The 223,241-nt window shown below is 68.2% G+C and carries 202 protein-coding genes and 8 tRNA genes; 89 read left to right on the plus strand and 121 right to left on the minus strand.

From position 1 onward, the window contains the following. Positions 1–102 precede the first annotated feature (102 nt). From DFR41_RS12110 to DFR41_RS12165, 15 genes are all read right to left on the minus strand, one after another. On the minus strand, positions 103–1,458 hold the full coding sequence (locus DFR41_RS12110; protein WP_114802872.1) for an IS5 family transposase: 1,356 nt from the start codon (positions 1,456–1,458) through the stop codon (positions 103–105). Positions 1,459–1,814: 356 nt separating this feature from the next. Continuing rightward, entirely contained in the window at positions 1,815–2,891 is a 1,077-nt protein-coding gene (locus tag DFR41_RS12115) for an acyltransferase family protein (RefSeq protein WP_170159358.1), read from the minus strand. A gap of 285 nt (positions 2,892–3,176) precedes the next feature. Then, a complete protein-coding gene (locus DFR41_RS27345; protein WP_147284338.1) occupies positions 3,177–3,452 on the minus strand; it encodes a hypothetical protein in 276 nt (91 codons plus the stop codon). Between the two features lie 549 nt (positions 3,453–4,001). Further along, complete coding sequence (gene gmd / locus DFR41_RS12120; RefSeq protein WP_114802874.1) at positions 4,002–5,120, minus strand: GDP-mannose 4,6-dehydratase; 1,119 nt, start codon at positions 5,118–5,120, stop codon at positions 4,002–4,004. Between the two features lie 247 nt (positions 5,121–5,367). Further along, on the minus strand, positions 5,368–6,435 hold the full coding sequence (locus DFR41_RS12125) for an acyltransferase family protein (RefSeq protein ID WP_114802875.1): 1,068 nt from the start codon (positions 6,433–6,435) through the stop codon (positions 5,368–5,370). A gap of 1 nt (position 6,436) precedes the next feature. Beyond that, positions 6,437–7,204, minus strand: a complete 768-nt coding sequence (locus tag DFR41_RS12130; protein WP_211322580.1) for a WecB/TagA/CpsF family glycosyltransferase — start codon at positions 7,202–7,204, stop codon at positions 6,437–6,439. Next, positions 7,201–8,355 carry a glycosyltransferase family 4 protein gene (locus tag DFR41_RS12135; protein WP_114802876.1) on the minus strand — a complete coding sequence of 385 codons (1,155 nt, stop codon included), beginning with the start codon at positions 8,353–8,355 and terminating at the stop codon, positions 7,201–7,203. Before DFR41_RS12135 ends, DFR41_RS12130 begins: the two co-directional genes overlap by 4 nt. Beyond that, positions 8,352–9,575 (minus strand): glycosyltransferase family 4 protein, encoded by a 1,224-nt coding sequence (locus DFR41_RS12140; protein WP_114802877.1) that lies wholly within the window; start codon positions 9,573–9,575, stop codon positions 8,352–8,354. The genes DFR41_RS12135 and DFR41_RS12140 overlap by 4 nt, the downstream gene beginning before the upstream one ends. 18 nt (positions 9,576–9,593) lie before the next feature. Then, a complete protein-coding gene (locus tag DFR41_RS12145) occupies positions 9,594–10,736 on the minus strand; it encodes an O-antigen ligase family protein (RefSeq protein ID WP_170159359.1) in 1,143 nt (380 codons plus the stop codon). A 181-nt stretch (positions 10,737–10,917) separates the two neighbouring features. Further along, positions 10,918–12,012, minus strand: coding sequence for a glycosyltransferase (locus DFR41_RS12150; protein WP_114802879.1), 1,095 nt, complete (start codon positions 12,010–12,012; stop codon positions 10,918–10,920). After that, on the minus strand, positions 12,002–13,006 hold the full coding sequence (locus DFR41_RS27350) for a hypothetical protein (RefSeq protein ID WP_147284340.1): 1,005 nt from the start codon (positions 13,004–13,006) through the stop codon (positions 12,002–12,004). Before DFR41_RS27350 ends, DFR41_RS12150 begins: the two co-directional genes overlap by 11 nt. After that, positions 12,999–13,409, minus strand: coding sequence for a serine O-acetyltransferase (locus tag DFR41_RS28260; RefSeq protein WP_114802880.1), 411 nt, complete (start codon positions 13,407–13,409; stop codon positions 12,999–13,001). The genes DFR41_RS27350 and DFR41_RS28260 overlap by 8 nt, the downstream gene beginning before the upstream one ends. After that, positions 13,402–14,655, minus strand: a complete 1,254-nt coding sequence (locus tag DFR41_RS27355; RefSeq protein ID WP_147284341.1) for a lipopolysaccharide biosynthesis protein — start codon at positions 14,653–14,655, stop codon at positions 13,402–13,404. The genes DFR41_RS28260 and DFR41_RS27355 overlap by 8 nt, the downstream gene beginning before the upstream one ends. Further along, positions 14,652–15,965 (minus strand): nucleoside/nucleotide kinase family protein, encoded by a 1,314-nt coding sequence (locus DFR41_RS12160; RefSeq protein ID WP_114802881.1) that lies wholly within the window; start codon positions 15,963–15,965, stop codon positions 14,652–14,654. Before DFR41_RS12160 ends, DFR41_RS27355 begins: the two co-directional genes overlap by 4 nt. Before the next feature lie 26 nt (positions 15,966–15,991). Continuing rightward, positions 15,992–16,642, minus strand: a complete 651-nt coding sequence (locus DFR41_RS12165) for an exopolysaccharide biosynthesis polyprenyl glycosylphosphotransferase (protein ID WP_114802882.1) — start codon at positions 16,640–16,642, stop codon at positions 15,992–15,994. 87 nt (positions 16,643–16,729) lie between these two features. On the opposite strand from DFR41_RS12165, the gene DFR41_RS12170 reads away from it, so the two are divergent. The 3 genes from DFR41_RS12170 (at position 16,730) to DFR41_RS12180 (ending at position 19,919) form a co-directional block, all read left to right on the plus strand. Further along, the gene (locus tag DFR41_RS12170) at positions 16,730–18,280 is read left to right on the plus strand and encodes a fumarate hydratase (protein WP_114802883.1); all 1,551 of its coding nucleotides are present in this window, start codon (positions 16,730–16,732) and stop codon (positions 18,278–18,280) included. Between the two features lie 3 nt (positions 18,281–18,283). Then, positions 18,284–19,084 (plus strand): glutamate racemase, encoded by an 801-nt coding sequence (gene murI / locus DFR41_RS12175; protein ID WP_114802884.1) that lies wholly within the window; start codon positions 18,284–18,286, stop codon positions 19,082–19,084. A 145-nt stretch (positions 19,085–19,229) separates the two neighbouring features. Continuing rightward, positions 19,230–19,919 carry a PA3715 family protein gene (locus tag DFR41_RS12180; protein WP_170159360.1) on the plus strand — a complete coding sequence of 230 codons (690 nt, stop codon included), beginning with the start codon at positions 19,230–19,232 and terminating at the stop codon, positions 19,917–19,919. Here DFR41_RS12180 and DFR41_RS12185 read toward each other — a convergent pair. From DFR41_RS12185 to DFR41_RS12205, 5 genes are all read right to left on the minus strand, one after another. Further along, positions 19,902–21,212, minus strand: a complete 1,311-nt coding sequence (locus tag DFR41_RS12185) for an MFS transporter (RefSeq protein WP_114802886.1) — start codon at positions 21,210–21,212, stop codon at positions 19,902–19,904. The two genes, DFR41_RS12180 and DFR41_RS12185, sit on opposite strands and share 18 nt — an antisense overlap. Before the next feature lie 104 nt (positions 21,213–21,316). Continuing rightward, positions 21,317–21,958: a DUF6806 family protein gene (locus tag DFR41_RS12190; protein WP_043113406.1), complete on the minus strand. Its 642-nt coding sequence runs from the start codon at positions 21,956–21,958 to the stop codon at positions 21,317–21,319. A 26-nt stretch (positions 21,959–21,984) separates the two neighbouring features. Further along, positions 21,985–22,075, minus strand: a tRNA-Leu gene (locus tag DFR41_RS12195). Positions 22,076–22,118: 43 nt separating this feature from the next. Continuing rightward, a tRNA-Cys gene (locus DFR41_RS12200) sits at positions 22,119–22,192 on the minus strand. 104 nt (positions 22,193–22,296) lie between these two features. Continuing rightward, positions 22,297–23,190, minus strand: coding sequence for an NAD(P)-dependent oxidoreductase (locus DFR41_RS12205; RefSeq protein WP_114802887.1), 894 nt, complete (start codon positions 23,188–23,190; stop codon positions 22,297–22,299). A gap of 204 nt (positions 23,191–23,394) precedes the next feature. On the opposite strand from DFR41_RS12205, the gene DFR41_RS12210 reads away from it, so the two are divergent. From DFR41_RS12210 to DFR41_RS12225, 4 genes are read left to right on the plus strand one after another with little or no spacing between them, the layout of a single operon-like run. Continuing rightward, entirely contained in the window at positions 23,395–24,450 is a 1,056-nt protein-coding gene (locus DFR41_RS12210) for an acyl-CoA dehydrogenase family protein (RefSeq protein ID WP_244917727.1), read from the plus strand. Then, positions 24,447–25,232: a PIG-L deacetylase family protein gene (locus DFR41_RS12215; RefSeq protein ID WP_244917728.1), complete on the plus strand. Its 786-nt coding sequence runs from the start codon at positions 24,447–24,449 to the stop codon at positions 25,230–25,232. The genes DFR41_RS12210 and DFR41_RS12215 overlap by 4 nt, the downstream gene beginning before the upstream one ends. A 21-nt stretch (positions 25,233–25,253) precedes the next feature. After that, positions 25,254–25,889: a methyltransferase gene (locus DFR41_RS12220; protein ID WP_114802888.1), complete on the plus strand. Its 636-nt coding sequence runs from the start codon at positions 25,254–25,256 to the stop codon at positions 25,887–25,889. Next, entirely contained in the window at positions 25,886–26,656 is a 771-nt protein-coding gene (locus DFR41_RS12225) for a glycosyltransferase family 2 protein (protein WP_114802889.1), read from the plus strand. The genes DFR41_RS12220 and DFR41_RS12225 overlap by 4 nt, the downstream gene beginning before the upstream one ends. A gap of 81 nt (positions 26,657–26,737) precedes the next feature. On the opposite strand, the gene parC is transcribed toward DFR41_RS12225, so the two are convergent. From parC to DFR41_RS12250, 4 genes are all read right to left on the minus strand, one after another. Then, positions 26,738–29,107, minus strand: a complete 2,370-nt coding sequence (gene parC / locus DFR41_RS12230; protein WP_114802890.1) for a DNA topoisomerase IV subunit A — start codon at positions 29,105–29,107, stop codon at positions 26,738–26,740. Between the two features lie 200 nt (positions 29,108–29,307). Continuing rightward, positions 29,308–30,273 (minus strand): transglycosylase SLT domain-containing protein, encoded by a 966-nt coding sequence (locus DFR41_RS12235; protein WP_170159361.1) that lies wholly within the window; start codon positions 30,271–30,273, stop codon positions 29,308–29,310. Positions 30,274–30,329: 56 nt separating this feature from the next. Continuing rightward, positions 30,330–32,306, minus strand: a complete 1,977-nt coding sequence (locus DFR41_RS12245) for a DNA topoisomerase IV subunit B (protein WP_114802891.1) — start codon at positions 32,304–32,306, stop codon at positions 30,330–30,332. A gap of 68 nt (positions 32,307–32,374) precedes the next feature. Continuing rightward, positions 32,375–32,959, minus strand: a complete 585-nt coding sequence (locus tag DFR41_RS12250; protein ID WP_114802892.1) for a Uma2 family endonuclease — start codon at positions 32,957–32,959, stop codon at positions 32,375–32,377. Positions 32,960–33,089: 130 nt separating this feature from the next. On the opposite strand from DFR41_RS12250, the gene DFR41_RS12255 reads away from it, so the two are divergent. The 6 genes from DFR41_RS12255 (at position 33,090) to DFR41_RS12275 (ending at position 37,958) form a co-directional block, all read left to right on the plus strand. Continuing rightward, positions 33,090–34,304, plus strand: a complete 1,215-nt coding sequence (locus DFR41_RS12255) for an MFS transporter (RefSeq protein WP_114802893.1) — start codon at positions 33,090–33,092, stop codon at positions 34,302–34,304. Continuing rightward, positions 34,301–34,450 carry a hypothetical protein gene (locus tag DFR41_RS27685; RefSeq protein WP_017761867.1) on the plus strand — a complete coding sequence of 50 codons (150 nt, stop codon included), beginning with the start codon at positions 34,301–34,303 and terminating at the stop codon, positions 34,448–34,450. Before DFR41_RS12255 ends, DFR41_RS27685 begins: the two co-directional genes overlap by 4 nt. Beyond that, on the plus strand, positions 34,447–35,040 hold the full coding sequence (locus DFR41_RS12260) for a class I SAM-dependent methyltransferase (RefSeq protein ID WP_114802894.1): 594 nt from the start codon (positions 34,447–34,449) through the stop codon (positions 35,038–35,040). Before DFR41_RS27685 ends, DFR41_RS12260 begins: the two co-directional genes overlap by 4 nt. A gap of 1 nt (position 35,041) precedes the next feature. Beyond that, a complete protein-coding gene (gene dapA, locus DFR41_RS12265) occupies positions 35,042–35,968 on the plus strand; it encodes a 4-hydroxy-tetrahydrodipicolinate synthase (RefSeq protein ID WP_425326700.1) in 927 nt (308 codons plus the stop codon). A 118-nt stretch (positions 35,969–36,086) separates the two neighbouring features. After that, positions 36,087–37,175 (plus strand): outer membrane protein assembly factor BamC, encoded by a 1,089-nt coding sequence (bamC, locus tag DFR41_RS12270; protein WP_043117943.1) that lies wholly within the window; start codon positions 36,087–36,089, stop codon positions 37,173–37,175. A gap of 3 nt (positions 37,176–37,178) precedes the next feature. Next, a complete protein-coding gene (locus tag DFR41_RS12275) occupies positions 37,179–37,958 on the plus strand; it encodes an MBL fold metallo-hydrolase (protein ID WP_244917729.1) in 780 nt (259 codons plus the stop codon). Positions 37,959–38,000: 42 nt separating this feature from the next. On the opposite strand, the gene DFR41_RS12280 is transcribed toward DFR41_RS12275, so the two are convergent. From DFR41_RS12280 to DFR41_RS12290, 3 genes are all read right to left on the minus strand, one after another. Next, a complete protein-coding gene (locus DFR41_RS12280; protein ID WP_114802895.1) occupies positions 38,001–39,485 on the minus strand; it encodes a putative bifunctional diguanylate cyclase/phosphodiesterase in 1,485 nt (494 codons plus the stop codon). Between the two features lie 214 nt (positions 39,486–39,699). Beyond that, a complete protein-coding gene (locus DFR41_RS12285; RefSeq protein WP_114802896.1) occupies positions 39,700–39,981 on the minus strand; it encodes a hypothetical protein in 282 nt (93 codons plus the stop codon). 201 nt (positions 39,982–40,182) lie between these two features. Next, entirely contained in the window at positions 40,183–41,310 is a 1,128-nt protein-coding gene (locus DFR41_RS12290) for a JmjC domain-containing protein (RefSeq protein WP_114802897.1), read from the minus strand. A gap of 17 nt (positions 41,311–41,327) precedes the next feature. Between DFR41_RS12290 and DFR41_RS12295 the strand changes: the two genes are divergently transcribed. Next, the gene (locus DFR41_RS12295) at positions 41,328–41,852 is read left to right on the plus strand and encodes an FKBP-type peptidyl-prolyl cis-trans isomerase (RefSeq protein ID WP_043117948.1); all 525 of its coding nucleotides are present in this window, start codon (positions 41,328–41,330) and stop codon (positions 41,850–41,852) included. Positions 41,853–41,941: 89 nt separating this feature from the next. Here DFR41_RS12295 and DFR41_RS12300 read toward each other — a convergent pair whose 3' ends face one another. The 4 genes from DFR41_RS12300 to coaBC form a co-directional block, all read right to left on the minus strand. After that, a complete protein-coding gene (locus tag DFR41_RS12300; protein WP_425326698.1) occupies positions 41,942–42,460 on the minus strand; it encodes a glycine zipper 2TM domain-containing protein in 519 nt (172 codons plus the stop codon). A gap of 163 nt (positions 42,461–42,623) precedes the next feature. Next, complete coding sequence (gene dut / locus DFR41_RS12305; RefSeq protein WP_114802898.1) at positions 42,624–43,073, minus strand: dUTP diphosphatase; 450 nt, start codon at positions 43,071–43,073, stop codon at positions 42,624–42,626. Next, complete coding sequence (locus DFR41_RS27360; RefSeq protein ID WP_147284343.1) at positions 43,070–43,534, minus strand: hypothetical protein; 465 nt, start codon at positions 43,532–43,534, stop codon at positions 43,070–43,072. The genes dut and DFR41_RS27360 overlap by 4 nt, the downstream gene beginning before the upstream one ends. Before the next feature lie 20 nt (positions 43,535–43,554). Continuing rightward, positions 43,555–44,781, minus strand: coding sequence for a bifunctional phosphopantothenoylcysteine decarboxylase/phosphopantothenate--cysteine ligase CoaBC (gene coaBC / locus DFR41_RS12310; protein WP_114802899.1), 1,227 nt, complete (start codon positions 44,779–44,781; stop codon positions 43,555–43,557). A 133-nt stretch (positions 44,782–44,914) separates the two neighbouring features. On the opposite strand from coaBC, the gene DFR41_RS12315 reads away from it, so the two are divergent. The 7 genes from DFR41_RS12315 to DFR41_RS12345 all read left to right on the plus strand — a co-directional run bounded on the left by DFR41_RS12315 (position 44,915) and on the right by DFR41_RS12345 (position 51,140). Beyond that, the gene (locus DFR41_RS12315; protein ID WP_114802900.1) at positions 44,915–46,585 is read left to right on the plus strand and encodes a CTP synthase; all 1,671 of its coding nucleotides are present in this window, start codon (positions 44,915–44,917) and stop codon (positions 46,583–46,585) included. Positions 46,586–46,608: 23 nt separating this feature from the next. Beyond that, the gene (gene kdsA / locus DFR41_RS12320; protein WP_114802901.1) at positions 46,609–47,466 is read left to right on the plus strand and encodes a 3-deoxy-8-phosphooctulonate synthase; all 858 of its coding nucleotides are present in this window, start codon (positions 46,609–46,611) and stop codon (positions 47,464–47,466) included. A gap of 24 nt (positions 47,467–47,490) precedes the next feature. Then, on the plus strand, positions 47,491–47,781 hold the full coding sequence (locus DFR41_RS12325; protein ID WP_017761639.1) for a DUF1330 domain-containing protein: 291 nt from the start codon (positions 47,491–47,493) through the stop codon (positions 47,779–47,781). A 48-nt stretch (positions 47,782–47,829) separates the two neighbouring features. Beyond that, complete coding sequence (eno, locus tag DFR41_RS12330) at positions 47,830–49,116, plus strand: phosphopyruvate hydratase (RefSeq protein ID WP_017761638.1); 1,287 nt, start codon at positions 47,830–47,832, stop codon at positions 49,114–49,116. Between the two features lie 65 nt (positions 49,117–49,181). Continuing rightward, positions 49,182–49,460 (plus strand): septum formation initiator family protein, encoded by a 279-nt coding sequence (locus DFR41_RS12335; protein ID WP_017761637.1) that lies wholly within the window; start codon positions 49,182–49,184, stop codon positions 49,458–49,460. A gap of 35 nt (positions 49,461–49,495) precedes the next feature. After that, positions 49,496–50,140: a hypothetical protein gene (locus DFR41_RS12340; RefSeq protein WP_114802902.1), complete on the plus strand. Its 645-nt coding sequence runs from the start codon at positions 49,496–49,498 to the stop codon at positions 50,138–50,140. 7 nt (positions 50,141–50,147) lie between these two features. Then, complete coding sequence (locus tag DFR41_RS12345) at positions 50,148–51,140, plus strand: hypothetical protein (RefSeq protein WP_244917730.1); 993 nt, start codon at positions 50,148–50,150, stop codon at positions 51,138–51,140. A gap of 21 nt (positions 51,141–51,161) precedes the next feature. Here the strand turns inward: DFR41_RS12345 and DFR41_RS12350 are convergent, their stop codons facing one another. From DFR41_RS12350 to DFR41_RS12365, 4 genes are all read right to left on the minus strand, one after another. Further along, positions 51,162–52,613: a phospholipase D-like domain-containing protein gene (locus DFR41_RS12350; protein ID WP_147284344.1), complete on the minus strand. Its 1,452-nt coding sequence runs from the start codon at positions 52,611–52,613 to the stop codon at positions 51,162–51,164. Between the two features lie 200 nt (positions 52,614–52,813). After that, positions 52,814–53,173 (minus strand): hypothetical protein, encoded by a 360-nt coding sequence (locus DFR41_RS12355; RefSeq protein ID WP_017761633.1) that lies wholly within the window; start codon positions 53,171–53,173, stop codon positions 52,814–52,816. A 188-nt stretch (positions 53,174–53,361) separates the two neighbouring features. Continuing rightward, positions 53,362–54,348 carry an Hsp33 family molecular chaperone HslO gene (gene hslO, locus DFR41_RS12360; protein WP_114802905.1) on the minus strand — a complete coding sequence of 329 codons (987 nt, stop codon included), beginning with the start codon at positions 54,346–54,348 and terminating at the stop codon, positions 53,362–53,364. A 45-nt stretch (positions 54,349–54,393) separates the two neighbouring features. Next, on the minus strand, positions 54,394–54,918 hold the full coding sequence (locus DFR41_RS12365) for a gamma carbonic anhydrase family protein (protein ID WP_114802906.1): 525 nt from the start codon (positions 54,916–54,918) through the stop codon (positions 54,394–54,396). A 69-nt stretch (positions 54,919–54,987) separates the two neighbouring features. Between DFR41_RS12365 and DFR41_RS12370 the strand changes: the two genes are divergently transcribed. Then, on the plus strand, positions 54,988–55,809 hold the full coding sequence (locus tag DFR41_RS12370; protein WP_114802907.1) for a ferritin-like domain-containing protein: 822 nt from the start codon (positions 54,988–54,990) through the stop codon (positions 55,807–55,809). Positions 55,810–55,875: 66 nt separating this feature from the next. Here the strand turns inward: DFR41_RS12370 and DFR41_RS12375 are convergent, their stop codons facing one another. The 3 genes from DFR41_RS12375 to DFR41_RS12385 all read right to left on the minus strand — a co-directional run bounded on the left by DFR41_RS12375 (position 55,876) and on the right by DFR41_RS12385 (position 58,920). Continuing rightward, positions 55,876–56,880: a Bug family tripartite tricarboxylate transporter substrate binding protein gene (locus DFR41_RS12375; protein WP_114802908.1), complete on the minus strand. Its 1,005-nt coding sequence runs from the start codon at positions 56,878–56,880 to the stop codon at positions 55,876–55,878. A 59-nt stretch (positions 56,881–56,939) separates the two neighbouring features. Then, positions 56,940–57,863: a site-specific tyrosine recombinase XerD gene (gene xerD / locus DFR41_RS12380; protein WP_017758526.1), complete on the minus strand. Its 924-nt coding sequence runs from the start codon at positions 57,861–57,863 to the stop codon at positions 56,940–56,942. A gap of 79 nt (positions 57,864–57,942) precedes the next feature. After that, a complete protein-coding gene (locus DFR41_RS12385) occupies positions 57,943–58,920 on the minus strand; it encodes a tripartite tricarboxylate transporter substrate binding protein BugE (protein WP_114802909.1) in 978 nt (325 codons plus the stop codon). A 123-nt stretch (positions 58,921–59,043) separates the two neighbouring features. On the opposite strand from DFR41_RS12385, the gene DFR41_RS12390 reads away from it, so the two are divergent. Further along, positions 59,044–59,949 carry an AEC family transporter gene (locus DFR41_RS12390; RefSeq protein ID WP_017759388.1) on the plus strand — a complete coding sequence of 302 codons (906 nt, stop codon included), beginning with the start codon at positions 59,044–59,046 and terminating at the stop codon, positions 59,947–59,949. A gap of 9 nt (positions 59,950–59,958) precedes the next feature. On the opposite strand, the gene queG is transcribed toward DFR41_RS12390, so the two are convergent. Further along, positions 59,959–61,011: a tRNA epoxyqueuosine(34) reductase QueG gene (gene queG, locus DFR41_RS12395; RefSeq protein ID WP_043114320.1), complete on the minus strand. Its 1,053-nt coding sequence runs from the start codon at positions 61,009–61,011 to the stop codon at positions 59,959–59,961. Between the two features lie 12 nt (positions 61,012–61,023). On the opposite strand from queG, the gene tsaE reads away from it, so the two are divergent. The 3 genes from tsaE (at position 61,024) to DFR41_RS12410 (ending at position 63,513) form a co-directional block, all read left to right on the plus strand. Then, on the plus strand, positions 61,024–61,551 hold the full coding sequence (tsaE, locus tag DFR41_RS12400) for a tRNA (adenosine(37)-N6)-threonylcarbamoyltransferase complex ATPase subunit type 1 TsaE (RefSeq protein ID WP_017759386.1): 528 nt from the start codon (positions 61,024–61,026) through the stop codon (positions 61,549–61,551). Positions 61,552–61,682: 131 nt separating this feature from the next. Next, entirely contained in the window at positions 61,683–63,101 is a 1,419-nt protein-coding gene (locus DFR41_RS12405; RefSeq protein WP_244917745.1) for an N-acetylmuramoyl-L-alanine amidase, read from the plus strand. 142 nt (positions 63,102–63,243) lie between these two features. Then, complete coding sequence (locus DFR41_RS12410) at positions 63,244–63,513, plus strand: glycine zipper domain-containing protein (RefSeq protein WP_017761537.1); 270 nt, start codon at positions 63,244–63,246, stop codon at positions 63,511–63,513. A 67-nt stretch (positions 63,514–63,580) separates the two neighbouring features. Here the strand turns inward: DFR41_RS12410 and DFR41_RS12415 are convergent, their stop codons facing one another. Next, positions 63,581–64,243: a DedA family protein gene (locus DFR41_RS12415; protein ID WP_017761536.1), complete on the minus strand. Its 663-nt coding sequence runs from the start codon at positions 64,241–64,243 to the stop codon at positions 63,581–63,583. Positions 64,244–64,292: 49 nt separating this feature from the next. Here DFR41_RS12415 and mutL point away from each other — a divergent pair, with 49 nt between their 5' ends. The 4 genes from mutL (at position 64,293) to DFR41_RS12435 (ending at position 69,286) form a co-directional block, all read left to right on the plus strand. Next, positions 64,293–66,227, plus strand: coding sequence for a DNA mismatch repair endonuclease MutL (gene mutL / locus DFR41_RS12420; protein WP_114802911.1), 1,935 nt, complete (start codon positions 64,293–64,295; stop codon positions 66,225–66,227). Positions 66,228–66,448: 221 nt separating this feature from the next. Beyond that, positions 66,449–67,408, plus strand: a complete 960-nt coding sequence (locus DFR41_RS12425; RefSeq protein WP_114802912.1) for an alpha/beta hydrolase — start codon at positions 66,449–66,451, stop codon at positions 67,406–67,408. A gap of 163 nt (positions 67,409–67,571) precedes the next feature. Further along, on the plus strand, positions 67,572–68,561 hold the full coding sequence (gene miaA / locus DFR41_RS12430; protein ID WP_114803110.1) for a tRNA (adenosine(37)-N6)-dimethylallyltransferase MiaA: 990 nt from the start codon (positions 67,572–67,574) through the stop codon (positions 68,559–68,561). Positions 68,562–68,623: 62 nt separating this feature from the next. Further along, positions 68,624–69,286, plus strand: a complete 663-nt coding sequence (locus tag DFR41_RS12435) for an ABC transporter ATP-binding protein (protein ID WP_043117412.1) — start codon at positions 68,624–68,626, stop codon at positions 69,284–69,286. A gap of 28 nt (positions 69,287–69,314) precedes the next feature. Here DFR41_RS12435 and DFR41_RS12440 read toward each other — a convergent pair whose 3' ends face one another. Continuing rightward, complete coding sequence (locus DFR41_RS12440; protein ID WP_244917731.1) at positions 69,315–70,094, minus strand: GNAT family N-acetyltransferase; 780 nt, start codon at positions 70,092–70,094, stop codon at positions 69,315–69,317. A gap of 71 nt (positions 70,095–70,165) precedes the next feature. On the opposite strand from DFR41_RS12440, the gene DFR41_RS12445 reads away from it, so the two are divergent. Beyond that, positions 70,166–72,718 (plus strand): FtsX-like permease family protein, encoded by a 2,553-nt coding sequence (locus DFR41_RS12445; RefSeq protein ID WP_114802914.1) that lies wholly within the window; start codon positions 70,166–70,168, stop codon positions 72,716–72,718. A 189-nt stretch (positions 72,719–72,907) separates the two neighbouring features. Here DFR41_RS12445 and DFR41_RS12450 read toward each other — a convergent pair. From DFR41_RS12450 to DFR41_RS12500, 11 genes are all read right to left on the minus strand, one after another. Next, positions 72,908–72,983, minus strand: a tRNA-Gly gene (locus DFR41_RS12450). 43 nt (positions 72,984–73,026) lie between these two features. After that, a tRNA-Gly gene (locus DFR41_RS12455) sits at positions 73,027–73,102 on the minus strand. A 47-nt stretch (positions 73,103–73,149) separates the two neighbouring features. Continuing rightward, a tRNA-Gly gene (locus DFR41_RS12460) sits at positions 73,150–73,225 on the minus strand. 63 nt (positions 73,226–73,288) lie between these two features. Continuing rightward, complete coding sequence (lon, locus tag DFR41_RS12465) at positions 73,289–75,724, minus strand: endopeptidase La (protein WP_114802915.1); 2,436 nt, start codon at positions 75,722–75,724, stop codon at positions 73,289–73,291. 11 nt (positions 75,725–75,735) lie between these two features. Further along, a complete protein-coding gene (gene clpX / locus DFR41_RS12470) occupies positions 75,736–77,004 on the minus strand; it encodes an ATP-dependent Clp protease ATP-binding subunit ClpX (RefSeq protein WP_114802916.1) in 1,269 nt (422 codons plus the stop codon). A gap of 119 nt (positions 77,005–77,123) precedes the next feature. Continuing rightward, the gene (gene clpP / locus DFR41_RS12475) at positions 77,124–77,732 is read right to left on the minus strand and encodes an ATP-dependent Clp endopeptidase proteolytic subunit ClpP (protein WP_043112356.1); all 609 of its coding nucleotides are present in this window, start codon (positions 77,730–77,732) and stop codon (positions 77,124–77,126) included. Between the two features lie 150 nt (positions 77,733–77,882). Next, the gene (gene tig, locus DFR41_RS12480; protein ID WP_043112358.1) at positions 77,883–79,196 is read right to left on the minus strand and encodes a trigger factor; all 1,314 of its coding nucleotides are present in this window, start codon (positions 79,194–79,196) and stop codon (positions 77,883–77,885) included. Between the two features lie 29 nt (positions 79,197–79,225). After that, a tRNA-Leu gene (locus tag DFR41_RS12485) sits at positions 79,226–79,312 on the minus strand. Between the two features lie 209 nt (positions 79,313–79,521). Continuing rightward, entirely contained in the window at positions 79,522–82,701 is a 3,180-nt protein-coding gene (locus DFR41_RS12490) for an efflux RND transporter permease subunit (RefSeq protein WP_114802917.1), read from the minus strand. After that, entirely contained in the window at positions 82,701–83,876 is a 1,176-nt protein-coding gene (locus tag DFR41_RS12495; RefSeq protein ID WP_114802918.1) for an efflux RND transporter periplasmic adaptor subunit, read from the minus strand. Before DFR41_RS12495 ends, DFR41_RS12490 begins: the two co-directional genes overlap by 1 nt. Before the next feature lie 172 nt (positions 83,877–84,048). Beyond that, positions 84,049–85,977, minus strand: coding sequence for a potassium transporter Kup (locus DFR41_RS12500; RefSeq protein WP_425326699.1), 1,929 nt, complete (start codon positions 85,975–85,977; stop codon positions 84,049–84,051). Between the two features lie 136 nt (positions 85,978–86,113). Between DFR41_RS12500 and hpnC the strand changes: the two genes are divergently transcribed. The 3 genes from hpnC to hpnE all read left to right on the plus strand — a co-directional run bounded on the left by hpnC (position 86,114) and on the right by hpnE (position 89,278). Next, a complete protein-coding gene (hpnC, locus tag DFR41_RS12505) occupies positions 86,114–86,983 on the plus strand; it encodes a squalene synthase HpnC (RefSeq protein ID WP_244917732.1) in 870 nt (289 codons plus the stop codon). Positions 86,984–87,117: 134 nt separating this feature from the next. Then, positions 87,118–87,960, plus strand: coding sequence for a presqualene diphosphate synthase HpnD (hpnD, locus tag DFR41_RS12510; protein ID WP_017758431.1), 843 nt, complete (start codon positions 87,118–87,120; stop codon positions 87,958–87,960). 70 nt (positions 87,961–88,030) lie between these two features. Continuing rightward, positions 88,031–89,278 carry a hydroxysqualene dehydroxylase HpnE gene (gene hpnE, locus DFR41_RS12515; RefSeq protein WP_114802921.1) on the plus strand — a complete coding sequence of 416 codons (1,248 nt, stop codon included), beginning with the start codon at positions 88,031–88,033 and terminating at the stop codon, positions 89,276–89,278. On the opposite strand, the gene DFR41_RS12520 is transcribed toward hpnE, so the two are convergent. Beyond that, positions 89,272–89,739, minus strand: coding sequence for an SH3 domain-containing protein (locus tag DFR41_RS12520; protein WP_114802922.1), 468 nt, complete (start codon positions 89,737–89,739; stop codon positions 89,272–89,274). The genes hpnE and DFR41_RS12520 overlap by 7 nt on opposite strands. 138 nt (positions 89,740–89,877) lie before the next feature. Then, positions 89,878–90,609 (minus strand): HAD-IA family hydrolase, encoded by a 732-nt coding sequence (locus tag DFR41_RS12525; protein WP_114802923.1) that lies wholly within the window; start codon positions 90,607–90,609, stop codon positions 89,878–89,880. A gap of 15 nt (positions 90,610–90,624) precedes the next feature. Here DFR41_RS12525 and hemH point away from each other — a divergent pair, with 15 nt between their 5' ends. Further along, positions 90,625–91,638 (plus strand): ferrochelatase, encoded by a 1,014-nt coding sequence (gene hemH, locus DFR41_RS12530; RefSeq protein WP_114802924.1) that lies wholly within the window; start codon positions 90,625–90,627, stop codon positions 91,636–91,638. A gap of 119 nt (positions 91,639–91,757) precedes the next feature. Here hemH and DFR41_RS12535 read toward each other — a convergent pair whose 3' ends face one another. The 4 genes from DFR41_RS12535 to DFR41_RS12550 all read right to left on the minus strand — a co-directional run bounded on the left by DFR41_RS12535 (position 91,758) and on the right by DFR41_RS12550 (position 96,790). Continuing rightward, positions 91,758–93,875 (minus strand): esterase-like activity of phytase family protein, encoded by a 2,118-nt coding sequence (locus DFR41_RS12535; protein ID WP_114802925.1) that lies wholly within the window; start codon positions 93,873–93,875, stop codon positions 91,758–91,760. Positions 93,876–94,008: 133 nt separating this feature from the next. Then, positions 94,009–95,574 (minus strand): glutamate--cysteine ligase, encoded by a 1,566-nt coding sequence (gshA, locus tag DFR41_RS12540; protein WP_114803111.1) that lies wholly within the window; start codon positions 95,572–95,574, stop codon positions 94,009–94,011. Positions 95,575–95,693: 119 nt separating this feature from the next. Next, a complete protein-coding gene (locus DFR41_RS12545) occupies positions 95,694–96,368 on the minus strand; it encodes an alpha/beta hydrolase (RefSeq protein WP_114802926.1) in 675 nt (224 codons plus the stop codon). Next, positions 96,365–96,790: a hypothetical protein gene (locus DFR41_RS12550; RefSeq protein ID WP_147284345.1), complete on the minus strand. Its 426-nt coding sequence runs from the start codon at positions 96,788–96,790 to the stop codon at positions 96,365–96,367. The genes DFR41_RS12545 and DFR41_RS12550 overlap by 4 nt, the downstream gene beginning before the upstream one ends. A 150-nt stretch (positions 96,791–96,940) precedes the next feature. Between DFR41_RS12550 and DFR41_RS27690 the strand changes: the two genes are divergently transcribed. Continuing rightward, a complete protein-coding gene (locus DFR41_RS27690) occupies positions 96,941–97,099 on the plus strand; it encodes a hypothetical protein (RefSeq protein WP_017759941.1) in 159 nt (52 codons plus the stop codon). 86 nt (positions 97,100–97,185) lie between these two features. After that, the gene (locus DFR41_RS12555) at positions 97,186–97,386 is read left to right on the plus strand and encodes a hypothetical protein (RefSeq protein WP_017759940.1); all 201 of its coding nucleotides are present in this window, start codon (positions 97,186–97,188) and stop codon (positions 97,384–97,386) included. A 34-nt stretch (positions 97,387–97,420) separates the two neighbouring features. Here the strand turns inward: DFR41_RS12555 and DFR41_RS12560 are convergent, their stop codons facing one another. Then, positions 97,421–98,326 (minus strand): DUF808 domain-containing protein, encoded by a 906-nt coding sequence (locus DFR41_RS12560; RefSeq protein ID WP_017759939.1) that lies wholly within the window; start codon positions 98,324–98,326, stop codon positions 97,421–97,423. 88 nt (positions 98,327–98,414) lie between these two features. Continuing rightward, on the minus strand, positions 98,415–98,942 hold the full coding sequence (locus DFR41_RS12565) for a GNAT family N-acetyltransferase (protein ID WP_017759938.1): 528 nt from the start codon (positions 98,940–98,942) through the stop codon (positions 98,415–98,417). Between the two features lie 77 nt (positions 98,943–99,019). On the opposite strand from DFR41_RS12565, the gene DFR41_RS12570 reads away from it, so the two are divergent. The 3 genes from DFR41_RS12570 (at position 99,020) to DFR41_RS12580 (ending at position 102,896) form a co-directional block, all read left to right on the plus strand. Next, entirely contained in the window at positions 99,020–99,322 is a 303-nt protein-coding gene (locus DFR41_RS12570) for a 2Fe-2S iron-sulfur cluster-binding protein (protein WP_425326701.1), read from the plus strand. An 87-nt stretch (positions 99,323–99,409) separates the two neighbouring features. Beyond that, positions 99,410–100,219 (plus strand): helix-turn-helix domain-containing protein, encoded by an 810-nt coding sequence (locus tag DFR41_RS12575; protein WP_017759936.1) that lies wholly within the window; start codon positions 99,410–99,412, stop codon positions 100,217–100,219. Between the two features lie 160 nt (positions 100,220–100,379). Continuing rightward, complete coding sequence (locus tag DFR41_RS12580; RefSeq protein ID WP_244917733.1) at positions 100,380–102,896, plus strand: penicillin acylase family protein; 2,517 nt, start codon at positions 100,380–100,382, stop codon at positions 102,894–102,896. A 36-nt stretch (positions 102,897–102,932) separates the two neighbouring features. On the opposite strand, the gene DFR41_RS12585 is transcribed toward DFR41_RS12580, so the two are convergent. Genes DFR41_RS12585 through DFR41_RS12595 form a run of 3 tightly spaced genes read right to left on the minus strand, consistent with a single transcriptional unit; the run spans position 102,933 to position 105,156 of the window. Beyond that, the gene (locus DFR41_RS12585; RefSeq protein ID WP_114802928.1) at positions 102,933–103,211 is read right to left on the minus strand and encodes a DUF3325 domain-containing protein; all 279 of its coding nucleotides are present in this window, start codon (positions 103,209–103,211) and stop codon (positions 102,933–102,935) included. After that, a complete protein-coding gene (locus DFR41_RS12590; RefSeq protein ID WP_114802929.1) occupies positions 103,211–104,839 on the minus strand; it encodes a PepSY-associated TM helix domain-containing protein in 1,629 nt (542 codons plus the stop codon). The genes DFR41_RS12585 and DFR41_RS12590 overlap by 1 nt, the downstream gene beginning before the upstream one ends. Then, positions 104,836–105,156 carry a DUF3649 domain-containing protein gene (locus tag DFR41_RS12595; protein ID WP_114802930.1) on the minus strand — a complete coding sequence of 107 codons (321 nt, stop codon included), beginning with the start codon at positions 105,154–105,156 and terminating at the stop codon, positions 104,836–104,838. The genes DFR41_RS12590 and DFR41_RS12595 overlap by 4 nt, the downstream gene beginning before the upstream one ends. Before the next feature lie 407 nt (positions 105,157–105,563). Here DFR41_RS12595 and DFR41_RS12600 point away from each other — a divergent pair, with 407 nt between their 5' ends. Genes DFR41_RS12600 through DFR41_RS12610 form a run of 3 tightly spaced genes read left to right on the plus strand, consistent with a single transcriptional unit; the run spans position 105,564 to position 110,038 of the window. Next, on the plus strand, positions 105,564–106,607 hold the full coding sequence (locus tag DFR41_RS12600) for an inositol monophosphatase family protein (protein WP_114802931.1): 1,044 nt from the start codon (positions 105,564–105,566) through the stop codon (positions 106,605–106,607). Next, the gene (locus DFR41_RS12605; protein ID WP_114802932.1) at positions 106,604–108,868 is read left to right on the plus strand and encodes an FUSC family protein; all 2,265 of its coding nucleotides are present in this window, start codon (positions 106,604–106,606) and stop codon (positions 108,866–108,868) included. The genes DFR41_RS12600 and DFR41_RS12605 overlap by 4 nt, the downstream gene beginning before the upstream one ends. A 57-nt stretch (positions 108,869–108,925) precedes the next feature. Beyond that, positions 108,926–110,038: a mechanosensitive ion channel family protein gene (locus tag DFR41_RS12610; protein WP_114802933.1), complete on the plus strand. Its 1,113-nt coding sequence runs from the start codon at positions 108,926–108,928 to the stop codon at positions 110,036–110,038. Positions 110,039–110,102: 64 nt separating this feature from the next. Here DFR41_RS12610 and DFR41_RS12615 read toward each other — a convergent pair whose 3' ends face one another. Further along, positions 110,103–110,612 (minus strand): MarR family winged helix-turn-helix transcriptional regulator, encoded by a 510-nt coding sequence (locus DFR41_RS12615; protein ID WP_017762313.1) that lies wholly within the window; start codon positions 110,610–110,612, stop codon positions 110,103–110,105. Positions 110,613–110,704: 92 nt separating this feature from the next. Here DFR41_RS12615 and DFR41_RS12620 point away from each other — a divergent pair, with 92 nt between their 5' ends. From DFR41_RS12620 to DFR41_RS12645, 6 genes are all read left to right on the plus strand, one after another. Then, the gene (locus DFR41_RS12620; RefSeq protein WP_114802934.1) at positions 110,705–111,676 is read left to right on the plus strand and encodes a Bug family tripartite tricarboxylate transporter substrate binding protein; all 972 of its coding nucleotides are present in this window, start codon (positions 110,705–110,707) and stop codon (positions 111,674–111,676) included. Continuing rightward, positions 111,673–113,013 carry a sulfatase family protein gene (locus DFR41_RS12625; RefSeq protein WP_114802935.1) on the plus strand — a complete coding sequence of 447 codons (1,341 nt, stop codon included), beginning with the start codon at positions 111,673–111,675 and terminating at the stop codon, positions 113,011–113,013. The genes DFR41_RS12620 and DFR41_RS12625 overlap by 4 nt, the downstream gene beginning before the upstream one ends. A gap of 132 nt (positions 113,014–113,145) precedes the next feature. After that, positions 113,146–113,658 (plus strand): hypothetical protein, encoded by a 513-nt coding sequence (locus DFR41_RS12630; RefSeq protein WP_114802936.1) that lies wholly within the window; start codon positions 113,146–113,148, stop codon positions 113,656–113,658. A gap of 184 nt (positions 113,659–113,842) precedes the next feature. After that, positions 113,843–116,536, plus strand: a complete 2,694-nt coding sequence (locus DFR41_RS12635) for a hybrid sensor histidine kinase/response regulator (RefSeq protein WP_211322581.1) — start codon at positions 113,843–113,845, stop codon at positions 116,534–116,536. Between the two features lie 243 nt (positions 116,537–116,779). Continuing rightward, entirely contained in the window at positions 116,780–117,409 is a 630-nt protein-coding gene (locus DFR41_RS12640) for a TRAP transporter small permease subunit (RefSeq protein ID WP_114802938.1), read from the plus strand. 20 nt (positions 117,410–117,429) lie between these two features. Further along, complete coding sequence (locus DFR41_RS12645; RefSeq protein ID WP_114802939.1) at positions 117,430–119,292, plus strand: TRAP transporter large permease; 1,863 nt, start codon at positions 117,430–117,432, stop codon at positions 119,290–119,292. Positions 119,293–119,488: 196 nt separating this feature from the next. Here DFR41_RS12645 and DFR41_RS12650 read toward each other — a convergent pair whose 3' ends face one another. From DFR41_RS12650 to xseB, 4 genes are all read right to left on the minus strand, one after another. Then, positions 119,489–120,571 (minus strand): TRAP transporter substrate-binding protein, encoded by a 1,083-nt coding sequence (locus DFR41_RS12650; protein WP_017762306.1) that lies wholly within the window; start codon positions 120,569–120,571, stop codon positions 119,489–119,491. A 149-nt stretch (positions 120,572–120,720) separates the two neighbouring features. Continuing rightward, positions 120,721–122,574 carry a 1-deoxy-D-xylulose-5-phosphate synthase gene (gene dxs / locus DFR41_RS12655; RefSeq protein WP_114802940.1) on the minus strand — a complete coding sequence of 618 codons (1,854 nt, stop codon included), beginning with the start codon at positions 122,572–122,574 and terminating at the stop codon, positions 120,721–120,723. Between the two features lie 20 nt (positions 122,575–122,594). Further along, positions 122,595–123,530, minus strand: a complete 936-nt coding sequence (locus DFR41_RS12660; RefSeq protein ID WP_114803112.1) for a polyprenyl synthetase family protein — start codon at positions 123,528–123,530, stop codon at positions 122,595–122,597. Further along, positions 123,530–123,784: an exodeoxyribonuclease VII small subunit gene (gene xseB, locus DFR41_RS12665; protein ID WP_017759083.1), complete on the minus strand. Its 255-nt coding sequence runs from the start codon at positions 123,782–123,784 to the stop codon at positions 123,530–123,532. The genes DFR41_RS12660 and xseB overlap by 1 nt, the downstream gene beginning before the upstream one ends. 268 nt (positions 123,785–124,052) lie before the next feature. On the opposite strand from xseB, the gene DFR41_RS12670 reads away from it, so the two are divergent. The 8 genes from DFR41_RS12670 (at position 124,053) to DFR41_RS12700 (ending at position 132,624) form a co-directional block, all read left to right on the plus strand. After that, positions 124,053–125,216, plus strand: a complete 1,164-nt coding sequence (locus DFR41_RS12670) for an aromatic ring-hydroxylating oxygenase subunit alpha (RefSeq protein WP_043117725.1) — start codon at positions 124,053–124,055, stop codon at positions 125,214–125,216. A 51-nt stretch (positions 125,217–125,267) separates the two neighbouring features. Further along, the gene (locus tag DFR41_RS12675) at positions 125,268–126,191 is read left to right on the plus strand and encodes a DMT family transporter (protein ID WP_114802941.1); all 924 of its coding nucleotides are present in this window, start codon (positions 125,268–125,270) and stop codon (positions 126,189–126,191) included. A 64-nt stretch (positions 126,192–126,255) separates the two neighbouring features. Further along, on the plus strand, positions 126,256–127,164 hold the full coding sequence (locus tag DFR41_RS12680; RefSeq protein WP_114802942.1) for a sulfurtransferase: 909 nt from the start codon (positions 126,256–126,258) through the stop codon (positions 127,162–127,164). Positions 127,165–127,169: 5 nt separating this feature from the next. Then, the gene (locus DFR41_RS27980; RefSeq protein WP_244917734.1) at positions 127,170–127,802 is read left to right on the plus strand and encodes a DUF2796 domain-containing protein; all 633 of its coding nucleotides are present in this window, start codon (positions 127,170–127,172) and stop codon (positions 127,800–127,802) included. Continuing rightward, positions 127,799–128,503 (plus strand): ABC transporter ATP-binding protein, encoded by a 705-nt coding sequence (locus tag DFR41_RS27985; protein ID WP_244917735.1) that lies wholly within the window; start codon positions 127,799–127,801, stop codon positions 128,501–128,503. Before DFR41_RS27980 ends, DFR41_RS27985 begins: the two co-directional genes overlap by 4 nt. Beyond that, positions 128,500–129,759, plus strand: a complete 1,260-nt coding sequence (locus DFR41_RS12690; RefSeq protein WP_017759004.1) for an ABC transporter permease — start codon at positions 128,500–128,502, stop codon at positions 129,757–129,759. The genes DFR41_RS27985 and DFR41_RS12690 overlap by 4 nt, the downstream gene beginning before the upstream one ends. Before the next feature lie 5 nt (positions 129,760–129,764). Next, positions 129,765–130,370, plus strand: coding sequence for a DUF3299 domain-containing protein (locus DFR41_RS12695; RefSeq protein ID WP_017759003.1), 606 nt, complete (start codon positions 129,765–129,767; stop codon positions 130,368–130,370). A 214-nt stretch (positions 130,371–130,584) separates the two neighbouring features. Next, positions 130,585–132,624 carry a DUF3300 domain-containing protein gene (locus DFR41_RS12700; RefSeq protein ID WP_114802943.1) on the plus strand — a complete coding sequence of 680 codons (2,040 nt, stop codon included), beginning with the start codon at positions 130,585–130,587 and terminating at the stop codon, positions 132,622–132,624. 72 nt (positions 132,625–132,696) lie between these two features. On the opposite strand, the gene DFR41_RS12705 is transcribed toward DFR41_RS12700, so the two are convergent. From DFR41_RS12705 to polA, 4 genes are all read right to left on the minus strand, one after another. Beyond that, a complete protein-coding gene (locus tag DFR41_RS12705) occupies positions 132,697–133,641 on the minus strand; it encodes a ZIP family metal transporter (RefSeq protein ID WP_017759383.1) in 945 nt (314 codons plus the stop codon). A 115-nt stretch (positions 133,642–133,756) separates the two neighbouring features. Then, a complete protein-coding gene (locus DFR41_RS12710) occupies positions 133,757–134,653 on the minus strand; it encodes a dienelactone hydrolase family protein (RefSeq protein ID WP_017759382.1) in 897 nt (298 codons plus the stop codon). A 167-nt stretch (positions 134,654–134,820) separates the two neighbouring features. Beyond that, positions 134,821–136,116, minus strand: a complete 1,296-nt coding sequence (locus DFR41_RS12715; RefSeq protein ID WP_017759381.1) for a M20/M25/M40 family metallo-hydrolase — start codon at positions 136,114–136,116, stop codon at positions 134,821–134,823. A gap of 186 nt (positions 136,117–136,302) precedes the next feature. After that, positions 136,303–139,092, minus strand: a complete 2,790-nt coding sequence (gene polA, locus DFR41_RS12720) for a DNA polymerase I (protein ID WP_114802944.1) — start codon at positions 139,090–139,092, stop codon at positions 136,303–136,305. Positions 139,093–139,214: 122 nt separating this feature from the next. On the opposite strand from polA, the gene DFR41_RS12725 reads away from it, so the two are divergent. Genes DFR41_RS12725 through DFR41_RS12735 form a run of 3 tightly spaced genes read left to right on the plus strand, consistent with a single transcriptional unit; the run spans position 139,215 to position 141,482 of the window. Then, complete coding sequence (locus DFR41_RS12725; RefSeq protein ID WP_244917736.1) at positions 139,215–139,583, plus strand: hypothetical protein; 369 nt, start codon at positions 139,215–139,217, stop codon at positions 139,581–139,583. A gap of 7 nt (positions 139,584–139,590) precedes the next feature. After that, positions 139,591–140,643, plus strand: coding sequence for a homoserine kinase (locus DFR41_RS12730; RefSeq protein ID WP_114802945.1), 1,053 nt, complete (start codon positions 139,591–139,593; stop codon positions 140,641–140,643). Positions 140,644–140,684: 41 nt separating this feature from the next. Continuing rightward, positions 140,685–141,482 (plus strand): BPSS1780 family membrane protein, encoded by a 798-nt coding sequence (locus tag DFR41_RS12735; RefSeq protein WP_147284346.1) that lies wholly within the window; start codon positions 140,685–140,687, stop codon positions 141,480–141,482. 24 nt (positions 141,483–141,506) lie between these two features. Here DFR41_RS12735 and DFR41_RS12740 read toward each other — a convergent pair whose 3' ends face one another. Together DFR41_RS12740 and azu are read right to left on the minus strand one after the other, a co-directional pair. After that, positions 141,507–143,921 (minus strand): UvrD-helicase domain-containing protein, encoded by a 2,415-nt coding sequence (locus tag DFR41_RS12740; protein ID WP_114802947.1) that lies wholly within the window; start codon positions 143,919–143,921, stop codon positions 141,507–141,509. Between the two features lie 48 nt (positions 143,922–143,969). Next, a complete protein-coding gene (gene azu / locus DFR41_RS12745) occupies positions 143,970–144,422 on the minus strand; it encodes an azurin (RefSeq protein WP_017758313.1) in 453 nt (150 codons plus the stop codon). Between the two features lie 211 nt (positions 144,423–144,633). Here azu and DFR41_RS12750 point away from each other — a divergent pair, with 211 nt between their 5' ends. From DFR41_RS12750 to DFR41_RS12770, 5 genes are all read left to right on the plus strand, one after another. Further along, positions 144,634–145,296: an OmpW/AlkL family protein gene (locus tag DFR41_RS12750; protein ID WP_017758314.1), complete on the plus strand. Its 663-nt coding sequence runs from the start codon at positions 144,634–144,636 to the stop codon at positions 145,294–145,296. 224 nt (positions 145,297–145,520) lie between these two features. Then, complete coding sequence (locus tag DFR41_RS12755; protein ID WP_017758315.1) at positions 145,521–146,498, plus strand: GMP reductase; 978 nt, start codon at positions 145,521–145,523, stop codon at positions 146,496–146,498. A 36-nt stretch (positions 146,499–146,534) separates the two neighbouring features. Next, positions 146,535–146,610, plus strand: a tRNA-Ala gene (locus DFR41_RS12760). A gap of 105 nt (positions 146,611–146,715) precedes the next feature. Next, the gene (locus DFR41_RS12765) at positions 146,716–147,090 is read left to right on the plus strand and encodes a helix-turn-helix domain-containing protein (protein ID WP_043118309.1); all 375 of its coding nucleotides are present in this window, start codon (positions 146,716–146,718) and stop codon (positions 147,088–147,090) included. Beyond that, on the plus strand, positions 147,087–148,349 hold the full coding sequence (locus DFR41_RS12770; RefSeq protein ID WP_114802948.1) for a type II toxin-antitoxin system HipA family toxin: 1,263 nt from the start codon (positions 147,087–147,089) through the stop codon (positions 148,347–148,349). Before DFR41_RS12765 ends, DFR41_RS12770 begins: the two co-directional genes overlap by 4 nt. A 471-nt stretch (positions 148,350–148,820) precedes the next feature. Here DFR41_RS12770 and DFR41_RS12775 read toward each other — a convergent pair whose 3' ends face one another. The 4 genes from DFR41_RS12775 to DFR41_RS12790 form a co-directional block, all read right to left on the minus strand. After that, positions 148,821–149,228, minus strand: coding sequence for a GFA family protein (locus DFR41_RS12775; RefSeq protein ID WP_017758318.1), 408 nt, complete (start codon positions 149,226–149,228; stop codon positions 148,821–148,823). A 146-nt stretch (positions 149,229–149,374) separates the two neighbouring features. Beyond that, positions 149,375–150,178, minus strand: a complete 804-nt coding sequence (locus tag DFR41_RS12780) for an SDR family oxidoreductase (RefSeq protein ID WP_017758319.1) — start codon at positions 150,176–150,178, stop codon at positions 149,375–149,377. Positions 150,179–150,208: 30 nt separating this feature from the next. Next, on the minus strand, positions 150,209–151,060 hold the full coding sequence (locus tag DFR41_RS12785; protein ID WP_244917737.1) for a helix-turn-helix transcriptional regulator: 852 nt from the start codon (positions 151,058–151,060) through the stop codon (positions 150,209–150,211). A 44-nt stretch (positions 151,061–151,104) separates the two neighbouring features. Continuing rightward, positions 151,105–152,307 carry an acyl-CoA dehydrogenase family protein gene (locus DFR41_RS12790; protein ID WP_017758321.1) on the minus strand — a complete coding sequence of 401 codons (1,203 nt, stop codon included), beginning with the start codon at positions 152,305–152,307 and terminating at the stop codon, positions 151,105–151,107. Positions 152,308–152,598: 291 nt separating this feature from the next. Here DFR41_RS12790 and DFR41_RS12795 point away from each other — a divergent pair, with 291 nt between their 5' ends. Then, complete coding sequence (locus DFR41_RS12795) at positions 152,599–153,324, plus strand: GntR family transcriptional regulator (RefSeq protein ID WP_170159362.1); 726 nt, start codon at positions 152,599–152,601, stop codon at positions 153,322–153,324. 18 nt (positions 153,325–153,342) lie between these two features. On the opposite strand, the gene DFR41_RS12800 is transcribed toward DFR41_RS12795, so the two are convergent. The 13 genes from DFR41_RS12800 to DFR41_RS12860 form a co-directional block, all read right to left on the minus strand. Further along, complete coding sequence (locus DFR41_RS12800; protein ID WP_114802950.1) at positions 153,343–154,410, minus strand: branched-chain amino acid ABC transporter permease; 1,068 nt, start codon at positions 154,408–154,410, stop codon at positions 153,343–153,345. A gap of 13 nt (positions 154,411–154,423) precedes the next feature. After that, on the minus strand, positions 154,424–155,488 hold the full coding sequence (locus DFR41_RS12805) for a branched-chain amino acid ABC transporter permease (protein WP_244917738.1): 1,065 nt from the start codon (positions 155,486–155,488) through the stop codon (positions 154,424–154,426). A gap of 13 nt (positions 155,489–155,501) precedes the next feature. Continuing rightward, a complete protein-coding gene (locus DFR41_RS12810; protein ID WP_114802951.1) occupies positions 155,502–156,245 on the minus strand; it encodes an ABC transporter ATP-binding protein in 744 nt (247 codons plus the stop codon). 1 nt (position 156,246) lies between these two features. Beyond that, entirely contained in the window at positions 156,247–157,071 is an 825-nt protein-coding gene (locus tag DFR41_RS12815; RefSeq protein ID WP_017761941.1) for an ABC transporter ATP-binding protein, read from the minus strand. A 4-nt stretch (positions 157,072–157,075) separates the two neighbouring features. Next, positions 157,076–158,269: a substrate-binding domain-containing protein gene (locus tag DFR41_RS12820; protein ID WP_017761940.1), complete on the minus strand. Its 1,194-nt coding sequence runs from the start codon at positions 158,267–158,269 to the stop codon at positions 157,076–157,078. Between the two features lie 56 nt (positions 158,270–158,325). Next, entirely contained in the window at positions 158,326–159,888 is a 1,563-nt protein-coding gene (locus DFR41_RS12825) for a long-chain-fatty-acid--CoA ligase (RefSeq protein WP_017761939.1), read from the minus strand. A 45-nt stretch (positions 159,889–159,933) separates the two neighbouring features. Then, positions 159,934–162,051, minus strand: coding sequence for a 3-hydroxyacyl-CoA dehydrogenase NAD-binding domain-containing protein (locus tag DFR41_RS12830; RefSeq protein WP_114802952.1), 2,118 nt, complete (start codon positions 162,049–162,051; stop codon positions 159,934–159,936). A 129-nt stretch (positions 162,052–162,180) separates the two neighbouring features. Next, on the minus strand, positions 162,181–162,978 hold the full coding sequence (locus tag DFR41_RS12835; protein ID WP_017757428.1) for an enoyl-CoA hydratase/isomerase family protein: 798 nt from the start codon (positions 162,976–162,978) through the stop codon (positions 162,181–162,183). Positions 162,979–163,028: 50 nt separating this feature from the next. After that, the gene (locus tag DFR41_RS12840) at positions 163,029–165,023 is read right to left on the minus strand and encodes an acetyl-CoA carboxylase biotin carboxylase subunit (protein WP_211322582.1); all 1,995 of its coding nucleotides are present in this window, start codon (positions 165,021–165,023) and stop codon (positions 163,029–163,031) included. Between the two features lie 29 nt (positions 165,024–165,052). Continuing rightward, a complete protein-coding gene (locus tag DFR41_RS12845) occupies positions 165,053–166,675 on the minus strand; it encodes an acyl-CoA carboxylase subunit beta (protein ID WP_017759104.1) in 1,623 nt (540 codons plus the stop codon). Between the two features lie 758 nt (positions 166,676–167,433). After that, complete coding sequence (locus DFR41_RS12850; RefSeq protein ID WP_170159363.1) at positions 167,434–168,303, minus strand: DUF2156 domain-containing protein; 870 nt, start codon at positions 168,301–168,303, stop codon at positions 167,434–167,436. Next, positions 168,300–169,130, minus strand: a complete 831-nt coding sequence (locus DFR41_RS12855; RefSeq protein ID WP_114802955.1) for a TIGR03084 family metal-binding protein — start codon at positions 169,128–169,130, stop codon at positions 168,300–168,302. Before DFR41_RS12855 ends, DFR41_RS12850 begins: the two co-directional genes overlap by 4 nt. Before the next feature lie 29 nt (positions 169,131–169,159). Next, positions 169,160–170,335: an acyl-CoA dehydrogenase family protein gene (locus DFR41_RS12860; RefSeq protein WP_114802956.1), complete on the minus strand. Its 1,176-nt coding sequence runs from the start codon at positions 170,333–170,335 to the stop codon at positions 169,160–169,162. 150 nt (positions 170,336–170,485) lie between these two features. On the opposite strand from DFR41_RS12860, the gene DFR41_RS12865 reads away from it, so the two are divergent. Together DFR41_RS12865 and DFR41_RS12870 are read left to right on the plus strand one after the other, a co-directional pair. Then, complete coding sequence (locus tag DFR41_RS12865) at positions 170,486–172,057, plus strand: AMP-binding protein (protein WP_114802957.1); 1,572 nt, start codon at positions 170,486–170,488, stop codon at positions 172,055–172,057. Between the two features lie 90 nt (positions 172,058–172,147). Continuing rightward, positions 172,148–173,971: an acyclic terpene utilization AtuA family protein gene (locus tag DFR41_RS12870; protein ID WP_114802958.1), complete on the plus strand. Its 1,824-nt coding sequence runs from the start codon at positions 172,148–172,150 to the stop codon at positions 173,969–173,971. On the opposite strand, the gene DFR41_RS12875 is transcribed toward DFR41_RS12870, so the two are convergent. Genes DFR41_RS12875 through DFR41_RS12885 form a run of 3 tightly spaced genes read right to left on the minus strand, consistent with a single transcriptional unit; the run spans position 173,949 to position 176,485 of the window. Then, the gene (locus tag DFR41_RS12875) at positions 173,949–174,287 is read right to left on the minus strand and encodes a YnfA family protein (RefSeq protein WP_114802959.1); all 339 of its coding nucleotides are present in this window, start codon (positions 174,285–174,287) and stop codon (positions 173,949–173,951) included. The two genes, DFR41_RS12870 and DFR41_RS12875, sit on opposite strands and share 23 nt — an antisense overlap. A 38-nt stretch (positions 174,288–174,325) precedes the next feature. Next, complete coding sequence (locus DFR41_RS12880; protein WP_114802960.1) at positions 174,326–175,516, minus strand: FAD-dependent monooxygenase; 1,191 nt, start codon at positions 175,514–175,516, stop codon at positions 174,326–174,328. A gap of 3 nt (positions 175,517–175,519) precedes the next feature. Next, on the minus strand, positions 175,520–176,485 hold the full coding sequence (locus DFR41_RS12885; protein WP_017761659.1) for a Bug family tripartite tricarboxylate transporter substrate binding protein: 966 nt from the start codon (positions 176,483–176,485) through the stop codon (positions 175,520–175,522). 133 nt (positions 176,486–176,618) lie between these two features. Between DFR41_RS12885 and DFR41_RS12890 the strand changes: the two genes are divergently transcribed. Then, positions 176,619–177,566 (plus strand): LysR family transcriptional regulator, encoded by a 948-nt coding sequence (locus DFR41_RS12890; protein ID WP_114802962.1) that lies wholly within the window; start codon positions 176,619–176,621, stop codon positions 177,564–177,566. 50 nt (positions 177,567–177,616) lie between these two features. Here the strand turns inward: DFR41_RS12890 and DFR41_RS12895 are convergent, their stop codons facing one another. Both DFR41_RS12895 and DFR41_RS12900 read right to left on the minus strand, forming a co-directional pair. Beyond that, positions 177,617–178,624 carry a metal-dependent hydrolase gene (locus DFR41_RS12895; protein WP_114802963.1) on the minus strand — a complete coding sequence of 336 codons (1,008 nt, stop codon included), beginning with the start codon at positions 178,622–178,624 and terminating at the stop codon, positions 177,617–177,619. A gap of 48 nt (positions 178,625–178,672) precedes the next feature. Next, positions 178,673–179,650: a LysR substrate-binding domain-containing protein gene (locus DFR41_RS12900; RefSeq protein WP_114802964.1), complete on the minus strand. Its 978-nt coding sequence runs from the start codon at positions 179,648–179,650 to the stop codon at positions 178,673–178,675. A gap of 92 nt (positions 179,651–179,742) precedes the next feature. Here DFR41_RS12900 and DFR41_RS12905 point away from each other — a divergent pair, with 92 nt between their 5' ends. Together DFR41_RS12905 and DFR41_RS12910 are read left to right on the plus strand one after the other, a co-directional pair. After that, the gene (locus DFR41_RS12905; protein ID WP_114802965.1) at positions 179,743–180,741 is read left to right on the plus strand and encodes a tripartite tricarboxylate transporter substrate-binding protein; all 999 of its coding nucleotides are present in this window, start codon (positions 179,743–179,745) and stop codon (positions 180,739–180,741) included. After that, positions 180,738–181,877: a CoA transferase gene (locus tag DFR41_RS12910; RefSeq protein WP_017759487.1), complete on the plus strand. Its 1,140-nt coding sequence runs from the start codon at positions 180,738–180,740 to the stop codon at positions 181,875–181,877. Before DFR41_RS12905 ends, DFR41_RS12910 begins: the two co-directional genes overlap by 4 nt. A 39-nt stretch (positions 181,878–181,916) precedes the next feature. Here DFR41_RS12910 and DFR41_RS12915 read toward each other — a convergent pair whose 3' ends face one another. The 4 genes from DFR41_RS12915 to DFR41_RS12930 are packed head-to-tail and all read right to left on the minus strand — an operon-like array spanning position 181,917 to position 187,225. Next, the gene (locus tag DFR41_RS12915) at positions 181,917–183,689 is read right to left on the minus strand and encodes a carboxylesterase/lipase family protein (protein ID WP_017759488.1); all 1,773 of its coding nucleotides are present in this window, start codon (positions 183,687–183,689) and stop codon (positions 181,917–181,919) included. Beyond that, positions 183,686–184,675 (minus strand): Bug family tripartite tricarboxylate transporter substrate binding protein, encoded by a 990-nt coding sequence (locus tag DFR41_RS12920; RefSeq protein ID WP_017759489.1) that lies wholly within the window; start codon positions 184,673–184,675, stop codon positions 183,686–183,688. Before DFR41_RS12920 ends, DFR41_RS12915 begins: the two co-directional genes overlap by 4 nt. A gap of 40 nt (positions 184,676–184,715) precedes the next feature. Beyond that, positions 184,716–185,984: a DUF1254 domain-containing protein gene (locus tag DFR41_RS12925; RefSeq protein ID WP_114802966.1), complete on the minus strand. Its 1,269-nt coding sequence runs from the start codon at positions 185,982–185,984 to the stop codon at positions 184,716–184,718. Then, complete coding sequence (locus DFR41_RS12930; protein WP_114802967.1) at positions 185,981–187,225, minus strand: CaiB/BaiF CoA transferase family protein; 1,245 nt, start codon at positions 187,223–187,225, stop codon at positions 185,981–185,983. Before DFR41_RS12930 ends, DFR41_RS12925 begins: the two co-directional genes overlap by 4 nt. A gap of 87 nt (positions 187,226–187,312) precedes the next feature. On the opposite strand from DFR41_RS12930, the gene DFR41_RS12935 reads away from it, so the two are divergent. The 3 genes from DFR41_RS12935 (at position 187,313) to DFR41_RS12945 (ending at position 189,556) form a co-directional block, all read left to right on the plus strand. Next, positions 187,313–188,305, plus strand: a complete 993-nt coding sequence (locus tag DFR41_RS12935) for a LysR family transcriptional regulator (protein WP_114802968.1) — start codon at positions 187,313–187,315, stop codon at positions 188,303–188,305. Positions 188,306–188,769: 464 nt separating this feature from the next. Continuing rightward, positions 188,770–188,846, plus strand: a tRNA-Arg gene (locus DFR41_RS12940). Between the two features lie 488 nt (positions 188,847–189,334). Beyond that, on the plus strand, positions 189,335–189,556 hold the full coding sequence (locus DFR41_RS12945; protein ID WP_114802969.1) for a hypothetical protein: 222 nt from the start codon (positions 189,335–189,337) through the stop codon (positions 189,554–189,556). Here the strand turns inward: DFR41_RS12945 and DFR41_RS12950 are convergent. From DFR41_RS12950 to DFR41_RS12985, 8 genes are all read right to left on the minus strand, one after another. After that, positions 189,540–190,517, minus strand: coding sequence for a Bug family tripartite tricarboxylate transporter substrate binding protein (locus DFR41_RS12950; protein WP_081682190.1), 978 nt, complete (start codon positions 190,515–190,517; stop codon positions 189,540–189,542). The genes DFR41_RS12945 and DFR41_RS12950 overlap by 17 nt on opposite strands. Positions 190,518–190,668: 151 nt before the next feature. After that, the gene (locus DFR41_RS27695; RefSeq protein ID WP_170159364.1) at positions 190,669–191,100 is read right to left on the minus strand and encodes a MarR family transcriptional regulator; all 432 of its coding nucleotides are present in this window, start codon (positions 191,098–191,100) and stop codon (positions 190,669–190,671) included. A 226-nt stretch (positions 191,101–191,326) separates the two neighbouring features. Then, positions 191,327–192,319, minus strand: a complete 993-nt coding sequence (locus tag DFR41_RS12960) for a zinc-dependent alcohol dehydrogenase family protein (protein WP_017762357.1) — start codon at positions 192,317–192,319, stop codon at positions 191,327–191,329. 44 nt (positions 192,320–192,363) lie between these two features. Continuing rightward, positions 192,364–192,942: an amino acid synthesis family protein gene (locus DFR41_RS12965; RefSeq protein WP_017762358.1), complete on the minus strand. Its 579-nt coding sequence runs from the start codon at positions 192,940–192,942 to the stop codon at positions 192,364–192,366. A 17-nt stretch (positions 192,943–192,959) separates the two neighbouring features. Further along, positions 192,960–193,928: a tripartite tricarboxylate transporter substrate binding protein gene (locus DFR41_RS12970; RefSeq protein WP_017762359.1), complete on the minus strand. Its 969-nt coding sequence runs from the start codon at positions 193,926–193,928 to the stop codon at positions 192,960–192,962. A gap of 135 nt (positions 193,929–194,063) precedes the next feature. Next, positions 194,064–194,927 carry a fumarylacetoacetate hydrolase family protein gene (locus DFR41_RS12975; RefSeq protein WP_017762360.1) on the minus strand — a complete coding sequence of 288 codons (864 nt, stop codon included), beginning with the start codon at positions 194,925–194,927 and terminating at the stop codon, positions 194,064–194,066. A gap of 68 nt (positions 194,928–194,995) precedes the next feature. Next, a complete protein-coding gene (locus tag DFR41_RS12980) occupies positions 194,996–195,565 on the minus strand; it encodes a VOC family protein (RefSeq protein ID WP_017762361.1) in 570 nt (189 codons plus the stop codon). A 51-nt stretch (positions 195,566–195,616) separates the two neighbouring features. Next, entirely contained in the window at positions 195,617–196,327 is a 711-nt protein-coding gene (locus DFR41_RS12985) for a GntR family transcriptional regulator (RefSeq protein WP_043114155.1), read from the minus strand. Positions 196,328–196,364: 37 nt separating this feature from the next. Between DFR41_RS12985 and DFR41_RS12990 the strand changes: the two genes are divergently transcribed. Next, positions 196,365–196,955, plus strand: coding sequence for an NADPH-dependent FMN reductase (locus DFR41_RS12990; protein ID WP_017762363.1), 591 nt, complete (start codon positions 196,365–196,367; stop codon positions 196,953–196,955). 7 nt (positions 196,956–196,962) lie between these two features. Here DFR41_RS12990 and DFR41_RS12995 read toward each other — a convergent pair whose 3' ends face one another. Further along, positions 196,963–197,880: a LysR family transcriptional regulator gene (locus tag DFR41_RS12995; protein ID WP_017762364.1), complete on the minus strand. Its 918-nt coding sequence runs from the start codon at positions 197,878–197,880 to the stop codon at positions 196,963–196,965. 134 nt (positions 197,881–198,014) lie between these two features. Here DFR41_RS12995 and hpaH point away from each other — a divergent pair, with 134 nt between their 5' ends. The 8 genes from hpaH to DFR41_RS13035 all read left to right on the plus strand — a co-directional run bounded on the left by hpaH (position 198,015) and on the right by DFR41_RS13035 (position 205,767). Beyond that, complete coding sequence (hpaH, locus tag DFR41_RS13000; protein ID WP_114802971.1) at positions 198,015–198,821, plus strand: 2-oxo-hept-4-ene-1,7-dioate hydratase; 807 nt, start codon at positions 198,015–198,017, stop codon at positions 198,819–198,821. After that, positions 198,821–199,624, plus strand: a complete 804-nt coding sequence (hpaI, locus tag DFR41_RS13005; protein ID WP_017762366.1) for a 4-hydroxy-2-oxoheptanedioate aldolase — start codon at positions 198,821–198,823, stop codon at positions 199,622–199,624. Before hpaH ends, hpaI begins: the two co-directional genes overlap by 1 nt. Before the next feature lie 2 nt (positions 199,625–199,626). Further along, a complete protein-coding gene (locus DFR41_RS13010; protein WP_114802972.1) occupies positions 199,627–201,066 on the plus strand; it encodes an FAD-binding oxidoreductase in 1,440 nt (479 codons plus the stop codon). Further along, positions 201,063–202,538, plus strand: a complete 1,476-nt coding sequence (locus tag DFR41_RS13015) for an aldehyde dehydrogenase family protein (RefSeq protein ID WP_114802973.1) — start codon at positions 201,063–201,065, stop codon at positions 202,536–202,538. Before DFR41_RS13010 ends, DFR41_RS13015 begins: the two co-directional genes overlap by 4 nt. A 21-nt stretch (positions 202,539–202,559) precedes the next feature. After that, positions 202,560–203,426, plus strand: coding sequence for a DODA-type extradiol aromatic ring-opening family dioxygenase (locus tag DFR41_RS13020; protein WP_114802974.1), 867 nt, complete (start codon positions 202,560–202,562; stop codon positions 203,424–203,426). 19 nt (positions 203,427–203,445) lie between these two features. After that, positions 203,446–204,390 carry a fumarylacetoacetate hydrolase family protein gene (locus DFR41_RS13025; protein WP_114802975.1) on the plus strand — a complete coding sequence of 315 codons (945 nt, stop codon included), beginning with the start codon at positions 203,446–203,448 and terminating at the stop codon, positions 204,388–204,390. Positions 204,391–204,587: 197 nt separating this feature from the next. Next, positions 204,588–205,166: a DoxX family protein gene (locus tag DFR41_RS13030; RefSeq protein WP_114802976.1), complete on the plus strand. Its 579-nt coding sequence runs from the start codon at positions 204,588–204,590 to the stop codon at positions 205,164–205,166. Between the two features lie 310 nt (positions 205,167–205,476). Then, positions 205,477–205,767, plus strand: coding sequence for a hypothetical protein (locus DFR41_RS13035; RefSeq protein WP_017762107.1), 291 nt, complete (start codon positions 205,477–205,479; stop codon positions 205,765–205,767). A 71-nt stretch (positions 205,768–205,838) separates the two neighbouring features. Here the strand turns inward: DFR41_RS13035 and DFR41_RS13040 are convergent, their stop codons facing one another. Beyond that, the gene (locus DFR41_RS13040) at positions 205,839–206,303 is read right to left on the minus strand and encodes a Cd(II)/Pb(II)-responsive transcriptional regulator (RefSeq protein ID WP_017762108.1); all 465 of its coding nucleotides are present in this window, start codon (positions 206,301–206,303) and stop codon (positions 205,839–205,841) included. A gap of 56 nt (positions 206,304–206,359) precedes the next feature. Between DFR41_RS13040 and DFR41_RS13045 the strand changes: the two genes are divergently transcribed. After that, on the plus strand, positions 206,360–208,525 hold the full coding sequence (locus DFR41_RS13045; protein WP_114802977.1) for a heavy metal translocating P-type ATPase: 2,166 nt from the start codon (positions 206,360–206,362) through the stop codon (positions 208,523–208,525). A 15-nt stretch (positions 208,526–208,540) separates the two neighbouring features. Here DFR41_RS13045 and DFR41_RS13050 read toward each other — a convergent pair whose 3' ends face one another. Then, the gene (locus tag DFR41_RS13050) at positions 208,541–208,870 is read right to left on the minus strand and encodes a four-helix bundle copper-binding protein (RefSeq protein ID WP_114802978.1); all 330 of its coding nucleotides are present in this window, start codon (positions 208,868–208,870) and stop codon (positions 208,541–208,543) included. Between the two features lie 405 nt (positions 208,871–209,275). Between DFR41_RS13050 and DFR41_RS27365 the strand changes: the two genes are divergently transcribed. The 5 genes from DFR41_RS27365 to DFR41_RS13075 all read left to right on the plus strand — a co-directional run bounded on the left by DFR41_RS27365 (position 209,276) and on the right by DFR41_RS13075 (position 213,420). Continuing rightward, positions 209,276–209,515, plus strand: coding sequence for a DUF2946 family protein (locus tag DFR41_RS27365; protein WP_147284347.1), 240 nt, complete (start codon positions 209,276–209,278; stop codon positions 209,513–209,515). A 78-nt stretch (positions 209,516–209,593) separates the two neighbouring features. Beyond that, entirely contained in the window at positions 209,594–211,138 is a 1,545-nt protein-coding gene (locus DFR41_RS13060; protein ID WP_244917739.1) for a TolC family protein, read from the plus strand. Then, positions 211,138–212,535: a multicopper oxidase family protein gene (locus tag DFR41_RS13065; protein ID WP_114802980.1), complete on the plus strand. Its 1,398-nt coding sequence runs from the start codon at positions 211,138–211,140 to the stop codon at positions 212,533–212,535. Before DFR41_RS13060 ends, DFR41_RS13065 begins: the two co-directional genes overlap by 1 nt. Before the next feature lie 51 nt (positions 212,536–212,586). Then, positions 212,587–213,075, plus strand: a complete 489-nt coding sequence (locus tag DFR41_RS13070) for a DUF411 domain-containing protein (protein WP_114802981.1) — start codon at positions 212,587–212,589, stop codon at positions 213,073–213,075. A 33-nt stretch (positions 213,076–213,108) separates the two neighbouring features. After that, positions 213,109–213,420 (plus strand): copper-binding protein, encoded by a 312-nt coding sequence (locus DFR41_RS13075; RefSeq protein ID WP_017762400.1) that lies wholly within the window; start codon positions 213,109–213,111, stop codon positions 213,418–213,420. A gap of 32 nt (positions 213,421–213,452) precedes the next feature. Here the strand turns inward: DFR41_RS13075 and fabG are convergent, their stop codons facing one another. The 10 genes from fabG to DFR41_RS13125 form a co-directional block, all read right to left on the minus strand. Continuing rightward, positions 213,453–214,184 (minus strand): 3-oxoacyl-ACP reductase FabG, encoded by a 732-nt coding sequence (fabG, locus tag DFR41_RS13080; protein WP_114802982.1) that lies wholly within the window; start codon positions 214,182–214,184, stop codon positions 213,453–213,455. A gap of 61 nt (positions 214,185–214,245) precedes the next feature. Continuing rightward, on the minus strand, positions 214,246–214,710 hold the full coding sequence (locus DFR41_RS13085; protein WP_114802983.1) for an ApeP family dehydratase: 465 nt from the start codon (positions 214,708–214,710) through the stop codon (positions 214,246–214,248). Next, on the minus strand, positions 214,707–215,471 hold the full coding sequence (locus DFR41_RS13090; protein WP_114802984.1) for a class I SAM-dependent methyltransferase: 765 nt from the start codon (positions 215,469–215,471) through the stop codon (positions 214,707–214,709). Before DFR41_RS13090 ends, DFR41_RS13085 begins: the two co-directional genes overlap by 4 nt. A gap of 159 nt (positions 215,472–215,630) precedes the next feature. Continuing rightward, on the minus strand, positions 215,631–216,446 hold the full coding sequence (locus DFR41_RS13095) for a polysaccharide deacetylase family protein (RefSeq protein WP_114802985.1): 816 nt from the start codon (positions 216,444–216,446) through the stop codon (positions 215,631–215,633). After that, positions 216,443–218,845: an MMPL family transporter gene (locus DFR41_RS13100; RefSeq protein WP_114802986.1), complete on the minus strand. Its 2,403-nt coding sequence runs from the start codon at positions 218,843–218,845 to the stop codon at positions 216,443–216,445. Before DFR41_RS13100 ends, DFR41_RS13095 begins: the two co-directional genes overlap by 4 nt. Further along, positions 218,842–219,462 (minus strand): LolA-related protein, encoded by a 621-nt coding sequence (locus DFR41_RS13105; RefSeq protein WP_244917740.1) that lies wholly within the window; start codon positions 219,460–219,462, stop codon positions 218,842–218,844. The genes DFR41_RS13100 and DFR41_RS13105 overlap by 4 nt, the downstream gene beginning before the upstream one ends. Continuing rightward, positions 219,428–220,462, minus strand: a complete 1,035-nt coding sequence (locus DFR41_RS13110) for a lysophospholipid acyltransferase family protein (RefSeq protein WP_114802987.1) — start codon at positions 220,460–220,462, stop codon at positions 219,428–219,430. Before DFR41_RS13110 ends, DFR41_RS13105 begins: the two co-directional genes overlap by 35 nt. Before the next feature lie 120 nt (positions 220,463–220,582). Beyond that, positions 220,583–222,307, minus strand: a complete 1,725-nt coding sequence (locus DFR41_RS13115; RefSeq protein WP_114802988.1) for an ApeI family dehydratase — start codon at positions 222,305–222,307, stop codon at positions 220,583–220,585. Then, positions 222,304–222,927 carry a COG4648 family protein gene (locus tag DFR41_RS13120; protein ID WP_114802989.1) on the minus strand — a complete coding sequence of 208 codons (624 nt, stop codon included), beginning with the start codon at positions 222,925–222,927 and terminating at the stop codon, positions 222,304–222,306. The genes DFR41_RS13115 and DFR41_RS13120 overlap by 4 nt, the downstream gene beginning before the upstream one ends. A gap of 5 nt (positions 222,928–222,932) precedes the next feature. Next, positions 222,933–223,214, minus strand: coding sequence for a phosphopantetheine-binding protein (locus tag DFR41_RS13125; protein WP_017762228.1), 282 nt, complete (start codon positions 223,212–223,214; stop codon positions 222,933–222,935). Positions 223,215–223,241 lie beyond the last annotated feature (27 nt).

A 223,241-nucleotide genomic window follows, 5' to 3' on the forward strand; every position in this document is an offset into this window, starting at 1 on the left:
CCGCTTCGGAGTTGACGACGGCGGCGTCAATCTGGCACCACCCGGGTAGCAGCGCAAGTAGCGGTAGGAGGGAGGCGCCCATACCATCTGAACAATCCGTTCTCAGCCGCAGGCAGCGCGGTTGTTGAGCGAAGGAGCGATCAGCGCGGCGATGACCTTCTGCACGGCGAACCCGATGCGGGCGCAATAAAGCCGCAGCGCGGCCAGGATCAGGCGCAGGTTGTGCCCGGCACCGCACATCACCGCGTGCAGCGCATCTCCCAGCGCGCCCTTGAGCGGGTTGCGAGCGAGGCGCCCGTCCATCTTCATGTGCCCGATGGCCGGCTCGATGGCACTTCTTCGCTTGATCATGGCCTTGAGGGTTTTGGTCATGCCCGGCCTCTGGCCCGAGCGCAGGATGCGCGCGCCCTCGATCTGCACACCCTGATGGCCCTTGTCCACGATCGCGGTCGCCGGCGGCCTGTCCGTGCCGGTGAGGATGCCCACCTGCTCCAGCGTCTCGGCCAGCGTGTGACCGTCATACGGATTGCCCGGCATGGAGCGCATGCCCACCACCAAGCCTTCTTTCAATGTGGTGGCGATGCTGACCTTCACGCCAAACTCGTAAGGGGTTCGGGCTTTGCCCTTGCTGATGCATTCGACCTCGGGCGCGTGCAGGGCGTACAGCTTGTTCTTGTCCTTCGTGCGCTGGGCCAGGATGCGGCTGGTGCGCTGCAGCAGGTCCTCAACCCGGGCTCTGGCCGCCTCGGGCAACTCGTGCAGTTGGCGCTGCACCTCGCGATGCACGCGGCCCACACGGGTGCGCAGCGCGCGCACGGCCTTCTTCATGCGCTTGAACTGCTTGGCGTGCGCGTAGCGACCGATCTGCGCGGCCAGGCGCGGCGCCACGCGGTTGTAGTTCTGGCGCAGCCGCAGCCCGTTGTCCGCGGCGGCCTTGACCAGGTGCTGGCGGCTCCTGTCGAGCAGCCGGCTGCCGGTGGGATGGGCAATGGCCTTGGGCATCACTGTGGTGTCCACGATGACCTGCTGCACGCTGGCTTTCTGGATCACGCCACCACGTCGGGCAGCGTCGATGCTGGCGGCCAGCAGCGCTTGAACGCCTTCTTCCCCCACGCGCTGACGCCAGCGCGTGAGGCTGGACGCATCGATGGGCGCTTCGGTCTGCAGGTAGGTCTCGCCGCAGAAGAACTGCCAGTACGGGTTCTCGACCCAGGTGTTGACCACCGCCTCGTCGGAAGCATCGAAGGTGTGCTGCAGGTACAGCAGCCCGGCAATCAGGCGTGGCGACAACGCAGGGCGGCCACGCCCGGAGGTGAACGAGACCGCGAAGGTGCGCTCGATCTCGGCCCAGTCGATCAGTGCCGCCAGCTTGACCAGCGGGTGCTTCATGTTGATCTGCTCATCCAGCCTTGGACGGAACAGCTCGGCCGTTTGCGGCTGCGAAGGCTTGGGACCCATCGGAATCCTTGGAGGAATTTGCAAGAAAACAGGCTCTGCTGAGCCTATACCTTGCAAATCTTGCGCCCGCCCAGTCTAAGAACTTCGCGCAAGATCAACGGCTTACGCATTGTTCAGGGCGGACTAAAGAGCTCGATCAGTGACACCAGATCGCGCCAGGACACCACCCGGTCCATCGAATCGAGAAACTCTCGCTTGCGCGTCGCTTGGCCGACAACGGCAGGCGAGTTCGTTTGCTTCATTGCCCTCATACTCGACCTTCAGCTCGCCGCAGGCAAGCACATGAGTGAGCATTTGTGAATAGCATCCCTACCGCGCGTCACATTTCATATGACGCACACTTTTATCATCTCAGTTTAGTCAACCCGACCATTGCGGAAGGACCCAAAAGGTTTAAACGTAGACAGACGCATCCTGACGCTAGGCTCCAAATAGCTTGCGATAATATAAGCCACAATCGTCACAATAAGCATACCCGGAACAGGTGTAAGCATATCTGGCAGCCACTTAGCCCATAAGCGACTCTTAACGGTCATAGCAATGATCAAGTTTTCGTGTATTAAATACAACGGATAACTCAAAAATCCGAAAAAAACAAAGGGAAAACGACTAAGAAGTTTGGCAAGCGCTTTACTCGAATTTGCTCCCACGAAAATCAAAAAAACACCCATACCGAATATCAAAGCCCCTGGGTCTCGTCCAGTATTAAGCTCCAACGCTAAGGGTAAAAGAACACATGCGCCGATTAAATACTTAGCCGCACCATTTTTTTTAAATAGATATATCAAGGCACCGATACAGAACCAACCAAAATAATTAAGAGAAAGTAAATTAAATAATATCTTAATCAAGAAATTAGAATCGGTAAGAAATCCTAAATATTTCCCCAGATAGAAAATGCAAACCACAAGAAAAATCAAAATCAGAACATGTAGAGACTTTTTCTTGTTTATAAAATATATTGTTCCAAATATTAGGTAAAATTTCACTTCAACATACAGCGACCAAAAAGCCCCTTCCAAACTAGAAAAATCTACTCCAAAAATTTTACTTAAAATTCCGGGCTCCAAAAACAATAGCCCAGGGATAGCATCATACCATTGCGGCGTCCCTGCTGGCCTCTCACGAAACAAATCCGACGAAAAGAAGACTAAAACGGTAGCTATCAACATCGCGGGGAATAATCTAAGCCATCGTTTATATAAAAACTCCCAAAGGCCATTGCAGCGCTCAAGCGTCATATAAATGACAAAACCAGATATCATGAAAAAAAGCTCTACACCCATCCATCCGTACTTAAACAACGGAAACTCACTGTGTGCCGTCGCCCAAGGTACATGCTGTGGCCAGCGTGCATAGGCATGAAAAAAAATAACAAGCAATATCGCTAGCCCTCTTAAGCCGTCTAGCTGAGTAATTCTCTCTTTGTTCACTGCTGTAAATCTCCCCAATTATCTGAACGACTTCTCTGTCGGCATTCTACGGTTATAGGTGCAATCGGATTTCTGCTCATATGATTGGCCAACCAAGGTCGGCATTCATTGCCGCCCACTGCTTCCGAAATAGTCGCTTCAGCGAGCGTCCCACATCTAAACTGCTGACGACCCCAGCACAGATGACCGGACCGGCATGCACTATTCGGTGATGCCCGACTGCCCGTTCAGCGCCTATCCCCGATCCATGTTCAAGCTGGATCTGGGTCCCATTTAAACGCTTCATCAAACGATCACCTCCATAGAAAAGAAAGGGACCGCGGAACCGAGCGGTTTGGTGATGCCGCAAAACTGCTGAGCACCGTGCCGGGATTCATCGAAAGGCGCGCCAGCGTTGTGGTCGCGGAGATTGGCATCGATATGCGCATTTTTTTTCGCCCCTGTACTGAGCACGCCTGCGCCCTTTCTATAACGCGACGGCCCAAGCCGCCCTGCACGCGTCTGCACCGTGGCGGAGCGGGGCTGAGGGCCACGCTGGTACAAGCCGCTGTGCAGCATCACGGTCAAAGACTGCTATATGGGGGCCCAGTTCAAACGGTTGCGTGCGCCGCGCGGCACCAAAAAGGCGCTTGTCGTCGCTGCTGACCCCGTACTTACCGCCGGCTAGTACGTGCGGCGACTCGGCACCGCATGGCAAGAACTCAGCGCGGCTATCTTCGACCGCCCCCGCGTTAGAAATATAGCCAAGCGACCCATTAGCACACTTCAGCAGATCCGGCAGAGGGTCGGCGCTGTCCCGCCTTGTCGTTGAAAGCCAAGCCTGGCCTTTCCCGCGGCTACGGTCGCACGCTGCCCACAAGCAAAGTCCGCGGGACGTCCCCTGGGGGTACTTCTCGGTCCTCACTTCAGAGCGCCGGGAACTGCGCCTCAAAATTACACAATCAATGCCGACGGCTACGCCCGCAGTCGTAGCCGTCGGCAAAGGTCCATGCCCCCAGATCGCAGGGACACCAGCAAATTTTGATACTTTACGTAGCTCCGAAACTACGGTTGGACGACGTGGGCATTGCAGCATGTGGATAGCGGCTGCATAGGCTCGCAAGATTGAATTTAGTTTTCGAAAGAAGTCGAAATCTTGTAGCCCTCGCGCTTGAGCATGGCGTCGCGCTTGGCGCTGGCCAGATCGGAGGCGACCATCTCGGCACACATCTCCTGGACGGTGATCTCTGGCGTCCAGCCGAGCTTGGTCTTGGCCTTGGCCGGATCGCCCAGCAGCGTCTCGACCTCCGCAGGGCGGAAATAGCGTGGGTCGACTGCCACGATGGACTGACCCACCTTGAGCGCCGGAGCGTGGTCGCCTTCGATCTTGTCGACGATGCCCTTTTCTTCCACGCCGGTGCCTTCGAAGCGCAGCGTGATGCCCAGTTCGGCCGCCGACCACTGGATGAACTGGCGCACCGAAAACTGGACGCCAGTGGCGATGACGAAGTCTTCCGGCTGCTCCTGCTGCAGCATCATCCACTGCATACGGACGTAGTCTTTGGCATGGCCCCAGTCGCGCAGCGCGTCCATGTTGCCCATATATAAGCACTGCTCCAGCCCCTGCGCGATGTTGGCGAGGCCCCGCGTGATCTTGCGGGTGACGAACGTCTCGCCCCGGCGCGGCGACTCGTGATTGAACAGGACGCCGTTGCACGCGTACATGCCGTAGGCCTCACGGTAGTTCACCGTGATCCAGTAGGCGTAGAGCTTGGCGACGGCATAGGGGCTGCGCGGATAGAAAGGCGTCGTTTCCTTCTGCGGGATCTCTTGCACCAGCCCATACAGCTCCGAGGTGCTCGCTTGGTAGAAGCGCGTCTTCTTCTCCAGCCCCAGGAAACGGATCGCCTCCAGCAAGCGCAGCGTGCCCATCGCGTCGACGTCGGCGGTGTATTCCGGCGACTCAAAGCTCACAGCCACGTGCGACTGAGCGCCGAGGTTGTAGACCTCGTCGGGCTGAATCTGCTGAATGATGCGCGTGAGGTTGGAGCTGTCGCTTAAATCGCCGTAATGAAGAACCAATCTCTGGCGTTCAACATGAGGATCTTCATAAATGTGATCAATACGCTGAGTATTAAATTGAGAAGCCCTGCGTTTTACGCCGTGGACTTCATATCCCCTGGCCAATAAAAATTCTGCCAAATAAGAACCATCTTGCCCGGTAATTCCGGTTATTAAGGCTTTTTTCATAGTGCTTTCCATATCAAAAATTATTAACGATAGAACAATACTAACAGAATTTTAAATCCGATAAACTACAACAAAAAGACTGTCTTAATTATGAAACAAAAAGCAGGATAATATCTGAGTGAACATTCATAGAGGATTTTATGAACTCCATTCTTGCCTACATGATGCTTATCTCACTCGGAGCGTGTATCGGTGCCCTGACGATAGCCATTCTTAAGCAAGGAAGTTCATGCACCAGTGACGAGAACTAATTGATGACAGTAGTGCGGCGAAACCTCCAACACGTTTTTCCAGTCTTAATTTTATCCCTAATGGGCTCAAACCAATGATCCTCAATGTAGCTCAGCGCGATACTAGCGACCAGACAAGATACAAACTGAAGCGCTATTTCCCCACCCTTTCCGGCAACGCTGAAAGCAATAATAATTGGAGAATGAATCATATAGAACGGATAAGAGAGCCGCCCAATCCAATTATCAACTTTGCTCTTTCTTGTTAAGATATGCAAAAACGGCAAGATTATCGCAACAAGCACTGGAGCTAAGAAGCTATCAACTGAATTATGAGTGTGTGGATTCTCTTGGCCCATAAATTGGCGAGGATATGGAAACAGCACAACCATTAAAACTGCAAGGGAAACGAACGACCATGACGTAAGCGGACCGAAGCGGATCTCTCGCCCAAACTTACGATATCCCAAATAGGCTAAATGCCCCAAAAAGAATAGGTGAAAGCCGAAAAACAAAGGCGAGTGCTGACCATAAGGGACAAACATCAAAGCAATGCCCAAAGTAAAGGCAAAGACTATCCAAATAGGCCTCCATCTGAGCGCAAAGGGAGCAAGACAATAGTAAGAAATTTCGATGCCGATAGACCAAGCCGGGCCGACGATAAGCTGTTTAGTCACCGACGGAACATTAACAAAAATCATGCTCAAATTAGAAAACCAAATACCCACTAACTTAGCGAGACTAAAGAAAACATCGAACAAACTACGCTCACTACCGGTCCATAAAAACTGCTCGGAAATAGGTATAAGCCCCCAGAACGCCAGGGAAAGTGCAAAAATAATACATAAGATATATATTGGATATAGCCGAAAAAATCGCGCACTCCAAAATGTTTTTAAATATGATTTGCCATAGCGCTCAACTGTATATCTCTCTGTCAGTATCATGGACATGTAAAATCCAGAGATTACAAAAAAACAGAAAACGGCCTGCCTCCCACCAATTAAACTTATGCCAGCAATATCTGTTATTTGAAGGTGAAACAGAAGCACTGCGACTGCCAGCCCAATTCTTAAAATTCCCATATCACCCCCGAAGCTTATTAATAAAAAGCCACAGCAAATAGCGCGAGTTGGTGTACAAATATCGGCGCCATAACCGCCTTGGTTCTGACCAGAGTCTGTGTAACCATTCCAAGTTATTGCGCTGCATCCATTCCGGCGCCCTGTGGATAAGCCCTGCGTGATAATCAAATGCAGCACCTACCCCAATAAGTACCGCATTTATCGAAGCGGAGTTTTCATGCATCCAGATTTCCTGCTTTGGGCAGCCGAGACCGACCCAGACGATTTCTGGTTCTGTGGAATTAATGCGATCTATAATTTCCTTCTTCTCAGACTCACTTAGCACTCGATATGGCGGGGAATAAGACCCGACTATATCAAGCAATGAATTTTCGGCCCTGAGCCTCGCCGAAAGAAGTTCTAAGCACTTTTCAGTTGCACCATAGAGATAAACACGGCGAGCGGGGTTAGAACTCTGTCGAGTGTATCTAAGCATCAAATCCGGGCCATTCAATCTCTCTTGCTTGATGTCCATCACCTTGGAAATATAGGACGCGAGAGGCCCTCCATCAGGCGTATTCAAATCTGAATTGACTAAGGCGGCCTTCAAGGCTGCATGATCTGAAGCAGTAACAACGGAATGAACATTGCAAATACAAATATATCGCGGCGCTTTATCTTCAACCCAATCGTCAATTTTTCTTATTAGTTCTTCCCAAGTAGAATAATTTATAGGAATTCCCATAATGGAAACGCTCGGACTACCGGGGAACGTGCGCGGCTTATTCACTTATAGGCTTCCATCAAATAACGAATATTACTTTCAGCCGAATATCTCTCGGCGTACTTTCCATATGCATTTGCGCGCATCCGGCTCAGTTTTGTACTGTCCGTCAACGCCACCTCCATACACTGTTCAAGCTGTGTTTGATTACCCGGTTCGAAAAGCAGCCCGGTCTCCCCATGGTCTACGAGCTCCGCTAACGCGCCAAGATTGCTCGCAATTACTGGCGTGCCAACACTAAAAGATTCGATTAAAACCATAGGCATCCCCTCAAACCACAAACTCGGCATGACTACAGCTAGGGCACTTCTCATGAGACTAACTACCTCATCCGAAGATTTTTTCCCGAGATATTTTAACGTCTCACCCTCGCTCTGGACTGAATCTTTTAGAGGCCCATCGCCAACAACAACTAGCTCGAATTTCATTCCCCGGTCTTTCAAGGCACGAGTGGCCCTAAGCAGTACGTCAAGACCTTTTTCTTCCGAAAGCCGGCCGACGTATAGCAAATACGCCACCCCTGCCGTCGAGGCTAGTGGCCTGGCAGTTTCGAACACGAAATTTGGCTTGATGAAGAGCTTATCCTTAGGGAACCCTGCCTGAACAAATAACGTCTTTGAAAACTCGGTGAAAACAATGAATCGATCAACAGAACTTCTCCAAGTCCCAATTCTACGGTGAAAATCAATCATCGCAGCCAAAAAGAAGGTCCCAAAGTATGAATTCCGATAAACTCGCTTTTTTACTGCCCACCAAGGCCCTTTATTTATACTACGGGTCTCTATTTTTCCGTTATACATTAGGAATGCCGTGGGACAAATGGTCCTATAATTATGCAGCGTGAGAACGCTCCTAACACCCATAAGACGACACGCAAAAAATATCGACGGAGATATTTGGGGAAAAAAATTATGAACATGGACCACGTTGGGCCTTGTCCGCATGATTAGAAATACAAGTTGAAAAAAAGAAATTGGTGAGAATATTGAGAAAGCCGCCGCAACCACCTTACTAAAGAAGCTGTTAACGACATCGTTGCTCTTTTCGAAATAAATGACTTCGTTACCCGCTTCCGCAAGCAGTCTACGCTCGTTCTCCACGACCGCATCTTCGCCGCCCCGAGTTCTATAGGTATTATGTGCAATAAGAACTTTCATTGAACTGCTCCGGTAGCCGGCCAAACTCTCCCGGCGACATTACGCCACGAAAATGCACTGGCCCTATTAATAGCATTTTTCGATAGTGTATTTAAGCGCTCCTCACTTTCAGCTAAAAGCTGCAGGCCTTCTGCAAGCTTTTGTGCGGTCTGGCGCAATGTCCCGGAACTATTGATGATTAGACCTGCGTCGCCTGCAATTTCCGCAGGGCCACCGCAATCAAGGCAAACAGGAACAACACCTCTCGCCATCGCTTCAAGCACGACATTACCACTTGAGTCGTGGAAACTCGGACAAAGAAGCACATCCGCGCCTCGATAATGAATAGCCAACTCCTCCTGTGAAGCCCAGTCAATCCAAGAAATCTGCTCTCCTGTAAAGCCAAGTTTCTCTGCTAGCCTACGCCACGCCAACTCGTCAGGGCCTTTTCCAACAAGAGTAATTGAGAAATCAATGTTCTGATCTTTTAGTATTTTCAAAGCTTCAAATCCTAGCTCCATGCCTTTCCAATAGATAAACCTTCCTACGTATAGGATGCTTAACTTAGAACCACTTATTTTTTTAACTGGCAGGACAGAGATTTTTTCTGGGGCGATGCCAATTTCTAGAAGAACTTTTGTTTTCCCCGAATAGCAAGCCGGAATAAAAGAAGCAGTCTCTTTTGTTTTGCAGAGCAGTAACTGTGATCTCCAGCACATCAGCCAAAAGAAAGGATTTAAATAAGCAGTCCGATTAAGCAATGCTCTTAAAACCTCCTTTGCCCTATTTTTTTTGGAAAGATCACGTAAGAATCTCTTTGGCGTCTCTTCACCGCCGCCTAGAGGACCAACAAGGGTTGGCCGACCAAGCAGCCACAAATAAGACGGCTGCCTGAACACACCGAAAGTAAGATGTTGTATGGCCTCAATTTTGTAACTTCTGCATATTCTGCTAGCAGTAGGAACAATAGAGAGTTGCCAAACTGCATAGTAAATATTGGTGCCCAACAAGGGAATTCTCTTCAAAAATAGAAAAAATCGCCCCAGATCATGGTAGTGAAAGAAAAGCCCCCCATACGACACCGAATTGAGGCCGACCTCTATATTTTCCCTATTATTTCTTCTAGTTAACACATGCACTTCATGCCCTAACCTGGAAAGCTCCAAAACCCAATTCCACCCCACCCCGGGCTCTGAGCCTTTATTGGGTTCACAGGCATAAGCCGAAATCAATATCTTCATGATATAGATCAATAATGATTAAACTACCAAAAGCCTTAATCGTCGATTAATTGCGCGTTCTTTCCTTAAATGTCGGACACGTGCATAGAATGCACCACCGAAAAAGTAAAATATAAATGCCAGCGATGGCGTTTCGAAAAGAGGCTGAACAAAACCAATAATTGCCATTGTGAGTAAAAGCAAAAAATACGAAAGGGCAAGATTTTTAAATAAGGAAATTTCTTCCATTCGTGCTAATTTCAGCGCGGCACTTATGCTTAAGGCAACCATATAAATCCATGCACATAGATAAAGCACCCCTCCCCGCGTTAGAGCAGACAAGTAGCTATTGTGGGGCTCCCGAACAGGCGTCCCCAAAGGCGTAACGAAATCCGTCAGTGCTGGGCCATAGCCCACGCCGAAAATCATGGAAAAAGAATCTTGTGACCATAGCTTTAAGGCGCTGGCCCACCATTCCGCTCGCTGATTTACGCCGTCAATACCCGCCTCATCTGTGCCCGAGCCAAAAATTGAGGCGAATCTATTCACGAATGTATCCACGCTAACTGTGCCCGTCCGGCCTTCAACCGTGATACCAAGCGAGGAGATGAAGAGCACAACCACCACCGCAGTAAGCAGAAAAAGAGTGAATCTTCCTGCGACTCTGTAATGACCCAAAAGGGCCAAGACAAAGAATCCAATGAATATCGATCCAAGAATGCCCCGCCCCTGGCCAAGAAGGAGAACATAAGCCCACGCGCACACGGCAAGCGTTAGCATGACCTTCTTGTCGACTATTTTTGCTTTGAAGATGCCAGTGCCAACCGTGGATAGGGCATAGATTCCAAATGCACTCACAAGCGGTGCAGTCAAATAGAATCCGAAGATCGGGATAGACTGAGCTAAACCAACACCTACTGGCGAAATAGCTTGAAGCTTCTCAGAAAAGGGCATTGTGAGGCTATAAATGGATCCATATATCAGCCAAGCCGCACTAAATTTAAAGATGAAATTTTCCCACCTAGATCTACGACAGAAATAACTAGCCACAATTATTCCTGCTGGAAAATACAGTAAGTCAACTACAGATAAAAAATCACGAGCAGCCTCCGCACCATAAAGTGGTAGCTGTCGCGTCATATGCAACAGCAGGAGCAAGAACATAACGGTCGCGATTTTCACCGTCCATTGCATAGACAGTCTATATTTGTTCCTAAATAATATAAGGAAAAATAAACCTACCTCAGCAAATGGTATCGGAACTCCGACGGGAAGGGCCAACGCCGTATAACCATAATTCAGAATGGAATTTACAAAAAGGCTAATTAAGAATAGTTTAATCAGCCAATCAATTTTCTCTCTTTTATTTTGCAAAAGACTTCTCCCAATCTAAAACCGCATTCTCGATCGAGTAATTACTAGCGGTATCCCTCGCCGCATCTGAGAAGCGTGCATAAATCGCGGGTGAGGCGCAAATTTCCAGAATTCGCTCTGAAAACTCGTCTATCGGGTTTCGAGGGTTAATAAGATATCCGTTGTGACCATTAACAATTAACTCTCTAGGCCCGTAGTCGCAGTCAAACGCCACGCAAGGAACGCCTTGGGACATAGCCTCAATTAAGGCAAGAGGGAATCCCTCATAATTGGACGTCATCACAAATATGTTAGCCTGTCGGTAGAATTCTTTTACCTTCGTGCTAAACGGAAAGAACGAAACGAATTCGTTCAAATCCAGCTCGTTGGCGCGTTCTTTGAGTATGCGCTCGGCAGGCCCATTTCCTACAAATGTCATCGAAAAGCCCTTACGCCACAAACCGCTCTGAAAAAACATATCAAGCATAGTAAGCAGATTCTTTTGCTCAATATCTAAGCGACCTATGTAGAATAGATTTTTGCCAAAGCTCTGCTGCTTGTGCGGTAAGAACTGCCTTCCAGCGAAATTCCTTACCAAATGCGTTTTAATACCATAAGATTTAAAATTCTCTCCGTCGCGCGTTGATAAAACAATTACACCCTCAACAAATTTGTAGGTATAAAGTCTCGCTGATCTATAGAATTTATTTCTGATAGAGCCAAACGCTTGGTGTTCACAGACAAAAACACGACGCCTCAGAAAGACATTAATTAGAGATGCAATAAACCCAAGTCTCGGCGATTGAATGAGCAAAATATCTTCGGCACTGGTGCGTAAGAAGTACCGGCCAATCGCGCAGAGACATTGAAAGCACCACAGAATCTTCTGCCTGCTACTTAATCCACTCGTATCACAGTGAATCAATCCAAAACTTGATAAACTGACCTCTGGAGCAATCGGAAATGCGGGTACGTCGTCACGAACGACGGATACGACTTCAACAGTATGTCTTTTGGCAAGCTCGTTGGCTAACTCCGCGACTACCCTTTCGACCCCTCCCACTCGTACTGAGCCAAGGTTATGAACGATGAATTTAATTCTCATAACCGATACTCAATTTCTTCTCTAAGTAGAATTGGCAGAAGCGGAGAATGGTGCATTCCTCAGCATCTCTGCCGACGAAAAAGTAATCTATATATTGCAGCGCCGTTTCATAAAAATACATTACGGCATAGATATCAGAAATTCCATAGAGAGTAAGCTTCTGCTCAAGCAGTGCATAAACAGCCGGAGCATCAAAAACATAGACTAACTCGGAGACAATGTAACCGACGATGTCGTGGGTCAGCGGGCGCTGCGTGGCTCCGTATTCCCAGTCGATAATGACCCCTTCACTTTTGTGCTTAATAAAGTTCCAAGGCGCTAAATCCCGGTGGGCAATAGAAACCTTTATAGGGCCGAAACTAGAAAGGTCGAGCAGATAATTTCTTGTCAGATCAATTATATTCTTCCATACCGGAGAAATTTTGTTCTTGTATATCTCATGTATTCTTTCACAATCTCGAAAGCTCTCTGACTTCGAGTAATAAAGCTGCTCAATACCAAAAGACTGTTGTACGCTTGCTAACTCGGCTAACACCTCGCTAATCCCAGGACGTACCCTTTTATGGCTTGAATCATAATATTTGAGGCGTAGTGCCTCAATTGTTGAGCCCTCAAGCAGCATAGTCCCGTAACGAGGGATACGACGTTGGCCAAACATGCTTAGCACGTTGAATTCATTGCTAACCCGAGTGCGAGCACCATGACCTAACGCACGCTTAATCACAACGTACGATGAGGGTTCCGCAACAATGGTAATTAGCTTACGCCAGCATTCAGACGGTGACAAATAACCTGCTGCACTCGCAGTGTGTACATACTCATCATATCCTCGTAATTGCTCTGGCAATCCTCGCTTCGCCAATATGGAGAATAATAATCTATAAAGCCTACCAATATTTGATTGCGGATCATATAGATTTTTCGCTAAGTCGGAATATCCTTTACTCCAAAATATATATCCGCCATTCGGTATGCGTAGATAACGATCAATCATTTTTTGAACGGATAATGCGGTTTGCGCCTACGACCGTGCAGTGCGCGGGGACATTTCTGGTAACCACGGCGTTCGCGCCAATTATGGCCCCATGCCCAATTCGAACCGCCCCGAGAACTTTAGCGCCAGCACCGATAAACACGTCATCACCGATATTAGGAACAAATGAACCCGCAGCGGTATGATTTCCTCCAATGGTTACCTGCTGCATAATTGTGACGTGCGCTCCTATTTCACACTTCGAATGGATGACGATCCCATAAGGGTGAGGTAAATGCAAACCACGCGGGATAGCACAATATATATCGGAGTTGAAAACAATCCGGATCAAGCGTGAAACAACGGGTATGTTATGTTTGCAGAAAAATAAGAGAATTTTTGCCGAGATGCCGTTCCTAGTCATTCTTATTTGCCCGCCAAAAGATGTAAGCTAGAGCGGTCGCCTCGCCGATCACCATACTTATAACGAGACCGCTGTCACTCAGTACCGGAATGAGGAAGATCGCCGGAGCCACGGAAAAAACCGACCAACAAAAGCTCCCTATTGTAAGGATTTTTTCTCGCTGCAGTATTCTTAGTTGATAACTTTTTATCCGGTATATATATCCAAGCCAATAGTATATACAAAAAATTTGTATTAAATGCGCATAGCGTTCGAAATCTTGGCCAAAGAAAATTACGACGATATTTTTGCTATATATAGCTAAAGGTATTATGAGTATTATTATAAAGAGACTACCCCACAATAATGACTTCCGAAGGTAGCGGTCGAGAGAGATCGGTCCTTCCGCGACATATTTTTTTGCACCCGCTACAGGTAGGAAATTATCAAGCCACTGAAAAGCTACGTTAACAGGCCCAAGTAAATTGTTAATTGCTCTAAATGCGCCAGCGGCGGTCGGGCCGAGATAAGATGCTGCAAAAAGCACGAGACCAGAAGAGGCAATCCACTGGAACTGAGAAGCAACAAAAAAGTGCCGTCCTTTTTTTATGCTCATCTTTGCCACCTCTTGCAGACCTGATACCCGAACCTTAGCCCCATATATCCTCATGCCCGTCATGCACGACAACACGGCACAACTCATAGAAGCGTAGAGGAAATTGTTAATAGAAAGCGCGTTTGAAATCTCAAGAAAATAGATGGCAGCAACTGTTGGTGCCAGATATATGAAATTTATTACAAACGACTCCGCTCTGCGCTGCTCAGCATAAAATGCTTTTCTCACACAATCTTGCATTTGCAAGCATCCCGCATAGGCCGCTGCGGGAAGCGCAGCAAACCCAAGGGCTAGGTTCTCAAATACTTGTTCAAAAATAACTGCGATAACTAGAAGGCCAGTTGCACTGATAATTGCCAATACGTGCCCATAGCTGAGATATCCCAGCGTAAGGTTGCGCTTTTGAGTGTTATCAATGGCGCTGGGAATATCGGTTAGCATCGGTGTTGAGACAAAGCAATTTTGTATTAGCGCGAAATACAGAACGTAACTTTGGATTATGGCAAAAGTACTGAATTCTTTTAATCCTAGATATTTCGCTAGTAATATATTTATTATGAAGCTTGAAGCACTAACCAGTCCCTGATCAAGCAACGACCAGAATGCATTAGATTTACGACGATATAAGTCTGATATCATTCTGGTCTTCACCTCCAGCGATGCTCCATGTCTTCGAATATAAATTCGAGGATTTTGTAAGAACATTCTTCTATGCTGGATTCAGTATTAATTAGTATTGTGCGCCCTTTCGTGGAAAATTGACGTTGAAATTTAATATAGCGTTCACTTAATAAGCGTGCCATTTCTTCTGTTGTTTCTGATTTTCGACGGACCATACTCGCCGGCTCCGCGGTACACACGATTACCAGATCAGGCTTGAGCACAAATTCTTGCGACCATGTGACGAGCTTTACGTCACGGCTGGCTATCCTGTAGCGCAAGGGGTCAATTTCTAAATCGTAAAAATACCGATCGAATACAATGAAATTCGAACGTATTTTCTTATTAAGTATCTCGGAAAGATATCCTAAATTATAGTCAAGTAGGAAGAGCGCTATTTTGGCTAAGGTCTGAACTGTACTGCGCTCGCGCACTTCATGAGGAGAAGAGACGTTTGCTTCACTCCCGCCTTTACCCAAAAATCTTGGACGTAAGTGATAGTATGCGGTTTTTCTAAAAGCGGGCAAGATTGCGCGTTGCACGGATTGGATCATTGTGCTTTTTCCACTGCCGTCCGCTCCAAGAAATGCCACAGTCAGGCCTGTGGGGCGAAGCGTTCGCTCGACATTCAGACGAAGCGCCGCAATATTTGACTTCAGAAAGGACAACGCACTTTCTCTTTGAGATCTCTTATGCAGTTTATGCCTAAGATTTTTTATTTGACTTATTATACCGTCAGCATTGAGTTCACCGTTGGCGGTAAAAATCGATTTGACGTCCCAAAAGTATTGTTGGACAACTTGTGTGCAACGGCCCATGTCTGCGGCCATTAGGCGGTTTAGTTTTTCTATGTGTTCCGCAGTTATCGAGGCTTTGTCTATTCTCTTTATCAGATAATATTCGAACTCATGTGCGATACTAGGGCGCCAAAACGCCCTCTCGTCTTTTATTCGAGCGTCTAATATTGTGGAACTCTTTATCCAAAGTTTTGTATTTCTTCGATAGTCGCCACATAGATCGGGGTGGAAGAACTCATGTGTGTTCTGCCCTTTCTTGACCAGTACGAAGTACTTGGCAGAAATTTCGTGCTGCATGCATTGCACGATTTTTGATGCCGTTTTCACAGCAAGATGCCTTACAGCGTCAACCGCTTTCGATAGCTCATATTCATCTACCATAACATCCACGTCGCTACCGATCCTTAGCGGGTAATCGTCGGCGCCGGAAAGTACGGCATACCGAATTTTTTTTTCTTCGAAGATTTCAATTAGCTTCTCAAAAGCGAGAACTTTAAAGGACATGCAGATATTCTCTTCCGGATTTATTATTAATAGACGTTTTTACCAGTCCAACCTTTGACGGCTGTGGCAAGCACAATCTTAACGTCTAGGGCCAGCGACCAATTCTCAATATAATATAGGTCGCATTGTACTCTTCCCGCCATTTTATCCAGTGTGTCGGTTTCTCCTCTCCAACCGTTTATCTGCGCCCATCCTGTTATTCCTGGTTTTACCAAATGTCTGAGCATATATCCGTCTATGCGCTCTGAGTAAAGCTTGTTGTGCTCTATCGCGTGAGGGCGCGGCCCTACAATCGACATGTCGCCCAAAAATACATTAAGAAATTGCGGTAATTCGTCCAAACTGGTGCGGCGCAGAAATTTTCCAACTGGCGTCACACGACTATCTCCCGCCTTGGCTTGCGTCACTCCATTAGTTTCCGCATGCGGTTTCATTGTGCGGAATTTATAGATCAGGAACTCCTCGCCATTTTTACCTTGTCTCGGCTGTCGAAAAATTACTGGTCCTTTAGAGCTAACCTTTATGCTTATCGCTATCGCTATAAATATCGGACTTAGTGTTATAAGCGCAGCAGCGGCGAACAGGCGATCAAAAGCCTCTTTCAAATAGAATTCCAATTTTGATCTTTTTCTTTTAATTTTTGACTCGTTATAAAGATCCATGGTTTGATTTGTCATTTGGCCGTCTTTTCTATTAATGCATTTACTTTAATTGCCACTTGTGACAGAATAAAATTGCATTTCGCGTTACCTACTTCGCTGTCTATGCCACACATCACCCAACAGCACCTCATCGATTCGATCTCTGCCGCGCTTCAGTACATCAGCTACTACCACCCGGCCGACTACATCGCCCATCTGGCCAAGGCCTATGAGCGCGAACAGAGCCCGGCGGCCAAGGACGCGATGGCCCAGATACTCACCAATAGCAAGATGAGCGCCACCGGCCACCGTCCCATTTGCCAGGACACGGGCATCGTGAACGTTTTTCTTAAGGTGGGCATGGACGTGCGCTGGGAAGGCTTCACGGGCAGCCTCGACGACGCCATCAACGAAGGCGTGCGCCGCGGCTACAACCACCCCGACAACATGCTGCGCGCTTCGGTGGTGGCCGATCCGCAATTCGCCAGAAAGAACACCAAAGACAACACGCCGGCCGTGATCTTCACGGAGATCGTTCCGGGCAATACCGTCGACGTGACGGTGGCGGCCAAGGGCGGCGGCAGCGAGAACAAGAGCAAGATGGTCATGCTCAACCCGGGCGACAGCGTGGTCGACTGGGTGCTGAAGACGGTGCCCACCATGGGCGCCGGCTGGTGCCCGCCCGGCATGCTGGGCATTGGCATCGGCGGCACGGCCGAAAAGGCGGTGCTCATGGCCAAAGAGAGCCTGATGGACAGCCTCGACATGCACGAGCTGCAGGCCAAGTCGGCCCGCGGCGAGGCGCTGACGCAGGTCGAAGAGCTGCGCCTGGAGCTGTACGAGAAGGTCAACGCCCTGGGCATCGGCGCGCAGGGCCTGGGCGGCCTGGCGACGGTGCTGGACGTCAAGATCAAGATGTACCCCACGCACGCGGCCAGCAAGCCGGTGGCGATGATTCCCAACTGTGCAGCCACGCGGCATGCGCACTTCGTGCTCGACGGCTCGGGCCCGGCGTACATCGATCCGCCCTCGCTCGACCTGTGGCCCAAGATCGACTGGGCGCCCGACTACAACAAGAGCAAGCGGGTCGACCTGAACACCCTCACGCCTGAGGTCGTCGCCAGCTGGAAGCCGGGCGACACGCTGCTGCTCAACGGCAAGATGCTGACGGGCCGCGACGCCGCGCACAAGCGCATCCAGGGCATGCTGGCCAAGGGCGAGAAGCTGCCGGTGGACTTCACCAACCGCGTCATCTACTACGTGGGCCCGGTCGATCCGGTGGGCGACGAGGCCGTTGGCCCCGCCGGCCCCACCACGGCAACCCGCATGGACGGCTTCACCGAGATGATGCTGGCGCAGACGGGCCTGATCGCCATGATCGGCAAGGCCGAGCGCGGCCCGGTCGCCATCGAGGCCATCCAGAAGCACAAGAGCGCGTACCTGATGGCCGTGGGCGGCGCCGCCTACCTGGTGAGCAAGGCCATCAAGCAGGCCAAGGTGGTGGGCTTCGAAGACCTGGGCATGGAAGCCATCTACGAGTTCGACGTGGCCGACATGCCGGTGACGGTGGCCGTGGACGCCGGCGGCACCAGCGCGCACATCACCGGCCCGGCCGAGTGGAGCAAGCGCATCGCCACGGGCGAGTTCAAGGGCATCGAGGTGGCCTCGGCCTGAGCCATGAGCCTCTGCGCGCCGGTGGGCGTTTTCGACAGCGGCGTGGGCGGCCTGAGCGTGCTGGCGGCCCTGCAGGCGCGGCTGCCGCACGAGCGCTTTGTCTACTGCGCCGACACGGCGTACGCGCCCTACGGCGAGCGGGGCGACGCCTTCGTGGCCGAGCGCACGCTGCAGGTGGCCGCGCAGCTGGTGCGCGAGCATGGCGTCAAGGCGCTGGTGGTGGCCTGCAACACGGCCACCGCGGCGGCCATCCATCTGCTGCGCGCGGCCTGGCCCGGTATGCCGATCGTGGGGGTGGAGCCGGCCCTCAAGCCGGCGCTGGCTGTCTCGCGCACCGGCCGGGTGGCGGTGCTGGCCACGCGCGGCACGCTGGCCAGCGCCAAGTTCGGCGCGCTGGTGGAGCGCGTGGCCGGCCCGGGGCACGAGGTGCGCCCGGTGCCCTGCGACGGGCTGGCCGATGCCATCGAGCAGGACGACCAGGCCGCCATCCGCGCCCTCTGCACCCGTTACATGGCCGAGGCCGGACCGCTCGGAATTGATGCAGGTCAAGCCGACGTCGTCGTCCTCGGTTGCACGCACTACCCCTTCGCCAAGGGCCTGATGGCCGGGCTGGCGGGAAGTGATGTTCGTTTTGTGGAAACCGGGGAACCTGTCGCTCGTCACACTGTTCGTCTGCTGGATGCGGCCGGACTGGCCCGCACGGACGGACCCGGCGGCTTGGCGCTGCTCAGCAGTGGAGACTGTGAAAATTTGCATCGGGCGGTTCGACGTTGGCTGAAGGGCTCGACCGCAATCAGCAGCTGAAGCCGGCTTGGTGCGCCGATGCGCCACTCTGGCGCGGCGATGATACGAGATGGTGCAAAGGTTTTTGACGTTGTTTCTGGTGGTGACATTCCTGTGCGCGCCTGCTATAGCTGCAGCAGCGTGCGACACGGGTTTGGCAGAGCGGATGCAAGCGAAACTGCATCCCCTACGTGTAATCGATCATTCGTTAACGGCCTGCAAGAGTTTCTCAACATTTGTCAGCAAGACGATAGTTGCGTTGCCAGTTCAAAACGGTGTCAGCGACAAGGGGGCCCGCACGCTTGACGTCGAGCTGCTGTTGGTGCAGAGGCCGGACAACGGCAATACCGAGCGCGACACGGTGGCGGCGCGGCTCTTTCTGCCGGAGCTGCTCGTCGAAGACGCACACCTTCGCATTCAGGAGCTGCGGCTGGACATGGGCCGCTATGTGCTGGCGAGCGGCGAGCGCGCCTTTGGCCTGCGCGTGCTGTACCGGGGCGACGACCCGGCCCGGCCGTATAGCGTCGAGACGCTGCGGCTTTTCGTGGTGCAGGGCAAGACGATCCGCCCGGTGCTGGACGAGCTGGTGATGCAGCGCGACAGCGGCGAGTGGGACTTGAGCTGCCACGGCCGCTTCGAGGAGGTCCGCACGCAGCTCACCACCCAGCCGCCGCCCGCGCGACCCGCCGGCGCCTGGGCCGAGTTGCTGGTACGGCGCAGCCTGGTGGTGCGGCAGATGGCGGTCGACGAGAACGGCCAGTGCGCCGAGCGTGCCGCGGCGCCGCGCTACACCTCGGTGATGCTCAAGGCGCGGGACGGGCGCTACCCGATCCCGCCCTCACTGCGCGCGCCCTGAGGCGCCAAGCGCAGCCGCCCTGCCCCGCCGCATGTCGATGGGCAGCAGCAGCACCAGCCCACCCACGAACAGCACCGTCGTCGCCATGATGGCCACCCGCTGGTTGCCGCCCGCGGCCCAGGTGATGGCCCCGTACGACAGCGGCCCGACGATGCTGGCCAGGCGCGTGGCGAAGGTCCACAGCCCGAAGAACTCCGCCAGTTGTGCCTGCGGCGCCAGCACCCCCGTCATGGCCCGCCCGGCCGACTGGCTGGCGCCCATGGCCAGCCCCGCGATGGTGGCCGCCACCCAGAACAGCCCCTTGCCCTGCGCCAGCGCCGCCAGCACGCAGACGGCGATCCACGCGACCAGCGTGATCGCCAGCGTGGGCCGGTGGCCCAGCCTGTCCTGCAGATAGCCCAGGCCGAAGGCGCCTGCCGCGGCGGCGATGTTGAGCACGAAGATGAGGGCCATCGTCTCCTGCGTCTTGAAGCCGATCACCTGCTCGGCATAGATGGCCGCCAGCGCAATGGCCACGGCCACGCCGCCCTGGTAGCAGACGGTGCAGGCCAGCAGCCACATGAAGTCGCGGTACTGCTGCGCCTGCGCGAAGGTGTGGCGCAATTGCCGCCACGCGCCGATGCCCCGGTCGGGCTGGGGCTGCGCCCGCTCGGACAGCCCCGCAAAGGTGGCGCTGGCGGCCAGCGCATACACGCCCGCGGTCACCAGCAGCGTGACGGGCACGAAGTGCGCGGCAGGCAGCCCGCGCGCCTGCGCCCACAGCACATAGCCCAGGCACAGGCCGAGCGTGAGCATGCCGCCCACGTAGCCGAAGGCCCAGCCCCAGCCGCTGACCTTGCCCATGCCCTCGGACGTGGCCAGCTCGGGCAGGAAGGCGCCGGTGAGCGATTCGCCGTACGAGTAGAAGGTGTTGGACACGGCCACCAGGAGCATCGCCACCGCCACGCCGGCCGCGCCATGCACCGTGGGCGTCAGGGCCAGGGCCGCAGTGCTGAGCACGCAGGCGGCGGTGCTGAGCATGAGCACCCGCTTCTTGGCGGCGCGCCGGTCGGCCCAGGCGCCGATGGCCGGCATGGTGAGCATGACCACCGCATACGACAGGCTCAGCGCCGAGGTCCAGGCCAGCGTGGCCCAGGGCGCGCCGCCCGCGATGCCGCCGACGAAGTACGCGGCATACACGGCCGTGATGACGACGGTGGTGTAGCCCGAGTTGGCGAAGTCGTACATGGCCCAGGCCAGCACTTCGCGCTTGCGTACGCCAGGGCGGAGGGCGGAGGAGGGAAAGAGGGGCATGGCGGCGCGCGCAGGAGTGTGGGCGGAGGCCCAGGATAGCGGCACGCTGCGACAGAAACGACGATGCCCGCCAGGGCGGGCATCGGATGCGCTGATGCGAAGACTCAGTGCAGGTGGCGCGGCCGGCGTCCGCCGCCGTGGCCACCGGCACCGGGGCCACCGCTGCTGCCACCGCCGCGGGGCGGGCGGCCGATTTCGAGCGAGTTGACCAGGGCGTCGAAGCGGTCGCTGAAGAGCTTGTCGATCTCGGCGACCACACCGCCGAGTTCGGCGCCGTCAAAGTGGCGCTCCATGAGGTGCACCACGTCTTCCACCAGCAGGTCGCGCTGCACCTGCATGATGGCGGCGGGGTTGGGGCCCACGAAAAGCATGACGAAGTCGTCGCGGGAGTCGGCCTCGGGGTCGCCGTCTTCCTCTTCGTCGAATTCGGTGTCGTAGAAGCTCACCTCGAGGGCGGCGCCCTGCTCGGTCAGTTCGTTCAGGGCCATGCACATTTCGTCGAGGGCCTGGCGGAAGTCTTCGTCGCCGGTGATGGTCCAGCAGACCTGGAGCATGCGGTCCTTGGCGTCGAAGCGGATGCCGGGCTCTTCTTCGTAGGCACTGGTGGCGCCGTCGGCCAGAGACTTGGCGCCGGCGTACGTCCACAGGGGCTTCAGCGCTTCCTGGATCTGGGCGTAGGTGACATCCGCTCGCAGCGGCACATCGCCGTGCACATGGATTTCGAATGGAGCGTTGTAGCGAGGCATGAGCAGCTCCCTGTTCTGTGTGAAGGTGGTGCCCGGAACCGGGGTCGAACCGGTATGCCGTCTTTCAACGGCGACGGATTTTAAGTCCGCTGTGTCTACCAATTTCACCATCCGGGCGGCGTGGGCGGACGATAGCAGGAGCGTCGACGAGGGTGTGGGGTGGAGGCGCGATCCGGAGTCGAACCGGACTGACCGGATTTGCAATCCGGGGCATAACCGCTTTGCTATCGCGCCGCTGGGAGACCTTCGGCACAGGTGAGGCGGCAAGCGCCTGCTGCAGTTCCGAAGAGCCTCGCAGTATATAGCGTTTTCTGGCCGTTTCCGATGCTGCCGGCAGCTCAGCGTGCCTTGCCGCCAGACTCCGCCAGCAAGGCGACCAGTTCGGGTACCAGGCACTGCACGCCGCCCTGCTCCACGGCGCCGGCATAGGTGCCATAGACGGCCTCGGCAATGCGCTGCGCGGCGTCGAAGCCGTCGGCCATCTGCGTGTAGTAGCCCAGGTCCTTCTGCGCGTTCGACATGGCAAAGCGCAGGCCGCTGGTGTCGCCGTTCAGGATGAAGGGCTTGAGCCGCTCCAGCGCCACGCCGCCGCCGCCACCTTTGGCGAGCACGTCGACGAAGACGTCCGCCGACACGCCCGCGCGCCGCGCGCAGGCGGCGGCCTCGGCGATCAGCGCCACCGAGCCCAGCGAGACATAGTTGTGCAGCAGCTTCATGCCGTGGCCGGCACCCACGCCGCCAGCGTGCGTGATGTTCTCGGCAAAGCAGGCCAGCAGCGGGCGGCATTCGTCGAACAGCGCCGCATCGCCGCCGACCAGCAGGTTGAGCCGGCCTTCGGCGGCTTCCTTGGGCGTGCGGGTCATGGGCGCGTCCAGGAAGCGCCCGCCGGTCTGCTGCACGGCCTTGGCCATGCGCAGCGTCGAATCGGGGATGGAGGTGGAGCAGTCGATGATGACCGTGCCGGGCTTGATGGCCTTGAGCAGGCCGCCATCGCCGACGAGCACGGCCTCGACCTGCGGCGAGCCGGTGACGCAGAGGATGACGTAGTCGGCGTCGGCCACCAGCGCGGCGGGCGTGGCCGCCGTGCGGGCGCCAGCGGCCAGCAGGGCATCGAGGGGCTGGTTGCCGGGGTGCTCCAGCACGGTGAGCTGGTGGCCGTGCTTCACCAGGTTGGTGGCAATGCCGTGGCCCATCAGGCCGATGCCGATCATGCCGAGGCGAAGGGGGTTCATGCGGAGGATCTCCAGTGGGATGCAGGGCGACGAGAAAAAGTCGCAGCCCGCCATTGTGCGGGGCCGCCCGCCCGCACCCCGTCTCGCACTGAAGCGGGCAGCGCGACCGCACCCGCGCCTACACCGCCAGCGCACCCGCACCGACCAACGCCGCCCGCGCGGACCGACCCGGACAGCGCGTGCCAGAACTTAGTGTCCAGCGCGATGACCGATGCCTTCTTTTCCTCGTCGCCCCTGGCCGAACCGCCCGAGCGCGTACTCGGCCGGCTGCTGGAAGACTCGGGCACCGCTGCATTGACACTGGACCATCTGGTCGGCGAAGGGCTGGACGCGCTGCCCCTCCCCGGCCATGGCAGCACGCTGCTGCGCTGGCAATGGCTCGCCGCCGTGGCAGGCCACGACCTCAATCTCGCCAAGCTGTACGAGGGCCACACCGACGCCCTCGCCATCCTGGACGAGCTGCGCGGTCCGCCCCGCCCCGAAGGCAGCCTGTGGGGCACCTGGTGCGCCGAGCCACCCAGCGCCCGGCTGCGCTTTGAACACGCGCCGGGCGGCCAGTTGCGGCTGCACGGGCCCAAGGCCTGGTGCTCGGGCGCCCGGCAGCTCACGCATGCACTGGTGAGTGGCTGGTACGACGACGGTCAGCCCGGGCTGGCAGCCGTGGAGATGCACGCGCTCGGCGTGACCATCGGCAGCCAGCACTGGCACGCCGTGGGCATGGGCCCGACGGACACGGCCCAGGTGGATTTCGACGGCGTGCTCGCCACACCCGTGGGCGCGCCGGGCGACTACGTGAACCGGCCCGGTTTCTGGCAGGGCGGCGCGGGCATCGCCGCCTGCTGGTGGGGCGCCGCGGCTGCCGTGGCGGCGCGCATGCGCAAGCACCTGCGCCAGGGCCGGCCCAACGCCCACCAGCAGGCGCATCTGGGCGCGGCCGAAGCGCTGCTGTGCGCCTGCGCGGCGCTGCTGCGCGAAAGCGCTTCGTGGATCGACACCCACCCCACCGACGACGCCCAGGCCACGGCCCTGCGCGCACGGCTGGCCGTCGAGCATGCGGCGAGCGCGGTGATGCAGCACGCAGGCCGCGCGCTGGGCGCAGGCCCGCTGTGTACCGACGCCCGTCTGGCGCGCCTGATGGCGGACCTGCCCGTGTTCATGCGCCAGAGCCATGCCGAGCGCGACGAAGCCGGGCTGGGCACGCTGGCCCTTCTGGCCGACGACGGAACGCCTGCCGCCTTCGGCGGCTGGTGCGCGCTGTGAACAGTCCCGCCCTGGCCGATCCGACGGCCACGCGCCACATCGGCCCTGGCGATGGCACGCCCGAATGGCAATGGGCGCGCTGCAGCCGCCTGGCGGCCGTGCCCTTCGCGCAGTTCAGCGACCTGGTGCCGGCCGATGCCCGGGCCGTGGTGGTGGCACCGCATCCCGACGACGAGGTGCTGGCCGCGGGCGGCCTGCTGGCGCTGGCGACGCAGATCGGCCGCTCCATCGCGCTGGTGGCCGTCACCGATGGCGCGGCCAGTCACCCGGCCTCGCGCCTGTGGCCGGCCGAGCGCCTGGCCGCGGAGCGCCCGCGCGAGACGCTGGCGGCGCTGGCGGCGCTGGGCGCGCATCCGCAGGCGATGGTGCGCCTGGGCCTGCCCGACGGCGGGCTCGCCGCGCAGGAGGCGGAACTCGCCCGCCAGCTGCAGGCAGTGCTGCGTCCGCGCGACGTGGTCATCACCACCTGGCAGTTCGACGGCCATCCGGACCACGAAGCCACCGGCCGTGCCGCCGCGCAGGCGGCCCGCGCCGTGGGCGCCCGCTGCCTGCAGGCACCCGTGTGGGCCTGGCACTGGGCCCGCCCCGGCGACGCGCGCATGCCCTGGGCACGCGCGCAGCGCCTGCCCCTGCCGGCTGCCATCGCGCGCCGCAAGCAGGCAGCCATGCGCGCCTTCGCGAGCCAGCTGGCGCCCGACCCGAGCACCGGCGCCGGCCCCGTGCTGCGGGCCACGACCGTGGCGCGTGCCGATCGCCCCTTCGAGGTGTTCTTCCTGCCCTGAGAGTCCGGAAAGCCGCTTGTGATGCCCTCCTTCCATGCCCATACCGCCGCCGATCACCCCGAGAGCGGGCAGCGCTATTTCGACGACATCTATGCGCAGCAGGACGACCCCTACGGCCTGCGCACCCGCTGGTACGAGCGCCGCAAGCGCGATGTGCTGCTGGCCGCCCTGCCCCGCCCGCGCTTTCGGCGCGGCTACGAACCCGGCTGCGGCGCCGCGGAGTTGAGCGCCGCGCTCGCCACGCGTTGCGACGCCCTGTTGTGCAGCGACTTCCATCCCCGCGCGGTGGCCACGGCCGCCAAACGCCTCTCCGGCCATACGCATGTGCGGGTCGAACAGCGCACGCTGCCGCAGGACTGGCCCGCGGCCGAGCGCTTCGACCTCATCGTGCTCAGCGAAGTGAGCTACTTTCTGCCTCGCATCGACGTGGCCCGCGTGGCGCACTGCTGCACCGCCACGCTGGCGCCCGACGGTGTGCTGGTGGCCTGCGACTGGCGGCCGGACTTCGAGGGCCGCCGCACCGCCACCGCCGAAGTGCACCGCGTGCTGGAAGGGCTGGGCCTGTACCGCGTCGTCCGCCACGAGGAGGACGACTTCCTGCTGCACGTGTGGCAGCGCGAGCGCCGCTCCGTGGCGCAGCAGGAGGGCGTGCGTTGATCGGTGTGGCCATTCCAGCCCACGACGAGGAGGCCCACATTGCCGCCACGTTGGCCGCCGTGCGCGTTGCGGCGGCCCATCCGGACCTGCAGGGCGAGGCGGTGCGCGTGGTGGTGGTGCTGGACGCCTGTGCAGACGGCACCGCGCGTCTGGCCCGCCATGCCGGCGCCTGGACGCTGCCCATCGAGGCGCGCAACGTCGGCACGGCGCGAGCCACCGGCGCCGACTGGCTTCTGGCCGCGGGCGCGCGCTGGCTGGCCTTCACCGATGCGGACACGCGCGTCGATGCGCGCTGGCTGGCCGCGCAACTGGCGCTGCAGGCCGACGCCGTGTGCGGCAGCGTGGCCGTGGACGACTGGTCGGCGCACGGCCCCCTGGCCGACCGGCTGCAGGCCCACTTCGACCACCACTACTGCGACGCCGACGGTCACCGCCACATCCACGGTGCCAACCTGGGCGTGAGTGCCGAGGCCTACCGGCGCGCTGGAGGCTTTGCGCCGCTGCACTGCAGCGAGGACGTGGCGCTGGTGGAGGCACTGGCGCGCACCGGCGCCCGCATTGCCTGGAGCGCCCTGCCCCGCGTGTGGACCAGCGCCCGCCCGCAGGCGCGTGCGCGCGGCGGCTTCGGCGACACGCTGCTGGCGATGGCGCGCAGCCTCAGCGAGGTCCTGCCCGCCGTTCCCGTGCCCGACGTTGCTGACGTGTCTCCGTCGCTCGGCGCGCGGCTTCTTCCTTCTCCCGCTTGCGCTCGCGCCGCCGCGCGCTGAGCTTGCGGCCGAGCCAGAAGCTCACGAGGCCGGCCACGGCGCCGAGCACCAGGCCGACGGTGCTGAAGTCGATGCCACCCATCACAGCACCCTTTGGACCCAGTCGGGCGTGAAAGTGAACGAACCCGGCTTGCCCTTGCGCCCGCGTGTGCCGCCCGCGTTGTTGAGCGTGCGGATGTCCAGCTGCTCGTCGCGCCGCTTGCCTCGGAAGTCGCCTTCGATGCGGATGCTGCGGGCGTAGGCCGCCGCGCCCGCCAGCCGCGCCTTGGGCGCCAGGTCCATCAACGTCAGGCCGCGGCCGCCCTTGGGCAGCAGCTTCAATTCGGCGATGTCGAAGGTCAGGATCTGCCGGTCGCTCGCGACGCAGCACACGTGCGTGGCGGCAGGCAGCGGCTCGGTGCCGGCCGCGCCGCCCACCAGGCTGGGGCGACAGAGCTGGTCGCCTTCCGCCACGTCCATGAAGGCCTTGCCGCTGCGGTGGCGCGACATCATGTGCTCGATGGCGGCGATGAAGCCGAAGCCGCCGGTGCTCGACAGCAGCAGTTGGGCCGTCGGCGGCCCGGCGAAGAAGTGCGCCACCTGCGTGCCGGCCTCCAGCTCGATCATGGTGGTGACGGGCTGCCCGTCGCCGCGCCCGCCGGGCAGGCTGGCCACCGGCACGGTGTAGACGCGCACCGAGCCGCCCTTGGCGGTGCCGAAGACCAGCAGCGTGTCGACCGTGCGGCATTCGAAGGCGCCGTAGAGGCTGTCGCCGGCCTTGAAGGCATAGTCGGCCTTCTCGGGGTTCCAGCCCTTCTGCGTGCGTACCCAGCCCTTCTGCGACACGATCACCGTCACCGGCTCGTCCAGCACCTTGACCTCGGCCACGGCGCGCTTGTCGGCCTGGATGAGCGTGCGGCGCGGGTCCTCGAAGGTCTTGGCGTCGTGCTCGATCTCCTTGACCAGCAGGCGGCGCAGCGCGGCCGGGCTGCCCAGGATCTCTTCGAGCTTCTTCTGCTCGTCGCGCAGCTTGGCCAGCTCCTGCTCGATCTTGATGGCTTCGAGCCGGGCCAGCTGCCGCAGCCGGATTTCGAGGATGTCCTCGGCCTGCCGGTCGCTGAGGTTGAAACGGGCGATCAGCGCGGCCTTCGGGTCTTCCGCCGCACGGATGATGGCGATCACCTCGTCGATGTTGAGCAGCACCAGCTGCCGGCCTTCGAGGATGTGGATGCGGTCCAGCACCTTGTCGAGCCGGTAGCGCGAGCGCCGCTCGACCGTGCGGGCACGGAAGGCGATCCACTCTTCCAGCATCTGGCGCAGCGACTTCTGCGTCGGCTTGCCGTCCAGGCCCACCTGCGTGAGGTTGATGGACGACGAGGTCTCCAGCGAGGTCTGCGCCAGCAGCGTGGCGATGAACTCTTCCTGCGGAATGCGCGAGGTCTTGGGCTCGAAGACCAGGCGCACCGGCGCGTCCTTGCTGGACTCGTCGCGCACGGCGTCGAGCACCGCCAGCAACGCGGCCTTGACCTGTTGCTGCTCGGTGGTGAGCGCCTTCTTGCCGGCCTTGACCTTGGGGTTGGTCAGCTCCTCGATCTCTTCGAGCACCTTCTGGTTGCTCACGCCCGGCGGCAGCTCGGTGACCACCACCTGCCACTGGCCGCGGGCCAGTTCCTCGATCTTCCAGCGGGCGCGCACCTTGAGCGAGCCACGGCCGGTGCGGTAGGCGTCGGCGATGTCGGCCGGGCTGCTGATGATCTGCGCGCCGCCCGGGTAGTCGGGGCCGGGGACGAGGGCGAACAGCTCCTCGTCGCTGAGCTGGCCATTGGCCTTGATCATGGCCACGCAGGCGTCGGCCACCTCGCGCAGGTTGTGGCTGGGGATCTCGGTGGCCAGGCCCACGGCGATGCCGCTCGCGCCGTTGAGCAGCACGAAGGGCAGGCGCGCCGGCAACTGGCGCGGCTCGTCGGTGGAGCCGTCGTAGTTGGGCACGAAGTCCACCGTGCCCTCCTCGATCTCGTCGAGCAGCAGCGAGGTGATGCGCGCCAGCCGCGCCTCGGTGTAGCGCATGGCCGCCGCGCCGTCGCCGTCGCGGCTGCCGAAGTTGCCCTGACCGTCGATCAGCGGATAGCGCTGGGCGAAGTCCTGCGCCATGCGCACGAGCGCGTCGTAAGCCGCCTGGTCGCCGTGCGGGTGGAAGCGGCCGAGCACGTCGCCGACCACGCGCGCGCTCTTCACCGGCTTGGCGCCGACGGTGCCGTTGGCACCGCCGAAGCCCAGGCCCATGCGCGACATCGAGTACAGGATGCGGCGCTGCACCGGCTTCTGGCCGTCGCACACGTCGGGCAGCGCGCGGCCCTTGACCACGCTCAGGGCGTATTCGAGGTAAGCGGTCTGGGCGTAGTCGGCCAGGGTCAGGCTGTTCGGGTCCTCGGGCTCGGCCAGGGCCTGGGGGGCTTGGGTGTCGTCGTCCATCGTCTTGCGGAAAGTCGGGTTCTGGCGGGCGGCTGCATCAGGCAGCCGTCGGTCGTTGGGGTGGTTTGCGTTCTGCTACGGGTGGGCAGCGCAGAAGGGCGGGCTCAGCGTGAAGGGCCATCGCCTCCGCGGCCACCGGGCTGCGGCCTCGGTGCACGAAGCATCCCGCCGAGCGGCGGGCCGGCATCGGTCATGGCGCACTACTCGGCGCCAGCGTCGCGCTCGGCAGAGGGCGGCGCAATTTCCATGCGCACGCGCGTGGCGGGCTTGCCGGCGCGGTTCACGCTGGCCGTGAGCACACGCGAGGAGCCCGAGGGCTTGAGGTGCGCGTAGAGCTGCATCACCGTCTTCACGTAGTTCTGCGTCTCGCGGTAGTCGGGAATGCGGCGGCCGGCGCGCTGCACGGCACCCTCGCCCGCGTTGTAGGCAGCCAGGGCGAGTTCCATGCTGCCGTCGAACATCTTGAGAAGGTCGCTGAAGTAGCGGCTGCCGGCGGCGATGTTGATGCGTGGGTCGGTCAGCTTGTGGGCCACCGTCTGCTTGGCGTCGGCACGCACCCCGTAGCGCTCGGCGGTGGCGGGCATCAGCTGCATCAGGCCGACGGCGCCCTTGGGCGAGACGGCGTCGATGTCGAAGCCGGATTCGGCCGCCATCAGCGCGTGCAGCAGCGATTCGTCCAGGCCATGCTTGCGCGCGGCCTCGCGCAGCGCCGTCTGCGCGGCGGGCGAGAGCGGCGGCTTTTCGACCAGCGCCAGCAGGCCCTTGCGCGGCGGCTCGCCGGCGGGCGCGGCCGCGGGGGGCAGCGGACGACGGCGGTCGATGGGATTCCAGCGGCTGTTGAGAACCTCGCCGTCGCGCACGATCAGCTCGTAGCGCTCATCGGCCCGGGTGTCGGCGAAATGCGGCTGGCCCTGGGGATCGAGGTAGCCGTAGACGGTGCCGCTCGCGGCGGCGCCGGTGCGGCGGGTCAGCAGTTGCTGCAGCGCCTGCGCCGCCTCGGCGGGCACCGCGTCGTCGGCGCCGAACCTGCCGGCCGTGTCGTCGCGCAGCACCAGCTGGTAGCGGGCATCGAGCTTCTCGGCCGAGAAATGGGCGACGCCGCGCTCGTCGGTGTAGCCGTAGAGGGCGGCGTGTGCCGACGCCACGCCCAGACAGAGCGCAACCATGGCCAGCGGCCTGGCCCATGCGCGTAGACGCGAAGACGGCGTGACAGCCCGTGCACTCATACGTCGATCTCGACGTCGTCCGCGCGCAGTTCCATCAGCTCGCGGCGGGCGGCGGCCTCGCCCTTGCCCATGAGCTTGGTGATCTCGCCCTGCGTATGGCTGAAGTCCAGCCGGCCCAGGCGCACCTGCAGCAGGCGGCGGGTGTCGGGGTTGAGCGTGGTCTCCCACAGCTGCTCGGCGCTCATCTCGCCCAGGCCCTTGAAGCGGCTGATGCTCCACTTGCCTTCGGCCACGCCATCCTTGCGCAGCTTGTCGAGGATGGCCGTCAGCTCGGCCTCGTCCAGCGCATAGAACTTGGCGGCCGGCTTCTTGCCGCGGGCCGGCGCGTCGACGCGGAACAGCGGCGGCCGCGCGACGTACACGTGGCCCGCGTCGATCAGCTTGGGGAAGTGACGGAAGAAGAGCGTGAGCAGCAGCACCTGGATGTGCGAGCCGTCCACGTCCGCATCGGACAGGATGCAGACCTTGCCGTAGCGCAGGCCCGACAGGTCGGGGGTGTCGTTGGGGCCGTGCGGATCGACGCCGATGGCCACGGACATGTCGTGGATCTCGGTGTTGGCGAACAGGCGGTCGCGCTCCACTTCCCAGGTGTTGAGCACCTTGCCGCGCAGGGGCAGGATGGCCTGGCATTCCTTGTCGCGGCCCATCTTGGCGCTGCCGCCGGCGGAGTCGCCCTCGACCAGGAAGAGCTCGTTGTGGCCGATGTCGCGGCTTTCGCAGTCGGTGAGCTTGCCGGGCAGCACGGCCACGCCGGAGCCCTTGCGCTTCTCGACCTTCTGGCCGGCGCGCTGGCGCGTCTGCGCGGCCTTGATGGCGAGTTCGGCCAGCTTCTTGCCGTAGTCGACATGCTGGTTGAGCCACAGCTCCAGTGCCGGCCGCACGAAGCTGGACACCAGCCGCACGGCGTCGCGCGAGTTGAGCCGCTCCTTGATCTGGCCCTGGAACTGCGGGTCTAGCACCTTGGCCGACAGCACGTAGCTGGCGCGGGCGAAGACATCCTCCGGGAGCAGCTTGACGCCCTTGGGCAGCAGCGAATGCAGCTCGATGAAGCTCTTGACGGCGTTGAACAGGCCGTCGCGCAGGCCGCTTTCGTGCGTGCCGCCGGCGCTGGTGGGAATCAGGTTGACGTAGCTCTCGCGCACCGGCTGGCCTTCTTCGGTGAAGGCGACGCACCATTCGGCGCCCTCGCCCTCGGCGAAGGTTTCGGTGTTCTTGTCGGCATGGCCGGCACCCTCGAAGAGCGGGATCACCGGGTCGGCGGTGAGCGTCTGCATGAGGTAGTCGCGCAGGCCGCCCTTGTAGAGCCACTGCTGCGTCTCGCCGCTCTTCTCGACCGTCAGGCTGACGGCCACGCCGGGCATCAGCACGGCCTTGCTGCGCAGCAGGTGCGTGAGCTCGCCCATGGGGAAGGCGGACGATTCGAAGTACTTGGCGTCGGGCCAGGCGCGGACGGTGGTGCCCTGCCTGCGGTCGCCGCTGCCCTGCGCGCGCAGCTGCAGCGGCTCGATCACGTCGCCGGCGCCGAAGACGAGGCGGGCCACCTGGCCCTCGCGGTGCGACACGACCTCCAGCCGCGTCGACAGCGCATTGGTCACCGACACACCCACGCCATGCAGGCCGCCCGAGAAGCTGTAGGCGCCGCCCTGGCCCTTGTCGAACTTGCCGCCGGCGTGCAGCCGGGTGTAGACCAGTTCGATGACGGGGGCCTTTTCTTCGGGATGCAGGCCGAAGGGAATGCCGCGGCCATCGTCCTCCACACTGACCGAGCCGTCGGTGTGCAGCGTGAGCTTGATCTTCTTGCCGAAGCCGGCCAACGCCTCGTCGGCGGCGTTGTCGATCACTTCCTGGATGATGTGCAGCGGGTTGTCGGTGCGGGTGTACATGCCCGGCCGCTGCTTGACGGGCTCCAGGCCCTTGAGGACGCGAATGGAACCTTCCGAGTAGCCGGAAGGCGTCTTGCTGGGGGTTGCCATGGCGGCGGATTGTAGTCACGGCCCACGGCCTGGACTGGATGCCCATCCAGCCTCTGCGGAAAGCCGCCTCAGGGCAGGCCGGCGAACAGCGCGGCGGCGGGCAGGCGCAGGTCGAGGCTGGCGAGCGATACGTCATCGCCCTGCTCCCACGGCCGCAGCCCCCACAGGCCATCTGTGCCTCGGCGGTAGAGGTCGACGCAGTGCCGACGCGCATCGATCAGCATGTATTCGCGCAAGGACGGCAGGCGGCGGTAATGGGCAAAGCGCACGCCCGGGTACACGCTGCCGGCGCCCGGGGACGGAACATCGGCGATCACGAAGGGCTCGGCGGTGGGCGTGCGTCCAGGACGGGTGCGGCCGGCGCAGCTGACCACGACGTCCGGATAGAGGTACGCCGCGGCGGCAGGCACATACACCCGCATGTCGCCCATGTGCGCCTTGCACTCGGTTCCGCGCAGATGCGCATTCAATGCATCCGCCAGATTGCGCGTCACCATCGCACGCGGGTCCACGCGCTCGAAAGGCTCCGTCTCGACGTCCTCCTGCATCGCGTAGAGCCGACCCTCCACGTATTCATGCGCGCGCGCCTGGGTCGGCGCCCAGGCCAAATAGTCCGCCTCGGTCATCCGCGGCGTGTCGAATGGCTGTGCCATTTCCTTCTCCCTGATCGTCTAGCCGCCGCGATGCTAGCGACAGCAAAGTCCAGACAGACCGCCGACAATGCGCCGCGCCCCTCGCGGGCCGCAATAGATCACAACACTCAGCAAGAGACGCCCCCCTTCCATGTCCTCCCCCACCGCCAACCTTTCGATGCGCCAGGTGCTGATCTGCGGCGCGATGGTCGTGACCCTGTCCATGGGTATCCGCCACGGTTTCGGCCTGTGGCTGCAGCCGATCACGCAGGACCAGGGCTGGACCCGCCAGACCTTCTCGCTAGCCATCGCCATCCAGAACCTGGCCTGGGGCGTGGCCGGGGTGTTCGCCGGCATGCTGGCCGACAAGCTCGGCGCCTTCCGCGTACTGCTGATGGGAGCGGTGCTCTATGCGGCCGGGCTGGCGGGCATGGCCCTGTCGCCCACGCCGCTGGTGTTTGCGCTCACGGCCGGCGTGCTGATCGGCATGGCGCAGGCGGGCACCACCTACGCCGTCGTCTACGGCGTCATCGGCCGCCAGTTGCCGGCGGAACGGCGCTCCTGGGCCATGGGCGTGACGGCGGCGGCCGGCTCCTTCGGCCAGTTCTTCATGGTGCCGGTCGAGGGCCAATTGATCCTGCAACTGGGCTGGAAGAGCGCCCTGCTGGCGCTGGCCGCCCTGGCACTGGTGATCGTGCCGCTGGCCTTCCTGCTGCGTGAGCCGGCCCACACGACCGGCGCGGGCCGGCGCGAGCAGACCATTGCCCAGGCCGTGGCCGAGGCCTTCCGCTACCCCAGCTTCGTTCTGCTGATGGCCGGCTACTTCGTCTGCGGCTTCCAGGTGGTGTTCATCGGCGTGCACATGCCCAGCTACCTCAAAGACCATGGTCTGGCGCCCCAGGTGGCGAGCTACGCGCTGGCGCTGATCGGGCTGTTCAACGTGATCGGCACCTACACCGCCGGCGTGCTGGGGCAGCGCTTCGCCAAGCGCAAGATCCTGGCCGCCATCTACCTGGGACGGGCGGTGGCCATCAGCCTCTTCCTGCTGGCGCCGCTGACGCCGACCTCGGTCTATGTGTTCTCGGCCGTGATCGGTGCGCTGTGGCTGTCCACGGTGCCGGCCACCAACGCCATCATTGCCCAGATCTTCGGCGTGGCCCACCTGTCGATGCTGGGCGGTTTCGTCTTCCTCAGCCACCAGGTGGGCTCCTTCCTGGGGGTGTGGCTGGGCGGCTACCTCTACGACCGCACGGGCAGCTACGACATCGTCTGGTACATCGCCATCGCGCTGGGCATCTTCGCGGCGCTGGTGAACCTGCCCGTCAACGAGCGCGCCATCGAGCGGCGCGGGCTGCAGCCGGCATGAAGCAGCGCCGCGACCCTGCCGCGCTCGGCCGCCGCATGGCGGCCTGGGGCATCGCCGCCGTGGCGCTCACGGGCGTCTTCCTGCTGTATGCGCAGCCGGACTTCCTGGTGCTGCTGGGCAACCAGATCTGGACCTGCTTCGGATGAGCACGACAGGCCCGCAGTCGCCGCAGCCCCTGGCGCCGCCCTCGCCCTGGGTGCAGCGCTGGGCCCATCTCATTCCCGCGGGCGGACGGGTGCTCGACGTGGCCTGCGGGGCGGGCCGGCACCTCTTCTGGCTGCAGGGCCAGGGCCATGCACTGACCGGCGTCGACCGCGATCCCGCCGCCATCGCCGCCCTGGCGCCCCTGGCACAGGCCGGCGCCGAGATCGTGCAGGCCGACATCGAGGACGGCCCCTGGCCCTTCGAGGGGCGCCAGTTCGACGCCGTGGTCGTCACGAACTACCTCTGGCGCCCCCTGCTGCCCCGCATCGTGGCGGCTGTGGCGCCCGGCGGCGTGCTGCTGTACGAGACCTTCGCGGCCGGCAACGAAACCGTCGGGCGCCCCTCGCGGCCCGAATTTTTGCTCGCGCCGGGCGAGCTGATCGCCGCCAGCGCCGGGCTACGGGTGGTGGCCTACGAAGACGGTTTCCTGCCCTCGCCCGAGCGCTTCGTGCAGCGCATTGCCGCCGTCCGGCCCCGGCCCGAAGAAACCCTTGCGCGACATCGCCTCGGTCCCTCCCAGGTCGCTGGCTAGAATCCGCGGTTCCGCGTTCACCGACAAAGAGAGTCCCTTGGAGCAACTGACTGGCAGCATCGTCGCGCTCGTCACGCCGATGCATGAAGACGGTAGCGTCGACTACGACGCGCTTCGCAAGCTCATCGACTGGCACATCGCCGAGGGCACCGACTGCCTGGGCGTGGTCGGCACCACGGGCGAATCGCCCACGGTGGACGTCGAAGAGCACTGCGAAATCATCCGCGTCACCGTCGAGCAGGCCGCCGGCCGCGTGCCGGTGATGGCGGGCTGTGGCGCCAATTCCACCCGCGAAGCCATCGAACTGGCCCGCTACGCCAAGGGCGTGGGCGCCGATTCGCAGCTGCAGGTGGTGCCCTACTACAACAAGCCCACGCAAGAGGGCCAGTACCAGCACTTCCGCGCCATCGCCGAGTCGGTGGGCGACCTGCCCATGGTGCTGTACAACGTCCCCGGCCGCACGGTGGCCGATATGGCCCACGACACGGTGTTGCGCCTGGCCCAGATTCCCGGCATCGTCGGCATCAAGGAAGCCACTGGCAATATCGAGCGTGCGCAGTGGCTGATCCGCGAGGCGCCCAAGGGCTTCTCCATCTATTCCGGCGACGATCCGACCGCCGTGGCACTGATGCTCTGCGGCGGCCACGGCAACGTGAGCGTCACCGCCAACGTCGCGCCGCGCCAGATGCACGAGTTGTGCGTGGCGGCCATCGCCGGCGATGCGCGCCGGGCCATGGAGATCCAGCTGTCGCTGCTGCCGCTGCACCGGGCGCTCTTCGTCGAGCCCAATCCGATCCCCGTCAAGTGGGCGCTGCAGCGCATGGGCCGCATCGGTGCCGGGCTGCGCCTGCCGCTCACGCCCCTGGCCGGTTCCCAGCACGCCGCGGTCGAAGGCGCCCTGCGCCAATGCGGCGTGGTGTCCGGCTGACACAAAGCTCAAGATTCGGCAACCTTTTGCCGCCCGGGCACTCCATCTGTCCCATGCGGCTGCCGTCGCCTCGACGGGCCGCCTGATTACCTCCCTCTCTTCGCCGAAGGAAGACGACTTGAACACCCCTTTGCGATTCGCCGTGCTGGCCCTGGCCACCAGTCTGGCCGCGTGCTCCGTCCTGGAGTCCGACAAGATCGACTACAAGAGCGCCGGCAAGGCCCCCACGCTGGAGGTGCCACCTGACCTGACCCAGCTCTCGCGCGACAACCGTTACGCCATTCCTGGCGGCGTCGTCTCGGCCAACGCCTATGAGGCCGGCCGTGCCAACGCCCCGGGCATTCCCACGGCCGTCGACAAGATCGGCGACGTGCGCATGGAGCGCGCGGGCAACGAGCGCTGGATCGTGGTCGACCGCCCGCCCGAGCAGTTGTGGGACACGGTGCGCGACTTCTGGATGGAGAACGGCTTCCTGCTGACCAGCGAACAGCGCAACCTGGGCATCATGGAAACCGACTGGGCCGAAAACCGGGCCAAGCTGCCGCAGGATCCGATCCGTTCCATGCTGGGCAAGGTGATCGACTCCGTCTACTCCACGGGCGAGCTCGACCGCTTCCGCACCCGCATGGAGCGCACCTCGAAGGGCACGGAGATCTACATCAGCCACCGCGGCATGCAGGAGGTCTACACCAACCAGCGGCAGGACCAGACCGTCTGGCAACCGCGCGCCGTGGACCCCGAACTCGAGACCGAATTCCTGCGCCGCCTGATGGTCAAGCTCGGCGTGACCCAGGAGCAGTCGCGCGCCGCGGCCGCTTCCGTGGCCGCTGCGCCCCAGGCCCGCGCCGCCACCATCGGCAACATCAACGGGCAGCCGGTGCTGCAGGTGGCCGACGGCTTCGACCGCGCCTGGCGCCGGGTCGGCCTCTCGCTGGACCGCACGGGCTTCACCGTGGAAGACCGCGACCGCTCGGCCGGCGTCTACTACGTGCGCTACGTGACGCCCAATCCCGACCGCAAGGAACCGGGCATCTTCGGCAAGCTCTTCAGCCGCGACAGCAAGACCGAGGCGCCGATGAAGTACCGCATCCGCGTGCAGTCGGAAGGCGACAAGAGCACGGTGACGGTGCTGAACGAGGCCGGTGCGCCGGAGAAGTCGGACAACGCCCAGCGCATCGTGCGCGTGCTGGCCGACGACCTGAAGTAAGGCGTGGCGCTGCGCTTTCGCAGCCTCGGCAGCGGCAGCAGCGGCAACGGCACGCTGGTGGAGGTGCGCAGCGAGTCGCGCACCTCGCGCCTGCTGATCGACTGCGGCTTCAACCTGCGCCAGCTCGACCAGCGGCTGGCGCGCGAAGGCCTGCAGGCGCGCGACATCGATGCCGTCTTCGTCACGCACGAGCACGGCGACCACATCGGCTGCGCCCATGCGCTGTCGCAGCGCGAAGGCATCGATGTCTGGATGAGCGAAGGCACCTGGCTCGCCACTGGGGCCCCCGACTATGCGGGGCGCCTGCACCTGGCCCGGGATGGCGAGGCCATCGAGGTGGGCGAATTGCAGGTCCAGCCCTTCACCGTGCCCCACGATGCCCGAGAGCCCCTGCAGCTGCGCTGCACCGACGGTGCCCGCACTCTCGCCGTCTTGACCGACCTGGGCCATGCCAGCGCCCACGTCATGGCGCGGCTGGCCGGCGTGGACGCCCTGCTGCTGGAGTTCAACCACGACGTGGCGCTGCTGTCGCAGTCGCGCTATCCGCCCTTCCTCAAGCGCCGCGTCGGGGGCAACTATGGGCACCTGTCCAACACCGCGGCGTCCGAGATCGCCCGGACCGTGAACCACGGCGGCCTGCGCCATGTGGTGGCGGCCCATCTGTCGGAGCAGAACAACCGGCCGGACCTGGTGCGCCAGGCCATGGCCGAGGCGCTCGGTGCCGCCGCCCACGAGATGCTGGCGGCCGACGCCGCCGAGGGCTCGCCCTGGCTCGACGCTTGAGCGATGAGCCCTGGGGCGCCGGTGGCAGCCCCGCGCCGCACTTCACAGGCCAGAGAGCCGGGTGCTCATGAACAGCGACTCGCTGAAGGGCAGGGATTCGGGCCCGTCGGCGCTGCCGCTGTTGATCATGCCGGTCATTTCCTCGGCCGAGATCGGCTTCGAGAACAGGAAGCCCTGAAGCTCGTCGCAGCCCATCAGCATCAGCAGCTCGCACTGGCCCTGCGTCTCCACGCCCTCGGCCACCACCTTCAGGTTAAGCGCCTTGCCCAGGCTGACGATGGACGCGGCGATGGAGCGCGCGTCCTCGCTGTGCTCGAGATCGGCCACGAAGGCGCGATCCACCTTCAACTCCGAGGCGGGCAGGCGCCGCAGGGCGGCGAGGCTGGAATAGCCCGTGCCGAAGTCGTCGATGGAGACATGCAGGCCCAGCGAGCGCATGCGCTCGAAGGTGGCCGTGGCGGTGTCGGTGTGCTGCATGGCCACCGATTCGGTGATCTCGCAGGTGAAGCGGTTGGGCTGCAGGCCGTGGCGCTCCAGGCACTGGGCGATGTGGTCGACCAGGTCTTCCTCCTGCATCTGCAGTGCGGAGATGTTGACCGCCACGCGCATGCGCAGCCCCATCGCCCGCCAGGACGCGGCCACACGGCAGGATTCCTCGATCACCCACCGGCCCAGCATGCCCATCAGGCCGGCGGACTCCGCCATGGGCACGAACACGGCCGGCGCCACGTTGCCGCGCACCGGATGCTGCCAGCGCAGGAGCGCCTCGGCCGCGGTGATCTGCAGGGACTGGGCATCGACCTTGGGCTGGAAGAGCAGGCGCAGCTCCTTGTTCTCCACCGCCGCGCGCAGGTCGTTCACGAAGAAGGCCTGCGCCCGCGCCTCCTCGGCGAAGGCGGGGTCGTAGACGCAGACCTTGCCCTCGCCATTGAGCCCGGCGCCCGCACGTTCGGCGGCCAGAGAGGCGAATTCGATGAGCCGGCCGCGATCCTCTGGAGCGCCCGCCATGGCCACACCGAGCGAGGCGACGAGGATCACTTGACCCTTGGCGGACTGCACCGGCAACGCCAGTTGCTCGAACGCCAGCTCGGCCACTTCGAGCAGGTCGGCACGGTTGCCAGGGATCGCCAGCGCGAACTCGCCCCCTTCCAGGTGCGCGGCCGTCGCGCCCGGCGGCAGACAGCCCGACAGGCGCTGGGCGGCGAGCTTGACGATGAAGTCGCCGAATTCCTGGCCAAAGGCCTGCCGCATGCGCCGGAAGTGGTCCAGCAGCACCACGACGACCCCGTGAGAGCCGACACCCGCCAGATCGTCGAGCGAAGCATCGAGCCCCTTGCGGTTGCGCAGGCCCGTCAGGGCGTCGCCCCACTCCAGCTCATGCTTCTGTAGCGAGACCGCCTGCAACTCGCGCCGGATGCCCGCCGACTTCCAGCGCTCCCGCATCATCAGCAGCAGCGCGACGAGCGCGGCCAGCAGGCTCAATCCGATCAGGCCGAGCGAAACCTCGTCGAAGGCAGCGACTTTCATCGGAAGGACAGGCGAAACGGAAGGACGTCAGGGAGTCATCCAGATGATCGTCACTTTCGATCAGCTGAATCGAAGCGTGTCTACATTTATCAACAATTTACAACTTATGTCGCATTTAATGTGAGCAGACTGTGTCGCTGACGCGCACGCCGCCCGACCGACGCGCGCCTGAACCGACGGCCTCTAGAGGCCGTCACCCGTCGCCGCAAGCGGTTCAGAGGCCCAGGATGGAGGCCGGGAAACCAGGGCGGCCCCGCGCGAAGGCATCGTCCATGCGATGCCGCAGCGACTCGACGGCCGCCTGTGCACCGCTGCTGCTGCCGCGGCTGAGCACGGGGTCGTGCCGCTCGACCGTCCAGCCCGGCGTCCACAGCCCGCTGGGCAGGTCGGCGGCATCGCTGTCGGCGCAGATCCGGCACTCGACGATGTGGTCCCAGCGCTGGCGCCAGACGACGAAGCGCGGATGGCGCTCCCGCAGCAGGCGGTCGTCGCGCATCACCAGGCGCAGGCGGCGGGCGCTGCCGGCCCAGGCCTGGAGCGCCTGGATGACCGCGGCCTCGCCGAGCGGCCAGTCGGCGAATTGGGCATCGGCGCACCACAGCGTCGGCCAGGCCTCTTCTGCCGCGCGGCGAAGGCCTCGCGCAGCCGGTCGGCGAAGGCCGTGGGCCCGTCGAAGGGGCCCGCGCTGAGCCTCAACTCATCGGGCATGCACCCACCCAGCTTCGCACCAGTCGCCCAGCAGGGCCAGGGCCTCGGCGCTGGCCTTGGCCAGCTCGCGCGAACCCAGTTCGCGACGATCGGCCAACCGGCGCATCAGCACCGCATCGCGGCCGCCGGCCAGCAGGCTCTCGCCGTTGATGAAGACATGGCGCGCGTCGTAGAGCATGCGGGTGCGCCGGTCGAGCCGCACGACCTCGACGCGCTCCGGCCATTCGCCGGGATCGAACCAGACGTTGGGCTTGGGCTCGGTCAGGGACTCGCCCAGCGCGCAGTCGATGCGCGTGGACTGGGCCAGCGCCTTCTGGACGGCGTCGCGGGCAAAGGCCTGCAGCGCCTCGGGGATGGCGGCCGGCGACTCGGAGGCCGGTTGGCCGGGGTCGGCATAGCGCCGGCCGGGTGCTTCATCGTCCGAGACGATGTCGCCCAGCCGCATGAGCAGGTCGGACGCCAGTTCGGTCTGCGCGGGCGCGCGCAGGCCCACGGAGCAGGTCATGCAATCGCCACCCACGGCGACGCCGTCATGGGCATAGCGCGGCGGCAGGTAGAGCATGTCGCCGGGTTCGAGCACCTGGGTGTCCTCGGGCTCGAAATGGTCCAGGATCTTCAGAGGGGGGCCGGGGCGCAGCGTCAGGTCCTTCTGACGGCCCCAGGACCAGCGGCGGCGTCCGCTCACCTGCAGCAGGAAGACGTCGTAGCTGTCGAAGTGCGGGCCCACGCCCCCGCCATCGCTGGCATAGCTGATCATCACATCGTCCAGCCGGGCCTCGGGCAGGAAGCGGAAGGGTTGCAGCAGCGCGTGGATGTCGTCGTCGTGCAGGTCGACGCCTTGCACCAGCAGCGTCCATTCGGGGCGGCCCAGCGGCGGCAGGCTGCGCCGGGCAAAGGGGCCGTGGCGCAGGCGCCAGCCCTGGCGGGTGTCGTGGGTGACCAGGCGGGATTCCACGCCCTCCTCGCCAGCGAGTTCGAACAGGCGGGCGCGCGACATCGGCGGGGCCGTCATCGGCAGTGCCTGGCGCACCAGCAGGGGTTTCTTCTGCCAGTGGCGGCGCATGAAGGTGTCGGCGCTCAGTCCTCCGAGCAGGGGCAATCGTTGTGTCAGGGGCATGGTGGGAGAATTCTCATATGGAAATCACCCCCCAATGCGTGGTCGCCCTGACCTGGACCCTCAAGGACACCCTTGGCGAAACCCTGGACGTGCTCACCGAGCCCGTCGAATTCCTGGTGGGCGGCGACGACCTCTTCGATGCGATCGAGACAGCGCTGCAGGGCCACGGCCCCGGCGCCCGCGTGCAACTCCACCTGGAACCCGAACAGGCCTTCGGCGACTTCGACGAGCACCTGCTCTTCCTGGAGCCGCGTGCGCTGTTCCCGAAGGAAGTGGAGGAGGGCATGAGCTTCGACGGCGCCGCCCTGCCCTCCGGCGTCAACCCGGACATGCCGAAGAACGTGCTCTACACCGTGGCCGAGATCTACCCCGAGCACCTGGTGCTGGACGGCAACCATCCGCTGGCCGGCATCGCCCTGCGGCTGGACCTGACCGTCAATGCGGTGCGCGAAGCGACCGAGGAGGAGATCGGCCGCGGTACCGCCGGCACCGGCTTCTTCCGCTTCGCGCCGATGGCGCCGGGCAGCGACTCGCTGCACTGAGCGCCCTATTGGCCGCATCGCGACGACGCGTGCCATGAAGCACAAAGGCCGGCGCCCGAAGGGGCCGGCCTTTGTGCATTCAGGTGCGATCAGTAGCGCGAGATCTGGCCGCCGTCGATGCGCACCCGGTCGCCGATGCGCAGGTCGCCAGGGCTGGGCACATCGAAGCTGCGGTAGCTGCCATTGCTCATCTGCACCGAGACGCGATAGCTTTCGTAGACGCGGCCGGCGCCATTGCGTGCCTCGACCGCGTTGCCGGCCAGCGCGCCACCCACCACGCCCAGCATGGTGGCCGCCGCACGGCCGGAGCCATGGCCGATCTGGTTGCCCAGCACGCCGCCCACCAGGCCGCCCACCACGGCGCCGCCACCCGAAGGCGCCACGGGCGGCGTCTCGCTGCGCAACACCTCGATGTTGGCGACGATGCCGGTTTCGACATACACGGCCTGGTTGTAGGCAGGGGCCGCCGGGTACACCGGTGCCGCGGCGGGCTGATAGGGATAGCGGGTCTGGTACACCGGCACCGGCGTCACGCAACCGGCGAGCAGCGCGGCGGCGGTCAGGGCAACGGCCGGAACGGCCAGGGAGCGAATCTTGTTGTGAATCATGGTATGGATCCTCGACAGGCGGGCCTGCCCTCGGCTGATCGACTGCGCCGCCGCACCATGCGGCGTCGCGCGCGACCGCCCACCTCGGGGATTGGAGGCGGACGCGCGGCAAAGGTTCTGGAAGGCACCCTTGCTCACAGCCGAAACAACTTCTGGGAGATGCTTACAGCTTTCCGGTGGAGCCGTAACCCCCGGCACCCCGCTGGGTATCGGCATCGAAGGTCTCGACAACGCGGAACTGGGCCTGCACCACCGGCACGATCACCAGTTGGGCCAGGCGCTCCATGGGTTCGACGACGAACGGCGTCTGGCTGCGGTTCCAGGCACTGACCTTGAGCTCGCCCTGGTAGTCGCTGTCGATCAGGCCGACGAGGTTGCCCAGCACGATGCCGTGCTTGTGGCCGAGGCCCGAGCGGGGAAGGATCAGGGCCGCACAGCCAGGGTCGGCCAGGTGGATGGCCAGCCCCGTGCCGATGAGCTCGCAGGCGCCGGGCGCCAGCGTCAGGGGGTCCGCGAGGCAGGCACGCAGGTCCATGCCGGCGCTTCCGGGCGTGGCATAGGTGGGCAGTTGCTGGGCCATTCGCGCGTCGAGCACGCGCACGTCGATCTTCATGGGGAGGACTGTCTTCGAGGGTTGGGCCGTGCGGCAGTGCCGCCGGCGGGAGGTGGGGGTTTGCCGTTCTGGGGGCCTTGACGAAGGCCGGCCAGCAACTGGCGGGCGGCCGGCACTGCAGCGCCGCGCCGGACAAAGCGTTTGAACACCGCGGCACCGAGGGCTGCCAGCAGCACGAGGACGCCGACAGGGGCGCCAATGGCCCACAGCACGAGAAGGCCAGCGATTCCCGCCGCGGCCCAGCCCGCCACGCCCGGCGCCGCCGACAGGTCGCCCGGCGCGCTGCGCGCGCCAGGCGAAGAAGTCGCACCCGGCGACGCAGCGCCGGGCGGCATCGATGCTGCGGCTGCCGAAGGTCGATCCTGTCGCGCGTGGACACGCTGCAGCGACTCGGCCGTCAACTGCTCGACATAGCGCACGAAATCGCCATTGCGGGGCGTGTTCCAGTCGGTCTCGTTCATCGGCAGAAGGATGGGAAGCCTCAGCCGCGCCAGGGCCGCAGCCGGACGGCGATTTCGGAGGCGAGTTCGCGGGCGAGCGCGAGCTTGGAGGCTCGCGGCAGTTCTCGTGCGCCGTGCTCGTCAACAAGCAGCAGGCTGTTGTCGTCCTGGCCGAAGGTCAGCGGCCCGATGTTGCCCACCAGCAGCGGAATGCCCTTGCGCAGGCGCTTGGCCTTGGCATGTTCGAGCAGGTTTTCGCTCTCGGCCGCGAAGCCGACGCAGAACAGTTGCCGCCCGCGCGCCCGCTCGCCCTGCGCGACGGTGTGCAGGATGTCGGGGTTCTCGACGAAGCGCAGCACCGGCGTCTGGCCGCTGCCGTCCTTCTTGATCTTGTGCATCTGCGGATCGGCCGGCCGCCAGTCGGCCACCGCCGCGGTCGCCACGAACACCGAGGCATCGGCCACGGCCGCCTGCACGGCCTGCAGCATCTGCTGGGCCGAAGCCACGTCCACGCGCTGCACGCCGCGCGGCGTGGGAAGGTGCACCGGGCCGGCCACCAGCGTGACGCGGGCGCCGGCCTCGCGCGCGGCGCGGGCGATGGCGAAGCCCATCTTGCCGGAGGAATGGTTGGTGATGCCGCGGATCGGGTCCATGGCCTCGAAGGTGGGGCCGGCGGTGACCACCACATGCTCGCCCAGCAGGACCTTGGGCTGGAAGTGGGCCACGACCTCTTCGAGCAGTTCGGCCGGCTCCAGCATGCGGCCGTCGCCGGCCTCGCCGCAGGCCTGCCAGCCCTGGCCCACACCCAGCACCAGGGCACCGTCGTCGGCCAGCTGGCGCAGGTTGCGCTGGGTGGCCGGATGGGCCCACATCTCGCGGTTCATGGCCGGCGCCACCAGCAGCGGCACGCGCTGCAGGGGCCGGGCGAGGCACAACAAGCTGAGCAACTCGTCCGACCGGCCCTGCACCAGTCGCGCGATGAAGTCGGCACTGGCCGGCGCCAGCACGATCGCGTCGGCTTCACGGCCAAGGTTGATGTGCGGCATGTTGTTGGCCTGCCGTGCATCCCATTGCGACAGATACACGGGTTGGCCGGACAGGGCCTGCATCGTCACCGGTGTGATGAACTGCGTGGCCGCCTCGGTCATGACCACTTGCACCGTCGCACCAGCCTTGATGAACAGCCGGCACAGCTCGGCGGACTTGTAGCAGGCCACACCACCGGTGAGGCCCAGGAGGATGTGCTTGCCTGCCAGGTCTTGTTGCATCCGGGCAGTGTAGAGGGAGCGCCGCCCCGACCCGCCCTTGCGTCACGCGATGTGGCCGGACTGAAAAGAAGGCCTTGCCCGGCCGGTACAATCGCAATTTCCCATCCGCGGGCCATGGCGCCCGCGTCCGGCAATGACCAAATTCGTCTTCGTCACCGGCGGTGTGGTGTCGTCCCTCGGCAAGGGCATCGCTTCCGCCTCCCTCGCCGCCCTCCTCGAATCCCGCGGCCTCACGGTCACCCTCATCAAGCTCGATCCCTACATCAACGTGGATCCGGGCACGATGTCTCCCTTCCAGCATGGCGAAGTCTTCGTGACCGACGACGGCGCCGAGACCGATCTGGACCTGGGCCATTACGAGCGCTTCATCACGACGCGCATGCGCAAGTCCAACAACTTCACCACCGGACAGATCTACAAGTCGGTGCTGGAGAAGGAGCGCCGCGGCGACTACCTGGGCAAGACGGTGCAGGTGATTCCGCACGTCACCAACGAGATCCAGGAATACATCAAGCGCGGCGCCGGCATCGGCACGCCGCACGAGGTGCAGATCGCCATCGTCGAGATCGGCGGCACGGTGGGCGACATCGAATCCCTGCCCTTCCTCGAGGCCGTGCGCCAGATGAGCCTGAAGGCCGGCCCCAACAACAGCGCCTTCGTGCACCTGAGCTACCTCCCGTACATCGCGGCGGCCGGCGAGCTCAAGACCAAGCCCACGCAGCACACGGCGCAGAAACTGCGCGAGATCGGCATCCAGGCCGACGCTCTGCTCTGCCGCGCCGACCGGCCGATTCCCGACGAGGAGCGCGCCAAGATCTCGCTGTTCTCCAACGTGCCCGAATGGGGCGTGATCAGCATGTGGGACGTGGACACCATCTACAAGGTGCCGCGCATGCTGCACGAGCAGGGCCTGGATGGCCTCATCTGCGACAAGCTGCGCCTGAACACGCCGCCGGCCAAGCTGCAGCGCTGGGACGACCTGGTCTACGAGGTCGAGCATCCGCAGAAGGAAGTGACCATCGCCATGGTCGGCAAGTACGTCGACCTGTCGGACAGCTACAAGTCGCTCAACGAGGCGCTGCGCCACGCGGGCATGAAGAGCCATGCCCGCGTGAAGATCGAGTACCTCGACTCCGAGACGATCCAGCCCGACAACGTGGCACGCCTGGACAAGTACGACGCCATCCTGGTGCCGGGCGGCTTCGGCCAGCGTGGCGTGGAAGGCAAGATCTGCGCGGCCCGCTTCGCCCGCGAGAACAAGATCCCCTACCTGGGCATCTGTCTGGGCATGCAGGTCGCCACCATCGAATACGCGCGCAATGTGGCCGGCCTCAAGGGCGCCAACAGCACCGAGTTCGACCCCAACGCCAGCGTCCCGGTGATCGCGCTGATCACCGAATGGAAGGACGCCGACGGCACCATCAAGACGCGCACGGCCAAGTCCGACCTGGGCGGCACCATGCGCCTGGGCGCGCAGAGCTCCGACGTGATGCCCGGCACGCTGGCCCACAGCATCTACGGCGACGTGGTGACCGAGCGCCACCGCCATCGCTACGAGGCCAACGTCAACTACCTCGACCAGCTACGCCAGTCCGGCCTGGTCATCTCGGCCCTGACGCAGCGCGAGCAGCTGACCGAGATCGTCGAGCTGCCGCAGGACGTGCACCCCTGGTACATGGGCGTGCAGTTCCACCCCGAGTTCAAGTCCACACCGTGGGACGGCCATCCGCTGTTCAACGCCTTCGTGCGTGCAGCGCTGGCGCACCAGGGCTCGGACAAGAGCGCGCTGAAGGTCGTGGCCTGAGCGGCCGGCGCCAAGGAGCAAGCATGAAACTGTGTGGCTTCGACGTCGGGCTCCAGCAGCCCTTCTTCCTGATCGCCGGGCCCTGCGTAGTCGAGTCCGAGCAACTGCAGATGGACACGGCCGGCCAGCTGAAGGAAATCACCAGCGCGCTGGGTATTCCCTTCATCTTCAAGAGCAGCTTCGACAAGGCCAACCGCTCCTCGGGCACCAGCTTTCGCGGCCCCGGTCGCGAGAAGGGCCTGGCCATCCTGGCCAAGCTGAAGCAGGAACTGGGCGTGCCGGTGCTGACCGACGTGCATTCCGAAGAGGACATCGCCGAGGCCGCCCAGGTGGTCGATGTGCTGCAGACGCCCGCCTTCCTGTGCCGCCAGACCGATTTCATCCGCGCCGCCGCCCAGTCGGGCAAGCCGGTGAACATCAAGAAGGGCCAGTTCCTCGCGCCGCACGACATGAAGAACGTGATCGACAAGGCGCGCGCGGCCGCCCGCGAGAAGGGCCTGCCGGACGACAACTTCCTGGCCTGCGAGCGCGGCGCGAGCTTCGGCTACAACAACCTGGTCAGCGACATGCGCAGCCTGGCGATCATGCGCGAGACCGGCGCGCCTGTGGTGTTCGACGCCACGCACTCGGTGCAGTTGCCGGGCGGCCAGGGCACCAGCTCCGGCGGACAGCGCGAGTTCGTGCCGGTGCTTTCGCGCGCGGCGGTGGCCGTGGGCGTGGCAGGCCTGTTCATGGAGACGCACCCCGACCCCAAGAACGCGCTGTCCGACGGGCCCAACGCCGTGCCGCTCAAGCACATGAAGGCGCTGCTCGAGACGCTGGTCGAACTCGACCGCATCACCAAGAAGAACGGCTTTCTGGAAGACCACTTCCAGGCCTGAACGCATTCCAGGAGACCTGCATCCATGCCCAGCGGCTACGTCATCGCCCACGTCGAAGTCACCAACCCGACGCAGTACGAGGAATACAAGAAGTGGTCCTCCGCTGCGATGCAGGCGCACGGCGCCGAGGTCTGCGTGCGCGGCGGCCAGGTCGAGCCGCTCGAAGGCACCTGGCAGCCCACGCGCGTGGTGCTGCTGAAGTTCGCCAGCTTCGAGCAGGCCAAGACCTTCTACGAGACGCCCGAATACATGAAGGCCCGCGAGGCCCGTGCCGGCGCCGCGATCATGAACATGATCGCCGTCGAAGGCGTCTGAGCGCGGCGCGCCCGCCTGAACCGATTTCAAAAAACCGGAGAACCCTGAATGAGTGCCATCGTTGACATCGTCGGCCGCGAGATCCTCGACAGCCGCGGCAATCCCACCGTGGAATGCGACGTGCTGCTGGAAAGCGGCACCATGGGCCGTGCGGCCGTGCCCTCGGGCGCCAGCACCGGCAGCCGCGAAGCCATCGAGCTGCGCGACGGCGACAAGGGTCGCTACCTGGGCAAGGGCGTGCTCAAGGCCGTGGAGCACGTCAACACCGAGATCAGCGAAGCCGTGCTGGGCCTGGACGCCTCCGAGCAGGCCTTCCTGGACAAGACCCTGATCGACCTGGACGGCACCGAGAACAAGAGCCGCCTGGGCGCCAACGCCATGCTGGCCGTGTCGATGGCCGTCGCGCGCGCTGCGGCCGAAGAGTCCGGCCTGCCCCTGTACCGTTACTTCGGCGGCATGGGCGGCATGAGCCTGCCGGTGCCGATGATGAACGTCATCAACGGCGGCGCGCATGCCAACAACAGCCTGGACCTGCAGGAGTTCATGATCATCCCGGTGGGCGCACCCAGCTTCCGCGAAGCGCTGCGCTACGGTGCCGAGGTGTTCCACGCCCTCAAGAAGATCATCGACAGCCGCGGCATGCCCACGGCCGTGGGCGACGAAGGCGGCTTTGCTCCCAGCGTCGAGAACCACGAAGCCGCGATCCAGCTGATTCTGGAAGCCATCGACAAGGCCGGCTACACCGCCGGCGAGCAGATCGCCCTGGGCCTGGACTGCGCCGCCAGCGAGTTCTACAAGGACGGCAAGTACGTGCTCGAAGGCGAAGGCGGCCTGCAGCTGGAAGCCGCAAGCTGGACCGACATGCTGGCCACCTGGTGCGACAAGTACCCGATCATCTCGATCGAGGACGGCATGCACGAAGGCGACTGGGCCGGCTGGAAGCTGCTGACCGAGCGACTGGGCAAGAAGGTGCAGCTGGTGGGCGACGACCTGTTCGTCACCAACACCAAGATCCTGAAGCAGGGCATCGACCAGGGCATCGCCAACTCGATCCTGATCAAGATCAACCAGATCGGCACGCTGACCGAGACCTTCGCGGCCATCGAGATGGCCAAGCGCGCCGGCTACACCGCCGTGATCTCGCACCGCTCCGGCGAGACCGAAGACAGCACCATCGCCGACATCGCCGTGGGCCTGAACGCCGGCCAGATCAAGACCGGCTCGCTGTCGCGCTCGGACCGCATGGCCAAGTACAACCAGCTGCTGCGCATCGAGGAAGACCTGGGCGACGTCGCGAGCTACCCCGGCCGCGCCGCGTTCTACAACCTGCGTTGATGCGCCGGTCTTCCAGTTCGGGCGTGGTGTGGGCCACGGTGCCGGTGCGGATCGGCTGAGCGGCGATGCGCACGCGCCTCGTCATCCCGGCCATCCTGCTGTGCCTGCTCGGCCTGCTGCAGCTCCAGCTGTGGACAGGCCGCGGCAGCCTGCCCGACGTGGCCAAGCTGCGCAAGAACCTGGAAGACCAGAAAACCGCCAACCTCCGCGCCCAGCACACCAACGAGCGGCTCGAGTCCGAGGTCAACGACCTCAAGGAGGGCATCGAGATGGCCGAGGAGCGCGCGCGGCAGGAGCTGGGCATGGTCAAGCCCAACGAGATCCTGGTGCAGATCGCGCGCTAGGACGGCGCGTCAAGAATGCGCGCGCTGCCGCTCCCATGACACCGCGCCTCGGCACCGCCAGCGTGATCGCCGTCTGGGGTGCGCCGACGGCAGACCGGGAGCAACTGGTCGACGCACTGGCCCGCCGCTTCGTGCAGCGGGGCATCAGGGCCATCGCGTTGGTCGGCATGGCACCGACCGACGCACTCGAATGCCCGCCGGCTCCCACCGATGCGCTTGCGCAGGCCCAGGCCTGGCGCACGCGGATCGATCAAGCGCGCCATGACGCACTCGTCGTGGCGGCCGGCAGTCCCATCGCCCTGCTCGCCCAAAGGGGCGTCCCGGTCGAAAGCTGGCCCCCCTCGCTGGTCGCGGCCGAGCGCGGCCATGCCTTCACGCTGCTGCTGCCCCCACAGGACGCGGCAGGCAACGGCGAGCAGGATCTCGACGCCCGCTTGCGGGCAGGGTTCGCGGCAGTGGGCCTGCCCTGCGCCATCATCCACGGCCGCGACGCCGCCCAACACCTGTCCCGCGCCTGGTCGGCACTGCAGGCAGGCCTGGAGGCGCGGGAAGAGGCGCCGGCCACCCCGCGCCACCTGCGCGCGCCGGCGTGGAACTGCGAGCGCTGTTCCGACCCTGACTGCGAGCATCGCCTCTTCACCGACCTGATCGCTGCCCGGCAGACACTGACCGCGGGCTGACCCACTCATGCACCTCCGGACATCCGCCCCCTTCCCCATCCGCCGCGCGCTCGCCGCCTGTGCCGCACTGATCGCACTCGCGGCGGGAATGCCGCCCGCCGCCCAGGCCGCGGCCGCCACCGTGACGGTCGAGAACCAGACGAAGCCGACGCGATGCGCCGAGGAAGACAACGTCTCGCTGCTGCTGCGTGGCGGCGTCAAGCGTTTCACCGTCGAGGCGCTGCAGCCCGGCTACATCGACCGCATCGCGCAGGACACCACCGCCCCCGACTTCTCCGGCTGCAACTTCGACGGCGGCGATCATCCGACCGACCCCAAGCACCGTTTCGAGCCGCGCACCGTCACCTTGCACGAGGACGCCGAGTGGCGCATCGTGGGCATGACGCTGCCGGTGTTCTGGCGGCCGCAGCAGGTGCCCGTGGAAGTGGACGGCACGCGCGACCGCGGCTTCCACATGATCCAGGTCTACCGCCGGATCGACGGCCAGATGAAGGAAGCGCTGGTCATGTACCCCTCGGACGGCTACTGGCGCATCAAGCCGCTGCCGCTGGCCCGCTTCGGGGACGGCGTCTACGGCTCCTCGATGCTGCTGGGCCCGGTGCGCCAGGAGGGCCGGCCGGTGGTCAACATCCGGGACATCCGCATCCGCACACAGCCCGACATCCGCTTCGACCTGCGATTCGCCGGTGGGGGCGCTGCACGCATCCGCCTTGCCGAGGTCAGCCGCGAGCGCACGGCGCTGGACGTGCGCTTCTCGCGGCCGGTCCGCGGCATGCAGCCCTTCTCGGTGCTGCGGTCGATGTATGTGGCGGCAGACAACGCCGACATGAGCGAGGTCCGCTGGCACGGCAGCGGCGACGCCGGTGCGGTGGCGCACATGCAGCCGCTGCCGGATTTCGAGCGCGCCCCGGGGGTGGGGGAGGTGCGCTTCGGCCGCAGCGAGCCCTCGCGGCACAACACCAGCGCCCCGGACATCCGCTACAGCGCATTCGAACGCTGAGCACGGCCTCGGCCCGCGCCCTCACAGTACGTCTTCGGGCAGCAATTTCAGCAGGAGCCAGTCGCGCACGCGGTCGATGACGTTGGCACCGGGCTCTTCGTCGAGCACGGCCTCGCTGCCGTCCGTGTGGTGCTCGATCCACTGGACGTCGTCGACGTCCTTGCGAAGGCGCAGTTCGTAGGCGCCCAGTTCGCGCACCGGCATCAGCGCGCCGAACTGCTCGATCAAGGCGGGGCTCTCGATGATGACGCCCACCTCGGTATTGAGGCGGGCGGAGCGCCCATCGAGGTTCATCGAGCCGATGAAGACGCGCTCGCGGTCCACCAGCATGATCTTGGCGTGCAGCCGCGCGCTGGAATGCCGGAATTCGCCGAACCGGCGTTCCTTGGGCACCAGCCGAGAGCCGAGTTCGTAGATCTTCACGCCGGCCTTGAGCATGGCGAGCCGGTAGCGGGCATAGCCGGAATACACCAGGGTCTCGTCCGTGGCGTCCAGGGAATTGGTGAAGACCAGCACCTGGACGCCCCTGGCGGCCTGCTCCCGCAACAGCGCCAGGCCGGCCTGGCCCGGGACGAAGTACGGCGACACCATCAGCACCTCCCGCCGCGCGCCATAGAGCATGGCGATGGTTCGCTGGCTCACGCTGTCGGCAAAGCTGGCTTCGGGGTCGTCGTAGGTGATCTTCTCGGGCACGTCCGACACCACGCGTCCGTCGCCTTCGGTCAGGAGCAGCCGGCCCGCGGCCAGCTGCACGCTCACGGGTGGATGCCCGAGCACATCGGTGGCCGCCTCGGGCAGCAGGTCGCGCCGGTCCTCGCAACGTTCGGCCAGCACGCGGCGGGTGCGGTCGTCGTCGGGCGGCAATGCCATCAGGCTGCCGATGGGCCTCACCTGGCGGCTGTTCCAGAAGTCGTCGAAGCTGTTCGACAGCGCCGGTACCACCGGCCCCGCGGCGAGCAGGTCCATGTCGACGAAGTTGGCCTGGTCGCTGCGCATGAAGTATTCGTCGGCGATGTTGCGACCGCCCGTGATGGCCACGCTGTTGTCGGCCACGAGCAGCTTGTTGTGCATGCGGCGATTGACGCGCCGCAGATCGCCCAGGGACAGGGCCACGCGCCAGGCCAAAGGACCGCTGCGCACGGCCAGCGGATTGAACAGGCGCAGTTCGAAATTCGGTTGGGAGGCCAGGGCAGCGAAGAGCTGGTCCTTGCCGGGGGTGTACAGGTCGTCGACCAGCAGGCGCACACGCACGCCGCGACGCGATGCATCGAGCAGTTCACTCAGGAAAAGCAGGCCTGTCGCGTCGTCCTGGAGGATGTAGTACTGCGCATCGAGGGTCTTGCGCGCAGCCCGGATCAGTGCGATCCGCGCGTTGAGGGCCGTGGGCCCCTCGGGCATCAGTAGGAAGCCGGAATGGCCGCGCGGCACTGCGTTCGCCGTGAGGCTGGCCACTGCGATGCGAGCCAGGGGCATGGGTTCGACGTCCGTCGCCGCGAAGGACGGTGCCGCGGCGACGGGCGCTTCCGGCAGACTGGCACAGGCCGTCAGCAACGCGACCAGTCCGAGCCCCAGGCATCGAACCAGCCACACCACCCACGGACCGTGCGACACGCCGGCATGTGCGCCACGCGCCGCACGGCCGGCATGCGCCTGTGCCACTCAGCAGCGGCCGATCACTTCTTCGGTTCGCCGGCTTCGTTGGGAGCCGGAATGGCGCCAGCCTTGTTCGCGGCAGCCACTTCCTTGCGCTTCTTGGCGCGCTCAGCCTTGCGGGACTCGTGCGTGCCCGAGATGGCCTTGGTCTGCTTCTCGGGAGCCGTGGCCTCACCACCAGTGGGAGCGGTGCCGCTCTTTTCAGCAGCGGTCATCTCGGCCTTGCGCTTCTCGCGTGCAGCGGCACGCTCGGCCTTGGTCGTCTTCTTGGCGGCGGGCGTCGGCGGTTCCTTGGTCGGGTCGTCAGCCATGGCGGGGCTGGCGGCCAGAAGCGCGACGGCCAGAGCTGCAGTTGCCGCAAAGAGGTTCTTGGTGTTCATATCGTCCTCGAGATAGTTGAATGAAGCCGACCGTAAACGGCCGACACCCCATCGTGAAACCGGCTTACAAAAGCGTCAAGGGTTGTGACACAAGGAATCTGCGCCTCTCCCCCCATTGGATATGCCTCTGTGGCGCGGACGACACTCCGCGGGAGCCGCAGCTAAGCAAAAAGGACAAAGCTGAACGATTACTGAACGATTGAGCTGCCCGGCACCTGTCCCGGCGGCCCTGCAAAGATCTGGGCCGTGTCGACGGCATCGAAGCGGTATTGCTGACCGCAGAAGTCGCATCCCACCTCGATGCGGCCCTGCTCGGCCAGGATGTCGTCGGCCTCCTCGCGTCCCAGGCTGCGGATCATGCTGGCGACGCGGTCGCGGCTGCAGGTGCATGCAAAGCGCGGGCCAAGCATGCCGTCGCGCGGCGCGAAGCGCAGCAACCGCTCCTCCCAGAACAGGCGCCGCAGGATGGTCTCGATGTCCAGCGACAGCAGTTCGGCCCGCGTGAGGCTGCTGGCCAGCGTCGAGATGCGGTTGTAGTCCTCGTTGCGGCCGATCTCGTCCTCGTCCCGCGCGGTGGCACTGCCGGCCAGATTGGCCTCGCCGGCCAACGGCAGGCGCTGGATCAGCAGGCCCGCGGCCACCTGCTCGTCGGCGGCCAGCACCAGCGTGGTGTCGAGCTGCTCGCTCTGCAGCATGTAGTGCTGCAGCACGTCCGACAGCTTGCCCAGGCGCTCGCCACGGTCGCCAAACAGGGGCACCACGCCCTGGTAGGGCTGCTGGCCCGGCAGGCGCTCCTTGGGATCGAGAGTGATGGCACAGCGGCCCTTGTTGCCCACATTCACCAGGTCGGCCAGGCCGGCGGTGGCCGACACCCCGCCCACCACGCTGGCCGTGGCACGCAGGCTCAGGTCGGGCTGGGCCTCGGCCACGGCCACCTTGACCGGCCCGTCGCCGAAGATCTGGAGGATCAAGGAGCCCTTGAACTTGATGTTGGCCTGCATCAGCGTGGCTGCGGCGGTCATCTCGCCCAGTAGTTCGGCCACGGGCGGTGCATAGGCGCCCGTCTGGGTGTTGGCGGCGCGGCGGGCAAGGATCTCCTGCCAGGCGCCGTCCAGGCGCACGATCATGCCGCGCACCGGCAGGCCGTCGAAGAGGAAGGTGTGTAGTTCGCTCAAGGTTGCTTTCCTCGGCCGACGGGCCGGCGCACTGCGCCGAAGGGGTCAGCCGATCTTTTTGAGGCCCTTCGCGAAGCGATGGGCGTTTTCCACATAGTGCTGCGCGCTCTGGCGCAGCTTGGCGGCGGCGGCATCGTCCAGGGTACGCACCACCTTGGCCGGCGAGCCGATGATCAGCGAGTTGTCCGGGAACTCCTTGCCTTCGGTCACCACGCTGCCGGCGCCGACGATGGAGTTGCGGCCGATGCGGGCGTTGTTCAAGACCACCGCCTGGATGCCGATCAGCGAGCCGTCGCCGATGGTGCAGCCATGCAGCATGACCTGGTGGCCGACGGTGACGTTCTCGCCGATGGTCAGGGGGCAGCCGACGTCGGCATGGAGCATCGACAGATCCTGCACATTACTGTTGCGGCCGATGGCGATGTGCTCGGTGTCGCCCCGCACGACGGCGCCGAACCAGACGCTGGCGTTCTCGGCCAGGCTCACATTGCCCATCACCTCGGCGCTGTCGGCCACCCATGCGCCTTCGGCGAGTTGGGGGGCGGTGCCATCGAGTTCGTAGAGGGCCATGCTTGTCGTCTCCTGGTGTCGTGGGGTGCGTGCGCGGGCAGGCCGCGGGCGAAAAATAGAATTGTAGGGATGCACCCCCGGCTGCGCGCGCTGCAGGCGCTTGTCCTTCCCGATCCCGCCCAGAAGGTGGCGGCCACCCGCGCGCTGGCGATCGACTGCGCGCCGAGGCCGCCTGAGGACGCCTGCTGGACGGAGCCGATCCGGCTGCCGGGCGACGATGCCGACGTGCCCGGCCGTCCCGAACGACCCGTGCGCGTGGGGGCCAAGGACGTGCCCACCCGCTCGCCCTTCACCGAAGAGGGCCGCGCCGCGCTGGTGCATGCCATCTGCCATATCGAGTTCAACGCCATCAACCTGGCGCTCGACGCGCTGTGGCGCTTCGACGGCATGCCGGCCGACTACTACCGCGACTGGCTGCGGGTGGCGGACGAGGAGGCCTTTCATTTCACGCTGATCCACGACCACCTGCAGTCCATGGGCTGGCGCTACGGCGACTTTCCCGGCCACGACGGCCTCTGGACGATGTGCGAGAAGACGGCCGACGACGTGGTCGCCCGCATGGCCCTGGTGCCCCGCACGCTGGAAGCCCGGGGGCTGGACGCGACGCCCCTCATCCAGGCCAAGCTGGCGCGTGTGGGCACGCCCGATGCGCACGCTGCCATGGCCATCCTCGACATCATCCTGCGCGACGAGATCGGCCATGTGGCGGTGGGCAACCGCTGGTACCGGTGGTTGTGCGAGCGGGAGGGCCTGGAGCCGCTGATCCACTACCGCCACCTGTACCGCGCGCATCAGGCGCCGCGGCTGAAGCCCCCCTTCAACATGGACGCACGCTCGCGGGCAGGCTTCACTGAAGACGAACTGCAGGGGCTGGCGGCGGACGCGACATAGGCGCCAGCGACGCCGGCCGCCCGTGGGGCAGGCCTCGCCGGCCCCGAAGACGCAGTCCCACGGAGATCAATCGGCTTTGATGCCCGCCGCGCGGATGATCCGGCCGTTGTTCTCGTATTCGGCCGCGATCTCCTTGGCGAAGGCCGCGGGGCTTCCGCCGGTCGGCACGTTGTCGGTGGTGGTCAGGCGCGAACGCATCTGCGGCGATTGCAGCGCCGTGTTGATCTCCGCGTTGAAGCGAGCCTGCAAGGGTTGCGGCAGCCCGGCCGGGGCGAACACGCCGAACTGCGAGGACAGATTGGCGTCCTTGAAACCCAGCTCGGCCAGGGTCGGCACGTTGGGCAGGCTCTCCAGCCGCGCGGGCGCACCGACGGCCAGGGGCCGCAGCTTGCCGGCCTTTACCTGGATGGCGACCGCCGGCCCGGCGTTCGTGGACAGCACTTCGAACTGGCCGGACAGCGCATCGGTCATCTGCTGGCCGCCGCCCTTGTAGGGCACATGGGTGATGTCGACCTTGGCGCTGGCCCGCAGTTGCTCCAGCATCACGTGACCGAGTGAAGCAGGCCCGGACGTTGCCCAACGCACCGCGCCGGGCTGCGCCTTCGCCTTGGCGAGCAGGGCGCGCATGTCGGCGCTGCCCTCGGCCGAGGTGGCCAGCAGCACCACCGGCGAGTACATGACGCTGGCGACCGGCAACAGGTCGCGCAGCGGGTCGTAAGGCAGCTTGCCCAGGTGGGGACTCAGCACGAGCGGGCTGATGGCCGAGAAGCCCAGGGTCGCGCCGTCCGGTGCCGCCTTGGCGATGGCCTCCATGGCGATGGTGCCGCTGGCGCCGGCCTTGTTGTCGACGACGAAGGTGCTGCCGGTCTGCGCCGCCAGCCGCTCGGCCAGGGTCCGCGCCACCACGTCGGCCACGCCGCCGGGCGGATAGGCCACGACCAGGCGCACGGTCTTGGGCAGATCCTGGGCAAAAGCCGGCAAGCCCGCGGCAGCGAGGGCCGCGCCACAGGCGACGAGAACAGCGCCGCGACACAGGCGCCGGCGCAGGAATGAATCGGTCGTAGAGATCATGGCCGGATCATGCCAGCGCCCCCTGTCGTCGGCTGCCGCAGGCGGCCAGCCGCCCGGCTTCAGCCACGCGGATGGTGCCGCGCATGCAGCTGGCGCAGGCGTTCCCGCGCCACATGGGTGTAGATCGTGGTGGTGGAGATGTCGGCATGCCCAAGCAGCAGTTGCACCGCACGCAGGTCGGCGCCGTGGTTGAGCAGGTGCGTGGCAAAGGCATGGCGCAGCGTGTGTGGCGACAGCGGCACACGCACGCCCGCCGCCTCGGCGTGCTTCTTGACGATCACCCAGAACATGGCCCGCGTCATGCCGGCACCACGTGCAGTGACGAACAGGTCGCCGCTCTGCTGGCCGCCCAGGATGGCCGAACGGGCCTCGGCCAGGTAGCGGCCAATCCAGCGCTCCGCCTCCTGCCCGAAAGGCACGAGGCGCTCCTTGCTGCCTTTGCCCATCACCCGCAGCACGCCCTCCTGCAGGCCGAGGTCGACCAGGCGCAGGCCCACCAGCTCGCTCACGCGAAGGCCGCTGGCGTACATCAGTTCCAGCATCGCGCGGTCCCGCAGACCGAGCGGCGTGGCGACGTCGGGCGCCCCCAGCAGCGCCTCCACCTGCGCCTCGCTGAGCGTCTTGGGCACGCGCGCGGGCTGGCGCGCGGGCAGCAGGCGCAGGGTGGGATCGGCCACGATGCGGTGCTCGCGCAGCGCCCAGCGGAAGTAGCGCTTGAACACCGTCAACCGGCGGTTGGCCGAGGTGGCCTTGCCGCGCTGCGCGAGACGCTCGCCCATGTAGGCCTGCAGATCGGTCTCTCGCGCCGCTGGCAGGGCCACGCCGCGGGGCGCGAGCCACTGCGCCAGCAACGAGAGGTCGCGTCGGTAGGCGGCCAGCGTATTGCGCGACAGGCCCTCCTCCAGCCACAGCGCGTCGATGAAGTCGTCGATGTCGGCGGGCGATGGCGTGGCGGCGGTGGAGGCCGGAGGGGTCATGGACATGCAAAAAAACAGGGAGCCGCCCGAGGGCGGCTCCAAGAACGCCGTGCCCGCAGCGGCAGGCAGGGCAAGAACAGAACGCTCAGTCGAGCTTGAGATTCTGCTTCTTCACCACGTCCTTGTAGACCGCGAACTCGGCCTTGATCTGCGCGGCGAACTGCTCGGGCGTGTTGGCCACGATGATCGAGCCGGTGTCTTCGATGCGCTTGCGCACGGCCGGGTCTTCCAGGGCCTTACGGGTGCCGGCGCTGATCTTGTCGACGACATCCTTCGGCAGGCCCTTGGGGCCGAGGATGCCGTAGTACGCCATGCGGTTCACCGGCTCCAGGCCCACTTCCTTGAAGGTGGGCACGTTGGGCAGGTCCTTCAGGCGCTGCGGCGCAGCCACCACGATGGGCACCAGCTTGCCGGCTTTGATGAAGGGCAACGCCGAGGGCAGGTTGTCGAAGATCATCGGCACCTGGCCGCCCACGGTGTCGTTCAGGGCCGGGCCAGCACCGCGGTAGGGGATGTGCGTGACGAAAGTGCCGGTCATGCTCTTGTACAGCTCCATCAGCAGGTGGCCGATGCCGCCGGTGCCGGACGAGCTGTACGAATACTTGCCGGGGTTCTTCTTGAGCTCGGCCACGAAGCTCGCGTAGTCCTTGGCCGGGAAGCTGGGATGCACCGCGATCACATTGGGCGTGGCGGCGATGTTGATGATGGGCGTGAAATCGTTGATCGGGTCGTACGGCGTCTTGGGGTTGATCGCCGGATTGGCGGCCGTGCTGGACACGGTGGCCACGCCCAGCTTGTAGCCGTCCGGGGTGGCGCGTGCGGTCTCGGACGCGCCCACCACGCCACCGCCGCCGGCCTTGTTGGTGACCACGACCGGCTGGCCCAGGACCTTGCCCAAGGGGTCGGCGATGACCCGGCCCACGATGTCGGTGGTGCCGCCGGGTGCGAAGGGCACCTGCAGCTCGATCGGCTTGTCGGGGTAGCCCTGCGCCCAGGCAGCGGGGGCAGCCAGCGCACCCAGCAGGGCGGCAGCGGCGATGACGTTCCAGTGGCGACGTTGCATCGGATTGACTCCAGGTTCGTTTCTTGAAAGGGCGGATTCGCTTCCCGCGTGCGGCGCATCCTAGCGGCAGCCCTGCGCCGGACCTTGAGGGATACCTATAAGTGCGCGGTTTATGCTCGGCCGGTGAATTACGCGCAGCTGCTGTTTCCGGACTTCTCCCTCATCGCCTGCGGCTGGCTGCTGTGCCGCTACACCGCCCTGGACCGCCGGGTGTGGGACCAGGTCGAGAGCCTGGTGTATTACTTTCTCTTTCCTGTCCTGCTCTTCCACTCGATCGTGAAGAGCCCCATCGACTTCGGCTCCGCCACGCACCTGCTGGCCGCCGGGCTGGGTGTGGGGCTGGCCGGCATCGCGCTCGCCTATGCGCTGCCCCACCTGCCCTGGCTGGGACGGCACATCGACCGGCGCGAGCACGCGGCCAGCGCCCAGGTGGCCTTCCGCTTCAACTCCTTCATCTGCCTGGCCGTGGCCGAGCGCCTGGCCGGCGCCGAGGGGCTGCTTGTGATCGCGGTGCTGATCGGCGTGTGCGTGCCGCTGATGAACGTGGCGGCGGTGTGGCCGATGGCGCGGCATGCCAACAGCGGCTTCCTGCGGCAGCTGGCACGCAATCCGCTCATCATCGCGACGGCCAGCGGACTGGTGATCAACCTGCTGGGTATGCAGGTGCCCCACTGGATGCAGCCGACGCTCGGCCGGCTGGGCGCCGCCTCGCTGGCGCTGGGCCTGCTGGCGGCGGGCGCGGGCATGCAGTTCGGTGCCCTCAACCGCGGCAAGGCGCTGGGCGTCGCGGTGCTGTCGATCCGGCATCTGGTGCTGCCGCTGGTGGCCTGGTGCCTGTGCCGGCTTCTGGGGCTGCACGGGGCGCAGGCGGCAGTGCTGATGGCCTTCTCGGCCGTGCCCACCGCATCGAGCGCCTACGTGCTCGCAGCGCGCATGGGCTACAACGGCGCGTACGTCGCGGCGCTGGTGACGCTCTCGACCCTGCTGGGGATCGTCAGCCTGCCCTTCGCGCTCAGCCTGCCGCGCTGAGCGCCCGCCTCAGGCGGACTCGGCGGTGCGCGCCTGCGCCAGCGCCCAGTCGATGTGCTCGCGCAGCAGGGGCGTGGCGGTGTCGCGCCGCGACGTCAGCGCCACTGCGGCCGACGCATCGCCCCGGCGCAATGCATTGCCCAGCGCGACGGCGATGTTGCGCAACCAGCGCTCATGGCCGATGCGGCGGATGGGGCTGCCTTCGGTGCGACGCAGGAACTCGTCCTCAGTCCAGGTGAAGAGCTGCGCCAGCGTGACGCCCGTCAGGCCCTCGCGCGGATCGAAGTCGGGCAGCGCGCTGCGCTGCGCGAACTTGTTCCATGGGCAGGCGAGCTGGCAGTCGTCGCACCCGTAGATGCGGTTGGCCATCGCAGGACGCAGCGCCTCCGGGATGACTCCCGCGTGCTCGATGGTCAGATAGGAAATGCAGCGCCGCGCATCCAGCCGGTGCGGCCCGAGGATGGCGCCGGTCGGGCAGGCATCGATGCACGCCGTGCAGCGGCCGCAGTGCGCCGCCACCGGCTCGGTCGGCGGCAGGGCGAGGTCGACGTAGATCTCGCCCAGGAAGAACATGGAGCCCGCCTCGCGGCTGAGCACCAGCGTGTGCTTGCCCCGCCAACCCTGGCCGCTGCGACTGGCCAGCTCGGCCTCCAGCACGGGCGCGGAATCGGTGAACACACGGTGGCCGAAAGGCCCGATCTCGGCGGCCAGCCGGTCGGCCAGCTTCTGCAGGCGGGCCCGCAGCACCTTGTGGTAGTCCCGCCCCCGGGCATAGAGCGACACGATGGCCTCGCCGGGCCGCTCCAGCCGCGACCATTCGACGGCCTGCCAGTCCTCGGGCGTCTGGCGCGGCAGGTAGTCCATGCGGGCGGTGATCACGCTCAGGGTGCCCGGCACCAGCTCGGCCGGCCGGGCGCGACGCATGCCATGCGCCGCCATATACCCCATCTCGCCATGGAAGCCCTGGGCCAGCCATTCCGCCAGGCCGGGCTCTGCGTCGGACAGGTCGATGCCCGCGATGCCGATTTGGGAGAATCCGAGCTCCCCGGCCCACGCACGAATCCGAGCCACGAGTTGAGCATCGACCGCAGTCACCGTCCGATTGTAGAAATCGCCTCCCGCACGCTGCATTGGCAGGGCGAGGAGGACACCGCACGCTTCGCCCAATCGCTGGCGCAGGCCATGCAGGCCCGGCCCGCGCTGGGCCAGGCGTTCATCGCGCTGCACGGCGACCTGGGTGCCGGCAAGACCACCTTCGTGCGCCACCTGCTGCGCGCGCTCGGCGTCCAGGGCCGCATCAAGAGCCCCACGTATGCCGTGGTGGAGCCGCACACGACGCCAAACGGCCGGCCGGTCTACCACTTCGACTTCTACCGCTTCAGCGACCCACGCGAATGGGAAGACGCCGGATTCCGGGACCTTTTTGCCGGCCCCGGACTCAAGCTGGCCGAGTGGCCCGGCCAGGCCGCCGGCTACCTGCCCACCGAGGACCTCGCCATCCACATCGAAGCCATGACCCCAGACGCCGACGACATGCGCCGCGTGCAGTTGCGCGCCTTCACCCCCAACGGCCAGGCCCTGCTGGCGGCTGTTGCGCCATGAGCCGTCGCCGCACGCCATCCCACCCTCCCGCCGGCGCTGCCGCCGAGGCTGCGCCCCTGACCCACGCCCTGCTCCCCGTGCAGCCCGAGCGCCGGCGCTGGCTGCAGCAGGCCGGCAGCCTGGTGCTGCTGATGGGCGCGGCCGAGATCGCGCACGGCGCCTCCATCGTGGCCGTGCGCGTGTGGCCGGCCGCCGACTACACGCGCATCACCATCGAGTCCGACGCGCGGCTGCAGTCGCAGCAGCTCGTGGTGGGCGACCCGCCGCGCCTGGCGGTGGACATCGAGGGCATCACGCTCAACCCAGCCCTGCGCGACCTGGTCGGCAAGGTCAAAGCCGACGATCCCTACATCGCCGGGCTGCGGGTGGGCCAGAACACGCCCACCATGGTGCGCATCGTGTTCGACCTCAAGCAGACGGTGCGGCCGCAGGTGTTCTCGCTGGCGCCCGTGGCGGCCTACAAGCACCGTCTGGTGCTCGACCTGTACCCACAGGAAGCGCTCGACCCGCTCGAATCGCTGATCGCCGAGCGCCTGCGCGACACCCATACCGGCGCATCACCTGCCGCCCCGCTGCCGCCTGCGCCCCCTGCCGTGGCGGTGGCGCCGCCGGTGGTCCAGGCCCCGCCCCCCGTGCCGGCACGGCCCGTCCCGGCCACCGATCCGTTAGGGGACCTGATCGCGCAGAAGGCCGTCCGTCCGCCCCCCCCTGCGCCGCCCACGCCCGTGGCGCCGGCGGCGCCCCCGGTGCTGGCCGAGGCGCCGCGCCCGGCGCCTGCGCGGCCACAACGGCCCGAGCCCAACGTGGCCACCTCCACCCGCACCGATCGCATCATCATCGTGGCGCTCGATCCCGGACACGGCGGCGAAGACCCTGGCGCCATCGGCCCCAACGGCACGCGCGAGAAGGACATCGTGCTGCAGGTGGCCCGGCGCCTGCGTGACCGCATCAATGGCAGCACCCTGGGCGGCAACCCGATGCGCGCCTTCATGACCCGCGACGACGACTTCTTCGTGCCGCTGAACGTGCGGGTGCAAAAAGCGCGGCGGGTGCAGGCCGACCTGTTCATCAGCATCCATGCGGACGCCTTCACCACGCCAGCGGCGCGCGGCGCCAGCGTGTTCGCGCTCAGCCAGAACGGTGCCTCCAGCAGTGCCGCCCGCTGGATGGCCAACAAGGAGAACCAGTCCGACCAGGTGGGCGGCATCAGCATCGGCGAGCACGAGATACAGGTGCAGCGCGCGCTGTTCGACATGAGCACCACCGCGCAGATCAAGGACAGCCTGAAGCTCGGCGGCGCCATGCTGGGCGAATTCCGCCGCATCGGCGCCCGGCTGCACAAGGGCGACGTCGAGCAGGCCGGCTTCGCCGTGCTCAAGGCGCCCGATATTCCGAGTGTGCTGGTGGAGACGGCCTTCATCAGCAATCCGGAAGAAGAAGCCAAGCTGCGCAGCGTGGCCTATCAGGAGGAGATGGCGGACGCGCTGTTGAAGGGCATCCACCGCTATTTCGGCCAGAACCCGCCTCTGGCGCGCAGCCGCGCGCTGTAATGCGGCGGCCTTCGCGCAGCGCGCACGGCGTCTCTCAGAGCGGGACCGCCGCGACGCACAGCGGCCGGCGGACCGCTCCTACAGGCGCGAAAAGACCGACGAGCACACCATCTGGCCATCACATTCCAGAAAGGTGGACACCATGTTGAAGACTCGCACTTGGATTTCTGCCGCCGCGATCGGTGCGGCGGCCTTGATGGCCGGCTGCGCCGCGGGCCCCAATCAGCAGTTGGGTGCCGGCGTTGGCGCACTGGGCGGCGCCGTCGTGGGCAATGCGATCGGCGGCAACACGGCAGCGACCGTGGGCGGCGCGGCCATTGGCGGTCTGGTCGGCAACGAGATCGGCCGCCAGCGCGACCAGCAGAACTACAACAACCAGTACTACTACCCGGACGGCAGCCGCCGCTATTGAGCGGAACGCCCGCCATCAACAACGGAGGCCGCGAACGCGGCCTCCGTTGTTTTGGCGCTGAGCAGCCTCAGCGCGCCGTTGCGGCCGGCGCGTTCGAGGCCCTCGAACCGCGCCAGGCGCCAAAGATGGCGATGAGGCCGGGCACCAGGATCAGCGCCCAGATGATCTTGTCCAGATGCTCGCGGACGAAGGCCAGGTTGCCGAAGAAGTAGCCTGCCGCGCAGATGCCCACCACCCACAGCACGGCCCCGCCGACGTTGAAGGCCGTGAACTTGGAGCGGCTCATGGCGGCCACGCCCGCCACGAAGGGCGCAAAGGTCCGGATGAAGGGCATGAAGCGCGCCAGCACGATCGTGATGCCGCCGTAGCGCTCGTAGAAGGCATGCGCCTGGTCGAAGGCCTTGCGGTTGAAGAAGCGCGTGTTCTCCCACTGGAAGACACGGGGTCCGATGTGGCGGCCGATGGCGAAATTGCACTGGTCGCCCAGGACGGCCGCGGCCAGGAGCACCGGGATGGCGATCCCGAGGTTCATCAGCCCCGCGCCGCAGAGCGCACCGACGATGAACAGCAGCGAATCGCCCGGCAGGAAGGGCATGACCACCACGCCGGTCTCCACGAAGACGATGAGGAAGAGCAGCACATAGACCCAGGTGCCATAGGCGGCGACGAAGGCCTCCAGGTGCTTGTCCACGTGGAGGATGAAGTCAATCAGGAAGGCGACGATGTCCATGGCGCGGCATTATCCGGGCCGCCTGTTGACGGATTCTTAAAATCCCGCCGTGAGCGCCCTCCTTTCCTCCTCCTCCACGAGCCGACGGCCCATCCGGGACCTGCCGGACGAACTCATCAGCCAGATTGCCGCCGGCGAGGTGGTGGAGCGGCCCGCCTCGGTCGTGCGCGAACTGGTGGACAACGCCCTGGACGCCGGCGCAAACCAGATCACCGTGCGGCTGGCCGCCGGCGGTGTCCGACTGATCGCCGTCGAGGACGATGGCGGCGGCATCCCGCGCGACGAGCTGCCGCTGGCGCTGCGCCGCCATGCGACCAGCAAGATCGCCAGCCTGGCCGAACTCGAGTCGGTCGGCACCATGGGCTTTCGCGGCGAAGCGCTGGCCTCGATCGCCTCCATCGCCGAGCTGAGCCTGCTGTCGCGCCACGGTGGGGCGGACAGCGCCTGGCAACTGGACGCCCGCACGGGCGAGCTGCGTCCAGCGGCCCGCAGCCAGGGCACGACGGTGGAAGTGCGCGAGCTGTTCTTCGCCACGCCGGCGCGCCGCAAGTTCCTCAAGACCGATGCCACCGAACTGGCGCACTGCATCGAGGCGGTGCGCCGCCATGCGCTAGCGCGTCCGGACGTGGGCTTCGCGATCTGGCACGAAGGCCGGCTGGTCGAGCAGTGGCGCATCGCCGACACGCCCGCCCAGCGCCTGTCGGATGTCTTCGGCGAGGACTTCATCGGCCAGAGCGTGCAGGTCGACCATGACGAGGGCGCCCTGCACGTTCGTGGCCATGCCGGCGTGCCGGATGCGGCCCGCAGCCGCGGCGACCAGCAGTTCTTCTACGTCAACGGCCGCTTCGTGCGCGACAAGGTGCTGCTGCACGCGGTGCGTGCCGCCTACGAGGACGTGCTGCATGGCCAGCGCCAGCCGGTGTTCGTGCTGCACCTGCAGATCGATCCGACGCGCGTGGACGTCAACGTGCATCCCACCAAGATCGAGGTGCGATTTCGCGATGGCCGCGAAGTGCACAGCGCCGTGCGCCATGCCATCGAGAACGCCCTGGCGGCGCCGCGCGCCGCCGGCGCGGCAAGCACGGACGACAGCGGCACCGGCCGGCCCGCCCCCCTGCTGCGAGGCTACGACGCGCCGGCTGCGGCGCCGGCATGGCGGCAGTCCGGCATTCCGTTCGCGGCCGAGCGGGGCGCCGGGGATTGGGCGGCCATGTGGCCCACCGCGCCTGCGGCACCGTCTGCAGCGGCGGCACCGGGGTCGGGGCGCGAAACGTCCCCTGCTCTCACGGCCGGCTTGGGCGACGCCCCACTCCAGCCCCCCTGGACGGCCGGCGGCGCGGCGGCTGGCGCCCTGCGCCCCTCCTCCACCCCACCGGAGGTCGTAGCCACGGCTGCCAGCGACTGGCCGCTGGGCCGTGCGCTGGCGCAACTGCAGGGCATCTACATCCTGGCCGAGAACACCCAGGGCCTGGTCATCGTCGACATGCACGCTGCGCACGAGCGGATCGTCTACGAGCGCCTGAAGACCCAGCTCGACGGCCATGCGATCGCCAGCCAGCCGCTGCTGATTCCCGCCACCTTCGCGGCCACGCCGGAAGAGGTGGCCACGGTCGAGACCTGCTCGGAGGTGCTCGGCGCCCTGGGCCTGGAGGTCTCGCCCTTCTCGCCCCGCACCCTCGCGGTGCGTGCCGTGCCGGCGTCCCTGGCCGACGGCGATCCGGTGGCCCTGGCCCGCAGCGTGCTGGCCGAGCTGGCCCAGCACGAAGCCACCACCGTCATCCAGCGCGCCCAGCATGAACTGCTCGCCACCATGGCCTGCCACGGCGCCGTGCGGGCCAACCGGCGCCTCACGCTGGACGAAATGAACGGACTTCTGCGCCAGATGGAAGCCACCGAGCGCTCCGACCAGTGCAACCACGGGCGCCCCACATGGCGGCAGCTGAGCGTGCGCGATCTGGACGGACTGTTCCTGCGCGGGCGCTGAGACGGCAGGGCGGGAACGCGCCGCAACAGGAGCTCGCGCAGGCAACGTCCTACGTGGCGGTGGCACTGGGGTTTACACCGTCGTCAGAAAGGCGGGCACGGCCGTTGCATGCGGGCAAGGGTGTGCAAGGCCTGTAACGGGCCGTCACCCACACGGTGCTCAGGGGCCGTAGTTGCAAATCCCTGTGAACTTCGACCCGCCATCCGGTCTCTGTTTGCCCAATGAAACGTTGGTCCCTCATCGCGTCGGCCCTGTCCCTCACCGTCCTGGTCGGTGCCGGATGCTCCACGCTCGACGCCCAACAACGCGAATGGATCTTCCAGCCCAGCGACCTGAGCTGGGGCAACACCGCGGAGATGACGGTGGGCATGGACGACGTGTGGATCGACTACCGCACCCCCGACGGCGAAGACGTGCGCCTGCACGGCTTGTGGCTGGGCGATGCGCCGATGTCGCGCGACACGCCCGTGATGCTGTACCTGCACGGCGCGCGCTACAACGTTTCCGGCTCGGCGCCGCGCATTCGCCGCATGCACGAGCTCGGCTTCTCGGTGCTGGCCATCGACTACCGGGGCTTCGGCAAGAGCACCAAGACGCTGCCTTCCGAGGAATCCGCCCGCGAAGACGCGCGCGCCGCCTGGAAATGGCTGGCCGCCAAGTACCCCAAGCAACGCCGCTACATCTTCGGTCACTCGCTGGGCGGCGCCATCGGCATCGACCTGGCCGCCGATGTGCGCGACGAATCCGGCACCATCGTCGAAGGCACGTTCACCTCGATCTCGGACGTGGTGAGCAGCTTCAAATGGGGCTGGCTGCCCTTCAAGCCCTTCATCACCCAGCGCTTCGAGTCGCTGGCGAAGGTCAAGTCCATCGGCTCGCCGTTGCTGGTAGTGCATGGCTCGAACGACACCCTGATCAATCCCACCCTGGGCCGCAAGCTCTACGAGGCGGCCACGGGCCAGAAGATGTTCGTGCTGGTGGAAGGTGGCTCCCACCACAGCACCAACTCCGTCGGCGAGGCGCAGTACCGCGCCGCCCTGGCCCAGTTGTTCCAGATGAAGGAACGCGCACTTGGCGCCCCCGCTCTCGCCACTGGCGAGCCGGCGGCGGGCCTCAGCCGCCCGGCGGGTGGCGCCGCCGTGCCGCAGGCGGTGAAGCCGCCCCAGCCGCTGGGCACCTGAGCGCGGCCTTGGCCCCCGTCGCTGCGGCGGGCGCCGGGCGATTTGCTACCCTCGGCAGGATGCCTGCGTGCTTCCCGGCTTCCTGCTCTCCCCCCTCGCCCGACCTTGCCCCGCGCGGCAGACGTTCATCGCGCCCGGCGCCCGTGCCGAGCGGCCCCTGCACATGACCGCGCACCTGCGCTACATCGCCCTGGCAGGCCCGACCGCCAGCGGCAAGACTGCCGCCGCGCTGGCCGTGGCGGCTGCGCTGCCGACGCCGGTGGAAGTGGTCAGCGTCGACTCGGCCCTGGTCTACCGTGGCATGGACATCGGCACCGCCAAGCCCACGCCGGACGAGCGCGCGGCCGTGCCGCACCACCTGATCGATATCCTCGACCCGGCCGAGCGCTACAGCGCCGCCGCCTTCGTGGCCGACGCCCAGCGGCTGATCGGCCAGATCCGCCAGCGCGGCGCCCTCCCCCTGCTGGTCGGTGGAACGATGCTGTACTTCAAGGCGCTGTTCGACGGGCTGGACGCGATGCCGGCCGCCGACCCGGAACTGCGCCGGCGCATTGACGCCGAGGCCGCCGAGCACGGCTGGCCGGCCATGCATGCCCGTCTGGCGAACGTCGACCCGGACACCGCCGCCCGCCTGGCGCCTGCCGACAGCCAGCGCATCCAGCGGGCGCTGGAGGTCTGGATGAGCAGCGGCCGCCCCCTCTCCGCCTTCCATCGCCGCGAGGGCGAGCATCCGGCCCCTGATACGCTGGCGAGCGGCGAGGCCCTGCTCCTCTCGCTGGAGACCGAAGACAGGGCCTGGCTTCACGCGCGCATCGCGCAACGCTTCGACGCCATGCTGGCCGGTGGCTTCCTCGACGAAGTCGGGCGCCTGCGCCAGCGCGGCGACCTGGACCCGGCCCTGCCCTCGATCCGCTGCGTCGGCTATCGGCAGGCGTGGGAGATGCTCGACGCCACCCAAGGCCGTCTCCCCACGCGCGCCGAACTGGCCGAGTTGCGCGAGCGGGGCGTGGCCGCAACCCGCCAGTTGGCAAAACGCCAGATCACCTGGTTGCGCAGCATGCGCCGTCGCGAAGTGATCGCCTGTGACGCGACGGCCGCGGCCGACCAGATCGTGGCGCGGGTCCGGCAAGCGCTCGCGAAGGACGGGGCATGAACCGCCGCCCCCAGCCAGAAGCGGCGCCCGACGGGCGCGCGACGGAAACGGCCTCGCGCGCCGTGCCCCTCCGTATCGAGGGACTCGGCAAGTTCTATGGCCAGGGCGCGGACGCACGACCGGTGTTCCGCCACCTGGACCTGACGGTCGCGCCGGGCGAGTTCGTGGCCATCGTGGGCGAGTCGGGTGTCGGCAAGTCGACGCTGTTGAACTGCATGGCCGGCCTCGACCACTGGGACGAGGGGCGCGTGCTGCATGGCCCGCGGGACCTCGGCACCATGGGCGCCGAGCAGCGCGCGCTGTGGCGTCGCGCGCATGTCGGCTTCGTCTTCCAGGCCTTCCATGTGCTGCCCCACCTCGATGTCGCCCAGAACGTGGGGCTGCCCCTGATGCTGCTGGGCCGCAAGCAGGAGATGGCGCAGCGCGTCGCGCGGATGCTCGAGGCGGTCGGCCTGCAGGGCCTGGGCCAGCGGCTGCCGCAGGCGCTGTCGGGCGGTCAGTTGCAACGCGTGGCCATTGCCCGGGCGCTGGTCCATCGCCCGGGCCTGCTGCTGGCGGACGAACCCACCGGCAACCTGGACCCGGCAACGGCCGGGAAAGTGATGGACCTGCTGCTGTCCGAATCGCGGGCCCACGGCGCCAGCCTGGTCCTGGTCACCCATTCCGACGCTGCCGCCGCGCGGGCCGACCGCCGGCTGCACCTGCGCACCGACGGCTTCCGCTGAACGCCGCGGAAGCGGGGCGCGCCGGCACCTACTTGAGCAACGCGTCCGCGCCAGGCCGCTGCCAGTAGACGTAGAGCCAGGCCGGCGAGAAGCCCACCCGGGCATAGAGCGATCGCGCGAGGTAGTTCTCTGCCTCGACCTGGAGGAAGGTGCGGGTCACGCCGCGCTGCACCGCCTCCGCACCCATCGCCGCCATCAGCTGACGCGCGAAGCCGTGGCCGCGAAAGCGCGGCCGGGTGCGCATGCCGTGCACGCCCATCCAGCCTTCGGCAAAGCAGCCGCTGCCCACGGCCGCCACATCGCCTGCCTCTCCGCCGGGGAGATCCTGCGCCAGGCGCAGGCTGACGTAGACCGCATCCCGAGCCCGGCGCAGCAGACGGACCCGGCTCTGGCCATCGACCGGATCGAAGCCCTCGCCCAGGTAGACGCGGGCCCAGTCGTCGCCCGGCGTCGGGGATATCTGGACGGCCTCCGGCCGGCCGTTGGCCGCCACGGTGGCCGGGTCGGCACACATCACCTGGGTAGGCCGGGACGGCACGTAGCCGCGCTGGCGCAAGGCTTCGGTGAGCGTCTCGAAGCCCGGGGTCTCGATGGGCAGGCGCAGCACGGCCGGCAGGCCATAGGCCTGGTAGGCCGCTTCGATGCGGGGAAGGACCGACGGGTCCTGCACGCCGTGGTGCAGGGGCACCGCGCTGCGCGCCCGGCCCACCGTGCCGCGGTCCAGGGCCAGCAGCCAGCCCGGCAATTCCTCCAGGGCATCGGGGGGCACCGCGGCCAGTGTGGCCCTTTCGATCGATTCAACGTTCACGCCAGCAACCATGACCCCATTGTGAAACGCTTCACCGTCTTTGACACCCGCCCGGCCCCCACAATCGCCGGATGTGTTCGCTGCTCGACACCTTCTCCTGGCAGGAGGTCCGCCACCATCCGTGGCGCCATCTGGCGGCCGTGCTGGCCGTCATGCTGGGCGTGGCGCTGGCGTTCTCGGTGCATTTGATCAACAACTCGGCGCTGGACGAATTCCAGCGGGCGACGCGCACCGTCAACGGCCAGCCGGATCTGGAGGTGCGTGCGGTGCAGGGCGACCTGGACGAAGCCCTGTTCGGGCAGTTGGCCGGCCTGAGGCAGGTGGCGCTGCTCAGTCCGGTGCTGGAGGCGCAGGTGCTGTTGCGCACCCGCGAAGGCAGGCTGACCAGCCTGCGCCTGCTTGGCTTGGACGCGCTGGTGCTGCCCGCCATTTCGCCTTCGCTGATGCCCATGCCCTTTCCGGGCCGGGGTGACGATCGGCTGGCCATGCTGCTGCCGGAACGCGCCTTCCTCAACGCGGCAGCGCGGCAATCGCTCGGCAGCGGTGCCGAGCAGCTCGAACTCCGCATGCCGGATGGCGCAGCCCGACAGCTCGACATTGCCGGCACCGTTGCGGCCGCCGGCTCGCCGCTGGCCGTGATGGACATCGGTGCCGCACAGGCCCTCCTGGGCCGGCAGGGGCGCCTGAGCCGCATCGACCTGCGCCTGGCGCCCGGCACCGACCGCGAGGCGCTCGCCCAGGCCATCCGCGCCCTGCCCGCCTGGACGCCTGCCCTGCGGCTTGCCGAGCCGGCCGACGAGGCCCAGCGCATCGGCAACCTCTCCAGGGCTTACCGCGTGAACCTCACGGTGTTGGCGCTGGTGGCGCTGTTCACGGGCGCCTTCCTGGTCTTCTCGGTGCTGGCCCTGTCGGTGGCCAAGCGTGCGCAGCAGTTCGCTCTGCTCGGCGTGCTGGGGCTGACCGCGCGGCAGCGGCTGCGCCTGGTGCTGGCCGAGTCGCTGGCGCTGGGGGCCGTCGGCAGCGCCGCGGGTCTGGCACTCGGCCTGGCGCTGGCCTGGGCCGCCCTCCGGCTGCTCGGCGGCGACCTGGGCGGTGGCTACTTCCGCGACGTGACACCGCCCCTGCGCGTCGACCCGGCGGCCACGCTCGCCTATGGCGTGCTGGGCACGCTGGCCGCATTGGCCGGCGGCTGGTGGCCGGCGCGCGCCGCGCAACGGCTGCCCGAGGCGCAGACGCTCAAGGGCCTGGGCGACGCCTCGGGCCGGGGCGGGCGCCTGTGGCCGGCCCTCGCCCTGATGGGCACCGGCGGCGCCCTCGCCTTGGTCCCACCGATCCTGGGCATGCCGCTGGCCGCCTATGCCTCGGTGGCCTTGCTGCTGGTCGGCGGCATCGCCACCCTGCCATGGCTAATCCAGGTCCTCTACGGCTGGCTGGCTCCGCGGCTTGCAGGCCGGCTGCTGCCCCTGATGGCGATCGAGCGCGCCCGGCGCATGCGCGGCACCGCCGCCATCGCCCTGAGCGGGGTCGTGGCTAGCCTGGCGCTGTCGGTAGCGCTCACTGTCATGGTCGCGAGCTTCCGCGAATCGGTCACGCGCTGGCTGGACGTCGTGCTGCCGGCCGACCTCTATGTCCGCGCGGCCGGCGCCGCAACGGGCGAACTGGCGCCGTTCGACGCCGACTTCGTGGCGGCCGCGCAGGCGATCCCCGGGGTGGTGCGGGTCGCGCCGCAACGCATCCGACTGCTGCAACTGGATCCGGCGGCACCCGCCGTGAGCCTGCTCGCCCGCCCCATCGATCCGGGCGCGCCCGGCGACAGCCTGCCGCTGACCGGGCCGACGCTGTCCGCACCGCCCGGCCGCATCCCTGTCTACGTCAGCGAGCCCATGCTGTCGCTGCATGGCGCGCGCGTGGGCGGCACGCTGGTGTCGCTCGATGCGGCATTCGGACTTCCGGCGGGCCGCTTCTTCGTGGCCGGCGTGTGGCGGGACTACGCACGACAGTTCGGCGCCATTGCGATCAGCCGGGATGACTACCAGGCCCTGACCGGCGATGGCGCGGCCAGCGAGCTGTCGCTCTGGCAGGCCGCCGATGCGGACGAAGCACGCATCCGCCAGGCGCTGGACGGGCTCGCGCGCGTCCGGCTCGGTGCGGCTGACGCGCTGGACACCGCATCGACCGCACAGCTGCGCGCGGTGTCGCTGCGCATCTTCGACCGCAGCTTTGCGGTGACCTACTGGCTGCAGGCCGTGGCCATTGCCATCGGCCTGTTCGGCATCGCGGCCAGCTTCAGCGCGCAGGTGCTCGCGCGGCGCAAGGAATTCGGCCTTCTGGCGCACCTCGGCTTCATGCCAAGCCAGGTTCGCCGCCTCGTTGCGGGCGAAGGCGCCGCCTGGACCGGCATTGGCGCGCTGGCAGGACTGGGGCTGGGCATCGCCGTGGCTGCCGTGCTGGTGAAGGTGGTCAATCCACAGAGCTTCCGCTGGACGATGGACATGCTGCTGCCACCTGGACGGCTGGCCGCACTCTGCATGGCGGTGATCGGGGCAGGAACACTCACCGCCTGGTTCTCCGCACGTGCCGCCGCCTCGCAGGACATGGTGCTGGCGGTCAAGGAGGACTGGTAGCGGCCCCAGCGTCGGGCGCGGCTCAGGTCCACCGCCTCTGGAGGGGGGCGCGACGCCACCACGATCTGGCGCCGGCAGCACGCCGAAACGCCGTCACTGGCACCAAGGATGGAAAAGGGGCAGGCACAAAACAAAACCGCCTTGCTGGACTCCCGTGAGGGGCAGACAAGGCGGTCTTGGACCTGAGACTGGAGCGGGAAAACGGTCTCGAACCGTCGACCTCAACCTTGGCAAGGTTGCGCTCTACCAACTGAGCTATTCCCGCGTCTTGATCGGGCTGCAAGAAGCCTTGCGGCTTCCTCCAAAAATGGAGCGGGAAAACGGTCTCGAACCGTCGACCTCAACCTTGGCAAGGTTGCGCTCTACCAACTGAGCTATTCCCGCGTCTTGATCGGACGCTGGAAGAAGCCTTGCGGCTTCCTCCTTAAAACTGGAGCGGGAAAACGGTCTCGAACCGTCGACCTCAACCTTGGCAAGGTTGCGCTCTACCAACTGAGCTATTCCCGCAGAACCGAGCCTTAGATTATAGGGCTCTTTTTCGGGCCAATGCAAGCACCAGCCCCAAATTCTTCAATGCTTGACCGAACCTTCGGTGCGCGGCTCCCCCGCACGCTGCTTGGACAGCTCGGCCATGGCGGCAGCGGACGCAGCGACCTCCTCGTCCGACAGCGGCGTGGGCTGCTTTTCCAACGCCACTTCGAGCACCTTGTCGATCCACTTGACCGGCACGATCTCGAGGCCGTTCTTCACGTTCTCGGGAATGTCCTGCAGGTCCTTGGCGTTCTCCTCGGGGATCAGCACCGTCTTGATGCCGCCACGAAGGGCCGCCAGCAGCTTTTCCTTCAGGCCGCCGATGGCCGTCACTTCACCGCGCAGGGTGATCTCGCCGGTCATTGCCACGTCGCTGCGCACCGGGATGCCGGTGAGCGCCGAGACCAGCGCCGTCGTCATCGCAATGCCCGCGCTCGGGCCGTCCTTGGGCGTCGCGCCGTCGGGCACGTGGATGTGGATGTCCTTCTTCTCGAACAACTCATCCTTGATGCCCAGGCGGCGGGCGCGGCTGCGGACCACCGTGCGCGCAGCCTCGACCGACTCCTTCATCACGTCGCCTAGCGAGCCCGTGCGCGTGATGATGCCCTTGCCCGGGACCGTGGCCACCTCGATGGTCAGCAAGTCGCCGCCCACCTCGGTCCACGCCAGGCCGACCACTTGGCCCACCTGGTTCTGCTGCTCGGCGCGGCCGAAGTTGTACTTGCGCACACCCAGGAAGTCATGGAGGTTCCCGCTGTCGACCGTGACCTTGGGCGTGAGCTTCTTCAGCAGCAGGCCCTTGACCACCTTGCGGCAGATCTTGGAGAGCTCGCGCTCCAGCGAACGCACACCGGCCTCGCGGGTGTAGTAGCGCACGATGTCGCGCACCGCGTCTTCCGTCACCAGCAGCTCGTCGTCCTTCACGCCGTTGTTGCCCATCTGCTTGGGCAGCAGGTACTTCAGTGCGATGCTGGTCTTCTCGTCCTCGGTGTAGCCCGACAGGCGGATCACTTCCATCCGGTCCAGCAGCGCCGGCGGAATATTCATCGAGTTCGACGTCGCGACGAACATCACGTCCGACAGGTCGAAATCGACCTCGACGTAGTGGTCGCCGAAGGTGTGGTTCTGCTCCGGATCGAGCACCTCGAGCAGGGCCGACGACGGGTCGCCGCGGAAGTCGGTGCCCAGCTTGTCGATCTCGTCCAGCAGGAACAGCGGATTGCGCGTGCCCACCTTGTTCAGGCTCTGCAGCACCTTGCCTGGCAGAGCGCCGATGTAGGTGCGGCGGTGCCCGCGGATCTCGGCCTCGTCGCGCATGCCGCCCAGCGCCATGCGGACGTACTTGCGGCCCGTCGCCTTGGCGATGGACTGCCCCAGGGAGGTCTTGCCCACACCGGGCGGGCCCACGAGGCAGAGGATGGGCGCCTTGACCTTGTCGACGCGCTGCTGGACCGCGAGGTACTCGAGGATGCGGTCCTTGACCTTCTCCAGGCCATAGTGGTCCTCGTTGAGCACCGTCTCGGCGTTCGCAAGGTCGTGCTTGATCTTGGTCTTCTTGCTCCAGGGTAGCCCGACCAGCACATCGATGTAGTTGCGCACCACCGTCGCCTCGGCCGACATGGGCGACATCAGCTTGAGCTTCTTGAGCTCGGCGTCCGCCTTCTTGCGGGCGTCCTTGGGCATCTTGGCGGCGATGATCTTCTTCTCGATCTCCTCGATGTCCGCGCCGTCCTCGCCCTCGCCCAGTTCCTTCTGGATGGCCTTGACCTGCTCGTTCAAGTAGAAGTCGCGCTGGTTCTTTTCCATCTGCCGCTTCACGCGGCTGCGGATCTTCTTGTCGACGTTCAGGATGTCGACCTCGCGCTCCAGTTGCGAGAACAGGCTTTCAAGACGCTGCTGCACGTTGGACAGGTCGAGCACGGCCTGCTTGTTGTCCAGCTTGAGCGGCAGGTGGGCCGCAATGGTGTCGGCCAGGCGGCCGGCATCGTCGATGCTGGCGATGGACGTGAGGATCTCGGGCGGGATCTTCTTGTTCAGCTTGACGTACTGGTCGAACTGCTGCATCACCGCGCGGCGCAGCGCCTCGACCTCGGTGCCCGCGGCACCGGCCGCCTCAAGCGGCACCACATTGGCCGAGAAATGCGTCTGGCCGTCTTCGATGTGGGCCACACGGGCGCGCTGCTGGCCTTCGACCAGCACCTTCACGGTGCCATCGGGCAGCTTCAGCATCTGCAGGATGGTCGAGACGCAACCCACTTCGAACATGTCGTCGACGGAGGGCTCGTCCTTGGCGGCAGCCTTCTGCGCGACCAGCATGATGCGGCGCTCGGCCTCCATGGCAAGCTCGAGCGCCTTGATGCTCTTGGGCCGGCCCACGAACAGCGGGATGACCATGTGAGGGAACACCACCACATCGCGCAGCGGGAGCAGCGGCAGATCGATGGGATCGGACGGCAGGGGAATGTGACCGGACATGGTGTTCCTCTTCAGGCCTTCTTGGCCGCCTCGCGATAGACGAGAAGCGGCGCCTTGTTTTCTTCGATGGTCGACTCGTCGACCACCACCTTTTCCACGTTGGACGCCGTGGGAAGATCGAACATGGTGTCGATCAGGGCACCTTCAAGGATGGAGCGCAGACCGCGCGCACCGGTCTTGCGTGCCAGCGCCTTGCGGGCCACGGCGCGCAGGGCGGCCGGACGCACCTCCAGCTCCACGCCTTCCATCTGCAGCAGCTTGGCGAACTGCTTGACGACGGCGTTGCGCGGCTCGGTCAGGATCTGCACCAGCGCGTCCTCGCTCAGCTCGGCCAGCGAGGCCACCACCGGCAGACGGCCGACCAGCTCCGGAATGATGCCGAACTTGATCAGGTCCTCGGGCTCGACCTCGCCGAACACCTCGGTCAGGCTGCGCTGCTGCTTGCTGCGCACCAGGGCACCGAAGCCGATGCCCGACGCCTCGGTACGCGCTTCGATCACCTTCTCCAGGCCGGCGAAGGCGCCGCCGCAGATGAACAGGATGTTGGTCGTATCGATCTGCAGGAAATCCTGGTTGGGATGCTTGCGCCCGCCCTGCGGCGGAACGCTGGCCATGGTGCCTTCGATCAGCTTGAGCAGCGCCTGCTGGACGCCCTCGCCGGACACGTCGCGGGTGATGCTCGGGTTGTCGGACTTGCGCGAGATCTTGTCGATCTCGTCGATGTAGACGATGCCGCGCTGGGCGCGTTCGACGTCGTAATTGCAGCTCTGCAGCAGCTTCTGGATGATGTTCTCGACGTCCTCGCCCACGTAGCCCGCCTCCGTCAGCGTGGTGGCGTCCGCCATGACGAAAGGCACGTCGAGTTGGCGGGCCAGCGTCTGGGCCAGCAGCGTCTTGCCGGAGCCGGTCGGACCGATGAGCAGGATGTTGCTCTTGGACAGCTCGACGTCCTCGCCCTTGGCCCGTTCCTTGTGCTTGAGGCGCTTGTAGTGGTTGTAGACCGCCACCGCGAGCATGCGCTTGGCAGCCTCCTGGCCGATCACGTAGTTGTCGAGGTTGCCCTTGATCTCGGTCGGCGTCGGCAGATCGCCGCGGCCCTGCTCGCGCGCATCGCCGCCCGCGGGCAGTTCGTCGCGGATGATCTCATTGCACAGGTCGATGCACTCGTCGCAGATGAAAACGGAAGGGCCGGCGATCAGCTTCTTGACCTCGTGCTGGCTCTTGCCGCAGAAGGAGCAATAAAGCGTTTTCTCGCTGGAAGAGCCTTTTTTCTCGGCCATGAACGGATGCCCAAAACAGTAATGAACCAATGATAGCGAAAGGAAAAACGGCGTTTTCCGCAGGGAAAAACGCCGTTTTTCCTAGGACGGACACCGGCATTACCGCCGGTGCGCCCGCATCAGCCGCGCCGCGAGATGACCTGGTCGACGATGCCGTAGTCCTTGGCTTCGTCGGCGGTCATGTAGTAGTCGCGCTCGGTGTCGTTCTTGATCTTCTCCAGCGGCTGGCCCGTGCGCTCGGCCAGGATGCGGTTCATCTGGTCCTTGGTACGCAGGATGTCGCGCGCCTGGATCTCGATGTCCGTGGCCTGGCCGCGGGCACCGCCCAGCACCTGGTGGATCATGACCTTGGAGTTGGGCAGCGAGTAGCGCTTGCCGGGCGCGCCAGCCGCCAGCAGGAAGGCGCCCATGCTGGCCGCGAAGCCCAGGCACATGGTCGACACGTCGGGCTTGATGAACTGCATGGTGTCGTAGATCGACATGCCCGCCGTCACGCTGCCGCCCGGCGAGTTGATGTACAGCGAGATGTCCTTGTCCGGGTTCTCGCTTTCCAGGAACAGCAGCTGCGCGACCACCAGATTGGCGGTCTGATCGTTGACCTCGCCCACCAGGAACACGACGCGCTCCTTGAGCAGGCGCGAGTAGATGTCGAAGGACCGCTCGCCACGGCCCGACTGCTCGATGACCATCGGGATCAGGCCGAGGGCTTGGGTTTCCTGTGCACTCATTGGGTTTCTCCGCAAAAGATGGCGCAACTGTACTGCGCCGCATGCCGGGTTTCAGGCGACGGACATTGCCGCCCGCGAAGCCGGTGCTGGAAAGCAAATGGGGCCTGTGCCGCACGGCACAAGCCCCACGAAGGAACGATCAGAAGGCAATCAACCTTGCTGCTGCATCAGCTCGTCGAAGCCGACGGCCTTGTCGCTGACCTTGGCCTTGCCCAGGACGAATTCGGTCACGTTGTTCTCGATGACCACGGCCTCGACCTCGGCCAGGCGGCGGTTGTCGCCGTAGTACCAGCGCACCACGTCGGCCGGCTTCTCGTAGCTGGACGCCAGCTCTTCGATGTGGGCCTTGATCTGCTCAGGCTTGGCTTCGAGGCTGTTGGCACGCACCAGCTCGGCCACCACCAGGCCCAGGCGCACGCGGCGCTCGGCCTGCGGACGGAACACGTCGGCGGGGATCGGGGCCTTGTCGGCGTCCTTGATGCCGCGCTGCTTGAGCTCGGCACGCGCGCCTTCGACCATGCGGTCGATTTCGGACTGGACCACCGACTTGGGCAGGTCCAGCTCGGACTTGGCCAGCAGCGCGTCCATCACGGCCGTCTTGTTGCGCGCCAGCAGGCGGAACTTGACTTCGCGCTCGAGGTTCTTGCGGATGTCGTCACGCAGCGCCTCGACCGTGCCTTCGCCGATGCCCAGGGACTTGGTGAAGGCCTCGTCGATCTCGGGCAGGTTGGCGGCCTCGATCTTCTTGACGGTGACCATGAAGTCGGCCTGCTTGCCCGCCACGTCCTTGCCGTGGTAGTCGGCAGGGAAGGCCAGCGGGAAGGTGCGGCTGTCGCCGACCTTCATGCCGCGCACGGCGTCCTCGAACTCCTTGAGCATCTGGCCTTCACCGACGATGAACTGGAAGTCCTCGGCCTTGCCGCCCTGGAAGGGCTCGCCGTCGATCTTGCCTTCGAAGTCGACCGTCACGCGGTCGCCGTCGGCCGCGGCGCTGTCTTGCGAGCGCAGGCCGAAGGTGCGGCGCTGCTTGCGCAGGATGTCGACGGTGCGGTCGATGGCCTCGTCGGTCACTTCGGTCGAGACGCGCTCGACCTCGGCTTCGGCCAGGTCGCCGATCTTGACCTCGGGGTAGACCTCGAAGACGGCGTCGAAGGCCACCTGGCCTTCAGGGGCGCCTTCCTTCTCGGTGATGGTGGGCTGGCCGGCGACGCGCAGCTTGGCCTCGTTGGCGGCCTGCGAGAAGGCCTGGCCGACCTTGTCGTTCATCACCTCGTACTGCACCGAGTAGCCGTAGCGCTGGGCCACGACGCTCATGGGCACCTTGCCCGGACGGAAGCCGTCCATCTTGACGGTGCGGGCCAGCCGCTTGAGCCGCGAATCGACTTCCGCCTGGATCGTCTCCACGGGGAGCGTCAGGGTGATCTTGCGCTCGAGCTTCTCGAGGGTTTCAACGTTCACGGTCATGGTGTGAATCTCTTCCAAATGAAGGATGCTGGTGCGCGGGGGGGGACTCGAACCCCCACACCATTGCTGGCGTCAGGACCTAAACCTGGTGCGTCTACCAATTTCGCCACCCGCGCAGCTCCGGACTTTTCAGCCGATGGTGGATGATGAACAGGGCGGCCTCGCCGCAAAGGCAGGGCCGCCCTGACAACAAACTAGAGGCTTGGAGCACCGCCTCGGGTGCACCGACGGCCGCGGGGATCACCCGCCACGCACCGCCTGCCTGAAATTGGTCAATCGCGCATTCTAATCGGGTTCGAATGCGCTTTCGGCCTTGCGCAAGTCCCTAATGCGCAGCCGCAGGAGCGGCCGGTGTGTCCGGTTCCGACGGCGCCAAGGCATCGTCGTGGCCGATGCGGAACCAGGCCGCATACATGGCCGGCAGCGCGAGCAGCGTCAGCGCCGTGGCCACCATCAGCCCACCCATGATGGCGACCGCCATCGGCCCCCAGAACACACTGCGCGACAGCGGGATCATCGCCAGCACGGCTGCCGCCGCCGTCAGCACGATCGGTCGCAGCCGCCGTACCGCCGACTCGACGATGGCGCGCCGCGCGGGCACGCCGGCCGCGCGATCCAGCTCGATCTGGTCGATCAGGATCACCGAATTGCGCTGGATCATCCCCATCAGTGCGATGACGCCCAGCATGGCGACGAAGCCGAAAGGCCGGTCCAGCAGCAGCAGCGCCGCAGCCACGCCCGCGATGCCCATCGGACCCGTCAGGAAGACCAGCAGCGCCCGGCTGAAGCTGTGCAGCTGCAGCATCAGCAGCGTGAAGACGGCGAACAGCATGATCGGAATGCCGGCCATGATCGAGGCCGACCCCTTGCTGCTCTCCTCCACCGCGCCGGCCACTTCGATGCGCACCGGCGGCTCGCCGCGGGCCTGCCACTTCGCCTCCAGCGCGCGCAGCGCAGGCATCAGCTGCTGGGTGACAGTCGCGCCCTGCATGCCGTCCACCACGTCGCCCTGCACGGTGACGGCATAGGCGCGGTTCCAGCGCCAGATCACGCCCGGCTCCCACGCGAAATGCGGCTGGGCGATCTGCAAGAGTGGAATGGAGCGACCGGACGCGGTCGTCACATAGGCATCCGTCAGATCGGAGATCGCATCGCGCTCCTCGCGGGCCTGGCGCAGCACGATGTCGATCAGCTTGTCCTGCTCGCGGTACTGGCCGATGGGATTGCCGGTGTAGATGCCGCGCGAGGCCTGGGCGATGGACTGGCTGGTCACGCCCAGCGCGCGCGCCTTGGCTTGGTCGACGTCCATGCGGATCGACTTGATCGACTCGTTCCAGTTGTCGTTGACGCCCACCATCGACGGATTGCTGCGGACCTCGGCCTTGACCTCGTCGGCCAGGCGCCGCAACGTGGCCGGGTCGTCGCCCACCACGCGGAACTGCACCGGGTACGGCACCGGCGGTCCGCTCGCCAGCAGCTTGACGCGGCCGCGCACCTCCGGAAACTCCTGCGCCAGCAGGGTCGGCAGCTGGCGGCGCACGGCGTCGCGGGCCTTCAGGTCCTTGGTCAGCACGATGAACTGGGAGACGTTGCTCTGCGGAAAGGTCTGGTCCAGCGGCAGGTAGAAGCGCGGGGCGCCCGAGCCGATCCAGGTGGCCACGCTCTGCACGCCTTCCTGCTCCATCAGGCGCCGCTCCAGCCGCTTGACCACGGCCTCGTTGGCCTCGAAGGCGGTGCCTTCGGGAAACCAGGCGTCGACCATGATCTCCGGCCGGTTCGAGTCGGGAAAGAACTGCTGCTGCACCCGCGTCATGCCCAGAATGCCAAGCGCCAGCACGGCCAGCGTGGCGCCGATGGTGATCCAGCGGTGGTTGACGCACCAGCCCACCGCACTGCGGAAGCGGTTGTAGAAAGGCGTGTCGAAGAGCTCGTGCGGAGGCGCGTCGGGGTCGTGCGGTTTGACCTTGAGCAGCAGCGTGCCGAGGTAGGGGACGAAGTACACCGACACGATCCACGACAGCAGCAGCGCGATGACCGTCACCGCGAAGATCGCGAAGGTGTATTCGCCCGTCGTCGACTTGGCGATGCCGATGGGCAGGAAGCCCGCCGCCGTGATCAGCGTGCCGGTGAGCATCGGCATGGCCGTCACGTCGTAGGCGAAGGTGGCGGCACGGCGCTTGTCGTAGCCCTCCTCCATCTTCCGCACCATCATCTCCACCGCGATGATGGCGTCGTCCACCAGAAGGCCCAGGGCGATGATCAGCGAGCCCAGCGAGATCTTGTGCAGCCCGATGCCGAAGTAGTTCATCGCCAGGAAGGTGACCGACAGCACCAGCGGAATGGTGATGCCCACCACCAGGCCGGGCCGCCAGTCGATGTGCCAGCCGAAGCGTCCGCCCTTGTGCAGTCCCAGCGCGATGAAGCTCACGCCCAGCACGATGACCACCGCCTCGATCAGCACCTTGACGAACTCGTTGACCGAGGTGGCCACCGTCGCCGGCTGGTCCTGCACCTGGTCGAGCCGCATGCCGGCGGGCAGCTGGGTGTTGACCTGGGCGACCGTCTCCTGCAGCGCCTTGCCCAGCGCGATGATGTCGCCGCCCTTCATCATCGAGATGCCCAGCCCGATCACCGGATCGCCCTGGTAGTGCACCTTGACGCTGGGTGGATCGACATAGCCGCGCTCCACGCGCGCGATGTCGCCCAGCCGCAGCTGGTTGCCCGAGCTGCCGCGGATGGGCATGGCGCGCAGCTGGTCGAGGTCGGTGAACTGGCCGCCGACGCGCACCTGCAGCACGTCCTGCGGCGATCGGATGGTGCCGGCGCTCTCCACCGCGTTCTGGGCGCCGAGCTGTTGCAGCACGGCATTGAGGTCCAGACCCATCTGGGCCAGCCGCTTCTGCGAGACCTCGACGAAGACCTTCTCGTCCTGCACGCCGAACTGCTCGACCTTGGCCACGTCCTTCACGCGCAGCAGGCGCAGGCGCAGGTCGTCGGCCACGGTCTTGAGCTCGGCCGGGCTGAAGCCCTGACCCCGCAGCGCGTAGATCACGCCGTACACGTCGCCGAAGTCGTCGTTGAAGAACGGCCCCTGAATGTTGCCGGGCAGCGTGTAGCGCATGTCGCCGATCTTCTTGCGCACCGTGTACCAGACCTGCGGCACCTCCGAAGGCCGCGCCGCGTCCTTCAGCTCGAAGACGACCTGCGACTCGCCGGGCTTGGAGTAGCTGCGGATCTTGTCGGCATAGGGCACTTCCTGCAGCGTGCGCTCGATCTTGTCGGTGACCTGCTCGGCCACCTGCTGCGCGGTGGCGCCGGGCCAATAGGTGCGCACGACCATGGCGCGGAAGGTGAAGGGCGGATCCTCGTCCTGCCCCAGCTGGAAGTAGGCCGCGAAGCCCAGCACCATCAGCACCACCATCAGGTAGCGCGTGAGCGGCGCATGGTCGAGCGCCCAGGCGGAAAGGTTGAAGCCCGAGGGCTTCTCGGACGGGGCGGCGGACATCAGCGGGCTCCGCTGCCGGCCTTGACCGCCGCCGGGGCGACAGATGCGCCGCCCTCCTGCGTGGCATAGCGGTCCCGGTAGACCGTCACCTTCTGCCCCGGCGCGAGCACATGCACCCCGGCCGTGACCACCTGCATGCCGGGCGCCAGGCCCTTGGCGATCACCGCTTCGTTGCCGTCGGCCGTGGCGACTTCCACTGGCTGCGACTTCACCGTCATGCTGGCCGGATCCAGCACCCAGACGGCCGAGCCCGGTCCTTCCTGGCGCAGCGCGCTGGTCGGCAGCTTGATGACGGGTGTGCCAGCCAGCGACAGCGCGCGCGGCTTGGCATAGACGGTGGCGCCCAGCGCCGGCGCCTGCGCGGCGTCGACCGCCACCTTCACGGTGTAGGTACGGGTGACGGGGTCGGCGCTGGCGGCCACCTCGCGTACGCGGCCTTCGAGCGTCTCGGTGCCGGGCGACCAGCCGCGCACCGCCACGGCGGAACCGATGCGCACCTGCGGCGCACGGTCCTCCGGCACGGCGAAGACGACATCGCGCGGGCCGTCCAGCGCCACCCGCACGACCGGCGTGCCGGCCGCCACCACCTGGCCGGGCTCGGCGTCGACCGCGGTCACGATGCCCGGCGCATCGGCGGTCAGCACGGCATAGCCGGCCTGGTTGCCCTGGGCGCTGAGCTGCGCCCGCGACTGGTCGAACTGTGCCTGGGCGGACTTGAAGCTGGCCTCGCGGCGTTCCATCTCCGCAGCGCTGATGAAGTTCTTGGCGCGCAGTTCGCGGTAACGCGCGAGGTCAGCCTCGGCCAGGTCGCGCTGGGTACGCGCGGCACTGGCCTGGGCCTGGGCGGCCTCCACGGAAAGGCGCAGGTCGCGCGGGTCCAGCTCAGCCAGCACTTGGCCCGCCTTCACCCGCTGGCCCAGCTCGGCCTGCCGCCGCAGCACCTTGCCGCCGACGCGGAAGCCCAGGCGCGATTCGACCTGCGCGCGCACCTCGCCGGCGAATTCGGGCTCGCTCGCAAAGGGGGTGACCGCCACCGTCATCAGCTTGACGGCGCGCACGGGTTCCTCCTGGGCCGGCTGGCGCGAGCAGCCTGCGAGGAGGGCCGCAAAGGCGCCGAGCGCGAGGAATCCCGGCACGAGGCCCCGCGGAGCCCGGTTGGTAGTCGTATGAGGCATGGCCTGGCGCCGGCCGTGAGCGGGCGGCGGAACAAGGGGTTGAGGCACCGGCCACAATTAATGACCGACGAGTCAGCAATCTTCGGGGAAGGGCCTTCGGGCTGTCAATCGCTCCGACGCAACGCGCAGCGGCCGGCCGGCCGCCAGTCGAGCGGAGGGGGAAGGAAAGGCGCTAGAGGCGCTGACCCATTTCCACCAGCCGGTTCTCCGGCAGATGGAAGTAGTCCGAGGCGCGGCCGGCGTTGCGCTGCAGCCAGCTGAACAGCGCCTGCCGCATGCCGCTGAACGCCGGCAGCCGCCGCCGGCCCAGGGAGGCGCGGGAGATGAAATACGAGGTGGCCATCGACTCCACCGCCAGCCCCTTCTGGTAGGCCAGCATGCGCACGAACTCCGGGACGTTCGGCGGCTCCATGAAGCCGTAGCGCACCTTCACCGCCCAGATGCCGTGGCCCAGGTTCTGCGCCTCGATGCGCTCGCGCGCCGGCACGCGCGGCGTCTCGCAAGCCAGCATCTGCATCACGAAGACCTGCTCGTGCAACACTTGGTTGTGGTGCAGGTTGTGCAACAGGGCATGCGGCACCGACAGCGCATCGGCCGTGAGGAAGACAGCCGTGCCGCGCGCGCGGAAGGGCATCTCCAGCACCAGCGAATCGACGAAATCTGGCAGCGGAATCAGCTCGGCCACCAGCTCGGCGCGCGTCAGCCGCACGCCCTTGGCCCAGGTGCTGAACAGCACCATCGCCACCACCGCCACGGCCAGCGTCAGCCAGCCGCCGTCGGCCACCTTGAGCGTGTTGGCCACGACGAAGGCCAGATCCACCCCCACGAAGACGATGACGCCCAGGAGCACCGCCACGCGGTTCCAGTGCCACAGCCGCCAGGCCACCAGCCCGGCCAGCAGCGTGGTGGTGACCATGGTGATCGACACGGCGATGCCGTAGGCGGCCGAAAGCGCGCTCGAGCTGCGGAAGCCCAGCACCAGCAACAGCACGCCCACCATCAGCAGCCAGTTGATCACCGGCACGTAGACCTGCCCGATGGATTCGCCGGAGGTCTGCACGACGCGCATGCGCGGCAGGTAACCCAGCCGCATCGCCTGCGCCGTCAGCGAGAAAGCGCCAGAAATCACCGCCTGCGAGGCGATCACGGTGGCCATGGCGGCCAGGCCCACGACCGGCAGCAGCGCCCAGGACGGGAAGAGCCGGAAGAAGGGGTTGTCCACCGCCTGTGGATCGGCCAGCACCAGCGCGCCCTGGCCGAAGTAGTTGAGCACCAGGGCCGGCAGCGCGATCAGCAGCCAGGCGAGCCGGATCGGCCGCGCGCCGAAGTGGCCCATGTCGGCGTACAGCGCCTCGCCGCCGGTGAAGGCCAGGAACACCGCCCCCAGCACGGCCAGCGACTGGGCCCGGTGCTCGACCAGGAATCGCACCGCATGGCGCGGGTCCAGCGCCTCCAGCACGGCGGGCTGCTCGATCACCTGCATCGCCCCGCTGACGCCGAGTGTGCCGAACCACAGCAGCATCACCGGCCCGAACACCTTGCCCACCGCCCCGGTGCCGCGGCGCTGCACCATGAACAGCAGCACCAGGATCACCAGCGTGAGCGGAATCACCCAGCGCTGCAGCGCGGGCGCCTGCACTTCCAGGCCCTCCACCGCGGACAGCACCGAGATGGCCGGCGTGATCAGGCTGTCGCCATAGAACATGGCGGCGCCCAGCAAGCCCAGGCCGATGGTGGCCGTCACCATGGCGGGATGCGTGCGCCCCCGCCGGTCGGGCGAGCCAGCCGCATGGCGGGCCAGGGCCTGCAGCGCCAGGATGCCGCCTTCGCCGTCGTGGTCCGCCCGCAGCACGAAGACCACGTACTTGAGCGTCACCACCACCATCAGGCCCCAGAAGATCAGCGACAGAAGGCCCAGCACGGCCCCCGTGGTGAAGGCCACGCCATGCTCCGAGTTCAGCGTCTCCTTGAAGGCATAGAGGGGCGAGGTGCCGATGTCGCCGAACACCACGCCGAGTGCCGCCACCATGAGCGCCGGGCCGGCGGGATGGGCGGAAGCGGAGGCGCCCTGGGGCACGGGAACGGCAGGAGCGGAAGCCATGGGGCGTGAGGGAAGTCGGGCTGGGGGGCAGCATAGCGCTGCGCCGGGTCGGACCAAGGTGGGAAGTCGGCGCGCGGTCAGGAAAGCCACAGGTGCCGCGCACAATGCCCGGATGCCTCCCGCCCCCGCATCGCCGATGCCTACCCAGGCCGCGGCGCCCGACCATTACGAGAACTTCCCCGTCGCGTCGTGGCTGTGTCCGCCGCGGCTGCGGCCGCCCATTGCCGCCATCTACCACTTTGCCCGCACCGCCGACGACATCGCGGACGAAGGCGATGCCACGCCGGCGCAGCGGCTCGCCGAGCTGAGCGCCTATCACGCGGACCTGGACGCCGTCTTCGCGGCTGCGACCCCCTCGGCACGCTGGCCCCAGGTCTTCGGGCCGCTGGCCCATGAAGTGCGCCGCTTCGCCCTGCCCCATCGGCTACTGGCCGACCTGCTCGACGCCTTCGCCCAGGACATCGCCTTCACCCGCGACGCCCGCGCCTATGCCGACCGCGCCGAGTTGCTGGACTACTGCCGCCGCTCCGCCGACCCGGTGGGGCGGCTGCTGCTGCACCTGTACGGCGTGCACGACACCCAGGCCCTGCGGCAGAGCGATGCCATCTGCAGCGCCCTGCAACTCGTCAACTTCTGGCAGGACCTGGGCGTGGACCTGCGGCGCGGCCGCCTGTACCTGCCGCTCGCGGACTGCGCCGCGCATGGGCTGCAGCGGGCCGACTTCGCCCGCTTCGCGCCGCTGGCCAGTGCCGCACCGCCGCCCGTGGCCCTGGCGCTGGTCGCCGACGAGGTGCACTGGGCGCGCGCGCTGATGCGCGAAGGCGCGCCGCTGGTCCACCGCCTGCCCGGGCGCATCGGCTGGGAGCTGCGGATGGTGGTGCAGGGCGGACTCGCCATCCTCGACAAGATCGAGGCCCAGGGCTTCGACAGCTTCCGCCGGCGGCCCACGGTCGGCAAGGCGGACGCGCCGCGACTGCTCTGGCGCGCGTTGCGCATGCGGGCCTGAGCCCCGGCAGGCGCGCCCCGCACGCCGCCGCCGAGGCGCCCGATCCGCCGCGCCGCACGGCCGGCGGCATCGTCATGGCGATCCCCGACAATCGCCGGCCCAATGACCCGCCCCCTCCGAGCCGCCTGCGCCCAATGAGCACCCCCGAGCAATACGTCCAGGACAAGGCCGCCGCCTCGGGCAGCAGCTTCTATTACGCTTTCCTCTTCCTGCCACCGGAGCGCCGCGCGGCCATCACCGCCTTCTATGCCTTCTGCCGCGAGGTGGATGATGTGGTCGACGAGGTGACCGACCCTGGCGTGGCCGCCACCAAGCTGGCCTGGTGGCGCACCGAGGTGGCCCAGGCCTTCGCCAACGAGCCGCGCCATCCCGCCATGAAGGCGCTGATGCCGCATGCCGCCACCTTCGGCATCGAGGCCGTGCAGCTGCAGCAGGTGATCGAAGGCTGCGAGATGGACCTGCAGCAGACGCGCTATCTCGACTTCCCCGGCCTGGCGCGCTACTGCCACCTGGTAGCCGGCGTGGTGGGCGAGGTGGCGGCGCGCATCTTCGGCCAGTCCGACCCCGCCACCACCGCCTACGCCCACAAGCTGGGGCTGGCGCTGCAGCTCACCAACATCATCCGCGACGTGGGCGAGGACGCGCGGCGCGGCCGCATCTACCTGCCGGTCAATGAGCTGCAGCAGTTCGACGTCAAGGCGCACGAGGTGCTGGGCCGCGTGCATTCCGAGCGCTTCGTGGCGCTGATGCGCTTCCAGGCGCAGCGCGCGCATGCCGCCTACGACGAGGCGCTGGCACTGCTGCCGGCCGCCGACCGCCGCAGCCAGAAGCCCGGTCTGATGATGGCCAGCATCTACCGCACGCTGCTGCGCGAGATCGAGTCGGAGGATTTCAAGGTGCTGGACCAGCGCATCGGCCTGACGCCGCTGCGCAAGCTGTGGCTGGCGTGGAAGGTGCAGGCGCTGGGCCGGCTGTGAAGGCCGCCCCGCGCTCACCGCACGGCATGGCGCCAGGCGCCGGGGTGGCTCTGTCGCTGCGCGGGCCCGCATGAAGCTCGCCGTCATCGGCGCTGGCTGGGCGGGTCTGGCCTGTGCCGTGGCCGCCACGCGGGCCGGCGCCCGCGTCACCGTCTTCGAAAGTGCCCGCCAGCTCGGCGGCCGGGCGCGCCGCGTCGAGGCCAACGGCCTACCACTGGACAACGGCCAGCACATCCTGATCGGTGCCTACACCGCGACGCTGGGCCTGATGCGCGAGCTGGGCATCTCGCCCGAGGCCGTGCTGGAGCGCCAGCCGCTCGACCTGCGCCATGCCGACGGCCGCGGGTTGAAGGTGCCCGCCCGACTGCCACCGCCGCTGGACCTGGCCGTCGCCATCGCCACCGCCCGCGGATGGACCTGGCGCGACAAGCTCTCGCTGCTGCGCACGGCGGCGCGCTGGCGCCGCGCCGGCTTCGCCTGCGATCCCTCCGCCAGCGTCGCCGATCTTTGCAGCGACCTGGCGCCGGCCGTGCAGCAACTGCTGGTCGAGCCGCTGTGCGTGTCCGCGCTCAACACGCCCATGCATGAAGCCAGCGGCACCGTCTTCCTGCGCGTGCTGCGCGATGCCCTGTTCGGCGAACGCGGCGGTGCCGACCTGCTGTTGCCACGCGTGGATCTGGGCGCGCTGCTGCCCGATGCGGCAGCCGGCTGGCTGGACGCACAAGGGACGACGCTCCGCCTTGGCACCCGGGTCGATGGACTCGCGCGGGCGGCCGGGGGATGGCGCATCGACGGCGAAGCGTTCGATCGGATCGTGCTGGCGACTTCCGCCTGGGAAGGCGCACGCTTGGCCGAGAGCATCGCGCCCGCCTGGGCCGCTGCGGCGCGCGCGCTGGACCATGTGCCCATCGGCACTGTCTACCTGCGACACGCGCCGGGCCTCGCGGAGGGGACGCCGCTGCGCGCCCTGTCTGCGGGCACCGATCAGCCGGCGCAGTTCGTCTTCGACCTGCAGCGGCTGCGCGGCCACGCGGCGATGGCCGCTTTCGTCTGCAGTGCGTGCAGCGTCGGCCGGGAAACACTCACCGCCCAGGTCCTGGCCCAGGCGGCCGCGCAACTCGGCTGGCGGGGGCTGGAACCCGTGCTCACGGTGGTCGAGAAGCGTGCCACCTTTGCCTGCCGGCCAGGGCTCGTCCGGCCCGCGATGGCGGTGGCGCCCGGACTGCTCGCCTGTGGCGACCATGTCGAAGGCCCCTACCCTGCCACGCTCGAAGGCGCAGCCCGCAGCGGGTTGGCCGCGGCTGCGGCGCTTCAATAGCCCCAGGTCAGCTTCTTCGACACCCAGCCCACGCGGCCGTGGCTGCTGCGCACCTTCAGCCAGTCGCCCTGGCTGCCCGTCACGCGCAGCACCTCGCCGTATTCCGCGACCGCCACGATGCGCGCCTTCAGGCTGGCGGTGGCACGGATGTTGAGCCGGCCGGCCGTCGACACCACATGCCGCTGGCGGGTGGTGACCGAGCGTGCCACCCAGCTGCGGTCGCCCTCGAAGTCGCGCACCTGCAGCCAGCCACCCTGGCGGCGCAGCACTTCCAGCGGGTAGCCGCGGTCCACACTCCAGCGTGCCTCATGCTTCGTTCCGGGGCCGGCGCGAAGCATGGTGCCGTCGCGCGCGGCACTCACCATTTCCCTGGCCCACGCACTCGACACGGTGGCCAGCATCAGCAGCAGCATGAGCACGAGGCGTGGGGTCGAAAGGCGCAGGGCGGGGGCAAACATCATCGGAATCGGTCCTTTGTCCAAAGAGGTGTGAATGGAAAAAAAGTGGCCGCGTCTCGCCGCGGCCGCCAGTGGGTGCGCCTGCGTGGCGCAAAGGTTCCCCAAGGAATCCTCGGGATTGCCCGGAGTGCAGCTCGCGGCTCAGCGCAGGTCGGCCGAGGCGCCGAGCGCCACGCACAGCGCACGCAGGTCGGGCACGATCAGCTGGGGCCGGGCGCCTTCGGCCCATGGCCGCTCGTCGCGCACCAGCCAGGCGGCCTGCATGCCGGCGTTCAGGGCGCCGGTCACATCGAGCGCCGCATCGTCGCCCACATGCAGCACCTGCTCCGGCAAAACGTCCACCGACGCGGCCGCGGCATGGAAGATGGCCGCATGCGGCTTGGCGACGCCGAAGCGGTAGGCGCTCAACCCGCCGCGGAACCAGCGGTCCACGCCGGTGAGGGCCAGGTCGGCATTGCCGTTGGAGACCGCGACCAGCGGATAGCGTGCGGCCAACCAGTCCAGCGCCGGGGCCGCGTCCTCGTACAGCACCACGCGCTGGCGCTCGGCATAGAAGACCTCGAAGGCGGGCTCAGCCAGGGCCGGGTCCTCGCCGGCGCGGCGCAGGGCCAAGCGGATCGATTCTCGCCGCAGGGCGGCCAGGTCGTGCGCGAGGTCGGAGCGCTCCTTCTCGGTGGCGATGCGCAGCGCGCGCAGTTCGGCTGGCGAGGCCACCAGTTCGGCCGTGCGTGGCGCATGCTGCTGCAGCCATTGATGCAGCACGCCTTCGGCGCGCTCGATGGTCGGCCACACGGGCCACAGGGTGTCGTCCAGGTCCAGGGTGATGGCGGCGATGCGCGGCAAGTCCAGGCCGGCCGTGAATGTCTCGGGCATGCACCAGAATACCGCATGCCTCCTTCGTCCCCTTCCGCCGGCGCGGCCGTCCTCTGGTGCAACCTGGGCTCGCCGGCCGCCCCCACCGCCGCCGCCGTGCGGCCCTATCTGGCCCAGTTCCTGGGCGATCCGCGCGTGGTCGAGATCCCACGCGCCGCCTGGCTGCCGATCCTGCACGGCATCATCCTGCGGGTGCGCCCCGCCAAGTCCGCGGCCAAGTACGCCACCGTCTGGACGCCGCAAGGCTCGCCGCTGGCAGTGCACACCGAAGCGCAGTCCCGGCTGCTCGGTGATGGCCTCGCGCAGGCGGGACACGGGCAGGTGCAGGTGATGCACGCGATGCGCTATGGCGAACCTTCGGTCGAGACGCGGCTGCAGCAGCTGGCGGACGCCGGCATCCATCGCGTGCTGGTGCTGCAGGCCTATCCCCAGTACTCGGGCACCACCACGGCCAGCATGGTCGACGCCGTCAACGCCTGGTGCGGCCGGGCCCGGCGCGTGCCCGAGCTGCGCTTCGTGGCCGACTACCACGACGACCCGGCCTACATCGACGCCCTGGCCCGCAGCGTGGAGCGCCACTGGCAGGCCCACGGACGCGGTGCCATGCTGGTGATGAGCTTCCATGGCATCCCGGCGCGCAACATCAAGCTGGGCGACCCCTACGAGCAGCAATGCCTGCGCACGGCCGAGTTGCTGGCCGCACGGCTGGGCCTGCCCGCCGACGCCTGGCGCGCCACCTTCCAGTCGCGCTTCGGCGCCGCCGAATGGCTGCAGCCCTACACCGAGCCCACCTTGCGCGAGCTGGCCAAGCAGGGTCTGAAGAGCGTGGACGTGATGTGCCCGGGCTTTCCGGCCGACTGCCTGGAGACGCTGGAAGAGATCGCCATGGAGGCCCGCGAGGCCTTCCTCGAATCGGGCGGGGAGGCCTTCCACTACATCCCCTGCCTGAACGAGGACGCGGACTGGATGGCCGCGCTGACGCAGCTGGCCGAGCGGCATCTGCAGGGATGGCCGACCCGGGCAGGCTGAAGGCCGGGAGGACCGCAAGGGTCCTGCGACAAGTCCTGGCCGCAAGGCGGTCGTCATGGGCCGCCGTGGGGCCCCTCCCGCAAGGGGAGAGGGAGTGAACCCCGGCTCTGCCCACAGGATCAACTCGGCAGTCGCAGCCCCGACAGCGCGCGGTCCAGCTTGATGAGCCAGACGCGCGTGGGCCGCTCCAGGTCGCTGCCGCGCGTGATGCGGGCCTTGACCACGCCACTCGGGCAGCCGCTGACGATGTGGCCGCTGGCGTCGAAGGTGCAGTCCTCGACGCTGCCGTCGACCTTGTTGCCGTTGGCGTCCAGCAGCACCGTCGACAGGCCGAAGTCGTCGTCGTTGACCAGGGCCAGCGTGTTGTCGTCCACCAGCGCGAGGCCTTCGGCCTTCTCGGCCAGCCAGCCCAGCGCATTCAGGTCCAGCAGCTCGGTCTTCTGCATCGGCACCACGCCCGCGTAGCTCACGCCGTTGGAGGCGGCCTGGATGATGCTGCTGATCTCCAGGTTCTCGTCCATGGCGGCGATGTCGGTCGCGCCGGCCGGCAGCACCACCAGCATCAGCTTGTTCATCACCTTGCCGTCGCTCTTGCGCGCGCCCTGCTCGATGACGATGAAGCGCCCGTTGCCCAGGCTGACCACGTCGCCCAGCTTGGCGTTGCCGGTGCGGTCCTTGTCGTAGGCCGAGCCATCGATGGGATAGGCATAGGACTTGGAGGTCTCCGTCGCCGGATCGAATTCCACCCAGCGCGCGAACTTCGCGATGTGGCGCACGTCGGTGTTGCTGCCGCCCGGCGGCTTGGCCTTGAGCGACTTGCCGTTGGCGTCCTTGGGATCGATGGGACTCTGCAGGAAGCCATGCAGCCGGCCAGTGGCCACATCGAGCGTCAGGCCTTCCATGCCGCGGTTCAGCCGCCGCTTGGCGAAGATGGCCGGCAGGCCGTTGCCCGGCGCGTACTTCTTTTCGATCACGCCGGTGGCGATGTTGACGCGGGCAACGAAGGGGCCGTATTCGTCGCTGGTCCACAGCACGTTGCGGGCCTTGTCGTACACCATCGATTCCGGGTCGAGCCCGTTGGCATCGAAGCCGGACTTGGTCGCATCGAAGACATAGGTGTCGGTCAGCGGGATCTCGCCGGTGGAGCCCACGCTGCCCGCCTTGGGCGGCAGGCCCGTGGCCTTGGTCTGCGCATCCACGCGCAGCGGCGTGCTCGAGGCCAGCACGGCGCCGCCCTTGCCGACGCGGATCAGGCCGAAGCTGGGCGCGAACGACGGCGCCGGGAAGACCTTGCTGACGCTGGTCGCGCCGCTGCTGTCGCCGGGCACCGGCACCGTGGGACCGTCACCATTGGGGCCACGGTCGGTCACGGCATAGAACTCCAGCGCGCCGTCGTCGGCCTTGCCCTTGAAAGCCAGGCCGGAGCCATAGGCGGGCAGGAAGCCCATGGGAAAGTCGGCCCGCACGGCCGCCTGCGTGCCTTCATAGGGCACGTAGTACTTGCCGTCGGCCATCAGTTGATAGCGCGTCACGCTCACGCCCAGCGTGCCCAGGGCATTGGTCTGCGTGTACGGGAAGGCCACCGGCGTACCGATGGCCGCGGCGAGCGTGTTCTCGAAATGCTCGCGCGCCAGCAGGCGGCGGCTGTCGTCCACGGTGCGTGCCGCCCAGGGTGCCGACAGGCCGGCCAGCAGCGTCTGCAGCGACGTGTTGAAGTCGGCGGCCGTGGCCGAGAAGTCGAGCGCGCCGGCCTTGAGGCGTGCCTTGAGCTCGGAGGTCAGACGGATGCCGTTGGACGGGTCGCCATCGTCATCGAGCGACTGCAGCGCCAGCAGGCGATTGACCACGGCATCGGCCTGCACGCCGACGGCGCCGTTGGCCAGGCCAGCCAGGGTGAGCGGGGTGACCACGCTGCCGCATGCGGCGCTGCCGAGTTCGAGCGCACCGGCGCGAAAGCGCACGGTCTCGCCCGGCTTGCACTGGAAGCGACCCTGCGCATCGGTCTGCGCAATGGCGGCGCTGCCGGCCTGGTAGTCCAGGCCTTCGACGGCGGCATCGAGGAAGAAGCCGGTCGTGGCGGTGGGCGTCGAGGTGCCCGTGCCGGTGTTGCCGCTGCCCGCGGTGCTGCCGCCGCTCGACGAAGTGCCGGTGACCGGCACCCAGGCACTGCTACCGCCACCGCCGCCGCAGGCCGCCAGCAGCAGGCCTGCACCCGCCATCGCCGCCCAACCCCTCATTGCATGTCGTGTTCTCTTGCTCATCTTCATCCGTCGTTGTGGCCTGCGCACCGTGCGGCAGGCGGCCCCGATTGGCGCTCAGGGTTGTGACGGATTCGTGACTGGGAGAACAGGGGCGCTCGCGCCCAGCCGCTCAGATGGCGAGCAGCACGTCGCCCTTGACCGGCCGCAGCCCGAGCCGGCCCGGCGAGGTGTACTGCTGGCGGTATTCCTCGAAGGGCATCGTGTCGGCGGCCTCGATCTGCCGCTGGGCCTGGACCGAGTCGGCGCTCATGGCCTCATAGCGGGACTGCTGCTCGGGCGTCCAGGGCATGTCCAGCAAGGCGAGCTGCGCCTGGCGCGAACGCTCGATCGCGAAGCCGGTGAAGGAGTCCGCATGCGAGGCCGCCATGGCTTGCAGCACCCGGGCTGACGGCAGCGTGTCGGGCTGCGCCAGCGACTGAATGGCGGCCTCCACCGCGCGTGCATGTGCATCGCCGCCGCCCAGCGCCGCATCCATGGCTTCCGCGATGGGCCGGCATTCGGTCAGGATCTCGCGGCCCCAGTCGGCCAGCAGCACCTCCTGCCCGCCGCGGCGCAGCGTCAGGCCGGGCTGGCGGCCGGACTCGGCCACCAGGTGCTGGTTGTGCTTCATCTCGACGATCTCGTCGCGGCTGTCGGGCGGGCTCTCGCGCAGCAGGCACTGGAGCAGAAACACGTCCAGGAAGCGCATGGTCTGGGCGCTGATGCCGACGGGCTCGAAGGGGTCGAGGTCCATCAGCCGCACTTCCACATACTCCACGCCACGCTCGCGCAGGGCATGCAACGGCCGCTCGCCCGGGAAGATGACGCGTTTGGGCCGGATGGTGCCGTAGAACTCGTTTTCGATCTGCAGCAGCGTGGTGGCGAGTTGGTTGTACTCGCCACCCAGATTGCGCACGCCGATGGCCTCGTAGGGTGCATAGGGCCGCGTCAGCGCATCGGCCAGCGAGGCGCCGTAGCCATCGAGTCCGTTGTAGCTCACGAAGAGCGAAGCCTGCGCCTCGCTCTGGTAGCCCAGGCGTCCCATGCGCAGCGACGTCGCATGGGGCTTGTGCATGGTGTATTCGCCGATGGGCTCGAGCGCATGCGGCCGGCCTTCGACGAAGCTCGCACACACCGCCGGCGAAGCGCCGAACAGCACCAGCAGCAGGAAGGCCTGCCGGCGGAAGTTGCGGATCAGCGCGAAGTAGTCCTCGCTCGACACCTCGGGCATGGACCAGTTGTAGTGGATGCCCGAGATGGTCTGCATGCGCCGGCCGTAGCGATGGCCCAGGCCCATGCGGTAGACGCTTTTGGCGCGCCCAACGTTGGAGGTGCCGTAGCGACCCAGCGGAATGGTCTCGTCCGACGGCAGGCCGCAGGGCATGCTGGAGACCCACATCATTTCCTCGCCGCAGGCTTCGCGCAGCACGCGGTAGGTGAACTGGTGCACCTCGGTCAATTCGGCCAGGCAGGCGTCGACGTCGGCATGCACGCCGGTGATCAGCTCGAGTTGCGATTCGCTGAAGTCGGTGGTGATGTGCGGATGCGTGAGCGCGCTGCCCAGCGCGGCCGGATGCGGCGTGAGCGCGAGCTTGCCATCCGGCTGCGCGCGCAGGCTTTCCTTCTCGATGCCGCGACGGATGCCCTGGAGCCGGGTCGGCGCCAGGCCGCCCAGACGTTGTTGAAGTCTGTTCATGTGCATCGTCTCAAATCTGGGGTTCGGGGCGGACGGTAACACCGGCCGCCGAGTCCTGCCGCCGAGGGTCCTCTCGCCCTTTTCAGGGCCCCTCGTCCTCGTGCGGCAGTTGCGTTGACTCAGGCAAGAACGCGCTGCAGGAAGGCGGCGATGTCGCCGATTTCTTCCATGCACACGCTGTGCTCCATGGGGTAGGCGTGCCATTCGACCGCGTGGCCCAGACCCAGCAGCGTGTCACGCGCATGCTCGGCCCGGGGCAGCACCACGACGTTGTCGCGCGTTCCGTGGGCCAGGAAGATCGGCGTGGCCTGGTTGGCCGGATGACGCTCGGCCGCCGTGCGGTCCGCCAGCGGCAGGTAGCCCGACAGGCCCACGATGCCGGCCAGCGGCGAGGCATGCCGCAGACCGGTGAGCAGCGCCATCGCGCAACCTTGCGAGAAGCCGGCGATCACCGTGCGCTCGCTGGGAATCCCGCGCTCGCGCTCACGGGCCAGGAGGCCCTCGAGCGTGGCCATGGACTGGCGCAGGCCGGCCTCGTCTTCAGGCCGGCCGGGGCCCAGGATGTCGTACCACGCCGGCATGGCATAGCCACCGTTGATGGTCACGGGCTGGACCGGCGCGTTGGGGAAGACGAAGCGCACCGGGCCGATGGGCGCCAATGCCTCCTTCATCTCGCGCACGATGGGCACGAAGTCGTTGCCATCGGCGCCCAGGCCATGCATCAGCAGCACGGTGGCGCGGGGATCGGGCCCGGTCTCGATCTCGATCGGCGGGCGGGAAGCAGTGGTGTTCATGGCGTGGCCAGTTGTCGGCAGCGGTTGATGTTGTCGGCCAGCTGTGGCGCGGGCGAAGGCTTGCAGCCTTCTGCGGCGGGCAGCATGCGGCACAGGCCCACGACGTGCAGGTCGGCAATGGCCTCGGTGCAGGCGGCGTAGGGCGCCAGGGCCGGATTGGCATGGCTCTTGAAGTCCCAGGCCTCGGTGAAGGCCAGGGTGCGGCCCATGGAGACCTCGAACTGGTCGCGGTCGCGCTCGGCCACGGCGCGGTCGATGGCGGCCTGCTCGGCTTGCAGCAGCCGCAGCGCCGCGGCCGGAAAGTCGCGCACATCGGCCTGCGCCCGGGCGGCCGGCGCCATGCCGGCCATCGCGACGGCCAACAGCGCAGCGACCAGGCAGGAAGCAGCCGAGGCGGGGTGGGAGAGACGAGGAAAAGTCATGCGGAAAGTGCGTGGCGACGCAGGCGCCGCCGCGCGATTGGAGCGCAATCCGGCAGCCCCTGCAGGGTCGCGCGCCCAGAAGCCTGGCGCGAGGCGCCACAATACGGGGTTTCGCATTTTCGTCACCTCGTCCAGCAAGGAGTACTCACCATGGGCAACAAGATCGTCACCGAAGCCGACCGCAAGGCCACCAAGCCCCTGCCGGGCGCCATCGTCATGCGCAGCGGCGGCGGGCAGAAGCGCAGCCTGGAACGCGGCACCGCCACCCGCAGCAAGAAGAACCCGGGCAAGCGCGCCCACCAGGGTTGATCGGCCTGCCAGACGGCGAAAGCGCGGCACGTCCGCGCTTTTTTTCGTCCGCACGGCAGCTTCTTCCCCTTCCGAGACCCCATTCCATGGCCAAGAAGAACGACGACCAGATGCTGATGCGCGGTGCCATGTGCGCCTTCATCGGCGTGGTGGTGCTGCTGGCGCCCATGTGGCTCAAGTCGCCGGGCTGGCGCGAGATGATCGGCGGCGCCCAGACCGTCGGCTGGTTCGCGGTGATCCTCGGCGTGGCGCTGATGGGCGTGGCGCTGTGGCGCCGGCGCCGCTGAGCGCCAGCCCAGCATCCGATGCCCACCGGGACGCTCATGCACCTCGCTTGAGCCGCTTGACGAGTTCGACCGCCGCGAGCACGACAACCCCGGCCACGATGCCGATAGCCGCATTGGCCAACAGCCCCAGCAGCATGCCCGGGAACCCGCCGAACTGGTGGGCCCAGCCCTCGACCGCATGGCCCACCGCCGGCACGCCATGCACCAGGATGCCGCCGCCGACCAGGAACATCGCGGCCGTGCCCAGCACCGACAGGGCCTTCATCAGCCAGGGCGCCATGCCCACCAGGCCGCGGCCCACGGTACGCGCCAGCGCCCCGGAACGGCGGGTCAGCCACAGGCCCAGGTCATCCAGCTTCACGATGCCGGCCACCAGGCCGTAGACGCCCACGGTCATCAGCACCGCGATGGCGGCCAGCACCGTCAACTGGGTGAGGAAAGGCTGACCTTCCACTGCGCCCAGCGTGATCACGATGATCTCGGCCGAGAGAATGAAGTCGGTGCGGATGGCGCCCTTGATCTTGTCCTTCTCCAGCTGTGCCGGATCGGCGCCGCCCTCCACCATGGCCTGCACATGCTCGCGGCGTGCCTGCGCATCTTCGCCCTTGTGCAGGAACTTGTGGGCCAGCTTCTCGACGCCCTCGAAGCAGAGGAAGGCGCCGCCCACCATCAGCAGTGGCGTGATCAGCCAGGGCAGCCACGACGCGATGGCCAGCGCTGCCGGCACCAGGATGGCCTTGTTGAGCAGCGAGCCCTTGGCCACGCCCCAGACCACCGGCAACTCGCGGTTCGCCTTCACGCCCGTCACCTGCTGGGCATTGAGTGCCAGGTCGTCGCCGAGCACACCGGCGGTCTTCTTGGCCGCCACCTTGGTGAGCACCGACACGTCGTCGAGCACGGTGGCGATGTCGTCGAGCAGCAGGAGGAGACTGGAGGCCATGCGGGAGTTCTCGGTCAGGGGCACAGCGCAAGCTCGCTGCGCGCTGGAGCCTAAGGGGCGGCGTGCCGGTCCTGCGTCAGCGCAGACGTCAACCCAGCGTGCGCTTCAGCCGCACTTCCTCGATGCGCACCGTGCTGTTCAGCGCCGTGGTCTTGGCGGTCTTCATGTCTCGCTTGAAGCCGACCTGATGCTCGAAGAAGTTGAGGGCGCGCTCGTTGCGCAGCGGCACCCAGGCCGTGACGGTGGTGCAGCCCTCGTCCTCCAGGCCTTCGGTGGCGGCATCCCACAGCTGCAGGGCCACGCCCTTGCCCCAATGGTCGGGGTGCACGTACAGCGCCCAGATCTCGCCGGTGGTGGGCGGCGTCTTGGGATCGCGCGAGCGGTCGAAGCCAACGAAGCCGACCACCTGGTCGCCCTGCACGGCGACCAGCACCTGCGGCTCGGCGAATTCGATGGCCTGGCGCCACTTGGCTTCGCGGGTGCCGGGCGCGACCAGCGCGTCGAGCTGGTCGTCGGGCACCAGGCCTTGATAGACGGCCCGGGCGGCGGCGGCGTGAATCTCGGCGATGGCACGGGCGTCACGGGTTTCAGCGGGGCAGACTTCGTACGGAGACATTCAGAACTTCTAAAAAATCGGGCCGCCATTGTCGCTGCCCGGCCGCGGCCGCCCCAGCCCTACACTGCGCCCCTCGCCTGCTTGCTGCCATGTCCTACAGCGTCCTCATCCAGCCCTCGGGCCTGCGCTTCAACGCCGAAGCCGGCCGAAGCCTGCTGCGCGCGGCCGAGGACGTCGGCGTGGTGCTGCCCAGTTCCTGCCGCAACGGCACCTGCCGCACCTGCCTGTGCCAGGTGCGCGAGGGTTCGGTGGTGCACACCATCGAATGGCCCGGCGTGACACGCGAGGAACGGGCGGAGGGATGGATCCTGCCCTGCGTGGCCGAGGCGCGCAGCGACATCGTCATCGACGTGCCGCTCGCCGCATCCTTCGGCGACTGACGCGCGGGAGCCCCGGCCCCGGGGTTTCTGCCGACGCACCAGGAAGGGGCACGACCGCACACTCCGGGCGGGCTTCGCTCCTTCACCGTGTCCGACGCGCACCTGCATCTCTGGGAAGACCGCTTCCTCTACGCCACTCACGCCATCGCCTCCGGCCTCACCGCCCGCGCGAGCGGCACGGTGCTGATCGCACCTCCCGGCCGGAGCTTCACGCTGGTGTCCGGCCATGGCGAGCGGGTACAGGCCAGCGCCGCCTGGGTGCCGCCCTTGGTGGCCCGCCGCCTGGACGCAAGCCGCTGGGGCCTGTTGTCGCTCAACATCGACCCCGCCGCACTCCCCCACCGTCTGTTGGCCAAACGGCTCGGCGGCAATCGCATTCACGTGCTGGCGCCCGACCTTCTCGCGCCTCTGGCGCAGCCATGCGAAGGGGCCGTGCACGGCCAGCTCGATGCAAGCCAACTGCAGACGCTGTGCGATGAGGCGTTGCGGCGGATCATCGGCAGCGCCGCGCCGCCAGCCCCGGGAGGCACGCGCAACCTCGACCCGCGCGTCTGCCGGGTGGCTGCGGCCATCCGCCGCGATCCACAGGCATGTCCCCTGCCCGCATTGGCCGAGATCGCGGGCCTGTCGGCCGACCGGCTCACGCACCTCTTCCGTGAGCAGGCCGGCCTGTCGGTGACGCGCTATGCCCTGTGGGCCAAGATCCGCCGCGCGATCCAGCAGATGCGCGAGGGCGCGCCGCTGACCCAGGTGGCACTGGCCGGCGGCTTCTCGGACTCGGCACACATGAGCCGGACCTTCCAGTCCTGCTTCGGCCTCGCGCCCTCCTTCCTCGCCGACCCGCGCCGCGTGCAACTCTCGGTGGACGACGCAGCCACACGCGCCTGGCCCGCCTGACCCCCGCGCGCGCAGGACCGGGCGACCGGAGGGCGTCCGGACCGCACGGGCTCGCGACCGCCCCGCCGGATAGCGGCTATGTACAAGCCACGGGATGCGCAACACCCTACGCTGCCGGCTGGCGTGCCAAGACGCCGCCAACAAGAAACAGGAGACCACCGTGACCCCTTCGCTCGGCCGCCATCTGCGGCCCTTGACCCTGCTTGCCATCGCCTCGCTGGCCGCCTGTGGCGGCAGCGGCGGCACCAGCCATTTCGTTCCCGCGCCCGCGCCTGCCCCCTCGCCGGCCCCGGCGCCTGCGGCTGCCTACCAGGCCGAAATCCGCCGCACCGCGCTGGGCGTTCCCCACATCAAGGCCGCCGACTGGGGTGGCGTGGGCTACGGCTACGGCTATGCCCAGGCGCAGGATGCGCTGTGCACGATGGCGGATGCCTTCCTCACCTACCGCGGCGAGCGCTCGCGCTGGCTGGGCGCGGATGCGCAGGTGACCACCAGCGGCACCATCGGCCGTCCGAAGAACATCGACTCCGACTTCTTCCACCGCCAGGTGATGGACGACGCCCGCATCCAGGCCGTGATGGCGGCCCAGCCCGCCAAACTGCTGCAGATGGTGGAAGGCTTCACCGCCGGCTACAACCGCTATGTGCGCGAGCTGAAGTCGGGCGGCAGTCCCGGTCGCCACGCAGCCTGCCGCGACCAGGCCTGGGTCACGACGGTCACGACCGCCGATCTGTGGCGCCGGATGTACCAGGCCAACTTTGCCGCCGGCTACAGCAACTTCCTTTCGGCCATCGCCAACGCCCAGCCGCCGGCGCCCATCACGACCACCCGCCGGACGCTACGCAGCCCTGCCCGGCAGTACGCCGTGCTGCGCCCGCAGAACATTGCGGCGCCCGCGCTCGAAGTGGGCGGCGAGTCCGGGGTGGGCAGCAACATGTACGGCTTCGGAGGCGCGGCCACCGGCGGCGGGCCGGTGCTGTTCGGCAACCCCCACTGGTACTGGCGCGGGCCCGACCGCTTCTACCAGGCGCAGCTGACCATCCCGGGCGAGCTGGACGTGAGCGGCAGCTCCTTCCTGGGCATCCCGGTCATCCTCATCGGCTTCAACAACGGGGTGGCCTGGAGCCACACAGTCTCGACGGCGCGCCGCTTCGGCTTCTTCCAGCTGACGCTGGCCTCTGACGACCCCACGGCCTATATGCGCGATGGCCAGAAGGTGAAGATGACGGCCCAGCGCATCACCGTCGCCGTGAAGGACGGCGCCCCCGTCACCCGCACGCTCTACCGCAGCGAGTACGGGCCCATGGTCAACCTGGGCACGCTCAACCCGGCGCTGGCGTGGTCGGCCACCAGCGCCTTCGCCATCCGCGACATCAATGCCGACAACTACCGGCTGTTCCGCACCTGGATGCGCTGGAACACGGCGAAGTCGCTGGACGAGCTGATCGCCATCCAGAAGGAGGAATCGTCCATCCCCTGGGTGAACACCGTGGCGGTGGGCCGCGGCAGCAGCCAGGCCTGGTACGGCGACATCGGCGCCATGCCCAATGTGCCGCCGGCGCAGCTCTCGGCCTGCGCCACGCCGTTCAGCGCCGCGCTGGCGGCGGCCCTGCCCCGCGTGCCCGTGCTGGACGGCTCGCGCTCGGCGTGCAACTGGACGGTCGACCCCGCTGCCGCACAGCCCGGGGCCCTGCCGGCCACCCAGATGCCCGGGCTGCTGCGCGACGACTACGTCGCCAACATGAACGACAGCTACTGGCTGGCCAACCCGGACGCGCCACTCACGGGTTATCCGTCCATCATCGGCCCGACCGGCACGGAGGCGCAGTCGCTGCGCACCCGCATGGGCCACCTGATGGCCCGCGCACGACTGGCCGGCACCGACGGCTATGCCGGCAACCGCGCCACGCCCGACATCGTGCAGCGCATGGTGCTGGGCAGCCGCGTGCTCAGCGCGGAGCTGGTCAAGAGCCAGGCCCTGACGCTGGCCTGCACCGCGCCCACCACGGTCAGCGTGAGCGCCGATGCCGCCACCGGCCAGACCTATTCCCCGGCGCGCACGGTGGACATCGCTGCCGCCTGCGACCAACTGCGCAACTGGGATTCCACCGGCAACGCCGACGCCCGCGGCGCGCATGTATGGGACGAGTTCTGGCGCCGGGCCGAGAAGCTCGGCGCGGCCGCGCTGTGGGCCGTGCCCTTCGACGCCGCCGACCCGCTGAACACGCCGCGCGACCTGCAGCCCGCGGCCGCCGCCAGCCTGCGTCAGGCGATGGGCGCCGCCACACTGGCGATCCAGGCCAGTGGCTTCGCGCTCAATGCGCCGCGGGGAGAGACGCTGTTCGCCACCCGCGGCGGCGTGCGCATCCCGCTCTATGGCGGCTGCGGCAATGTCGGCTACTTCACCATCGCCTGTTCCGAGCAGCGCATCGAGCAAGGCGGCTACAGCATGGACGGGGACCCCAACGGCAACAGCTACATGCAGGTGGTTCAGTTCGACGCGGCGGGGGTCCAGGCCCACACCTTCCTGACCTTCTCGCAATCGGACGATCCGGCCTCGCCGCACAACGGCGACTACACCCGGCGCTACAGCGCCAAGCAGTGGCTCAAGGTGCCGTTCACCGAGGCGGAAATCCAGGCCGATCCGCAGTACAGCAGCAGCCGGATCGCGGAGTGAGGATGGCGGCGGCGGCCGTGATGCCGCCGCGCGCCTTCAGCGGCCGTGGCGCCGGTTCCAGGCCACCAGCGCCAGCACCACCGCACCGGCCGCGACGCTCAGGTGGCCGCAACCGACGACCAGCCCCACGGCCCAGCCCCAGGCCTGCACGGCGGCGGCCAGACCGAGCAGCAGCGCGGCGCTGCCTCCGAGCCGCAGCAGCGCGGTGAGACGGGCCGGCAGCGGCCGGCCGAAGAGGTCGTCCTGGTGCCGCTCCATCGCTGCCGCCAGCAGCGCGAAACCGGCGAGCAGCAGTGCAGTGACCAGCGCGTGCATCAGCGACCCCCTTCGGCAGCCAGCCCATCGGCCGGCGTCCGCGGGACGGCCGCCTTCGCCGATGCCCGCGGCCTGGGCAGACGGGCCTGGTGCCGCATCGTGCGCAGAGCCAGCACCGCATGCAGCGCGGCGAGGGCCCACAGCGTCAGCTCCATGCCGGCGAACACGCCGTCGCCCGCCTGAAGGCTGGCCAGCAGGTGGCGACCGGTGGTCAGCCAGCTCAGCACCGGCAGCAGCGCCAGCACGGCGGCGGCGGTCCACAGCAGTTCGATCCAGGCCCGGCGGGCCGGCCGCAGCAGCGCCCAGGCCAGGGTTGCCCCCCAGACCATGAAGAACAGGTCGACCTCCCATTCGGCGCGCTGCGCCATGCCGACGGGCAGCAGCCGGTTGGCCCACAGCATGCCGGCCATGGCGATCGACAGGCCGGCGATGGCGGCGATGTTCAGCCGCTCCACCAGCCAGAAGCCGAAATAGGGTCGCGCCGGGTCGGGCAGCTTGGCGCGACGCTTGACGGTCCACATCACCAGGCCCGTGCCCACCATGGCGGTGCCCGCCAAGCTGACGAGGAAGTAGAGCCAGCGCGTCACGCCATCGCTGAAGCGGCCGAGGTGCAGGGCGTACATCACGCCGCGGGTTTCGGCGGCCGGGCCCACACGGTCCCTGACCTCCAGCAGGCGGCCGGTGCTGCCTTCGAAGAGCATGTACTGCGGACTGACCGACACCCGGCCTTCGTCGCCGCGCGTGACCACCACCCGCGCCACCGCGTCGCCCGGATTGGCGATGGTCACGCGCCCCAGGGCGTCGGCACCCCAGCGCGCTTGCGCCTGTCGCACCATGGGGCCGATGGGCGCGAGCGCTACGGCCTGGCCGCTGGGCGTCTGCGGCTGGACGAAGGCGCTCATTTGGGCGTTGAGCGTGCGGCGCTCGGCCGGCGTCTTGAACGCCGCCTGCTCGCCGAAGGGCATGTACAGCAGCATCAGCGTCACCAAGCCGGTGTACGTGATCATCAGGTGGAAGGGCAACCCGAGCACCGACAGCACGTTGTGCGCGTCGAGCCAGGAGCGCTGCCCCTTGCCCCAGCGGAAGGTAAAGAAGTCCGTGAAGATCTTCTTGTGCGTGATCACCCCGCTCACGATGGCCACCAGCATGAACATGGCGCAGATGCCGGCCAGCCAGCGCCCCCACAGCACCGGCATGTAGTGGAACTGGAAATGGAAGCGGTAGAAGAATTCGCCGCCGCGCGTCTCGCGCGCCGCCACCACCTGGCCGGTGTGCGGGTCGAAGCTGGCGCTTTCGAAGGCGCGGCGCCCCTGCGCGGCCGGCTTGCGCCAGAAGGCGTCGGCCAGGGGATTGCGGTCGTCGGGCAGCGCGAAGCTCCACTGCGTGCTGTCCGGGGCGCGCGCCTGCAGGCCGGCCGTCACGCGCTCGGCCACGGTGGCGAGGTCGGGGCGGTCGGCACGGTGCGGCACCTCGGGCCGCATCCACTGCGAGATCTCTTCCTTGAAGTAGCTCACCGTGCCCGTGAGGAACATGGCGTAGAGCAGCCAGCCGACCAGGAGGCCGGCCCAGATGTGCAGGTCGGACATGCGTTGGCGCAGGCCGCGCGCGGGCGGGGCGTGCTTCTTCATCCGGCCGCTCCCGAACGCCAGACCGAGACGCTGGCCAGCAGCAACGGCATCGCAGCGATCAACAGTCCGACCCAGGCCCGCGTGGCGCTGCGCGCCGCGAACACCCAGATCACCGCCGCCGCGAAGACGGCAAAGCTGGCCAGCGCACCGCCTAGCACCGTCTGCGGGCGGCTGGCCGGCAGCGCGAGCGCGGCCACGCTGGTGAGTGCGCCGAGCGCGTAGCCGCCGCCCACGGCCGCAGCGATGCGCGAAACGACAGGGCCGGCCTGCCAGGTCCGGGCCAGCCACTGCTGAGCGAGGGGCAGCGCGCCGCTCATCGGGCCGCCTCCGGCTTCGCCGGGACTGCGAGTCCCCCGTGGACCGGCGGACGCGGCAGCCGCGCACCGGGGTCGGCCGCGCGTCGGCGAAGGGTGGAAGGCACGGCATCGCGCCACGGGACGAGGGCCGCCGCAGCGGCCCGGCAGGTCGGGAACATGGACAAGGCTCCAGGCAAGGCACGCGAGCGTTGCCACCTGGAGGCGGCAACTTCGCATCGCTGGCTGGACCTGGGGGCACCGCGTCAGGCGGCGCGCACGGTCTGGCTGACGATCGCAGACTTTTTGAGAATTGTTCTCATTGTAGAGCGGCGAACGCACTCCCCGCTAAAATGCGTGCCTTCTTTTCCGTCCGCATCGCCGGACGCGTCTCTGGCGGGCCGGGCCCGCACCCGTTCCTCGCACAACCCATGTCGTCCAACCTGCATCCCATGCTCAACGTGGCCATCAAGGCCGCCCGCGCCGCCGGCGCCATCATCAACCGCGCCGCGCTCGATGTCGAAGCGGTGCGCGTCTCGCAGAAGCAGGTGAACGACTTCGTGACCGAGGTGGACCATGCCGCCGAGGCGATCATCATCGAGACGCTGCTGACGGCCTATCCCGGCCACGGCATCCTGGCAGAAGAATCGGGCAGCGAGCACGGCGCCCGCGATTCGGAGTACGTCTGGATCATCGATCCGCTGGACGGCACCACCAACTTCATCCACGGCTTTCCTGTGTACTGCGTGTCCATCGCGCTGTCGGTGCGCGGCAAGATCGAGCAGGCCGTGGTCTACGACCCGACGCGCAACGACCTGTTCACCGCGTCGCGCGGCCGCGGCGCCTACCTCAACGAGCGGCGCATCCGCGTGTCCAAGCGCATCCGCCTGCCCGAGAGCCTGATCTCCACCGGCTTCCCCTTCCGCACGGGCGACAACTTCAAGCAGTACCTGGCCATCATGGCCGACCTGATGCCCCGCGCTGCCGGCCTGCGCCGCCCCGGCGCCGCCGCGCTGGACCTCGCCTATGTGGCCGCCGGCTACACCGAGGCCTTCTTCGAGACGGGCCTCAACATCTGGGACGCCGCCGCCGGCTCGCTGCTGGTGACCGAGGCGGGTGGCCTGATCAGCAACTTCACCGGCGAAGGCGAGTTCCTGGACCAGCGCGAGCTGCTGGCCGGCACGCCGCGCATCTACGGCCAGCTGGTGCCGATCCTGAGCAAGTACTCCAAGTTCGCCGGCGTGGACGACAAGCTGGCCGCCACCGAGCGCATCCGCTCGGTCGACCCCAGCCGCCGCGCCGCCGGTGTCGACGACTCGGCCGACATCTATGCCCGCTCCACCGTGGGCCTGGGCACTGACGACGCCGAGGCCGAAGGCGCCGCCGAGGCGCCGGCACCCGCGCCGGCAGCGCCCCGCAAGCTGACCCGCGTCAAGCGCGCCCCCGAGACCAACGAAGGCAATCCGGGCGCGTGAGCCTGAGCACGGCCGGCCGTCCCCAGGTGCGCAAAAGCCTGCGCACCGCCCTCAGCCACGACGTCACGAACGGGCTGTCGGTCGCGCTTGGCCTCCTGCTGATTTCGGGCGGCGTCCATCTCTGGCTGGATGCGGCCGCCGCCGCCTCAGCCGCCACCGGCGTCATCGTCGCCAGCCCGCCCGACCGCGCGGCGCCGCGCCGCGGCAAGCTGCGCCAGCTGCTGCCGGCGGCGCTGCTCAGCCTGCCGCTGTTCTTCGCGGTGCAGATGCTGCACACCATGCCGGGGCGGCTCGGCCTGCTGCTGGTGCCGGCCTCGTTCCTGGCCTTCCTTGCCATGGCCTGGGGCAAGCGGGGCATCCCGATCGCCATCGCGCTGATGCTGGCGATGGTGTTCTCGATGGCGACACGTCCCCCTTCCGGCCTGGGTGAGGCGCTGGCCCGCACGGGGCACATGGCGCTGGGCTCGGCGCTGTACGTGGTCTACGCCACGCTGATGAACCTGGTGCTCAACGCCCGCTACCGCACGCAGTACATGGCCGACCTGCTGCTGTCGATGGCGGGGCTGATGCGGGCGCAGGCGCGGCAGTTCCGCGCGCGGGACGAATCCAGCGACGTGCGCGAGGTCGACGCGCCGGCGCTCGGCGCCATGCTCCGCGCGCAGGCGGCGCTGGCCGACCAGCTGCAGTCCACCCGCGACCTGGTGTTCGAATCGCCTCGTACGCCCTACCGCCAGCGCCTGGCCGGCATGCTGATGACGGTGCTGGAGATGCGAGACCACCTGCTGGCCAGTGAGCTCGACTTGGAGACGCTGCGCAGCCATCCGCGGCACGGCGCGCAGCTGGCCGCCATGCGCAGCGTGCTGGAGGCCATGGCCGGCGATGTTGAAGCCCTGGCCGACGCGCTGCTGCAGATGCGCCGGCCCGCCACCATTGCCGACCGACGTCAGCAACTGGCCGCCATCCCGGCGGATGCGGACGAGACGGCGGCCTTCGGCGGCCCCTCCCCCGGCCAACTGGCCCGCGGCCTGGCCAACCGGCTGGCCCATCTCAATGACGAGACGGTGCGCCTGGCCCGCCTGGCGCGCGGCGAGGAAGCGCCGGACCTGGCCGTGGTCCGCGCCCACTGGCAGGTCTTCGTCAGTCCCACCGAGTGGTCGATCCGGCCCTTCCTCGCGCTCTGGCGCTGGGACGCGCCGCCGCTGCGCCATGCCATCCGCGCGGCGCTTGCGCTGGCCACTGGCTACGTCATCGCCGTGCTGATGCCCTGGGGCTCGCACGACTACTGGATCCTGCTGACCATCGTGGTGGTGTTGCGCGGCAGCCTGGCGCAGACGCTGGAGCGGCGCAACCAGCGCGTGGCCGGCACGCTGGTAGGCAGCCTGTTCGCCGTGGCGCTGCTGGCCACCCATCCCGGCCCCGTGGAGCTGCTGCTGGCCATGACGGCAGCCCAGGCCTTCGCCCACGGCTTTGCGGTGCGCAAGTACACCCTGACGGCGGTGGCGGCTACCGTGCTGGGGCTTGTTCAGGCGCACCAGCTCTATGCCGGCGCGGCGCCCACCTTTGCGCTGGGGGAGCGTATTGCCGACACGCTGATCGGCGCGGCGCTGGCGTGGGCCTTCTGCTATGTGCTGCCATCCTGGGAGCGCACGCAGATTCCGGCCCTGGTGCGGCGGACGGTGGCAGCGCAGGCCCGGCATGCGCGGCTGTCGCTGTCGCTCGGCCAACTGCATGCCCTGGAGACGGCCCCTGAACTGGAATGGCGGCTGGCGCGCCGGGAGGCCTTCGATGCCCTTTCGGCGCTGGTGCAGGCGACGCAGCGCTCGCTGTCGGAGCCGCGTGCCGTGCAGCCGCCGCTGGAACCGCTGGAGCGCCTGCAGGCTCACAGCTACCAGCTGCTGGCGCAGCTGTCGTCGGTGAAGTCGATGCTCGTGCTGCGGCACGACCGGCTGACACCGTCGCAGGTGCAAGGCCCGCTGGAGCGCGCCGCGCGGCGCATCGACGAGGCGATCGGGCCTCGTCCCGCCGGAGCGCCCGAGCGGGCGGAACCGGCGGATGCGCCGGATGCCGCCCCCGCGGCCTCGCTGTCCTCCGGGCCGGTGCCCCTGCCGGACCCCTTCGACCAGGACATCAGCCCCTGGCTGTTGCGCCGGCTCGACCTCGCCGCGGGCATTGCCATGCAGATCAAGGCGGATGTGGCGCAGATCCTGCGCGACCCCGCCATGCTGCCGGCAGGCCCTTCTCAGCAACCCCGCAGCGCCTGACTGCGGTTGCCGGCTCGCCGCCGGCCCACCGCCTGCGCTGCCGCATGGAGATGCCGAATGAACCTTCAAGCCATCCTCGCCCTGCCCTGGACCCAGACCCTGATCGCCGCCGTGGTGGCGGTGGTCATCGCCCTTGTCATCTTCCGCGTGGGCCGCGCCGTGCTCATGCGCGTGACGCGGCCGCTTCCGGTGGTCCACACGGTGGTGCAGGCGGCGCGCGCACCCGCCAGTGCCGTGCTGCCCTTGCTGGCCCTGCAAACGGTCTGGCAAGCCGCGCCGGATGACCTGGAATTCATCGGCAACATCCGCCACCTCAACGGGCTGCTGCTGATCGTGTGCCTGACCTGGCTGGTCGTGCGGCTGATCGGCGGCCTGGCCGACGGCATCATCGCCCGCCATCCGGTGGATGTGGCCGACAACATGGCCGCACGGCGCATCCTCACGCAGGCGCGCGTGCTCTCCCGCACGGCGATGGTGGTGGCGGTGATCATCGGCGCGGCCATGGCCCTGATGACCTTTCCAGGCGCGCGGCAAGTCGGTGCCAGCCTGCTTGCGTCGGCCGGTGTGATCGGTATCGTCGGCGGTCTGGCGGCCAAGCCGGTGTTCAGCAACCTGATCGCGGGCATCCAGATCGCGCTGACCCAGCCGATCCGCATCGACGACGTGCTGATCGTCGAGGGCGAATGGGGCCGCGTCGAAGAGATCACCGGCACCTACGTCGTGCTGCGCATCTGGGACGACCGCCGCCTGATCATTCCCCTCAACTACTTCATGGAGAAGCCCTTCCAGAACTGGACGCGCAACAGCTCGCAGCTGCTGGGCTCGGTCTTCCTGTTCGTGGACTACGGGATGCCGCTGGCGCCGCTGCGCGCCGAGGTGGAGCGGGTGGTCAAGGCCGCGCCCGAGTGGGACGGCCGCTTCTTCAACCTGGTGGTGACCGACGCCACCGAGCGCACCATGCAATTGCGCATCCTGTGCACCGCCGCCAGCTCGGGCCTGGCCTGGGACCTGCGGTGCCGCGTGCGCGAGGGCGTGATCGACTTCATGCAGCGCGAGTACCCGCAGTTCCTGCCACGCATGCGGATCGAAGGTGAGCCGGGGGCTGCCCGACGCGAACGCACCGGCGAGGACATCGGCGCAAGCGCGCTGGCGCAACCGGGCGCTCTCTGAAGCGCTGCGCCGCCGCCGAGACACGCGGCAGACCCGTCCGCGATCCGGCGGTGTGCGGCGGCACTCAGCCGCTTCGGCGCCCGCGAGGGGCCTTGGGCAGCTCGGCCTGCGCGGCAAGTTCGAGTGCCCGCGCCTCCAGCCGGTCCAGGCCATCGAGGAAGGGCTGCTGCGACTCGCCCAGTGCCTGCAGCAACTGTTCGTTGAGCTCGGTCACCAGCGGATAGAGCGCGTCGTAGATCCCCTGACCCCGCTCGCTGAGCGCGACCGCCACGTGCCGCCGGTCGCCGCTCGCCCGCTGCCGCAGCACCAGCCCCTTGTCGACCAGCGAACCGAGCGCGCGCGAGGTGCGCACCCGGTCCAGCTGCGTCTGCTGCGCCAGCTCGGACGAGCCCATGGGCCCCTTGCCTGCCAGCGTGGCGATCAACCGCCATTCGCGCCGGGTGATGCCGAAGCGCCCCTCGCACAGCCGCAGCACCATGCTGCCCGCCACCGCGATCACGCGCGACATGCGATACAGCAGCAGCGGATCGAGGGAGGCCGGACGGGCGGAGGCCGCGTGGGGACGGCGGGTCATGGGGTAAATCCGAGGGATGATGGATCTGATCCATCGATTGTGGCGGCCCTACAGTCGCGCGAGCTTCATTTCGAGCGATCCGGTAGTCACCCATGAGTCCACGCAGAACATTCCACCGCTTCGCCGCGGCCCTGGCCCTTGCCGCCCTGGCAGGCACAGCCTCCGCGCAGCCGGCACTCGACGGCCCCCTGCGCATCGTCGTCGGCTACGCCCCCGGCGGCGCCACCGATCGCGTCGCCCGCATCGTGGCCGACCGCCTCACCGCCAAGCTGGGCGTGCCCGTCGTGGTGGACAACAAGGCAGGCGCGGGTGGCCGCCTGGCCGCCCAGCAGGTCAAAAACACGCCCGCCGGCCAGAACGTGATCATGGTGGCCAACCCGGCCGTCATGGTGGTGGCGCCGCTGGTCTTCAAGGACAACGGCTACGACCCGGAGCGCGATTTCCAGCCGCTGTCCAACGTCAACAACTACGAGTTCGGCCTGGTGGTGGGCAGCGCGGTGCCGGTCAAGCAGTTGTCGCACCTGCTGGCCTGGATGAAGGCCAACCCCGAGAAGGCCAACGTGGGCGTGCCGGCCACCGGCAGCCTGCCGCACTTCTTCGCGCTCATGCTGGGCCAGAAGGCGCAGGTCAAGACCGAGGTGGTGGGCTACCGCGGCTCTTCCACGGTGATGACCGACCTGATCGGCGGCCAGATCCCCATCGCCGTCGACACCTTCGACGTGCTGCTGCCGCAGCATGAATCGGGCAAGGTGCGCATCCTGGCGGTCTCGAGCGCCAAGCGCTCGGCCTTCGCACCCGACGTGCCCACCTTCAAGGAAGCCGGCCTGGACATCACGGCCGTGGGCTGGAACGCCTTCTTCGCCCCAGCCTCGATGCCGCGCGACAAGGCCGACCGCCTGGCACGCGAGATCCACGACGTGATGCAGGAACCCGACACCCAGCGCAAGTTCACCGACGCCAGGATGCAGCCGGTGGTCAGCACCCGCGCCGAAACCGAGGCGATGCTCAAGGCCTTCCGCGCCCAGTGGGCACCTGTCGTCAAGACCTCGGGCTACCAGCCATGAACGCCACCACCACCGCCGGGGCTGGCCGCCCCAACATCATCTTCATCGTCGCCGACGATCTGGGCTACGCCGACCTGGGCTGCTACGGCGGGCGCGACGCGCCCTTCGGCAAGGTCTCGCCAGTGCTGGACCAGCTGGCTGCGGACGGCCTGCTGCTGACCCAGGGCTACGCCAATTCGCCCGTGTGCTCGCCCACGCGCTTCGGCATGATCACCGGCCGCTACCAGTACCGGCTGCGCGGCGCCGCCGAGGAGCCGATCAACAGCAAGAGCCGCGGCAGCACCACGCTGGGTCTGCCACCCTCGCACCCCACCCTGCCCTCGCTGCTCAAGGACGCCGGCTACCGCACCGCCCTGATCGGCAAGTGGCACCTGGGCTATCCGCCCGCCTTCGGGCCGCTGCGCTCGGGCTACGAGGAGTTCTTCGGGCCGCTGTCGGGCGGGGTGGACTACTTCACCCACTGCGACAGCCGCGGCACGCACGACCTGTTCTTCGGCGAGGACGAGAGGCACGACGAGGGCTACCTCACCGACCTGTTCTCCCACCGCGCCGTGGACTACGTCGAGCGCATGGCCCCCGGCGATGCGCCCTTCTTCCTGAGCCTGCACTACACCGCGCCGCACTGGCCCTGGGAAACGCGCGAGGACGCTGGCCGCGCCCCTGCCGTCAAGGACAACCTGTTCGACTTGGCCGGCGGCAACATCCACGTCTACCGCCGCATGATCCACCACATGGACGAAGGCATCGGCTGGATCGTGGACGCCTTGCGCCGCACCGGCCAACTGGACAACACCCTCATCGTCTTCACCAGCGACAACGGCGGCGAGCGCTTCTCGGACAACTGGCCCCTGGTGGGCGGAAAGATGGACCTGACCGAAGGCGGCATCCGCGTGCCGTGGATCGCCCATTGGCCGGCCACCGTCGCCCCCGGCAGCCGCAGCGAGCAGCTGTGCATGACCATGGACTGGTCGGCCACCATGCTCGACGCCGCTGGCGTCGCCGCAGATCCCGAGTACCCGCTGGATGGCGTCTCGCTCATGCCCGTGCTGCGCGACCCCGCCGCCACCTTCGCGCGGCCGCTGCACTGGCGCATGAACCACCGCGGCCAGCGCGCCCTGCGCGACGGCCGCTGGAAGTACCTGCGCGTGGATGGACACGACTACCTGTTCGACATCCCGGCCGACGAACGCGAGCGGGCCAATCTGGCGCCGCGCGAGCCCGCCCGACTGGCCGCCATGCGCCAGCAATGGGAAGACTGGAACGCCACCATGCCGCCCATCCCCGAGGACGCCACCGTCAGCTTGGGCTACTCGTACAAGGACATGCCGCAGCGCTGAGCGCACCCGCTGGCCGGAAAGGCCTGCGCCTTCCTAGAATCCTCCGAGGCACCCGGCCCGCCCCATTCCGGTGGCGCTGCGCCTGCAGCCCCTGGCGCGGGGTGGCGGTGCCATCCGCATTGGGAGGACGCGATGCAACCGCTGAGCTTCGGCCGCTGGGAACACTGGATGCTGGCATCGGCCGTGGTCATGGGGCTGGCGGCCCTGGCCTGGCGCCTCTGGGATGGATCGCGCGCCTGGCGGCAGCGCCACCACCGCATCGACACGGCCCGCTCGCGCTCGGGCACCCTGGCCATGCCGCTGCAAGGCGGCAACGCCAGCGCCATGGCCAGCCCGCCCGCACCACCGCCCGCGGCGGCCCGGCCCGCGCCCCACAGCGCGCTGTACGACAACCCGCATCCGACGCTGCGCATCCAGTACACGGACATCTACGGCCAGGCCTCGGACCGGGTGATCACGGTGGAACGGCTGGATCTGTACCGCCAGGTCATCGTCGCGCGCGGCACCGGGCGCGAGGACCTGCGCACGCTCTCCATCGGCCGCATCCGCATCGCGCGGGACGCCGGCACCGGCGCCCACTTCAGCCTGGGCCAGTGGATCGACCGCATGCGCAGCCGCCAGGCCGGAACGGCCCACGACGCGTGATCCGCTGACATCGGCACACCGGCGGCGCCACCATAATCCGGCCGCACTTCCGCGACCTATGCGTGCCGCATCCGTCCCCACCCACTGGCCCTTCGTCCGAGGCGAATGCGCCGCCCTCGCGCGCGCGCTAACCCATGACTGCTGCCCCTTGGGGCCGCCCGAGCAATGGCCGCCGACGCTGCGCATGCTGATCGACATGATGATGCCGTCGCAGGCGGAGATCGTGCTCTTCTGGGGCCAGGACTACGTCGCCTTCTACAACGACACTTACGCGCCCACCATCGGCAACAAGCATCCCGCCGCCTTCGGCCGGCCCGCGCGGGAGCACTGGAGCGAACTCTGGGACGACCTGCAGCCGCTGCTGGACCGCGTGCTGCACTTCGGCGAGACGGTGGCCGCCCAGGACCGGCCCTTCCGCATCAACCGCCACGGGCAGATGGAGGACGTGTTCTTCGACATCTCCTACTCGCCCGTGCGCGAGCATGACGGCCGCATCTGCGGGGTGCTGTGCATCGTCAAGGAGACCACCGCCCGCGTGAACGCCACGCGCCGCCTGGCCGCCAGCGAAGCCCACCTGCGCGAGATGGAAGAGCAATGGCGGCTGGCCCAGGCGGCCGGCGGCGTGGGCGTGTTCGTGCTCGACATCCCGGGCGACACCGTCACTGCCTCGCCCGGCTTCTACCGCGCCTTCGGGCTGCCGGCCCATGCCGCGCCCGTGCCCTCCTCGGTGCTGGAGAGCCTGAAGGTGCCCGGCGAGGCGGAGGGCATGTCCGACACCCGCAGCCGCAGCGATGGCAGCGCCCCGCTCGATGTCGAGTACCGCATCCGCCGCGCCGACGACGGCCGGCTGCGCTGGATCTGGCGCCGCGCCGAGATCGTGCGCGACAGCACCGGCACGCCCTTGCTCATGCGCGGCGTGGTGCAGGACGTGACCGTGCGCCACCTGGCCCAGGCCACTCTGCGCGAAAGCGAGGCGCGCTTTCGCGCCCTCGCCCAGGCCGTGCCCAACCAGGTGTGGACGGCGGGGCCCGACGGCGCGCTGGACTGGGTCAACCAGCAGGTGCTCGACTACACCGGCGCCCGCCCGGACGAGCTTCTTGGCCACCGATGGCTGGCGACCCTGCACCCCGAGGACCACTCCTCGATGCGTGCCGCCTGGGCCCGTGCCTGCACCGGGCTGACGTCCTACAGTACCGAGCTTCGCCTGCGCCGCTACGACGGCCGCTGGCGCTGGCAGCTGGTGCGCGCGCAGCCCGTGCAGGGCGGCGACGGCAGCGTGCGCTGGATCGGCACCACCACCGACATCGAGGACCAGAAGGCCGCACAGGCGCAACTGGAGGCCATGAACTCCACCCTGGCGCAGCGGGTGGAGGAACGCACGCGCGACCGCGACCGGCTGTGGCAGCTGTCCACCGACGTGATGGTGATCGCCGACCTGGGCGGCCGCATCCTGCACGTCAACCCGGCCTGGTACGCCATCCTCGGCTGGCGCGAGGAGGAACTGCTGGGTGGCCAGTTGCTGGACTATTCGCATCCCGAGGACCTGGCCGCTGCCGAACGCGAGTTCGAGCGACTGGCGCAGGGCATCCCCACGCTGCGCTACGAAGGCCGGATGCGCCACCGCGACGGCAGCTACCGCACGCTGTCGTGGACGGCCGTGCCCGACGCGCCCTATCTGCATGCGGTCGGCCGCGACGTGACGGCGCTGCGCGAGTCCGAGGCAAGGCTGCGCCACAGCCAGAAGATGGAAGCCATCGGCCAGCTCACCGGCGGCATCGCGCACGACTTCAACAACATGCTCCAGGGCATCACCGGCGCCATCGAGGTGATGCGGCGGCGCGTGGCCAAGGGCCAGACCGAGGGGCTGGAGCGCTTCATGGACAGCGCCACGCAATCGGCTCACCGCGCCGCCTCGCTGGTGCAGCGGCTGCTGGCCTTCTCGCGCCGCCAGTCGCTCGATCCGAAGCCGCTGGACGTCAACCATCTGGTGCGCTCCATGGAGGAGATGCTGCGCCGCACGCTGGGCGAGCATGTGCGCCTGGACGTGGCGCTGGATACGCAAGCCTGCCTGGCCGTCGGCGACGAAAGCCAGCTGGAGAGCGCCATCCTCAACCTGGCCATCAACGCACGCGACGCCATGCCCTCGGGCGGCCTGCTGCGCATCGCCACCGCGCACCTGGCGGTGAAGGACGGCGAAATGGAGCCGCTGCGCCCTGGCCACTATGTCCGCATCACTGTGGCCGACACCGGCAGCGGCATGCCGCGCGACGTGCTGGCCAAGGCCTTCGACCCCTTCTTCACCACCAAGCCCATCGGCCAGGGCACCGGGCTCGGGCTGTCGATGGTCTATGGCTTCGCCCAGCAGTCGGGCGGCCATGTGCGCATCGACAGCGTGCCCGACCAGGGCACCCGCGTGGACCTGTACCTGCCCTGCTCCAACGAGCCGCCCGCCGAGCAGCCGGAGGCGAGCCGCGATGCAGGCAGGCCGCTGGCGACCGAGGGCGAGGTCGTGCTGCTGGTGGAGGACGACCCGGGCGTGCGCCTGCTGGTTCGCGAGGTGCTGGTCGATCTGGGCTACCAGACGCTGGAGGCCGCCGACGGCCCATCGGCACTGCCCATCCTGCAGTCGAACCGCCGCATCGACCTGCTGGTGAGCGATGTCGGCCTGCCAGGCCTCAACGGCCGGCAGGTGGCGGAGATCGCCCGCCAGCAGCGGCCGGGCCTGCGGGTGCTGTTCATGACCGGCTATGCCGCACGCGCCGCGATCCGGTCGGAGTTCCTCGCGCCCGGCATGGACATGATCGCCAAGCCCTTCGACATCGAGGAACTCATCGAGCGCATCCGCGCGATGGTGGGACGCGGCCCGACCGAGCGCTGAGTCCTTGCGCACCCGCACCCCGCGGCACTGCCGAAACCGACCCTGCGAAGACCGCGCAGCCCGCGGTCCAGAACGCGCTGCCGGGCGCTGCTGAAGGCCCGCGCTGATTGGGGGGTCGCCTCATGGTCGACGCGGCGCGGCCCCTTAGAATCCGCCCGCCTTTCGCACCCGGCTCGCGGCCCACAACGCCAGCGTGCCGGGTGTGTTCGTATCTGAGAGGCCCAATTCAAAAATGGAGTAGACATGCAAGGCTTGCTGAGGCTCTCGCGCACCATCGACTGGCTCAATGCGCAGGTGGGCAAAGTCGTGATCTGGCTGATCATGGCGTCGACCGCCATCAGTGCGCTCAACGCGCTGGTGCGCTACATCTTCAACACCAGTTCCAATGCCTTCCTTGAAGTGCAGTGGTACCTGTTCGCCTGGTCCTTCCTGGTGGCTGCGGGCTTCACGCTGCTCAACCGGGAGCATGTGCGCATCGATGTGCTCAACAGCCGCCTGCCCAAGAAGGCGCAGATCTGGATCGACATCGTGGGCTTCACGCTCTTCCTCACGCCGGTGTGCCTGCTGGTGCTGTACTACACGGTGCCCATGACGATGCAGAAGTTCGCCTCGGGCGAAATGTCGGGCAACCCCGGCGGACTGATCCGCTGGCCGGTGTGGCTGGCGCTGCCGATCGGTTTCACCCTGCTGCTGCTGCAGGGCTGGTCCGAGCTGATCAAGCGCATCGCCTTCCTCACCGGCGATGGCCCTGACCCGACCGTCAAGCCCGGCGAGAAGACCGCCGAGGAAGAACTGGCCGAGGTGCTGCGCCAGCGCGCCGAAGCCGACGCCCGCAATGCCAACGCGGCCGCCACGGCGCCGCAGGCCCGCTGAACCGCACGGGAGTACACGACGTGGAGTTCATCACCGCCAATTTCGCCCCGATCATGTTCGCGGGGCTCATCTGCTTCCTGCTGCTGGGATTCCCGGTGGCCTTCAGCCTTGGCGCCTGCGGGCTGACCTTCGGCATCATCGGCATCGAACTGGGGGTGTTCCAGTCCTCGGTGATGGCCTGGCTGCCGCAGCGCCTGATCGGCATCATGGCCAACGACACGCTGCTCGCGGTGCCCTTCTTCACGCTGATGGGGCTCATCCTGGAGCGCAGCGGCATGGCTGAGGACCTGCTCGACACCGTCGGGCAGGTGTTCGGCCCCATGCGCGGGGGCCTGGCGCTGGCCGTGGTCTTCGTCGGCGCGCTGCTGGCCGCCACCACCGGCGTGGTGGCCGCCTCGGTCATCTCGATGGGCCTGATCTCGCTGCCCATCATGCTGCGCTACGGCTATGACCGCCGCTTCAGCAGCGGGGTGATCGCGGCATCGGGCACGCTGGCCCAGATCATCCCGCCCTCGCTGGTGCTGATCATCATGGCCGACCAGCTCGGCAAGAGCGTGGGCGACATGTACAAGGGCGCCTTCGTGCCGGCCTTCATGCTGGTGGGCTGCTATGTGCTTTACGTGGCCTTCCTCGCCATCTTCCGGCCCGCCAGCGTGCCGGCGCTGCCCGCCGAGGCCCGCATCTACCGCGAGCCCGACGGCAGCGGTGGCTATCGCTCGCTGCTGGTGCTCATGGTCATCTCCTTTGTCGTGTCGGTGCTGGTTGCGCGCCACCTGACCGACGTGCACAGCTGGTGGAGCGGCCAGACGGTGACCTCGGTCGCCACGGACGAAAAGGTGGTCGTGGCGATGTGCGGCGGCACCTTCGTCGCGCTGGTGATCGCCCTGCTCAACAAGTACCTGCGGCTAGGGCTGCTGTCCAGGCTGGCCGAGCGCGTGACCTTCGTGCTCATCCCGCCGCTGCTGCTGATCTTCCTGGTGCTCGGCACGATCTTCCTGGGCATCGCCACGCCGACCGAAGGCGGGGCGATGGGCGCCATCGGCGCGCTCATCATGGGCTGGGCGCGCGGGCGGCTGGACATGACGCTGCTCAAGCAGGCGTTGGCCGCCACCACCAAGCTCGGCAGCTTCGTCATGTTCATCCTGATCGGCGCTACCATCTTCAGCCTGGTCTTCCAGGCGGCGGACGGGCCGATCTGGGTCGAGCACCTGCTGGCCAGCCTGCCGGGCGGCCAGGTGGGCTTCCTGGTCGCTGTGAACCTGCTGATCTTCTTCCTGGCCTTCTTCCTGGACTACTTCGAGCTGTCGTTCATCGTGGTGCCGCTGCTGGCCCCCGTGGCCGACAAGCTGGGCATCGACCTGATCTGGTTCGGCGTGCTGCTGGCGATGAACATGCAGACCTCCTTCATGCACCCGCCCTTCGGCTTCGCGCTGTTCTTCTTGCGCTCGGTGGCGCCGGACAAGCCGTACGTGGACCGCGTGACCCGCACCGTGATGCAGCCCGTCACGACCATGCAGATCTACAAGGGCGCCATTCCCTTCGTGCTGATCCAACTGGTCATGGTCGCCGTGATGATCTCGTTCCCGAACCTGGTGACAGGCAGCCTCGACAAGGTGCAGAGCTACGACCTGAAGAGCATCGGCGACCAGATGCGCGAGAGCCTGCAGCCCCAAGGCGGCGAGGCCTCGCCGGACGCCGGTTACGGCAGCGGGGAAGAGCCCTACGGCGGCACGCCCGCGCCGGGCGGTGACTCGGCCCCCGCGGCACCGGCTTCCCCGGAGGCGGCACCCGCCGCACCCGACGCGGACGCGCCGGCGTCCACCCCGGACGATCCGGTCAAGGCGATGGAAGAGGCGCTCAAGCGGGCGCAGCCTTCCAACTAGCCGCCACCTGCCCGCCCGCGTCCAGTGCGGGCGCCTGCGCCGGATGTCGTGCCTCGAGCGACGTCGGCGCGGGCCTCACGGTCATCACCGAGGGCCATGACGACAGACGCAAAAAAGCCGCGCACTGCGCGGCTTTCTTGTGTGTGCATCGAGTCGTCGAGCCCGCCCTGCGGCAGGCTCGGTGCCCGCACCTTCGTCAGATCTTGACGCCGTTCATGTACTGGTTGAACGGGTACTCCGAGAAGCGGTTCCACAGGATCTGGTCGCGCTGGAAGGCGCGCATGCTCTGGTGGATGGCCTTGAACTCGGGCGACTTGGCTTCGTGGTCGGCGAAGACTTCCATCGACGACTTGAAGCCCGCGTCCATCACGGCCTTGGGGAAGGCCTTCAGCTGGGTCTTCTCGGCCACCAGCTTCTTCAGCGCGATGGGGTTGTAGGCGTCGTACTTGGCGGTCATGTCGGTGGCGGCTACGGCCATCGCAGCGTTCAGGATCGCCTTGTTCTCGTCCGACAGTGCATTGAACTTCTTCACGTTGATGAAGAACTCCAGGTCGGCGCCGCCTTCCCACCAGCCGGGGTAGTAGTAGTAGGGCGCGACCTTGTTGAAGCCCAGCTTGGCATCGTCGTAGGGGCCGACGAATTCGGCCGCATCCAGCGTGCCCTTCTCGAGGGCCTGGTAGACGTCGCCGGCCGGCATGTTCTGCGGCACCACGCCGAGCTTCTGCATCGCCTCGCCGAACACGCCGCCGCCCATGCGCATCTTCAGACCCTTGAGGTCCTCGACGGTCTTGATTTCCTTGCGGTACCAGCCTCCCATCTGCGTGCCGGTGTTGCCGGCACTGGCGGTGCGGAAGTTGTACTTGGCGAAGAAGTCGTCGAGCAGCTTGCGGCCACCGCCGTAGTCCTTCCAGGCGGTGTTCTGGCGCGCGGTCAGGCCGAAGGGCACGGCGCAGCTGAAGGCGAAAACCGGGTCCTTGCCGGTGAAGTAATAGGCGGCGGACTGGGCCATCTCGATGGTGTCGCCTTGCAGCGCATCGACGACGCCGAAGGCCGGCATCAGTTCACCGGCGGGGTGCACGGTGATCTCGAACTTGCCACCCGACATGGCCTTGATCGTCTTGGACAGCATTTCGGCGCTGCCGAAGATGGTGTCGAGCGAGCGAGGGAAGCTCGATGCGAGGCGCCAGCGCACTGCGGCCTGCGCGTGCACCGCTGGCGCCACACCGGCGGCCAGGACACCAGCGAGGCCGGCATTTTTGATGATGGAACGACGATCCATGAGCTTGACTCCGTTGAACAGCTGAAATACGAACGCGGCCCGTGGCCGCGTTGTCGACTCTGAAGAGGGCCGATTCTAAAAAGATGCACCCGGCAGCCCCGTGGGGTTTCCCCTTGCGGTGCCCGGAACGCGCCCGCGCAGCGCGCGGATCAGGCACTGCCGAAGCGCGCCTCGATGGCGCTGCGGATGCCCGCGGCATCCAGCCCCAGCCCGGCCAGCAGGCGGGCCGGGTCACCATGCTCGATGAAGCGGTCGGGCAGGCCCAGTTGCAGTACGGAACGCTGGATGCCCGCGGCCTGCAAGGCCTCGAGCACGGCGCTGCCCGCACCGCCCATGATGGCCCCCTCTTCGATCGTCACCAGCGCCTCGTGGCCCTCGGCCACCTCGCGCAGCAACGCCTCGTCCAGGGGCTTGGCCCAGCGCATGTTGACCACCGTGGCGTCCAGTGCCTGGCCGGCCTCCAGCGCCGGGTACAGCAGCGTGCCGAAAGCCAGGATGGCGATGCGGTGGCCCTGGCGACGCACTTCACCTTTGCCATACGGGAGGGCATCGAGCGACAACGCAGGCACGGTACCCACGCCCGCGCCGCGCGGATAGCGCACCGCCACCGGATGGTTCTGCGCAAAGGCTGTGGACAGCAACTGCCGGCATTCGGCCTCGTCCGCCGGGCAGGCCACGGCCATGTTGGGCACGCAGCGCAGGAAAGGGATGTCGTAGGCCCCCGCGTGCGTGGCGCCATCCGCCCCCACCAGGCCCGCGCGGTCCAGCGCAAAGACCACGGGCAGGTTCTGGATCGCCACGTCGTGGATGAGCTGGTCGTAGGCGCGCTGCAGGAAGGTCGAGTAGATGGCGACCACCGGCTTCAGGCCCTCGCAGGCCAGGCCGGCTGCGAAGGTCACGGCGTGCTGCTCGGCGATGCCCACGTCGTAGTAACGATCGGGAAACTTCTGCTCGAACTCCACCAGGCCCGAGCCCTCGCGCATGGCAGGCGTGATGCCCACCAGCCGGCCGTCCTTGGCCGCCATGTCGCACAGCCACTGGCCGAAGACCTGGGTGAAGGTCTTCTTCGGCGCAGCAGCGGGCTTGACCAGGCCGATGGACGGGTCGAACTTGCCGGGCCCGTGATAGGCCACCGGGTCGGCCTCGGCCAGCTTGTAGCCCTGGCCCTTGCGCGTGACCACATGCAGGAACTGCGGACCCTTGAGCTGCTTGAGGTTCTCCAGCGTGGGGATCAGCGAGTCGAGGTCGTGGCCATCGATGGGGCCGATGTAGTTGAAGCCGAACTTCTCGAACAGCGTAGCCGGCACCACCATGCCCTTGGCCTGCTCCTCCAGCCGCTTCGCGAGCTGGAACAGCGGCGGCGCCGCCTTGAGCACGCTCTTGCCGACCTCCTTGGCCGCCGCGTAGAACTGCCCGCTCATCAGCTGCGCCAGGTAGCGGTTGAGCGCACCCACCGGCGGACTGATCGACATGTCGTTGTCGTTCAGGATCACCAGCAGCCGGGCGTCGTCGTACACGCCCGCGTTGTTCAGCGCCTCGAAGGCCATGCCGGCGGTCATCGCGCCATCGCCGATCACGGCGATGGCATGGCGCGTCTCGCCCTTCTGGTGCGCGGCCAGGGCCATGCCCAGGGCGGCGGAGATGCTGGTCGAGGAATGGGCTGTGCCGAAGGTGTCGTAAGCGCTTTCGGTGCGCTGCGGAAAGCCGGAGATGCCGCCCTGCTGGCGCAGCGTGGGCATGCGCTCGCGCCGGCCGGTGAGGATCTTGTGCGGATAGGTCTGGTGGCCCACGTCCCACACGATGCGGTCCTCGGGCGTGTCGAAGACGTAGTGCAGCGCCACCGTGAGCTCCACCGTGCCGAGGTTGGAGCTGAGGTGGCCACCCGTGCGCGACACGTTGTCGAGCACGCAGGCCCGCACCTCGTCGGCCAGCTGGCGCAGCTGCTCGCGCGGCAGCCGGCGCAGGTCGGCGGGATCGTGGATCGTGGGGAGAAGAGGTGCCATGGGGCGATGTTCGAAAAAAGCTACCGGTCGCGCGCAACGACCATGTGGGCCAGGGCGGCCAGGGCGGCGGTGTCGGCCAGGCCGCTGGCATCGAGCGCGGCCAGCGCCTGGGCCAGCAGGCGGTCGGCTTCGGCGCGGGCGCCGTCCAGGCCCAGCAAGGCGACGTAGGTGGGCTTGTCGGCGGCGGCATCCTTGCCGGCCGTCTTGCCCAGGGTGGCGGAATCGGCGGTGACGTCGAGCACGTCGTCCACCACCTGGAAGGCCAGGCCAATGGCCGCGCCGAAGGCGCGCAGGCCGTCGGTGGCCACGGCGGACAGTTCGCCAGCGCAGGCCGCGCCCATCTCGACGCTGGCCTGCAGCAGGGCACCGGTCTTGAGGCGATGCATCTCGCGCAGCTGCGCCTCGCCCAGCCGCCGGCCGACGCTGGCCAGATCGATGGCCTGGCCGCCGGCCATGCCGCGGGCACCGGCGCCACGCGCCAGCAGCGCGACGAGTCGGGCCTGTACCTGCGCAGGCACCGCCACGGCGGTGCCGTCCAGCGGCGCGATCAGCTCGAAGGCCTGGGCCTGCAGCGCGTCTCCCGCCAGCAGCGCGCCCGCTTCGCCGAAGCGCACATGCACCGTCGGCTTGCCCCGGCGCAGCACGTCGTTGTCCATGCAGGGCATGTCGTCGTGCACGAGGGAATAGGCATGGATCAGCTCGACGCCGCAGGCGGCGCGCAGGGCCGCGTCGTCCAGCCATGCGGGCGCTCCGACGGAGCCCGCCGCCCGCGCGGCGGCCAGCACCAGCAGTGGCCGCAGGCGCTTGCCGCCATCGAGCACCGCGTAGCGCATGGGCTCGGCCAGCGAAGCCGGCGCACCGGCGCCCACCCATTGCTCGAGCGCAGCTTCCACACGCGCCAACTGCGGGCGCATCCAATCCGCGAGCTCGGTCGACGTCCAGGCAGTCGCAGCCATCAGGCGCCTGCCCATGGCTTGAGGTTGCCGGCGTCCAGCACCTTGATCTGCTCCTCGACGGCCTGCAGGCGCTCGCGGCAGAAGGCCAGCAGGCGGGCGCCGCGCTGATAGCCGGCGAGCAGCTGGTCGAGGGGAAGCTGGCCCGATTCGAGCGCGGCCACCAGTTGCTCCAGTTCCTGCAGACCCGCCTCGTAGCTGGCAGGCAGGTCGGCGGTGTCGGGCGCAGGCGCGGCTGCGGGGGCGGCCTTGGGCATTCGGAAGGTTGTCGGAAGGTGAAACGCGCGATTCTAGGAGGCCCCGTCCGGGGCGCCTGTCGGCCATCGGCGGGACCGCCGCCTTCGCCGGTCGCGGTCATCGGCGCTGGATAAAACCGGGGTACAATTCGCGCTCATTCCCTGTGCCGGCGCCAGCCGGCTTCGTTTTTTCTGCCCAATCCTCAAGGAGGCCACCCCTTCCGGGCGGAGCAAAGCAGGGGTTTCCACTTCGCGTTACCTCCCTGTGGGGAGCTTGGTCAGGTCACCCATGTCTGATTTAAGTCTTCGACTGCAGCAGGCTTCGAGCCAACTTCCGGTCTCCAGCTACTTCGACGAGGCGCTCTATGCGAGCGAAATGGAAACACTCTTCAAGCAGGGCCCACGCTATGTGGGCCACAAGCTGTGGGTGCCCGAGGCCGGCAGCTACCACACGCTGCCCCAGGAAGGGGAAGGCCGTGCGCTGGTGCACACGCCGCGCGGCGTCGAGCTCATCTCCAACGTCTGCCGCCACCGCCAGGCCGTGATCCTTCGCGGCAAGGGCGAGTTGCCGCGCCAGAGCGGTGGTCACATCGTCTGCCCGCTGCACCGCTGGACCTACAACGCCGCCGGCCCCTCCCCCACCGGCACGCTGCTGGGCGCGCCGCATTTCGCCCAGGACCCGTGCCTCAACCTGCACACCTATGGCCTGCGCGAATGGAATGGCCTGCTGTTCGAGGACAACGGCCGCGACATCGAGGCCGACCTGGCTGGCATGGGCCCGCGCGCCCACCTGAACTTCGACGGCTACGTGCTCGACCGCGTCGAGATGCACGAGTGCAACTACAACTGGAAGACCTTCATCGAGGTCTATCTGGAGGACTACCACGTCGGTCCTTTCCATCCAGGCCTGGGCAACTTCGTGACCTGCGACGACCTGCGCTGGGAGTTCAAGCCGCAGTATTCGGTGCAGACCGTGGGCGTGGCCAACCGGCTCGGCCGTGCCGGCAGCCCGGTGTACGAGCGCTGGCATGACGAGCTGCTGCGCTACCGCAGCGGCCGCCCGCCCGAGTTCGGCGCCATCTGGCTGACCTACTACCCCCACATCATGGTGGAGTGGTACCCGCATGTGCTGACCGTGTCGACGCTGCATCCCATGGGCCCGCACAAGACCATGAACGTGGTCGAGTTCTACTACCCCGAGGAGATCGCCCACTTCGAGCGCGAGTTCGTCGAGGCGCAGCAGGCTGCCTACATGGAGACCTGCATCGAGGACGACGAGATCGGCGAGCGCATGGACGCCGGGCGCCTCGCCCTCTTCCAGCGTGGCGACAACGAGGTCGGCCCCTACCAGAGCCCGATGGAAGACGGCATGCAGCACTTCCACGAGTGGTACCGCACGCAGATGACGGCCAGCGCCGCGGCGCGTGCCTGCCTGGGCAACGCCCGCGGCTGAGCCGCCCCGGACCCCCACCGATCGACGCCAGACAGGAGACCCGCCCCGCGCATGCAAAGCCTCTGGATGGTCGCTTCGGCCCTGTTCTTCGCGACCATGGGCGTGTGCGTGAAGATCGCCTCGGCCTGGTTCACCAGCGGCGAGCTGGTGTTCTGGCGCGGGGTGATCGGCATGGTCTTCATCGCCGTGCTGGCGCGGCGCCAGAAGGTGTCGCTGGCCACGCGTTACCCGGGCATGCATGCCTGGCGCAGCGTGATCGGCACGGCCTCGCTGGGTGCGTGGTGGTATGCCATCGCCAAGCTGCCGCTGGCCACGGCCATGACGCTCAACTACATGAGCAGCATCTGGGTTGCGGCCTTCCTGGTCGGCGGCGCATTGCTGGCGTGGGCACCGGTGCCGGGGCGTGGCGGGCGCGTGCCGCTGCCGCCCATGCAGGGGCCGCTGGCACTCACGGTGCTGGCCGGCTTTGCAGGGGTGGTGCTGCTGCTCAAGCCCTCGGTGCACGGCACCGACGCCTTCGCGGGCCTGATCGGGCTGCTGTCGGGCATGTCTGCGGCCTTTGCGTACATGCAGGTGATCGCGCTGTCGCGCATCGGCGAGCCGGAGACGCGCACGGTCTTCTACTTCGCCGTCGGCTCCACGGTGGCCGGGCTGCTGTGGACGCTGTTCACCGGCTGGTCGGCCTGGTCGTGGTCGCATGCCATCTGGCTGCTGCCGGTGGGCGTGCTCGCCGCCCTGGGGCAGCTGTGCCTCACCCGCGCCTATGCCAGCGCGAAGACGCAGGCGGCCACGCTGGTGGTGGCCAACCTGCAGTACTCCGGCATCGTGTTCGCGGCCGTCTACAGCGTGCTGCTCTTCGGCGACCGCATCGACGCGGCGGGCTGGGGCGGCATCGCGCTGATCATCGGCAGCGGCATCGCCGCCACCGTGCTGCGCCAGCGGGCCGTGCCCAAGGCCCCGGCCGAGGAACACTGAGCGCGCTCAGGCACCGGGCAGGCGCCGGGCCCACAATGGCGGCTTCGCCCTCGGAGCCTTGCCGATGCACGACACCCTGATTTCCGTCGACCAGCTGCGCGCGCTGCAGGACAGCCACGCGCGGCTCATGATCTTCGACTGCAGCTTCGACCTGATGAAGCCGCATGCCGGCCGCGAGGCCTGGCTGCAGGCCCACATCCCCGGCGCGCTGCATGCCGACCTGGACCAGCACCTCAGCGCGCGCCATGGTGCGCCCGGCCATGACGGCCGCGTGATGGTCGCGCACGAGGCTGATCGGCCGGCCTCCGGTGGCCGCCATCCGCTGCCCAGCCGCGAACGCTTCGCGGCCTGGCTCGGCAGCATCGGCTTCGCCAACGACATGCAGGCCGTGGTCTACGACCGCAACGGCGCCAACTACTGCGGCCGCCTGTGGTGGATGCTGCAATGGGCCGGCCATGCCGCGACCGCGGTGCTCGACGGCGGCCTCCAGGCCTGGCAGGCCGCGGGCCTGCCGGTCGCCAGCGGCGAGGAGCCGGCGCACTTCCAGAGCAACTTCGTGCTGGGCGAGCCGCGCGTGAAGCTGGTCGACACCGCGGCCGTCCGCGCCGTCATGGACAGCGGCGCCGCCCCCATCGTCGATGCCCGTGCCGCCCCGCGCTACCGCGGCGAGGTGGAACCGCTGGACCCGATCGCCGGTCACATCCCCGGCGCGCTGAACCGGCCCTTCGTGGACAACATCGGACCGGACGGCCGCTTCAAGCCCGCCGACCAGCTGCGCGCCGAGTTCGAGGCGCTGCTGGGCGACCGCGCAGCCACGGGCGCGATCCACCACTGCGGCAGCGGCGTGAGCGCCGTCCCCAATGTACTGGCCGCCCGCATCGCCGGCCTGCCCGAGCCGGCGCTGTACGCCGGCAGTTGGAGCGAATGGAGCAACACCCCCGGCCTGCCCACCCGGCAAGGCCCCAACCCGTGACCTGCATGACCTTCCGCCGACTCACTGCCCTTGCGGCGCTCTCGTCCCTCCTGTTCACCGGTTTTGCCGCGCCCGCCTTGGCCCAGCAGAAGCCCGCCCCCCGCGCCCAGCATGCCCATGTGCATGGCAAGCTGGAGCTGGACATCGCCATCGAAGGCACCGCCGTCACCATCGAAATGGAGGCGCCGCTGGACAGCCTTCTGGGCTTCGAGCGCGCGCCGCGCACCGACGCCGAGCGCGAGGCCGTGGCCAACATGGCCAGGCGCCTGCGCGCCGCCGACCAGCTCTTCGTGATCGACCCTGCGGCCGGCTGCAAGCTCGGTCCGGTGCAGCTCGATTCGCCCGTGCTCAGCGGCGACAAGCCGGCCGATCCCAAGGCCGCGGCCAATGGCAAGCCGGGCGATGCCAAGCCCGCCGCCAAGCCGACAGCCAAACCGGCCGAGGACGGCGACCATGCCGACCTGGACGCCAGCTTCGCCTTCAACTGCGTCGATGCCTCGCGCGCCCGCTACGTCGAAGTGCAACTCTTCGACGCCTTCAAGAACCTGCGGCAGATCGAGTCCGAGATCGTCGCGCCGCAGGGCCAGTTCAAGCGTGTGCTGCGCCGTCCCGCCACGCGGCTGACCTGGGACAAGTGAGCGCCGCCCCCGTCCTGGAGGCCCGGAGCCTGCGCTTCGGCTGGCCCGGCGCGGCCGCGCCCTGCATCGACATCGACCATTTGGCTGTCGCGGCCGACGAGCCGGTGTTCCTGTACGGCCCCAGCGGCTGCGGCAAGAGCACGCTGCTGTCGCTGCTGGCCGGCGTGCTGCTCGCCGACGCGGGCGAGGTGAGGCTGCTGGGCCAGGCGTGGTCAGAACTCGGCGGCAGCGCCCGCGACCGCCGGCGCGTGGACCATGTGGGCTACATCTTCCAGCAGTTCAACCTGCTGCCCTACCTGAGCGTGATGGACAACGTGCTGCTGCCGCTGCGCTTCTCGCCGCGCCGCCGGGCCGAGGGATCGCGCGCGCAGGCCGAGGCGCTGCTGGGGCGCATGGGCCTGGACGCCACGCTCTGGAACCGCAGCGCCCTGCAGCTGTCGGTGGGCCAGCAGCAGCGCGTGGCGGCGGCGCGGGCGCTGGTCGGCCGGCCCGAGCTGGTGATCGCCGACGAGCCCACCTCCGCACTGGACGAGGAGCGCCGCGAGGCCTTCCTCGACACGCTGATGGCCGCCTGCCAGGAGGCCGGCAGCGCGCTGGTGCTGGTGAGCCACGACCCGCGCATCGCGCAGCGCTTCGCGCGCCAGCTGCACCTGCCCTCGCTCAACAAGGCCGCGATGGCCGTTGCCGCTTCCGCCGCATGAAGACGCTGCTCGCCATCGCCGCCCGCAGCGCCTGGAACCGGCGCTTCACGCTGGCGCTCACGGTGTTCTCCATCGCGCTGTCGACGCTGCTGCTGCTGGGCGTGGAGCGCATCCGCACCGAGCTGCGCGACAACTTCTCGTCGGCCGTCTCGGGCACCGACCTGATCGTCGGCGCCCGCACCGGCAGCACGCAATTGCTGCTGTACTCGGTGTTCCGCATCGGCGCCGCCACCAACAACATGGGCTGGAAGAGCGTGCAGGACCTGCAGGCCCACCGCGGCGTGGCCTGGGTGGTGCCGATCTCGCTGGGCGACTCGCACCACGGCTTTCCGGTGCTGGCCACCACGCCCGAGTACTTCAGCCGCTTCCATTACGGCGACCGCCAGCCGCTCGCCATGCGCGAGGGCAAGCCCTTCGAGCAACTGTTCGACGCCGTGCTGGGCGCCGACGTGGCCGAGCAGCTGGGCTACCGCGTGGGCCAGAAGATCACGCTGTCGCACGGCAGCGGCGAGCTCTCGCCCGAGCATGCCGACAAGCCCTTCACCGTGGTCGGCATCCTGGCGCGCACGGGCACCCCGGTGGACCGCACGGTGCACATCGGGCTGGAGGCGATGCAGGCCATCCACCTCGACTGGGTGGCCGGCGTGCCCATGCCGGGCATCAAGATCCCGGCCGAGCAGGTGCGCAAGTTCGACCTCAGCCCCAAGAACGTGACCGCCGCGCTGGTGGGCCTCAAGAGCCGCGCCGCCGTGTTCGCCGTGCAGCGCTGGGTGGCCGGCTATACCGAGGAGCCGCTGATGGCCATCCTTCCCGGCGTGGCGCTGGACGAGCTGTGGCAGGTGGTGGGCGTGGGCGAGAAGGCATTGCTGGTGCTGTCGGGCCTGGTGGGCATCGTCAGCCTGGCGGGGCTGGTGTCGGTGGTGCTGGCCGGCCTGAACGAGCGCCGCCGCGAGCTGGCCGTGCTGCGCGCCGTGGGCGCGGGCGCACGCCATGTGCTGGCGCTGCTGGCGCTCGAAGGTGCACTCGTCACGGCGCTGGGGGTGCTGCTCGGCGCCATCGCCGCGGCCGTCGCACTGGCCCTGCTGGGACCGTGGCTGCAATCGACCTACGGGCTCGCACTGACGATCTCGGCTCCTACACTGAACGAATGGACCTTGCTCGGCGCCCTGCTGGCCGCCGGCTGGCTGGCCAGCCTGCTGCCGGGCTGGCGGGCCTATCGCCTGTCGCTCGCCGACGGGCTTTCCCCAAGAATCTGATCACCATGCCTTCTTCTTCGCGCTCCCTGCTCGCCGGCCTTGCGGCCGCCTTCGTGATGGCCTCGTCCCAGGCCGCCGGCCCGGCGCCCGAGGCCACCACGGCCACCAATCCGCTGGGCGGCAAGAGCAGCAGCCCTGCCAAGCCCGCCGCGGGCGCCAAGCAGATCACCTGGGTCGAGCTGGTGCCGCCGGGCTGGGACCCCTCCAAGGACTTCAAGGACATCGACCTGGGCAAGCTGGAGGACAACGACCCCCGCGCCGCCGAACTGCTGCAGAAGATGCAGGACGTGCTCAACAACGCCCCCACCAATGCCGCCCTCAACGGCGTGCAGGTGCGGCTGCCGGGCTTCGTGGTGCCGCTGGAGGAAAGCAAGGGCCTGGTGAGCGAGTTCCTGCTGGTGCCCTACTTCGGCGCCTGCATCCACACGCCGCCGCCGCCGGCCAACCAGATCCTGCACGTGCGGCCGCGCACGCCGGTCAAGTTCCGCGCCATGGATGCCGTGTGGGTCAGCGGCCCGTTGCGCACCGAGCGCAACGACTCGATGATGGGCGCCAGCGGCTACAGCATGACGGCGGAAGCCGTCACCAAGTACACCGAGGGCGGCAAGTAGGGCCCGCAGGTCAGCTTCCCGCAGGTCGTCTGGCCGCCGCGACCTACAGGTTTGCGCGGGCGACGCTGGCAGCGGCTGCCTGCCAGCACGGGAAACTCATCGACACCACTGGTCACACAGCCGAGGCGCCGCGGGTGCACCGCGACAGATGCGGCGCCGTTGACCAGGAACCGGAAGGACTTCTCGTCCTTCCGACCGATGGGGACTTCCAACCATGCCCGCTTTGCCATTCCTTGCCGCCGCGCCGCAGCCATCGCGCCCGGCCGCCACCCCCCGCCCGCTCTGGGCGGCCCTGACGCTGGCCCTGGCGCTCGGCGCCTGCAACCAGACGTCACCGTCGCCCGAAGCCCAGGCACCCGCTCCGGCCCCCGCCCCCGCAGTCCAGGCCGCCCCAGCCGCCGCGCCGGTTCCTGCGGCCTACACGCCACCTTCGGCCAATGAGCTGTATCGGCTGGTGGCGCCCATCGCGCTGTACCCGGACAAGCTGGTGGCCCAGGTACTGGCCGCCTCCACCTATCCCGACCAGGTGACCGCCGCCCACCAGTGGCTGATGCAGAACCAGCAACTCAAGGCAGGCCCGCTGGCCGATGCCGCCAACCAGCAGCCCTGGGATCCGAGCGTGAAGGGGCTGACCGCATTCCGGCGCGTGCTGGACCAGATGGCCGGCAACGTCGCGTGGACCACGGCGCTGGGTCAGGCCTACTACAACGACCCGACGGACGTGATGAACGCCATCCAGGTCATGCGCCAGCGCGCCCGCAGCGCCGGGGAACTCAAGAGCAGTTCGCAACTGAAGGTGGTGCAGAGCAGCGCGCCACCGGCGCAACCCGTCACGGTGCAGCCGGGGGTGGTGGTGCAGTCCACCCCGGTGGTGGTGGAGCCGCCGCCGACCTACATCACCATCGAGCCCGCCCAGCCCGACGTGGTCTACGTGCCGCGCTACGACCCGCAGGTCGTGTACGGCGCGCCTGTGCCCTACTACAGCGGCTACAGCTACACGCCGCCCCTGCAGGTGGCCGAACCCGTGCCGGTGCAGCCCGTGGTCGTGGGCGCCCTGGCCTTCGGCGCCGGTGTCATCGTCAGCTCGGCGCTGCAGCGACACGACTGGGGCTGGCGCAACTGGGACCTGCGCTGGGGCAGCCCGCCACCGCCCCCGCCGCCTGGTGGCTGGGGACGCGACCGGCCGCCGCCCAACTGGCAGCGGCCGGCCGTGGTCTACAACAACAACATCTACATGCCCCAGCCCGCGCCGGGCTACGGCCCCCCGCCCCGGCCGTGGGGCGGCCCGCCCCCCGGCGGTCCGGATCCACGCATGCTGGCTGTCCAGCAACAGCAACAGCGCGAACTGGCCGAGCAGGCCGCACGCCAGAGCCAGGAGCAGCAGCGGCAGACGCAACTGATGCAGCAGCAGATGCAGCGCGACCAGCAGATGCGCGACATGGCGCAACGGCAGGCCGACGAGCAACGCCGCGTGGCCGACATGCAGCGGCAGCAGGCCCAGCAGCAGCAGCGTCGACTCGCCGACCAGCAGCGGGACATGCAGATGCGGCAGCAGGCGGCCCAGGCACAAAGCCGCGAACAGCAGGATCGCATGCGCCAGGCCCAGCTGGAACGGCAGCGCCAACAGCAGGAGGCGCAACGGCAGCAGGCGGACATGGCACGCCGCCAGCAGGAGATGCAGCAGCGTCAGCAGCAGGACCAGGCCCATCGCCAGCAACAGGCCGTCGAAGAACAGCAGCGGCAGGCCCGTGCCCAGCAGGACCAACGCCAGGCGCAGGCGGAGCGTGACCGCCAGCAAGGGCAGATGCGCGACCAGCAGCGACAGATGCAGGAGCAGGCACGTCGGCAGCAGGAACAGGTGCAGCAGCAGGCCCAGGACCAGATGCGCCGGCAACAGGAGCAGCGCCAGGAGCAAGCGCGGCAACAGCAGCAGCAAGCCCAGGAGCAGGCACGCCGCCAGCAACAGCAGGCCCAGGAGCAGGTCCGCCAGCAGCAGCAACAAGCGCAGGAGCAGGCCCGACGCCAACAGCAGCAGGCGCAGGAGCAGATGCGCCAGCAGCAGCAACAGATGCAGGAGCGCGCCGGGCAACAGCAGCGGGAAGCACAGCAGCGGATGCAGGAGCAGATGCGTCAGCAACAGCAGCAGGCGCAGCAGCGCGCCCGCGAGGCCCAGCCGGGGCACGGCGGCGAACGGCGGGAAGGGCCGCCTGGGCCGGGCCGGCCGCCGCGTCCGGGCGAGCAGCCGCCGTCCTGACCACGGCGCCCGCCGCACATCAGGGCCAGCACGGCGCAGGCGCGGGCGGCCTGGGCTCGCAGGAAAACTGCCTCAGTGCGTGTGCGGGGGCGTGGCGCTCAAGGGCGGCGCCACTCCCTCATCGTGCCCATGCCCATGCTCAGCGCCATGGGACAGGCGGCTGACCCCGGTCACCAGCACGATGCCCGCCAGCAGCCACAACACCTGCAGCACCGTCTGGCGTGCGGCCAGCCTGCGCTGCAGTTGCGGGATGAGATCGGCCAGCGCCACATAGGCGAAGCTGCTGGACGCCAGCACCAGGAAGTACGGCAGCCAGCCATGCAGGCGCTCGACCAGCCACCAGCCCAGGACGCCGCCCAGCGCGGTCACCGTGCCCGCCAGGGACACCTTGATCAGCGCGGCGCGCGCATCCGGCGAGGTCTGTCGCATCACCACCAGGTCACCCACATGGTGCGGCACTTCATGGGCCAGCACCGACAGCGCGGCGAGCAGGCCGAGCCGCGTGTCGGCCATGAAGGCCGAGGCGATGAGCACGCCGTCGCCGAAGCAGTGCACGCTGTCGCCGGCCAGCACCGCCCAGCCGCCGACCCGCGGTGCATGCGCATGTGCGTGGTCGTGGCCCGCGCTGTCGACGGCATGGGCATGACGATGCCCATGCCCCGGATGGTCGTGCCCATGTGCCGCGGCGTGCGCATGGGCGTCGGGCGCGGGCCCGTGGTGGTGTTCATGCCCGTGGTGCCACAGCTCGGCCTTGTCGAGCAGGAAGAACAGCACCAGCCCACCCAGCAGCACGGCAAACAGCACCGAGGGCTCCAACCCGCTCTCGAAGGCCTCCGGCAGCAGGTGCATGAAGGCCGTCGCCAGCAAGGCACCCGCGGCCAGGCTCAGCAGATGCTGCGGCCCATGTCCTGCGTCCTGCGGCCGTCCGCGCACGCCCAGGCGCAGCAGCATGCCGGCGATCCAGACGCTGCCGATGCCGGTGACGAGGGTGGCGAGCAGGATCTGGAGCAGCTTCATCGGGGGTCGGACGAACGGGAGGGATGACGAAAAAAGGCCGCCCGAAGGCGGCCCGTGCGGGAGGGTCAGGACAGCGGGCGGGCGCCATTGTCGGCGGCCCGGCCCTGCATGGCACTCAGGCCACGCCGTTGGCCTTGAACCAGGCCGTGGCGTGCTTCCAGCCGTCCTCGGCGGCACTCTGCACATAGCTGGGCCGGTAGTCCGCATGGAAGGCATGGCCCGCCTCCGGATAGACGACGAACTGCGAGGCCTTGGCCGCAGGCGAGCCAGCGGCCAGCGCGGTCTTCATCTGCTCGACCGTGTCCAGCGGGATGCCCTGGTCCTTGCCGCCATAGAGGCCCAGCACGGGCGCCTTGAGCTCCGCCGCGATCTCCACCGGATGACGCGGCGTGAGCGGCGAGGCCTGCCCCACCAGACGTCCATACCAGGCGACGCCGGCCTTGACCCGGCCGGTGGCCGCATAAAGCCAGGTGATCCGGCCGCCCCAGCAGAAGCCGGTGATGCCGGCACGGCTGGTGTCGCCACCATTGGCAGCCGCCCAGGCGAGCGCACCGTCCAGGTCGGCCATGACCTGCGCGTCGGGCACCTTGGACACCACCTCGGCCATCAGCTTGGGGATGTCGGTGTAGCCGCGCGGATCGCCCTGCCGCGCGAAAAGCTCCGGCGCGATGGCCAGGTAGCCCAGCTTGGCGAAGCGGCGGCAGGTGTCGGCGATGTACTCGTGCACGCCGAAGATCTCCTGGACCACCAGGATCACCGGCAGGCCGGTCCGGCCTTCCGGCGCCGCGGCATAGGCCGGAACGTCGAAGCCGGCGACGGTGAACTTGACCGGCCCGGCCCGCAGCCCGTCGGCCGGTGTGCGGATGGCCGTCTGCGCGGCGATGGGTAGCGTGGCGGCGGCATAGCCCACGCCGAGCGCCGCTTTCAGGGCGGTGCGGCGGCTGGCGCCATCGCCCTCGGCACGGCCGGGCCGCAGGGAATCGAAGTCGCGCTGGATGTCGTCTTTCAGCATGCGGGGTCTTCCTTGGCAGTAGGGGTGTCGGAGTCTAGGGAGCGCGCGGCGCTGTGCCTGCAAAGCCCTGCGCGGTGCAGGGCCGGCGACGCAGGACCTTGCGGGCCTAACTCAACACTACGACGGGAAGCGCCGGGCGGATCAGTCGACGGCCGATCCCAAGCTCGTCAGCGCAAAGGAACCTTGCCGGCCGACACGTCCATGATCAGCCGCGTGGTCAGGTACAGCCGCGGCGCGATGGAGTCGATCAGCACGTACTCGGCATCGGCGGAGTGCGCGCCGTAGCCCTGCAGGCCGAAGCGCTCGACCACGGCCGCCTTGCCCGACAGGCCCGCGAAGGCCGCGTCGGTGCCACCGCCGGCCACCTTGTCGTCGGCGCCCAGCGTGCGGCCGAGTTCGCCGTAGATGCCTTGTGCATGCTTGGCCAGCGCCAGCGCGGTGGCATTGACCTCCAGCGGCGGGCGGCGGCGCTCGAACACGGCCTCGACCTTGGCCTCGGGGATCAGCTGCGCCTTCACCCGCTCCTGGATGGCGCGCTCCAGACGGTCGTAGTCGGCCACCTTGATCACGCGCACATCGGCCATGGCCTGGGCCGACGCCGGGATCACGTTGCGGTTGTTGCCGGCCTGCCCCACGGTCCAGTTCATCTTGAGGCCAGTGGCCGGATCAGACAGGTCGCGCATCTGCAGCACCTGGTGGGCCATCTCGTAGAAGGCATTGACGCCGCGCTCCGGCGCCGAGCCGGCATGCGAGGCCTTGCCCTGCACCTTGAGGGTGACCGCGCCAATGCCGGCGGTGGCCAGCGACAGCTTGTCGTCGTTGGCATAGGCGCCTTCGTGCGACATCACCACGTCGTGCTCGGCACCCAGCTTGGCGATCAGGGCGCGCGAGCCGGGCGAGCTGATCTCCTCGTCACCATTGATGAGCACGGTGATGCGGCCGTAGTCCTTGAAGTCCAGCGCCTTGAGCATGGCGAGGGTGTGCAGGATCACGGCGATGCCCTGCTTGTCGTCGGCGATGCCCAGACCGTAGGCCTTGTCGCCATCGACGCGGAAGGGCTGCCGCGCGCCCATGCCGATGGTGTAGACCGTGTCCATGTGCGCGATGAGCAGGATGCGCGCCTTGCCCGTGCCCTCGAAGGTGGCGCGCACCATCTTGCCGATGCGCTCGGGCGTGTCGCCCATGCGGTAGACCTCGGGCGACTCGGCGCTGCCGGGCTCGATCACCGACACCTGCCCACCCAGCGCCCGCAGGCGCCCGGCCACCAGCGCCGCGATGCGGTCCAGGCCGTCGAGATCACGGCTGCCGGATTCGATGGCGACCAACTGCGAGAGCGTGTCCAGCAGCGGCTGCTTCTGCTGCTGGGCCAGCGTCTCGATGCGCGCGTCGCGCTGGGCGAATGCGGGCGCGACGGCAGCCGTCAGTGCCAGGGCGAGGATGAGGGAGCGGAGCGTAGGTTGCATGGAGTCTGGGGGCTGTTTAATGGAGTCGTTCGACGTTGAAGCCAAGGCGACCTTCAGACGGCCGCGGAGCAGGCCATGCCAGGGCACCCGAGGAACTGGCTTTGCCAGGCCTCGGGGTGCGCCCCCCTCCAAGCCGAAGGCGACAGAGAGGGGGGAGCCGCGAAGCGGCATGGGGGGTGAAGCCCATCAATGCGCCTTTTCCCAGTTCGGGCCGAAGCCGATCTCGGCGAGCAGTGGCACCTTGAGCTCGGCCACGCCCGCCATAATGCGCGGCACCTCTGCCCGGACCCAGTCGACTTCGGCCTCGGGCACCTCGAACACCAGTTCATCGTGCACCTGCATGATCATCTTCGTGTCCAGGCCCTGCGCGTCCAGTGCCTTCTGCACGGCGTTCATGCTCAGCTTGATGAGGTCGGCCGCCGTGCCCTGCATGGGCGCGTTGATGGCTGCGCGCTCGGCCGCGCCACGGCGCGGGCCGTTGGGCGAGCGGATCTCGGGCAGGTACAGGCGCCGGCCGAACACGGTCTCGACGTAACCCTTCTCCTTGGCGCTGGCACGGGTCTCGTCCATGTAGTTCTTCACCCCAGGGTAGCGCGCGAAGTAGCGGTCGATGTAGCTCTTGGCGGCGGTGTTGTCGATGCCCAGGTTGCGCGCCAGGCCGAAGCTGCTCATGCCGTAGATGAGGCCGAAGTTGATCACCTTGGCATAGCGGCGCTGCTCGCTGCTGACCTGCTCGGGCGTGCTGCCGAAGACCTCGGCCGCAGTCGCACGGTGCACGTCGATGCCTTCGTTGAAGGCGCGCAACAGCGCCTCGTCGCCGCTGATGTGGGCCATGATGCGCAGCTCGATCTGCGAATAGTCGGCGCTGGCGATCGCCCGGCCCTCGGGCGCGATGAAGGCCTCGCGGATGCGCCGGCCTTCGGTGGTGCGCACCGGAATGTTCTGCAGGTTGGGGTCGTTGCTCGACAGCCGGCCCGTCACCGCCACCGCCTGCGCATAGTGCGTGTGCACGCGCCCCGTGCGCGGCAGCGCCATCTGCGCCAGCTTGTCGGTGTAGGTGCTCTTGAGCTTGGAAAGGCCCCGGTGCTCCAGGATCTTGGCCGGCAGCGGATAGTCCTCGGCCAGCTTCTCCAGCACCTCCTCGTCGGTGCTGGGCGCGCCGCTGGGCGTCTTCTTGACCACCGGCAGGCCCAGCTTGTTGAAGAAGATGTCGCCGATCTGCTTGGGGCTGCCCAGGTTGAAGGGCTGGCCGGCGATCTCGTAGGCCTGCTGCTCCAGCGCCACGATGCGCTGGCCCAGCTCATGGCTCTGCGCGGACAGCGCGCCGGCGTCGATCAGCACGCCGTTGCGCTCGATGCGGTAGAGCGTCTCGCTGCTGGCGATCTCCAGCTCGTAGACAAACTTCAGCCGCTCGTCGGCCTCAAGCTGCGGCCACAGCACGCGGTGCACGTCCAGCGTCTGGTCGCTGTCCTCGCACGAATACTCGGCCGCCTTGTCGATGGCAACCTGGCTGAAGGGAATCTGGTGCGCGCCCTTGCCGCACAGGTCCTCGTAATCGATGCCGCTGCGGCCGGTGTGGCGCTCGGCCAGGCTGGCCAGGCCGTGGGGTTTGTGCACTTCGAGCACATAGCTCTGCAGCATGGTGTCGTGCACATAGCCCTGCACCTCGATGCCGTGGTTGGCGAACACATGGCGGTCGTACTTGATGTGCTGGCCCAGCTTGTGGCGGCTGGCGTCCTCCAGCCAGGGCTTCATGCGCGCCAGCACCTCGTCGCGCGGCAGCTGTTCGGGCGCGTCCGGGTAGTCGTGCGCCAGCGGCACGTAGGCGGCTTCGCCGGGCGTCACGCTGAAGCTGATGCCGACGATTTCGGCCTTCATCTCGTCGAGCGAGCTGGTCTCGGTGTCGATGGCGACCAGGTCTGCCGCCTGCAGCTTGGCCATCCAGGCGTCGAAGGCCGGCCAGTCGAGCACCGTGTCGTAGACCAGATTGCTCGCCCGCTCGGCCGCCGCGGCCAGCGTGCCGTCGAGCAGGCCGGTGCCGCCCTCGCCCGGCTGCGCGGCGCCATGGCCCAACAGCTCGGGCGCGGCGGCGTGCGCCTCCAGGCTCTTGGCCAGGCTCTTGAAGCCGTACTGCTCGTAGAAGTCCTTCAGCGCATCGGTCTGCAGCGGCTGGATGGAGATGCCCTCCAAAGCGGGCAGGCCCTCCACATGGCCGGCCAGGTCGCAGTCGGTGCGGATGGTGACCAGCCGCCGGCCCTGCGGCAGCCAGTCGAGCGCGCGGCGCAGGTTCTCGCCGGCCTGGCCCTTGATCTCGGCCGCGTGGGCGATCAGTCCGTCGAGCGAGCCGTACTGCGTGAGCCACTTGGCAGCAGTCTTGGGGCCCACCTTGTCCACGCCGGGCACGTTGTCGACCGTGTCGCCCACCAGCGTCTGGTAGTCCACCATCAACGAAGGCGGCACGCCGAATTCGGCCGCGACACCGGCCACGTCGCGGCGCTTGCCGCTCATGGTGTCGATGATGGTGACGTGCTCGTCGACCAGCTGCGACAGGTCCTTGTCGCCGCTGCTCACGATCACCTCGATGCCCTGACCCGCGGCCGTGCGGGCCAGCGTGCCGATGACGTCGTCGGCCTCCACGTCGGGCACGCACAGCACCGGCCAGCCCAGCAGCCGCACCACCTGGTGGATGGGCGGGATCTGCGTGCGCAGGTCGTCGGGCATGGGCGCGCGGTGGGCCTTGTACTCGGGGTACCAGTCGTCGCGGAAGGTCTTGCCCGGCGCGTCGAACACGCAGGCCGCATAGTCGGCGCGCACCTCGCGGCGCAGGGCCTGCATCATGTTGATCATGCCCCGAATGGCCCCCGTCGCGGGGCTGTTGGGGTCGCCGGGCACCGCACGCAGGTCGGGCATGGCATGGAAGGCGCGGTACAGGTAGCTGGAGCCATCGACCAGCAGCAGCGTTTTCTTCTCGGTCATCGGGCCATTCTCCCCTGTCGCCGGAATGCGGCTGTGCGTTGGCGCCTACGGGCTACGGCAGCCTTCGACGACAGGGGGCAAGGCCGCGGGAACAAGGGGTGCGCACCTACAATCGCCCGACCATGCCTGCCCATTCCTCCCCGTCCGTGCGCGCAGCCCTGCTGGCTGCGGGACTGTCGCTCCTTCCGGCCCTCGGCCATGCCCAGACACCGTCGCCCGAGTCGGCCTCGGCAGCCCCGACGGCGGAGTCGCAGCCCCTGGACGGCCGCCGCAACCAGAAGATCGAGCACATCACAGTGGAAGACCGCGGCGCCAAGGTCGACGAGGTGCGCTACGGCGGCGTGACGCAGAGCATCACCGTCCAGCCCAAGGATTCGGCACTGCCCTCCTACGACATCCAGCCGACGGACGGCACGCGCCAGCGCACCGGCGCGACCGACGGCAACAGTTCCAGCGGCGGTCAGCGCGTCTGGAACGTCCTCAAGTTCTGAACCGCCCGTGGCGGTCTTCACTGAAGTCCAGGCCGACGACGCGGCCGAACTGATGCGCTGCCTGGGGCTGGGCGAACTCACCGCACTGCGCGGCATCGAGGGCGGCATCGAGAACACCAACTACTTCGCCACCACCGACCGGGGCGAGTACGTGCTGACGCTCTTCGAGCGCCTGACGCCGGCACAACTTCCGTACTACCTGGGGCTGATGAAGCACCTGGCCGAGCGCGGCATGCCGGTGCCCGAGCCGGCGGCACGGGGCGCCGAAGGCGGTCCGCTCTTCGACGCCGAATCTCCGGACAGAGCCTGCCCGCTGCTGCAAACCATCGCCGGCAAGCCCGCTGCCGTGGTGCGCAAGCTGCAGGGCCGCAGCGAGCTGGCCCCGACGGCCGACCACTGCAGCGCGCTCGGCGACCTGCTGGCCCAGCTGCACCTGGCGGGGCGCGACTATGGTCAGGTGCAGCCCAACCTCCGGGGCCTGCCCTGGTGGAACGAGACCGTTCCGGTGGTGCTGCCGCATGTGGATGACGCCCAGGCCGCCCTGCTGCGCAGCGAACTGGCCTACCAGAACCATGTGGCCGAGTCCTCGGCCTACGCGGCCCTGCCCCGCGGCCCCGTGCATGCCGACCTGTTCCGCGACAACGCCATGTTCGCCCACGACGGCAAGGGCGGCACGCTGCCGGTGGTCACGGGCGTGTTCGACTTCTACTTCGCCGGCACCGACACCTGGCTCTTCGATCTGGCCGTGTGCCTGAACGACTGGGCCATCGACCTGCCCACCGGCCGTGCCGACCCGGCACGCAGCCGCGCCCTGCTCGATGCCTACCAAGCCCGCCGGCCGCTGGGCGCCGCCGAGCGCGAGCTGCTGCCCGCCATGCTGCGTGCCGGCGCCCTGCGCTTCTGGATCTCGCGCCTGTGGGACTTCCACCTCCCGCGCGAGGCCAGCATGCTCAAGCCGCACGATCCGACGCATTTCGAGCGCGTGCTGCGCGAACGGGTGCGTGCGCCGCAGGTGCCGGCGCTGCAGGCCGAACCCGTCGCCGAAACGCTGGGCGCCTGAGCGCCCCTTGCGCCGGCCCCGGCCGCCCCCTTCTCCTGCTCATGAAACTCCAAATCGTCTCGCCCCGCACCGGCGTCCAGTGGATGCGCGAGGGCCTGCGCGCCTTCCGCCGCCAGCCGATGGCCTTCTTCTCGCTGTTCATGCTGTTCATGTCGGCGATCGCGATGCTCTCGGTGGTGCCGCTCATCGGCGGCCCCCTGGCCGTGGCCCTGGGCCCGGCCACCACGCTGGCCCTGATGGTGGCCAGCGAGCGCACCGTCCACGGCCGTGCCGACCCCGCCGCGGGGCGGGTGGCCTCGGCCGGCATCTTCCTGCAGGCGCTGCAGGCCGTGCGCGCGCAGGCCCGGCCGCTGGTGGTGCTGGGGGTGCTGTATGCGCTGGGCGCCCTGGCCGCCGGCGGGTTGGCCACGCTGATCTTCGGCGACCCCTTCGATGGCGCCTTCGGCAACGATGGTGCGCCGCAGGCCGAGGTGGTCCAGAGCACCGGCTTCCAGATCGCCGTGCTGGCCCGGTTGCTGTTCTATGTGCCGGTGGCGCTGGCCTTCTGGCATGCGCCCGCACTGGTGCACTGGCATGGCGTGACGCCGGTCAAGAGCATCTTCTTCAGCCTGATCGCCTGCTGGCGCAACATGGGCGCCATGACGCTGTACGGCCTGGCCTGGGCCGGCGTCGTGCTGGCGTTGAGCCTGCTGATGAGCCTGATCGCCTCGCTGCTGATCGCCGTGAGCGGGGCCGGGGCGCTGGGCATGGCCGTGATGGTGGGCGGCTCCTTCCTGCTCTCGGCCGCCTTCCTCGCCTCCGCCTGGTTCACCTTCCGGGACAGCTTCAGCGTGGAGTGAAGGCGCGGCGCGCCCTGCACTTCATCACTCGACCGGCGTGAGCTTGGCCACGCTCAGGGCCAGCCACTTGATGCCGTGGCGGTTGAACTTGACCTGGGCGCGGGCGTCGTCGCCGCTGCCTTCCAGCGCGGTCACCGTGCCCTCGCCGAACTTGTTGTGGAAGACCTGCATGCCGGTTCGCAGGCCGTGCGACGGCGCCGCGCGCTGCGGAACCGGGGCCGGCGCCGGGCTGCCGCTGGCGTAGCCTCCGCTGTAGCCCGACGACGAGAAGCCGCCGAAGCCGCCACTGCTGCCGCGCGAGCCACCGCCTGCGCCGCTGCCGCCGAACTGCCCGAAGCCGGACTGCTTGGGCGTGAGCCACTTGAGCGCCTCTTCCGGCAGCTCGTCGAAGAAGCGGCTGCGCAGGTTGTAGCGGGTCTGGCCGTGCAGCAGCCGGGTCTGCGAATGGCTCAGGTACAGCCGTCGCCGTGCGCGCGTAATGGCCACGTACATGAGGCGACGCTCCTCTTCCAGGCCCTCGAAGTCGCTCAGCGAGTTCTCGTGCGGGAACAGGCCCTCTTCCATGCCGGTGATGAACACGCAGTCGAATTCCAGGCCCTTGGCCGCGTGCACCGTCATCAACTGCACGGCATCCTGGCCGGCCTGGGCCTGGTTGTCGCCGGACTCCAGCGCGGCATGCGTGAGGAAGGCGGCCAGCGGGCTCAGCGTCTCGCCGGTGTCGGCATCGGGCGCCAGCGGATCGTCCAGCACCGGCAGGTTGGGGTCGAGACCCTGGCTGACGGCGCTCTGGCGCAGTTCGTCCACCGGCAGGGCCACGGCGTCGCGGCCAAAGCCTTCCTGCGTGACGAAGGCCTCGGCGGCGTTGACCAGTTCCTCCAGGTTCTCCAGCCGGTCTTCGCCCTCGCGGTCGGCCTTGTAGTGCTCGACCAGGCCGCTCGCATCCAGCACCAGCTCGACGATCTCCTTGAGCGACAGGCCCTGCGTCTGCTCGCGCATGACGTCGATCTTGGCCACGAAAGCGCCCAGGTTGGCGCCGGCCTTGCCCGGCAGGCCTTCCACGCCCTTGGCCAGCGACACGCCGCGGCTGCGCGCCGCGTCCTGCAACTGCTCGATGCTGCGCGCGCCGATGCCGCGGGGCGGAAAGTTCACGACGCGCAGGAAGCTGGTGTCGTCGTCCGCGTTCTCCAGCAGGCGCAGGTAGGCCAGCACATGCTTGATCTCGGCCCGCTCGAAGAAGCGCAGGCCGCCATACACGCGGTAGGGCATGCCGGCGTTGAACAGCGCCGTCTCGATCACCCGGCTCTGCGCGTTACTGCGGTAGAGCACGGCGATCTCCTTGCGCTCGACGTCGTCGCGCACGAGCTGGCGCATTTCCTCGACCATCCACTGGGCTTCGGCGAAGTCGCTCGGCGCCTCGTACACGCGCACCGGCTCGCCCGGGCCCTGGTCGGTGCGCAGGTTCTTGCCCAGGCGCTTCTTGTTGTGGCTGATGAGCGCGTTGGCCGAATCCAGGATGTTGCTGAAGCTGCGGTAGTTGCGCTCCAGCTTGATCTGGTGCTGCACGTCGAACTCGCGCACGAAGTCGCTCATGTTGCCCACCCGCGCACCGCGGAAGGCATAGATGCTCTGGTCATCGTCGCCCACGGCCAGCACGCTGTTGCTGCCGGACGTGAAGTGGCCCAGCGCATCGGTGTGGCCGGCCAACATCTTGATCCAGGCGTACTGCAGGCGGTTGGTGTCCTGGAACTCGTCGATCAGGATGTGGCGGAAGCGCCGCTGGTAATGCTCGCGCACCGCATCGTTGTCACGCAGCAGCTCGTAGCTGCGCAGCATGAGTTCGCCGAAGTCGACAACGCCTTCTCGCTGGCACTGCTCTTCGTACAGCGCATACAGCTCGATCTTCTTGCGGTCGTCCTCGCCACGGGCCTGCATGTCGCCGGGGCGGAGGCCGTCTTCCTTGGCGCCGGCGATGAAATATTGGGTCTGCTTGGCCGGGAAGCGCTCGTCGTCGACGTTGAACTGCTTCATCAGCCGCTTGATGGCCGAGAGCTGGTCCTGCGTGTCCAGGATCTGGAAGCTCTGCGGCAGATTGGCCAGCTTCCAGTGCGCACGCAGGAAGCGGTTGCACAGGCCGTGGAAGGTGCCGATCCACATGCCGCGCACGTTGACGGGCAGCAGCGCCGTCAGCCGCGTCATCATCTCCTTGGCGGCCTTGTTGGTGAAGGTCACTGCCAGTACGCCACCGGGCGAGACCTGGCCGGTGGAGATCAACCAGGCGATGCGCGTGGTGAGCACGCGCGTCTTGCCGGAACCGGCACCGGCCAGGATGAGCGAATGCCCCTCGGGCAGCGTAACGGCCGCGCGCTGCTCGTCGTTGAGGTTGGCAAGAAGGGGGGAGTCGGCCGCCGTCGGCTCGGCGTGGGGGCCAGGAAAGGACATGCCCCGATTGTAGGAAGCGGGGCCTGCGCCGGCCCCGCGCAGGGCTGCTTACTTGGCCAGCGCGAAGCTGCCCTTCATGACGCCGGAATGGCCGGGGAAGGAGCAGAAGAAGGTGTAGCCCTCACCCGCCTTGAGCTTGCTCACGTCCACGGCCACCGAGTCGCTTTCGCCGCCGCCCACGACCTTGGTGTGGGCGATCACGCGGGTGTCGCCGGGCTTGATGTACTGCTTGTCCAGACCGGCGGCGATGCCATCGTTGGCAACGGCCTGCACGTCGGCGGTCTTTGCCAGCACCCAGTTGTGGCCCATCGCGGCCTTGGGCATCTTGCCAGCGTGCTTGAGCTGCACGGTGAAGCTCTTGCAGCTCTTGGGCACTTCGATGGCGGTCTTGTTGAACTGCATGGCGTCGTTGCCTTCGATCTGCACGCTGCAATCGGCGGCGTAGAGGGGCGTGGAGACAGCGGCCAGCAGGGCTGCGGCAACGATGAAACGAGACGACATGGAGAGTCTTTCGGGATGCGGTTGAAGTCGGATGCGGCCGCGCCAGCGCGAGCCGCAGGGGCATTGTGCGAAGCGCACCACAGCATCCGCATGACATGGATCAAGCAACCGGCAGCGGCCCTCGCGCGGCCCCGCGGACTTGCGCCGCGTCAACACCGGCCCCGAGTCCCTTGCAGACACTGACCTGGCATTCACAACCAGAGCACAGCGTATGTCCAGACTGTTCGCCCTCCGGGGCACCACCCTCCTCCTTGCCGCGCTGCTGAGCGGCGGCGCCTTTGCCCAGAGCACCTCGACGCCCGAAGGCAACTGGCTCGTGCGTGCACGTGCCGTGCGGCTCGATCCGGCCAACAAGTCCAGCGCCATCCCCTCGCTGCTCGTGCCGGCCGACGCCATCCACGTCAACGACAAGACCATCCCCGAGCTGGACGTGACCTACTTCTTCACGCCCAACATCGCCGCCGAGCTGGTGCTCACCGTGCCGCAGAAGCAGCGCGTGACCGTCCAGCAGAGCGCCCTGGGCGGCCCGGTGGACATCGGCAGCTTCAAGCACCTGCCGCCCACGCTGATGCTGCAGTACCACTTCCTGCCCGAGGGCACCTTCCGCCCCTACGCGGGCGTGGGCCTCAACTACACCCGCATCAGCTCGGTGAACCTGGCCGTGCCGACCGTGGGCAGCCTGTCGCTCGACAAGAGCAGCGTCGGCCTGGCGCTGGGTGCGGGCGTGGACATCAAGATCGCGCCGCAGTGGTTCCTGAACTTCGACGTGAAGAAGGTGAAGATCGACTCCGACGTGCGCCTCGGCTGGCAGACCGTCTCGAAGGTCAAGATCGACCCCTGGCTGGTGGGCGTGGGCATCGGCTACCGCTTCTGAGCTCCCGCCTCGGCGAAAGCCTCACAACCTTGCGTCTATAGAGGCTATACGCAAACCCATAGGCCGCCCTTTGCGGGGCACGCCTACACTCAATCACCGGGCCCAAGTTTCTTGCGCCCGGTTTTTTTGTGCCCTGCTTTTCCTGCAATGGCGGCACAGGAGGACCGGCCAGGCCAAGCGCTCATCCTTTTCGTTCAACCACGATTCCCGGAGCCTGGACTGCCATGCAGATCTTCGATTACGACAACGTTCTGCTCTTGCCGCGCAAATGCCGCGTGGAGAGCCGCGCGGAATGCGACACCACCGTGCAACTCGGCAGCCGCCGATTCAAGCTGCCGGTGGTGCCTGCCAACATGAAGACGGTCATCGACGAGGCACGCTGCCTGTGGCTCGCACAGAACGGCTACTTCTACGTGATGCACCGCTTCGACCTCGACAGCCTGGCCTTCACGCGCCGGATGAAGTCGCAGGGTGCCTTCGCCTCGATCTCGCTGGGCGTCAAGGACGCGGACTACCGCACCGTCGATGCGATGGCGGCCGAAGGCCTGGTGCCCGACTACGTGACCATCGACATCGCCCACGGCCATGCCGACAGCGTGCAGCGCATGATCGGCTACCTCAAGCAGAAGCTGCCGCAGACCTTCGTGATCGCCGGGAACGTCGGCACGCCCGAGGCCGTGATCGACCTGGAAAATTGGGGCGCCGACGCCACCAAGGTGGGCATCGGCCCTGGCAAGGTCTGCATCACCAAGCTCAAGACCGGCTTCGGCACGGGCGGCTGGCAGCTGTCGGCGCTCAAGTGGTGCGCCCGCGTGGCCACCAAGCCCATCATTGCCGACGGCGGCATCCGCGAGCACGGCGACATCGCCAAGAGCATCCGCTTTGGCGCCACCATGGTGATGATCGGCTCGCTGCTGGCCGGCCTGGAAGAAAGCCCGGGCGAGACCGTCGAAGTGGACGGCAAGCGCTACAAGGAATACTTCGGCTCGGCCTCGGACTTCAACAAGGGCGAGTACAAGCACGTCGAAGGCAAGCGCATCCTCGAGCCGGTGCGCGGCACCTGGGAAGGCACCCTGCGCGAGATGCAGGAAGACCTGCAGAGCGCCGTGAGCTATGCAGGCGGCAAGCAGCTGATGGACATCCGCAAGGTCAACTACGTGATCCTGGGCGGCGACAACGCGGGCGAGCACCTCTTGATGTGAGCCGCAACGCTGCGCTTATAATCGCGCGATTGCGTTGGGGGGGTAGCTCAGCTGGGAGAGCGCCGCGTTCGCAATGCGGAGGTCGGGAGTTCGATCCTCCTCCTCTCCACCAACAATTCAAAACCCGTTGATTCGTCAACGGGTTTTTTTTGCGCGAAATCCAGAGTTTTGTTCGCTATTATGAACATTTCAATCATTTTTTGTCCATAATAGAAGAATGCCGCGCAAGCCCCCTATTGTTTTTCCACAAGAGCAGAGGCTGCTTTCCCAGTTGGGAGAACGGCTGAAACTCGCGCGCATGCGGCGCAAGCTGAGCAACGCGGTTGTGGCTCAGCGGGCGGGCATCTCCAGGTCCTCCCTCTACAAGGTCGAGGCGGGCGACGCGGGAGCGACCTTGGGCACCTACCTTCGAGTCATGGCCGTCCTGGGTCTCGAGGCCGACATCAATGTGCTGGCCGCAGACGACAAGGTAGGCCGCAAGCTTCAGGACCTCACACTTGAAGCGCCCGCCTCCGCCCCTAGGCGTCGGCGAACTGCCATCAAGCCGCATCCTCCCGTCACCCCCACGGACGGCGCCGGGAGCGCGTCATGAGCGACCGGGGCAATGCTCTGGAGGTCTGGCTCGATTGCGACCTTGGTCCGCCGTGCCTTGTGGGCACCTTGGCGCACGACCGCGGCCAAATTCGATTCCACTACGAGCGGTCTTGGCTGCGCGACGCGCGGGCGTTTGCGCTCGACCCGGACCTCTCCCTTGACGAAGCGCCCTTCTTTCCCAAGCCTGAACTAGGTAACTTCGGCATCTTCCTGGACTCGTCGCCCGACCGATGGGGTCAGACGCTGATGAAGCGTCGTGAGGCACTGCAAGCCAAGGACGAGAAGCGCCCCCCCCGTACGCTGTACGCGTGGGACTTCCTCATCGGAGTGCAGGACCTCACCCGACAGGGTGCGCTGCGCTTTAGGCCGGCCGGCACCGAGGAGTTCCTGGGCAACGAGAGGATGGCGGCCCCCCCCATCACCACACTGCGCGAGCTGGAAGCCGTTGCCTATCAGTTAAGCAGCCGCCGTATCGACGACCTCGAAGCGCTACGCAAGTGGCTGACCGTCTTGGTCGCGCCTGGCGCGTCCTTGGGTGGCGCCAGGCCGAAGGCCAACTTCACTGAGGCCGATGGCTCACTGTGGATCGGCAAATTCCCGGCGCGAGACGATGACCGGGACATCGGGGCCTGGGAGTACCTGGTGCATGGCCTCGCGCTGAAGGCGGGAGTGGATGTCCCTGCCGCGAAGGTGGTGCGCCTGAACAATCAGTTCCACACCTTCTGTGTGCGACGCTTTGACCGTGTCAACAGCGCGCGACGCTTTTATGCTTCCGCAATGACCTTGCTTCGCAGAGAGCAGAGCGAGGGCACCAGCTATCTGGAGCTGGCGCAGTTTCTTCGAGCTAAGGGCGACAGCGCCCACGTGGACGCTGACCTCGAGCAATTGTTCCGGAGGGTCGCATTCAATGTTGCCGTTGGGAACAGGGATGACCACCTGCGCAACCACGGGTTCGTACTGGGGGCAACGGGCTGGCGCCTGGCGCCGGCATTCGACGTCAATCCGAACATCGACAAGGCAGAACACGTCCTCAACATCGACGACGTGGACAACCGTCCCAGCCTCGGAACAGTCCTGACCACCGCGGCCTTCTATGGGCTTACTGAAGAACGTGGAAAGCAGATCGTCGAAGAAGTCGTTTCTGTGGTCGACAGGTGGGAAGACGCAGCCAGGCAGGCTGGCCTTGCCAGCGGCGATGTGGAACTTGCCACCGTGGCGTTCTCCGCCCACGCGCAGTACCGGTCCTCAGCGTGGTAGCGGGGCGAAGGCCCCCCGCCAGAACCGAACGAAACGTGGCTCGGCTGCCGCGCTCGCCCAGGTGTGAGACGTCAAGAGGTTGTTTCTTGACAAGCAGATTTGAGAGATGGACGGCGGGCCGCCGGTGTGCGTGAATGGGCGTCGGATGCTCAGCTCGAGACAGACTTGCCTGAAATCGTGCGAGCGGAAGGCAGCGCCGGTGCCGGTAAGCAGCCGCTCGATGATGGCCCCCGGTGGCGGTCAGAAGCCCCCCTCATTGCCCAGGAACAGCACCGCCTGCTGCCCCTTTGCATACGAATGCGTGGCGGATGAACGCCAGGCGGGCAGGGTCGTCGAAGCTTCACACGCCTTGCCGTGCAGCACGTTCCAGGGCGCCGCGCGATGCCTTTCACCGCCATGCGCCAGGCGCGCCGCGTGAAAAGAGGCTGAACTCCAGCACTGCCGCTGGCCCCTTCCGCACAAGCCCGAGCCTCAGGGCTGCCCTTCGAAGGAGGCCACGCCGTCCGGCAGGCCGACCCAGTCCAGCCGCCGCCGCGTCCAGATCTCGCGCTGCGGCACACCCAGCGCGTGGCGCTGCTTGATCGTGCCGACGCGCAATGAATAGACCTGGGGATCCTCGGTGGCACAGGCATACAGCGAGCTGCCGCAGACCTCGCAGAAAGCGAGCAGGCGCCGGTTGCCGCTGGCCGCGGTCTTGACGTAGGTGCGGGGCGTCCCTCGCAGCAGCCGGAAGCCGGCCGCGGGCGCCGGCATGTTGGCGCGGAAGGCAGATCCGGATTGCATCTGGCAATCCGCGCAGTGGCAGACCGTGATCGTGCCGGGCTCCACCTCGGCCTCGTAGGCGATGGCCCCGCAATAGCACTCACCTTGAACCTTCATCGACGACTCCTTGGCATGGGGCGCGCTCGCCCCGACCCCGCCGACTTTAGCCAGGGTGGCGCCGCCATGCAGGCAGCGCGGGCGGACGCCCCGCCGCGGCGCCCGGCGCGCTAACCGCGGGGCACCGGGCCCGCGGTAGCCCAAGCTCAGAGCGCCGCCCCCGCCGCCTCGAGTGCCGGCTTGACGCTTTCCAGCGCCCCACCGCCGTCGCAGGGAATCACGGCGCCCGAGATGTAGCCCGCATAGGACGAGCCCAGGAACAGGGCCAGGTTGGCGATGTCGTCCAGCCCGCCGAAACGCTGCAGCGGGACCTGCCGGCGCGCGAACTCGCGGTCCTCCGGCGTCGGCGCCATCAGCTTGCGGAAGCCTTCGGTCCCATCGATGGGCCCGGGCGAGATGCCGTTGAGCCGGATGCCCTCCCCGCCCCATTCGAGCGCCAGCGCGCGCGTGAGCTGATCCACACCCGCCTTGGCGGCGCTGGCATGGGCCTGGTAACGCATGGGCACGACGGACTGCGGCGCCGTGATGTTGATCACCGAAGCGCCCGGCCGGCGCAGGTGTGCATGCGCCTGGCGCAGCACATGGAAGGTGCCCAGCAGGTCGATGTCCACCACGACCTTGAAGCCGTTGGCCGACATGTCCTTGGCTGCGCACAGGAAGTTGCCGGCGGCGCCGGAGACCAGCACGTCGATGGGACCGAAGGCCTCGGCCGACCGCGCGAAGGCCGCACCCACGGCGTCGAAGTCGCGCACATCGGCGCTGACACCCTGGACCTCGCCGCCGTGCTGGCGCAGCGCGGCGACCGCCGCATCGACGTTCTCCGGCTTACGGCTCGCCACGGTGAGACGGGCGCCCTGGCGCGCGAAGGCATGGGCGATGCCCAGGTTGATGCCGGTGGTGCCGCCGAACACCACGACATGGCGGCCGGTGAAGTCGAGATCGATCTGCATGGAAGGAAGGCTGCAAGCGAAGAGGCAGCGTCAATGGAAGGCGAAACGCGGCAGGGCGGCGGCACCGCTGCCATAGAGCGCCAGCCGTCTACAGCCGGCAAAGATCGACTTGGGCGTGAGCCCGTAGATCTGCCGGATCGAGTGGCTGAAATGGGTCGAATCCGGATAGCCGACATCCAGCGCGATGGCGGCCAGGTTGGCGTTCCGGGTGACGAAATAGAGCAGGCTGCGTGCGCGCTGCCAGGTGCGGAAGCTGCGGAACGGCGCCTCCACCTCGGCGCGGAACAGATGCAGGAAGCGCGACACCGACAGATGGCAGCTGGCCGCGCAGTCCTCGGCCGGGAAATGGCGGTTGGGGTCGTCCTTGATGCGTGCCAGCACCTGGGCGATGCGGCGGTCCATGGGCCGCGCAGGCAAGGCCGCACCGAAGAAGGCGCGGTCGAAGTCGGCGGTGCTGGCGTACTGCCGCGTACTGCCGAGCCGGAAGCGCAGCAACGCCTCGCGCAGCGACTGCACGGCCTGCGGGTCTTGGATGGCCCCCCGCCCGGCACGAAGCACGCCGCACAGATCGGCCGCACGCACCGTGTCGGCCTCGACGAGCACATTGCAGATCATCCGGTCCACCGAGACGATGCGGTGCGGGACGTAGGGCGGCACCACCGACAGCAAGGTCTCCTCCCAGCGGCCGCCCTCCACGCAGATGCGATGCGGACGGGCGAGCGACAGGTACAGCGAATAGGCGCCGAAGGTGCGCACCGAGGGCGCGCCCAGCAGGCCCACGTACAGCACCCGGTCGGCGTTGAGCCACATCAGCGGCTCGGCCGGCCCGGCCACGGCCGCCGGTTCCGCTTTCCCCCGTGCGGGATCGGTCGCACTGTGCATCGATATCTCCTTGGCGGTCTGTAGGCAGAGCCGCGGTGCTGCGCCTATCGGTACTTGGCCAGTTCGAGCTTGCCGATCTGGGCGCAATGCACCTCGTCGGGCCCGTCGGCCAGGCGCAGCAGCCGCGCAGTGGCATAGGCCGAGGCGATGCCGAGGTCGTTGTTGGTACCGCCACCGCCATGGGCCTGGATCACCCAGTCGATCACCTGGCAGGCCATCTGCGGTGCCGCCACCTTGATCATGGCGATGTCCGCCTTGGCCCCCTTGTTGCCCAGCGTGTCCATGCGGTGTGCCGCGTTGAGCGTCAGCAAGCGCGCCTGCTCGATCAGGATGCGGGCGTGAGCGATGCGCTCCAGCGTCACGCCCTGCTGCGCAATGGGCTTGCCGAAGGCGACGCGCGAGAGGCTGCGCCGGCACATGCGCTCGAGCATGCGCTCGGCCAGGCCCACCAGCCGCATGCAATGGTGGATGCGGCCGGGCCCCAGCCGCCCCTGCGCGATCTCGAAGCCGCGGCCCTCACCCAGCAGCATGTTGGCTGCCGGCACCCGCACGTTCTCGAAGATCACCTCCGACGCACGATCAGGCACGCCGTAGAAGCCGAACACCGCGATGGGCCGCACCACCTTCACGCCTGGCGTGTCCATGGGCACGAGGATCATGGACTGCTGCCGGTGGCGGTCGGCGTTGTCCGGATCGGACTTGCCCATGAAGATGCAGATGCGGCAGCGCGGATCAGTGGCATTGGTCGTGTACCACTTGTGGCCGTTGATGACGTAGTGGTCGCCGTCGCGCACGATGCTCGACGCGATGTTCGTGGCATCGCTGGAGGCGACGGCAGGCTCCGTCATGGCGAAGCAGGAGCGGATCTCGCCGGCCAGCAGAGGCGTGAGCCAGCGCGCCTGCTGCTCGGGCGTGCCGTAGCGGGCCAGCACCTCCATGTTGCCGGTGTCGGGCGCCGAACAGTTGAACACCTCGGGCGCGAGGTGCGAGCGGCCCATGATCTCGCACAGCGGCGCGTAGTCGTAATTGCTCAGGCCGGCGCCATGGCCGGAGTCGGGCAGGAACAGGTTCCACAGCCCCGCCTCGCGCGCTTTCGGCTTGAGCTCCTCCAGGATCGGCGCGACCTTCCAGGGACCCAACGCCTCGGCCTCGTTGTAGTAGCGGTCCTCGTTGGGATAGATGTGCTCGTCCATGAAGGCAAGCAGGCGCTGCTGCAGGTCCTGGACTTGGGGAGAGAACGCGAACACGGGAGGCCTTTCGAGAGGTGGGGCAAGCAGCGGGCCACAAGGATCCGCGAGGTGTTTCGGCCAAATAGTAGGAGGATTTCGTCAGACGATCTTAGGGACTTGCCCCGGCCTCGGTCGCGTGGGCGACGCGCTTCAGGCTGCGCCGCAACGCCGATCGGCGCAGGTCCGCAGCGTAGGACAAGGGCCCCTTGCCGTCTTGCGTCCACCGGCTGGGGCGCCCCGCCATGTGCCGGCGCAGTGCCCACTTCGCACCCGCATCGCCTGACAATGACGCAGGAAGACATCCACCCCATGAGCGACAGCAAGCCCACTGCCCCACGCCGCCCCGCCGCGCGCAAGACACCCGTCACCGTCTCCACAGGCCATCCCCGCAGCACGCCCGACCGCGTGGCCGACGCGATCGGCAAGGGCATCCTCAATCGCCGGTTCGTGGTGGGCCAGCGCTTGGTCGAAACCGACCTGATGCGCGACCTGGGCGTGGGCCGCAGCACGGTGCGCGAGGCACTGCGCATCCTGGCCGCCAGCGGTGTGGTCGAACTCACACCGCACCGGGGCGCCGTTATCCGCTCGCTCACCCGCGAGGACGCGACCAGCCTGCTGGGCGTGCTGGAAGTGCTTTCGGGGCTGGCCGCACGCTTGGCCGCCCAACGCATCCACCTGGGCGACAACGCCAAGCGCTTCGAGGCGGCCGCGCACAAGCTGGTGCGCGCCGAGACGCCCGAGGCGCTGGACCACGTGCTCGACGCACGCGCCAACTACTACAAGGTCATGTTCGACATCGCGGCAAGCCCGGAGCTCGACCGCGTGCTGCCGCAGGCCCGGGCCCATCTCTTCCGCGCCCAGTTCCACCACCTGCTCACGCCCGCCGATGTGCGCGGCATGGTGGCCGAATACCGCGGCATCACCGAAGCCATCCTGCAGGGCGACGCCGACAAGGCGGAAAAGCGCATGCGCCGCCATCTGCAGAAGTCCGGCGAGCGCACCCTGCCCCGCATGCGCGGGCTCGCCCTGGACTGAGCGCGGCCGGGCGGGTCCTCAGCGCCGAACCACGGCCATACGCAGCCGGCCCACGACGCCACTCGGGAAGAAGTACACCGACAGCACGAACACCAGGCCGAACCAGAGCATCCAGCGGTCGGGGTGGAACAGCTTGGCCAGCAGCGGCGCGGCGGCCAGGGCGCCGCTGAGCCCCGCCATCAGGCTCTGCAGGTAGTTCTCGGCCACGATGTACAGCGTCACGCCGATGACCGCGCCGTAGACGGTGCCCAGCCCACCGATCACGGCCATCAGCAGGATGTTGAGCATCACGTTGAAGCCCACCGTGGTCTGCGGCCCCACGTAGCGCAACCACAGCGCCATCAGGATGCCGGCACAGGTGGCCAGTGCCGCGGCCAGGCAGTTGACGGCGATGCGGTAGTGGAGCGTGCGATAGCCGATGGCCTCGGCCCGGAACTCGTTCTCGCGGATGGCCTCCAGCACGCGCCCGAAGCGCGAGTTGACCACCCGCAGCATGAGCAGGAAGAGCAGCAGCGACACGCCGAAGACCAGGTAGTAGGTCAGCAACCGGCCGTTGATGGCCGTGCCCAGCACCTCGTCCTCGACCAGTCGGAAGGCCGGCGTCAGGGCCTGCGGCAGGCGGAAGGTGCGGCCATCGTCGCCGCCGGTGATGCCGCTCAGGCGCATCACCAGGGCGCCGAAGGCGGCCCCGAAGGCCAGCGTCATCATGGTGTAGAAGATGGCCTTGATCCGCAGCGAGATCAGCGCGATCAGGAAGGACAGCAGCACCGACAGCCCGATCGCCGCCAGCGCGCCGACGCCCATGGCCGTCCACGTGGGCCCCAGCGTGTGCATGGCAATGGCCACGCCATAGGCGCCGATGCCATAGAACATGGCATGCGCGAAGGACACCACGCCGCAGTAGCCCAGCAGCAGGTCGAAGGACGCCACCAGCACGATGAATACGCAGATGGTGGCCGCCACGTTCAACGGCCGGGCGCCCGAGAAGAGGAAAGGCGCCGTGGCCAGGTAGAACAGCACCAGGAGCAGCAGCACGGTCAGCGCCCGGCTGCGCGGCAGGTCGCCCGAAAGGAGTCGTGTGAGCATCGCGGGTGCCTTCCTACGGCTTGTGGACCGGGTACAGCCCCTGCGGCCGCCACAGCAGCACGGCCATCATCACGAGGATGTTGGACACCAGCGCCAGGTCGGGCAGCAGAAAGCTCACGTAATTGGTGGTCAGCGCCACCAGCATGGCACCGGCGAAGCAGCCGGCCACCGAGCCCAGCCCGCCGATGATGACGATGATGAGCATCTGCACCAGCACCTCGGCGCCGATGGCCACGGTGAACTGCTCGCGGTAGAAGCCCCACATCACGCCGCCCAGGCCCGCCAGTGCCGAGCCGGCCACGAACACGCCCACGAACACCATGCGGACGCGGTAGCCGAGGGCCTCGACCATGCCCCGGTTTTCCACGCCCGCGCGGATCAGCAGGCCGATGCGCGTGCGCCCGAGCACCAGCGTCAGCCCGATGAAGACGGCCAGCCCCACGCCCACGGCCACCAGCCGGTAGCGCTCGATGGCCACGTCGTCGCCCAGCAGGATCGAGCCGCGCAGGGCCTCGGGCAGCGGCAGCAGCATCTGGTTGGCGCCGAACACCACCAGCACCAGCTGCTCCATGACGATCATGGCGCCGATGGTGATGAGGATCTGCTTGAGATGGTCGCCATAGACCGGCTTCACGAACAGCCGCTCGTACACCCAGCCCAGCAGCGCCGTCACGGCCATGGCCACGGCGATCACGGCCAGGACGGCGGCCATGCCGGCCCAGACCGACGCCGACTGCAGCAGGCCCTGCAAGGGCCCGACCATCAGCGTCGCGGTGTAGGCGCCGACCGCCACGAAGGCCGCGTGGCCGAGATTCATCACGTCCATGAGGCCGAAGACCAGCGTGAGGCCACTGGCCATGATGAACAGCATCATGCCCATGGCCAGGGCCGCCACGGTCAGCGTGACCCAGGTGGGCAGGCTGCCCGTGACCGGCAGCGCGACGGCGATGAAGGCCAGGATGACCAGGACGGGCACCAGGTCGCGTCGCCGGCCCGGCAGGGCCTCCAGCGCTGCAGGTGCGGCGGGCATGGCCGCGGCCTGCCGCCGCGCGGCCAGGGTGGAGTCGGTGGCGGACATTCGTCGGTCTCCCTCAATGGACGGCGCCGGCATGCAGGCCGAGCAGCCGGGCCTGCAGCGCCTCGTCCGCGTCCAGCGCGGCCATGGTGCCGGTGTGCACGATGCGGCCGTCGTCCATCACCGCGACATGGTCGCCCAGCGCACGCACGAAATGGAAGTTCTGCTCCACCAGCAGGATGGTGGTGCCGCGGGCCTTCAGGGCCTCGAAGGCATCGGCCAGGTTGTCGACGATGGCCGGCGCGAGGCCCTTTGTGGGCTCGTCGATCAGCAGCAGCTTGCGCGGCTCGACGATGGCGCGGGCGATGGCCACCATCTGCTTCTGCCCACCCGACAGCGTGCCGCCCGGTCGCAGCCAGAAGCGCTTGAGCGCCGGGAAGAGCCCGAAGATCCACGCCAGCCTCGCCTCGTCGAAGCGCCCGCCGATGGCTGCCAGGCGCAGGTTCTCCTGCACCGTGAGCCCGGCGAACACGCCCATGTCCTCGGGAACGAAGGCGATGCCGCGGCGTGCGATGTCCGGCGTGCGGCTGGCGGTGATGTCCTCGCCATCGAAGCGCAGCGTGCCGCGGCTGGCGTGCCACAGGCCCATGATCGTGCGCAGGGTGGTGCTCTTGCCGGCGCCGTTGCGGCCCAGCAGCACCGTCAGGCCGGCGCGCGGAACCTGAAGGTCCACGCCCTGCAGGATGTGGTATTCGCCGATGTGGGTGTGCACGCCGGTGAGCGACAGCAGCGCGTCGTCGCCCGTCTTCGGCTCCGGCATCTCATGCATGGGCCACCTCCCTGCGCGCCGTGCGCTGGCGGCGCACGCCGAGGTAAGCCTCCTGCACGACGGCCGAGGCCATCACCTCGGCGGGCATGCCGTCAGCCACCAGGCGGCCGTTGTGCAGCACGACGATGCGGTCGGCGAGCGAACGGATCACGTCCATCTTGTGCTCCACCAGAAGGATGGTGCGGTCGCCCTGCGCCTTCAGGCGCGCGATCAGGTCCAGGATCACGGGCACCTCGTCCACGCTCATGCCGGCCGTGGGCTCGTCGAGCATGACGACCTGCGGCTCCAGCGCCATCAGGATGGCGACCTCCAGCTTGCGCTTGTCGCCGTGCGACAGCCGCGCCGCCTGCTCGTCCAGGCGCGCGGCCAAGCCCACCTGCTGCACATGCTGGCGGGCCTGCTCCACCAGGTCGGCCCGGCTGCGCCACACGGCCAGCATGTTGAAGCCGGCGCGGTGGCGGCTCTGCACCGCCAGCCGCACGTTCTCCAGCACGCTCAGCCGCGGGAACAGGTGGGTGAGCTGGAAGGCGCGGCCGATGCCGCGGGCCGTGCGCCGCGCGGCGTCGAGCCGCGTGATGTCGTCCCCATGCAGCAGCACGCGACCCGCCGTGGCCGGCAACTGGCCCGAGAGCAGGTTGAAGTAGGTCGTCTTGCCGGCCCCGTTGGGCCCGACGATGGCCGTCAGCGTTCCCGCATGGAAGGCCGCGCTCACGTCGTCCACCGCGGCATGGCCGCCGAAGCGGATGCCCAGTCCGCGGCTCTCCAGGACCGGCGCACGCGCTTCAGGCGGGCGGACTTGCGCTGTCGGGTCGTGCATGCGCTCAGCGCTTGACGGTGATCGGCAGCGGCATCTCGGACGCCGGGATCTCGCGCACCAGCTCGAACAGGTCCCACTCGTTCGCGGGCGCCTTCTTCATGCGGAACTGGTACTGCGACTGCAGCGCCTGGTGGTCTTCCTTGCGGAAGGTCATCTTGCCCTTGGGCGTGTCGAACTCCATGCCTTCCATGGCGGCGATGAGCTTGGGCGTGTCGACCGAGTTGGCCTTCTTCACCCCGGCCACGATGGCCGCCGCCGTGACGAAGCCGCCCGCGGTGAACAGGTCCGGCGGCGTCTGGTAGCGCTTGCGGTGCTCGGCCACCAGCCAGTCGTTCATGGGGTTCTTGGGGAAGTCGTAGTAGTAGAAGGTGCCGCCGGTGATGTCCAGGCCACGCCAGGGCTTGGCGTTCTCGAGGTTGGCCCCACCGATGGAAAGGAACTCGATGCCGTAGCGGCCCGGGTTGAGCTCCGAGATCTTGCGGATGGGATTGGGTGCGCCCCAGATCACCACCAGGTACTTCTTGCCCTGCACATCCTTCATGCGGTCGAAGATGCGCTGCATGGGCGCGGTGAAGTCGGTGGTGGACAGCGGGATGTACTCCTCGTGCACCACGGTCGCCTTCTTTTTGGTGGCGGCCAGCGCCTCTTTGGCCGCCTTCACGCCGTCCTTGCCGTAGACATAGTCGGGCGCCAGGAAGGCGACGTTGTCGCCATCCTTCAGCGCCGCGGCGCTGGCCAGCGCGTCCTGGAACGAGTTGCGGCTGGCGCGGAAGAGGTACTTGTTCCACGCCGAGCCCGTGAGCGAATCGGCGATGGCCGGCTCGACCATCAGCAGCTTGCCGTACTCCTCCGCCACCGGCGCCATCGAGAGCGCGCCGCCGGACCAGGAGGTGCCGATGGCGATGTCGGCCTTGTCGTCCGCCAGCGCCTCGGTGAGCATGGCCTTGGACAGCTCGGGCTTCATCTGGTCGTCCTTGACGATCAGCTCGATCTTGCGGCCGAGCAGCGTCATCGATCCCTGGGTGAGGTATTCGAGGCCCAGCCGCAGGCCGCGCTCGGTGTCGCGGGCATAGGCCTCGGACGGCCCGGTCTTGCTGGCAATGAGCGCGATCTTGATCGGCTTGTCCTGCGCGAAGGCCTGTGGCGCGAGCCAGCAGGCCGCGGCCGCGGTGGCGGCCATGGCGAGTTTCTTCAACATGCTTGTCTCCGTTGTAGATAGGAACAGGCGCCTCTTCGTGCGCCCGGGATGCGCGTCTAGCCCACGGCGCGGGTCTGGCCTCTCCAGTAGGGCTCGCGCAGCACGCGCTTGAGCACCTTGCCGCTGGGGTTGCGTGGCAGCGCCTCGACGATGTCGATGGTCTTCGGGCACTTGTAGTGCGCGAGGTTCTCGCGCATGAAGTCGATGATGGCGCTCGCGTCGGCCGTGGCACCGGGGCGCAGCACCACGCAGGCCTTGACCGACTCGCCCCAGGTCGGGTCGGGCACGCCGATGACGGCGCCGTCGGCCACGGCCGGATGACGCATCAGCACGTTCTCCACCTCGGCCGGATAGATGTTCTCGCCGCCCGAGACGATCATGTCCTTGATGCGGTCGTTGATGTAGAGATAGCCGTTCTTCATGTAGCCCGCGTCGCCCGACCGGAACCAGCCGCCGTTGGCATTGCGGCCTTCCGGGTAGGCGGCCGCCGTGGCCTCGGGGTTGCGCCAGTACTCCTTGAGGTTGCGGTCGGACTCGATCCAGATCTCGCCCACCTGCCCGTCGGGCAGGTCCTTGAGGTCGATGGGATCGACGATGCGCAGGCGCCCGCCTCCGATGGGGCGACCCGCCGAACGCAGCAGTTCGGCATCGCCGGCGCGGTGGTCCTCGGGAAAGAGGAAGGTGGCCGGGCCGGAGACCTCCGTCAGGCCATAGACCTGCAGGAAGTCGCAGCCGAAGACCTCGAAGGCCTGTTGCAGCACCGACTCGCTCACCGGCGAGCCCCCGTAGGCGACGATTTGCAGCCGGCCGAAGTCGAAGGACTTCGCCTCGGGCACCTGCAGCATGAACAGGATCATGGCCGGCACCACGAAAGTGTGGGTGATGCCGTGCTCGCCGATGGCACGCAGGTAGCCGCGCGGATCGAACTCCGGGTACGACGAGGTCTGGCCGCCCGTGTAGAGCGTCAGCAGCAGCATCGTCATGCCCGCCACATGGAAGACCGGCAACGGGTTGCCCAGCACATGCCGGTGGTCGAACTTCCATTCGCGCGATACCACCCGCGAGGTGGACAGCAGCCCCGCATGCGTCAGCACGATGCCTTTGGGCAGGCCCGTGGTGCCCGAGGAATAGAGCTGCAGCGCCGCGTCATGCGTGTCCGCGGCCACCGGCTCGAAGCGGTCGGACTGGCCGGCGCACCACTGTGCCAGCGAAGGCAATGCCGTGCCTTCGGTGGTGCACACGCGGATGCGCACGCCCGGCAGCTCGGCCTTCTCCAGCAGCGGCAGGAACTCGGCATCGGCCATCAGGAATGGCGCTTCGCCGTTGTTGACGATGTACTCCACCTCCTTGGCCGCCAGCCGCCAGTTGACCGGCATGCACACGGCCCCCAGCTTGCAGGCGGCGAGCGTCACCAGGATGCACTCGACATGGTGTTTGGTGAGCACCGCCACGCGCGAGCCGCGTCCCACGCCCGCAGCGGCCAGGGCGTTGGCCAGCCGGTTGGTGAGGGCCTCGATGTCGCGGTAGCTGAGCCGCCGCTCGCCCTGCCGGTAGGCGGTGGCGTCCGGCCGCTCGGCGAGCTGACGTCGCAGTCCGTCGATGAGGGTGAGGTCTTCCATGGCGTGTCTCCGATGTGGGTGATGCGTGAGATGGTCGGGCGGCGCTCAGCCAGGAAGCCCGTCGGACAGGCGCCGCCCGCTGCGAACGAGCTCCGACAGCAACGGCGCCACGCGCCAGTAGCCGAAGCGGTCGCCGCGGGTGCGGCCGTAGAAGGTCAGTCGGTCGGCCACGGTGGCCAGGCCGAGCGCGTCGGCCCACCACATCGGCCCGCCCAGGTGATCGGGAAAGCCATAGCCGGCGGTCCAGACGATGTCGATGTCGCCTGGCCGGTAGGCGATGCCCTCCTCCAGGATCCGCACGCCTTCGTTGATCAACGGGTACAGCAGCCGCTCCACGATCTCCGGCGCGCCGATGTCCGTGCGGCGCGCGATGCCGTGGGCCGCGGCCAGCTCGGCCGCTATGCGTGCGACCTCGGGGTCGTCCACCGGCGTGCGGCCTTGGTAGCGGTAGTACCCCGCGCCCGTCTTCTGGCCGAAGCGGCCCAGTTCGTAGAGCCGACGCACCATGGCACGGTAGCTGTCGTCCGGCGGCAGCCCACCGGCCTTGCCGTACTCGATGACGGTGCGGGCCCCCACGTCAATGCCCGCCATGTCGAGCATGCGGCACGGGCCCATCGCCATGCCGAGCGCCTCGACCGCGCCGTCGACCTGCGAGGGGCTTGCGCCCTCCATCAACAGGAACTCGGCTTCACGCATGTAGACCTCGGCCATGCGGTTGCCGATGAAGCCGTAGCACACGCCCGAGACAACCGCCACCTTGCGGATGGTGCGTGCCAGCTGCATGGCCGTGGCCAGCACATCGGGCGCGGTCCGCGCGCCGCGCACCACCTCCAGCAGGCGCATCACGTTGGCGGGGCTGAAGAAGTGCAGGCCGACGACATCGGCCGGCCGGCCCGTGGCCTCGGCCAGCACATCCACGTCCAGCGTGGAGGTGTTGGTGGCGATGATCGCGCCCGGTCGACACACGGCACCCAGCCGCGCGCAGACCTGCTGCTTGAGGGCCATGTCCTCGAACACCGCCTCGATGACCAGGTCGCAATCGGCCAGCGCGGTGTCGTCGAGCGTGCCGTGCAGCAGCGCCATGCGCTCGTCCACCTGCGCGGACGTCATGCGGCCCTTGGCAGCGCTGGCCTCGTAATTGCGGCGGATGATGCCCAGCCCCCGCGCCAGGGCCTCGGCCGAGGCCTCGACCAGCGTGACCGGCAGGCCGACATTGGCGAAGTTCATCGCGATGCCACCCCCCATGGTCCCGGCGCCGAGGATGCCGACGCGGCGCACCGGCCGCAGCGCCGTGTCGCGCGGCAGGCCCGGAATGCGCGCCGCCTGGCGCTCGGCGAAGAACAGGTGGCGCAGCGCCTGCGATTCGGGCGACACGCGCAGCTGCTCGAACAGCCGCGCCTCGGTCGCCTCGCCATCGGCAAAGGGCCGCGTGGCCGCCGCCTGCACCGCCAGCACGATGCTGCGCGCGGCGGGATGGAAAGGCTTGCGCTGCGCGGCGGCCTGCAGTGCCTGCGCGAAGAAGTCGGCCGGCAGGCCCTCGTCGGGCACGGGCTGCGCGCTCAGGCGCCGCACGCCCTCGCCCCGGGCCTGCAGCTCGCCCAGGTAGGCCAGCCCCACGGCCAGCGGATCGCCCGCACGCACGGCGTCGACGATGCCGGCGTCGCGCGCGGCCTCGGCGTCCAGGCTGCGTCCGGTCGAGATCATGTCCAGCGCCTGCCGCACGCCCACCGCGCGCGGCAGGCGCTGCGTGCCCAGCGAACCCGGCAGCAGGCCCAGCTTGACCTCCGGCAGCCCGAACTGCGTGCCCGGCAGCGCCACGCGGGCATGGCAGGCCAGAGCCAGCTCCAGACCGCCGCCCAGCACCGTGCCATGCAGCGTGGCCACCACCGGACGGTCCTGCGCCTCGATGCGGGCCAGGGTGCGGTTGTAGGGCGCGGCCGAGAAGGCCGGATCGTCGAAGCTGCCGATGTCGCCGCCCGCCACGAAGGTGCGGCCCGTGCAGTGCACCAGCAGGCCGGCAAAGCTGCGGTCGGCCTCGAAGGCCAGCACAGCCTCGGCCAGGCCCGCCACCACCGCCTTCGACAGTGCATTGACAGGCGGGTTGGCGATGGTCAGCACGGCCATGTCGCCATGGCGTGCAAGGGAAACGACGGGCTCGGTCATGGGGGTCTCAGGGGTCTTCGCGCCGGTTGCGGGCGGCGAAGAAAGGCTAGCAAAGGGGTTCTTCGGCCTCTTGCGTCTACACGCTGTCCGGCTCGGTATCGACCCGGGGCCGCGGCCGCATCGGCAGGCTCAGCGTCCCGTCCACACCGGCTTTCGCTTTTCGTTAAAGGCGGCCAGGCCCTCTCGCGCGTCCTCGGTCATGGCGAGCAGCGCGATCTGGCTCTCGGTGTAGGCGATGCCTTCGTCGAAGGACATGGCGGCCATGGCCCGCATGGCGTACTTGCCGCGGCGCAGCGCCGTGGGCGACTTGTCGGCCAGGCGGTCGACCAGCCACTGGGTCTTCGCGTCCAGTTCGGCCGCGGGCACCACATGGTTGAGCAGGCCGGCCGCGTGGGCTTCGGCGGCGCCGAAGGGCTCGCCGCTCAGGCACCACTCGCGCAGCACGCGGCGCGGCACCAGGCCCTGCAGCAGGCTCAGCACCTGCATGGGAAAAAGGCCGATCTTGACCTCAGGCAGGCCGAACTGCACGGCCTCCGCCGCGACGGCCATGTCGGTCATGCACAGCAGCCCGATGCCGCCGGCCATGCAGGTGCCGTTGATGCGCGCAATGCTGGGCAGCGTGGCGTTCTGCACCTCGCGCAGCAGGTCGGCGTAGTCGATGTTGGGCCGCGAGAGGTCGAAGGCGAAGCCGGCGCCCGGTTGCAGGTCGCCCCCCGCACAGAAGGCCTTGTCGCCAGCCCCGGTGAGCACGATCACGCGCACCTCGGGGTCGGCATGGGCGCGCCGCCAGCCCTCGCGGATGCCCGCGACGACCTCCTTGTTGATGGCATTGCGCTTGTCGGGCCGGTTGAGGATGACCCACAGGGCATGGCCCCGCTTCTCGCACAGCACGGCGGGCGCCGCGGCAGGCGCTGCGTTCTCTGTCATGGATGTCTCGCTGTAAGGAATGAAACGGCGGCGCGTGGCCGCCAGCCCGCTCAGGCGGGTACGGCCTCGGTCACCGGCTCGATCTCGGCGACGACGCGGCTCGCCGCCACCTGGTCGCCGGTCCTCACATGCAGGGCGACCAACCGGCCCGCCACGGGCGCGGCATGCACGTGCTCCATCTTCATGGCCTCCAGCGTGAGCACGGGCTGGCCGGGCTGCACCATGTCGCCGATGGCGGCCAGCACCGCCACCACACGGCCGTTCATGGAAGCGCGCACCTTGCCGTCACCGCCCGCCTCGCCCTGGCGCGCCGCCGCGGCGCGGGTACGGTCCTCGATGCGGATCGGCAGGCCGGCGTAGTGCAGCAGCAGCGTGGCGCCGTCGCGGTGGAAGGCGGCGCTCTCCTGCAGGCCGTCGCAGGTGAAGCGCGCATGGTGCGGCGCCAGCCCGTCGAGCGCGACGCGGTAGGTGGCCTCGCCGATGTCGACGGCAAAGTGGCGCCCCTCGGTCAGCACGACGCTGGCGGCCACCGCCTCACCCGCCACCTGCAGGCGCATGCCGATGGGCAGGCTGGGCGCCAGGCGCCGCTGGCCGGCGGCCTGCGCCGCCGCGGTGGTCTCGTACAGCAGCACGGCGGCGATGGCGGCTGCGCGCGCGCGCAGTGCGGCATCCGGCGCCAGCAATACGTCCTGGTGGTCGGCGATGAAGGCGGTGGTCGCACCACCGGCCGCAAAGACGTCATGGCCCAGGCAGCGGTGCAGGAAGGCCTGGTTGGTGGTGACGCCAAGCGCCACCGCATCTTCCAAACCGGCCATCAGCAGACGGCGTGCGTCCTCGCGGCTGTCGCCATGGGCGATGAGCTTGGCGATCATCGAGTCGTAATACGGCGGGATCTCGGCGCCGGACTGCAGCGCATGCTCCACCCGCAGCTGCGGCGGCATCTGCCACAGGGCCATGGTGCCGCTCTGGGGCATGAAGCCCTGGTCGGCGTCCTCGGCGCACAGGCGCACCTCGATGGCATGGCCGCTAAACCGCACATCCTCCTGCGCGATGCCCAGGGGCTCTCCCGCCGCCACGCGCAACTGCAGGGCCACCAGGTCCAGGCCGGTGATGGCCTCGGTGACCGGATGCTCCACCTGTAGCCGCGTGTTCATCTCCATGAAGTAGTAGCGGCCCTCGGCGTCCAGCAGGAACTCGAGCGTGCCCGCGCCTTCGTAGCGGATGGCCTTGACCGCCGCCACCGCCGTGGCACCCATGCGCGCGCGCAACGCTGCGTCGACGGCGGGCGACGGCGCCTCCTCGATCAGCTTCTGGTGCCGGCGTTGCACCGAGCAGTCGCGCTCGCCCAGGTGGATGGCGTGGCCGTGGCGGTCGGCGAACACCTGGATCTCGATGTGCCGGGGCCGCACGATGGCGCGCTCCAGGATCACCTCGGGGTCGCCGAAGGCGCTCTGCGCCTCGGAGCGGGCGCTGCGCAGCAGCTCCGGAAACTCGGCCGCGCTGTTCACCAGCCTCATGCCGCGCCCCCCGCCACCGGCCGTGGCCTTGATCATGACCGGGAAGCCGATGCGCCCGGCCTCGTCGGCCAGACGCGCCTCGCTCTGGTCCTCGCCCTGGTAGCCGGGAATGCACGGCACGCCCGCGGCCTGCATCAGCACCTTGGCGCCGGCCTTGTTGCCCATGGCGCGGATCGCCTCGGCCGAGGGACCGATGAAGACCAACCCGGCGTCGTGGCAGGCCTGGGCGAAGTCCTCGTTCTCGGCCAGGAAGCCGTAGCCGGGGTGTACCGCGTCGGCCCCGCTGCGGAGGGCGGCCTCGATCAGCGCCGAAATGCGCAGATAGCTCTGCGCCGGCAGCGGCTCGCCGATGCATACCGCCTGGTCGGCCTCGCGCACATGGCGTGCGCCGGCATCGGCGGTGGAATGGACAGCCACGGTGCGGTAGCCCAGGGCGCGGGCGCTGCGGATGATGCGCAGTGCGATCTCCCCGCGGTTGGCAATGAGGATCTTGCGGAAGGGCGTGCGCGCGGGGGTATCGGCGGTCATGGCGTGGAGGTTCGATCGGTCGCGGGAGGTCATGGCCGGGCCACGGAGAACTGCATGGCCTGCGGCTGCCGCTGTTCGGCATCGCGGCAGATGGCCAGCACGTTGGCCAGCACGGCGCGGGTGTCGCGCGGGTCGATCACACCGTCGTCCAGCAGGTGCGCGCTGGTGGTGAACACGCTCATCTGGCTGTCGAAGCGCTCCACGATGCGGCGCTCCAGCTCGGCCAGCTTGGCGTGGTCCACCTCGCCGCCCTTGCGCTTCATGGCGGCCTCGGTCACGTTGACCATCGTCTGCGCCGCCTGCTCGCCGCCCATCACGGCCGTCTTGGCATTGGGCCAACTGAAGCAGAAGCGCGGATGGAAGCCGCGGCCGCACATGCCGTAGTTGCCGGCCCCGAACGAAGCGCCGCAGTAGATGGTGATCTGCGGCACCGTCGCATTGGTCACGGCCTGGATCATCTTGGAGCCGTGCTTGATGATGCCGGCCTCCTCGTACGCACGGCCCACCATGAAGCCGGTCGTGTTGTTGAGGTACAGGATGGGCGTGCGCGACTGGCAGCAGGCCTGGATGAAGTGCGTGGCCTTGGCCGCGCCGGCCGGGTCGATGGGCCCGTTGTTGGTGACGATGCCCAGCGGCATGCCTTCGATCTTGATGTGGCCGACCACGGTGGCGCCGCCGTAGTTCTGGCCGAATTCGAGAAAGTCGGAGTCGTCGGCGATGCGGGCGATGACCTGCTTCATGTCCACGGGCCGCTTGTGGTCCATGGGCATGATGCCCAGCAGTTCCTCCGCGTCATGGCGTGGCGGCTTGAAGGAGCGCTCGGGCTCAACCGGCACGCTGCGCTGCCAGTCGATGTTGGCCAGGATCTCGCGGGCCAGGCGGATGGCGTCGCGGTCATCCTCGGCCAGGTAGTCGCCCAGGCCGGAGATGGACGTGTGCATGAGCGCGCCGCCCAGTTCCTCCTCCGTCGCGATCTCGCCGGTGGCGGCCTTGAGCAGCGGCGGCCCGGCCAGGAAGGCCCGAGAGCGGCCGCGCACCATGATGATGTAGTCCGAGAGGCCCGTCTGGTAGGCCCCGCCCGCGGTGGACGAGCCATGCGTGACGGTGACCACCGGCAGGCCGGCCGCGGAGATGCGCGCGATGTTGCGGAACAGGCTGCCGCCGGTGACGAATTCCTCGACCTTGTAGGTCATGAGGTTGGCGCCGGCCGACTCCACGAGCTGCACGTAGGGCAGCTTGTTCTCCAGCGCCAGCTCCTGCATGCGCAATTGCTTGGGGATGCCCATGGGCTGCAGGGCACCGGCGTCGATGCCGGAGTCCGAGGCATTGACCATGACGCGCACGCCGCTGACCCGGCCGATGCCGCCGATGACGCCGCCTCCGGGGACGCTTCGGTCGAGGTCGGGGTTGTCGAGGCCCAGGCCAGCGAGGGCACCGATCTCGAGGAAGGGCGTGCCGGGGTCGAGCAGCAAGGCCAGGCGCTCGCGCGGGAGCAGTTGGCCGCGTTTCTCGAAGCGCTCGCGGGACTTGGCGGAGGTGGCGATGCTGCGTTGCTGATAAGTGCGCACGCGCTCGATGAGCGCGAGCATGCCGGCCCGGTTGGCTTCGAAGGCATCGCTGCCGGGGGAGATGGTCGACTCGATGATGGCCATGAGGTGCTTCTGGTGCGGGCGTCTGCGGTGCTGCGAACGCCTGCCATGTTGGGTGGGGGTCAGCTTAGGCAGCGCGGCCTTGCGGGTCTTGCGCGAAGTGGCTGTCTGGCGGTTGCGTGAGGCACTTCGGTCGGGCGTGCACGGTGCACTTCGGTCCGGGGCGCGCGCGCCGGGGCCGGGGCCTGGGGGCCGCGGGCTCATACTTTTTCAGAAATCGCCCGCGGCCCCCAGGCCCCGGCCCCGACGCGCGGGAGACGGCGTGTCGGCACCGGCGAGATCAGTGCCGTGGCGAGCGGAACGACTGCCGTGCACTTCCCCATCCCTGCCATCCCCACCGCGAGAAGGAGTCAGTGCCGGCCGTTTACCCGCAACGCAGGCCCAGGTGCCGGTGAGGGCGTGGCGGCGCGCCTGTGGGGTGCCGAGGAGCGCAGGGCGGACGGGCTGCAGGCCTGCCGGAGGACAGGCCTGCTTCGTGATCTGACTCGCGGCAGTTGTTTGAGCGCAGCGCGAAGCGCGTAGCGAGTTCTGCCGCGGCCCGTTCGTCCGAGCACCGGAGGGAAGTCGGCGAAGCCGACCGCCCCACTTGAAGCGCCGACACGCCCTCACCGGCACCAGGGCCGGACCACCGTCAACGAACGAGCTCTCATCGGCACCAGGCCCCGGCCATCGTCAATGACCGGGCTCTCATCAGCGCCAAGGCCGGACCATCGCCACGAAAGTTGGAACTCCGCAAAACCAGCTCGTCGCAAGGGCCAGGGTCAAGGCGAGTGCGACACCCGCCACTTCGCCAGCAAGCCCTGCGGCGCATACGACCGCTTGCTCCGCCGGAAGCCAGGATTGCCCATGTCCTGCTCGAAGTTCAGCCAGACCACCGGCCGCACGAACGACCGGCAGAAGTGCTGGAACATGAACGGGTAGACGCCCACATGGCTGTCCAGGCCCTTGGCGAAGCGGATGGCGAACACGCCCGGCTCCAGCGCCTGCGCGAGCACGAAGGCCACCGGCTGCGACTGGACGTAGTACACGAAGCCTTCGAGGCCGAAGCGCCCGGCATGCGTGAGGGCCTCCAGACACGCGTGCTCGTCGGCCTCGCCCGCGTTCTTGCCCTTCTGGGCCATCCAGCCCTCAAGCACCTCGCGCGCCGCCGCTTCCAGTGATGGACCGAAGGGCACGGCCTCGGGCACATGGTGGGCCAGGAACTGCCGCACCAGGTTGCGCTTCTTGGCCAGGGCCCGACCCGCATAGTCACGGAAGGACTCGGCCGCGTAGAGGTAGTCCGCGTCGTCGTCGTTGGCGCTGCATGCGAAGCGGCCGGCCGGCAAGGCCCCGACCTGATGCTCGGCCACCGGATAGAGACAGCCATGCCTTTCGATCAACGCATCCAGCACCGCCAGCGGCGCCGCACCGATGTCGAAGAGCGGCATGAAGTGCCCGGCACCGTCGTAGGTACGACCCACCACGCCCGGCCACTCGCCGGGCAGGAAGCGGTACGCATGGGCCTCGCGGAACAGGTACAGGTTGGAGAAGGCATGGTCCGACAGCGCCTGCGCGCCCTGCCCCGCCCGCAAGGCCGCCAGCGACGCGTCGATGCGCGGCTGCAGGTCCAGCGTGATCGGCAGGCCGGTCAAGCGAGCGTGTCGAGGTACTCGACGCGGCGCACGCCGGGCGGCGGCGCGCTGGCCGGCTCGCCGGCAAAGCACTGAGCGATCTGCAGCCATTCGCGCGCGGCGCCGTCGCTGTAGCGCAGCGCCGTATCGGCCACATTGCGGCGCTGCGTCACCAGCAGGCAGAAGTCCTCGGCCGTGCCGCGCACCCACTCGGACGATGCCGGGTCGCCCCAGGTCCAGGCACCCTCGCCTTCTGCGCCGCCGAGTGGCGGCTGCAGTTCCACGTACGGCACCACCGCCGGCACCGGCAGGCCGCGGTTCACGAAGCTCCAGCCGAAGGTGGTGACGCCGATGTGGGCGATGTGACGAAGCCGCGGGCCGACCGGACGGCGCCGGCGCACCACATCCCACACGTCCTGGCCATGGGCCCAGGTCTCCATCAGACGGGCCGTCGCGAAGGAGCGCGCGCTCATGCTGGGGCCGTACCAGGGCAGCCGGGCCTTCGGGTCCAGCGCTGCCAGCGCATCGGTGAGCCGCGCCGACACCGGCTCCCATCGCGCCAGCAGGGCCGGCCCGTCCAGATGGCCGTACTTCTCGCGGGCGATGGCACTGATCTCGCGGCCGGCCGACAGCTGCGCCGTGAGTGCGGCGGTGTCGCGTGCAAAGGCGTCGGCGTCGGTGGCTGCCAGGAGCGCGGTCTCGTCGAAGTACAGCAGGTGTGCGATCTCGTCCCACGGTGTCCAGCCGTAGAAGTCGCTGCGCAGGCGCCACTGTTCGGCGCTCAGGCCGCGCGCCAGTCCGGCCAGTTCGGCGTACTCGGTGCGCAGGTCGTCGATGGTGTCGTTCATCGTGGTCGTGTCTTGTCGGTTCGTCGCGTTCAGATGCCCAGCTGCCGCGCAGCCAGGTCCTTCATCACTTCCTCGGCGCCTCCGCCGATCATCATGACCTTGACCTCGCGGTAGATGCGCTCGCTCTTCGTGCCGCGCATGAAGCCCATGCCGCCCAGCAGCTGCACGGCCTGATCGGCACAGAACTGCATGGTCTGCGTGGCCTGCACCTTGGCCAGGCACACGCGCGCCACCAGTTGCGCCGGCTGCGCCAGCCGGTGCTCGATGCGGTAGGCCAGGTCATGGAGCAGCGCGCGGGTCGCGTCGATGCGCATGACCATGTCCATCAGCTTGTGACGCACCACTTGCCGGTCGGACAGCAGGCTGCCGCCCACGCTGCGCTGGCCTGTCCAGTCCAGTGCCTCGTTCAGACAGACCTCGGCATAACCGCAGGCCAGCGCGGCCATCAGCAGGCGCTCGCTGTTGAAGTTGTTCATCACCAGCTTGAAGCCGTGGTTCTCTTCGCCGACGAGATGCGCGACGGGCACCCGGCACTGGTCGAAGCGCAGGTGTGCGGTGTCGGAGCTCCACCAGCCCATCTTCTTGAGCGGCGTCCGGGTCAGGCCGGGCGTGTCGCCGTCGATCACCAGCAGCGAGATGCCGCCCGCGCCCTTGGCCGCCGGGTCGGTGCGCACGGCCGTGGTGATGAAGTCGGCGCGCACGCCGGAGGTGATGAAGGTCTTCTCGCCGTTGACGATGTAGTGGTCGCCGTCCCGCACGGCCGTCGTGCGCAGGCTGGCCACGTCGGAGCCGCCCGAGGGCTCGGTGATGGCCAGGGCCGCGATCTTCTGCCCCGCCAGCACCGGTGGAATCACCCGCTGGCGCAGCGCCTCGCTCCCGGCCTTGAGCACCGGCGGCAGCGCGATGCTGTGCGACAGGAGCGAAGCCTGCACGCCGCCGCTGCCGCAGCGCGCGAATTCCTCGGCCACGACCAGTTGGTAGAACAGGTCCGCGGGCGTGCCGCCATAGGCCTCGGGGTAGCCCAGGCCCTGCACGCCCAGCTCCGCCATGCGCGCGTAAAGCGTACGCGGAAAGGTCTCGGCCTCGTCCCACTCGTGCACATGGGGCGTGATCTCGCGGGCGATGAAGTCGCGCAGGCTCGCGCGGAACTGCTCGTGCTCCGGCGTGAAATGGAAGGGAAGCGGCGGCGCTTCGAGCAGGTCCATCGAGGTCTCCTGATGCTGCTGCAAGGCTACCGGCAGCGGAGATCCCAGTCTTGTGCGAACTGGCTGCCGGCAGCGAGTTCACGCAAGCCAGCCAGGCCGCCGCCGCCTAGGCTGACGGGTTCCGCGTTGCCGCATTCTTCTTCGCTTTCCATGGCCGCTCTGCCCCCTGCCGATACCCTCGTCCCGCCGGTCCTGCTGCTGCCGGCGGCCCTGCACCACGCAGCCCTGCGCCATCACCAGGTGACGGCCTACATCGATGGCGAGCGCCGCTTCGGCTTTGCCGACCTGGATGCCGCAAGCCAGCGGCTCGCCAGCGCGCTGCTGCACATGGGCCTGGTGCGCGGCGACCGCATCGCCGTGCTGTGCGTCAACCGGATCGAATGGCTGCAGCTCTTCTTTGCCGCGACGCGCATCGGCGTCGCCGTCGTGGCACTGAGCCCGCGCTACCGCGAAGCGGAGATCGGCTTCATGCTCGCGGACAGCGAGGCACGGGCCGTGTTCACCACGCGCTGCATCGACGGCTTCGACTTCGAGGCTGCCATCGAGGCGATGGCGCCCGCGCTGCCTTCGCTGCGCCGCGTGCTCGCCATTGATGGCCAGGCCTTCGCGACGATGGCCGGCGCCCGCATCGACGAGGATGCGCTCCAGGCCACCACGGCGGCCGTGCAGCCCGACGACCTGGCGATGGTGATCTACACCTCGGGCACCACCGGCAGGCCCAAGGGCTGTGCGCTCACCCACCGCAGCCTGCTCGCCTCGGCGGCCGCCCAAGCCCGTCACACCCGCGTGCAGCCGGGCGAGCTGATGCAGCTGGCCAACCCCTTCAACCACGTCGGCGGCATCACCTGCGGCATCCTGGCCCAGATGCTGGCAGGCGGCAGCTGCGAGCTGGTGCCGGTGTTCAAGGCCAAGACCGTGCTGGACATGATCCGCCGGCATCCACCGGCCATCCTGGTGGGCGTGCCGACCATGATGACGCTGCTGCTCACCCACCCGGAGTCGGCCGAGGTCGACCTGGCGTCGGTGCGGCTGATCATCACCGGCGGCTCCAATGCCGATGCCACGCTGCTGTCGCAGCTGCGCCAGCGCATGCCGGCCGCCACCGTGATGAACCTCTACGGGCTCTCCGAAGCCTCGGGCGCGCTGGTGATGACGCCCTGGCACGGCACGGACGAGGACCTGATGCGCAGCATCGGCACGCCGCTCGAAGGTGTCGAGGTGCGTGTGTGCGCGCCCGACGGCCGCACCGTGCCCACTGGCGAGATCGGCGAGCTGCAGTTCCGCGGCGGCGGCGTGGTCCGCGGCTACATCGGCGCCGCGGCCGGCCAGGGCGGCTTCGAGGACGGCTGGCTGCGCACCGGCGACCTGGGCGAGGTGGACGCGCGCGGTTTCATCACCTTGCGTGGCCGCATGAAGGACATGTACATCCAGGGTGGCTTCAATGTCTACCCGGCGGAGGTGGAAGCCCTCATCGCCACCCATCCCGCAGTGCTGATGGTGGCCGGCGTGGGCGTGCCCGACCCGGTGCTCGGCGAGGTGGGACGCTACTTCGTCGTGCCCAAGCCTGGCAGCACGCTCACCGCCGAACAGGTGCTCGCGCACTGCGAGGGCCGCATCGCCGACTACAAGATGCCGCGCCAGGTGGTGCTGCGCGAGGCACTGCCGCTCACGCCGGCCGGCAAAATCCACAAGGCGGCGCTGCGCGAGGACGAGTCGGCCTAGGCCGCAGATCGGTGCGCACCGACATCAGCGAGTTGGCGCAAGCCCCGTGCCACCCGTCTCGCTAAGCTGGTCTCATCCAAGGAAACGCGCATGACAGACACGCCGAACAACGCCTCCCGCACGGTCCGCATCGGCGGCGCCTCGGGCTTCTGGGGCGACAGCATGGTGGCCGCGCCGCAGCTCGTGAAGGGCGGCCGGCTCGACTACCTGGTCTTCGACTACCTGGCCGAGACCACCATGGCCATCCTGGCCGCGGCCCGGGCCAAGAACCCCGAACTGGGTTACGCCACCGACTTCGTCGACATCGCCATGAAGCCCGTGCTGGCCGAGGTCAAGCGCCAGGGCATCAAGGTGGTCAGCAATGCGGGCGGCATCAACCCGCACGGCTGCGCCGCCGCGCTCAAGGCCGTGGCCGAGGCGCAGGGCATCGCACTGCGCATCGCCGTGATCGAGGGCGATGACGTGAGCAGCCTGATGCCCGGCCTGCGCGCCGACGGCGTGCGCGACATGTTCACCGGCGAGGCCCTGCCCGAGAAGGTGCTGAGCGCCAACGCCTACCTGGGCGCCGCGCCCATCGCCGCCGCGCTGGCCGCCGGTGCCGAGGTGGTCATCACCGGCCGCTGCGTGGACAGCGCCGTCACGCTGGGCCCGCTGATGCACGAGTTCGGCTGGACGGCCACTCAGCACGACCTGCTCGCGTCGGGCAGCCTGGCCGGCCACATCATCGAATGCGGCTGCCAGGCCACCGGCGGCCTGCACACCGACTGGGAGGACATCCCGGACTGGGCCCACATCGGCTACCCGATCGTGGAATGCCATGCCGACGGCAGCTTCGTCGTCACCAAGCCGGAGGGCACCGGCGGCAAGGTGATCCGCGCAGGCGTGGTGGAACAGCTGCTCTACGAGATCGGTGACCCGGGCGCCTACCTGCTGCCCGAGGTGAGTTGCGACTTCCGCGAAGTGCGCGTCACCCAGCAGGGCGAGAACCGCGTGCACGTGAGCCCGGCCAAAGGCCGCGCGCCGACGCCCCATTACAAGGTGTCGGCCACGCAGCTGGACGGCTTCCGCTGCGCGGGCAGCATGGTGATCATCGGCATCGACGCCGAGAAGAAGGCGCGGCGCACGGCCGAGGCCATCCTCGAGCGCACCGGCGAGATCCTGCAGGCGCAGGGCCTGCCGCCCTTCACCTCCACCTACATCGAAGTCATCGGCGCCGAGACGCTCTACGGCCCGCACGCCCGCACCCGCCAGGCGCGCGAGGTGATGATGCGCGTGGTGGCCAACCATCCGCAGAAGGCGGCACTGGCCATGTTCGCGCGCGAGATCGCGCCTTCCGGCACGTCATGGTCGCCGGGCACCACCAGCCCCGGTGGCGGGCGACCGGCGGTGTCGCCGCTGGTCAAGCCCTTCGCCTTCCTGCTGGACAAGCGCGCGGTGCAGCCGGGCTTCGTGCTCAATGGCGTGCGTCATGCGGTGGCCGTCCCTGCCGGCGCGCAGGCCTCGCCCGTGCCGGCCCTGCCCGACCCACCCGCCTGGCGCCCTGACGAACCCGCCACCGAGACCGTGCGCCTGATCGACCTGGCCTGGGCGCGCAGCGGCGACAAGGGCAACCTGTCCAACATCGGCGTGGTGGCGCGCCGGCCGCAGTGGCTGCCGCTGCTGTGGCACGCGCTGCAGCCGGCAGTGGTGGAGGCCTGGTTCAGGCACCTGCCCGCCGGGCACGTCACGCGCTACCACCTGCCCGGCACGGATGCGATGAACCTGCTGATCCACGATGCCCTCGACGGCGGCGGCCCTTCGTCCATGCGCATGGACCCGCTGGGCAAGGGCATGGCGCAGATGCTGCTGGACATGCCGGTCGCGGTGCCGCCCAGCGTGGCGGCCGAAGCACTCAGGCGCGCGGGCCGAGCATGATCACCGCCATGCCGGCCAGGCACAGCGCGACGCCGACCAGGTCATAGGCGGTGGGCGTCACGCCGTCCACCCGCCACAGCCACAGGATCGCCACGCCCACATACACGCCCCCATAGGCCGCATACACGCGGCCACTGCCGGTGGGATGCAGCGTCAGCAACCAGGCGAACAGCGCCAGGCTGGCGGCCGCTGGCAGCAGCAGCCAGGCCGAGCGGCCCTGACGCAGCCACAGCCAGGGCAGATAACAACCCACGATCTCGGCCAGGGCCGTGAGCACGAAGAGTGCGAAGGTCTTGAGCAGGTACACGGTGGGCATTCTGCATGGCGGTGCCTCGCCCACTCCGCCGCCCGCGGCTAGAGCACGACCTCGTCCACCCGGTACTCGAACAGCCAGTGGTAGCGCTCGTGCACACGCTCCGGCCGCCATTCGCGGTCCACATAGGCGGCCGCGCCCGAAGCACTGGCCAGTTCGGGGTTGTGGAAGCGGCGTCCGTTCTCGGTCGACTTCTCCACGATGCGGGTCGTCCGGTCGTGGCGTGCGGCTTCGTAGCGACGCAGCGCCTCAGGCGCGTCGTCGATTTCGGCCAGTGCACGACCCAGCACGAAGCCGTCCTCGATGGCCATGGCGGCGCCCTGCGCCAGAAAGGGCAGCGTGGGATGCGCGGCATCGCCCAGCAGCGTCACCCTGTCCTGCGTCCAGCGCGCAAGGGCGGGCCGCGCCATCAGCGCCCAGCGGTACGGCACGTCGATGTGGCGGATCAGCGCATGCACGTCGTCATGCCAGCCCTCGAAGTCGGCATGGCATTCGGCGTGCGTGCCGCGCTGCGTCCACGACTCGGCCACCCAGCGGTCGGTCTCGACGATGCCGACGAAGTTCATCAGCTGGCCCCCGCGCAGGGGGTAGTGGATGACATGGCGCCCGGGCCCGACCCAGTTGGTACCGACCGGGCGCACCAGTTCGACCGGCAGGCGGCCGATCGGGATCACGCCGCGCCAGGCCATGCAGCCCGAATAGACGGCGGGCCCATCGCCAAAGAGCTGGCGGCGCACGGCCGAGTGCACGCCGTCGGCGCCGATCAACACACGCCCGCGGTGCTCCGAGCCATCGGCCAGCGTGAGCGTCACGCCGTCGGCTGTCTGGGCAAAGCGCTCGCAACGCGCGCCCAGGCACAACGCATCTGGCGCAAGGGCGCGGATCGCCTCCACCAGCACCCGATGCAGGTCGGGCCGGTAGAGCGTGTAGTAGGGATGCCCGTATTCCGCCACCGACGCATCGCCCAGGTCGAAGAGCTTCCAGGTCTGGCCGGTGCTCCACAGCCGGATCTCCTTGCCCATCGGCTCTGCCGCGACGTGGGCCAGCGGCTCGGCCAGGCCCAGCAGATGCAACGCGCGGGTGGCGTTGGCGCTCAGCTGCAGGCCCGCGCCCACCTCGCCAAGCTGCGCGGCCTGCTCGAAGACGCGCACGGCGTGGCCGCGACGCAGAAGCGCCAGCGCAGCGGTCAGGCCGCCGAGGCCGGCGCCGGCGATGAGGATCGGGTCAGGCATCGCTCACTCTCCCGTCACACCGGCCTGCTGGATGATGCGCGCCCACTTCGCGGCATCGGTGGCGATGACCTGGCCGAAGGCCTCGGGCCCATCCACGCCGGGTTCCACGCCCTGATCGCTCAGTACCTGCCGGATCTCGGCCGTGCGCGATACCTGCGCCATGGCCTTGCGCAGCGTCTCCAGCACGGCAGGCGGCGTTTCCTTGGGCGCCACCAGGCCGAACCAGGAGTAGGCCTCATACGGCTTGCCGAGGGCGGACTGCAGCGTCGGCGTCTGCGGCAGCGGCGCGTAGGGCTGGGTGCCGCCCACGCCGAGGGCGCGCAGCTTTCCCGTCTTGACGAAGGGCTGCAATGCAGCCGCGGTGTCGAACACCAGGTCGACCTGTCCGCCGATGGCATCGGTGATCGCCGGGCTGCCACCGCGGTAAGGCACGTGGGTCAGCTTGATGCCGGCGACGTCGGCGTACAGCTCGGTCGATAGGTGACCGATGGATCCCGTGCCGGCCGTGCCCACGGTCAGGCGCCCGTCGCGCGCCTTGCGGGGCAGGTCGGCCAGCGAGGCGATGCCGCTGGCCGGTGAAGCCGCCAACATCATCGGGCCGCGCAGGGCCATGCCGATGGGCACGAAGGACTGGGCGTCGTAGCGCAGGTTCTTGTAGAGGCCCGGCGCCACGGCAAGCGTGCTGGTGCCGCCCCACAGCAGCGTGTAGCCGTCGGCAGGCGCCCGCGCGACGAAGGCGCTGCCGACGGTGCCGGCGGCGCCCGCACGGTTGTCGATGACCACCGGCTGGCCCAGCGTCTCGCCCAGCGCCTTGCCGTACACCCGGGCACTGGCGTCGGTGGGACCGCCCGCCGGGAAAGGCACGACGATGGTGATGGCGCGGGAGGGATAGGGAGCCTGGGCCAGCGCCGGCACAACGGGCAAGGCCATCAGCGAGGCCGCGAGGGCGCGGCGCACAAGGGAAGTCATGGGTCTGTCTCCTGAAGGGGCGACCGGCACATCCCGCCGGTCCGAATCCCGATTGGAAGCGGCATGGCCAGCAAAGTAAAAGTCAGAAATAAAATCAATTGATGACTGATCTTTATCAAGAAAACGTCGGGCCATGAACCTTTCGGCTCGGCAGTTGCGGGCATTCGTGGCCGCCGCGCGGGTGCAGAGCTTCACCCGCGCGGCCGAGCAGTTGCACGTCACCCAGCCGGGGCTGAGCGCGATGCTCCGTGAGCTGGAGGCCCAGCTGGACTGCCGCCTCTTCGAGCGCACCACGCGCAGCGTGGCCCTCACGGCCCAGGGCATGGCCTTCCTGCCCACGGCCACGCGCGTGCTGAGGGAGCTGGACGATGCCGCTGCATCGCTGGGCCGCATCACGGCCACGCAGAAGCGTCGGCTGTCGGTGGGTGCCACGCCGGTCATTGCCTCGTCGGTCCTGCCCCAGGCCTGCGCGGTCTTCGCGCAGGCGCATCCGAACGTCGAGGTGGAGGTGCAGGACCTGGACCGCGCGCTGATCTACGAACGGGTGCAGAGCGGGGTGCTCGATGCCGGCTTTGGCGCCTTCCTCACCACCTCGCGGGCGGTGCGCCGACGCAAGCTGCTCGATGCGCAGCTGCTGCTGATCCTGCCGGCGGACGAGTCACCGGCGGAAGCGGCCCCCTTGCGCTGGAAGGAAGTTCCTCGTCACGGGCTGCTGGGCTTGCCGCCCACCAACCCCATCCAGCAGCAGGTGGAGGCCTCTCTGCGCGACAGCGGCGATCCCGGCCAATTCGTGCAGAGCTTCAATCACCTGCACACGCTGCTGGCGATGGTCGAGGCGGGCCGCGGGGCGGCCGTGCTGCCCTCCTTCGTGGCTGGCGCCGCGGCGCGCTATCGCGTCGCGCTGCATGCACTGCGGCAACCGGTGGTGCCCGTCGACTTCTTCGAGATCACCAAGGCGGGCCGGGAGGAAAGCGACCTGCTCACGGCATTCGCCGAATGCATCACGGCGGTGCTGTCACCCTGGACCTCCGCTGTCGGCGCACCACAGACGCGCGGCCGGTCCGCCCGGTCCCGCGCCTGAGCTGAGCGGGGGCGACGCCCGTCAACGGGCGGACGCGCCGCCCACATGGGTCAGCCTGGCGACGCCCAGATGCGCTGCCAGGTGCGTCCCAGCATGCCCCTCGCATTCCGGATGCCGCCCTGCAATGCCACGGGCACCGGCCGCCACGTCCCGTCGCCCCAACGCGCCACGCGGTAATTGAAGCTGTAGTCGGGTTCCGCGCCCATGCGCAGGTCCGACACGACCAGGTCATCTCCGTCCCGCGCGGCCTTCATGAAGCCATGGGTGAACCAGCGCAGCCGGGCCACGGCGCGCTCCTGCGACAAGGCCTGCAGCGCCTGCACCTCGCTGGCATGGTGCGTGAAGCGCATAGGGCCGCTGTCGGCCACCAGCGAACGCTCGCCCTCCAGGAAGCCATCCGGCGTCATGACCACCACGCGCCACAACAGCGTGTTGAGCGGCGACGCCACGACCAGCCGTGGCGCGTCCTGCAGACCCTGCGCCGCCAGCGCGCGTGCCGCGATGTGGTCCACCCGCTGCTGCGCGACGAGGCTCCAGCCCAGGTACAGGCTGCTGAGCACCAGTGCGCCAGACAGCCATCGCCGGCCGCGTGCGCGAGGTCCCGCCACTGCGGCCACGATCACGGCGACGAGCAAGGGCAGCGTGTAGAGCGGATCGATGATGAACACGCTGCCGCCCATCACAGGCGGCGTCGGCGAGGGCCACCACAGTTGCGTGCCATAGACGGTGAAGGCGTCCAGCAGCGGATGCGTGATCAGCGCCAGCCAGATGGCGATAAGCCACGCGCGGGGCGCCGCCCGCACGCGCGTGCTCCAGCGCCGCGCCAGAAGCCACATCAGCCAGCCCGCCACCAGCAGCACCGGCAGCGAATGCGAAGGGCCGCGATGCCAGGTGACGTTGGTCACGGCATCGACGCCCATCCAGGCCAGCGGCAGACCGTCGAGGTCGGGCAGCGTGCCGAGCACGGCACCGGCGACGAGGGCCACGCGCCGGTCGCGGGCCGGCACGGCCACGGCGGCGACCGAGGCGCCGAGAACGATCTGGGTGAGGGAGTCCAAGCGATGTCGCCCCGGGAAAGGTCAAAAAAACGGAGCGCGCATCGTCGCTTATGCGCCCGCCGCCGCCTGCCGGACATGGCCGACCAACGCGGCGCGCCATTGGACGACCTGTGGCAGTGACGCCAGTTCGGCGCGGGTGATGAAGAACATGGGGCCCGACGGCAGGGGCCGCTGCAGCAGCAGCGCCTTCACCACGCCGCGTGCCTGGTAGTGTTCGACGGCCGTCTGCGGCGCCGCGGCCAGCAGCCGGCCGGCGCCGGCCAGCGCCAGGCTGGTGTGGAAGGAGGTCGATTCCACCGCCGCCGCCGGCGGCTGCAGGCCACTCTCCAGGAACCAGCGCTCGACGTTGCGCCGCGTGTTGGTGGCCGGCGGCGGCAGGATCCAGCGCTCGGCCTGCAGCGTCGCCAGGGTGTGCCGCCGGCGGCCGACCAGCGGATGGCCGGGCGCGGCCGCGACGGCCATGCGTTCCTCCCACAGGCGCTCGATCTGCAGGTCGCCCGTGGCATCCTCGCCGGCTTCGAGGCGGCCGATCACGCAGTCGACCTCGCCGTCGCGCAGCAGGCGCATGAGCTGGTCCACATTGGCCTCGCGCAACACCAGCCGGGGCAGTTGCCCGGCTGCATCGATGGCCGCGGTGATGGCCGGCAGCACGGCCACGGCGACCAGCGGCAGGATGCCCATGCGCAGCACCGGCATCGCCAGGGCCGCATCCGCACCCGCGGCGGCATCGAGCGCGCCGAGCGCCACACGCAGCCGGTCCAGCGCCACGCGGCCGGCGGGGCTCAGGCGGGCGCCGCGGGCGCTGCGCTCGATCAGGCCCACGCCCAGCGCGGCCTCGATCTCCTGGAGCATCTTGGTGGCGCCGGGCTGGCTCACCTGCAGGCGCTCGGCGGCGGCGCTGAGCGAGCCAGTCTCGGCCACCCAGTGCAGCAGCCGCAGATGCCGCACGCGCAGGCGGTCCATGCGCCGGGCACGGCGCTGCTCCGCGCGTGCAAGCAGCCCAACGTCGGATTCGGACTTGGCCATATCGCTCCGTGATGGCTCGTTTCGAAACCAATAATTGTCTGGCATGGCCCGCGATTCCAGAATCGGCGTATCGAACGACGGAGACAACGGCAATGAACGAGACGACCCTGCGTCGGCGCGGGCTGCTGCTCGGCGCCCTGGGCCTGGCCGCCGGTCGCGGCGCCCTGGCGGCCGCGCCCGAGGCCACGGCGCGCTACCCCGAACGGCCCGTGCGGCTGATCGTGCCCTACGCCGCGGGCGGTGGCCCCGACATCCAGGCCCGCCTGCTCGGCCCCGTGCTGGGCAAGCAACTCGGCCAGGCGATGGTGCTGGAGAACAAGGTAGGCGCTGGCGGCATCCTGGCGGCCGAATACGTGAACCAGCAACCGCCCGATGGCTACACCCTGCTGCTGGGCAGCTCCACCCACGTCACGCAAAAGCTGCTGCAGCCCTCGGTCAAGTTCGACCCGCAGGCCTTCAGCCACATCTGCCGTACCGGCACCAGCGGCTGCCTGCTGGTGGTGGGCGCCGATTCGCCGCTGCGCAGCGTGGACGACCTGCTGGAGGCCGCACGGCGCGATCCCGGCCGGCTGAACTACGCCTCGGGCGGCATCGGCAGCGCGGCCCATCTGTTCGCGGCGGCCTTTCTGTCGGCGGCCGACGTGCAGGCCACCCATGTCCCCTACCGCGGCTCGGTGGAGATCGGCCTGGCGCTGATCCGCGGCGATGCGCAGTTCGCCTTCCCCGTCATCTCCACCGCCCTGCCCCAGGTGCGTGACGGCAAGCTGCGCGCACTGGCCGTCACGGCCGGCGAGCGCGATCCGGCCCTGCCGCAGGTGCCCACGCTCAACGAGGCGCTGCGGCGGCAGGACCTGGACCTGGTGTCGTGGTCGGGCATCTGGGGTCCGCCGGGGCTGCCCGATGCGCTGGTGCAGCGCCTGTTCGGCGCGGTGCGCACGGCCATGCAGGACCCCGGCCTGCGCGCCGCCTATGCACGCGACGGCACGGTGCCCAACGTGTCCGAATCGCCCTCCGAATTCAGCCGCTTCATCGCCCAAGAGACCACGCGCTACCGCACGCTCATCGCCCGCAATCGCATCAGCCTTCCATGAGCACCGCCGCCATGCCCTCCCCCGCCCCGCTCGCGCCTGTGACCGACTTCGCGCCGCTCGTCGGCGTGCGCGTCCTGGACTTCTCGCATGTGATCGCCGGCCCCTTCGCCACCTTCCTGCTGGCACGCCTGGGCGCCCAGGTCACCAAGGTCGAGAGCCTGGACGGCGACGTGATGCGCCGGGCCGGCCAGGGCGGCGACAAGTTCCTGGCCCTCAACGCCGGCAAGCACCACCTTCGGCTGGACCTGCGCAGCGAGGAAGGTCGGCATCAGGCCGAGGCGCTGGCGCTGGCCAGCGACGTGGTGGTCGACAACCTGCGGCCCGGCGTGCTCGAAGGCTTCGGCCTGGGCTATGCGGCGCTGCAGGCGCGGCATCCGGGGCTGCTGTACTGCACCATCTCCGGCTACGGCCGGGGGGCGGAGGAATGGCGCGCCCGCCCGGCCTACGACCACGTCATCCAGGCGGCAAGCGGCATGGCCTGGATGGCCGGCGCCGAGGGCGATCCGCCCGTCAAGACCGGCTTTCCCGTCGTCGACTCGGCGACCGGCCTGCTGGCCGCACTGGCCATCCTGAGCGCGCTGCGCGAGCGCGAGCGCAGCGGCCGCGGCGCGCTGGTCGATGTCTCCATGGCCGGCGCGGCACTGCAGCTCATGTATCCGCTGGCCTGCGACGCGCTCACCACGGGCAGCGTGCCGCCGCGCGTGGGCAACCAGGGCTACTCGGGCAGTCCGGCGGCCGACTTCTTCCAGGCCGAGGACGGATGGCTCGCCATCGGCGCGAACACGCCGCGCCAGTTGCTGGCCGTGCTGCAGGTGTTGGGCCTGGGCCATCTGGCCAGCGATCCCGCCGTGTTCGCGCAGCCGCTGGACGCGGGCGGCCCCGTGAGCTTCGTGCGGGCGCTCGACCCTGCCGCGCTCAAAGCGGCGCTGGCCCGTGCGATTGCAGCGCGCGGTGCCGCCGAACTCGAAGCCGCGATCAGCCAGGCCGGCGCCCCCGCCGCGCGACTGCGCACCATCGCCGAATTCAGCCGCGAGGCGGCCGACAACGGCTGCATCGGCACCGTGGTCCTGACCGAGGGCGAGACCACGGTGCGCTCGACGGGGCTGGGCTTCCAGGTCTACAGGCCGCTCGGCTGACGTGCACGCGCCGCGGCGCGTTGCGCCGACGGCAGACGCTCATCGCACGCCGATGGCCTTGTCCATCGCCGTGGCGTCGAAGACCAGCCGCCCCGGCCACTGCGGCCATTCCCGTCCCAATGACGGATCGTTGGGATTGCCGCTGCGCGCGAAGGCGCCCAGGCTGGCCATCATGGCCTGCGACAGCGCCAGCCGCCCCGGCGCATTGGCCCGGCTGAATGAGATGTTGGCAAAGAGCGAGGGGCCGAAATTGCCGAAGACGAAGGGCAGGTCGAAGGCATGGGCCGCACCGAAGATACGGTCGAAGGGCGCGGGCAGCTCGTCCCATTCGAACTCGTAGGCCCAGAGCTCGCGCTGTCGGCTGTGCAGCGCATTCATCATGTCGTCACGGATGGCCGTGAACCACAGGCGGTCGAGCTCGGCCGCGCGGGCGTCGAAGCCGGTGCGCGGCGCATCGGTGGGCAGGTACGCGGGCGGGATCCATTGCTCGATGCGGGTCTGCGGCGGCCCGTCGGGGTCGTAGCGGTGGGCCAGCGCAAAGACGGCCGCATCGTCCAGCAGCCGGCCGCTGGTGCCACCCAGGTCCGGCCGCAGCGCGAAGAGCTGGGGAAAGAGCTTGGTCTCGTCGCGCGCATGGCCGGCCAGCACGGGCACCTTCACATAGCGGCCGGCGCGCACCGCGGCGATCGGGTCCGGGGGCAGCACCCAGCCGTCGGGAATGGGATTGGAGGCAGCCATGCCGCGGGCGGCGAGTCGCGTGCGGACCAGATCGAGCAGCGTGTCGGCCGGCATGGCGCGCAGCCAGGCTGCCAGCTGGGCCGGAGCGGCGTCGCGTGCGAGCTGACGGGCCTGCGCTTCGTTCGCCGCATGACCGCCTGCGATCAGGCTTTCGAGCAGCAGGGCCTCTCCGCGGGTGGCCCAGACGGACCTCGGAAGCACTCCGGCGATGGCACCCCGCGGCAGCGTCGCCGCCGTGGACAGCCCGCCGCTCAGCGCGGCCACGCGGTGGAACACCGGCCGCTCGCGCGCCACCAGCATCGGCGACACCAGCAGCGCATCGACGTTGACCGCACCCGCGGATTGGCCCATGAGCGTCACGCGGCCTGGATCGCCGCCGAAGGCCGCGATGTTCCCGGCCACGAACTCCAGCGCACGGCTGATATCCAGCAGGGCGAAGTTGCCCGAGTCCTCCTCGCGCTGGCCGGTCTTGAGCGGCGCCGCATCGAGGAAGCCGAAGATGCCGAGCCGGTAGTTGACGCTGACGACCACGGCGTCCTGCGAGCGCGCCAGCGCGGCGCCGTCGTAGACCGGGTCGGCGGTGTAGCCGCTGATGTTGCTGCCGCCATGGACGAAGACGATCACCGGCCGCGGCGCGGCGGGACGCGAGGCCGGCGTCCAGATGTTGAGGTAGAGGCAGTCTTCCGAACCCACGGTTCGGCCGAGCGCAGTGCCGACGGTCTCGTCGTAGCGGTTGTTCAAGCCCGGCCCATACAGACGCTGGGTCTGCACGCAGGCCGGACCGAAGCGCGTGGCGTCGCGGGCGACGGTCCACGGCTCGGGGTCCTGCGGGGCGCGCCAGCGCAGCGGGCCTACCGGCGCTCGGGCATAAGGAACGCCCGACCAGCGCCAGGTGCCGGTGGTGGCCGCCTCGTCGCGGCCGACGATGGGGCCGAAGGCGGTCTGACGCCGGAGGCTGTCGGCATCGGAACCGGCTGTGGGCGCGGCACATGCCACCAGGCCCGCTGCAGCCAACAGGGCCGCCAGGCGCAGCACGCGGGCCAGCGGCCCCGCCCCGTTGATGACGTGGCTCATGATTCGGCCGTGATGTTGGCGGCCTTGATGATCTGCGCCCACTTGCGCGTCTCGGTGCCGATGAAGGTGCTGAAGGCCTCGGCCGTGCCGCCGCGCAGTTCCAGCCCCGCGGCCTCGGCCTTGCGCCGCACCTCGGTGTCGGCGATGGCGGCATTGATCTCGGCATTGAGCCGCTCGACCACCGGTGCCGGTGTGCCGGCCGGCGCCAGCAGGCCGTACCAGCCATAGCCCACCACCTGCGCCAGGCCCTGCTCGCGCAGCGTGGGCGCGTCGGGGTAGAGCGGCGTGCGCATCTCGTTGGCCACGCCCAGCACACGCAGCTTGCCGGCCTGGATGTGCGGCACCGCCGTGGAAATGGCGGTGAGCGTCGCATCGATGCGCCCGGCCAGCAGCTCGGTGTAGGCCGGCGCATCGCCGCGGTACTGCACCACGATGCCCTTGGCGCCGGCGGCGCGCAGCAGCAGTTCGGCCGTCAGGTGCGGCGCCGAGCCCGCCCCCGGTGAGCCGAAGGTCGCGCCCTTGGGGTTCGACTTGGCGTACTGCACGAATTCCGCCAGCGTCTTGTACGGCGCCTGCGCATTCACCACCAGGAAGAGGGGCGCGATGGCCGTGCTGCCGATGGCGGCGAAGCTCTTGTGCACGTCGTAGGGCAGGTCCTTGTAGAGCGCCTCGCCGATGGCGATGGGCGCGGCGGCGTGCAGCAGCGTGTAGCCGTCGGGCGCGGCCTTGGCCACGTAGTCGTTGGCGATGCGAGTGCCGGCGCCGGCCTTGTTCTCGACCACCACGCTCTGGCCGAGGCGGCGGCCGAGAAAGTCGCCCAGCACGCGCGTGAGGATGTCGTTCGAACCGCCCGCGCCGTACGGCGAGACAAGGCGGATGGCACGGCCTGGCCACGCGTCGGCCGCGGCGGCGCCGATGGGCCAGGGCAGTGCGAGGCCGGCAGCGGCCGTGGCCAGGAAATGGCGGCGGGCAAGGGTCTTGGTCATGTCTTTGTCTCCGTTCTTGCTTTGTCGTCGAGTGGCTTGCTCAGAGCCGCCGGATCGGCGGGTAGTCGAAGCGCAGCGCCAGGTGCGCCTCCTGCGGCTGGTAGAGGCGCAGCACCACGTAGAAGGGCTCGCCCGGCGGTGCTGGCAGCCAATTGAACCCCGGGCCGGGGTCCTCGGCCTGCAGGCGGATCGCCAGACTGCCGTCGGGTCCATGCACCAGGCCCGGCGTGCGGTCGCCGATGGAATAGCGGTCGATGGGGTTGGCCACGAAGAGGCAGTCGCTGCGGCGATACATCGTGAGCGACCAGAAGGCGCCCACCTGCGGCCCGCGGCCGGGGGCGAAGCGCAGTTCGTAGCGCTTGGCGCCGTCGAGCACGGCGCCGTCGGCGTCCACCTCGGCAGTGGGGTACATCGCCTCGTCCATGCCCAGCGCGCCGATGAAGTTGCGCGCGATGCGGGCGCGGGTGAGCCAGTCGTCGCCCCAGTGCGTGCGCACCATCACCGGGATGGCCCAGCCACCGCCCAGGTCGTGCGGCTGGCCAGCGGTGCGCAGGTGCGCGTACACCACCGGCAGCGCGGCGGCCAGGGCCTCGGGCGCCAGCGGCCAAGCCAGCGCCTCGCCCCCGGGTGGCGGGTTGCCGGCCAGCGCGGCATCCACCACGCGCCGGTAGGTGGCGGCGTCGGGCACGCGGGTGTCGCGGCCGTCGATGCCTGTATCGACCCGCATCGCGGCGTCGCTGCCGTCCAGCCGCTGCATGCGCAGCGCAGCCTGCAGGCGCCGCACCTGCTGCGCGTCCGGCCCGTCGTCCTCCACCAGGATGCGGCCGATGAGCCAGACGTCGTGGCCCGGCGCGGCGATGACCTGCGTCACCTCCGGCGGCACCCTGCCCTGCCAGCCCGGACCATGGACCAGCGTGCGCTGCGGCCGGTTGCCGGTGGTGCGGCGGCCCACGTAAGCGAAGGGATTGGTCCAGGCATCGAGCAGGCCCAGCGTCCAGTAGCGATCGCCCATGTCCGGCGACTCGATCAGCACCGGCCCCTCGGACAGGTCGAGCCAGGCATTGCTGTAGACGGTGTCGTTGTTGGGGCTGACCACCTCCTTGTCCTGCGGGCCAAGCCGGCGGTGGGTGTGGGTGAACTGGTTGACCCAGCGCCAGTGCGAATCGCGCTCGGGTGCGGCGAATCCCTGTTGCGGATGGCGCCGGGCGGTGGTCGCGGCACGCATGCGCATCATCTCGAACAGCGGCAGGGTCTGGATCACCGCCTGCTCGGCGGCGTCCGGACGGACAAGGTGGGTGTCAGGGCTCATCGGGTCGTCTCCGTCTCGTTGTTCTTGCGGCATCCGCCGACGACGCCGTCGCGGCGCAGGGCGTCGATCTGCTCGGGCGAGAAGCCGAGGTCGGCCAGCACGGCATCGGTGTCGGCGCCCACGGCCGGCGCCGCGGGCGGGGCGGCCCGCGGCGCGTCGTCCAGCGTGTAAGGCAGGGCCAGCGTGGTGTAGCGGCTGCCGTCGGCTGCGACGGCTTCGACCAGCATGCCGCTGGCCTGCACATCGGCGCTCTGCAGCACCTGGCTGTAGCTGCGCACAGCGCCCACCACGATCTGGTTGCGACTGAGCAGGGCCACGCATTCCTCGCTGCTGAAGGCGGAGAGGCACTCGCGCAGCACAGTGCGCAGTTCATCGCGGTGGCGCACGCGTTGCGCATTGCTGCAGAAGCGCGGGTCGTCGACGAGCGCCTCGCGGCCCACCACGCGGCAGAAGCGCGCCCAGTGCTCGTCGGCATAGGCCGAGAGCACGATGTGGCCGTCGCGCGTGGGCACCACCTCGGCGGCCGGCGCGTTGTGGGGCTGGCCGTCGCCGATGCGCGTGGGCTCGGGCGCGCCGCCCAGGTAGTCGCTCCAGGTGGTGGCCTGCAGGTGCAGCGCCACTTCCAGCAGCGAGGTGCGCACCGTGGCGCCCTGCCCGCTGCGCTCGCGGCCGTAGAGCGCCGCCAGCACCGCCTGCGCGCCCAGATGGGCCGCCGCCGCATCGACGATGGGCGCGCCCACCTTCTGCGGCAGCCGGTCGGGCTCGCCGGTGACGGACATCAGCCCGCTCTCCGCCTGGGCCGCGATGTCGTAGCCGGGCCGTCCGCGCGACGGGCCCTGCATGCCGAAGCCCGAAATCGACAGGTACACCAGTCGCGGATGGCGTGCGCGCACCGCATCGGGGCCGAAGCCCAGCGCCTCCACGGCGCCTGGGCGCAGGTTCTGCACCAGCACGTCGCTGGCGCCGATCAGCCGCCAGGCCACGGCGCGGCCCTCCTCGCGCTTGAGGTCCAGCGCGATGGACTGCTTGCCGCGGCTGTAGGCCCGCAGCATCGATTCGCCATAGCGCCCGATGTGGCGCGCCTGGTCGCCGGCCAGCGGTTCGATCTTGATGACCTGGGCGCCCAGTTCCGCCAGCACCATGGCGGCACCGGGTCCGGCGATGTACTGGCCCATGTCGATCACACGCACGCCATCGAGCGGCGTGGCGGCGCGGACTGTATCGGTCTCTTGGAAGCTCATGGACCGCGAAGTTACCGGCGGCGGCCATTCTTGAAAATTCAATAATCGTGAGGTCGTGATCACCAGGCGCTATCGCCGACCACCCCCATGGACAGCCGGACCGACCACCTCGTGCGCAAGCTGCGCCTGCGCCACCTCGAACTGCTGGTCGCGCTGAGCGAGACCGCCACCATGCGCGGGGCGGCCGCCCGCCTGCACCTGAGCCAGCCGGCGCTGAGCAAGATGCTGGGCGAGATCGAAGCCTGCTTCGACGCTCGCCTCTTCGAGCGAAGCCACCAGGGCATGCAGCCCAATGCGCTGGGCGCGAGCGCCGCCTACCGCGCGCGGGCGGTGCTCCATGAACTGGAACGCGCGACCGAGGAGGTGGCCGCCCTGAAAAGCGGCGCTGTGGCTCTGCTGCGCGTCGGCGCGCCGTCGGTGACCGCCGCCGTGCCCGCCGCGGTGGCCGAGCTGCGCCGTCAGGTGCCTGGCACCGTCGTGCAGATTCGCGAAGGACGGGTGCACGAACTGATCCAGCGGCTGCTGGCGGGTGAACTCGACTGTGTGTTCGGCGCAGTCACGCCCGAGCTGTTGGCCGCCGACATCATGCCGAGGCTGGAGCCCGTGCTCATGCTGGAGGACGAGCTGCACGTGCTGACGGCGGGGGCCCCGCCTCGCCCCGATAAGGGACGCCTGCACTGGACCGACCTGCGGGATGCGCCATGGATGGTGCCTCCGCGCGACACGCTGGTGCGTCAAGCCTTCATGACCGCCTTTCTCAACGAGGCCGCGGCGCCGCCGACACCCGTGATCGAGGTCATGTCCTCCGTGACCATCGGGGCGCTGCTGCGAGCCGATCCCACCCTGCTGTGCGCTGTTCGCCGCGAGCACGCCACCGACGAACTGGCGCGTGGCGGCGTGCACCGCGTGGAGGTCACGCCCCGCGTACCGCTGCCCTCCTTCGGGCTGTTCATGCGGCAAGAGGACCTGCAGCGCCCGCCTGTCGTCCTAGCTTTTGCGGAAGCACTGCGCCGGGTGGCACGGCCGCCCCGGCCGCAACGGCTGGGTGCGCGCAAAACCCTTGAGGTACGAAGAACTTAGAGATCGTGACAAATTGTGTCACTAGAATCCGCGCGGGTTGCCGGGGCGGTTGTGTTCCCGGCGAATCCCGCGGGGGGCGGACGAGCCCGGCGTCGGCTGGCACAAAGATCGCTTCAGCCGCCTGCCTTGCGGCTTGGACGGTCAACCCGCCCGCTGCGCCCCATCCGGCGTCAGACCCCTGTCACATCGCGAGAGGACATTTGCGTCATGGACCACAAGCAGTACGCGGCTCGGCGGAGGGCAGACCGCATCGGCAAGACCATCCTGGCCGTGCTTGCCGTCTGTCTGGTGGTGCTGATCGCCGTGCGCATGGTGTGACCCACGCCTGGAAAGCGACATGGACAATGGCAGGCCCTCTCGAGCAACGGCCCTGCCACTAGAATCACCGGCTTCGCGCCGACAGGCGAAACAGCGCTTCGACGGCCGCTGCTTCAGGCCTTGTGCCGGCCTGTACGCCCTTCTCACTGCCCATAGCTCAACTGGATAGAGCAGCTGCCTTCTAAGCAGCAGGTCGGGGGTTCGAGTCCCTCTGGGCAGGCCACCCAAAGAAATTGAATCGGCCCGGTTTCCGTGGCGGCTGTTTGGCTTCTGTCACCCCGCCACGGTGGTGGCCTGACAGGCGAGTTGCCGGTCGTCGTTTGCTTCGGCCTTGGCTGACGGGATGTCGAAGGCCACGTACAACAGCCTTGCCAGGTGGGACATACGTGAAGTCGCTGACCCACAACTGGTGTGGCCGCTCGGCACGGAATTGCCGATTGACCCGCTCCCTTGCGTCCACTGCAAGGGACAAGCCAACCACTGATCACACGCCAAATGCCCTGGCTAACTACCGGCCCGCCGGAGCCGGAGCCGGTGGCGAGGATCTCCCTGGCGTCAGGCCGCGGGAACGTTGCGGGCGCGCGGGAAGCAGGAGCTGGGTCGGACTGCAAACGCATGGTGCGGTGATGGAAATGAAGGATCGAACCGCGGACAACGACCCCGCAAGTCCTGGCACGCTTCCAGGCAGCGGATGCGCAGAAGTGGGAGCGCATGATCACGTCTGCGCGCATCGAACCGGAGTGCCCCTTTGCGCCCGATGCCCGGCGCAAGCAGCGCATCGGCACGCATGTCGTTCAATCTCTGCGGCGTCCAAAGAGAATCCGCCATGTCGGATTTCCGGCAAATGCGGTGCCGCAGGCCCTGCAAAAAGATGGCGCCCCGCCGGGCGCCAAACCACGGAAGAACCTCGTCCGTCCTAGTCGGCTGCCTTGAAGCCGGTCGCCTTGACCAGCGCGGCCCAACGGGCGGTGTCGCTGGCGATCTCGCTCTCGAATTCGGGGATCGAGACGTCGGGCACGTCGAAGTTCAGCATCTCGAGGCGAGCGCGGTAGGCCGGCTCCTTGTGCGCCTTCATCACGGCGCTGCGGATCTGCTCCACGAGCTTCGGATCGGTGCTGCGCGGCACGAACACGCCGAACCAGATCGTCGTCGTCAGGTCGCCCTGGCCGACCTCCTGCAGCGTCGGCACGTCGGGCAGGTAGCGCGAGCGCTTCGGCCCGGTCACCGCAATGGCCCGCAGCTTGCCTTCCTTGATCTGCGGCGTCGCCGCTGCCAGTTGGGTGAAACCGAACGGAACCTGGCCGCCCAGGATGTCGGTGATCTGCGGCGCCGAACCCTTGTACGGAATGTGGACCATCTTCGCCTTCAGCTTCTCGTCGAGTTGGTAGCCCAGGAAGTGCGACGGCGTGCCGGGGCTGAACGAGGCATAGGCCGCCTTGTTCGCCGGGTCCTTGATCCACTGCGCCAGCTCCGCGAAGTTCTGCGCCTTGACCGAGGGGTTCGTCACCAGTACCAGCGGTGCCTCGACGGCCTTCAGGACCGGGACGAAATCGGACGGCTTCCACCGCAGCTGCGCAAAGGCAGCCGGGTTGATGGTCATCATGGACTGCGTGCCGATCCACAGCGTGTTGCCGTCGGTGGCCTTCAAGGCCATCTCGGCACTGAGGTTGCCGTTGGCGCCGGGCCGGTTGTCCACGATGAAGGTGCCGCCGGTGGTCTTGTTGAGCTGATCGGCGAGCGCCCGGGCGAAGGGGTCGAGCGCGCCCCCCGCCGGCACGCCGACCATGATCGTCACCGGCTTGGTGGGCCAGGTCTGCGCCATCGCAGCGCCGCCCGCCATGCACAGCCCTGCCAACAGGGCACCCAATGCCTGCCTCGTCGTCTGTCGTTTCATCGTCGTCTCCACACCCGTCTCACCGACAGGCAAAGTTTTCAACGCTTTCGATGCTGCCCTGGCCCAGGCACACCGTGTGCGCCGGGCGAATCTAGGTCACGACAAGATGATTGCAAAAATGAACCATTCCTAGGGTTTGCACGCCCTTGCCCTACTTCCGATGGAACTTGCGGCGATCCGCCTTCGGCAGTTGCGCGGGCGGCACCAGCGCGCCGGCGGTGGACTCCAGCATGGACATCAGGCGCCCCAGCTCGGCACGGTCCTGCGCCGAAAGGCCTGCCAGCAGCGCGCCTTCAATCTCCTGAACCACCGGATAGAGGTCCGCATAGATGTCCCGCGCCCGCTGCGTGAGGTGGACCTCGATGCAGCGCCGGTCGTTCGGACGCGGAATCCGTTCGGCCAGGCCGCGCGCCACCAACTGCGTGACGGTGCGCGACGTGCGCGCGGGCTCGACGCTGGCACGCCGCGCCAGCGCGGTGGACAGCAGTGGCCCCTCCTGGCTCAGGACCACGATCAGCCGCCACTCGCGCCGGGTGATGCCGTACTTGCCTTCGCACAGCCGCACCAGGGGCTGCCCGCTCACCGAGGCCAGTTTGGCCAGTCGAAACAGAAACAGGTCAGCCGTTCTCTCCAAACGCCGTCTCCACCATCCATGTGCGCCGCATTGCGGGTGATCCCTGCGACGGATTAGAACAAGCGGTGCGCCACCTCCAGGGGTGCCGGCGAACGCTTGATGGCAGCCAGGACACGAACGCCAAGATCCCTTCATTCGCGCAGCCGCAGCCGTGCGGAGATGGCCACTCAGGTTCTCAGGGCACGAGCACGAGCTTGCCCTGCACCGCCCCCGCATCGAGTAGCGCGTGCACCTCGCGCGCCTGCGCGAGCGGATAGCTCGTCGTCGGCGAAGCCTTGACGGCTCCGTCGCGCATCAGGCCGATGGCGGTCTCCATCAAGGCGCGTCGCTGCCTGCGGTCGGCATCGAAGGTGTGGATGGAGAAGGTGCGCACCGCCAGGCTGCGGCTGAGCAGCGAGCGCAGGGTCAGGAAGACGTCCTCGGAGGGCAGCCCGGCGGCGATGTTGTACGAGATCGCGGTGCCCATGGGCGCCAGCGCGCGGATGCAGGCGATGAGCAGGCGGTCGCCCACATGGTCGAAGGCCAGGTCCACGCCGCGGCCGCCGGTGGCGGCCATCACGCGCTCGGCCAGGCCCTCCGGGTCGCCGTCCACCAGGGTGGTCACGCCATGGGCCAGCGCATGGGCCTGCTTGGCGGGTGTGGAGGCAGTGCCGATCACCGTCATGCCATGGTGCGCCGCCAGCTGCGTGAGCGCGGTGGCCACGCCGCCCGCCGCGCCGGGCACCAGGATCGAGCGCACGGGCACACCGCCCTGCGTGCCCAGCAGCATGGCCTGCGCGAGCTGGACATTGCCCAGGCTCACGGCCTCGGTGTCCGAGATCGCGTCGGGCAGCACGAAGGGCGCCTCGGCCGGCACGGCGATGTACTCGGCATAGCAGCCGCCGCGCTGCGGCAGCTCGCGTGCGCTGACGAACACGCGCTGGCCGACGCGGTCCGCCGGCACGCCCTCGCCCACCGCCTCGATCACGCCGGCCATCTCGTTGCCGGGAATGGCCGGCATGGGCGGCATCCACTTGTAGATGCCCTTGCGGATGAGCACGTCCGGCCCGCCCGCGCCGATGGCGCGCGCGCGCACCAGCACCTGGCCCGGCCCGCAGGCGGGCACGGGCACATCCACCTCCTCCAGCACCTCGGGGCCACCGGGCACCCGCAGCTGGATCGCCTTCATCGTCGTCGCCATCGTGGGTCTTGCTCCTGGGGCTGGGACTGCGCTCAACGCTGGCCGTCGTGGACCGAGACCTGTTCCTTGGTCAGGCCGCCGAGCCGGGCATGCACCCGGCCGCCGGTGCCCATGACCAGGGCGAACAGGATCTCGTCCGGGCGCGGTGCGTCCTGGATGCCGACCTCCATGCTGTTGAAGTGGCTGCGCACGTAGGCGGCATGGATGTAGTGCAGCGGCACCATCAGGCGGTAACCGGTGGCAGCCACGGCCTTGGCCGCCGGCACGATGGCCTTGGGCTCGCCCAGCACCGCGCGCATGGCCCAGCCACCGGCTTCGTGCCAGACGGCGCCGTGCTCCATCTCGCCGTTGACGCCCACGATGGCGGCCTTGCTGTAGACCTCCACCTGGTCGCGGCCCAGCGTCTCCACCAGCTCCGTCGCGAGCGAAGTGCCCAGCGAGCGCAGCTCGGCCATGAAAGGCATCAGGTCGGGCTCGTAGCGGCCGGCATACGGGTTGCGGATGACGGCGCAGGCGGCCGCCAGCTTGAGCGGCCGGTCGGCCACCGGGCCACCCTCGTGGTAGATGGTCTCGACGGTCAGGCTGCGTTTGCGGATCTGGATCAGGGACATGGGAGCACCTCGCTCGTTCATTGTTTGGGAATCTGGGCCTCGTTGACCACCACGGTCCACTTCTTGAGTTCGCTCTGGACCATGGCCGCCATCTCTTCCGGCGTGCTGCCGCGCGCCTCGCCGCCCATGTCTTCGAGGCGGCTGCGCACTTGCGGTTGCTGCAATGCCTTCTGCACCGCGGCGTTGAGCGGCTCGACGATGGCGCGGGACGTGCCCGCCGGCGCCATCAGGCCGGCCCAGGACGTGACCTCGTAGCCTGGCACGCCCTGCTCGGCCACCGTCGGCAGCTCGGGCATCTGGCCCCAGCGCCGCGGCCCGGTGGTGGCAATGGCGCGCATCTTGCCAGCCTTGATGTTGCCCATCACGGCCGTGGGCGGCGCGATGATGAAGGGCACCTCGCCCGACAGCAGCGCCGTGACCGAAGCCGCGTCGCCGCGGTAGGGCACATGCAGCATGCGTGCGCCCGACATCTTCACCAGCAGCTCGCCGGCCAGGTGGTGCGTGGAGCCGATGCCGGCCGTGCCGTACGACACCTGGGCGCCCGGCGCGCGGGCCGCCTTGAGCAGGTCGGCCAGCGAGGTGTAGGGCGAGTCCGCCTTCACCACGAGCAGGAAGGGGAAGAAGGTGATGGTGGAGATGCACTCGAAGTCCGCCACCGTCTGGTAGCTGAGCTTGTTGTAGAGCGCCCCCGCCACCGCATGGCCGCCAGTGGCCAGCAGCAGCGTGTAGCCATCGGGCTTGGCCCGCGCCACCGTGCCCGAGGCGATGGTGCCGCCGGCGCCGGTCTGCGCCTCGACCACGAAGGGCTGGCCCAGGGTCTTGCCCATCTCGGTGCCGACCACGCGGGCGATGGTGTCCGCATTGCCGCCGGCCGCAAAGCCCTGCAGCACGCGGATGGGCTTGTCGGGATAGCCCTGCGCCCGGGCTGTGAAGGGAAAGCTGCAGGCAAAGCCGAGGCCTGCAGCGAGAGCATCTCTACGCCGCATGATGGTTGTCTCCGTTGAATTTCTTATGGCTCGCACCACCGGGCTGCCGGTGGGCGATGTGTCGCGCATCCCGGCCGGGATGCGCCGCACTCAGGGGCATCGACAGGCGCAGTCAGCGCCCGCCGATGCAGGGCTTCAGGCCTGCTGGACGATGGGGTTGCGCAGGGTGCCTATGCCTTCGATCTCCACCTCGCACACGTCGCCGGCCTTCATGAATTGCGAGGGCTTCTTGCTCCAGCCCACGCCGGCCGGCGTGCCGGTGGCGATCACGTCGCCGGGGCTCAGGGTGAAGATGGTCGAGGCGTAATTGATGAGCGTGGGGATGTCGAAGATCATGTGGCCGGTGTGGCTGGACTGCACCACCTGGCCGTTCAGCCGGGTCTCCAGCTTCAATTGGCGGCCGGGCGCGATCTCGTCGGCCGTCACCATCCAGGGGCCGAAGCCGCCGGTCGATTCGAAGTTCTTGCCCGAGGCGATCTGCTTGGCATGGAACTGCCACTCGCGCACGCTGCCATCGTTGTAGCAGGAGTAGCCGGCCACATGCTCGTAGGCCTTGTCCTTGGGGATGTCGCGGCCGCCCTTGCCGATGATGACGGCCAGTTCGCCTTCCCAGTCCAGCGAATCCGACACCTTCGGATTGACGATGGGCGCGTTGTGCGCGGTCTGCGAGCGCCAAACGCGCAGGAAGATCGGCGGCATCTCCGACAGCTCGCGCTGCATGCCGGCGGCCAGCACTTCCTGGTGGTGGTCCATGTAGTTGCGCACGGCGCAGACGATCTTCTCGGGCCGCGTGATCACCGGCAGGTAGGTGATGTCGGTCAGCTTGGCCACCACCGGCAGGCCTTCGACATGCTGGGCCGCCTGCAGATAGTCGCCCGAGGCGATGTAGTCGAGCAGCGTGGGCTGATGCGGGCGGGCATGACCGAGGTCGACGACGCCGTCGCCGACGACGGCGCCCCAGGTTTCACGGCCTTGGTGGAGGAAGGACAGCAGTTTCATGGGTGCTCCATTCGAGTGGGAAAGAGGTAGACAGGGAAGATGCGGCGCCGAAGCCGGCACCGTGTGGATCACGCGCGGGCAGCCGATGCCGACGCCACAGGAGCCTTGGCCTGGAACCGGGCCTGCCACTGGTCCAGCGGCATGAAGGTGGGATCGGCGCGGCAGATGGCCTCGGTCTCGCGCATCAGCGTCTCGTCGTCCTTGTCGAGGTCGAGCGGGTCGCCGTGCGGCTGGGCCACGTAGAAGGGCATGTCCACGTACACCTCGACGGTGTTGCCTTCGGGGTCGCGCATGTACATCGACAGCGCGTTGCCGTGGTTGAGGCCGCGCACCTCGGTGGCGCCGCGCTCCCGGGCGCGCTGCGTCACCTCGCGCAGATGCTGGATGCTGGGCACGACGAAGGAGATCTGCATCACTGTGCTGAAGCTCGCATCGGCGGGTCGGCCCGAGGCCAGCACCAGCTGGTGGTGCTGGTCCTCGCTGGCGCTGGTGAACACCAGCTCGTTCTTGAAGGTGCTGCCCACGCCGCGATCGGTGATCGTGAGGTCGAAGGTCTCGGTATAGAACGCCACCATCTTCTCCAGGTCGGTCACGAAGATGCCGAAGTGGGAAGGCGTGGGCCGCAGGACTTTGAGCATGGGGTTTCTTGTCTCCGTTGTTGTCTCGAATGGGTCGCCAGCCGTGTGTGTTCAGGGCGGCGGCAGGTCTTTCAGGATGTTCTCGACGTTGCGCTGCGTGCTGCGCATGTGCTCCTCGAGCAGAGCGCAGGCGGTGTCGGCATCGCGCCGCAGGGCGGCGTCCATGATCCGGCGGTGCTCGTTGGTCTTGCGCTTGGCCACCTTGCGAAAGCGCCCGCTGAAGCGCCGATAGCGCTCGGCCTGGTCGAACAGGCTTTCGCCCCAGCGCCGTTGCCGCTCCGATGGACAGGCAGCGAGCAAAGAAAGATGGAAGGCGCGGTGCAGGTCGGACCAGTGGTCGTCCAGGATGACCGGGCCGTCGGGCAGGCGGGCCTCGACCAGTTCCAGCCGATGGAAGGCCGCCACCACCTCGCTCTCCCAGCGGTCGTCGCCGTGCTGGATGGAATCGCGCAGGGCCGGCACGTCGAGCATCAGGCGCATGCGAGTGATGTCGGCCATGTCCTCGGCCGACAGCGGCGCGACGCGGAAGCCTCGGCGCTCGTCGGCGCGGATGAGGCCTTCCTGCGCCAGCCGGCTGAGGGCTTCGCGCAGCGGACTGCTGGAGAAGCCGTAGGCGTTCTGCAGTTCGTCCACCTTCAGCTTGACGCCCCCGGCGTAGGTGCCGCTGAGCACGTCCTGCCGCAGCCGGGCGAAGGCCTGGTCCACCAACGTGGGTTCGCGCAAGACGGCATCCGTTTTTTGCATGGACGCGATTTTATGCATAAACTTTTCTTCCGTGCATAGTTCAATGGATCGATCGATGAATGTTTCTTCCGACATCAGGCCTGCAGCGGCGGTTCGCCTGCTGGCCATCTCCGGCAGTCTGCGCCGCGCCTCTCACAGCACCGCGGTGCTGCGCCACATGGCCACGCTGCTGCCGGCAGACGCCCAGCAGCGTCTCTTCACGCTGGAGGAGATACCGCCCTACGACGGCGACGTGGACGGCCCCCAGCCGCCCGCGGCCGTCGCGGAGCTGAAGGATGCCATTGCCCAGGCCGATGGACTGGTGATCTGCTCGCCGGAATACAACTACGGCATGCCCGGCGTGCTGAAGAACGCCATCGACTGGGCCTCGCGGCCCGCCTTCGCCTCGCCCCTCAAGGGCAAGCCCGCGCTGGTGATCACGGCATCGCCCGGCGCCCTGGGCGGGGTGCGGGCCCAGGCGCAGATCCGCGATGCCCTGGCCGCCACGCTGGCCCGCCCTCTGTCGCGGCCCCATGTGGCCGTTCCGCTGATCGCGTCGCGCTTCCAGGACGGCCAATTGAGCGACGCCACGACGCTGGAGATGCTGCAGGCCGCCCTGGCCGACCTGCTGGCGGAGATCCGCCTGCTGGCCGCCGCGCGTGGCTGAACAGCGTTCAATCGTCCTTCTTCTGCCAGCCGGGCAACCACTGCAGCAGGTGGTCGGCGAAGGCCTCGGCCGCCGGCGGCAGGGTGCGCACCGTCGAGCGGTAGAGGCAGACCGTGCGCACCGTCTCGGGCTCGACCACACGGCGCAGCACCAGGCCGAGCGGCCGCGCCACCACGCCCACGTAGGCCGGCGCGAGCGTGGCGGCCAGCCCCTGGGCGGCGATGCCCAGGGCGGTGGAGACGTTGTCCACCACGTCGACCGGCTCCACCCGTGCATCTGCGGGGGCATTGACATGCATCTGCGAGACGCTGCGCTCGTGGTCGCGCCCAGCGGCCACCAGGGCGTGGCCGTGCAGGTCGGTCCACCGCAGCTGCTTGCTGCGTGCCAGCGGATGGTCCGGCGCGCACCACAGCACCCAGCGGCTGTCGAAGACGGCCGTACCTTGCACACCTTCGCCGGTGGGCCGATCCGGCCCGACCGCCAGGTCGACGTCGCCGGCGGTGACCGCATCCACCAGCTGGTCGACCGGGAGGTCCTTCACCCGCACGACAACACGAGGCCGCAGGGCCTGGAAGGCGCCGATGGCCGCCGGGATGGCCGCGCCGGCCAGCACCTGCGGGGCACCGACCCGCACGATGCCGGCCGCCTGGTTGCGCACGTCGGAGGCCGCGATCTCCGCGGCCTGCACATGCCGCAGGACCGTCTCGGCGGGCCCCAGGAAGTGCTGGCCCGCGCTGGACAGCGCCACGCGCCGCGTGGTGCGCTCGAAGAGGCGGAAATCGACGATGGCCTCCAGCTCGGCGATCAGCTGGCTCACGGCCTGCGCCGTGAGCCCCATGCGCTGCGCCGCGCCGGTGAAGCTGCGCTGCTCCGCCACGGCGACGAAAGCCTCGAGCTGGCGAAGGGTGTAGCGGGTCAGGGCCATCGATCGATTATCAAGCGCTGCTTGATCACTGTTCCAAATCCATTGCTTGTGGCGGACGGCCATGCTGCCGAGACTTCGCCTTCATCAAGACGGCGCCTTGCCACCCATGGCAGGGCGATGCAGGAGACACATCCATGACAGACACCCAGGAGCGCAACCGCGCGCTCGCCCACGAACTCATCGAGGCCGAGCGCAGCCGCCAGCCCGTCGAGCAATTCAGCAAGCGCCTGTCCGGCATGACCATCGCCGACAGCTACGCCATCCAGCGCGAATGGACGGCCCTGAAGCTGGCCGATGGCGACACCATCGTCGGCCGCAAGATCGGCCTGACCTCGCGGGCCATGCAGATCGCCTCGCAGATCACCGAGCCCGACTACGGCGTGCTGCTGCAGAGCATGGTGATCGACAACGGCACCGAGGTGGAGGCCGCCCGCTTCCTGGTGCCGCGGCTCGAAGTGGAATTCGCCTTCATCCTCGCCAAGCCGCTGCGTGGGCCCAACGTCACGCTGTTCGACGTGCTCAACGCCACCGACTACGTGATCCCCGCGCTGGAGCTGATCGATGCCCGCATCGAGCAGTTCGACCGCGTGACCAAGGCGCCGCGCAAGGTGCTGGACACCATCGCCGACAACGCCGCCAGCGCCGGCATCGTGATGGGCGGCCGCCCGATGCGCCCGGACCAGGTGGACTGGCGCTGGGCCGGTGCGCTGCTCTTCAAAAACGGCGTGATCGAGGAATCGGGCCTGGGCGCCGCGGTGCTCAACCACCCGGGCAACGGCGTGGCCTGGCTGGCCAACAAGCTGGCGCCACACGGCGAGGGGCTGGAAGCGGGCCAGATCGTGCTGGGCGGCTCTTTCACCCGGCCGGTGCATTGCGCCGCCGGCGACACCTTCCACGCGGACTACGGTTCGCTCGGCTCCATCTCCCTGAAGTTCGTCTGATGACCTCCACCGTGAACACCTTCAAGGCCGCACTGGCCGCACCCGGCGCTCAGATCGGCCTCTGGCTCGGCCTGGCCGAGCCCTACACCGCCGAGCTGTGCGCCACCGCCGGCTTCGACTGGCTGCTGGTCGACGGCGAGCACGGGCCCAACGACCTGCGCTCCATGCTGGGCACGCTGCAGGCGGTGGCGCCCTACCCCGCCCACCCCGTGGTCCGCATTCCGCACAGCGACGCGGCGCTGGTCAAGCAGGTGCTGGAGATCGGCGCCACCACACTGCTGGTGCCGATGGTGGAAGACGCCGAACAGGCCCGCGGCCTGGTGCAGGCCATGCGCTATCCGCCGCAGGGCATCCGCGGCGTGGGCAGCGGCCTGGCGCGCTCCTCGCGCTGGGGCGCCGACGCGCACTACCTGCAGACCGCCAACGACCGCATGTGCCTGCTGGTGCAGGTCGAAACGGCCTCCGCCCTGTCGCGCATCGACGAGATCGCGGCCGTGGAAGGCGTCGATGGCGTGTTCATCGGCCCGGCGGACCTGTCGGCCTCGATGGGCCTGCTGGGCCAGCCCGGCCATCCGGACGTGCGCGCGGCCATCGAGCATGCATTCGCCCGCATCCTGGCCGCCGGCAAGGCGCCGGGCATCCTGGCCACCGACGAGACGGCCGCCCGCCACTGGATCGGCAAGGGCGCACGCTTCATCGCCGTGGGCGTGGACGCGACCCTGCTGGCCCAGGCCAGCCGCGCCCTGGCCCGCCGCTTCAAGGAAGCCCCGGCGCCCGCCGCCGGCAGCACCTCGGGCTACTGAGCATGCAGGCCGCACTGGACGAACTGCGCCAGGCCTTCGCCGGCCGCCTGCTGGTAGACGAGGCGGACAAGGCACCCTTCCTGACCGACTGGCGTCGCAAGTGGACCGGCCAGGCCGTCGCCGTGGCCCAGCCCGACAGCGCCGCCGACGTGGCGGCCGTGGTGCGCTGGTGCGCCCAGCACCGCATCGCCGTGGTGCCGCAGGGGGGCAACACCGGCCTGTCGGGCGGCGCCACGCCCGATACGTCGGGCCGCACGCTGGTGCTGTCGCTCACGCGCCTGAACAAGGTGCGCGCCATCGACACCATCAACAACACGCTGACGGTGGAAGCCGGCGTCACGCTGCAACAGGTGCAGGACGCCGCGCGCGAAGCCGGCCGGCTGTTCCCGCTGAGCCTGGCCGCCGAAGGCACCTGCACCATCGGCGGCAACCTGGCCAACAATGCCGGCGGCGTGCAGGTGCTGCGCTACGGCAACGCCCGCGAACTGTGCCTGGGCCTCGAAGCTGTCACGGCACAGGGCGAGCTGTGGGACGGCCTGCGCGGCCTGCGCAAGGACAACACCGGCTACGACCTGCGCGACCTGTTCATCGGCAGCGAAGGCACGCTGGGCGTGATCACCGCCGCGGTGCTCAAGCTGCACCCGCTGCCCGCGGCGCAGGTGGCCGCCTTCGTCGCCGTGCCCGATCCGGCCGCCGCATTGCAGCTGCTGCAGCTGGCGCAGTCGCGCCTGGGCGCCGGCCTCACGGCCTTCGAGCTAATGAGCGACACCTGCATCGCGCTGGTCGAAAAGCACGTGGACAGTGCCCGCCTGCCGCTGGCCGAGCGCTCGCCCTGGTACGTGCTGCTGGAAGTCAGCGACAACGTGGACGAGGCCCATGCCAGCGCCGCCATCGAAGGCCTGCTGGAGGCCGCGCTGGAGCAGGAGCTGGCCACCGACGCCGCCCTCTCCGCCACGCTGGCCCAGTTCCAGGCCCTGTGGGCACTGCGCGAGGACATCTCCGAATCGCAAGGCGCCGAGGGCCGCACCATCAAGCACGACATCGCGCTGCCCATCTCCCGCATCGCCGACTTCATCGCCACCATGGGCGCGGAGATCGAGCGCCGCTGGCCGGGCGAGCGGCTGGTCGTCTTCGGCCACCTGGGCGACGGCAACCTGCACTACAACCTCTCGCCCGCCGCCGACCGGCTGGGCGCGGAGCACCGCGCCGCCTTCGAGGCGCTCGAAAAGCCCATCAACCAGTGCGTGCACGACGCGGTCGTGGCCCATGGCGGCTCGATCTCGGCCGAGCACGGCCTGGGCGTGCTGCGCCGGGACGAATCCGCGCGCCACAAGTCGGCGGTCGAGCTGCGCCTGATGCAGGCCGTCAAGGCCGCGCTCGATCCGCACGGCCTCATGAATCCCGGCAAGTTGCTGCCACCCAACCAGGAGCATTCCGAATGACCACTTCCCTGCTGGACGTGGCGGGCGTCAAGGTCTCGCCCGACCACTACATCGACGGCCGCCGCGTGCCCTCGGCCACCACCTTCGAGCTCTTCAGCCCCATCGACCAGAAGCCGCTCGGCCGCATCGCCGAAGGCCTGGAGGACCACACCGAAGCCGCCATCGCGGCCGCGCAGCGCGCCTTCCCGGCGTGGAGCGCCATGAGCGCTTCCGAGCGCCTGCCCTATCTTGAGCGCTTCGCCGAGGAGATCGGCAAGCGTGCCGACGACTTCTGCCGGCTGGAGAGCACCGACGCCGGCGTGCTGCTCTCGCGCATGCGCCACGGCGTGGTGCCGCGCGCCATGCTCAACATCCGCTGGTTCGCGCAGCATGCGCTGGAACTGCAGAACCGCCCCATCGACACCGAGCAGGCCCACCACATCGTGCGCCACGACCCGGCCGGCGTGGTGGTGATCATCACGCCGTGGAACGCGCCGTTGATGCTCTCCACCTGGAAGCTCGGCCCGGCCCTGGCCGCAGGCAATACCTGCGTGCTGAAGCCGCCAGAGTGGGCACCGCTGACCTGCTCGCTGCTGGCCGACTGCGCCGACGCGGCCGGCCTGCCGCCAGGCGTGTTCAACGTGGTGCAGGGCACCGGTGCCAGCACCGGCGCATGGCTGGTGGGCGATGCGCGCATCGCGCGCGTCTCCTTCACCGGCAGCGTGCCCACGGCCAAGTCCATCGCGCAGGCCGCTGGCGCCAACCTGGTGCCCTGCAGCCTGGAGTTGGGGGGCAAGAGCCCCTTCATCGTGCTGGAAGATGCCGACCTGGACGGCGCAGCCGCCACCGGCGCGCTGATGTACCGCAACGCCGGCCAGGTCTGCCTGGCGGGCACGCGCTTCCTGGTACACGAGAAGGTGGCCGAGCGCTTCATCGCCACCATGCGCAGCCACGTCGCGAAGCTCAACGTGGGCGACCCGCGCGACGAGGCCACCGAAGTCGGCCCCATCATCCATCCGCGCCAGGTAGAGCGCGTCGAAGGCTTCGTGCAACGCGCCGTCGCGGCCGGTGCCGAGCTGCTGTGGGGCGGCGAGCGCCACGACTTCGGCGCCCAGTACTTCAAGCCCACCATGCTCACGCAGGTGGCGCAGGACAGCGAGATCGTGCAGAACGAGGTCTTCGGCCCCGTGCTCACGCTGCAGACCTTCGCCAGCGACGAAGAGGCCATCGCGCTGGCCAACGGCACCGACTACGGCCTGGGCGGCGTCTGCTACGGCGAGACCGGGCACGCCACCGAAATCGCCAAGCAGGTGCGCACCGGCTTCATCTGGGTCAACAGCTTCGGCATCCGTGACCTGGCCGCGCCCTTTGGCGGCATCAAGCGCTCCGGCGTGGGCCGCGAAGGCGGCGACTGGAGCTTCGAATTCTTCTGCGACGTCAAGGACGTCGTGGTTCCCAAGAAGCCGTTCAAGGCGAGCTTCAGCCACCGCTGAACGCACACAGGAGACATTTCCATGGGACAGATCGTTGGATCGGCCATCGTGTCGCATCACCCCGGCCTGATGCAGTGCGAGGAGTTCCGCCGCCTGCAGGGCGCCGGAGAAGACTCGGACCTGATCGCCGGCTATGCCCGGCTGCGCGAGCGCATCGCGGCCGCGAAGCCGGACGTGGTCATGATCTTCGACAGCCACTGGTTCACCACCGGCTACCACCTGGTGGACGGCGGCGCGCGCTACAGCGGCACCTACATCTCCGACGAGATGCCCTGGTACCTGCACGGCGTGCCCTTTACCTACCGCGGCCATCCGCGACTGGCCCGGGCGCTGGAGACCGCCTCGCGGGCGCGCCAGGGCTATGTGCGCGTCATCGACCACCCCGATCTGGGTCGGCACTACGCCACGGTCAACCTGGTCAAGCATTTGCGGCTGGAGCTGGACGACACGCCGGTGGTGACCGTGAGCTCTTGCCAGAACTGCCGCTGGGAGCAGTTCCTCCAGTCCGGCGAGGACATCGGCGAAGGCATCCGCGCCAGCGGCCTGCGCGTGGTGTTGCTGGCCTCGGGCGCGCTCAGCCACAAGTTCAACGGCATCGACTGGAAGCCGAACCATCCGCGCATCTTCCACGAGAGCAACGTCTCCTCGCCCGAGAACATCGAGAGCGACAAGGGCGCCATCGCACTGATGGCCGAAGGCCGGCACGACCTGATCCTGGAGCGCTGGGACGCCGAATACCGACGCAAGCCCTGGGAGGCCTTCGGCGCGCACTACCTGCAGATGCTGGGCGCCATGGGCGGCGCCGACTGCCGCGCCAAGGGCGAGTCCCTGTCCGCCTACGAAAACGCCCGGGGCACCGGGAACATCCACATCTGGTTCTCTGCCTGAGCCCCACACAAGAATCGCCATGAACTTCGAATTCCCACTCCAGAGCCTGCCCACCGTGATGCAGGGCCCCCGCGTCGAGCGACGCCGCGTCCTCATCGGTGGCAGCGCCTTCTGGGGCACGATGGTGGAAGAAGGCGCCGACGCCGGCCGCCTGCGCCTGGACGATGGCCGCCTGCTGGACGCCGACGCGCAGACCTACCTGCCGCCGGTCAACCCGAGCAAGATCATCGCGGTGCACATCTCCTACCGCTCGCGCAGCATGGAGACCCGCAACAAGCCCAAGCCGACCGAGACGCCCACCTACTTCACCAAGCCGCCGACCTCGCTCAACGGCCACAAGGGCCAGATCCTCAAGCCGGCGGACTGCAAGTACCTCAACTACGAGGGCGAGTACGCGGTGGTGATCGGCCGCACCTGCCGCAACGTCACGCCCGACGAAGCCTGGGACCACATCGAAGGCTTCTGCCCCGCGCTGGACATGGGCCTGCAGGACTTCCGCGACACCGACCAGGGCAGCATGCTGCGCGTCAAGGGCGCGGACACGCTGCTGCCCATCGGCCCGGGCATCGTGCGTGGCGTGGACCTGTTCGCGCAGACGCTGCGCACCTTCGTCGACGGCCGCGTGGTGCAGGAGGCGCACATCGGCGAAGAGACCATCTGGGGCCCGCACTACGTGATCGCCGACATCGCCCGCCACATCACCCTGATGCCCGGCGACGTGATCCTGATGGGCACGCCCTGCCATTCGCGCAGCGTCGACCCAGGCCATGTCGTGGCCTGCGAGATCACCGGCATCGGCCGCGTGGAAGGTACGGTGGTGGCCATCGACGCGCCGCGCGCGGCGGCCCTGGGCGTGGGCCATGCCCCCACCGACAGCCCCGAGGTGCGCCGCGTGGCGCTGGGCTTCGACGAGCGCGTGCCGGAACACTTCAAGGCCAACCTGCGCGCGGCCAAGGGCGAATGATCGGCAAGGTCTGCGTTCAGGCCCATGGCGCGACCCTGGACGCGGACGACGCCGTCTCGATGCATGTCCGGCCGTTCCACTGGACCCAACCATGACATGCATCAAAAGCCTTGGATGAGTGCCTGGGAAGATCGTCGTGCACCCGGACACACGTGCTCCAACCAGTGCGGCACCCCCGAAAATTCTGCAAGGCTCCTATGCGTCGCTCCTTCGATTCCAGGGTTTCCAGAGAAAGTCTGTTCATACCGGCGCTGGCCCCCTTCTACGAGAACTTCGCGCAGCCTCTGGGATGGCTGTTGCTCCGGCTGGCCCTGGGCGGCTGGCTGCTCCACGAGGGCTGGCCGAAGATCCTCGATCCGATGGGCCAGGTGCAGTTCGTCGAGATGATCGGCTTCCATCCGGGATGGCTGTTCTCGCCACTGCTGGCCGTCATGCAGGTCGTCGGCGGTGCTGCCATCCTGCTGGGCTTTCTTACCCGGCCCTTCGCCCTGGCCAACGCGGTCATGCTGTTCGTGACGGTGTGGTTCCACTTCCACTTCCCGTACAACGCCCAGCCGCTTCTGACCAGCGCGGGCCTTGAAGCGATCAAGGCCCATCCGGAGTTCCTGACGCCCAATGGCACGAAGCGGCTCATGGACGCCGGTGTCGCGTTCACGGACCTGCTGCAAGGCAAGGCCGTGCAGCTGTCCAGCATCTGGGCCTTCGGCTGCCTGTTCTTCGCGGCCTTCGGTGGCGGGGTCTGGTCGGTCGATCGACAGCTCAAGAAGTCCTTCTGAGGCGACCCCGCTCCGCACGGGCACGATCCGGCCGAGGCGTCCTCCAGATGCGGGGGTGGGCAATGACCTGGCACCGCTCGTAATGATCGCGGGCATGGAGAAGGGGTGACCCTCTAAGAGGGCCGCTGCCCCACAGCGCCGTTGGGACCGCACTGGCGTGCCTGCGCCAAGCCGGCTGAGAGATCTGCGCGTTGCCCTGCCTCGACCTACCGCGGACCCAAGGCTTGTCCTACGTGCCCCGGCACAGCCTGCATGCAGACTCCGCGCCAATGTTGCACGAACACGTGCGCCGACAAGGAACCCGAGCCACATGACTGACACCCCCGACCCCCGATTTGCTGCCTGGATGAAGGCGGAGCGCGACTCGTATGAGGCGATCCATCAGCTTCAGCAGAGCACGCAGGGTGGACGGCGTGTGGCCGAGGCGGAGGCGTTGGCCCGGATCTCGGCGCTGCGGCGTGAGGCAGACCGGCGCTTGGCGGAGCTGTGCCGGACCGAGCAGGCCATCGCGCGCGTCGATGCGCGGGCAGAAGCGGAAATCCCGAGAGTGCCCTTCACCCGGCCCGCTTCCGGCGCGGCAGGCCTCAGCTACAAGCACTGAAGACAGATCGTCCTGCCACGGGGTCGGGGCGCGATGGCGCGTCGACCCCGTTTCCGTTCTGCGTTTTCGCCTCAAACATGGCGCCGGGGTGTGCCGCCAGGGCCGACGCCATCAGCGGGTTGTGCGTCTGCCCGTTCATGCAAGGCCTCGATGGTGTGGCAATAGCTGTCCTGCCCATCGCAGCGGTCGCGCAGCGTCTTCAGGTCCTGCTCCAACGATCGAAGCTCCGCGATGCGCTCGCGCACATGGCCCAGGTGCGCGTTGAGCACGTCGCAGGCCGCGCTGCAGTCGGCCTTGCTGCGCAGGTCCAGCGACAGCAGGGCACGCACCTCGTCCAGCGACATGTCCATGGCCCGGCACATGCGGATGAAGCGCAGGCGGTGCACGTCGTCGGCGCTGTAGAGCCGGTAGCCGTTGTCGGCCCGCTGCTCCGCGCCGAGCAGGCCCTCCTTTTCGTAGTAGCGGATGTTGGCGGCGCTGACGCCCGAGCGACTGGCTGCCTCGCCGATGCGCAGGTGGGGGCTTGCAGAAGGCATGCTTGACCTTGAAGTGGCTTGAAGGTTTTCAATGCTGGCACGAAAGCGAAAACCCGATGACGAGCCGCCCTTCCCCCTCCCTCGCCGGCGAGCCGGCGCACCGCCACCACACGCCGCGCACCCACGCCACGGAGCCGGTCGCCCCGCCTGCGGCACCGCGCACGCTGCGCATTGCCGCAGGTTGCGGTACCGGCTGCGGATGCAGCGCCCCCCCGCCTGCGGCCGCCCCCGCCCACCGCCACGCCGACCATGGCCATAGGGACGACGATGGTCACGCGCACGACCATGACAGTGCCCATGCCCACCCGCATGCGCACGAGGCCGGTGATGGGCACGACCACGGCCCCCTGCCCGGTCCAGCCCGCATCGCCGCTGCCCTCGGCGTCGCCATCGCGGCCGAGCTGAGCCACCTGTTGCTGCCCGACGCCCTGGCATGGCGGATCGCAGGCATGGCTCTGGCCGCCGTGGCCATCGCGCTGGCCGGCACCGGCATCTACCTGAGTGGGCTGCGCGCCCTGATGCGTGGACGCCTGGGCATCGACACGCTCATGGCCGTGGCGGTGACGGGCGCCTTCCTGATCGGCCAATGGCCCGAGGCGGCCATGGTGATGGCGCTGTATGCGCTGGCGGAGCTGATCGAGCACAAGGCGGCCGACCGCGCGCGCAACGCGATCTCGGGCCTCATGGCGCTGGCACCCGACGACGCCGAGGTGCAGGCTGCCGACGGCAGCTGGCAGCGCGTGCCCGCCACCAGCGTGGCCCTGGATGCCATCGTGCGCATCCGCCCGGGCGAGCGCGTGCCGCTGGACGGCGAGGTGAGCGCCGGCCGCAGCACGATCGACCAAGCAAGCGTGACCGGCGAAAGCATCCCGGTCGACAAGACCGTCGGCGACCCCGTGTTCGCCGCCACCGTCAACCAGGGCGGCGAGCTGCAGGTGCGCGTGACGGCCGTGGCCGGACAGACCACGCTGGACCGCATCATCGAAGCCGTCGAGAAGGCGCAGGAGTCTCGGGCGCCCACGCAGCGCTTCGTCGAGCGCTTCGCCGCCATCTACACGCCGGCAGTGTTCATCGCCGCGGCGGCCGTGGCCGTGCTGCCGCCCCTGCTGCTGGACTGGGCCTGGCTGGACGCCATCTACAAGGCGCTGGTTCTGCTGGTCATCGCCTGTCCGTGCGCGCTGGTGATCTCCACGCCGGTGACGGTGGTCAGCGGCCTGACGGCGGCCGCGCGCCGCGGCATCCTCATCAAAGGCGGCACGCACCTCGAAGGCGCGCGGCGGCTCCGGGCCATCGCGCTCGACAAGACCGGCACGCTGACCCAGGGCAAGCCGGTGCTGGTGCACTGGCAGGCCTGGGGCGATGCAGATCCGGCCCATGTGCAATGCGCCGCCTCGGCCCTGGCGGGCCGCTCGGACCATCCGGTCTCGCTCGCCATTGCCCAGGGCCTCACGAGGATCGGCGCAATACCCGAGGTCGACGAGTTCGAAGCGCTCGCCGGACGCGGCGTCCGGGGCGTGGTCGACGGACTGCCGCTGGTGCTCGCCAACCACCGCCTGATCGAGGAGCAGGGGCTGTGCAGCCCGGCGCTGGAAGCCCTGCTGGCCGACCACGAGGCGCAGGGCCGCACCCTGACCCTGCTGGCCGGCGAACATGCGGTCCTCGGCGTCTTCGCCGTGGCGGACACGCTCAAGGCCGGCTCCAGGGAAGCGGTGGCACGCCTGAAGCGCCTGGGCGTCACGCCCGTGATGCTGACGGGCGACAACCCCAGCACCGCCCGCGCCGTGGCCGAGCAGGTCGGCATCGCCGACGCGCGCGGCGGCCTGCTGCCGCAGGACAAGCTGGCTGCCATCCGCGACCTGCAGCAGCGCCATGGCGTCATCGCGATGGCGGGCGATGGCATCAACGATGCGCCCGCCATGGCCCAGGCCGACATCGGCTTCGCCATGGGTGCCGCGGGTACCGACATCGCCATGGAGACGGCCGACGTGGTCATCATGAACGACGACCTGGGCCGCATCGCCGACACCGTGGCGCTGTCGCGCCGCACCCATGCGCTGCTCTGGCAGAACATCACGCTGGCCCTGGGCATCAAGGCGGTGTTCTTCGCCCTCGCCATTGCCGGCCAGGCCACCATGTGGATGGCGGTGTTCGCCGACATGGGAGCCAGTCTGCTTGTGGTGGCCAACGGGCTGCGGCTGCTGCGCGGCTTGCCCGGGCGCTGAGGGGCGCGGCGCCGCTCAGCCGGCCATGGCCCGGCAGGCCTGGGCGCAGTCTCGGCAGGCCTCGGCACAGGCCTGGCAGTGGTCAGCCTCGTGCTGGGCGCACTCGGCAGCGCAGGCGTCGCACAGACGGGCGCAGAGCGCGCAGATGGCCGCCGCATGCTCGCTGCCGCGGGCCACCGCCGCTGCCGCGAACTGACAGGCCGCGGCGCAGTCCATGTCGAGACGGATGCAGCCGGCCATCGCGCCCGGATCGGGCTCGCGCAGGCAGGCTGCGGCGCAATGGCTGCAGGCCACGGCACAGGCGTTGCAGGCGTCGATGCAGTCCTGGTGATCAATGGGGGTCATCGCAATGTTCCTTTCATTGGTGGAGGGCAAGCGTCTTGCCGAGTGACCCAAGCCTGCGACGGCGTGCACATCGCGATGTCGGACGATGGTGCATGAGGCTGCGAGGGCAAGGCTGGCTCCGCAGCGGCGCAGCGGCCCTGCGGGGCGTCAAGGCCCGTGCTGGCGTGCACTCCTAGAATGCCGCCCGTGCGCCTCTTCGTCCTGGTCCTTGCCCTCGTCCTGCTGCCCTTGCGTGGCTGGATCGGTGGCGCCATGGCGGTGGAGGTCACACCCGCCGCGCCGTCCACACATGCCGCCCACGCGGCCAATCCGATGCCGGCGCCGCAACACATGCCGGCGATGGCGGCTGCCACAGCGCAGCCCCCGGCGCACTGCCATGAGCATGCCGCGGATGAGGGACACGGCATGCAAGAAGCATCGCCCCACGTCGCCAGCGCCCTCTCCGTGGCGCACCAGGGCGACGACAGCGGCACCGCGCACGACCACGGCCACTGCGGCCTCTGCCAGATCTGCCATTCGGTGGCGATGACCGACGCGGCACCGGCAGCCCCTGTCGCGCCGCCCGCACGCGTGCACCCCCGCAGCAGCGCCCCGCACTTCGCGAGCGCCCTGCTCGCCCAGGCCGACAAGCCGCCCATTTCCTGAACGTCCTGCCCGTAGTCCGTCCGCTGCAGCCGTCCTGACGCGCCGCAGTGCCGATGCATTGCTTCAAGGAGCGTTCTCTTGTCCACCCCTCTCGTCCCGCGCAGCGTGCGCGGGCTGCCGCTGCGGCGCCGTCACGGCGAAGCGCCGCCATTTCCCCATCTTTCCATCGCGGCGCCGCCCGCCATGTTGCGCCGTGCGTCCTGCACGGCCCTGGCAGGCGCCGCCCTGCTGCTCGCCGGCTGCGCCAGTCTGTCGCCCGAGGGCGATGCACCGCAGGCACTTTCGCTGGTGCAGGGCCAGCCGCTCGTCGGCGACGCCCGGCCCCAACGTCGGCCCGACACCGCATCCGCGGCGCAAGCGGAGGCGCTGCTGGTCCGGCCGCTCGACCAACAGGCGGCCGTGCGCATCGCCCTGGCCCAGAGCCCCCGCATGCAGGCGGCTTTCGCGGCCCTGCAGCTGTCCGACGCCGAGCGCGTGGAAGCGGCCTCGCTGCCCAATCCCGTGTTCTCCTTCGGCCGCCTGCGAGAGGGCCGCGAACTGGAGCTCGACCGGCTGATCAGCTTCAACGTGGTGGGCCTGCTCACCCTGCCGTGGCGCGCCCGCTGGGCCGACCAGCGGCAGGAGGCCGCCCGGCTTGATGCGGCGCAGGCGGTGCTGCAACTGGCGGCCGACACGCGCCGTGCCTGGCTGCGCGCCGTCGCCGACCGGCAGAGCGCTGTCTACCTGCGCGACGTGCGCGATGCCGCCGAAGCTGGCGCGACGCTGGCCCAGCGCATGCAGAAAGCCGGCAACTGGCCCGCACTGCAGGTCGCGCGCGAACAGTTGCAGCAGGCCGACGCACAGGCCCAGTTGGCCCGGGCCGAGCAGGCCGCGACCGCCAGCCGTGAGGCCCTGGTCCGTCTGCTCGGGCTCGATGGCGCGCAGGCCGCGCGGCTCACGCTGCCCGACCGCCTGCCCGACCTGCCCGCCTCGCTGCCGGCCGATGCCGACCTGCAAGCGCAGGCCCTGCGAGATCGTCTGGACCTCCGCGCCGCCCGCGCCGACGCCGCAGCCACGGCCGAAGCGCAGGGCCTGACGCGCGCCACCCGCTTCGTCGACGCCATGGAGCTGGGCGTTGCGCGCAACACCACCTTCACCAACGACATCGACCGCGGCCGCAGCACGCAACGCGGCTGGGAGATCGGCCTGCCGATCCCGCTCTTCGACTTCGGCCAGGCGCGCAGTGCGCAGGCCGAGGCACGCTACCTGCAGGCCGCCGCCCGCGTGCGTGGCGTGGCGCTGGCCGCCGTGAGCGAAGTGCGCGAGGCCGAGGCCGCCCGCCGGCATGTGTGGCAGATCGCGCATCGCTACCAGGCCGAGGTGCTGCCGCTGCAGCGCCAGATCAACGACGAGATGGTGCTGCGCTACAACGCCATGGGTGCCAGCGTCTGGCAGCTGCTGGCCGAAGCCCGCGCCAGTGCGCGAACGGTGGATGCGGCCATGCAGGCCCAGCGCGACTTCTGGCTCGCCGAGGTGGATCTGCAGATGGCGCTGACCGGCAGCTCGCCCGCCGGCCTCTCGGCCCTGCGCGGTGCAGGGACGGGCGCAGCCCTCGCCAGCTCGACGAACGAAGGAGGCCACTGATGGACCGCCGACACTTCTTCTCCGGCGTGCTGGCCGGCGCCGCCGCCGGTGCCGTCAGCCGCGTCGCCCTGGCCGCCGTGCCCGAGGCCGCGCAGCAGACCGGCCCCGCCACCGCCCCACCGCTCCTGCCGCCCGACGGCCGGCCCTACGACCCGGTCGTCACCCTCAACGGCTGGAGCCTACCCTGGCGCATGAAGGACGGCGTCAAGGAATTCCACCTCGTCGCCGAGCCCGTGGTGCGCGAGATGGCGCCGGGCTTCAAGGTCAACATGTGGGGCTACAACGGCCAGTCGCCCGGGCCCACCATCGAGGTGGTCGAAGGCGATCGGGTGCGCCTGTTCGTCACCAACCGGCTGCCCGAACACACCACGGTCCATTGGCATGGACAGCGCGTTCCCAACGGCATGGACGGCGTCGGCGGCATCACGCAGCCGCACATCCCGCCGGGCAAGACCTTCGTCTACGAATTCACCGCGCGCCGGCCCGGCACCTTCATGTACCACCCGCATGCGGACGAGATGGTGCAGATGGCCATGGGCATGATGGGCTTGTGGGTGACGCACCCCAAGGTGCGCAACCATCCGCAGATCGCGCGCGTGCAGCGCGACTTCTGCTTTCTCCTCGGCAGCTTCGACGTCGAGCCCGGCAGCGCCACGCCCAAGGTCAACACCATGACCGACTTCAACACCTGGGCCTTCAACAGCCGCGTCTTCCCGGGCATCGACCCGCTGTGCGTGAGGCGCGGCGACCGGGTGCGCATCCGCGTGGGCAACCTCACCATGACCAACCATCCGATCCATGTGCACGGCCATGAATTCGAGGTGACGGGCACCGATGGCGGCGCCGTGCCGCGCAGCGCCCGCTGGCCCGAAGTGACCACCGATGTCGCCGTCGGCCAGATGCGCCAGATCGAGTTCATCGCCGACGAGGAAGGCGACTGGGCCCTGCACTGCCACAAGAGCCACCACACCATGGGCCCCATGGGCCATGACGTGCCCACCATGATCGGCGTGGACCACCGCGGCGTCGCCGACACCATCCGCCGGCTGGTGCCCGACTACATGGTGATGGGCGACAAGGGCATGGCCGAGATGGGATCCATGGAGATGCCCCTGCCCGACAACACCCTGCCCATGATGACCGGCCGCGGCCCCTTCGGCCCGGCCGAGATGGGCGGCATGTTCACGCTGCTGAAGGTGCGGCGCGACCAGGCGCCGGGGGACTTTCACGACCCGGGCTGGTTCCGGCATCCGGCAGGCAGCGTGGCGCATGAGGTCGATGCGGGCCAGGCGCCTTCGGCGGTGAGCCGAAGCGATGAGGCGGGCGCTTCAGCCTCCGGCACAAGCGATGCCGCCCCCGCCTCTGTGCGCAAGCCCGCCGGCCATGACCGCCACTGAACGGCTGGCCGCCCTGAACCGCGAACCACCCCGCCATCGAAAGTCACGACCATGCAATCTTCTTCCTCCTCCTCCATCGCGTCTCCCCGTCGCCGCCTGCTCCTGACCGCCTTGCCCCTCACGGCCCTCCCCATCGCCGGCACGGCGGTCGCGGCCGCGCCCAGGGTGGACGTCTGGAAAGACCCGAACTGCGGCTGCTGCGTGGACTGGGTGAAGCACCTGAACGCGAACGGCTTCGCCACCCGCGTACACGAAGAGGGCAACGCCCGCGTGCGCCAGGAGGCGGGTATTCCTCGGACGCTGGGCTCCTGCCACACGGCAAGCGTCGGCGGCTACGCCATCGAAGGCCATGTGCCTGCCCGCGACATCCACCGCCTGCTGCGCGAGAAGCCGGCTGGCGCCATCGGCCTGGCCGTGCCGGGCATGCCCATCGGCTCGCCCGGCATGGACGGCCCCGCCTATGGCGACCGCCGCGATGCCTACGACGTGCTGCTCGTGCTCGCCGCGGGCGGCACGCGCGTATTCCAGCGCTATCGCTGAGCCTGCACCTTCCACCTACTCAAATCATCGAACATGAACAAGAGAAGCTTCCTCGCCCTGCTGTTGCCCGCCGCCGTCCTGGGGGTCTCGCCGGCCGCCTTCGCACAGGCCGAAGCGCCACTGCCCCCGGTCGAAGGCGAAGTCCGCCGTGTCGATGCCGCCCAGGGCCGCATCACGCTGAGGCACGGCGACATTCCCAACCTGGACATGGGCGCCATGACCATGGTCTTCCGCGTCCACGACGCCGCCATGCTCAAGGACCTCAAGGCGGGTGACAAAGTGCGCTTCACGGCACAGATGGTCGACGGACAGCTGACGGTGATGTCGCTGATGCCGATGCGCTGAGGTGCATGAACAGGAACGGCGGAAAGGCGGCCTCAGGCCATCCCGCCATTCACCGAGATCACCTGCCCCGTGATGTACCCCGCCTCCGCGCTCGCCAGAAAGCCGGCCAGCGCAGCCACCTCTTCGGGTGTGCCGGCGCGCTGCGCGGGCACCATCTGCTTGACCATCGCGGGGTCGAAGGCCGCATCCGCCATGGGCGAGGCGATGATGCCCGGGGCGATGGCGTTGACGGTCACGCCGCGCGAGGCGACTTCCATCGACAGCGCCTTGGTCGCGCTGTTGAGCGCGCCCTTGGCTGCGGCGTAGTTGACCTGGCCGCGGTTGCCCATGATGGCGGCCACGGACGAGATGTTGAGGATGCGGCCCCAGCGCGTGCGCAGCATGGGCAGCAGCAGCGGCTGGGTGACGCGGAAGAAGCCGTTGAGCGACACATCGATGACCCGATGCCACTGCTCGGGCCGCATGCCGGGCATCACGGCGTCGTCGTGGATGCCCGCGTTGTTGACCAGCACCTGCACCGGTCCGCCCTCCAGCATGCGGGCGCAGGCGGCCGCCGTGGCTTCGTCGTCGGTCAGGTCGAAGACATGGCATTCGGCCTGGCCGCCGGCCGCGACGATGCGTGCGGCCAGGGCCTCGACGGCCTCCCGGCGGCCGTTGGCATGCAGCAGCACGGTGGCGCCGTCGCGCGCCAGGCGCTCGGCAATGGCGCCGCCCAGGGCGCCGCTGGCACCGGTGACGAGGGCGCGCTTGTTCTGAAGGGTCATGGAAAAGTACCTCCGTCGGTGCCGGTGTCACGGACACCGGTCGTGATGGCCGGGCAGGCGCTCAGGGCGCGGCGTCCGGCAAGGGCGTGTTGAGAACGACCACCGCCCGCCCGTCCGCGACGGGCCGGCCGTCGGCATCGAGCACGCGGAAGGCATAGAGCACCTGCTGCGCATCGCCCGACAGGCGTTCGGCATGCAGGTGCAGCGGTGCGGGCGCATCGTCGAAGCGGGCGCGGTGCAGGCGCACGTTGCGGGTGCTGGCCAGGTAGCCGGCCGCGGGCGGGCCGTCGCCGGTGGCCAGCAGACCGCCGTGCAGCGCCATGGCCTGCGCCGCGAACTCGATGGCGCAGGGCGCGAGCAGGCCCGAGGCCGTGCGCATCGGATTGGCCGGGTCCGCATGGGTGGTGGTCGTGCAATGGATGGACTGCGCATCCCAGGCTTCGAGCCGGTCGAGCAGGCACATGCCGCCTGCATGGGGAATGCGCGCGGCGATGCCGCTGCGGTCGAGGGTGGCAGGCGCGGTCATGGCAGGTCCGAGATCAGCAGCACATTGGCAAAGGGCGTGCCCTGGCTCATGGGCATGGGCTGCACCGCGAAGTCCAGGCGCTGCAGCAAGCCGATCCACTCGTCCAGCGTGCGGCCCCAGGTGGGCGAGACCTTGTGGCCGCGGATGCGCGTCACGGTGCGGTCCACCCACTGGCTGATGGCGAAGCCGCGGCGGCTGGCGGCATCGCCCACGCGCAGCAGCAGCCGGCCGGGCACGCCGTCACGCTCTGCGGCACCCGCGGTCAGTGCATCGCGCACCCGCAGGAGCACGCCTTCCTGCGCGGCATGGTCCACATAGTGCAGCACGTCGAGGATCACGACCACGTCGCAGGCCGGGAAGTCGGCCTCGCACATGTTGCCGCAGACGATGGTGGGCGTGGGCCGGATGTGGCCGACGGAGCGTTGCGCGCGCTCCACGTCGCGCGGCATCAGCTCGATGCCGGTGTAGCGGGCATCGGCGGGCAGCGGCGCCCATGCGCCGGGCCAGCGGCCCTCGGCGCGCATCGCATGGCCCGTGTGCAGTACGTTGGCGAGCAGGCTCTGGCCCGAGCCGATGTCGAGCATGCGGGGTCGGCCCTCGCCGATCAGGCCGCGCTCGACGATGCCGCGGAACACCGGGTCATGGCCCAGCTTGCCGCGTGCGAAATGCCAGGCGAAGTTGCCGCCCTGGCGGTAGGGCTCGGTGGCGCGGGCGTGGAGTTCGCGCCACGCGGCGTCGGGAGAAGGCGGGGTCGAGGTCACAGGCGGGTCGTCTTGGCACCCTCTCCCCTGGCGGGAGAGGGCGGGGGAGAGGGGGCGGCAGCCGGGGCACGGACCGAGGTGGGGGCAAGGCACCAGCCCACTCTCCCCCACCCCTCTCCCGCGAGGGGAGAGGGGCGAAGACCGGTTACGCCGAGCGGTTCACGCATGGCCGAGCGCATGCGGCAAGGTCACGGCACGCAGGCCCTGGCGGGAGAACTGGTCGAGCAGCGGCGGCAACACGTCCAGAATCACCGGCCGGCCGGTGCGCGCCAGCGCCGCGTGGCCATCGTGCAGCAGCAGGATGTCGCCTGCACGCAGGTCGCAGGTCAGGCGTGCCAGCACGCGGGCCGGGTCGCGCTCGCGGGTGTCGAAGCCGCGGCGGGTCCAGCTCACCAGTTCCAGACCCAGGCGATGCAGCACCGGGGCCAGAAAGGGATTGCGCAGGCCCGCGGGCGCGCGAAAGCAGGTGGGGCGCTGGCCGATGACGGCCTCGATCATCTGCTGCGCGCGTTCGATCTCGGCATGGAATCCGCGCGGGCCCAGCACCGAGAAGTTGTGCCGATGCCGCGCCGTGTGGTTCTGGATGCTGTGGCCGCGGGCGACGATCTCGCGCGCGAGGGCCGGATGCGCCTGTACCCGCTCGGCGATGCAGAAGAAGGTGGCCTTGTGGCCATGGGCGTCGAGCAGGTCGAGCACGGCCGGCGTGACCGCCGGCTCGGGCCCGTCGTCGATGGTCAGCGCCACTTCGTTTCGCGCTTCGGCGGCGGCGGGCAGGCGCAGCGTGTTCTGGCCTAGCCAGTGGCTGCGCGGCGTGAGGCCGATGGCGGTGATGGCGGCATGGTTGAGCACCACCGCGCCCAGCGCCCAGGGCCAGGCAGCCGGCACGAGCAGGCTCGCTCCCAACGCGCCCGCGTGCAGCACCGCACTGCCCTTGAGGAAGGGCGTGGGCTGCCAGCGGTCGGCCAGGGCGCTCATGCCTTCGCCGTCCGCGCGAAGGCCGCCGACAGCAGCAGCGCCAGCAGCGCGCCGGGCGCCACCACCTGGCCGATGGACGCCAGCGAGGGGATGTCGGAGATGGCGATCAGCGTGAACGAGATCACCGTCGTCAGGTTGGCCAGCATCAGCGAGGCCAGCGTGTCCTCGTCGGCATGGCCGGTCTCGCGCAGCTGGTCGAAGAAGAGCGCGTAGTTGGAGCCCACGGCCACCACCAGCAGCAGGCCCACCAGGTGCAGGATGGACAACGCCATGCCCATGGCCGCCATCGCACCCAGCGTGAGCGCGACGGCCGCGGCCAGCGGCTGGCACACGGCCAGCAGGCGGCGACCCGAGCGCAGCCATGCGCCCAGCAGCAGCACCACGGCCAGCGCGCCCAGGCCCACCTGCACGAAGGCCTCGTGCAGGTAGCGCTTGTAGAGCGCACCCAGCTCCTCGCCGACCTCGGCCACCGACACGCCCGGCAGGCCCTGCAGGGCGGCGACGACGTCCGCATGCTTGAACTGCGGGCCGGGGTGCAGCGAGATCATCGCGGCCCAGCCGCCACCCGGTCGCTCGAAAAGCAGCGCGTCGACCACGGCGCCGAGCGGCCCCTGCCGCGCGTCCTCGCGGCTGATCAGCGGCGCGGCACGCGCCGCCTCGACCTGGGTCACGAAGGGCGCCAGACGGTCGGCCGCGATCGGCAGACCAGCCGTGGCCTCTTCGAGCCGGGCACGCAGCGTCGTCGCGTCGGGCAGCGCCTCGCGCCGCCGCATCTGCAGGGCGTGGCTGGGCAGGATGCGGGCCACGCTGTCGTAGCCCAGCAGCACGCCGCGCTCGACCAGCGGGTCGAGCCGCGCGCCGGCCGTCTCGGCCTGGCGCAGCGCCGCCTCGACGGTGTCGCCATAGGCCACCACCAGCGTGGCGCCGTCGCTGGCGCCGATGTCGCCGCGCAGTTGCTCGTCCAGCGCCTGCGATTCGCGCGAGACCGGGCTCATCGAGCTGAGGCCGGCGCGCCAGAGCTGATCGCCCTGCCACAGCACCAGCGCGAAGCCGGCAACCGCCAGGGCCATCAGCGGCAGCCGCAGGCGTGGCAGCGCGCGCACGATGGCGCCGGCCGCGTGCGCCATGTAGCGGCGCAGGCCGCGGCCCGAGGCGCCCTGCGGCGCCAGCACCGGCAGCAGGAAGCGCGTGGCCACGGCCGCGGCCACCAGGCCGGCAATGGAGAACACGCCCAGTTGCGCCAGGCCCGGGAAACCCGAGAAGACCAGCGCCGCGAAGCCCGCTACTGACGTGAGCAGGCCCAGCCGCACCGTGGGCCAGTGCAGGTCGCGCCAACGCTGCCAGCCGGCCTGGGCCACACCCTCGCCGGCCACCTGGCGGGCCTGGATCAGGTAGTAGATGGCGTAGTCCACCGTCTCGCCGATCAGCGTGCTGCCGAAGCCGAGCGTGAGCCCGTGCACGCCGCCGAAGACCAGGCTGACGGCGGCGGTGCCCACCACCACGCCGGTGGCCACCGGCAGCATGGCGATGACCAGCGCACGCAGCGCACCGAAGGCCAGCAGCAGCAGGCCGCTGACCACGATGGCCCCCACCACCGCCAGGTGGACGGCCTCGCGCTTGATGCTATCGCGGCTCTGCACCGAGAACACGGCGGTGCCGCTCATCAGCAGGCGCGTGTCGGTGGCGCCCACCTGGGCGGCGGACTGGGCGAAGTCGGCCTGGATGGTGGCGATGGCCTGCGCCTGGGCGTCCAGGTCGCCGCCAGCGGCACGCGTGCTGGCCAGCAGCAGCGCGCGCGGCGCCTCGCGCGCGGCCCACACGCCTTCGACGCTGCGGGGTGCCGTGGCCGGGATCAGCGTCTCGGCCATGCGGGCCGACTCACCGGTGGGATCGCGCTCCAGCAACGGCTTGAAGGCATTGCCGCCCGGCGTGCCCAGCAGCGAGAGCGTGTCGAGGATGGCGTTGCGCAGCCCCTCGACGGTGAAGTGCTCGGGCGTGATCGCGGGCGAGAGCTGGTAGCGACGGTCGAAGACCCAGGTACCCGCATCGCGCCATTCGCTCTGGTCGCCGTTCTGGACCTGGTCGAACAGGCCGCTCTTGCGCAGGCGCTGACCCAGCTCGCGCGACACGGCCGCGCGCTGGGCCTCGTCGCGCCCACCCTCGATGCCGATGAACAGGGTGCGCGAGGCCACACCGGTCTGGATCTGCTCGATCAGCATGCGCTGGCGCGCATCGGGATGGGCGGGCAGGAAGGCCGACAGGTCGGCGTCGAACCTGGAGCGGGCGATCACCGCGATACCAGCCGCGAGCACCAGCAGCCAGATCAGCACCACGGCCAGCCGCCGCGCCGGCGACAGGCCGGCATCGCGGGCCGGTGCAACAGGAGGACGGCCGCTCATGAACCGGCGGGCCCCGGCACGATGTTCATCACCGAGCGGTCGCCGCCGATGAATTCCATCTCGATGCCGCGCACGTCGCTGCCGATGCCCGACAGGCGCAGGCTGCGCACCTGGGCGGCCAGCGCGGGCAGCGTGGGGACGAGGTCCAGCGTCCAGGCCTTGGCATCGCCCTTCACGTCGGCCTTGAAGTAGCGCAGCAGTGCAGGCGCGTTGCCGCTCAGGGTGCCGCGCATGGCTTCCATCATGCCCTGCAGCTCGGGCATGGCGTCCAGGCTCAGGGTGCGGGTACGACCGCCGCGCGAAAGGATCAGCACGTTGCCCTGCACCTCCATCGACTCCGGCCGGGGCGTGAGCGTGCGGCGCACCAGCTTGTCGGGGGCGACGAAGCTGAGCACGCCGGCGGAGTCGAGCGGGCCGTCCAGGCCGCGCACATAGCGCTGCTCGGTGAAGCGGGCCTCGCCGCTGCGGCGCTGGGCCAGCAGGGCCATCAGCTCGTTGAGGTCCAAGGCCCAGGCGGGCGCGGCCAGCAGGCCGGCCAGCGCCAGCAGCAGCGCGGCGCGCAGGCGCACGCCACCCAGGGCCTCACGCACGCGGCGAATCTTCGAGCCAGAAGTCATGGAAATTGAACCAGTTGTGGGGATGGGCGCGGCACAGGTCTTCCAGGCGCCGCACATAGGCTTCGAGGGCGTCGCGGATGCGGCGTTCCCGCTCGGCGGGGTCGAGGCCGCGGGCGCGGCGCGGCGTGGGCGTCCCACCTTCGGAAGACGGCGTCGTGGCGGCAGGCACCGGCGCCGAAAAATCGGCCAGGGGCTCGAACACCACGCGGTAACGGTTGCCGCCCAGGTACAGCCCGGCCATGAACACGGCCGGCCGGCGCAGCAGCGCCGCGAGCCGGAAGGGCCCGTCGTTGAACCAGGCCGACTGGCCCAGGAAGTCGATCTGCACGCGGTTGCCGCGCTGGCCGGCGTCGTCCTCACCCACGGCCAGGGTGCGGTCGCCGAGCATGCCGGCCATGCGGCCGCTGTCCAGCCAGTCGCGCAGCTCCAGCATGGCGGCGGGCCGGCCCAGGGCGATGATGTGCGGCCGGTACTCGGGCAGGCTGATGGCTTCGAGCACGGCGTTGATGCGCCGCGCGTTGTCGGGGTACATGAGCATGGCCAGCCGCAGATCGACCGGCGCCTCGGCCTGCTGACGGCAGGCCGACAGGGCCTCGAAGCTGCCGATGTGCGCGCCGACGAGAAAGGCGCCGCGGCCCGCGCGCACATCGGCTTCCACGGCCTCGCCGCCCTGCACCTGCACGTCGAAGAGCGACATGCGCCCGCGCAGGAAGTACACCCGGTCGAGCACCGTCGACGCGAAGTTGTGCAGCAGCCGGTAGCCATCGCGCCAGCCCGCCTTGGGTCCGATGGCCCGCGCCAGGTAGCGCCGCACATGGCGCCTCGGCGTGGGCGCGAAGAGCAGGAAGTACAGCGTGATCGGATGCAGGACCAGCCGCGTGAGTGGCCGGCCGCAACGCAGCGCCATCCAGCAGATGAAGCGCAGCGCCAGGATGTTGCTGCGCTCGGGCGCGCGGGCCCAGTCGGTGCCGGGGCGCAGGTCGTCGCCGAGGGCGCTCATTGAGAACCTCCGGCTTCGCCTGCGGTGCGAGCGCCCTTCGGAACGGCCGGGCGGGCGCTCATTGAGAACCTCCGGCTTCGCCTGCGGTGCGAGCGCCCTTCGGAACGGCCGGGCGGGCGCTCATTGAGAACCTCCGGCTTCGCTCGCGGTGCGAGCGCCCTCGCCCGGCAACCAACGGCCGCTGGCAGCCACGGTGTCGCCCATGCGCACCTCGAAGCGCACGCCCGCGGCGGCGCCCGTCTCGGGCTGCAAATCGAAGACCAGGTCCGCGCCCGGCCGCACCGGCGCCAGGAATTTGGCCGCCGCCAGCATCGGTGCATCGCCCAGGCGCGCGCGCAGCGAGGGCACGCCGCGCATCGCCTCCAGCAGTTCGGCGAGCAACAAGGCGCCCGGCAACAGCGGCTGGCCGGGGAAATGACCAGCAAAGGCGGGATGGTCCTCGGGCACGCGGTGCGACAGCCGGACCGGGCTGCCATCGGCCGCCAGCTGCGCCAGGGCGAATTCGCGCAACTCGCGCCGCGTGAGCTTGCCGGTGCCCACGCGCGGCAGCGCCTGCACATGCACCACGCGGCGGGGGACGAACACCGGCTCGACGCGCTCGCGCAGGCCGGCGATGACCGTCGCGGCATCCACCGAGGGCGCCACCACGAAGGCCACCGGCCGCACCACGCCGTCGGCCACGTCGTCGGGCAGCCAGAAGGCGCCGTCCTCGACGCCAGGAATGCTGTTGAGATGGAAGTCGAGGTGGCCCAGCGACGTCCGCCGGCCCGCCACATGGACCAGATCGTTGGCCCGGCCCAGCAGGCGGAATCGACCATCACCCAGCAGCTCCAGCAGGTCGGCCATGGGCGTGGGCGCGGGAATGAAGTCGCCCGAGAAGACGAAGCGCTCGGCACCATCCGGGCCGGTCTCGGCCTGCACGCGGATGTCGCCCATCACTTCCCACACCTCGCTGCGCACCGGGCAACGGGTGGCGACCTGGCCGGTCTCGGTGCTGCCGTAGATCTCGACCATCACGCCACCCGTGGCACGCTCGGCCTGGGCCGCCAGTTGCGGCGACAGCGGCGCGGTGGCGGACAGCACCATGTCCACCGGCGGCACGGCCAGCCCGGACTGCAGGAGCGTCTTGAGGTGGAAGGGCGTGGTGACCAGCGCGCGCGGCCGTGGCACCGACTCCAGCGCCTGCACGATGTCGGCCGGATAGAACGGCCGCCCGGCCTCGAAGGCCGGCCCGCCGAGCATGGCCAGCAGCGCCGAGGATTCGAGGCCGTAGCTGTGCTGCACCGGCACGGTGGCCACCAGCGTCAGGCCTCCCAACGATGACAGGCCAAGCAATTGACAGAGCCGCGGCACCGCGGCGGCCACGTCGCCCACCAGCGTGCCCCAGGTCTTGGCATGCGGCTGCGGCACGCCGGTGGAGCCCGAGGTGAGCAGGCTGGCCGCGTGGCGGTCGAGCGCGATGGCCGCCCAGTCGGGCATGGCGGCCAGCGGCGTGCGCGCCCCATCGGCGTCGACCGCGACGCGCTGCGCGAGGCCGGCGCCGTAGGGCTCGCCGGGGTCGACCAGCGCGAAGGCCGCGGGCTGCTCGGCACAGACGCGGGCCAACGTGTCCTCGCGCGCATCGGGCGGCAGCAGGCTGGCATGGCCCCGCAGCAGCGCCGCCGCCAGGCCGACGGAAAAGCGGTAGCGGTCACCGCACAGGTTGACGGCCGGCCCTTGGGAAGGAAGCTTCGCCGCAACGGCCTCAACATCGGCCAGCCAGGCCAGTGCACTGATCGGCCGGCCATGGCGCCAGGCCAGCGGCGCGCGCAGGTCGCGCGGGCCGAGCAGAAAGGACACGCTCATTGCTTGGCAGGCGCGTAGAAGGCGCGAACGGCATCGATCAGCCGCACGCGCTCGAACTCGGGATGCAGGCGGTAGCGCAGCAGGTATTCGCCGACGAACAGGGCGCCGACGCCGACGGGCGTGATCACGTTCGAGAACAGCGACCAGTCCTCGAAGGGGCGCAGCAGGTACACGGCCAGCGACAGCACGCAGACCGCGCAGAAGTACACGGTCCACACCGCGGTGACGCGGGCCGTGTAGCGCCGCATGTCGGGCGTGAGCGTGTGGATTCGCTGGGCGAACTGCCCGATCAATGAGGTTTGACCTGCGCGCAGCGTGCCGCCGAACCAGCCGGCCAGCAGCGCGTTGATGCCCACGTGCTGCAGCACATAGAGCGGATTGGGGTCACCGGCATGGCCGCTCATGACCAGGGCCAGCCCGGCCAGGCCCAGCACCGCCACCAGTGCCAGCCCGGCACGGCCGAGGTGCTGGCCCGCCAGCCCCATGCCGGTGAGCCACAGCGGCACCAGCAGCACGACCACCGCCCAGGGCTCGGCCGCGTGGTAGACCATCATCCAGTGCGAGGCGCCGGCATAGGCCACGCCCACCAGCAGCATCAGCGCAATGCGCCAGGCGGGCATGCCCCTTACCCGGCCTTGTTGGCGGCGACGTGGGCCGCCAGCGCGCGCAGCGAGGCAAAGATCTGCTGGTTGCGCTCGTCGTCCGAGCGCAGCTGGAAGCCATAGCGACGCGAGATCTCCAGCGCCACTTCGAGGATGTCGATGGAGTCCAGACCCAGCCCGTCGCCGTACAGGGGCGCCTCGGGGTCGATGGACTCGGGGGCCACTTCGAGATTGAGGGCGCTCACCAGCAGTTCGGCCAGCTCGTTCTCGAGCGGAGTGCGGTCAAAAGAGGTGGTCGAGGACAAGAGGGGCTCCCGGATGTGTAGAGATGA

The organism is Pseudacidovorax intermedius, assembly GCF_003350475.1.
Classification (GTDB): Bacteria; Pseudomonadota; Gammaproteobacteria; order Burkholderiales; family Burkholderiaceae_C; genus Xenophilus; species Xenophilus intermedius.

What these genes read in the sequence shown, in the direction of transcription:
- DFR41_RS12110 (WP_114802872.1), bottom strand. Translation starts at nt 1,458, where the DNA reads ATGGGTCCCAAGCCTTCGCAGCCGCAAACGGCCGAGCTGTTCCGTCCA.
- gmd (WP_114802874.1), bottom strand. Translation starts at nt 5,120, where the DNA reads ATGAAAAAAGCCTTAATAACCGGAATTACCGGGCAAGATGGTTCTTAT.
- DFR41_RS12125 (WP_114802875.1), bottom strand. Translation starts at nt 6,435, where the DNA reads ATGGGAATTTTAAGAATTGGGCTGGCAGTCGCAGTGCTTCTGTTTCAC.
- DFR41_RS12135 (WP_114802876.1), bottom strand. Translation starts at nt 8,355, where the DNA reads ATGAAAGTTCTTATTGCACATAATACCTATAGAACTCGGGGCGGCGAA.
- DFR41_RS12140 (WP_114802877.1), bottom strand. Translation starts at nt 9,575, where the DNA reads ATGAAGATATTGATTTCGGCTTATGCCTGTGAACCCAATAAAGGCTCA.
- DFR41_RS12150 (WP_114802879.1), bottom strand. Translation starts at nt 12,012, where the DNA reads ATGAGAATTAAATTCATCGTTCATAACCTTGGCTCAGTACGAGTGGGA.
- DFR41_RS27350 (WP_147284340.1), bottom strand. Translation starts at nt 13,006, where the DNA reads ATGATTGATCGTTATCTACGCATACCGAATGGCGGATATATATTTTGG.
- DFR41_RS28260 (WP_114802880.1), bottom strand. Translation starts at nt 13,409, where the DNA reads ATGACTAGGAACGGCATCTCGGCAAAAATTCTCTTATTTTTCTGCAAA.
- DFR41_RS12160 (WP_114802881.1), bottom strand. Translation starts at nt 15,965, where the DNA reads ATGTCCTTTAAAGTTCTCGCTTTTGAGAAGCTAATTGAAATCTTCGAA.
- DFR41_RS12165 (WP_114802882.1), bottom strand. Translation starts at nt 16,642, where the DNA reads ATGACAAATCAAACCATGGATCTTTATAACGAGTCAAAAATTAAAAGA.
- DFR41_RS12170 (WP_114802883.1), top strand. Translation starts at nt 16,730, where the DNA reads ATGCCACACATCACCCAACAGCACCTCATCGATTCGATCTCTGCCGCG.
- murI (WP_114802884.1), top strand. Translation starts at nt 18,284, where the DNA reads ATGAGCCTCTGCGCGCCGGTGGGCGTTTTCGACAGCGGCGTGGGCGGC.
- DFR41_RS12180 (WP_170159360.1), top strand. Translation starts at nt 19,230, where the DNA reads ATGCAAGCGAAACTGCATCCCCTACGTGTAATCGATCATTCGTTAACG.
- DFR41_RS12185 (WP_114802886.1), bottom strand. Translation starts at nt 21,212, where the DNA reads ATGCCCCTCTTTCCCTCCTCCGCCCTCCGCCCTGGCGTACGCAAGCGC.
- DFR41_RS12190 (WP_043113406.1), bottom strand. Translation starts at nt 21,958, where the DNA reads ATGCCTCGCTACAACGCTCCATTCGAAATCCATGTGCACGGCGATGTG.
- DFR41_RS12205 (WP_114802887.1), bottom strand. Translation starts at nt 23,190, where the DNA reads ATGAACCCCCTTCGCCTCGGCATGATCGGCATCGGCCTGATGGGCCAC.
- DFR41_RS12210 (WP_244917727.1), top strand. Translation starts at nt 23,395, where the DNA reads ATGACCGATGCCTTCTTTTCCTCGTCGCCCCTGGCCGAACCGCCCGAG.
- DFR41_RS12220 (WP_114802888.1), top strand. Translation starts at nt 25,254, where the DNA reads ATGCCCTCCTTCCATGCCCATACCGCCGCCGATCACCCCGAGAGCGGG.
- parC (WP_114802890.1), bottom strand. Translation starts at nt 29,107, where the DNA reads ATGGACGACGACACCCAAGCCCCCCAGGCCCTGGCCGAGCCCGAGGAC.
- DFR41_RS12235 (WP_170159361.1), bottom strand. Translation starts at nt 30,273, where the DNA reads ATGGTTGCGCTCTGTCTGGGCGTGGCGTCGGCACACGCCGCCCTCTAC.
- DFR41_RS12245 (WP_114802891.1), bottom strand. Translation starts at nt 32,306, where the DNA reads ATGGCAACCCCCAGCAAGACGCCTTCCGGCTACTCGGAAGGTTCCATT.
- DFR41_RS12250 (WP_114802892.1), bottom strand. Translation starts at nt 32,959, where the DNA reads ATGGCACAGCCATTCGACACGCCGCGGATGACCGAGGCGGACTATTTG.
- DFR41_RS12255 (WP_114802893.1), top strand. Translation starts at nt 33,090, where the DNA reads ATGTCCTCCCCCACCGCCAACCTTTCGATGCGCCAGGTGCTGATCTGC.
- DFR41_RS27685 (WP_017761867.1), top strand. Translation starts at nt 34,301, where the DNA reads ATGAAGCAGCGCCGCGACCCTGCCGCGCTCGGCCGCCGCATGGCGGCC.
- DFR41_RS12260 (WP_114802894.1), top strand. Translation starts at nt 34,447, where the DNA reads ATGAGCACGACAGGCCCGCAGTCGCCGCAGCCCCTGGCGCCGCCCTCG.
- DFR41_RS12280 (WP_114802895.1), bottom strand. Translation starts at nt 39,485, where the DNA reads ATGAAAGTCGCTGCCTTCGACGAGGTTTCGCTCGGCCTGATCGGATTG.
- DFR41_RS12285 (WP_114802896.1), bottom strand. Translation starts at nt 39,981, where the DNA reads ATGCGCGACGACCGCCTGCTGCGGGAGCGCCATCCGCGCTTCGTCGTC.
- DFR41_RS12290 (WP_114802897.1), bottom strand. Translation starts at nt 41,310, where the DNA reads ATGCCCCTGACACAACGATTGCCCCTGCTCGGAGGACTGAGCGCCGAC.
- DFR41_RS12295 (WP_043117948.1), top strand. Translation starts at nt 41,328, where the DNA reads ATGGAAATCACCCCCCAATGCGTGGTCGCCCTGACCTGGACCCTCAAG.
- DFR41_RS12300 (WP_425326698.1), bottom strand. Translation starts at nt 42,460, where the DNA reads ATGATTCACAACAAGATTCGCTCCCTGGCCGTTCCGGCCGTTGCCCTG.
- dut (WP_114802898.1), bottom strand. Translation starts at nt 43,073, where the DNA reads ATGAAGATCGACGTGCGCGTGCTCGACGCGCGAATGGCCCAGCAACTG.
- DFR41_RS27360 (WP_147284343.1), bottom strand. Translation starts at nt 43,534, where the DNA reads ATGAACGAGACCGACTGGAACACGCCCCGCAATGGCGATTTCGTGCGC.
- coaBC (WP_114802899.1), bottom strand. Translation starts at nt 44,781, where the DNA reads ATGCAACAAGACCTGGCAGGCAAGCACATCCTCCTGGGCCTCACCGGT.
- DFR41_RS12315 (WP_114802900.1), top strand. Translation starts at nt 44,915, where the DNA reads ATGACCAAATTCGTCTTCGTCACCGGCGGTGTGGTGTCGTCCCTCGGC.
- kdsA (WP_114802901.1), top strand. Translation starts at nt 46,609, where the DNA reads ATGAAACTGTGTGGCTTCGACGTCGGGCTCCAGCAGCCCTTCTTCCTG.
- DFR41_RS12325 (WP_017761639.1), top strand. Translation starts at nt 47,491, where the DNA reads ATGCCCAGCGGCTACGTCATCGCCCACGTCGAAGTCACCAACCCGACG.
- eno (WP_017761638.1), top strand. Translation starts at nt 47,830, where the DNA reads ATGAGTGCCATCGTTGACATCGTCGGCCGCGAGATCCTCGACAGCCGC.
- DFR41_RS12335 (WP_017761637.1), top strand. Translation starts at nt 49,182, where the DNA reads ATGCGCACGCGCCTCGTCATCCCGGCCATCCTGCTGTGCCTGCTCGGC.
- DFR41_RS12340 (WP_114802902.1), top strand. Translation starts at nt 49,496, where the DNA reads ATGACACCGCGCCTCGGCACCGCCAGCGTGATCGCCGTCTGGGGTGCG.
- DFR41_RS12345 (WP_244917730.1), top strand. Translation starts at nt 50,148, where the DNA reads ATGCACCTCCGGACATCCGCCCCCTTCCCCATCCGCCGCGCGCTCGCC.
- DFR41_RS12350 (WP_147284344.1), bottom strand. Translation starts at nt 52,613, where the DNA reads ATGCCCCTGGCTCGCATCGCAGTGGCCAGCCTCACGGCGAACGCAGTG.
- DFR41_RS12355 (WP_017761633.1), bottom strand. Translation starts at nt 53,173, where the DNA reads ATGAACACCAAGAACCTCTTTGCGGCAACTGCAGCTCTGGCCGTCGCG.
- DFR41_RS12365 (WP_114802906.1), bottom strand. Translation starts at nt 54,918, where the DNA reads ATGGCCCTCTACGAACTCGATGGCACCGCCCCCCAACTCGCCGAAGGC.
- DFR41_RS12370 (WP_114802907.1), top strand. Translation starts at nt 54,988, where the DNA reads ATGCACCCCCGGCTGCGCGCGCTGCAGGCGCTTGTCCTTCCCGATCCC.
- DFR41_RS12375 (WP_114802908.1), bottom strand. Translation starts at nt 56,880, where the DNA reads ATGATCTCTACGACCGATTCATTCCTGCGCCGGCGCCTGTGTCGCGGC.
- xerD (WP_017758526.1), bottom strand. Translation starts at nt 57,863, where the DNA reads ATGTCCATGACCCCTCCGGCCTCCACCGCCGCCACGCCATCGCCCGCC.
- DFR41_RS12385 (WP_114802909.1), bottom strand. Translation starts at nt 58,920, where the DNA reads ATGCAACGTCGCCACTGGAACGTCATCGCCGCTGCCGCCCTGCTGGGT.
- DFR41_RS12405 (WP_244917745.1), top strand. Translation starts at nt 61,683, where the DNA reads ATGGGCGCGGCCGAGATCGCGCACGGCGCCTCCATCGTGGCCGTGCGC.
- DFR41_RS12410 (WP_017761537.1), top strand. Translation starts at nt 63,244, where the DNA reads ATGTTGAAGACTCGCACTTGGATTTCTGCCGCCGCGATCGGTGCGGCG.
- DFR41_RS12415 (WP_017761536.1), bottom strand. Translation starts at nt 64,243, where the DNA reads ATGGACATCGTCGCCTTCCTGATTGACTTCATCCTCCACGTGGACAAG.
- DFR41_RS12425 (WP_114802912.1), top strand. Translation starts at nt 66,449, where the DNA reads ATGAAACGTTGGTCCCTCATCGCGTCGGCCCTGTCCCTCACCGTCCTG.
- miaA (WP_114803110.1), top strand. Translation starts at nt 67,572, where the DNA reads ATGACCGCGCACCTGCGCTACATCGCCCTGGCAGGCCCGACCGCCAGC.
- DFR41_RS12445 (WP_114802914.1), top strand. Translation starts at nt 70,166, where the DNA reads ATGTGTTCGCTGCTCGACACCTTCTCCTGGCAGGAGGTCCGCCACCAT.
- lon (WP_114802915.1), bottom strand. Translation starts at nt 75,724, where the DNA reads ATGTCCGGTCACATTCCCCTGCCGTCCGATCCCATCGATCTGCCGCTG.
- clpX (WP_114802916.1), bottom strand. Translation starts at nt 77,004, where the DNA reads ATGGCCGAGAAAAAAGGCTCTTCCAGCGAGAAAACGCTTTATTGCTCC.
- clpP (WP_043112356.1), bottom strand. Translation starts at nt 77,732, where the DNA reads ATGAGTGCACAGGAAACCCAAGCCCTCGGCCTGATCCCGATGGTCATC.
- tig (WP_043112358.1), bottom strand. Translation starts at nt 79,196, where the DNA reads ATGACCGTGAACGTTGAAACCCTCGAGAAGCTCGAGCGCAAGATCACC.
- DFR41_RS12490 (WP_114802917.1), bottom strand. Translation starts at nt 82,701, where the DNA reads ATGTCCGCCGCCCCGTCCGAGAAGCCCTCGGGCTTCAACCTTTCCGCC.
- DFR41_RS12495 (WP_114802918.1), bottom strand. Translation starts at nt 83,876, where the DNA reads ATGCCTCATACGACTACCAACCGGGCTCCGCGGGGCCTCGTGCCGGGA.
- DFR41_RS12500 (WP_425326699.1), bottom strand. Translation starts at nt 85,977, where the DNA reads ATGGCTTCCGCTCCTGCCGTTCCCGTGCCCCAGGGCGCCTCCGCTTCC.
- hpnC (WP_244917732.1), top strand. Translation starts at nt 86,114, where the DNA reads ATGCCTACCCAGGCCGCGGCGCCCGACCATTACGAGAACTTCCCCGTC.
- hpnD (WP_017758431.1), top strand. Translation starts at nt 87,118, where the DNA reads ATGAGCACCCCCGAGCAATACGTCCAGGACAAGGCCGCCGCCTCGGGC.
- hpnE (WP_114802921.1), top strand. Translation starts at nt 88,031, where the DNA reads ATGAAGCTCGCCGTCATCGGCGCTGGCTGGGCGGGTCTGGCCTGTGCC.
- DFR41_RS12520 (WP_114802922.1), bottom strand. Translation starts at nt 89,739, where the DNA reads ATGATGTTTGCCCCCGCCCTGCGCCTTTCGACCCCACGCCTCGTGCTC.
- DFR41_RS12525 (WP_114802923.1), bottom strand. Translation starts at nt 90,609, where the DNA reads ATGCCCGAGACATTCACGGCCGGCCTGGACTTGCCGCGCATCGCCGCC.
- hemH (WP_114802924.1), top strand. Translation starts at nt 90,625, where the DNA reads ATGCCTCCTTCGTCCCCTTCCGCCGGCGCGGCCGTCCTCTGGTGCAAC.
- DFR41_RS12535 (WP_114802925.1), bottom strand. Translation starts at nt 93,875, where the DNA reads ATGAGGGGTTGGGCGGCGATGGCGGGTGCAGGCCTGCTGCTGGCGGCC.
- gshA (WP_114803111.1), bottom strand. Translation starts at nt 95,574, where the DNA reads ATGAACAGACTTCAACAACGTCTGGGCGGCCTGGCGCCGACCCGGCTC.
- DFR41_RS12545 (WP_114802926.1), bottom strand. Translation starts at nt 96,368, where the DNA reads ATGAACACCACTGCTTCCCGCCCGCCGATCGAGATCGAGACCGGGCCC.
- DFR41_RS12550 (WP_147284345.1), bottom strand. Translation starts at nt 96,790, where the DNA reads ATGACTTTTCCTCGTCTCTCCCACCCCGCCTCGGCTGCTTCCTGCCTG.
- DFR41_RS27690 (WP_017759941.1), top strand. Translation starts at nt 96,941, where the DNA reads ATGGGCAACAAGATCGTCACCGAAGCCGACCGCAAGGCCACCAAGCCC.
- DFR41_RS12555 (WP_017759940.1), top strand. Translation starts at nt 97,186, where the DNA reads ATGGCCAAGAAGAACGACGACCAGATGCTGATGCGCGGTGCCATGTGC.
- DFR41_RS12560 (WP_017759939.1), bottom strand. Translation starts at nt 98,326, where the DNA reads ATGGCCTCCAGTCTCCTCCTGCTGCTCGACGACATCGCCACCGTGCTC.
- DFR41_RS12565 (WP_017759938.1), bottom strand. Translation starts at nt 98,942, where the DNA reads ATGTCTCCGTACGAAGTCTGCCCCGCTGAAACCCGTGACGCCCGTGCC.
- DFR41_RS12585 (WP_114802928.1), bottom strand. Translation starts at nt 103,211, where the DNA reads ATGCACGCGCTGGTCACTGCACTGCTGCTCGCCGGTTTCGCGCTGCTG.
- DFR41_RS12590 (WP_114802929.1), bottom strand. Translation starts at nt 104,839, where the DNA reads ATGAAGAAGCACGCCCCGCCCGCGCGCGGCCTGCGCCAACGCATGTCC.
- DFR41_RS12595 (WP_114802930.1), bottom strand. Translation starts at nt 105,156, where the DNA reads ATGAGCGGCGCGCTGCCCCTCGCTCAGCAGTGGCTGGCCCGGACCTGG.
- DFR41_RS12600 (WP_114802931.1), top strand. Translation starts at nt 105,564, where the DNA reads ATGTCGTCCAACCTGCATCCCATGCTCAACGTGGCCATCAAGGCCGCC.
- DFR41_RS12610 (WP_114802933.1), top strand. Translation starts at nt 108,926, where the DNA reads ATGAACCTTCAAGCCATCCTCGCCCTGCCCTGGACCCAGACCCTGATC.
- DFR41_RS12615 (WP_017762313.1), bottom strand. Translation starts at nt 110,612, where the DNA reads ATGACCCGCCGTCCCCACGCGGCCTCCGCCCGTCCGGCCTCCCTCGAT.
- DFR41_RS12620 (WP_114802934.1), top strand. Translation starts at nt 110,705, where the DNA reads ATGAGTCCACGCAGAACATTCCACCGCTTCGCCGCGGCCCTGGCCCTT.
- DFR41_RS12625 (WP_114802935.1), top strand. Translation starts at nt 111,673, where the DNA reads ATGAACGCCACCACCACCGCCGGGGCTGGCCGCCCCAACATCATCTTC.
- DFR41_RS12630 (WP_114802936.1), top strand. Translation starts at nt 113,146, where the DNA reads ATGCAACCGCTGAGCTTCGGCCGCTGGGAACACTGGATGCTGGCATCG.
- DFR41_RS12635 (WP_211322581.1), top strand. Translation starts at nt 113,843, where the DNA reads ATGCTGATCGACATGATGATGCCGTCGCAGGCGGAGATCGTGCTCTTC.
- DFR41_RS12640 (WP_114802938.1), top strand. Translation starts at nt 116,780, where the DNA reads ATGCAAGGCTTGCTGAGGCTCTCGCGCACCATCGACTGGCTCAATGCG.
- DFR41_RS12650 (WP_017762306.1), bottom strand. Translation starts at nt 120,571, where the DNA reads ATGGATCGTCGTTCCATCATCAAAAATGCCGGCCTCGCTGGTGTCCTG.
- dxs (WP_114802940.1), bottom strand. Translation starts at nt 122,574, where the DNA reads ATGGCACCTCTTCTCCCCACGATCCACGATCCCGCCGACCTGCGCCGG.
- DFR41_RS12660 (WP_114803112.1), bottom strand. Translation starts at nt 123,530, where the DNA reads ATGGCTGCGACTGCCTGGACGTCGACCGAGCTCGCGGATTGGATGCGC.
- xseB (WP_017759083.1), bottom strand. Translation starts at nt 123,784, where the DNA reads ATGCCCAAGGCCGCCCCCGCAGCCGCGCCTGCGCCCGACACCGCCGAC.
- DFR41_RS12670 (WP_043117725.1), top strand. Translation starts at nt 124,053, where the DNA reads ATGTCTGATTTAAGTCTTCGACTGCAGCAGGCTTCGAGCCAACTTCCG.
- DFR41_RS12675 (WP_114802941.1), top strand. Translation starts at nt 125,268, where the DNA reads ATGCAAAGCCTCTGGATGGTCGCTTCGGCCCTGTTCTTCGCGACCATG.
- DFR41_RS12680 (WP_114802942.1), top strand. Translation starts at nt 126,256, where the DNA reads ATGCACGACACCCTGATTTCCGTCGACCAGCTGCGCGCGCTGCAGGAC.
- DFR41_RS27980 (WP_244917734.1), top strand. Translation starts at nt 127,170, where the DNA reads ATGACCTTCCGCCGACTCACTGCCCTTGCGGCGCTCTCGTCCCTCCTG.
- DFR41_RS12690 (WP_017759004.1), top strand. Translation starts at nt 128,500, where the DNA reads ATGAAGACGCTGCTCGCCATCGCCGCCCGCAGCGCCTGGAACCGGCGC.
- DFR41_RS12695 (WP_017759003.1), top strand. Translation starts at nt 129,765, where the DNA reads ATGCCTTCTTCTTCGCGCTCCCTGCTCGCCGGCCTTGCGGCCGCCTTC.
- DFR41_RS12700 (WP_114802943.1), top strand. Translation starts at nt 130,585, where the DNA reads ATGCCCGCTTTGCCATTCCTTGCCGCCGCGCCGCAGCCATCGCGCCCG.
- DFR41_RS12705 (WP_017759383.1), bottom strand. Translation starts at nt 133,641, where the DNA reads ATGAAGCTGCTCCAGATCCTGCTCGCCACCCTCGTCACCGGCATCGGC.
- DFR41_RS12710 (WP_017759382.1), bottom strand. Translation starts at nt 134,653, where the DNA reads ATGCTGAAAGACGACATCCAGCGCGACTTCGATTCCCTGCGGCCCGGC.
- DFR41_RS12715 (WP_017759381.1), bottom strand. Translation starts at nt 136,116, where the DNA reads ATGCAACCTACGCTCCGCTCCCTCATCCTCGCCCTGGCACTGACGGCT.
- polA (WP_114802944.1), bottom strand. Translation starts at nt 139,092, where the DNA reads ATGACCGAGAAGAAAACGCTGCTGCTGGTCGATGGCTCCAGCTACCTG.
- DFR41_RS12725 (WP_244917736.1), top strand. Translation starts at nt 139,215, where the DNA reads ATGCCTGCCCATTCCTCCCCGTCCGTGCGCGCAGCCCTGCTGGCTGCG.
- DFR41_RS12735 (WP_147284346.1), top strand. Translation starts at nt 140,685, where the DNA reads ATGAAACTCCAAATCGTCTCGCCCCGCACCGGCGTCCAGTGGATGCGC.
- DFR41_RS12740 (WP_114802947.1), bottom strand. Translation starts at nt 143,921, where the DNA reads ATGTCCTTTCCTGGCCCCCACGCCGAGCCGACGGCGGCCGACTCCCCC.
- azu (WP_017758313.1), bottom strand. Translation starts at nt 144,422, where the DNA reads ATGTCGTCTCGTTTCATCGTTGCCGCAGCCCTGCTGGCCGCTGTCTCC.
- DFR41_RS12750 (WP_017758314.1), top strand. Translation starts at nt 144,634, where the DNA reads ATGTCCAGACTGTTCGCCCTCCGGGGCACCACCCTCCTCCTTGCCGCG.
- DFR41_RS12755 (WP_017758315.1), top strand. Translation starts at nt 145,521, where the DNA reads ATGCAGATCTTCGATTACGACAACGTTCTGCTCTTGCCGCGCAAATGC.
- DFR41_RS12765 (WP_043118309.1), top strand. Translation starts at nt 146,716, where the DNA reads ATGCCGCGCAAGCCCCCTATTGTTTTTCCACAAGAGCAGAGGCTGCTT.
- DFR41_RS12770 (WP_114802948.1), top strand. Translation starts at nt 147,087, where the DNA reads ATGAGCGACCGGGGCAATGCTCTGGAGGTCTGGCTCGATTGCGACCTT.
- DFR41_RS12775 (WP_017758318.1), bottom strand. Translation starts at nt 149,228, where the DNA reads ATGAAGGTTCAAGGTGAGTGCTATTGCGGGGCCATCGCCTACGAGGCC.
- DFR41_RS12780 (WP_017758319.1), bottom strand. Translation starts at nt 150,178, where the DNA reads ATGCAGATCGATCTCGACTTCACCGGCCGCCATGTCGTGGTGTTCGGC.
- DFR41_RS12785 (WP_244917737.1), bottom strand. Translation starts at nt 151,060, where the DNA reads ATGCACAGTGCGACCGATCCCGCACGGGGGAAAGCGGAACCGGCGGCC.
- DFR41_RS12795 (WP_170159362.1), top strand. Translation starts at nt 152,599, where the DNA reads ATGAGCGACAGCAAGCCCACTGCCCCACGCCGCCCCGCCGCGCGCAAG.
- DFR41_RS12800 (WP_114802950.1), bottom strand. Translation starts at nt 154,410, where the DNA reads ATGCTCACACGACTCCTTTCGGGCGACCTGCCGCGCAGCCGGGCGCTG.
- DFR41_RS12805 (WP_244917738.1), bottom strand. Translation starts at nt 155,488, where the DNA reads ATGTCCGCCACCGACTCCACCCTGGCCGCGCGGCGGCAGGCCGCGGCC.
- DFR41_RS12810 (WP_114802951.1), bottom strand. Translation starts at nt 156,245, where the DNA reads ATGCCGGAGCCGAAGACGGGCGACGACGCGCTGCTGTCGCTCACCGGC.
- DFR41_RS12815 (WP_017761941.1), bottom strand. Translation starts at nt 157,071, where the DNA reads ATGCACGACCCGACAGCGCAAGTCCGCCCGCCTGAAGCGCGTGCGCCG.
- DFR41_RS12820 (WP_017761940.1), bottom strand. Translation starts at nt 158,269, where the DNA reads ATGTTGAAGAAACTCGCCATGGCCGCCACCGCGGCCGCGGCCTGCTGG.
- DFR41_RS12825 (WP_017761939.1), bottom strand. Translation starts at nt 159,888, where the DNA reads ATGGAAGACCTCACCCTCATCGACGGACTGCGACGTCAGCTCGCCGAG.
- DFR41_RS12830 (WP_114802952.1), bottom strand. Translation starts at nt 162,051, where the DNA reads ATGACCGAGCCCGTCGTTTCCCTTGCACGCCATGGCGACATGGCCGTG.
- DFR41_RS12835 (WP_017757428.1), bottom strand. Translation starts at nt 162,978, where the DNA reads ATGACAGAGAACGCAGCGCCTGCCGCGGCGCCCGCCGTGCTGTGCGAG.
- DFR41_RS12840 (WP_211322582.1), bottom strand. Translation starts at nt 165,023, where the DNA reads ATGACCGCCGATACCCCCGCGCGCACGCCCTTCCGCAAGATCCTCATT.
- DFR41_RS12845 (WP_017759104.1), bottom strand. Translation starts at nt 166,675, where the DNA reads ATGGCCATCATCGAGTCGACCATCTCCCCCGGCAGCGATGCCTTCGAA.
- DFR41_RS12855 (WP_114802955.1), bottom strand. Translation starts at nt 169,130, where the DNA reads ATGAACGACACCATCGACGACCTGCGCACCGAGTACGCCGAACTGGCC.
- DFR41_RS12860 (WP_114802956.1), bottom strand. Translation starts at nt 170,335, where the DNA reads ATGGACCTGCTCGAAGCGCCGCCGCTTCCCTTCCATTTCACGCCGGAG.
- DFR41_RS12865 (WP_114802957.1), top strand. Translation starts at nt 170,486, where the DNA reads ATGGCCGCTCTGCCCCCTGCCGATACCCTCGTCCCGCCGGTCCTGCTG.
- DFR41_RS12870 (WP_114802958.1), top strand. Translation starts at nt 172,148, where the DNA reads ATGACAGACACGCCGAACAACGCCTCCCGCACGGTCCGCATCGGCGGC.
- DFR41_RS12875 (WP_114802959.1), bottom strand. Translation starts at nt 174,287, where the DNA reads ATGCCCACCGTGTACCTGCTCAAGACCTTCGCACTCTTCGTGCTCACG.
- DFR41_RS12880 (WP_114802960.1), bottom strand. Translation starts at nt 175,516, where the DNA reads ATGCCTGACCCGATCCTCATCGCCGGCGCCGGCCTCGGCGGCCTGACC.
- DFR41_RS12885 (WP_017761659.1), bottom strand. Translation starts at nt 176,485, where the DNA reads ATGACTTCCCTTGTGCGCCGCGCCCTCGCGGCCTCGCTGATGGCCTTG.
- DFR41_RS12890 (WP_114802962.1), top strand. Translation starts at nt 176,619, where the DNA reads ATGAACCTTTCGGCTCGGCAGTTGCGGGCATTCGTGGCCGCCGCGCGG.
- DFR41_RS12900 (WP_114802964.1), bottom strand. Translation starts at nt 179,650, where the DNA reads ATGGCCAAGTCCGAATCCGACGTTGGGCTGCTTGCACGCGCGGAGCAG.
- DFR41_RS12905 (WP_114802965.1), top strand. Translation starts at nt 179,743, where the DNA reads ATGAACGAGACGACCCTGCGTCGGCGCGGGCTGCTGCTCGGCGCCCTG.
- DFR41_RS12910 (WP_017759487.1), top strand. Translation starts at nt 180,738, where the DNA reads ATGAGCACCGCCGCCATGCCCTCCCCCGCCCCGCTCGCGCCTGTGACC.
- DFR41_RS12915 (WP_017759488.1), bottom strand. Translation starts at nt 183,689, where the DNA reads ATGAGCCACGTCATCAACGGGGCGGGGCCGCTGGCCCGCGTGCTGCGC.
- DFR41_RS12920 (WP_017759489.1), bottom strand. Translation starts at nt 184,675, where the DNA reads ATGACCAAGACCCTTGCCCGCCGCCATTTCCTGGCCACGGCCGCTGCC.
- DFR41_RS12925 (WP_114802966.1), bottom strand. Translation starts at nt 185,984, where the DNA reads ATGAGCCCTGACACCCACCTTGTCCGTCCGGACGCCGCCGAGCAGGCG.
- DFR41_RS12930 (WP_114802967.1), bottom strand. Translation starts at nt 187,225, where the DNA reads ATGAGCTTCCAAGAGACCGATACAGTCCGCGCCGCCACGCCGCTCGAT.
- DFR41_RS12935 (WP_114802968.1), top strand. Translation starts at nt 187,313, where the DNA reads ATGGACAGCCGGACCGACCACCTCGTGCGCAAGCTGCGCCTGCGCCAC.
- DFR41_RS12945 (WP_114802969.1), top strand. Translation starts at nt 189,335, where the DNA reads ATGATCACGTCTGCGCGCATCGAACCGGAGTGCCCCTTTGCGCCCGAT.
- DFR41_RS12950 (WP_081682190.1), bottom strand. Translation starts at nt 190,517, where the DNA reads ATGAAACGACAGACGACGAGGCAGGCATTGGGTGCCCTGTTGGCAGGG.
- DFR41_RS12960 (WP_017762357.1), bottom strand. Translation starts at nt 192,319, where the DNA reads ATGAAGGCGATCCAGCTGCGGGTGCCCGGTGGCCCCGAGGTGCTGGAG.
- DFR41_RS12965 (WP_017762358.1), bottom strand. Translation starts at nt 192,942, where the DNA reads ATGTCCCTGATCCAGATCCGCAAACGCAGCCTGACCGTCGAGACCATC.
- DFR41_RS12970 (WP_017762359.1), bottom strand. Translation starts at nt 193,928, where the DNA reads ATGCGGCGTAGAGATGCTCTCGCTGCAGGCCTCGGCTTTGCCTGCAGC.
- DFR41_RS12975 (WP_017762360.1), bottom strand. Translation starts at nt 194,927, where the DNA reads ATGAAACTGCTGTCCTTCCTCCACCAAGGCCGTGAAACCTGGGGCGCC.
- DFR41_RS12980 (WP_017762361.1), bottom strand. Translation starts at nt 195,565, where the DNA reads ATGCTCAAAGTCCTGCGGCCCACGCCTTCCCACTTCGGCATCTTCGTG.
- DFR41_RS12985 (WP_043114155.1), bottom strand. Translation starts at nt 196,327, where the DNA reads ATGCATAAAATCGCGTCCATGCAAAAAACGGATGCCGTCTTGCGCGAA.
- DFR41_RS12990 (WP_017762363.1), top strand. Translation starts at nt 196,365, where the DNA reads ATGAATGTTTCTTCCGACATCAGGCCTGCAGCGGCGGTTCGCCTGCTG.
- DFR41_RS12995 (WP_017762364.1), bottom strand. Translation starts at nt 197,880, where the DNA reads ATGGCCCTGACCCGCTACACCCTTCGCCAGCTCGAGGCTTTCGTCGCC.
- hpaH (WP_114802971.1), top strand. Translation starts at nt 198,015, where the DNA reads ATGACAGACACCCAGGAGCGCAACCGCGCGCTCGCCCACGAACTCATC.
- hpaI (WP_017762366.1), top strand. Translation starts at nt 198,821, where the DNA reads ATGACCTCCACCGTGAACACCTTCAAGGCCGCACTGGCCGCACCCGGC.
- DFR41_RS13010 (WP_114802972.1), top strand. Translation starts at nt 199,627, where the DNA reads ATGCAGGCCGCACTGGACGAACTGCGCCAGGCCTTCGCCGGCCGCCTG.
- DFR41_RS13015 (WP_114802973.1), top strand. Translation starts at nt 201,063, where the DNA reads ATGACCACTTCCCTGCTGGACGTGGCGGGCGTCAAGGTCTCGCCCGAC.
- DFR41_RS13020 (WP_114802974.1), top strand. Translation starts at nt 202,560, where the DNA reads ATGGGACAGATCGTTGGATCGGCCATCGTGTCGCATCACCCCGGCCTG.
- DFR41_RS13025 (WP_114802975.1), top strand. Translation starts at nt 203,446, where the DNA reads ATGAACTTCGAATTCCCACTCCAGAGCCTGCCCACCGTGATGCAGGGC.
- DFR41_RS13030 (WP_114802976.1), top strand. Translation starts at nt 204,588, where the DNA reads ATGCGTCGCTCCTTCGATTCCAGGGTTTCCAGAGAAAGTCTGTTCATA.
- DFR41_RS13035 (WP_017762107.1), top strand. Translation starts at nt 205,477, where the DNA reads ATGACTGACACCCCCGACCCCCGATTTGCTGCCTGGATGAAGGCGGAG.
- DFR41_RS13040 (WP_017762108.1), bottom strand. Translation starts at nt 206,303, where the DNA reads ATGCCTTCTGCAAGCCCCCACCTGCGCATCGGCGAGGCAGCCAGTCGC.
- DFR41_RS13045 (WP_114802977.1), top strand. Translation starts at nt 206,360, where the DNA reads ATGACGAGCCGCCCTTCCCCCTCCCTCGCCGGCGAGCCGGCGCACCGC.
- DFR41_RS13050 (WP_114802978.1), bottom strand. Translation starts at nt 208,870, where the DNA reads ATGACCCCCATTGATCACCAGGACTGCATCGACGCCTGCAACGCCTGT.
- DFR41_RS27365 (WP_147284347.1), top strand. Translation starts at nt 209,276, where the DNA reads ATGCAAGAAGCATCGCCCCACGTCGCCAGCGCCCTCTCCGTGGCGCAC.
- DFR41_RS13065 (WP_114802980.1), top strand. Translation starts at nt 211,138, where the DNA reads ATGGACCGCCGACACTTCTTCTCCGGCGTGCTGGCCGGCGCCGCCGCC.
- DFR41_RS13070 (WP_114802981.1), top strand. Translation starts at nt 212,587, where the DNA reads ATGCAATCTTCTTCCTCCTCCTCCATCGCGTCTCCCCGTCGCCGCCTG.
- DFR41_RS13075 (WP_017762400.1), top strand. Translation starts at nt 213,109, where the DNA reads ATGAACAAGAGAAGCTTCCTCGCCCTGCTGTTGCCCGCCGCCGTCCTG.
- fabG (WP_114802982.1), bottom strand. Translation starts at nt 214,184, where the DNA reads ATGACCCTTCAGAACAAGCGCGCCCTCGTCACCGGTGCCAGCGGCGCC.
- DFR41_RS13085 (WP_114802983.1), bottom strand. Translation starts at nt 214,710, where the DNA reads ATGACCGCGCCTGCCACCCTCGACCGCAGCGGCATCGCCGCGCGCATT.
- DFR41_RS13095 (WP_114802985.1), bottom strand. Translation starts at nt 216,446, where the DNA reads ATGAGCGCCCTGGCCGACCGCTGGCAGCCCACGCCCTTCCTCAAGGGC.
- DFR41_RS13100 (WP_114802986.1), bottom strand. Translation starts at nt 218,845, where the DNA reads ATGAGCGGCCGTCCTCCTGTTGCACCGGCCCGCGATGCCGGCCTGTCG.
- DFR41_RS13105 (WP_244917740.1), bottom strand. Translation starts at nt 219,462, where the DNA reads ATGACTTCTGGCTCGAAGATTCGCCGCGTGCGTGAGGCCCTGGGTGGC.
- DFR41_RS13110 (WP_114802987.1), bottom strand. Translation starts at nt 220,462, where the DNA reads ATGAGCGCCCTCGGCGACGACCTGCGCCCCGGCACCGACTGGGCCCGC.
- DFR41_RS13115 (WP_114802988.1), bottom strand. Translation starts at nt 222,307, where the DNA reads ATGAGCGTGTCCTTTCTGCTCGGCCCGCGCGACCTGCGCGCGCCGCTG.
- DFR41_RS13120 (WP_114802989.1), bottom strand. Translation starts at nt 222,927, where the DNA reads ATGCCCGCCTGGCGCATTGCGCTGATGCTGCTGGTGGGCGTGGCCTAT.